The 202680-nt window shown below is 72.3% G+C and carries 172 protein-coding genes, 1 other RNA gene, 1 pseudogene and 3 riboswitches; of the genes and pseudogenes, 96 read left to right on the forward strand and 78 right to left on the reverse strand.

Annotation, left to right across the window (positions count from 1 at the left end):
- The 3 genes from ACIHEI_RS09265 to ftsZ form a co-directional block, all read left to right on the forward strand.
- Positions 1-730 (forward strand): glutamate ligase domain-containing protein (locus ACIHEI_RS09265; RefSeq protein WP_396606201.1); only part of this gene is annotated, 730 nt, incomplete at its 5' end.
- Between the two features lie 10 nt (positions 731-740).
- Positions 741-1835: an FtsQ-type POTRA domain-containing protein gene (locus ACIHEI_RS09270; RefSeq protein ID WP_396606202.1), complete on the forward strand. Its 1095-nt coding sequence runs from the start codon at positions 741-743 to the stop codon at positions 1833-1835.
- A 159-nt stretch (positions 1836-1994) separates the two neighbouring features.
- Positions 1995-3251: a cell division protein FtsZ gene (ftsZ, locus tag ACIHEI_RS09275; RefSeq protein WP_079706013.1), complete on the forward strand. Its 1257-nt coding sequence runs from the start codon at positions 1995-1997 to the stop codon at positions 3249-3251.
- Between the two features lie 115 nt (positions 3252-3366).
- Here ftsZ and ACIHEI_RS09280 read toward each other — a convergent pair whose 3' ends face one another.
- Positions 3367-4509, reverse strand: coding sequence for a glycosyltransferase family 4 protein (locus ACIHEI_RS09280; RefSeq protein ID WP_396606203.1), 1143 nt, complete (start codon positions 4507-4509; stop codon positions 3367-3369).
- 255 nt (positions 4510-4764) lie between these two features.
- Between ACIHEI_RS09280 and ACIHEI_RS09285 the strand changes: the two genes are divergently transcribed.
- Positions 4765-6129, forward strand: a complete 1365-nt coding sequence (locus ACIHEI_RS09285) for a glycosyltransferase 87 family protein (protein ID WP_387643678.1) — start codon at positions 4765-4767, stop codon at positions 6127-6129.
- A gap of 102 nt (positions 6130-6231) precedes the next feature.
- Positions 6232-7134 carry a carbohydrate kinase family protein gene (locus ACIHEI_RS09290; RefSeq protein WP_392955705.1) on the forward strand — a complete coding sequence of 301 codons (903 nt, stop codon included), beginning with the start codon at positions 6232-6234 and terminating at the stop codon, positions 7132-7134.
- 2 nt (positions 7135-7136) lie between these two features.
- On the opposite strand, the gene ACIHEI_RS09295 is transcribed toward ACIHEI_RS09290, so the two are convergent.
- The 6 genes from ACIHEI_RS09295 to ACIHEI_RS09320 form a co-directional block, all read right to left on the reverse strand.
- On the reverse strand, positions 7137-8291 hold the full coding sequence (locus tag ACIHEI_RS09295) for a hypothetical protein (RefSeq protein ID WP_387643673.1): 1155 nt from the start codon (positions 8289-8291) through the stop codon (positions 7137-7139).
- A gap of 128 nt (positions 8292-8419) precedes the next feature.
- Positions 8420-9460 (reverse strand): NlpC/P60 family protein, encoded by a 1041-nt coding sequence (locus ACIHEI_RS09300; RefSeq protein ID WP_396606204.1) that lies wholly within the window; start codon positions 9458-9460, stop codon positions 8420-8422.
- Between the two features lie 212 nt (positions 9461-9672).
- The gene (locus ACIHEI_RS09305) at positions 9673-10743 is read right to left on the reverse strand and encodes an NlpC/P60 family protein (protein WP_396606205.1); all 1071 of its coding nucleotides are present in this window, start codon (positions 10741-10743) and stop codon (positions 9673-9675) included.
- A gap of 10 nt (positions 10744-10753) precedes the next feature.
- Positions 10754-10906, reverse strand: a riboswitch (cyclic di-AMP (ydaO/yuaA leader).
- A gap of 366 nt (positions 10907-11272) precedes the next feature.
- Positions 11273-12307, reverse strand: coding sequence for an NlpC/P60 family protein (locus ACIHEI_RS09310; protein WP_396606206.1), 1035 nt, complete (start codon positions 12305-12307; stop codon positions 11273-11275).
- Positions 12308-12490: 183 nt separating this feature from the next.
- Positions 12491-13795, reverse strand: a complete 1305-nt coding sequence (locus ACIHEI_RS09315; protein WP_396606426.1) for an NYN domain-containing protein — start codon at positions 13793-13795, stop codon at positions 12491-12493.
- Positions 13796-14099: 304 nt separating this feature from the next.
- On the reverse strand, positions 14100-14366 hold the full coding sequence (locus ACIHEI_RS09320; protein ID WP_387643664.1) for a hypothetical protein: 267 nt from the start codon (positions 14364-14366) through the stop codon (positions 14100-14102).
- A 150-nt stretch (positions 14367-14516) separates the two neighbouring features.
- On the opposite strand from ACIHEI_RS09320, the gene ACIHEI_RS09325 reads away from it, so the two are divergent.
- Together ACIHEI_RS09325 and ACIHEI_RS09330 are read left to right on the forward strand one after the other, a co-directional pair.
- Positions 14517-15320, forward strand: coding sequence for a rhomboid family intramembrane serine protease (locus ACIHEI_RS09325; protein WP_392955714.1), 804 nt, complete (start codon positions 14517-14519; stop codon positions 15318-15320).
- Positions 15317-15598 (forward strand): Lrp/AsnC ligand binding domain-containing protein, encoded by a 282-nt coding sequence (locus ACIHEI_RS09330; RefSeq protein WP_387643658.1) that lies wholly within the window; start codon positions 15317-15319, stop codon positions 15596-15598. Before ACIHEI_RS09325 ends, ACIHEI_RS09330 begins: the two co-directional genes overlap by 4 nt.
- A gap of 4 nt (positions 15599-15602) precedes the next feature.
- Here ACIHEI_RS09330 and ACIHEI_RS09335 read toward each other — a convergent pair whose 3' ends face one another.
- From ACIHEI_RS09335 to ACIHEI_RS09345, 3 genes are all read right to left on the reverse strand, one after another.
- The gene (locus ACIHEI_RS09335) at positions 15603-16964 is read right to left on the reverse strand and encodes an aminotransferase class V-fold PLP-dependent enzyme (RefSeq protein ID WP_387643656.1); all 1362 of its coding nucleotides are present in this window, start codon (positions 16962-16964) and stop codon (positions 15603-15605) included.
- Positions 16965-17011: 47 nt separating this feature from the next.
- Positions 17012-17129: riboswitch (SAM riboswitch) on the reverse strand.
- Between the two features lie 220 nt (positions 17130-17349).
- Positions 17350-18420, reverse strand: a complete 1071-nt coding sequence (trpD, locus tag ACIHEI_RS09340; protein WP_392955718.1) for an anthranilate phosphoribosyltransferase — start codon at positions 18418-18420, stop codon at positions 17350-17352.
- Between the two features lie 130 nt (positions 18421-18550).
- Positions 18551-18976 (reverse strand): hypothetical protein, encoded by a 426-nt coding sequence (locus ACIHEI_RS09345; protein ID WP_392955720.1) that lies wholly within the window; start codon positions 18974-18976, stop codon positions 18551-18553.
- Positions 18977-19301: 325 nt separating this feature from the next.
- Between ACIHEI_RS09345 and ACIHEI_RS09350 the strand changes: the two genes are divergently transcribed.
- The 5 genes from ACIHEI_RS09350 to ACIHEI_RS09370 all read left to right on the forward strand — a co-directional run bounded on the left by ACIHEI_RS09350 (position 19302) and on the right by ACIHEI_RS09370 (position 24025).
- Complete coding sequence (locus ACIHEI_RS09350; RefSeq protein ID WP_043913532.1) at positions 19302-19922, forward strand: heme-copper oxidase subunit III; 621 nt, start codon at positions 19302-19304, stop codon at positions 19920-19922.
- Positions 19923-20013: 91 nt separating this feature from the next.
- Positions 20014-20835 carry a c-type cytochrome gene (locus ACIHEI_RS09355; RefSeq protein ID WP_392955723.1) on the forward strand — a complete coding sequence of 274 codons (822 nt, stop codon included), beginning with the start codon at positions 20014-20016 and terminating at the stop codon, positions 20833-20835.
- A gap of 8 nt (positions 20836-20843) precedes the next feature.
- Complete coding sequence (locus ACIHEI_RS09360) at positions 20844-21899, forward strand: Rieske 2Fe-2S domain-containing protein (RefSeq protein ID WP_392955724.1); 1056 nt, start codon at positions 20844-20846, stop codon at positions 21897-21899.
- Positions 21896-23557, forward strand: a complete 1662-nt coding sequence (locus ACIHEI_RS09365) for a cytochrome bc complex cytochrome b subunit (RefSeq protein WP_396606207.1) — start codon at positions 21896-21898, stop codon at positions 23555-23557. Before ACIHEI_RS09360 ends, ACIHEI_RS09365 begins: the two co-directional genes overlap by 4 nt.
- Before the next feature lie 102 nt (positions 23558-23659).
- On the forward strand, positions 23660-24025 hold the full coding sequence (locus tag ACIHEI_RS09370; RefSeq protein WP_387643641.1) for a GntR family transcriptional regulator: 366 nt from the start codon (positions 23660-23662) through the stop codon (positions 24023-24025).
- A gap of 66 nt (positions 24026-24091) precedes the next feature.
- Here ACIHEI_RS09370 and ACIHEI_RS09375 read toward each other — a convergent pair whose 3' ends face one another.
- From ACIHEI_RS09375 to coxB, 4 genes are all read right to left on the reverse strand, one after another.
- Positions 24092-25366: an Ig-like domain-containing protein gene (locus ACIHEI_RS09375; protein WP_392955729.1), complete on the reverse strand. Its 1275-nt coding sequence runs from the start codon at positions 25364-25366 to the stop codon at positions 24092-24094.
- 171 nt (positions 25367-25537) lie between these two features.
- The gene (locus tag ACIHEI_RS09380; RefSeq protein WP_387643635.1) at positions 25538-25954 is read right to left on the reverse strand and encodes a cytochrome c oxidase subunit 4; all 417 of its coding nucleotides are present in this window, start codon (positions 25952-25954) and stop codon (positions 25538-25540) included.
- Positions 25951-27726 carry a cytochrome c oxidase subunit I gene (gene ctaD / locus ACIHEI_RS09385; RefSeq protein ID WP_392947968.1) on the reverse strand — a complete coding sequence of 592 codons (1776 nt, stop codon included), beginning with the start codon at positions 27724-27726 and terminating at the stop codon, positions 25951-25953. Before ctaD ends, ACIHEI_RS09380 begins: the two co-directional genes overlap by 4 nt.
- A complete protein-coding gene (gene coxB, locus ACIHEI_RS09390) occupies positions 27723-28580 on the reverse strand; it encodes a cytochrome c oxidase subunit II (RefSeq protein WP_387643629.1) in 858 nt (285 codons plus the stop codon). The genes ctaD and coxB overlap by 4 nt, the downstream gene beginning before the upstream one ends.
- A gap of 352 nt (positions 28581-28932) precedes the next feature.
- Between coxB and ACIHEI_RS09395 the strand changes: the two genes are divergently transcribed.
- On the forward strand, positions 28933-30324 hold the full coding sequence (locus tag ACIHEI_RS09395; protein WP_396606208.1) for a cysteine desulfurase/sulfurtransferase TusA family protein: 1392 nt from the start codon (positions 28933-28935) through the stop codon (positions 30322-30324).
- Between the two features lie 168 nt (positions 30325-30492).
- Here ACIHEI_RS09395 and ACIHEI_RS09400 read toward each other — a convergent pair whose 3' ends face one another.
- Positions 30493-31464: a carbohydrate kinase family protein gene (locus ACIHEI_RS09400; RefSeq protein WP_392947986.1), complete on the reverse strand. Its 972-nt coding sequence runs from the start codon at positions 31462-31464 to the stop codon at positions 30493-30495.
- A 203-nt stretch (positions 31465-31667) separates the two neighbouring features.
- On the opposite strand from ACIHEI_RS09400, the gene ACIHEI_RS09405 reads away from it, so the two are divergent.
- A complete protein-coding gene (locus tag ACIHEI_RS09405; RefSeq protein ID WP_387643625.1) occupies positions 31668-31883 on the forward strand; it encodes a hypothetical protein in 216 nt (71 codons plus the stop codon).
- Positions 31884-31968: 85 nt separating this feature from the next.
- Positions 31969-32562, forward strand: a complete 594-nt coding sequence (locus ACIHEI_RS09410; RefSeq protein ID WP_396606209.1) for a hypothetical protein — start codon at positions 31969-31971, stop codon at positions 32560-32562.
- A gap of 68 nt (positions 32563-32630) precedes the next feature.
- Here the strand turns inward: ACIHEI_RS09410 and erpA are convergent, their stop codons facing one another.
- A complete protein-coding gene (gene erpA / locus ACIHEI_RS09415; RefSeq protein ID WP_387643620.1) occupies positions 32631-32984 on the reverse strand; it encodes an iron-sulfur cluster insertion protein ErpA in 354 nt (117 codons plus the stop codon).
- 205 nt (positions 32985-33189) lie between these two features.
- Here erpA and ACIHEI_RS09420 point away from each other — a divergent pair, with 205 nt between their 5' ends.
- Entirely contained in the window at positions 33190-34071 is an 882-nt protein-coding gene (locus ACIHEI_RS09420; RefSeq protein WP_387643617.1) for a GNAT family N-acetyltransferase, read from the forward strand.
- A 23-nt stretch (positions 34072-34094) separates the two neighbouring features.
- Here the strand turns inward: ACIHEI_RS09420 and ACIHEI_RS09425 are convergent, their stop codons facing one another.
- The 3 genes from ACIHEI_RS09425 to ACIHEI_RS09435 form a co-directional block, all read right to left on the reverse strand.
- Positions 34095-35462, reverse strand: coding sequence for a pyridoxal phosphate-dependent decarboxylase family protein (locus ACIHEI_RS09425; protein WP_396606210.1), 1368 nt, complete (start codon positions 35460-35462; stop codon positions 34095-34097).
- A 137-nt stretch (positions 35463-35599) separates the two neighbouring features.
- Positions 35600-36061, reverse strand: coding sequence for an Lrp/AsnC family transcriptional regulator (locus tag ACIHEI_RS09430; RefSeq protein WP_387643612.1), 462 nt, complete (start codon positions 36059-36061; stop codon positions 35600-35602).
- Between the two features lie 103 nt (positions 36062-36164).
- Complete coding sequence (locus ACIHEI_RS09435) at positions 36165-37091, reverse strand: NADP-dependent oxidoreductase (RefSeq protein ID WP_396606211.1); 927 nt, start codon at positions 37089-37091, stop codon at positions 36165-36167.
- Positions 37092-37277: 186 nt separating this feature from the next.
- Between ACIHEI_RS09435 and nadA the strand changes: the two genes are divergently transcribed.
- Positions 37278-38459, forward strand: coding sequence for a quinolinate synthase NadA (nadA, locus tag ACIHEI_RS09440; protein ID WP_387643608.1), 1182 nt, complete (start codon positions 37278-37280; stop codon positions 38457-38459).
- An 87-nt stretch (positions 38460-38546) separates the two neighbouring features.
- Here the strand turns inward: nadA and ACIHEI_RS09445 are convergent, their stop codons facing one another.
- Entirely contained in the window at positions 38547-38840 is a 294-nt protein-coding gene (locus tag ACIHEI_RS09445; RefSeq protein WP_387643605.1) for a hypothetical protein, read from the reverse strand.
- Between the two features lie 27 nt (positions 38841-38867).
- The gene (locus tag ACIHEI_RS09450; RefSeq protein WP_392947949.1) at positions 38868-39659 is read right to left on the reverse strand and encodes a PspA/IM30 family protein; all 792 of its coding nucleotides are present in this window, start codon (positions 39657-39659) and stop codon (positions 38868-38870) included.
- Positions 39660-39863: 204 nt separating this feature from the next.
- Between ACIHEI_RS09450 and ACIHEI_RS09455 the strand changes: the two genes are divergently transcribed.
- Complete coding sequence (locus tag ACIHEI_RS09455) at positions 39864-40463, forward strand: DUF3043 domain-containing protein (RefSeq protein ID WP_387861189.1); 600 nt, start codon at positions 39864-39866, stop codon at positions 40461-40463.
- A 203-nt stretch (positions 40464-40666) separates the two neighbouring features.
- Entirely contained in the window at positions 40667-41359 is a 693-nt protein-coding gene (locus ACIHEI_RS09460; RefSeq protein WP_387643597.1) for a class I SAM-dependent methyltransferase, read from the forward strand.
- An 11-nt stretch (positions 41360-41370) separates the two neighbouring features.
- Here the strand turns inward: ACIHEI_RS09460 and ACIHEI_RS09465 are convergent, their stop codons facing one another.
- Positions 41371-41568 carry a hypothetical protein gene (locus tag ACIHEI_RS09465; protein ID WP_387643594.1) on the reverse strand — a complete coding sequence of 66 codons (198 nt, stop codon included), beginning with the start codon at positions 41566-41568 and terminating at the stop codon, positions 41371-41373.
- 107 nt (positions 41569-41675) lie between these two features.
- On the opposite strand from ACIHEI_RS09465, the pseudogene cobU reads away from it, so the two are divergent.
- The 7 genes and pseudogenes from cobU to ACIHEI_RS09500 form a co-directional block, all read left to right on the forward strand.
- Positions 41676-42224 (forward strand): annotated as a pseudogene (gene cobU / locus ACIHEI_RS09470) (bifunctional adenosylcobinamide kinase/adenosylcobinamide-phosphate guanylyltransferase); the annotation flags it as partial.
- 11 nt (positions 42225-42235) lie between these two features.
- Entirely contained in the window at positions 42236-43354 is a 1119-nt protein-coding gene (locus tag ACIHEI_RS09475; RefSeq protein WP_396606212.1) for a nicotinate-nucleotide--dimethylbenzimidazole phosphoribosyltransferase, read from the forward strand.
- Positions 43355-43537: 183 nt separating this feature from the next.
- Positions 43538-44293, forward strand: a complete 756-nt coding sequence (locus ACIHEI_RS09480) for an adenosylcobinamide-GDP ribazoletransferase (protein WP_396606213.1) — start codon at positions 43538-43540, stop codon at positions 44291-44293.
- Between the two features lie 212 nt (positions 44294-44505).
- The gene (locus tag ACIHEI_RS09485) at positions 44506-46002 is read left to right on the forward strand and encodes a leucyl aminopeptidase (protein WP_396606214.1); all 1497 of its coding nucleotides are present in this window, start codon (positions 44506-44508) and stop codon (positions 46000-46002) included.
- A 387-nt stretch (positions 46003-46389) separates the two neighbouring features.
- A complete protein-coding gene (lpdA, locus tag ACIHEI_RS09490) occupies positions 46390-47778 on the forward strand; it encodes a dihydrolipoyl dehydrogenase (RefSeq protein WP_387643588.1) in 1389 nt (462 codons plus the stop codon).
- 58 nt (positions 47779-47836) lie between these two features.
- Positions 47837-49648, forward strand: a complete 1812-nt coding sequence (sucB, locus tag ACIHEI_RS09495; protein WP_396606215.1) for a 2-oxoglutarate dehydrogenase, E2 component, dihydrolipoamide succinyltransferase — start codon at positions 47837-47839, stop codon at positions 49646-49648.
- A 141-nt stretch (positions 49649-49789) separates the two neighbouring features.
- On the forward strand, positions 49790-50305 hold the full coding sequence (locus ACIHEI_RS09500) for a DUF4240 domain-containing protein (RefSeq protein WP_392947941.1): 516 nt from the start codon (positions 49790-49792) through the stop codon (positions 50303-50305).
- Positions 50306-50467: 162 nt separating this feature from the next.
- Here ACIHEI_RS09500 and ACIHEI_RS09505 read toward each other — a convergent pair whose 3' ends face one another.
- Complete coding sequence (locus tag ACIHEI_RS09505) at positions 50468-50971, reverse strand: GNAT family N-acetyltransferase (RefSeq protein WP_392947938.1); 504 nt, start codon at positions 50969-50971, stop codon at positions 50468-50470.
- A 94-nt stretch (positions 50972-51065) separates the two neighbouring features.
- Between ACIHEI_RS09505 and ACIHEI_RS09510 the strand changes: the two genes are divergently transcribed.
- Both ACIHEI_RS09510 and ACIHEI_RS09515 read left to right on the forward strand, forming a co-directional pair.
- On the forward strand, positions 51066-51995 hold the full coding sequence (locus ACIHEI_RS09510; RefSeq protein WP_396606216.1) for a TIGR01777 family oxidoreductase: 930 nt from the start codon (positions 51066-51068) through the stop codon (positions 51993-51995).
- Between the two features lie 320 nt (positions 51996-52315).
- Complete coding sequence (locus ACIHEI_RS09515) at positions 52316-53629, forward strand: NAD(P)/FAD-dependent oxidoreductase (protein ID WP_396606217.1); 1314 nt, start codon at positions 52316-52318, stop codon at positions 53627-53629.
- A 188-nt stretch (positions 53630-53817) separates the two neighbouring features.
- Here the strand turns inward: ACIHEI_RS09515 and ACIHEI_RS09520 are convergent, their stop codons facing one another.
- Positions 53818-55419: a regulator gene (locus ACIHEI_RS09520; protein WP_387643576.1), complete on the reverse strand. Its 1602-nt coding sequence runs from the start codon at positions 55417-55419 to the stop codon at positions 53818-53820.
- 298 nt (positions 55420-55717) lie between these two features.
- Between ACIHEI_RS09520 and ACIHEI_RS09525 the strand changes: the two genes are divergently transcribed.
- From ACIHEI_RS09525 to ACIHEI_RS09555, 7 genes are all read left to right on the forward strand, one after another.
- Entirely contained in the window at positions 55718-56491 is a 774-nt protein-coding gene (locus ACIHEI_RS09525; protein WP_392947933.1) for a 3-hydroxybutyrate dehydrogenase, read from the forward strand.
- Between the two features lie 70 nt (positions 56492-56561).
- Entirely contained in the window at positions 56562-57914 is a 1353-nt protein-coding gene (locus ACIHEI_RS09530) for an MFS transporter (protein ID WP_387861199.1), read from the forward strand.
- Between the two features lie 148 nt (positions 57915-58062).
- Positions 58063-59955, forward strand: a complete 1893-nt coding sequence (locus ACIHEI_RS09535) for a helix-turn-helix domain-containing protein (RefSeq protein ID WP_387643570.1) — start codon at positions 58063-58065, stop codon at positions 59953-59955.
- A gap of 234 nt (positions 59956-60189) precedes the next feature.
- Positions 60190-60960: a lipoyl(octanoyl) transferase LipB gene (gene lipB / locus ACIHEI_RS09540; RefSeq protein ID WP_387643855.1), complete on the forward strand. Its 771-nt coding sequence runs from the start codon at positions 60190-60192 to the stop codon at positions 60958-60960.
- Positions 60961-61091: 131 nt separating this feature from the next.
- Entirely contained in the window at positions 61092-62045 is a 954-nt protein-coding gene (gene lipA, locus ACIHEI_RS09545; protein ID WP_392947927.1) for a lipoyl synthase, read from the forward strand.
- Between the two features lie 195 nt (positions 62046-62240).
- Entirely contained in the window at positions 62241-62393 is a 153-nt protein-coding gene (locus tag ACIHEI_RS09550; RefSeq protein ID WP_387643566.1) for a hypothetical protein, read from the forward strand.
- Between the two features lie 77 nt (positions 62394-62470).
- Complete coding sequence (locus ACIHEI_RS09555; protein ID WP_387643564.1) at positions 62471-63178, forward strand: DUF4191 domain-containing protein; 708 nt, start codon at positions 62471-62473, stop codon at positions 63176-63178.
- Positions 63179-63308: 130 nt separating this feature from the next.
- Here the strand turns inward: ACIHEI_RS09555 and ACIHEI_RS09560 are convergent, their stop codons facing one another.
- A complete protein-coding gene (locus ACIHEI_RS09560) occupies positions 63309-63776 on the reverse strand; it encodes an RDD family protein (protein WP_387643562.1) in 468 nt (155 codons plus the stop codon).
- A gap of 321 nt (positions 63777-64097) precedes the next feature.
- Here ACIHEI_RS09560 and glnA (ACIHEI_RS09565) point away from each other — a divergent pair, with 321 nt between their 5' ends.
- Both glnA (ACIHEI_RS09565) and ACIHEI_RS09570 read left to right on the forward strand, forming a co-directional pair.
- Positions 64098-65510 carry a type I glutamate--ammonia ligase gene (glnA, locus tag ACIHEI_RS09565; RefSeq protein WP_387643560.1) on the forward strand — a complete coding sequence of 471 codons (1413 nt, stop codon included), beginning with the start codon at positions 64098-64100 and terminating at the stop codon, positions 65508-65510.
- A 63-nt stretch (positions 65511-65573) separates the two neighbouring features.
- Positions 65574-65849: a hypothetical protein gene (locus ACIHEI_RS09570; protein ID WP_396606218.1), complete on the forward strand. Its 276-nt coding sequence runs from the start codon at positions 65574-65576 to the stop codon at positions 65847-65849.
- An 88-nt stretch (positions 65850-65937) separates the two neighbouring features.
- Here the strand turns inward: ACIHEI_RS09570 and ACIHEI_RS09575 are convergent, their stop codons facing one another.
- Complete coding sequence (locus ACIHEI_RS09575) at positions 65938-68064, reverse strand: NPCBM/NEW2 domain-containing protein (RefSeq protein ID WP_396606219.1); 2127 nt, start codon at positions 68062-68064, stop codon at positions 65938-65940.
- A gap of 69 nt (positions 68065-68133) precedes the next feature.
- Entirely contained in the window at positions 68134-70212 is a 2079-nt protein-coding gene (locus ACIHEI_RS09580; RefSeq protein ID WP_396606220.1) for an alpha-galactosidase, read from the reverse strand.
- Between the two features lie 380 nt (positions 70213-70592).
- On the opposite strand from ACIHEI_RS09580, the gene ACIHEI_RS09585 reads away from it, so the two are divergent.
- The 3 genes from ACIHEI_RS09585 (at position 70593) to ACIHEI_RS09595 (ending at position 74319) form a co-directional block, all read left to right on the forward strand.
- Positions 70593-71633, forward strand: coding sequence for a substrate-binding domain-containing protein (locus ACIHEI_RS09585; protein ID WP_392947902.1), 1041 nt, complete (start codon positions 70593-70595; stop codon positions 71631-71633).
- Positions 71634-71719: 86 nt separating this feature from the next.
- Positions 71720-73288, forward strand: a complete 1569-nt coding sequence (locus ACIHEI_RS09590) for a sugar ABC transporter ATP-binding protein (protein ID WP_396606221.1) — start codon at positions 71720-71722, stop codon at positions 73286-73288.
- A complete protein-coding gene (locus ACIHEI_RS09595; protein ID WP_396606222.1) occupies positions 73285-74319 on the forward strand; it encodes an ABC transporter permease in 1035 nt (344 codons plus the stop codon). Before ACIHEI_RS09590 ends, ACIHEI_RS09595 begins: the two co-directional genes overlap by 4 nt.
- A 12-nt stretch (positions 74320-74331) precedes the next feature.
- Here the strand turns inward: ACIHEI_RS09595 and ACIHEI_RS09600 are convergent, their stop codons facing one another.
- Positions 74332-74901, reverse strand: coding sequence for a TetR/AcrR family transcriptional regulator (locus ACIHEI_RS09600; RefSeq protein WP_387643536.1), 570 nt, complete (start codon positions 74899-74901; stop codon positions 74332-74334).
- A gap of 53 nt (positions 74902-74954) precedes the next feature.
- On the opposite strand from ACIHEI_RS09600, the gene ACIHEI_RS09605 reads away from it, so the two are divergent.
- Complete coding sequence (locus ACIHEI_RS09605; RefSeq protein WP_396606223.1) at positions 74955-75911, forward strand: TIGR00730 family Rossman fold protein; 957 nt, start codon at positions 74955-74957, stop codon at positions 75909-75911.
- Between the two features lie 52 nt (positions 75912-75963).
- On the opposite strand, the gene ACIHEI_RS09610 is transcribed toward ACIHEI_RS09605, so the two are convergent.
- Positions 75964-76956: an alpha/beta fold hydrolase gene (locus tag ACIHEI_RS09610; RefSeq protein WP_396606224.1), complete on the reverse strand. Its 993-nt coding sequence runs from the start codon at positions 76954-76956 to the stop codon at positions 75964-75966.
- A 74-nt stretch (positions 76957-77030) separates the two neighbouring features.
- On the reverse strand, positions 77031-79514 hold the full coding sequence (locus ACIHEI_RS09615; protein ID WP_396606225.1) for an ABC transporter permease: 2484 nt from the start codon (positions 79512-79514) through the stop codon (positions 77031-77033).
- A 241-nt stretch (positions 79515-79755) separates the two neighbouring features.
- Here ACIHEI_RS09615 and tsaD point away from each other — a divergent pair, with 241 nt between their 5' ends.
- Positions 79756-80820: a tRNA (adenosine(37)-N6)-threonylcarbamoyltransferase complex transferase subunit TsaD gene (gene tsaD, locus ACIHEI_RS09620; RefSeq protein ID WP_396606226.1), complete on the forward strand. Its 1065-nt coding sequence runs from the start codon at positions 79756-79758 to the stop codon at positions 80818-80820.
- Between the two features lie 163 nt (positions 80821-80983).
- Positions 80984-81973 (forward strand): 5'-nucleotidase, encoded by a 990-nt coding sequence (locus tag ACIHEI_RS09625; RefSeq protein ID WP_387643528.1) that lies wholly within the window; start codon positions 80984-80986, stop codon positions 81971-81973.
- Positions 81974-82076: 103 nt separating this feature from the next.
- Here ACIHEI_RS09625 and ACIHEI_RS09630 read toward each other — a convergent pair whose 3' ends face one another.
- Positions 82077-82364, reverse strand: coding sequence for a hypothetical protein (locus ACIHEI_RS09630; protein WP_392947878.1), 288 nt, complete (start codon positions 82362-82364; stop codon positions 82077-82079).
- Between the two features lie 339 nt (positions 82365-82703).
- Here ACIHEI_RS09630 and ACIHEI_RS09635 point away from each other — a divergent pair, with 339 nt between their 5' ends.
- Together ACIHEI_RS09635 and ACIHEI_RS09640 are read left to right on the forward strand one after the other, a co-directional pair.
- Complete coding sequence (locus tag ACIHEI_RS09635; protein WP_396606227.1) at positions 82704-83204, forward strand: FBP domain-containing protein; 501 nt, start codon at positions 82704-82706, stop codon at positions 83202-83204.
- A complete protein-coding gene (locus ACIHEI_RS09640) occupies positions 83201-84604 on the forward strand; it encodes a DHA2 family efflux MFS transporter permease subunit (RefSeq protein WP_396606228.1) in 1404 nt (467 codons plus the stop codon). Before ACIHEI_RS09635 ends, ACIHEI_RS09640 begins: the two co-directional genes overlap by 4 nt.
- Before the next feature lie 21 nt (positions 84605-84625).
- On the opposite strand, the gene ACIHEI_RS09645 is transcribed toward ACIHEI_RS09640, so the two are convergent.
- Positions 84626-85198, reverse strand: a complete 573-nt coding sequence (locus tag ACIHEI_RS09645; RefSeq protein WP_387861233.1) for a TetR/AcrR family transcriptional regulator — start codon at positions 85196-85198, stop codon at positions 84626-84628.
- Between the two features lie 226 nt (positions 85199-85424).
- Between ACIHEI_RS09645 and dacB the strand changes: the two genes are divergently transcribed.
- The 4 genes from dacB (at position 85425) to ACIHEI_RS09665 (ending at position 90505) form a co-directional block, all read left to right on the forward strand.
- Positions 85425-87005: a D-alanyl-D-alanine carboxypeptidase/D-alanyl-D-alanine-endopeptidase gene (gene dacB, locus ACIHEI_RS09650; RefSeq protein ID WP_392947872.1), complete on the forward strand. Its 1581-nt coding sequence runs from the start codon at positions 85425-85427 to the stop codon at positions 87003-87005.
- A gap of 120 nt (positions 87006-87125) precedes the next feature.
- Positions 87126-87725: a TetR/AcrR family transcriptional regulator gene (locus ACIHEI_RS09655; protein ID WP_396606229.1), complete on the forward strand. Its 600-nt coding sequence runs from the start codon at positions 87126-87128 to the stop codon at positions 87723-87725.
- Positions 87722-89053, forward strand: coding sequence for an MFS transporter (locus ACIHEI_RS09660; protein ID WP_396606230.1), 1332 nt, complete (start codon positions 87722-87724; stop codon positions 89051-89053). Before ACIHEI_RS09655 ends, ACIHEI_RS09660 begins: the two co-directional genes overlap by 4 nt.
- A gap of 3 nt (positions 89054-89056) precedes the next feature.
- A complete protein-coding gene (locus ACIHEI_RS09665; protein WP_396606231.1) occupies positions 89057-90505 on the forward strand; it encodes a pyridoxal phosphate-dependent decarboxylase family protein in 1449 nt (482 codons plus the stop codon).
- A gap of 456 nt (positions 90506-90961) precedes the next feature.
- Here ACIHEI_RS09665 and ACIHEI_RS09670 read toward each other — a convergent pair whose 3' ends face one another.
- Positions 90962-91636, reverse strand: a complete 675-nt coding sequence (locus tag ACIHEI_RS09670) for a TetR/AcrR family transcriptional regulator (protein ID WP_396606232.1) — start codon at positions 91634-91636, stop codon at positions 90962-90964.
- A 139-nt stretch (positions 91637-91775) separates the two neighbouring features.
- Here ACIHEI_RS09670 and ACIHEI_RS09675 point away from each other — a divergent pair, with 139 nt between their 5' ends.
- The 6 genes from ACIHEI_RS09675 to ACIHEI_RS09700 all read left to right on the forward strand — a co-directional run bounded on the left by ACIHEI_RS09675 (position 91776) and on the right by ACIHEI_RS09700 (position 97853).
- Positions 91776-93323, forward strand: a complete 1548-nt coding sequence (locus ACIHEI_RS09675) for an MFS transporter (protein ID WP_396606233.1) — start codon at positions 91776-91778, stop codon at positions 93321-93323.
- Positions 93324-93528: 205 nt separating this feature from the next.
- A complete protein-coding gene (locus ACIHEI_RS09680) occupies positions 93529-93858 on the forward strand; it encodes a type VII secretion target (protein WP_396606234.1) in 330 nt (109 codons plus the stop codon).
- 14 nt (positions 93859-93872) lie between these two features.
- Complete coding sequence (locus ACIHEI_RS09685; RefSeq protein ID WP_396606235.1) at positions 93873-95612, forward strand: alpha/beta hydrolase; 1740 nt, start codon at positions 93873-93875, stop codon at positions 95610-95612.
- A complete protein-coding gene (locus tag ACIHEI_RS09690) occupies positions 95609-96118 on the forward strand; it encodes a hypothetical protein (protein WP_387643503.1) in 510 nt (169 codons plus the stop codon). The genes ACIHEI_RS09685 and ACIHEI_RS09690 overlap by 4 nt, the downstream gene beginning before the upstream one ends.
- Positions 96119-96124: 6 nt before the next feature.
- Entirely contained in the window at positions 96125-96700 is a 576-nt protein-coding gene (locus ACIHEI_RS09695; protein WP_396606236.1) for a hypothetical protein, read from the forward strand.
- Between the two features lie 244 nt (positions 96701-96944).
- Positions 96945-97853, forward strand: coding sequence for a transporter substrate-binding domain-containing protein (locus tag ACIHEI_RS09700; RefSeq protein WP_396606237.1), 909 nt, complete (start codon positions 96945-96947; stop codon positions 97851-97853).
- Between the two features lie 96 nt (positions 97854-97949).
- Here ACIHEI_RS09700 and ACIHEI_RS09705 read toward each other — a convergent pair whose 3' ends face one another.
- Both ACIHEI_RS09705 and ACIHEI_RS09710 read right to left on the reverse strand, forming a co-directional pair.
- The gene (locus ACIHEI_RS09705) at positions 97950-99116 is read right to left on the reverse strand and encodes a PP2C family protein-serine/threonine phosphatase (protein ID WP_396606238.1); all 1167 of its coding nucleotides are present in this window, start codon (positions 99114-99116) and stop codon (positions 97950-97952) included.
- A gap of 182 nt (positions 99117-99298) precedes the next feature.
- Entirely contained in the window at positions 99299-100513 is a 1215-nt protein-coding gene (locus ACIHEI_RS09710; RefSeq protein ID WP_396606239.1) for a cytochrome P450, read from the reverse strand.
- A 107-nt stretch (positions 100514-100620) separates the two neighbouring features.
- On the opposite strand from ACIHEI_RS09710, the gene ACIHEI_RS09715 reads away from it, so the two are divergent.
- The 4 genes from ACIHEI_RS09715 to ACIHEI_RS09730 all read left to right on the forward strand — a co-directional run bounded on the left by ACIHEI_RS09715 (position 100621) and on the right by ACIHEI_RS09730 (position 103950).
- On the forward strand, positions 100621-100980 hold the full coding sequence (locus ACIHEI_RS09715) for an arsenate reductase family protein (RefSeq protein ID WP_387643493.1): 360 nt from the start codon (positions 100621-100623) through the stop codon (positions 100978-100980).
- A gap of 102 nt (positions 100981-101082) precedes the next feature.
- On the forward strand, positions 101083-101931 hold the full coding sequence (locus ACIHEI_RS09720; protein WP_396606240.1) for a siderophore-interacting protein: 849 nt from the start codon (positions 101083-101085) through the stop codon (positions 101929-101931).
- Between the two features lie 49 nt (positions 101932-101980).
- Positions 101981-102946 carry a DUF1152 domain-containing protein gene (locus ACIHEI_RS09725; protein ID WP_396606241.1) on the forward strand — a complete coding sequence of 322 codons (966 nt, stop codon included), beginning with the start codon at positions 101981-101983 and terminating at the stop codon, positions 102944-102946.
- Between the two features lie 38 nt (positions 102947-102984).
- Positions 102985-103950, forward strand: coding sequence for a DUF1152 domain-containing protein (locus ACIHEI_RS09730; protein WP_396606242.1), 966 nt, complete (start codon positions 102985-102987; stop codon positions 103948-103950).
- 7 nt (positions 103951-103957) lie between these two features.
- Here the strand turns inward: ACIHEI_RS09730 and ACIHEI_RS09735 are convergent, their stop codons facing one another.
- Positions 103958-104503 carry a DUF1697 domain-containing protein gene (locus ACIHEI_RS09735; protein WP_396606243.1) on the reverse strand — a complete coding sequence of 182 codons (546 nt, stop codon included), beginning with the start codon at positions 104501-104503 and terminating at the stop codon, positions 103958-103960.
- Between the two features lie 67 nt (positions 104504-104570).
- Here ACIHEI_RS09735 and ACIHEI_RS09740 point away from each other — a divergent pair, with 67 nt between their 5' ends.
- Complete coding sequence (locus tag ACIHEI_RS09740) at positions 104571-105044, forward strand: pyridoxamine 5'-phosphate oxidase family protein (RefSeq protein WP_396606244.1); 474 nt, start codon at positions 104571-104573, stop codon at positions 105042-105044.
- 43 nt (positions 105045-105087) lie between these two features.
- Here the strand turns inward: ACIHEI_RS09740 and ACIHEI_RS09745 are convergent, their stop codons facing one another.
- The 9 genes from ACIHEI_RS09745 to pulA all read right to left on the reverse strand — a co-directional run bounded on the left by ACIHEI_RS09745 (position 105088) and on the right by pulA (position 121708).
- Positions 105088-106128 carry an NAD(P)-dependent alcohol dehydrogenase gene (locus ACIHEI_RS09745; protein WP_387643463.1) on the reverse strand — a complete coding sequence of 347 codons (1041 nt, stop codon included), beginning with the start codon at positions 106126-106128 and terminating at the stop codon, positions 105088-105090.
- A gap of 44 nt (positions 106129-106172) precedes the next feature.
- Positions 106173-106928: an SDR family NAD(P)-dependent oxidoreductase gene (locus ACIHEI_RS09750; protein WP_392947812.1), complete on the reverse strand. Its 756-nt coding sequence runs from the start codon at positions 106926-106928 to the stop codon at positions 106173-106175.
- 68 nt (positions 106929-106996) lie between these two features.
- Positions 106997-107623 (reverse strand): TetR family transcriptional regulator, encoded by a 627-nt coding sequence (locus tag ACIHEI_RS09755; RefSeq protein ID WP_396606245.1) that lies wholly within the window; start codon positions 107621-107623, stop codon positions 106997-106999.
- Positions 107624-107726: 103 nt separating this feature from the next.
- On the reverse strand, positions 107727-108455 hold the full coding sequence (locus ACIHEI_RS09760; protein WP_387643457.1) for a hemerythrin domain-containing protein: 729 nt from the start codon (positions 108453-108455) through the stop codon (positions 107727-107729).
- 171 nt (positions 108456-108626) lie between these two features.
- Positions 108627-109652 carry an alpha/beta hydrolase gene (locus ACIHEI_RS09765; protein WP_396606246.1) on the reverse strand — a complete coding sequence of 342 codons (1026 nt, stop codon included), beginning with the start codon at positions 109650-109652 and terminating at the stop codon, positions 108627-108629.
- Positions 109653-109911: 259 nt separating this feature from the next.
- A complete protein-coding gene (locus ACIHEI_RS09770; protein ID WP_396606247.1) occupies positions 109912-111639 on the reverse strand; it encodes a carbohydrate-binding module family 20 domain-containing protein in 1728 nt (575 codons plus the stop codon).
- 305 nt (positions 111640-111944) lie between these two features.
- The gene (locus tag ACIHEI_RS09775; protein WP_396606248.1) at positions 111945-113117 is read right to left on the reverse strand and encodes a macrolide family glycosyltransferase; all 1173 of its coding nucleotides are present in this window, start codon (positions 113115-113117) and stop codon (positions 111945-111947) included.
- A gap of 290 nt (positions 113118-113407) precedes the next feature.
- Positions 113408-115762: a M4 family metallopeptidase gene (locus ACIHEI_RS09780; protein ID WP_396606249.1), complete on the reverse strand. Its 2355-nt coding sequence runs from the start codon at positions 115760-115762 to the stop codon at positions 113408-113410.
- Between the two features lie 414 nt (positions 115763-116176).
- Positions 116177-121708, reverse strand: coding sequence for a pullulanase-type alpha-1,6-glucosidase (pulA, locus tag ACIHEI_RS09785; RefSeq protein ID WP_396606250.1), 5532 nt, complete (start codon positions 121706-121708; stop codon positions 116177-116179).
- Between the two features lie 304 nt (positions 121709-122012).
- Here pulA and ACIHEI_RS09790 point away from each other — a divergent pair, with 304 nt between their 5' ends.
- Entirely contained in the window at positions 122013-122960 is a 948-nt protein-coding gene (locus ACIHEI_RS09790) for a phosphatase PAP2 family protein (RefSeq protein ID WP_396606251.1), read from the forward strand.
- 51 nt (positions 122961-123011) lie between these two features.
- On the opposite strand, the gene ACIHEI_RS09795 is transcribed toward ACIHEI_RS09790, so the two are convergent.
- The 4 genes from ACIHEI_RS09795 to glnA (ACIHEI_RS09810) form a co-directional block, all read right to left on the reverse strand.
- Entirely contained in the window at positions 123012-126053 is a 3042-nt protein-coding gene (locus ACIHEI_RS09795) for a bifunctional [glutamine synthetase] adenylyltransferase/[glutamine synthetase]-adenylyl-L-tyrosine phosphorylase (protein WP_396606252.1), read from the reverse strand.
- A gap of 208 nt (positions 126054-126261) precedes the next feature.
- Positions 126262-129936: a tetratricopeptide repeat protein gene (locus ACIHEI_RS09800; protein WP_396606253.1), complete on the reverse strand. Its 3675-nt coding sequence runs from the start codon at positions 129934-129936 to the stop codon at positions 126262-126264.
- Positions 129937-130140: 204 nt separating this feature from the next.
- Positions 130141-130350 carry a dehydrogenase gene (locus ACIHEI_RS09805; protein ID WP_396606254.1) on the reverse strand — a complete coding sequence of 70 codons (210 nt, stop codon included), beginning with the start codon at positions 130348-130350 and terminating at the stop codon, positions 130141-130143.
- A 108-nt stretch (positions 130351-130458) separates the two neighbouring features.
- Positions 130459-131820: a type I glutamate--ammonia ligase gene (gene glnA, locus ACIHEI_RS09810; RefSeq protein WP_392947777.1), complete on the reverse strand. Its 1362-nt coding sequence runs from the start codon at positions 131818-131820 to the stop codon at positions 130459-130461.
- A gap of 214 nt (positions 131821-132034) precedes the next feature.
- Here glnA (ACIHEI_RS09810) and ACIHEI_RS09815 point away from each other — a divergent pair, with 214 nt between their 5' ends.
- Both ACIHEI_RS09815 and ACIHEI_RS09820 read left to right on the forward strand, forming a co-directional pair.
- The gene (locus ACIHEI_RS09815) at positions 132035-133780 is read left to right on the forward strand and encodes an NAD+ synthase (RefSeq protein ID WP_396606255.1); all 1746 of its coding nucleotides are present in this window, start codon (positions 132035-132037) and stop codon (positions 133778-133780) included.
- A 184-nt stretch (positions 133781-133964) separates the two neighbouring features.
- Positions 133965-134768, forward strand: a complete 804-nt coding sequence (locus ACIHEI_RS09820; RefSeq protein ID WP_396606256.1) for a putative protein N(5)-glutamine methyltransferase — start codon at positions 133965-133967, stop codon at positions 134766-134768.
- Here the strand turns inward: ACIHEI_RS09820 and ACIHEI_RS09825 are convergent.
- The 3 genes from ACIHEI_RS09825 to ACIHEI_RS09835 all read right to left on the reverse strand — a co-directional run bounded on the left by ACIHEI_RS09825 (position 134765) and on the right by ACIHEI_RS09835 (position 138370).
- Positions 134765-135763 (reverse strand): endonuclease/exonuclease/phosphatase family protein, encoded by a 999-nt coding sequence (locus tag ACIHEI_RS09825; RefSeq protein WP_387643430.1) that lies wholly within the window; start codon positions 135761-135763, stop codon positions 134765-134767. The genes ACIHEI_RS09820 and ACIHEI_RS09825 overlap by 4 nt on opposite strands.
- A 328-nt stretch (positions 135764-136091) precedes the next feature.
- The gene (locus ACIHEI_RS09830; protein ID WP_387643428.1) at positions 136092-136733 is read right to left on the reverse strand and encodes a TetR/AcrR family transcriptional regulator; all 642 of its coding nucleotides are present in this window, start codon (positions 136731-136733) and stop codon (positions 136092-136094) included.
- Positions 136734-136756: 23 nt separating this feature from the next.
- The gene (locus ACIHEI_RS09835; protein ID WP_396606257.1) at positions 136757-138370 is read right to left on the reverse strand and encodes an MFS transporter; all 1614 of its coding nucleotides are present in this window, start codon (positions 138368-138370) and stop codon (positions 136757-136759) included.
- Between the two features lie 213 nt (positions 138371-138583).
- Here ACIHEI_RS09835 and panB point away from each other — a divergent pair, with 213 nt between their 5' ends.
- From panB to ACIHEI_RS09850, 3 genes are all read left to right on the forward strand, one after another.
- A complete protein-coding gene (gene panB, locus ACIHEI_RS09840; protein ID WP_387643424.1) occupies positions 138584-139453 on the forward strand; it encodes a 3-methyl-2-oxobutanoate hydroxymethyltransferase in 870 nt (289 codons plus the stop codon).
- Positions 139454-139686: 233 nt separating this feature from the next.
- Positions 139687-140667 carry an ATP-binding cassette domain-containing protein gene (locus tag ACIHEI_RS09845; RefSeq protein WP_396606258.1) on the forward strand — a complete coding sequence of 327 codons (981 nt, stop codon included), beginning with the start codon at positions 139687-139689 and terminating at the stop codon, positions 140665-140667.
- Entirely contained in the window at positions 140664-141494 is an 831-nt protein-coding gene (locus tag ACIHEI_RS09850) for an ABC transporter permease (protein WP_396606259.1), read from the forward strand. Before ACIHEI_RS09845 ends, ACIHEI_RS09850 begins: the two co-directional genes overlap by 4 nt.
- 22 nt (positions 141495-141516) lie before the next feature.
- Here ACIHEI_RS09850 and ACIHEI_RS09855 read toward each other — a convergent pair whose 3' ends face one another.
- Positions 141517-144819 (reverse strand): ATP-binding protein, encoded by a 3303-nt coding sequence (locus ACIHEI_RS09855; protein ID WP_396606260.1) that lies wholly within the window; start codon positions 144817-144819, stop codon positions 141517-141519.
- Positions 144820-144977: 158 nt separating this feature from the next.
- Between ACIHEI_RS09855 and ACIHEI_RS09860 the strand changes: the two genes are divergently transcribed.
- Entirely contained in the window at positions 144978-145793 is an 816-nt protein-coding gene (locus ACIHEI_RS09860) for a site-2 protease family protein (protein ID WP_396606261.1), read from the forward strand.
- A 16-nt stretch (positions 145794-145809) separates the two neighbouring features.
- Here the strand turns inward: ACIHEI_RS09860 and ACIHEI_RS09865 are convergent, their stop codons facing one another.
- On the reverse strand, positions 145810-146004 hold the full coding sequence (locus ACIHEI_RS09865; RefSeq protein ID WP_387643414.1) for a hypothetical protein: 195 nt from the start codon (positions 146002-146004) through the stop codon (positions 145810-145812).
- 129 nt (positions 146005-146133) lie between these two features.
- Positions 146134-146835 carry an NADPH-dependent F420 reductase gene (npdG, locus tag ACIHEI_RS09870; RefSeq protein WP_392947754.1) on the reverse strand — a complete coding sequence of 234 codons (702 nt, stop codon included), beginning with the start codon at positions 146833-146835 and terminating at the stop codon, positions 146134-146136.
- A gap of 47 nt (positions 146836-146882) precedes the next feature.
- On the opposite strand from npdG, the gene ACIHEI_RS09875 reads away from it, so the two are divergent.
- Both ACIHEI_RS09875 and ACIHEI_RS09880 read left to right on the forward strand, forming a co-directional pair.
- Complete coding sequence (locus tag ACIHEI_RS09875) at positions 146883-147461, forward strand: hypothetical protein (RefSeq protein WP_396606262.1); 579 nt, start codon at positions 146883-146885, stop codon at positions 147459-147461.
- Positions 147462-147518: 57 nt separating this feature from the next.
- Positions 147519-148844 carry an MFS transporter gene (locus tag ACIHEI_RS09880; RefSeq protein WP_392947749.1) on the forward strand — a complete coding sequence of 442 codons (1326 nt, stop codon included), beginning with the start codon at positions 147519-147521 and terminating at the stop codon, positions 148842-148844.
- 7 nt (positions 148845-148851) lie between these two features.
- On the opposite strand, the gene ACIHEI_RS09885 is transcribed toward ACIHEI_RS09880, so the two are convergent.
- Positions 148852-149079 carry a hypothetical protein gene (locus ACIHEI_RS09885; RefSeq protein WP_396606263.1) on the reverse strand — a complete coding sequence of 76 codons (228 nt, stop codon included), beginning with the start codon at positions 149077-149079 and terminating at the stop codon, positions 148852-148854.
- 125 nt (positions 149080-149204) lie between these two features.
- On the opposite strand from ACIHEI_RS09885, the gene map reads away from it, so the two are divergent.
- Positions 149205-150050 (forward strand): type I methionyl aminopeptidase, encoded by an 846-nt coding sequence (gene map / locus ACIHEI_RS09890; protein WP_396606264.1) that lies wholly within the window; start codon positions 149205-149207, stop codon positions 150048-150050.
- Between the two features lie 96 nt (positions 150051-150146).
- Here map and ACIHEI_RS09895 read toward each other — a convergent pair whose 3' ends face one another.
- On the reverse strand, positions 150147-150842 hold the full coding sequence (locus ACIHEI_RS09895) for a bifunctional DNA primase/polymerase (protein WP_392947746.1): 696 nt from the start codon (positions 150840-150842) through the stop codon (positions 150147-150149).
- Positions 150843-151247: 405 nt separating this feature from the next.
- On the opposite strand from ACIHEI_RS09895, the gene ACIHEI_RS09900 reads away from it, so the two are divergent.
- On the forward strand, positions 151248-151469 hold the full coding sequence (locus tag ACIHEI_RS09900) for a hypothetical protein (RefSeq protein ID WP_380481373.1): 222 nt from the start codon (positions 151248-151250) through the stop codon (positions 151467-151469).
- A gap of 16 nt (positions 151470-151485) precedes the next feature.
- Here ACIHEI_RS09900 and ACIHEI_RS09905 read toward each other — a convergent pair whose 3' ends face one another.
- From ACIHEI_RS09905 to ACIHEI_RS09945, 9 genes are all read right to left on the reverse strand, one after another.
- Positions 151486-152142 (reverse strand): PadR family transcriptional regulator, encoded by a 657-nt coding sequence (locus tag ACIHEI_RS09905; RefSeq protein ID WP_396606265.1) that lies wholly within the window; start codon positions 152140-152142, stop codon positions 151486-151488.
- Between the two features lie 454 nt (positions 152143-152596).
- On the reverse strand, positions 152597-153097 hold the full coding sequence (locus ACIHEI_RS09910; RefSeq protein WP_396606266.1) for a GNAT family N-acetyltransferase: 501 nt from the start codon (positions 153095-153097) through the stop codon (positions 152597-152599).
- Entirely contained in the window at positions 153094-155010 is a 1917-nt protein-coding gene (locus tag ACIHEI_RS09915; protein WP_396606267.1) for an ABC transporter ATP-binding protein, read from the reverse strand. Before ACIHEI_RS09915 ends, ACIHEI_RS09910 begins: the two co-directional genes overlap by 4 nt.
- A 199-nt stretch (positions 155011-155209) precedes the next feature.
- Positions 155210-156220 (reverse strand): thiopeptide-type bacteriocin biosynthesis protein, encoded by a 1011-nt coding sequence (locus ACIHEI_RS09920; protein WP_396606268.1) that lies wholly within the window; start codon positions 156218-156220, stop codon positions 155210-155212.
- Positions 156202-157359 (reverse strand): lanthionine synthetase C family protein, encoded by a 1158-nt coding sequence (locus ACIHEI_RS09925; protein ID WP_396606269.1) that lies wholly within the window; start codon positions 157357-157359, stop codon positions 156202-156204. The genes ACIHEI_RS09920 and ACIHEI_RS09925 overlap by 19 nt, the downstream gene beginning before the upstream one ends.
- Positions 157356-158075, reverse strand: coding sequence for a thiopeptide-type bacteriocin biosynthesis protein (locus ACIHEI_RS09930; RefSeq protein ID WP_396606427.1), 720 nt, complete (start codon positions 158073-158075; stop codon positions 157356-157358). Before ACIHEI_RS09930 ends, ACIHEI_RS09925 begins: the two co-directional genes overlap by 4 nt.
- 182 nt (positions 158076-158257) lie before the next feature.
- Positions 158258-158437, reverse strand: coding sequence for an FxLD family lanthipeptide (gene fxlA, locus ACIHEI_RS09935; RefSeq protein ID WP_387861302.1), 180 nt, complete (start codon positions 158435-158437; stop codon positions 158258-158260).
- A 56-nt stretch (positions 158438-158493) separates the two neighbouring features.
- Complete coding sequence (gene fxlM / locus ACIHEI_RS09940) at positions 158494-159723, reverse strand: methyltransferase, FxLD system (protein WP_396606270.1); 1230 nt, start codon at positions 159721-159723, stop codon at positions 158494-158496.
- Between the two features lie 107 nt (positions 159724-159830).
- On the reverse strand, positions 159831-160313 hold the full coding sequence (locus ACIHEI_RS09945) for an ATP-binding protein (RefSeq protein ID WP_396606271.1): 483 nt from the start codon (positions 160311-160313) through the stop codon (positions 159831-159833).
- 938 nt (positions 160314-161251) lie between these two features.
- Between ACIHEI_RS09945 and ACIHEI_RS09950 the strand changes: the two genes are divergently transcribed.
- From ACIHEI_RS09950 to ACIHEI_RS09965, 4 genes are all read left to right on the forward strand, one after another.
- The gene (locus tag ACIHEI_RS09950) at positions 161252-162262 is read left to right on the forward strand and encodes a tetratricopeptide repeat protein (RefSeq protein ID WP_396606272.1); all 1011 of its coding nucleotides are present in this window, start codon (positions 161252-161254) and stop codon (positions 162260-162262) included.
- Positions 162263-162537: 275 nt separating this feature from the next.
- Complete coding sequence (locus ACIHEI_RS09955; RefSeq protein WP_396606273.1) at positions 162538-163062, forward strand: hypothetical protein; 525 nt, start codon at positions 162538-162540, stop codon at positions 163060-163062.
- Positions 163063-163120: 58 nt separating this feature from the next.
- On the forward strand, positions 163121-163519 hold the full coding sequence (locus ACIHEI_RS09960; RefSeq protein ID WP_387643399.1) for an ACT domain-containing protein: 399 nt from the start codon (positions 163121-163123) through the stop codon (positions 163517-163519).
- Positions 163520-163590: 71 nt separating this feature from the next.
- On the forward strand, positions 163591-164610 hold the full coding sequence (locus tag ACIHEI_RS09965; protein WP_396606274.1) for a serine hydrolase domain-containing protein: 1020 nt from the start codon (positions 163591-163593) through the stop codon (positions 164608-164610).
- Positions 164611-164617: 7 nt separating this feature from the next.
- Here ACIHEI_RS09965 and ACIHEI_RS09970 read toward each other — a convergent pair whose 3' ends face one another.
- Positions 164618-166366 carry a SpoIIE family protein phosphatase gene (locus ACIHEI_RS09970; protein WP_396606275.1) on the reverse strand — a complete coding sequence of 583 codons (1749 nt, stop codon included), beginning with the start codon at positions 166364-166366 and terminating at the stop codon, positions 164618-164620.
- A gap of 289 nt (positions 166367-166655) precedes the next feature.
- Between ACIHEI_RS09970 and ACIHEI_RS09975 the strand changes: the two genes are divergently transcribed.
- Positions 166656-167057, forward strand: coding sequence for a hypothetical protein (locus ACIHEI_RS09975; protein ID WP_392947730.1), 402 nt, complete (start codon positions 166656-166658; stop codon positions 167055-167057).
- Between the two features lie 76 nt (positions 167058-167133).
- On the opposite strand, the gene ACIHEI_RS09980 is transcribed toward ACIHEI_RS09975, so the two are convergent.
- Complete coding sequence (locus ACIHEI_RS09980; protein WP_387643391.1) at positions 167134-167691, reverse strand: heme-binding protein; 558 nt, start codon at positions 167689-167691, stop codon at positions 167134-167136.
- 235 nt (positions 167692-167926) lie between these two features.
- On the opposite strand from ACIHEI_RS09980, the gene ACIHEI_RS09985 reads away from it, so the two are divergent.
- The 6 genes from ACIHEI_RS09985 to ACIHEI_RS10010 all read left to right on the forward strand — a co-directional run bounded on the left by ACIHEI_RS09985 (position 167927) and on the right by ACIHEI_RS10010 (position 174616).
- Complete coding sequence (locus ACIHEI_RS09985; RefSeq protein WP_396606276.1) at positions 167927-169216, forward strand: sensor histidine kinase; 1290 nt, start codon at positions 167927-167929, stop codon at positions 169214-169216.
- A gap of 45 nt (positions 169217-169261) precedes the next feature.
- On the forward strand, positions 169262-169897 hold the full coding sequence (locus ACIHEI_RS09990; protein WP_387643387.1) for a response regulator: 636 nt from the start codon (positions 169262-169264) through the stop codon (positions 169895-169897).
- Between the two features lie 298 nt (positions 169898-170195).
- Positions 170196-171107: a carbohydrate ABC transporter permease gene (locus ACIHEI_RS09995; protein ID WP_387861324.1), complete on the forward strand. Its 912-nt coding sequence runs from the start codon at positions 170196-170198 to the stop codon at positions 171105-171107.
- On the forward strand, positions 171104-171988 hold the full coding sequence (locus ACIHEI_RS10000) for a carbohydrate ABC transporter permease (protein WP_396606277.1): 885 nt from the start codon (positions 171104-171106) through the stop codon (positions 171986-171988). Before ACIHEI_RS09995 ends, ACIHEI_RS10000 begins: the two co-directional genes overlap by 4 nt.
- 68 nt (positions 171989-172056) lie before the next feature.
- Positions 172057-173442: an ABC transporter substrate-binding protein gene (locus ACIHEI_RS10005; RefSeq protein ID WP_387643382.1), complete on the forward strand. Its 1386-nt coding sequence runs from the start codon at positions 172057-172059 to the stop codon at positions 173440-173442.
- 208 nt (positions 173443-173650) lie between these two features.
- Positions 173651-174616: a hypothetical protein gene (locus tag ACIHEI_RS10010; RefSeq protein WP_396606278.1), complete on the forward strand. Its 966-nt coding sequence runs from the start codon at positions 173651-173653 to the stop codon at positions 174614-174616.
- 258 nt (positions 174617-174874) lie between these two features.
- Here the strand turns inward: ACIHEI_RS10010 and rnpB are convergent.
- The 3 genes from rnpB to ACIHEI_RS10025 form a co-directional block, all read right to left on the reverse strand.
- Positions 174875-175277, reverse strand: an RNA gene (rnpB, locus tag ACIHEI_RS10015) — RNase P RNA component class A.
- A gap of 13 nt (positions 175278-175290) precedes the next feature.
- On the reverse strand, positions 175291-176757 hold the full coding sequence (locus ACIHEI_RS10020) for an MFS transporter (RefSeq protein WP_396606279.1): 1467 nt from the start codon (positions 176755-176757) through the stop codon (positions 175291-175293).
- The gene (locus tag ACIHEI_RS10025; protein ID WP_396606280.1) at positions 176754-178253 is read right to left on the reverse strand and encodes an RNB domain-containing ribonuclease; all 1500 of its coding nucleotides are present in this window, start codon (positions 178251-178253) and stop codon (positions 176754-176756) included. Before ACIHEI_RS10025 ends, ACIHEI_RS10020 begins: the two co-directional genes overlap by 4 nt.
- 194 nt (positions 178254-178447) lie before the next feature.
- Between ACIHEI_RS10025 and ACIHEI_RS10030 the strand changes: the two genes are divergently transcribed.
- Together ACIHEI_RS10030 and yaaA are read left to right on the forward strand one after the other, a co-directional pair.
- Positions 178448-178867 carry a DUF3995 domain-containing protein gene (locus tag ACIHEI_RS10030; RefSeq protein ID WP_396606281.1) on the forward strand — a complete coding sequence of 140 codons (420 nt, stop codon included), beginning with the start codon at positions 178448-178450 and terminating at the stop codon, positions 178865-178867.
- A 121-nt stretch (positions 178868-178988) separates the two neighbouring features.
- Positions 178989-179789, forward strand: a complete 801-nt coding sequence (gene yaaA, locus ACIHEI_RS10035; RefSeq protein ID WP_396606282.1) for a peroxide stress protein YaaA — start codon at positions 178989-178991, stop codon at positions 179787-179789.
- A gap of 21 nt (positions 179790-179810) precedes the next feature.
- Here the strand turns inward: yaaA and ACIHEI_RS10040 are convergent, their stop codons facing one another.
- Genes ACIHEI_RS10040 through ACIHEI_RS10050 form a run of 3 tightly spaced genes read right to left on the reverse strand, consistent with a single transcriptional unit; the run spans position 179811 to position 182576 of the window.
- Positions 179811-180956 (reverse strand): bifunctional RNase H/acid phosphatase, encoded by a 1146-nt coding sequence (locus ACIHEI_RS10040; protein ID WP_392947702.1) that lies wholly within the window; start codon positions 180954-180956, stop codon positions 179811-179813.
- A gap of 5 nt (positions 180957-180961) precedes the next feature.
- Positions 180962-181705 carry a zinc ribbon domain-containing protein gene (locus ACIHEI_RS10045; RefSeq protein ID WP_392947699.1) on the reverse strand — a complete coding sequence of 248 codons (744 nt, stop codon included), beginning with the start codon at positions 181703-181705 and terminating at the stop codon, positions 180962-180964.
- Positions 181706-181739: 34 nt separating this feature from the next.
- Positions 181740-182576, reverse strand: coding sequence for a Nif3-like dinuclear metal center hexameric protein (locus ACIHEI_RS10050; protein ID WP_387643367.1), 837 nt, complete (start codon positions 182574-182576; stop codon positions 181740-181742).
- A gap of 429 nt (positions 182577-183005) precedes the next feature.
- Here ACIHEI_RS10050 and lanL point away from each other — a divergent pair, with 429 nt between their 5' ends.
- From lanL to ACIHEI_RS10075, 5 genes are all read left to right on the forward strand, one after another.
- Positions 183006-185855, forward strand: a complete 2850-nt coding sequence (lanL, locus tag ACIHEI_RS10055; protein ID WP_396606283.1) for a class IV lanthionine synthetase LanL — start codon at positions 183006-183008, stop codon at positions 185853-185855.
- A 103-nt stretch (positions 185856-185958) separates the two neighbouring features.
- Positions 185959-187812: an alpha/beta hydrolase family protein gene (locus tag ACIHEI_RS10060; RefSeq protein ID WP_396606284.1), complete on the forward strand. Its 1854-nt coding sequence runs from the start codon at positions 185959-185961 to the stop codon at positions 187810-187812.
- A 162-nt stretch (positions 187813-187974) separates the two neighbouring features.
- Positions 187975-188118 (forward strand): VenA family class IV lanthipeptide, encoded by a 144-nt coding sequence (locus tag ACIHEI_RS10065; RefSeq protein WP_396606285.1) that lies wholly within the window; start codon positions 187975-187977, stop codon positions 188116-188118.
- A gap of 112 nt (positions 188119-188230) precedes the next feature.
- A complete protein-coding gene (locus ACIHEI_RS10070; protein WP_396606286.1) occupies positions 188231-188839 on the forward strand; it encodes a hypothetical protein in 609 nt (202 codons plus the stop codon).
- A gap of 210 nt (positions 188840-189049) precedes the next feature.
- Positions 189050-189202, forward strand: a complete 153-nt coding sequence (locus tag ACIHEI_RS10075) for a hypothetical protein (protein WP_387643360.1) — start codon at positions 189050-189052, stop codon at positions 189200-189202.
- A 118-nt stretch (positions 189203-189320) separates the two neighbouring features.
- On the opposite strand, the gene ACIHEI_RS10080 is transcribed toward ACIHEI_RS10075, so the two are convergent.
- Positions 189321-190400 carry an alcohol dehydrogenase catalytic domain-containing protein gene (locus ACIHEI_RS10080; RefSeq protein ID WP_392947684.1) on the reverse strand — a complete coding sequence of 360 codons (1080 nt, stop codon included), beginning with the start codon at positions 190398-190400 and terminating at the stop codon, positions 189321-189323.
- Positions 190401-190599: 199 nt separating this feature from the next.
- On the opposite strand from ACIHEI_RS10080, the gene ACIHEI_RS10085 reads away from it, so the two are divergent.
- The 5 genes from ACIHEI_RS10085 to ACIHEI_RS10105 all read left to right on the forward strand — a co-directional run bounded on the left by ACIHEI_RS10085 (position 190600) and on the right by ACIHEI_RS10105 (position 196618).
- Positions 190600-191961 carry a M48 family metalloprotease gene (locus tag ACIHEI_RS10085; protein WP_396606287.1) on the forward strand — a complete coding sequence of 454 codons (1362 nt, stop codon included), beginning with the start codon at positions 190600-190602 and terminating at the stop codon, positions 191959-191961.
- 79 nt (positions 191962-192040) lie between these two features.
- Positions 192041-192700, forward strand: a complete 660-nt coding sequence (locus ACIHEI_RS10090) for a class I SAM-dependent methyltransferase (RefSeq protein WP_396606288.1) — start codon at positions 192041-192043, stop codon at positions 192698-192700.
- A gap of 229 nt (positions 192701-192929) precedes the next feature.
- Entirely contained in the window at positions 192930-194411 is a 1482-nt protein-coding gene (locus tag ACIHEI_RS10095) for a hypothetical protein (RefSeq protein ID WP_396606289.1), read from the forward strand.
- 7 nt (positions 194412-194418) lie between these two features.
- On the forward strand, positions 194419-195417 hold the full coding sequence (locus ACIHEI_RS10100) for an N-acetylmuramoyl-L-alanine amidase (protein ID WP_396606290.1): 999 nt from the start codon (positions 194419-194421) through the stop codon (positions 195415-195417).
- A 205-nt stretch (positions 195418-195622) separates the two neighbouring features.
- Positions 195623-196618 (forward strand): hypothetical protein, encoded by a 996-nt coding sequence (locus tag ACIHEI_RS10105; protein WP_396606291.1) that lies wholly within the window; start codon positions 195623-195625, stop codon positions 196616-196618.
- 112 nt (positions 196619-196730) lie between these two features.
- Here ACIHEI_RS10105 and ACIHEI_RS10110 read toward each other — a convergent pair whose 3' ends face one another.
- The 3 genes from ACIHEI_RS10110 to ACIHEI_RS10120 form a co-directional block, all read right to left on the reverse strand.
- The gene (locus ACIHEI_RS10110) at positions 196731-197810 is read right to left on the reverse strand and encodes a prenyltransferase (protein WP_396606292.1); all 1080 of its coding nucleotides are present in this window, start codon (positions 197808-197810) and stop codon (positions 196731-196733) included.
- Positions 197807-198547 carry a class I SAM-dependent methyltransferase gene (locus ACIHEI_RS10115; protein WP_387643345.1) on the reverse strand — a complete coding sequence of 247 codons (741 nt, stop codon included), beginning with the start codon at positions 198545-198547 and terminating at the stop codon, positions 197807-197809. The genes ACIHEI_RS10110 and ACIHEI_RS10115 overlap by 4 nt, the downstream gene beginning before the upstream one ends.
- Before the next feature lie 64 nt (positions 198548-198611).
- A complete protein-coding gene (locus ACIHEI_RS10120; protein ID WP_396606293.1) occupies positions 198612-199931 on the reverse strand; it encodes a glycosyltransferase family 4 protein in 1320 nt (439 codons plus the stop codon).
- A 233-nt stretch (positions 199932-200164) separates the two neighbouring features.
- Here ACIHEI_RS10120 and ACIHEI_RS10125 point away from each other — a divergent pair, with 233 nt between their 5' ends.
- Both ACIHEI_RS10125 and ACIHEI_RS10130 read left to right on the forward strand, forming a co-directional pair.
- The gene (locus tag ACIHEI_RS10125) at positions 200165-200830 is read left to right on the forward strand and encodes a TetR family transcriptional regulator (protein ID WP_387643342.1); all 666 of its coding nucleotides are present in this window, start codon (positions 200165-200167) and stop codon (positions 200828-200830) included.
- Positions 200831-200898: 68 nt separating this feature from the next.
- Positions 200899-200985: riboswitch (cobalamin riboswitch) on the forward strand.
- 86 nt (positions 200986-201071) lie between these two features.
- Positions 201072-202568 carry a prenyltransferase/squalene oxidase repeat-containing protein gene (locus ACIHEI_RS10130; protein WP_396606294.1) on the forward strand — a complete coding sequence of 499 codons (1497 nt, stop codon included), beginning with the start codon at positions 201072-201074 and terminating at the stop codon, positions 202566-202568.
- Positions 202569-202680: the final 112 nt, after the last annotated feature.

Consider the following 202680-nt stretch of genomic DNA (forward strand, 5'->3'; position numbering starts at 1 on the left):
GGTCCGGATCACCCCGGCGCTCCGCGCGGCCGCCGACGGCAAGCGCGTGCTGACCTTCGGAGAGGCCGCCGACGCGGACGTCCGACTGCACGACGTCGGGTCCACCGGCCCGGTCTCGTTCCAGCTGAGCTACGAGGGCACCAGCTACGCGGCGACCCTCCGCGTGCCCGGACGCCACAACGCCATCAACGCCGCCGGCGCCTTCGCGGTCCTCGTCGGTGTCGGGTTCGACCCGGCGGACGCGCTCCGAGGCATCACCGCTTTCGGCGGGACGCAGCGTCGATTCGAACTGCACGGTGTCGTCGACGGCGTGAGCGTCTACGACGACTACGCGCACCACCCCACCGAGGTCGCCGCCGCCCTCGCCGCGGCGCGCACGGTGGTCGGCGACGGTCGCATCATCGCGGTCCACCAGCCGCACCTGTACAGCCGGACCCGCCTGTTCGCCCAGGAGTTCGCCGACGCCCTCGAGCGGTACGCCGACCACACGGTCGTGCTCGAGGTCTACGGCGCGCGTGAGGACCCCGAGCCCGGTGTGACCGGTGCCACGGTGTCGTCCCGGTTCTCCGACGCGGACCGCGTCGCGTACATCGACGACTGGCAGCGCGCCGCGGACTACACGGCGACGGTCGTGCGACCCGGCGACTTCGTCATCACGCTCGGATGCGGCGACGTCTACCGCATCGTGCCGCAGCTCCTCGAGGCCATCGCCGGTCGCGAGTCCGTCTGATGGGCGTCCGGTGAAGCGCCCGGACGGCTTCGACCCCGCGGCCGGCCCGCGTCCCGAGCGTCAGGCGCGACCGTCGGCGTCCGCGCCGGTCGACCGCGCCGCCGCGCCTGCTGAGCCCGTCGCCGAGCAGGAGACGGACGTCATCGAGCTGGACGCCGCGCGGCTCCGTCCCAAGCGGTCGGGTGTCGGCGCACCGTCCGAGCCGTCGGGCTCGAAGTCGAAGTCGAAGTCGAAGTCGGCCTCATCGACGCCAGCACCATCGTCGAAGGTCGGTGCGAAACCGGCAGCGACGTCCTCCGCCTCGGCGACGGCGACCCTGGAGCGCCCGGACGAACCTGCTGATGAGGCGTTCCTCACCCCGCGTGAGGCCGCCAAGCTGCGACGTCGTCACGAACGCCAGGAGATCCGTCGGTTCACGGCCCGCAAGCGCGGCCGCCACCGTGCCTGGGTGGTCGCGGCCGCGATCATCGGCCTCCTGATCGTCGTCTCGCTCGCCGGAGCCTATTCGCCCCTGCTGGCCGTCCGGTCCATCGAGGTCGTCGGTGCGAGCCGGGTGAACCAGGCCGAGATCACCGAGGCGCTCAGCGACCAGCTGGGGCGCCCGCTCGCACTGGTCGACGCGGGTGCCGTCAAGGCGGTGCTCGTCGGATACCCGCTCATCGCGAGCTACTCCCTCGAATCCCAGCCCCCGAGCACGCTCGTCGTGCGGATCGTCGAACGCGAGCCGGTGGGCGTGTTGCAGTCCGGATCGGTGTACACCCTCGTCGACGCCGCCGGGGTCACCATCGAGCGCAGCGACCAACCGATCGCCGGGTATCCCACGCTCATGGTCACCGGCGGCCCGACCTCCAAGGGTTTCGTCGCCGCGGCCGCGGTCATCCGGGCGCTCCCGACGGATCTCCGTGCCCGCGTGGCGTCCGTTTCGGCGTCGACCGCGGACGACGTCACCCTCACGCTCGTGGACTCGCCCGCCGAGGTCGTGTGGGGGAGTGCGGAGGACTCGGTCCTCAAAGCGCGGATCCTCGCGACCACGATGGCGGCCACCGACCCGTCCCAGGTGAACCAGTACGACGTGTCGTCGCCGTCCGCCGCCATCGTCCGCTGAGGAAGCGCACCGGGATATTCCCGTCGATGTGCCGACACGCCCGGAAGCGTCCCGACACGGTCGGGACTGGGCCCTAACGTCGTGCTCAGGACAGAAAATGCATACGCAGCATAACTTTAAACCTTAACTAGAGGTTGAGAGTTCTCACGGAGGCCTGAAGTGACTACAAACCAGAACTACCTCGCCGTCATCAAGGTCGTCGGTATCGGCGGCGGCGGCGTCAACGCGGTCAACCGCATGATCGAGCTCGGCCTCCGAGGCGTGGAATTCATCGCCATCAACACGGACGCGCAAGCACTGCTGATGAGCGATGCCGACGTCAAACTCGACGTCGGCCGCGAGATCACCCGCGGCCTCGGCGCTGGCGCCGACCCCGAGGTCGGACGCCGCGCAGCGGAGGATCACGCCGAGGAGATCGAAGAGGCCATCGCCGGCGCCGACATGGTGTTCGTCACCGCCGGTGAGGGTGGCGGTACCGGAACCGGTGGCGCACCCGTCGTGGCACGGATCGCGAAGTCGATCGGTGCGCTGACCATCGGTGTCGTCACGAAGCCCTTCGGCTTCGAGGGTCGTCGCCGTCAGGCCCAGGCCGAGCTCGGCGTCGCCCGCCTGAAGGAGGAGGTCGACACGCTCATCGTCGTGCCGAACGACCGTCTGCTGGAGATCAGCGACCGCGGCATCAGCATGCTCGAGGCGTTCGCGACCGCCGACCAGGTGCTCCTCGCCGGTGTCCAGGGCATCACCGACCTCATCACCACCCCCGGCCTCATCAACCTCGACTTCGCCGACGTCAAGTCGGTCATGCAGGGAGCCGGCTCCGCCCTCATGGGTATCGGCTCCTCGCGTGGCGCGGATCGTGCCATCAAAGCGGCCGAACTCGCCGTCGCCTCCCCGCTCCTCGAAGCGAGCATCGAGGGCGCCCACGGTGTCCTGCTGTCCATTCAGGGTGGCTCGAACCTCGGCATCTTCGAGATCAACGACGCCGCCAAGCTCGTCCAGGAGGCCGTGCACCCCGAGGCGAACATCATCTTCGGTGCGGTCGTCGACGACACCCTCGGCGACGAGGTTCGCGTGACGGTCATCGCCGCCGGATTCGACGGTGGCGAGCCCCTCACCAGGACGGCGGCCTCGCCGGCCGACGCGGTCATCTCGGGCGGCGTCATGAGCACCTCGGACGAGGCGCCCAGCGCTCCGATCAGCACCTCGGCCAACACGGCCTCCGAGTCGTCCGAGCACCGCTCGGCACCTGCTGCGGCGCCGGTCGCCTCCGGCGGCGACTGGGGCTCCAGGCAGAACGCGTCCTCACCCTTCTCCGGAGCGACGCACCGTCAGCCTGAAGCGGTCGTCGAGACCGCCGTCGTCGACCCCTCGTTCGACGACGAGGGCGAGCTGGACATCCCCGACTTCCTGAAGTAGTGGGCGGCGACACGATCACCCCGGCCGGCGGGGGGGGGGGGGGGCCCCGCCCCCGCCGGGGCCCGCCCCCCCCCCCCCGCCCCCGGGTTCGCACCCTCCCGCGCTTCGCGCCCGCTCAGCGAGCCTCGAGCAACCCGGTGAGCCGCTCCGCCAGCATGTCCCAACGCCAGGCGTCGTAGACCCACTTGCGGCCGGCCTCACCCATCTCGCGCCGCAGCTCCGCGTCCCCAAGGAGTCGCACCAGCCGTTCCGCGAGCACCGATTCCCCGTTCTTCCCGGGCACCACGAACCCGGTCTCCCCCTCGCGGACCGCGTCCGGCGCACCCCCGGAGTCCCCGGCGACGACGGGCAGCCCGGTCGCCGAAGCCTCCAGGTAGACGATGCCGAGCCCCTCCACGTCCAGCCCCCCGCGCCGCGTCCGGCACGGCATCGCGAAGACGTCCCCGGCCCCGTAGTGGGCGGGGAGTTCCTCCCACGGCACGGCGCCGGTGAACACCACCGACGAGCGCACCCCGACCTGGTCCACGAGCTTCTCCAGGTCCGCCCGGTACGGCCCGCCCCCGACGATCAGCAGCACGGCATCAGGATGCGCGGCGAGGACCCGCGGGAAGGAGCGGATCAGCGTGTCCTGCCCCTTCCGCGGCACCAGCCGCGACACGCACACCACGACCGGCCGCTCGGTGAGCCCGAGCCGCGCCCGGACCGCGTCGCCGCCGGAGTCCGGCCGGAAGGTGGACTCGTCGACGCCGGGCGGCAGTTGGACCATCCGCGAGGCGACCCGAGGCCCGACGGCACGGGCGATCCGCGAACGCGTGTACTCGCCGAGGTACGTCAGCACATCGGTGTTGCCGCCGATCCGGCGCAGCAGCTGCGCGGAGCCGGGCAGTTGGGCCCACGCGGCCTCGTGGCCGTGGGTCATGCCGATCATCCGCTCGGCGCCGGCCCGGCGCAGGTGCGGGGCCATCAGGCCGAGCGGCGCGGCGGCACCGAACCAGACGGAGGTGCAACTCTCGGCGCGCATGATCTCCGCGGCCCGCCGGGTGACCCGGGTGGTGGGGATCATCATTTTGGTGCGGTCGCGGATCACCGGAAAGGGCTGTTCCACGTCGAACTTGGCGACTTCCCGGCCGTCCCGCCAGGTGGAGGCGTACACGACGATCGACCCGGCCGGCTGGCGCACCGCCATGTTGTGGACGAACGCCTGGATGCCGCCTGGCCTGGGCGGAAAGTCGTTGGTGACGATGAGGGTTCTGTTCATGTGCCGCGGCTCGCTCGGTCAGGGGGTGCTCGGAGTACCCGTGAGTGGTCCGTACGATAGGTCACCGCACCAGTCCGCCGGGAACGCGGCCCGTGCCGCCCGTGGTGGCGGTGCGCGCGGGCCCGGACGGTTCGGACACGGTTCGGAGAAGTTGGAGGACACCGCCGCAACTGATGCTGTGTGCTGGTGGTCCTTACCGGTACCCCGGCGCGCAAGCCCGGTCCCGGTGCGTACGCGACGACCCGAAGGAGCGTAGTGGAGTCAGCCCAGGCCGAACGGCCCGGCAGCTCGGAGGCCCCGGCGCTGCCTGCCCCGTCCGGTTCCGCACCGAGTCGTCGTCCGCTGTGGGCCCTGGCGGCCGGCTGGACGGTCTCCCGGACCCTGCTGGTCCTGGTGGTCGCGGGGGTGCTGCGGATCGCCAACACGGACGTGACAGCGGACGTCTCGGTGATCTACCACAGCTGGTACGAGGTGCTGCGCACCGGCACCTTCCCGCTGGACGACGTGACCTGGCAGTACCCGCCGGGCGCGGCGCTGGTGATCCTGCTGCCGGGCCTGTTGCCGTGGTCGTACCTGGTGTCGTTCTTCGTGATCTGCGTCGTGGTGGACGCGGCGGCGATGGCGCTGCTGATGCGCGCGGGTGTCCGCAAGGGCCGCAGCTATCTGGGTGCCTGGTACTGGGTGGTGGGCGTTCCGCTGCTCGGGCCGACGGTGTACTGCCGGTACGACATCATCGTGACGGCGCTGGCGGTGGCGGGTCTGCTGGTGGTGCTGCGCCGCCCGGCGCTGGGCGGGGTGCTGCTGGGGCTGGGCGGGCTGTTGAAGATCTGGCCGCTGCTGGCGCTGATCGGCACGCCGCGCGGCCGGCGCACCCGGCGGGCCTGGACCTCGGCGGCGACGTTCGCGGGGGCGCTGGGTTTCCTGCTGACGGCGGGCATGAACGGGGCGTTCGAGTTCCTGAAGTTCCAGTCGGAGCGGGGCATCGAGATCGAGTCGCTGGGTGCGCTGCCGCTGCACTTCGCGAAGCTGGCGGGGTCGTGGCACGGCACCGTGACGATGAACTACGGCTCGGTGGAGTTCCTCGGCCCGTGGGTGCCGGTGATCTCCAAGGTGATGGTGGGCATGACGGTGGCCGGTTTCGGCTGGCTGCTCATCTGGCGTCTGCGGGCGACCCGTTGGACTTCGGCGACCACCTTCGACGCGGCGCTGTGCGCGCTGCTGATCTTCACCGCGACCAGTCGGGTGATCAGCCCGCAGTACATGATCTGGGTGGTCGGCCTGGCGGCGGTGTGCCTGACGGTGCGGGGCAGCAGCCAGCGTCCGGTGGCGGTGGTGGTGCTGGTGGCCACGGTGCTGACCACGATCGAGTTCCCGGTGATGTTCGGCACCGTGAACCGCAGCGAGCTGTCCGGCGTCCTGGTGCTGACGGCCCGCAACCTGGTGCTGCTGGCGGCCACCGTGCTGTCGGCGTACCGGCTCTGGCGCTCCACCCGGCGGCGCGAGGTGCTGACCACGCTGGTGCTGCCGGCCGGTCAGCTGGGCCCGCAGTACCCGGTGCGGCCGGGTATCGCCTACGAGCAGGATCTGCTGGACGACCTCACTCCGGCGGACCGCGCCTGACGTCCCGCCGACTCCGGCGGACCGCGCCTGACACCCCGCCGCCGCCCTGCAAGTTTCTGAAAGCGCTTGCAGGGCAAGGCTTTTCGCTGCCACCATCGCCGAATGATCGACTACGACATCCTGATCGTCGGCGGCGTCGGCGTGGACACCATCGTCCGGGTGGACCGCCTGGAGATCCCGCCCGGCGTCGACTCGGTGCACGTCCCCCCGGTGCGGGACTACCCGGCGCACACCGGGAACGGCGTCGCGCTGGCCTGCCACGCGCTGGGCCTGCGCACCAAGCTCGCCGACTTCCTCGGCGAGGACCCGCAGGGCGCCCTGGTGCTGGCCGAATACGCCCGCCGCGGCCTGGACTTCAGCCACCTGCCCGCCCCCGCCGGCACCCCGCGCAGCGTCAACCTGGTGGACGCGGACGGCCTGCGGTTCTCCTTCTACGACGGCCGCCACCCGGCGGACGCCCGGCTGCCGCGCGAGTTCTGGCTGCCGCTGCTGGAGCGCTCGCAGCACGTCCACCTGTCGATCACGGGCGTCAACCGCGACATGTACCCGGACGTGGAACGGCTGGGCCGCCCCAGCTCCACCGACCTGCACGCCTGGGACGGCGAGAACGAGCACCACCGGTTCTACGCACTCCGCTCGGACGTGGTGTTCCTGTCCGCGGCCGGCCTCGGCAACCGTCCGGAGGCGGCGATGCGTTCGATCCTGGCGCAAGGCCGGGCCGAGCTGGTGGTGGCCACCGCGGGCGCGCACGGCGCGTTCCTGCTCACCCGCGAGGACGAGGCGCCCCGGCACTTCCCGGCGGTGGACCCGGGCGCGCCGATCGTGGACAGCAACGGCGCGGGCGACGCGTTCGTCTCCGGCTTCCTGCAGCGGCGGCTGGCGGGCCGCCCGGTCGAGGAGTGCATGCGGGCCGGTGCGGCGGCCGGCGCGTTCGCCTGCACCACGGCGGGCACCCACACCGCGTTCCTGGACGCGGCCGGCCTGGAGCGGGCACTGGCCGGCTGAGGTCAGTCCCGCAGGGTGGCCACCGCGGCCGTCCAGTCCTTGGTGAACTCGGCGACGCCGAGGCCGAGTTCGGCCCGGAAGGCGCGTTCCAGGCCGCCGGCGCCGTTCTGCCCGACGGCCCGGTAGAGCGCCACCAGCCGGTCCGGCCCGTACCGGTGGGCGATCAAGTCGCAGGCCAGCCAGGACAGTTCGTAGGCCTGCGAGATGCCGGCCGAGCCGGCGGTGAACGCGTCGTCGGTGGGCAGCCCGGTGGGCATCCGCCCGGCCCGGACGTCCTTGGCGAGTTCGGGGACGATCTGCCGGGTGGTCCGCCCGGTGCCCTGGTAGCCGGTGTAGTCGGCGACGCCCTCGGACAGCCACAGCGGGGTGCACGCCTTGGTGTCGGCCCGGGTGGCGACGTGGGTGGCCTCGTGGGTCACCACCACCCGGCGGCCGAGCTCGCTGAGCTGCCGGTACGCGTCGGGGTTGACCACGATCCGATCCGCGGGGGTGTGCGTCGGCGCGCCGCCGACCGCCAGGGTGACTGCGGCTATCCCCTGGTACGCGTCTGCGGATACATCCATCCGGCGGGCGAACTGCTGGACGGTGAGCGGCAGTTCGAGCAGCAGTCGGCCGGGCTTCCAGGGACCCCAGACGCCTTCGACGGTGGGCACCGCACGGTCGGCGAGGGCGGCCAGGTCGGCGAGTTCGCCGTCCTCGCCGAGGCCCAGCGCCAGACTGTGCCGCCCGGTCGCGGTCCGGACGGTGCCCAGGTCCCAGGGCGCCACCGCGCCGGTGGGCACCTCCCGGAGCACCCGCCAGCCGGCCGGCTCGCGCTGCAGGTCGATCTGCCGCTCCAGCAGCGCCGGGTAGTCGTCCACGCCGGAGATCCGGTAGCCGAGTTCGGCGCCGACGGTCAACCGTTCGGCGCCGGGCGCGGGTTCGGTGAAGGTGGTCAGCCGCAGCGTGTACTCGGTGAACCGGATCGCGGCGGTGCGGGTGAGCAGGTCCCGGTCGGCCTCCTCGGCGCCCGCCGCCGTCGGCAGCCCGGCGGGGTCGCGCCGCAGGATCGCGCCCGCCCGCCGCGACAGCACCTGCGCCACGGCGTCCCGGGCCCCGGACGGCGCGCCCGGCCCGGGCGGGGCGGCGGCCGGTCCGGCGGGCCCGGCGGGGAGCACCCGGGGCAGCGAGAGCTGGGCCGCGCACCCGGCGGCGACCAGCAGTGCGGCCCGCCGGGACGGCGAAGCACCGGCCTGCCGCGGCGCCGGCGCCTGCGGCAGGTCGGTGACCAGGGGCTCGTGCTGGCTCAGACCCGCACCACCGAGTTGACCGGCATCGCGCTGACGCTCTCGTAGCGGACCCGGGCGCCGGGGTGCGGCGCGTGCACGACGACACCGCCGCCGGCGTACATGCCGACGTGGTGCCTGTCCTTGAAGAAGATCACCAGGTCTCCGGGCCGGGCTTCGGCGAGGCTCACCCGCCGGCCGGCCGAGGCCTGCCCCTGCGAGGTCCGCGGCAGGGTCACTCCGGCCTGCCGCCACGCCCAGTACATCAGACCGGAGCAGTCGAACGTGCTGGGCCCGGTGGATCCGTACACGTACGAGGAGCCGATCTTCGAGACGGCCGCGTTCAGCGCGGCGGCGGCGCGGTCGGACGCGGGAGGCTCGTTGCCGAGGTCGAAGCGGTCGGCGCCGCGGGCGGCCCGGGCGTCGTCGTCGTAGGCGAGCCGGTCGCGCTCGGCGGCGGTGAGGTCGCCGAGCAGCTGCCGGGCCCGGGCGAGGCGGGTGCGGACTTCGTCCTTGGCGGCGGCCAGGCGGTGCCGGGCCTGTTCCAGTTCGTCGAGTTTGGCCGCGGTCTCCTGACGGCGCTGGTCCAGCCGGCGTTGTCGTTCGCGCAGGTCGCGCAGGGTCTCGTTCTGCCGGGCGGTGGCCTGGCCGAGCGAGCGGGCGCCGGCCAGGTAGGACGCCGGGTCGTTGTCGAGCATCAGCCGCAGCGTGGGGTCGAGGCCCTGGGCGCGGTACTGGGCGGCGACCACCGCCCCGAGGTCGGCGCGCAGCCGGTTGAGGTCGTCCTGCCCGGCGGCGACCTGGGTCAGCAGGATGCCGGCCTCGCGCTGCAGCCGTTTCTGCTGTTCCTGGGCGGCGTTGTACTTCTCGGAGGCCTGCTCGGCCTCGTCGTACAGCTGGTCGACCTGCGCCTTGACGTCGGCGCGGTCCGGCGGGTCGGCCGGAGTGGCGGCGGCCGGGGCGACGCCGAGATGGATCACGCCCGTCGCGGCGGCGGTGAGCGCCAGGGCTCGGGCGAGGCGTTGGACACCGGGCAGTGGGGGGCGACGGTGCACTGGCACGTGCGACGACTCCGTTCCTGAGCTCCGGCCTCCGCCGCCGCCCGCGGATCGGACGGCCGTCCGCACGGGGGGCCGGGGCAGAGGTTAGCGAGTCGGACGGATCCAGTCCAAACCCTGACAACTTCGAATATTCGACCGCGAATCGGACACCGGAACGAGAGCGGCCCGGCACCCCCTGTGCGGGGTGCCGGGCCGAAGGCTCCGAGCGGCCGTCAGATCCGGACGATCTTGGTGATCGGCATGACGGTCGCCGACTCGTAGCGGACCTGCGCGCCGGTGTGCGGGGCGTGCACGATCTGCCCGTTTCCGACGTACATGCCGACGTGGTGCTGGTCGCCGTAGTAGATGATCAGGTCACCCGGACGGGCGTTGGCGATGTTGGTGCCGAGGCTGGTGCCGGCGCCCGCCTGGGCCTGCGAGGTGCGCGGGATGGAGACACCCGCCTGGGCGTACGCCCACTGCATCAGACCGGAGCAGTCGAAGGTGCTCGGGCCGGCCGCGCCGTAGGAGTACCAGCTGCCCAGCTTGGACAGCGCGGCGTTCATCGCGGCACCCGCGTAGCCGGCCGGGGCCTGGGCCGGCGGGGCGCCGAGGTCGGTGCGGGTGTTGTCGCGGGAGGCGCGCTCGGCCTGGGTGCGGGAGTCGTTCGCGGCCTTGGCCTCGGCCGCCGCGAGATCGTCGCGCTCCTTCTGGGTGAGCGTGTTGAGCAGCTCCTGCGCCTTGGCCAGCTTGGACTGGACGTCTTCCTTGTCGGCCTTGAGGGCCTTCGTGGTGGTGTCCAGTTCGGCGAGCTTCTGCGCGGCCTCCTCGCGCTGCCCGTCGAGCTTGGCCTGCTCGGCCTTGAAGCTCTTGAGCAGGTCGGCCTGGGTGGCGCCGACCGTGTTCAGCGTTCCGGCCTGCCCGAGGAAGCTGTCCGGGTTGCTGGAGAGCATCAGCTGCATGGTCTGCGGCATGCCGCCGTTGCGGTACTGCTCGGCGGCGATCGTCGCCAGGCTGTCCTGGACGGTGGTCACCTGCTCCTGCTGGCGGGCCAGCTGGTCCTGCAGTTGGGTGACCTGCTTCTGCAGGTTCTGCTGCTTCTCGACGGAGGCGTTGAGCGCCTCGGTCTTCACCTCGGCCTGCTCGTTGAGCTGGTCGACCTGCGCCTTGACCTGGTCCTTGGTGGGCGCCGGATCGGCGTGCGCGCCGGTCTGGGCGGACAGCGCGACGGCGGTGGCGGCAGCGGCAGTGAGAATCGAGACCCGGGCACGGCCGACGGGCTTGGGACGGCGATGGGACGCCACGAAGGCGGACTCCTTCTTCCTCACACCGCCTACCGGGTGAGCTGACGGGTTCGGGCCGGAAGAGACGCCCTACAGCGCCTCACCGGCCGCTCTCGCGGCCGACCTGGCGCCGATTCACCCCGGGGGAACGTGGTTCCCCGGCTCCGTTCGACAGCAACCCCCTCAGGGGTATCCCCGTCGGCGGATCTCGTTCTGACGATCCACCCGCTGCGTCACGGACTCGGCGGCGACCTCCGCCGTCGCCCCCCTTGGGCGATCGACTCTGCGGTGGTCGAACTATGACCCTAGTAACCGATCCGTGATCCGTTCAAATCCTTGTCGGAAAAAAATCTGAATCTGAGTCAATTTCGATTACGAAACTGACCGAACGTAAGGGATTCGTTGCACAGTGCGTAGCATTTCCCGCCGTTCGCCTGGGAAACGCGACGCCCGGACGTGTTCGAGATCACAGCAGGATCTCGACCCGCCCGGGCGTGTCACGGCGTGTCAATTGTCGCCCCGAGGGGCGTATGTCCGGTTTGTCGGCCCGTCAGACCCGACGGATGGTCGAGATCGGCATCGCGTCGACCTTCATGGTCTTCACCACGTCACCGGTGTGCGGCGCGTGCACCACCATGCCGTTGCCGATGTACATGCCGACGTGGTGCCGGTCGCCGTAGTAGACCACCAGGTCACCGGGCTGGGCGTTGTGCCAGTCGGTACCCACGCTGGCGCCGTAGCTGCCCTGCGCCTGCGAGGTGCGCGGCAGCGAGACGCCGGCCTGCGCGTACGCCCACACCATCAGGCCGGAGCAGTCGAAGGTGCTCGGGCCGGTCGCACCCCACACGTACGGCGCACCGCGCTTGTCGAGCGCCCGCTGCACCGCGACCCCGGCGTAGCCGGCGGCCTTCGGCAGGGTGGCCGGGTCGACCCGGTCGGCACTGCGCGAGGCGGCGCCGTCGCCTTGCGTGATCGCCCGCCGGTCGGAGGCGGAGAGCTGGTTGAGCAGGTTCTGCGCCTGCTCCAGCTTGGTCCTGACCTCGTTCTTGGCGTCGTTGAGCGCCTGGGTGGAGTTGTCCAGCTCCTTCAGGACGTCCGCCGCTTCCTGCTTCTGCTGGTTCAGCCGGCGCTGCTGGTCCTGCAGCGACTTCAGGGTCTCGGCCTGGGTGCTGGCCGCCTGGTCGAAGGAAGACGCCTTGTCCAGGTACTTGTCCGGGTCGGCGGAGAGCATCAGCTGCATCGACGGGTCGACGCCCGCGTGCCGGTACTGGTCGCCGGCCACCGCCGCGAGCCCGGAGGACAGCTCGTTCAGCTGGTCCTGGCTGCGGGCCAGCTGGTCCTGCAGCTGGTCGGCCTGCTTGCGGAGCTGGTCGGCCTTCTCCTTGGCGCCGTTGTACTTCTCGGCCGCCTGCTCCTGCTCCTCCATGAGCTTGTCGACCTGCGCCTTGATCTCGTCCTTGTTCGGCTGGGCCGGCGCGGCGTGCGCACTCACCTGGGCCGACAGGGCGACCGCGGTCGCGGCGGCAGCGGTGAGCACGGTCACCCGGGCGCGACTCGGCTGCTTGGGACGGCGGTGGGAGGCCAAGGCGGTGCTCCTTCTTCCTCTGGACTCACCCGTTAGAGCGATAGTCCGGAATATAGGTTTGACGCCAGACCCTAGTGAAGTCCCTGCCTCCGCGTCCACTCCCGGGGGGCTCCCGGATTCACTTCTCCGCCCCTCTTCACCACACCGACACACTCCGGACGCCCCAACACCGCTGAGCGGCCGTCAGCTGCGCGACAGGCGGTTCAGCAGCAGAACCGAGGCCACCGGGCGGGCGCCGGCCTTGCGCACCCCGTCCGCGACCTCCTTGTCGGCGGACACCACCACCACCGGCCGGCCCTGCGGCTCGGCCCGCACCAGGCGGCGGATCAGCTCGTCCGCGGTCTCCCCGGTCCGGCTGAACCGGACCCGGACGCCACGCGGCGGGGCCATGATCACCGGAACGTCCAGGTCCTGGCCGTCGAACACGCAGGTCACCTCGGCCTGGGTCCGCTGGGCCAGCATCGCCAGACCGCCCAGCAGCCTCAACCGCTGCTGCTCCAACGGCAGTTGCGGGTAGCCGGTCTTGGTCACGTTGTAGCCGTCCACCACCAGGTGGACCTGCGGGATGGCCAGCAGCTGGTCCAGCAGCGCCGGATCGTCCTCGGCCAGCCCGCGCCGGGCCACGTCGTGCGGCGAGGCCGAACCGGGCTCCACCGCCTCCACCAGGTCGGCCGGGCGCAGCGCCGTCACCGGCAGCGCCAGCTCCCGCTGCAGGCCCTGCGCGGACTGCAGCACGGTGTCCAGCAGCAGCCGCAGCCGCATGTCCTCGACGCTGCGGCCCTCCCGGGCGGTGCGCCGGCCGGTCTCCACGGCCGCCTCCAGTTCGGCGACCCGGTGCCGCAGCCGGCGGGCCTCGATCTCGGCGGCGCCGCGCTCGGCGGCGGCGGCGGCCCGGGCGGCCTCCAGTTCGGCGGCCAGTCGGCGGCTCTCGGCCTGCGCGCGGCGGGTGTCGGCCTCCAGCGAGCGGACCTTCTTGCGCAGCGAGTCCGCCTCCCGGCGCACCCCTTCGGACTCGGCGCGGTGGCGCTCCAGCTCGGCGCGGGCGGTGGTGCGGGCCTCGGCCAGCTCCTCGTGGAGCTTCTCGGCCAGCCGGGCGGCCTCGGCGGCGACGCTCTCGGCGTCGACCCGTTCGGCCTGTTCGCCGGCCTCCTCGACCAGCCGGGCCCAGCCGGTGGGCCGCACCAGGTAGGCGGCGGCGGCCACGTCCATCGGGTCGGCGGCGGCCGGCACGGTGCCCGCCTCCAGGGCACGCACCAGGTCCGGCTGGCCGAGCCGCAGCCGCTCGGCTATCCGCACCCGGAACGCGGGGTCGGACTCCAGCGCGGCGGCCAGCGCGGTGGCCGCGTACTTGGCCCGCCGGGCGGCGGTGAACTTGGCGTACGGGCGCAGCGCGGCGGGCAGTTCGCCGGCGGCGATGCCGCCGAGCGCGTCGGAGGCGATGCCCACCACCCGGCGGCGCACTCCCTCGGGCAGCGCCCGGCCGGCCATGTCGCCGCCGGCCTCGGTGACCGAACCGGCCTCGGTGACCGACCCGGCCTCGACCGGGCCGATTTCCTCATGGACCGGAGCGTGCGCGGTCCCGTCCGTGCCCGCGGGCGCGTTCGCTGCCTCCGCCACTGTTCTCGGCTCCGATCCTGATCCGGGCGGGCCCCGGCGGGTGCCGGGGGCGTTGGTGTCCGCCGCTGCTTGCAATTGTCCCGTCTACCGTGCCGCACCGACAGCACCCCGCCGACGAGTCCGCCCCGCGCCCCGGTCCGGGGCGCGGACGGGGACGCGGGGCGGTGGAAGCGTGTCAGCCCTGCGCGGGGCCGCCGTCCTCGGGCTCCTCGGCGCCCGGGCGGGCGACCAGCTCGACCTGGTCCACGGCGTTGCACCAGCGGCAGCGCACCGACTCGATGGTCTCGGAGAGCACCTGGGTCTCCTCCACCTTGGAGTCGCCGGACAGGTCGAAGTGCACGAAGTCGATCACGCGGGAGGACCGGGTGACGTCGAAGCGGGTGAGGTTGCCGCACAGGGTGCAGCGCCAGCGGGTCTCGGCGGTCGGCGCGGCAATGGTCATCAGTGGTCCCTCTCGGCTGGTCCCCGTTTACGGGCCTCCACCCTATTGCCTGTGCCGCGGCGGCCGGATCACCGGTCCACAGCCCGGACGCTCACCCGTCCGGAGCAGCGCCCGGTGTCGCGAGTGCGCCCCCGAGGAATGCTCATCGGCATGGTGCTCTCCGCCCCCGCCCGGGCCGGTTCGCCGACGGCCGGGGGGACCGCCCGCACCCCGGTCGTCGCCCACCTCCTGATCGCGCTGTCCGCGCTGGTCCTGGTGGCCGGCCCGGCCGGTCTGAACCCGGTGTACGGCAGCGGCGACGCCCGGATCTGCGCCGAGCAGCGCTACGAGCACCGCTGGGGCGCGGTGCCCGCCGAGCTGCTGAGCGGCCACCCCCTGACGGCCTCCCAGCTGTCCTCACTCGCCCCGGCGACCCCGGGCTGCGCGCTGCCGCCGACCCCCTCCAAGATCCCCGAACTCTCCGTCCTCACTTCACTGTTCGTCCACGCGGGGTGGCTGCACCTGCTGGGCAACCTGCTGTTCCTGTTCGTCTTCGGCCCGGCCGTGGAGGCCCGGCTGGGCCGGGTGCGCTTCCTGGTCGGCTACCTGGCGATCGGCTACCTGGCCACCTACGGCTACGCGGTGGCCGAGGCGCACACCGCGGACGGGATGCGCGCCCTGGTCGGCGCGTCCGGCGCGATCGCGGGGGTGCTGGGCGCGTACCTGCGGCTGTGGCCGAGAGCCCGCGTGACGGTGCTGGTGCCGGTTCTGTTGTTCCTGCCACTGCGTTTCCCGGCCTGGCTGGTGCTCGGCCTGTGGTTCGCGCTGCAGGGCTGGTCCGTCAGTTCGGGCGGCAGCGGGGTGGCCTATCTGGTGCATGTGATCGGCTTCGTGACGGGCTGGCTGTTCGCCTGGGCCGCCCGTCCGGCGGGCGATACCCTTGGCGCACCTTCTCGAACAGGAGTTGCTCAGTGATCACCGCGATCGTCCTCATCAACACCAGCGTCGACCGGATCCCCGAGATCGCCGAGGCGATCGCGGCCATCGAGGGCGTCAGCGAGGTCTACTCCGTCACCGGCACCTACGACCTGGTCGCGATGGTGCGGGTCCGGGGCCACGAGGATCTGGCCGACGTGATCCCCGGCCGCCTCAACAAGGTCCCGGGCGTCTCCAACACCGAGACCCACATCGCCTTCCGCACCTACTCGCAGCACGACCTGGAGGCCGCGTTCTCGCTCGGCCTGGGCGAGTAGCCGCTCAGCGCTGCCGAGTGTCCGCGACGCAGCGCCCGCCCTCGTTGCGGTAGCTCCACCGCGCGCCGTCGGTCACCAGGTCCCGAACGGCCGTCAGGAACCGGTCCAGGTGCTCGACGGGGGTGCCGGCGCCGAAGCTGACCCGGATCGCGTTCAGGCTGCGCTCCCCGGGCAGCGACGGCTCGGGCGCCCCGCACTGGCTGGGCGCGGCGTCCTCCCCGCCCAGCAGCGTCCGCACCAGCGGGTGCGCGCAGAACAGCCCGTCCCGCACGCCGATGCCGTACTCGGCGGACAGCGCGGCCGAGAAGTGCGAGCTGTTCCAGCCGCGCACCACGAAGGACACCACGCCGACCCGGTCGGAGCCCTCACCGAACAGGCTGAGCACCCGCACCTCGGGGATCGCCGCCAGGCCCTCGGTCAGCTTCGCCACCAGCGCCCGCTCCCGGGCCTCCAGCTCCTCGAAGCCCGCCTCGGTGAGCGCCCGGCAGGCCGAGGCGATCGCGTACGCGCCGATCACGTTCGGCGAACCGGCCTCGTGCCGGGCCGGGCCGGTGTGCCACTCCACCGCCACCGAGCCGTCCAGCTCCCGGGCCACCGTCCGGCTCGCCCCGCCACCGGCCAGGTACGGCTCCGCCGCGTCCAGCCAGTCCGACCGCCCGGCCAGCACGCCGGCACCGAACGGCGCGTACAGCTTGTGGCCGGAGAACGCGATCCAGTCGACGTCCAACTCCCGCACCGAGACCCGGTGGTGCGGCGCCAGCTGGGCCGCGTCCAGCACCACCCGGGCGCCGTACCGGTGCGCGACCTCGGTCAGCTCCTTGACCGGCCACAGCTCACCGGTGACGTTCGACGCCCCGGTCACGCAGAACAGCTTCGGCCCCCCGGCCGCCCCCAGCAGCGCCTCCTCCAGCGCGGCCACCGCCTCGCCGTGCGAACGCGGCGCCCGCAGGTAGCGCACCGTCAATCCCTCACGCCGCCACGGCAGCAGCGAAGCGTGGTGCTCGGTCTCGAACGCGAACACCTCGGTCCCGACGGGCACCGCACCGGCCAGCAGGTTCAACGAGTCGGTGGTCGCCCGGGTGAACACCACCTGGTCGCCGTCCCGGAGGTCCAGGAACTCCTCGACGGTCCGGCGGCTCTGCTCGAACAGGTCCGTCGACAGCTGCGACAGGTATCCGGCCCCCCGGTGCACCGACCCGTAGTACGGCGCGTACGCCGCCACGTCCTCCCACACCCGGGCCAGCGCCGGCGCGCTCGCCGCGTAGTCCAGCGCCGCGTACCCGACCTTCTCGCCCGACGCCAACGGCACCTCGACGTCCTGGCCCAGCACGGCCAGCGGCTCACAGATCTCGGCGGTCACAGACATGGATGCACTCCTCCACAGGGTAAGGACCCCGGGGTGCATCAACCGGAAGTCCGCGCTTGCCGCGCAGACGGATCGCCACGCAGCCCGGTCCTCACCCAGGGCACCCCGCCACGGACGGAGGGTTGCCGGACAGCAAGCTGGGGCTTGGCGCTGCCACTCATGACCTGCGCAAGACCATACACGAGCAGCCCACGACCTCAACCCCCGTCCAGAACGTGGACGCCCCACCCCTGACACCCAGTCACAGTGGCCCCATCAGGGGCGCTGGGGGTACCCCCAGCGAAGCGAGGGGGCGGAACTGCGCGACCAGCCCCCCACAAGCGGAAAGATCCGCCCGGACAGGAGCAACTCCCCTCCCCGGACGGACCGTTGGTTCAAGGCCCCGCTACTGCGTAGCCTCCGCCCACCGCTTCAGCAACTCCCCCGCCGCCCCGGAGTCAATCGCCGCAGCCGTCCGCACCATCCCCGCCGCGAGCTGCTCACCCAGCGGCGCGTCCGTCAGCTCCAGCGCCACCAGCGCGGCCGCGCTGTTGAGCAGCACCGCGTCCCGCACCGGCCCGCGCTCCCCGTTCAGCACCCGCCGCGCGACCGCCGCGTTGAACTCCGCGTCCGCGCCTCGCAGCGCCTCGATCCCGACCAGCTCGATCCCGACCTCGCGCGGGTCGAACTGGGTCTCGGTCACCTGCCCGTCCCGGATCACCCAGACGTGCGACGTGGTGGTGATCGTCAGCTCGTCGAGCCCGTCGTCACCCCGGAACACCAGTCCCTGCCCGCCGCGCCGGGCCAGCACACCGGCGATCAGTCCGGCCAGCCGGGTGTCGAAGCAGCCGACCGCGTGGGCGCCGACCTTGGCGGGGTTGGTGAGCGGGCCGAGGATGTTGAACACGGTGGGGACGGCGAGTTCGGCGCGGGCCTGCGCGGTGTGCCGCATCGAGGGGTGGAACTTGGCGGCGAAGCAGAAGGTCAGCCCGACCTCCTCGGCCACTGCCGCGACCCGCGGGGCCGACAGGTCCAGGTTGATGCCGAGCCGCCCGAGCACGTCCGAGGAGCCGGACGCCGAGGAGGAGGCCCGGTTGCCGTGCTTGACCACCTTCGCGCCGGCCGCCGCGGCGACCACCGCCGACATGGTGGAGATGTTGACGGTCTTGGCGCGGTCGCCGCCGGTGCCGACGATGTCGACGGCCGGCCCGGGGATGTCCAGCGGCACGGCGTGCGCGTACATCGCCTCGACCAGGCCGGAGATCTCCTCGACCGTCTCGCCCTTGCCGCGCAGCGCGATCAGGAAGCCGGCCACCTGCACGGGGCTGGCCTCGCCGCTCATGATCCGGTCCATCGCCCAGGCGGTGTCGGCCTGGGCGAGGTCCTCGCCGCGCATCAGGGCCATCAGGAGGTCGGGCCAGGAGCGAACCACCTGCGCGGGGTCGCTACCGCCGTTCGCAGAGTGCACGTTCACCATGGCCGTCTCCAGCTCTCGTCTTGTCGCAGAGGAATGGAGTCAGCCTATCGAGCGCGCGGGGACGGCCGCCCTTACTTGCCGTCCCCTTCTCTCCAGTTGAGACGCCGGCTGAGACACCTGCCGGAAAGCGTCAGCGCGCGGCCGGTGCCCGCCGGGCCACCCGGGCCCGCAGCAGCGTGGTCGCGGCGTCGGCCAGCGCCACCGGGTCGACGGGGTGCGAGATCGCCGCGTCGGCCCGGCTCCAGGCGGCCAGCCAGGAGTCCTGCGGGCGGCCGATCAGCACCAGCACCGGCGGGCAGCCGTAGATCTCGTCCTTCAGCTGCCGGGTGAGGCCGAGTCCGCCCGCGGGCACCGCCTCGCCGTCCAGCACGCACAGGTCGACGCCGCCCTTCTCCAGGGCCCGGAGCACCGCGGGGGCGGTGGCGCACTCCAAGTACTCCAGGGCGGGGACGTCCCCGGCGGGGCGGGGGCCGAGAGCGAGGGTCACCTGCTCACGGGTGTTGCGGTCGTCGCTGTAGACGAGAACGGTGAGCGTCTCGTCGGAGTGCTGCGCCATGTCCCCTGCTTCCTGGTGCTCGTCCTCTTATATGTGTCCACTGTGTTCGCGCGGACCGCGACTGCGCGCGGCCCCCGGCCGAACGGCCCAGTGTGACCCGGACCACGTCCTGGGACGGATGCTACTCCGGCGGGCCCGTCCTGAAGAGACCCCGACGCGATCTCGCTCAAGCCGCCGCGCCACCGGCTCACCCCGGCAGCCCAGTTCGCCCACCCGGTCCGAACAACCGTCAGAAAACGGACCGGGGTCGAGGCGGGCATACCGCACGCACCGGACACTCCGAGGGAGACCCCCCGGCGTGAAGACGGAATAAGGGACCGACATAATGTCCGTCGTGGCGACAGCAACAGCAACAGAAACCGGACACGCGCACGGAGCGGTCAACAGGCCGAACCTGGTCAGCGTGGGAACCATTGTCTGGCTGAGCTCGGAGCTGATGTTCTTCGCGGCCCTGTTCGCGATGTACTTCACCCTCCGCTCGGTCAAGGGCGCCGAGTTCTGGCACGAGAAGGCCCATGCCCTCAACGTGCCCTTCTCCTCGGTCAACACCACGATCCTGGTGCTCTCCTCGCTCACCTGCCAGCTCGGCGTGTTCGCCGCCGAGCGCGGTGACGTGAAGAAGCTGCGTTCCTGGTTCGTGGTCACCTTCGTGATGGGCGCCATCTTCATCGGCGGCCAGATCTTCGAGTACACCGACCTGGTCAAGAAGGACGGCCTTTCGCTGTCCTCCGACCCGTACGGCACGGTGTTCTACCTGACCACCGGCTTCCACGGACTCCACGTGACGGGTGGTCTGATCGCCTTCCTGCTGGTCCTCGGCCGGACCTACGCGGCGCGGCGCTTCACCCACGAGCAGGCCACTGCGGCGATCGTGGTGTCGTACTACTGGCACTTCGTCGACGTTGTGTGGATCGGCCTGTTCGCGACCATCTACCTGATCAAGTAACAGCCGCCCCGCCCCTGACCCGGCGTCGTTCCGACGCATGGGAGTCGGGGGCAGGCTGCTGCCGACCAGATCCTGACACCGGGGTTATTCCGTGAAAAAGCTCTCCGCACGACGGCGCCACCCACTGGCGGCGGTCGTCGTTCTACTTCTCGCCCTGGCGGCCACCGGGGGGCTGTACGCCGCTTTCGCGCCCGCCGAGAAGGCGCAGGCCGACAGCTCCTCGCAGTCGCTCGCCATCGACGAGGGCAAGAAGCTCTTCGCCGTCGGCTGCTCCTCCTGCCACGGCCTGAACGGCCAGGGCACTTCTGACGGTCCGTCGCTGGTCGGCGTCGGCTCTGCTGCTGTCGACTTCCAGGTCGGCACCGGCCGCATGCCGGCCCAGCAGCCGGGCGCGCAGGTCCCGCGCAAGAAGACCGTCTACGCCCAGTCCGAGATCGACCAGCTGGCCGCCTACGTGGCGTCGCTGGGCCCGGGCCCGGTCACTCCGACCACGGAGCAGTACCAGCCGTCCGAGGACAAGGTCACCAACGCCGAGCAGGTCGCCAAGGGTGGCGAGCTGTTCCGCACCAACTGCGCCCAGTGCCACAACTTCGCCGGCAAGGGCGGCGCGCTGACCGACGGCAAGTACGCCCCGTCCCTTGAGGGCGTGGACTCCAAGCACATCTACGAGGCCATGCAGACCGGCCCGCAGAACATGCCTTCGTTCCCCGACACCACCATGCCGGAGGAGCAGAAGCGCGAGATCATCGCGTACGTCCAGAACACCAACAACGCGCCGAACCCCGGTGGTCTGGCCCTGGGTAGCCTCGGCCCCTTCACCGAGGGCCTGTTCGCCTGGATCTTCGGTATCGGCGTGCTGATCGCGATCGCGATCTGGGTCGCCGCCCACACCACCAAGGCCAAGAAGTCATGAGCCACGACATGTCAGAGAACCTGCCGGAGGCGCACGACGCCTCCCACGGCGCTGAGGTCGTCTCCCACGACGACCCGTTCGCCGACCCGGGCCTGCCGGCCCACGAGCCGCGTCGGACCGACATCGACGAGCGGGCCGCCAAGCGGGCCGAGCGCCAGGTGTCGCTGATGTTCGTGGTGTCGATGCTGGCGACCGTCGGCTTCATCGCGTCCTACGCCGCGATCGACGCCGACAAGCTCGTCTACATCTTCCCGCTGGGTCACGTCAGCGCCCTCAACTTCGCCCTGGGCATGACCCTCGGCGTGGCGCTGTTCTGCATCGGCGCGGGCGCGGTCCACTGGGCCCGAACCCTGATGTCGGACCACGAGCTGCCGGCCGAGCGTCACCCGATCGAGGCCTCCGACGAGGTCCGCAACGACGTCATCGAGCAGTTCAAGACCGGTGCCGCGGAGTCCGGCTTCGGCCGTCGCAAGATGATCCGCAACACCCTGATCGGTTCGATGGCCCTGGTGCCGCTGTCCGGTGTGGTGCTGCTGCGCGACCTCGGCCCGCTGCCGGAGAAGAAGCTCCTCAACACCGGCTGGGTCGAGGCGACCCCGGCCAAGCCGATCCGCCTGGTCAACATGAACACCGACCAGCCGATGAAGCCCGAGGACATCATTCAGGGCTCGCTGACCTTCGCCAAGCCGCACGGCCTGGAGGAGTCGGACGAGGCCTTCCAGCAGCAGATCGCCAAGGACGCCCTGATGCTCGTCCGGATCGCTCCGGAGGACATCAAGGACGCCAAGTCCGCCGGCCTGGGCTTCGAGGGCATCCTCGCCTACTCGAAGATCTGCACCCACGTCGGTTGCCCGATCTCGCTGTACGAGCAGCAGACCCACCACGCGCTCTGCCCCTGCCACCAGTCGACCTTCGACCTGGCGGACGGCGCTCGCGTCATCTTCGGCCCGGCCGGCCACCCGCTGCCCCAGCTGAAGATCACCACCGATGAGCAGGGCTTCCTGATCGCCACCGGCGACTTCGACGAGCCCGTCGGCCCGAGTTACTGGGAGCGCAAGCGATGAGCACCGCGAGCGGCACCACCACTGGTGCCTCCAAGCCGGCCAGCACGCGCGCCAAGCCCGCCAACAAGGCCGAGGCGACTGCGGACTGGGTCGACGGCCGGCTGGGGATCTACTCCCTGGCCAAGGCCAACCTGCGCAAGATCTTCCCGGACCACTGGTCCTTCATGCTCGGTGAGATCTGCCTCTACAGCTTCATCATCATCATCCTCACGGGTGTGTACCTGACGCTGTTCTTCAAGCCGAGCATGGCGGAGACCGTCTACCACGGTTCCTACCTGCCGCTGAACGGCATCCGGATGTCGGAGGCCTACGCCTCCACGGTCGACATCAGCTTCGAGATCCGCGGCGGTCTGCTGATCCGCCAGATCCACCACTGGGCCGCGCTGGTCTTCGTCGCCGCGATGTTCGTGCACATGATGCGCGTCTTCTTCACCGGCGCGTTCCGCAAGCCCCGTGAGATCAACTGGCTGTTCGGCTTCCTGCTGCTGTGCCTGGGCTTCTTCGACGGCTTCTTCGGCTACTCGCTGCCGGACGACCTGCTGTCGGGTACCGGTATCCGCTTCATGGAAGGCGCGATCCTGGCGGTGCCGATCGTCGGCACCTACATCCAGATGTTCCTGTTCGGCGGCGAGTTCCCGGGCACCGACATCATCCCGCGCTTCTTCACCATCCACGTGCTGCTCATCCCGGGCATCATGCTGGGCCTGCTGGTCGCGCACCTGATCCTGGTCTTCTACCACAAGCACACCCAGTGGGCGGGCCCGGGCAAGACCGAGAAGAACGTCGTCGGCATGCCGCTGATGCCGGTCTACATGGCCAAGGCCGGTGGCTTCTTCTTCCTGGTGTTCGGCATCATCGCGGTGATGTCGGCGGTCGCCACCATCAACCCGGTGTGGGCGTACGGCCCGTACCGTCCGGACCAGGTGTCGACCGACGCCCAGCCCGACTGGTACATGGGCTTCGCCGAAGGCCTGATCCGCTTCATGCCGGGCTGGGAGATCTCCGTCTGGGGCGGCCACACCCTGAACCTGGGTGTGTTCATCCCGCTGATGATCTTCCCGCTGGTCCTGGTCGCGATCGCGGTCTACCCGTTCATCGAGTCCTGGATCACCGGCGACAAGCGCGAGCACCACATCCTGGACCGCCCGCGCAACGCTCCGGTCCGTACCGCGCTCGGCGCGTCCTGGATCTCGCTGTACCTGGTCCTGCTGGTCGGCGGTGGCAACGACCTGTTCGCCACGCACCTGCACATGTCGATCAACACGATCACCTACATGGTCCGTGTCGGCTTCTTCGTGGTGCCGGTCATCACCTTCTTCGTCACCAAGCGCTGGTGCCTCGGCCTGCAGCGCCGCGACAAGGAGAAGGTGCTGCACGGCCGCGAGTCGGGCATCATCAAGCGCCTGCCGCACGGTGAGTTCGTCGAGGTCCACACGCCGCTGTCGCAGAAGGACCTGCACACCCTCACCTCGCACGAGCAGCCCCAGCCGCTGGAGCTGCCCGCCGAGGTCGACGAGAACGGTGTGGCCCGCAAGGCCGGCCTGGTCGCCAAGACCCGGACGAAGCTCTCCGAGGGCTACTACGGCGAGGGCAACCAGATCGCCAAGCCCACCTCCGAGGAGTACCTGGAGATCACCAGCGGCCACGGCCACCACTGATCCCTAGCTGTCACGCCACGTCAGAACCCCCATCGGCTTCGGCCGGTGGGGGTTCTGGCATATTTCTCCGGCACCGGCCCGGCGCCCTGTTATGTTGACCGGGTGCACGTGGCGATCGACCCTCTCTCCTCCACGCCGCCCTACGAGCAGGTGCGCTCGCAGATCGCGGCCCAGGCCCGTACGGGTGAACTCCCGACCGGTCTGAAGCTCCCCACCGTCCGCGCGCTGGCCGAGCAACTCGGCCTGGCCGCCAACACGGTGGCCCGCGCCTACCGCGAACTCGAGGCGGACGGCGTGGTCGAGACCCGCGGCCGGGCCGGCACCACCATCGCCCCCACCGGCGACACCTCGCACCGCCTGGCGGCCGACGCCGCCGCCGAGTACGCCGCCCGCACCGCCCGCCTCGGCCTCACCCGCGACGAGGCGCTGGCCGCCGTCCTGACCGCGCTGGACGCCGTCCACCGCTGACGGGCACAACGAGGGCCGCCCGGCAGGAGCCTGTGCTCCTGCCGGGCGGCCCTCGCCGCGGTGCCGCTACCGCCCCGCGGCCGGGGCGCTGAGGTCGGGGACGGGTGCGGTGTTCGTCCCGCCCGCCGGCTCCGCCGTGTTCACCGGCTTGCCGAGGGCACTGTGCTTGACGTACTCGTCCCAGTCCACGTTCCAGTCGCCGAAGCCGTTGCCGAACGGCTCCATCTCGTGGCCCATGCTGTTGACCACCTGTACGAGGTCGCCGACCCGGGTGTTGTCGAAGAACCACTTCGCGTCGTCGGTGCTCATGCCGGTGCAGCCGTGGCTGACGTTCTCCCGGCCCTGCGCCCAGGTCGACCAGGGCGCCGCGTGGACGTACTCACCGCTCCAGGTGACCCGGGTCGCCCACTTCACGTCCAGGTCGTAGGACTCGCTGCTGCCGTTCGGTATGCCTATGGTCTCGCCGCTCATCCGGACGTCGGCCTCCTGTCCGAGCACGACCTTGACGCCGTTGCGGGTGTCGAAGCCCGGCTTGCCGGTGGTGACCGGGATGGTCCTGACCACTTCGCCGTTGCGCTTGTACGTCAGCTCGTCGCTGCCCGCGTCGATGACCGCCTCGATCCGGTCGCCGGTCCGCAGCGCCAGACTCTTCTCCTCGCCGCCGTAGATGCCGTCGGCTATCCGGATGCCGGGCAGGTCGTAGGCGAGCTTGACGGTGGTGTTGGACGGCCAGTAGTCCTCCGGGCGGAAGTGCAGGTTCTGGTCGTCTACCCAGTACCAGGCGCCGGTCACGGCGGGCTGCGAGGTGACGGTCAGACCGCGTTCTATCTGCTGCCGGGCCGCCGGGTCGGTGACCTTCTCGGACAGCGTCACGGTGAGCGGCTGGCCGACGCCGTAGACGCCGCTGCCGGAGCTGTCGGGGCCGAGTTCGGCGCTGACGACGTGCTCCGCGGGCGTGGTGGTGAAGGTGGAGTCCGCCTCGCCGTGGCCACCCTTGCCGTCCTCGGCGGTCACCTTGACGGTGTATCCGGCGCCGGCCCGGAGCGGATCGGTGGTCTCCCAGTGCTGCTGGTCGGCGGAGAGCTGTCCGGCGACGGGCTTTCCGTCGGGGCCGGTGACGGTGATCTCGCCGAGCTTGGCGGCGCCCTCCGTGGTGATGCTGAACGCCTTCGCAGGGTCGGCCTTCTCCCCGGCGGCCGACGTGTGGATCAGCGGTGCCACGTCGATCTGGTGGGGCGAGTGCTTCGCGGACGAGCCGCTGGTGGAACAGGCCGCGGCCGGTGTGATCATCAGCAGGGCGACCAGCGTGGTCCGGGTACTGACTATCCGAGAGCCCTTCAACGGAACCTCCCAGGTTGGAACCTGCCTCGAAGCGTAGGAAGGCGTCACCCCGGCGGCACTCCGGGTAACCCGCGCGGGGGAATTTCCGGAAGGGCGCCCCAACGCCGACGGGCCGGGCACTCCCCGAGGGGAGTACCCGGCCCGCCGTACGGCTTGCTCGATCCGGAACCCTTACTGGTTCTGGTTCTCGCCGCGGTAGAACTCGAAGACCCAGCCGAACAGGCCGATCAGGATGACCGGGATCGACCAGAACAGCAGCCACCAGCCGAAGATGACGCCCAGGAAGGCCAGCGCGCCACCGAGGGCCAGGGAGAGCGGCTGCCAGCTGTGCGGGGCGAAGAAGCCCAGCTCGCCGGCGTCGTCCGAGACCTCGGCCTCGGGGTTGTCACCCGCACCGGTGTCCACCCGCTTGGCGGTGAACGCCAGGTAGAAGCCGATGAAGGCACACAGGCCGAAGGCCAGGAACAGCGCGGTCGTACCGGCGGCCTCCAGGCCGTGGTCCGACTTGGTCGTCCACACGAAGTACGTGATGGCGATGGCCAGCGTGAAGACGGCCAGACCCGCGAAGATCTTTCCCTGTTCCTTCATCGGGCGTCACTCTCCTTGCCCTTGCCCAGGGACGGGCGGTCGTACTGCGCGGGCGTGACACCCTCGAAGTGCTTCGCCGTCTCGCCGTGGTTCTCGAGGTAGTCCAGCGCGGCGATCTCCGGGTGGTGCAGGTCGAACGCCGGGGATTCCGAGCGGACACGCGGCAGCGTGGTGAAGTTGTGCCGCGGCGGCGGGCAGGAGGTCGCCCACTCCAGCGAACGGCCGTAGCCCCACGGGTCGTCGGTGGTGACCTTCTCGCCGTACTTGGCGGTCTTCCACACGTTGTAGAGGAACGGCAGCATCGACAGGCCCAGCAGGAACGAGCCGATGGTCGACACCGTGTTCAGCGTGGTGAAGCCGTCCGAGGCCAGGTAGTCGGCGTAGCGGCGGGGCATGCCCTCCGCGCCGAGCCAGTGCTGGACCAGGAAGGTGGTGTGGAAGCCGAAGAACAGCGTCCAGAAGGTGATCTTGCCGAGGCGCTCGTCCAGCATCTTGCCGGTCATCTTCGGCCACCAGAAGTGGAAGCCGGCGAACATCGCGAAGACGACGGTGCCGAACACCACGTAGTGGAAGTGCGCGACGACGAAGTACGAGTCCGAGACGTGGAAGTCGATCGGCGGGGAGGCGAGCAGCACACCCGTCAGACCACCGAACAGGAAGGTGACCAGGAAGCCGACCGTCCAGAGCATCGGGGTCTCGAAGCTCAGCGAGCCCTTCCACATGGTGCCGACCCAGTTGAAGAACTTCACACCGGTCGGGACCGCGATCAGGAAGGTCATGAACGAGAAGAACGGCAGCAGAACCTGGCCGGTCACGTACATGTGGTGCGCCCACACCGTCACCGAGAGGCCGGCGATGGCGATGGTCGCGGCGATCAGGCCGGAGTAGCCGAACATCGGCTTGCGGCTGAAGACCGGAATGATCTCCGAGACGATGCCGAAGAACGGCAGCGCGATGATGTAGACCTCGGGGTGACCGAAGAACCAGAACAGGTGCTGCCACAGCATGGCGCCACCGTTGGTCGGGTCGAAGACATGTGCCCCGAACTTGCGGTCCGCCTCCAGGGCGAACAGCGCGGCGGCCAGCACCGGGAAGGCCAGCAGGATCAGCACGGCGGTCAGCAGGGTGTTCCAGACGAAGATCGACATCCGGAACATCGTCATGCCGGGGGCGCGCATGCAGATGATGGTGGTGATGAAGTTGACCGCACCGAGGATGGTGCCGAAGCCGGAGAAGGCCAGGCCCATGATCCACATGTCGGCGCCGATGCCCGGCGAGCGGACGGCGTCCGACAGCGGCGAGTAGGCGAACCAGCCGAAGTCGGCGGCACCCTGCGGGGTCAGGAAGCCCGCCACCGCGATGATCGAGCCGAACAGGTACAGCCAGTAGGCGAACATGTTCAGACGCGGGAACGCGACGTCGGGGGCACCGATCTGGAGCGGCATGATCCAGTTGGCGAAGCCCGAGAACAGCGGGGTGGCGAACATCAGCAGCATGATCGTGCCATGCATGGTGAACGCCTGGTTGAACTGCTCGTTCGACAGGATCTGGGTACCCGGCCGGGCGAGCTCGGCGCGCATAATCAGGGCGAGCACGCCACCGATCAGGAAGAACGCGAACGAGGTCAGCAGGTACAGGCTGCCGATCGTCTTGTGGTCAGTGGTGGTGAGCCACTTGATGATCGTGTTGCCCGGCTTGCGCACACGCGGAGTCCCCGAGGTGACTGCCCCGGCTCCCCCAGCTGCCGCGGCGGGCTCGTTGAGGATGGTCACTTCACTTCACTACTTCCCGTGGGGAGGATGCCTGCGGGAACCGCGCCGGCCTGGCCCTTGTCGCGGAGTTCCTTCAGGTGCGCCTCGTACGCGTCGTGCGAGACGACCTTCACGTTGAAGAGCATCCGCGAGTGGTCGACACCACAGAGCTCGGCGCACTTGCCGCGGTAGGTGCCGTACGCCGTCGGGGTCACCTCGAACTCGTTGACCACACCCGGGACGACGTCCATCTTCATCAAGAAGTTGACGGGCCAGAAGTCGTGGATGACGTCGTTGGAGGTCAGCTTGAACTTCACCGACTCGTTGATCGGCAGGTAGAGGGTCGGAGCCTCCTTGGTGCTGCCGACCTCGTACGCCGCCGTGGTGCTCGACGGGTCAGGGATCTCGCTGTTCTCGTAGTTGAACGCCCAACTCCACTGGAAGCCCACCACGTTGATGGTGTGCTGGGGCTTCTCGGAGACCTTCGTCAGGGTGGACTCGTCGCGCGCGACGAAGTAGAACAGCACCGAGACGATGACGAGGGGGACCGCGGTGTACAGCGCCTCGATGGGCACGTTGTACCGGGTCTGAGCAGGGACCTCCACCTTGGTGCGGCTGCGCCGGTGGAAGATCACGCTCCAGAGGATCAGACCCCACATCAATGCACCAACAACCAGAGCCGCGATCCACGAGCCCTGCCACATGTGAAGGACCAGCGGGCCTTCCTTGGTGACGGGACTGGGGAGGCCAAGCCTGGGCAGGTCGTTGGCCGAGCAGCCGGTGGCGGTCGCGATGACGAGGCCCAGTGCCAGCGCCTGAGGCAGCTTCCGCCGCATCGTGCGCCGCGGCGAGCGGTCGGAGCCGTTGGGACTCACGTAGCGCCTTCCCGAAGTCTCGCCCGCGAACGCACCACCCTCAGGAGTCCTTGTCTGGTCTCCCCGGCGGTCCGGCCACGGGCACGGTTTGAATGCTTATGCGGGCCAAACGCTACTCCATCCTTATGCGGCACTCACGGGCAGCCCCCGCTAACGCGCCGCCCGGCTACCCGATCAGCCCCCGAGGGGTGAAGCGCCCCGGAAGGGCGGACGGAGTCGCAGGTCATGGCGGACTTCTGAGCCTCCCACGACCGAACGGGCGACCGCACTGCGACACGCGGGTGACGGGCCGTCGGCTCCCTCGGAAGCCGGGAGGAATCCCCCCGTATGGGGCGTCGTCTACGGTGGCCCCGTGCCCTACTTCGACGCCGCTTCCACCGCTCCGCCGCACCCCGTCGCCCGGCAGGCGCTGCTCGCCGCCCTCGACGAAGGCTGGGCCGACCCGGCCCGGCTGCACCGCTCCGGCCGGCAGGCCCGCATGCTGCTCGACGCCGCCCGGGAGACCGTCGCCGAGGTACTCGGCGCCCGGGCCGACGAGATCGTCTTCACCGCATCCGGCACCCAGGCCGTCCAGTTGGGCATCCTCGGGACCCTGCGCGGCAACCGCCGTCGCGGCGCCCACCTGGTGCACTCCGCGGTCGAGCACTCCGCCGTGCTGCACACCGCCGAACGCTGGGAGGCCGACGGCGGCAGCGCCACTGCCGTCCCGGTCGACCGTCACGGCCGCGTCGACGCCGCCGAGTTCGCCACCGCGCTGCGGCCGGACACCGCGCTGGCCGTCCTGCAGTCCGCCAACCACGAGGTCGGCACCCTGCAGCCGGTCGCCGAGACCGCCGCACTCAGCGGGGACGTCCCGCTGCTGGTGGACGCCGCGCAGAGCGCCGGCCGGCTGCCGGTGCCCGCCGGCTGGTCGGTGCTGACGGCCAGCGCCCACAAGTGGGGCGGCCCGGCCGGCGTCGGGGTGCTGGCCGTCCGCAAGGGCGTCCGGTACGTCTCGCCGCTGCCCGCCGACGACCGGGAGAACGGGCGGGTGCCGGGCTACGTCAACGTCCCCGCGATCGTGGCCGCCGCCGCGTCGCTGCGCGCGGTCCGGGCCGAGGCCGAGGCCGAGAACGCCCGGTTGCGCGCCCTGGTCGAACTGATCCGGCACCGGGTCCCGCAGCTGATCCCCGAGGTCGAGGTGGTCGGCCACCCCGAACTCCGCCTCCCCCACCTGGTCACCTTCTCCTGCCTGTACGTGGACGGCGAGGTGCTGCTCGGCGAACTCGACAGGGCCGGCTTCGCCGTCAACTCCGGCTCCTCCTGCACCTCCAGCACGCTGACGCCCAGCCACGTCCTGGCCGCGATGGGCGTCCTCACCGAAGGCAACGTCCGCGTCTCGCTCCCGCCCGGCACCGCCACCGCGGACGTGGAGCGCTTCCTCGACGTACTCCCCCGCGTCGTCGCCGACATCCGCGCCCCGCTCGGCCTGGACCTCCCCGCCCCGGCCACCACCAGCGACGCCCTGGTCCTCGACACCCTCGGCAAGCGCTGCCCGCTGCCGATCATCGAACTCGCCAAGCGCATCCCCGCCGTCGCCCCCGGCGGCCGCATCGCCGTCCTCTCCGACGACGAAGCGGCCCGCCACGACATCCCCGCCTGGTGCGACATGTGTGGCCACACCTACGCGGGCGAAACCCCTGCCACCGAATACGGTGCCACCCACGGCACGGCGTACCTGGTGGTCAAAGCGACGGAGGCATAAAAAGGGGCTCGGGGAACGGCGAGGCCATGACTGCTGGCGGTCGGAGCCCATCGGGAGGTCGTGCTGCGTCGGGTCAAAGACAGGAACCCGAAACAACCCGACGCTCTACGCCCCGTTGCTCACCAGCAGTCTCGGCCCCGCCGTTCCCCGGGCCCCTGAAAGACAGACTTACAGGTTGCCGCGGATCTCGGCCGCCGCGTCCGCCCCGTAGGCAGCCTCGAAGCGCTCCAGGAAGTGGCCGCCGCGCAGCTCGTACTCCTGGGTGCCGACGGTCTCGATGACCAGGGTCGCCAGCATGCAGCCGACCTGCGCGGCGCGCTCGAGGCCGAGGCCCCAGGAGAGGCCCGCGAGGAAGCCGGCCCGGAAGCCGTCGCCGACGCCGGTGGGGTCGGCCTTGCGCTCCTCGGTGGCGCAGCCGACCAGGATGTCGGGCTCGCCCTCGCGCTGGATGCGGACGCCCTTCGGGCCGAGGGTGGTGACCCGGGTGCCGACGCGGCTCAGGATCTCGTCGGAGGACCAGCCGGTCTTGGACTCGATCAGCGCGGCTTCGTACTCGTTCGTGAACAGGTAGGCCGCGCCGTTGACGATCTCCCGGATGTCGTCGCCCTCGAGGCGGGCGAGCTGCTGGGAGGGGTCGGCGGCGAAGGCGTAGCCGCGGGTGCGGCACTCCTGGGTGTGCCGCACCATCGCGGCGGGGTCGTCCGCGCCGATCAGGACCAGGTCGAGGCCGCCGACCCGGTCGGCGATCGGCTTGAGCTCGATGTTGCGGGCCTCGGCCATCGCGCCGGTGTAGAAGGACGCGATCTGGTTGTGGTCCTGGTCGGTGGTGCACATGAACCGGGCGGTGTGCCGGGTCTCGGAGATGTGCACGGACTCGGTGTCGACGCCGTGGCGGTCGAGCCAGCTGCGGTACTCGGTGAAGTCCGCGCCGGCCGCGCCGACCAGGATCGGGTGCAGGCCGAGGACGCCCATGCCGAAGGCGATGTTCGGGCCGACGCCGCCGCGCCGGATGTCCAGGGTGTCGACCAGGAACGACAGGGACACCGTGTGCAGCTGCTCGGGGACCAGCTGGTCGGAGAAGCGTCCGGGGAAGGTCGTCAGGTGGTCGGTGGCGATCGAGCCGGCGACGGCGATGCGCACGGGGTTCTCCTCGGGCTGCCCGGCGGTGGCCGGAGCGGCGGACATCAACTCACCTAAGGTACCCGCCCGATCCGGTACTACCCATGGGTAGGCCTGTTGCGGGTGGCCGGAGCGTCCTAGGGTCGCGAGTACGGGGGCCGGACGCGGCCCCCGTCCAGTCCGCGGTGCCGTGGCCGCGGCGCGGCGATCGGAGCTGGTTCCGCATGGTGATCGATCACTCCCCCCGCCAGCTGTTCACCGGCGCGTACGACGTCGATGCCGAGTCGCTGGCCGATCTGCTGGACTCCTCGCGCCGGCTGGGCCGGTTCTGGCCGGCCACCGGTCCGGGTCCGGTGCGGTCGGTGCCGACGGTGTTGGGCGTCGAGGTACCGGTGGAGGCCCGCCGGGTGGTGGCGGGGATGCCGGAGTTCGGCGAGTAGCGGGAACCGGTTTCCTCCCGGGCACGTCAAAGCGACGCGGTGCCGCTCCAGCGGCGCCGCGTGACCCCCGGGAGGAACGCAGATCATGGACGACAGGACCGCAGCCGTCTCCGCCAAGCCCTCGCACGCGCGCCGGACCGTCCTGGCGCTGGCCGCCGTGTCCCTCGCCGCCGGGCTGCTGACCGCGTGCGGCAGTTCCGGCACCCCGGCGATCGCGACCGGATCCGGCCCGACCGCGGCCACCGACGCGACTCCCGGCCCGGGCACCGCGGCCCCGGACTCGCCGTCCGCCACCCCGTCCGCCGGTACCGGCAGCAGCCCGCAGTCCTCGCCGACCAGCCCGGGGATCGCCGTCGGCGAGCACCCGCCGACCGCGGTGAAGATCCCCGTGACGGGTTACCGGCAGGACAGCCCGACCCAGTTGACGGTGTTCTACACCGCCGGGGTGTGCGACAAGTACGGGGTGCGTCTGGAGGAGGACGCCCCGCCGACCGTGAAGCTGCGGATCGTGGTCACCAAGACCGCCGAGCCCGGCAAGGCCTGCCCGCAGCTGATGAAGGAGCAGGAGGCGACGGTCACCCTGCCCCGGCCGATGAACGGCGGCGGCGTGGTGGACACCGCGACCGGCGACCAGGTGCCGCCACAGACCGGCGGGGTGGGAGCCGGCGGCCCGCGCTGACCCCGGAAAGCCCCGAGGGCGGCCCCCCTGGTGGGGAGCCGCCCTCGTCGTTCGCGCCGTAATAGGGCTTAGCTGAACGAGTCGCCGCAGGCGCAGGAGCCGGTGGCGTTCGGGTTGTCGATGGTGAAGCCCTGCTTCTCGATGGTGTCGACGAAGTCGACGGTGGCGCCGCCCAGGTACGGGGCGCTCATCCGGTCGGTGACGACCTTGACACCGTTGAAGTCCTTGACGACGTCGCCGTCCAGCGAACGCTCGTCGAAGAACAGCTGGTAACGCAGGCCCGAGCAGCCGCCGGGCTGCACGGCGACGCGCAGAGCGAGGTCCTCGCGGCCCTCCTGCTCCAGCAGGCCCTTGACCTTGGCCGCGGCGGCATCGGTGAGGAGGATGCCACTCTCGACGGTGGTCTCGTCCTGGACGGTCATGCTTACTCCCGGTCTGTGACGACTGTAATCCGCCAGTGCCAACCAGCGGCCTCCCGGATTCATTTCCGGAAGGTGGTGCGTTCGGGGGACATTTTTCGTCGCCCACTCCCCCACGTACCCCATGCTCGCACACCGGGCGGGGGCGGTCACGGGTCGCTCGGGCAAACCGCTACCGCCCGCACCGCGGGCACAGCAGGATGTGACGGTGATCATTCGTCAGCTGAGAGACACCGCCGAGGACGCCGAAGCAGTGAACCGGGTCTCCCGGGCGGCGTTCCGCGACCTGGACGGCCGGCCGGCGGACGCCGAGCCGGAGCCGGCGGACGCGCCGTCCCGGATCCGCCGGCTCGCGCGTTCGCGGCACCTGGCCGTCACCGACCCGCAGGGGTGCTGGATCGCCGAGCAGGACGGTGAGCCGGTGGGGGCGGCGCTGTCGCTGCGCCGTGAGGGCGTGTGGGTGCTGGCGCTGTTCGTGGTGCTGCCGTCCGCGCAGGGGCAGGGCGTGGGGCGGCTGCTGCTGGAACGGGCCGCCGCGTACGGGCGGGGCTGTCTGCGCGGGATGCTGTGCGCCTCGCCGTCGCCTGCGGCCGCGCGCCGCTACCGGGCGGCCGGGTTCACGCTGCACCCGACGATGCGGCTGACCGGCCGGGTGGACCGGGAGCGGCTGCTGGACCCGGGGGACATTCCGGTGCACGCGGGCAACGCCTCGCACCTGCACCTGCTGGACTCGGTGGACCGGCGGCTGCGGGGCGCGGCGCACGGCCCGGACCACGCGTTCATGCTGGCGCACTTCGAGGAGCTGCTGATCGCGGACACCCTGGCCGGCACCGGCTACTGCTACCGGGACGGCGGCACCGTCCAGCTGGTGGCCGCCACCTCGAAGCGGATCGCCGCCCGGCTGCTGCGGGAGGCGCTGGCCCGGGTGCCGGAGGGCACCGACGCGGATGTGGAGTTCCTGACCGCCGAGCAGGAGTGGGCGGTGGACGTGGGCCTGGACCTGGGGCTGTCGCTGACCACCCGCGGCTACCTGGCGGTCCGCGGGATGCGCCCACCGGCCCCGTACATCCCTAACGGCGGCTACCTGTAGCCGCCGTTCGGTCCGCCGACCGGTCAGCGCATGGTGTCGAGGATCTCCTGGACCATCTCCATGGTGGTGCCGGGGTGCAGGAAGGCGAACCGGGCGACCGTCTCGCCGTCCCAGCCGGTGGGGGTGACGAAGCCGATCTGGTCGGCGAGCAGCTGCCGGGACCAGCGGTAGTAGTCGTCGTGGGTCCAGCCGGTGCGGCGGAAGCAGACCGCGGACAGCTGCGGGTCGTGGAGCAGTTCGAGGTGCTCGGTGTCGCGGATCAGCTGCGCGGTGTCCTGGGCCAGCCGCAGGCCGGTCTCGATGGCGTCGGTGTATGCCTGGACGCCGTGGACGGCGAGCGAGAACCAGAGCGGGAGGCCGCGGGCGCGCCGGGTGAGGTGGTAGGCGTAGTCGGTGGGGTTCCACTCGTCGCCCTCGGTGTGCAGGACGTCCAGGTAGCCGGCGTCCTGGGTGTGCACGGCGCGGGCCAGGCGCGGGTCGCGGTAGAGCAGCGCGGCGCAGTCGAACGGGGCGAACAGCCACTTGTGCGGGTCGACCACGAAGGAGTCGGCGTGCTCGATGCCGTTGTAGCGCTCGCGCACCGAGGGGGCGAACAGTCCGGCGCCGCCGTACGCGCCGTCCACGTGGAACCAGAGCTCGCGTTCGCGGGCGACCTCGGCGATGCCCGCGAGGTCGTCGATGATGCCTTCGTTGGTGGTGCCGGCGGTGCCGACCACGGCGATGACGGTCTCGGGGTGCGGGTCGGCGTCGAGGGCGGCGCGCAGGGCGGCGCCGGTGAGGCGGCGGTCGACGGCGGGGATGGGGAAGGCCTCGACGCCGATGATGTTGAAGGTGTTCTTGACCGAGGAGTGCACCTGGTCGGCGACGGCGATCCGCAGCCGGGCCTCCGGACCGACGCCCAAGCGGCGGCGGGCGGTGTCGCGGGCGACCACCAGCGCGGACAGGTTGCCGGCCGAGCCGCCGGAGACGAAGACGCCACCGGCGGTGGCGGGCAGGCCGGCCCGGTCGGCTATCAGCCGCAGCACCTGGTTCTCGGCGGCGATCGCGCCGGCCGCCTCCAGCCAGGAGATGCCCTGCAGGGAGGCGCAGGAGACCACCATGTCGAACAGCAGGGCGGCCTTGGTGGGGGCGCACGGGATGAAGGACAGGTAGCGCGGGCTGTCGGCGGAGATGACGGCGCGGGACAGCTCGTGGTCGTACAGCTTGAGCACGTCGGCGGGGTTGTTGCCGCGGTCGTTGAGCAGTCCGGCGAGGACTTCCCGCAGGTGGGCGCCGTCGCCGGGGTGGTCGAGGGGCACGGGGTCGTACTGCAGCCGTTCGCGCATGTAGTCGAAGACCAGCTCGACCAGTTCGGCGTCCGGCTTGTGCATGCGGTCGGGGGCTGCGTACACGGGTGTCCTCTTCGCTGCTGCGGTGCGTGGGGGTCATGATCAGCGTAGGCAGCGGTGCCGGGCGGGCGCGCGTCGGAACGGGGCCGGTCAGGGCCGGTTTCGTGCGTGTTCGAGGGGGGCCGCGCAGGATTCCTGCGTCAGATCAACTGGGAGAGCACGACCGAGGAACGGCTGCGCTGGACGCCGGGCTCCTTGCGGATGCGTTCGATGACGGCTTCCAGGTGGCGGGTGTCGGCGGCCCGCAGGTGGACCAGGGCGTCGGGGTCGCCGGTGACCGTCCAGGCGGCGGCGACCTCGGGGAACTGGCGCAGCGAGGCGAGCAGTTCCTCGGGCGAGGTGCGGGCCCGGCAGTAGACCTCGACGAACGCCTCGGTGCCCCAGCCGAGCAGCGCGGGGTCGAGCACCACGGTGAAGCCGCGGACCACGCCGCGCGCCCGCAGCCGGTCGATGCGGCGGCGGACGGCGGTGGCGGACAGGTTGGTGAGCAGCCCGATCTCGGCGTAGGAGGCGCGGCCGTCGCGGCTGAGGTGCTCCAGCAGCAGGCGGTCGGTGTCGTCGAAACCCGCCTGGCCGAGGTCGGGCGGCCGGTGGGTGCTCATGGCGGGGCTCCACGGGTGGTACGGGTGTGAGGGTGGGTCGAGCCGCGGCCCCCGCACAGGGGCGGACTCTGCGGGCCCATTCTCGCCGACGCCGGGTGTCCGTTCAGTCCACCAGCAGAACGATCTTGCCGCGGGTGCGCCCTTCCGCGTTGAGGGCCTGGGCGGAGGCGGCCTGGCCGAGCGGGAAGGTGGAGGCGACCGGGACGGTGAGCAGCCCGTCGTCGGCAAGCCGGGCGACGGCGGCGAGGTCGTGGGGGTCGGGGCGGGTCCAGATGTAGTGGCCGCCGAGCCCGGTGACCCGGTAGTCGACGGTGGAGGCGATCCGGGCCGGGTCCTTGACCAGGGCGGTGGAGACGTCGAGGGCGTCGCCGCCGACCAGGTCGAGCACCGCGTCCACCCCGTCGGGGGCGAGGGCGCGGACGCGTTCGGCCAGGCCCTGGCCGTACTCGACGGGTTCGGCGCCGAGGCCGCGCAGGTACGTGTGGTTGTGCGGCCCGGCGGTGCCGATCACCCGGGCCCCGAGGGCGGTGGCGATCTGGACGGCGAGCGAGCCGACGCCGCCCGCCGCGGCGTGGATCAGCACGCTCTCGCCGCGGCGCAGCCGCAGTGCGTTCACCAGCGCCTGTTGCGCGGTGAGCCCGGCGGTGGGCAGGCCGCCGGCCTCGGCCCAGCCGAGCGCGGCGGGTTTGCGGGCCAGCGTGCGGACGGGCGCGGCGACGAGTTCGGCGTAGGTGCCGTAGCCGATGACGTCCTTGCGGACGTAGCCGATCACCTCGTCCCCGGGCCGGAACTCGGTGACGGCCCCGCCGACCGCCTGCACCACGCCGGCCAGGTCGAAGCCCATGATCAGCGGGAAGCACACGTCGAGGATGCCGTCGAGGTGCCCTTCGCGGATCTTCCAGTCGACGGGGTTGACGCCGACCGCGCGGGTGCGGACGAGTACCGAGTCGGGGCCGACCTTGGGGTCCGGGAGTTCGGTGTACTCGACCACGTCGGGGCCGCCGTAGCGGTTGATCGCGATTGCCTTCATGGGTCCAGCCAACCGGGGGCACGGCAGGTTCTCGCGCGGGAAGCATCCATCCCGGTGAGCGGTTCTCGTCACATCGACAGAATGGCCATCGTCAGGCTGACGAGAACCGGTTATCATAGATAGCGTCAGATAGACGAGAAGGCTGTGTTCGGGAACGATCCGGCCGCATCAGGAGGGCAGCCGCCCGTGACCACCACCACCGAGACCTACGGCGTCGACCCCACCGCCTCGCCGCTCGCCCTGCTGCTGCTCGGCCGGGAGGCCGACCCGAACAGCGAGCGCGGCGTGGAGTGCCCCGGCGATCTGCCCGCCGCCTCCGACCCGGACCTGGTGGCGCGCGCCCGCGCCGCCAAGGAGAAGCTGGGCGACCGGGTCTTCATCCTGGGCCACCACTACCAGCGCGACGAGGTCATCGAGTTCGCCGACGTCACCGGCGACTCCTTCAAGCTGGCCCGGGACGCCGCGGCCCGCCCGGAGGCCGAGTACATCGTCTTCTGCGGCGTGCACTTCATGGCCGAGTCCGCCGACATCCTCACCTCCGAGCGCCAGCAGGTCGTGCTGCCGGACCTCGCCGCAGGCTGCTCGATGGCCGACATGGCCACCGCCGAGCAGGTTGCCGAGTGCTGGGACGTGCTCACCGACGCGGGCATCGCGGACGTCACCGTCCCGGTCTCGTACATGAACTCCTCCGCCGACATCAAGGCCTTCACCGGCAAGCACGGCGGCACCATCTGCACCTCCTCCAACGCCAAGCGGGCGCTGGAGTGGGCGTTCGAGCAGGGAGAGAAGGTGCTGTTCCTGCCGGACCAGCACCTGGGCCGCAACACCGCGGTGCTGGAGATGGGCTTCGCGCTGGAGGACTGCGTCCTCTACAACCCGCACAAGCCGAACGGCGGCCTGACCGCCGAGCAGCTGCGGGACGCGAAGATGATCCTGTGGCGCGGCCACTGCTCGGTGCACGGCCGGTTCAACCTGGACTCGGTCAACGAGGTCCGCGAGCGGATCCCCGGCGTCAACGTCCTGGTGCACCCCGAGTGCCGGCACGAGGTGGTCACCGCCGCCGACCAGGTCGGCTCGACCGAGTACATCATCAAGGCGCTGGACGCCGCCGAGCCCGGCTCCAAGTGGGCCATCGGCACCGAGCTGAACCTGGTCCGCCGCCTGGCCAAGGCGCACCCGGACAAGGAGGTCGTCTTCCTCGACCGCACCGTGTGCTTCTGCTCCACCATGAACCGGATCGACCTGCCGCACCTGGTGTGGGCGCTGGAGTCGCTCGCCGAGGGCCGGGTCCCGAACGTGATCACGGTGGACGCGGAGACCGAGAAGTACGCCAAGGCCGCGCTGGACCGCATGCTGGCCCTGCCGTAACGGTTCGCCGCAAGCCGGCTTCGGGCACGCGAGAGGGCGGGCACCCCCTGGGGGGTGCCCGCCCTCTCGTCACGAACGGCGCCCGAACTACTCCGGGATGCCCGGGATCAGACCGTCACCCTCGGCGCGCAGCAGCTCGCGAACCTGCTCCAGGGACGCCTCGGCGTCCGGCAGGATCAGGTCCGACGGCTCCAACGACTCCGCCGGCACCGGCGTACCGACCTCCCGGACGGCCGCCAGCAGGCTGCCGAGAGCGGCCTTGAAGGCCTCCTCGTCGCCCGCCTCGACGGCCTGAAGCAGATCGTCGTCCAGCTGGTTCAGCCGGTTCAGGTCGCCCTCCGCGACCTCGAACTGCCCCTCACCCAAGACCCGCATGATCATGCTGGTGCGTCTCCCCTGCTCGCGGGCTTACTTGCGGTAGTTGATGGTGGGCGGCGGCGGGGTGTCGTTCTTCCCCTGCTCGATCGCCTGCGGCTGCGAGGCGGGGGTGCCGCCCGTCAGCTCGGCCTTCATCCGGGCCAGCTCCAGCTCGACGTCGCTGCCGCCGGCCACCCGCTCCAGCTCGGCCTCGATGTCGTCCTTGCGGCCGAGGCCGCTGGCGTCGTCGAGCGCGCCGGAGGCCAGCAGCTCGTCGATCGCGCCCGCGCGGGCCTGCATCTGCGCGGTCTTGTCCTCGGCCCGCTGGATCGCCAGGCCGACGTCGCCCATCTCCTCCGAGATGCCGGAGAAGGACTCGGCGATCCGGGTCTGCGCCTGGGCGGCGGTGTAGGTGGCCTTGATGGTCTCCTTCTTGGTGCGGAAGGCGTCCACCTTGGCCTGGAGGCGCTGGGAGGCGAGCGTGAGCTTCTCCTCCTCGGCCTGCAGGGCCTGGTACTGCGTCTCCAGGTCGGTGATCTGGGACTGCAGGTTGGCCTTGCGGCTGAGCGCCTCGCGCGCCAGGTCCTCACGGCCGAGGGACAGCGCCTTGCGGCCCTGGTCCTCGTACTTGGAGGACTGCTGCTGCAGCTGCGTCAGCTGGAGCTCCAGGCGCTTGCGGGAGGTGGCCACGTCGGCGACGCCCCTGCGCACCTTCTGCAGCAGTTCCAGCTGCTTCTGGTAGGAGTAGTCGAGCGTTTCGCGCGGGTCCTCCGCCCGGTCCAAGGCCTTGTTCGCCTTGGAGCGGAAGATCAGCCCCATACGCTTCATGATTCCGTCGCTCATGGGCCTCGATAGCCCCCTTCTTCGGGCCTGGGTTTGCGTCTCGTGACAGGTCGAGTGTATGCGCGACGGGGTCCCCGGCGCAGTCCACCAGCCAGCAACAATGCTGCTACAGCGAGCGGCCGTTCGGCATCGTCCTCACGATCGATATCGGTTCGCATCCGGGGCCGGGCCGGAAAGCGGCCGGTCAACCCGTACGCTGGGAGTGTGTTTCGACGCCGCTCCGATGACTCCGCCGCCTCCTCGTCCGTCACGCTGACGAAGGAGGAAGAGCGGCTGCCCCGCGACCCGCAGGCCCCGAAGGGCCGGCCCACGCCCAAGCGCAGTGAGGCCGAGGCCCACCGGAAGACCCGGGTCTCCGTTCCCAAGGACCGCAAGGAGGCCGCCCGCCAGGCCCGCGAGCGGATGCGCGCCGAGCGCGAGAAGCAGCGCACCGCGCTGCTCGAGGGTGATGAGCGCGCCCTGCCGGCCCGTGACAAGGGCCCGGTGCGGCGCTACGTCCGCGACTTCGTGGACTCCCGCTGGGCCGCGGCCGAGTTCTTCCTGCCGTACGCCGTCGTGGTGCTGGTGCTCAGCATCACCAAGGTGCAGTCCCTGCAGCTGATGTCCACGCTGCTGTTCATGATCTTCTTCGTGGTGGTCATCCTCGACTTCGTCCGGCTCGGCTTCACGCTGCGCAAGGGCCTCGCCGAGCGCTTCCCGAACGACAACACCCGCGGCGCCGTGATGTACGGCCTGATGCGCACCCTGCAGATGCGCCGCCTGCGGCTGCCCAAGCCCATGGTCAAGCGGGGCGAGCGGCCCTGACCGCGGAAGCGGTTCCGCCGTACTGGGCCCCGCCGGCGCAGCAGCCGGTCGGGGCCTTCGGCACGCCGGGCATCCCCGCCCAGCACGGGCTGCCGCGCGGCCGGCACGGCCGGCTGCCCGCCCGCGGCGGGCCGTACCACAGCGGGGCCGGCGAATGGCTGGAGCGGCACGGCGGACTGCACAACCTGGTCCGCCAGGAACTGGTGACCCGTCAGCTCGCCGAACAGCTCACCCGCGGCACCGCGCTGCGAGTGCTGGACGTCGGCTGCGCCGAGGGCACCCAGGCGCTGCGCCTGGCCCGCGCCGGGCACTTCGTCACCGGCATCGACCCGGACCCGGAGATGCTCGCCGTCGTCCACGAGGCGCTGGCCGCCGAACCGCCCGAGGTCCGCGACCGGGTCCAGCTGCTCACCGGGGACGGCCACCAGGTCGGCCGCTGGTTCGGACCGCGCAGCTTCGACCTGGTGCTCTGCCACGGCACCCTGATGTACCTGCCCGACCCCGACCCGATGCTCGCCTCGGTGGCCCGCATCCTGGCCCCCGGCGGGCTGCTCTCCCTGCTGGTCCGCAACGGCGACGCGCTGGCCATGCGGGCCGGGCTGACCGGCGACTGGCGGGCCTGCCAGGAAGCCTTCGACAGCACCCGCTACACCAACCGCCTCGGCCTGCCCGCCCGCGCCGACCGGCTCGCCGAACTCTCCACCACGCTCGCCGAGTTCGCCGTCCCCGTCCGCCACTGGTACGGGGTGCGGGTGTTCACCGACACCATGCCGGACGAGGCCGCCCCGGTGGACGGCCGCCAGCTCGGCCAGCTGCTCGACGCCGAGGAACGGGCCGGCAAGCAGGACCCGTACCGGCACGTCGCGGCGCTGCTGCACGTGGTCGGCGCCAAGTAGCGCGACGGGCGTCAGCCCTCGTGCAGGCTCATCGGGTAGATGTCGCGGCCGTCCTCGACCAGCACCACCCGGTCGACGCCGTCGTCCAGCAGCGTCTTCCACTCCTCGCCGATCCAGGTCTCCGCGTCGCCCTGGCTGGAGAACTCCTCGGCGCCGTCCTGGGCCACCACGGCGCCGTCGCTCTTCTCGTACCGCCAGGTCCACACCATGCCGGGCTCCTCCGGGTCAACGCTGCTGCTGAAGGGTTGCGACAGTAGCGTGCCCAGCTGGGATACGGGCATGCGCCGTCCGGCAGGATGATCGCATGGCACTCCCCCGCACCCTGCTGCTCGGCGGCGCCCGCTCCGGCAAGTCCACCCACGCCGAACAGCTGCTCGCCCCGCATCCCGACGTCCTGTACGTCGCCACCTCCGGCACCCGCGACGGCGACACCGACTGGGCACACCGCGTCGAACTGCACCGCTCCCGCCGGCCCGACGGCTGGCGCACCGCGGAGACCTGCGAGCTGGAAGCCGTGCTCGCCGACGACACCGACCCCGCACCGGTACTGATCGACTGCCTGGCGCTGTGGCTGACCGCCGTGATGGACGAGCACGACGCCTGGGACGACGAACGGTGGACGGCCGGCGGCCGGGAGGCCGTCGAAACGCGCTGCGCGGCACTGGCCGCGGCCTGGGCCGCCACCCGGCGAACCGTCGTCGCGGTCTCCAACGAGGTCGGCATGGGCGTCGTCCCCGCCACGGCCTCCGGGCGGCGCTTCCGAGACACCCTCGGACGGCTCAACATGGCCGTCGCCGACGCCTCCGAGCAGGTGCTGCTGGTGGTCGCCGGACAGGTGCTGACCATCAAAGCGGTGGCCGTGTAGATTGCCGAGCGATGGACACCACCGTGGATCTCGACACTTTCTCCTCGCTCGTCGAACGGCCTGACGAGAGTGCGCGGCGCGGCGCCGAGGAGCGCTGGCAGCAGTTGGCCGTGCCGCGCGGCGGCCTGGGCCGGCTCCAGGAGCTGGCGGCCTGGCTGGCGTCCGCGCAGGGCGAGGCACCGACCCGCCCGCTGCGCAACAGCCGGGTCCTGCTGTTCGCCGCCGACCACGGCGTCGCCTCGCTCGGCATCTCCACCCTCGACGCCCGCGGCGGCACCGCCGACCGGGTCCGCGCCGTGCTCGACGGCACCGCGCCGGTCGCCGTACTGGCCCGCCGCTACGGCGCGGACATCCGGGTGGTCGACATCGCGGTGGACGCCGACCCCGCCGAGTTCCCCGAAGAGGTCGTCCGCCACCGCGTCCGGCGCGGCTCCGGCCGGATCGACGTCGAGAACGCGCTCAGCCCCGACGAAGCCACCCGGGCCTTCCGGGCCGGCATGGCCGTCGCCGACGAAGAGGCCGACGCCGGAACCGACCTGGTCCTGCTCGGCGACCTCGGCGTCGGCTCCACCACCGTCGCCGCCGTCCTGATCGGCGCCCTCTGCGGCACCGACGCCGCCGCCGTCACCGGCCGCGGCTCCGGCATCGACGACCGGGTCTGGATGGTCAAGTGCGCCACCATCCGCGACGCGCTGCGCCGGGCCCGCCCCGTACTCGGCGACCAGCTCGCGCTGCTCGCCGCGACCGGCGGCGCGGACTTCGCGGCGATCACCGGATTCCTGCTGCAGGCCGCCGTCCGCAAGCTCCCCGTCGTCCTCGACGGGGTGGTCACCGCGGCCTGCGCGCTGGTCGCGCAGCGGATCGCCTTCCGCGCCCCCGAGTGGTGGCAGGCCGCCGCGCTCACGGGCGAGCCCGCCCAGGCCAAGGCGTACGACCGCCTCACCCTGACCCCGCTCCAGGACACCGGCGTCACCATGGGCGAGGGCATCTCCGCGGTGCTGGCGCTACCGCTCCTGCAGGCCGCGACCGACACCCTCGCCGAGCCGACGGCCGTCCCGAGCGCGAAGCCGCTGCCGCCGCGGGCACCGGCGAAGCTGCCTACGGCGGCGGAGCTGTTGGGCCGGTACTAGCGCGGGCGGGTGCGAGAAGCGCGTGGGGGTACCTCCCGGCCCGCCAGGGCTGGGGGAGAACTGCGCGAAGCGGGAGAGAGCCGTCGAAGAGCCCTTCGCCGATGAGAACTTGCACGTGAGAGGGCCTGGCTGGTGAGCAACGAGAACGCGCAGCCGGGGGCCGAGCGCGCAGAGAGTCCCTCGGTGGGGCGTGTGGGGGCAGTTGACGGGCTCAGGTTCGCGTTCGGGACGTTGACGGTGTTTCGGGTGCGGGTGCACCGGTGGGACCGGGCGGCCGGCGGGGTGGCCATGGTGGTGGCGCCGGTGGTCGGGGTTGTGGTCGGGGTGTTGGCGGGCGCGGTGGGGGCGCTGGTCGCGTGGCGGGGCGGGGCGTTGTCGGGGGCGGTCGCGGTGGTGGCTGTCGGGGCGGTGGTGACGCGGGGGCTCCATCTGGACGGGGTCGCGGATGTCGCGGACGGGCTGGGCAGTGGCAAGTCTGCCGAGGACGCGTTGCGGATCATGAAGCAGTCGGACATCGGCCCGTTCGGCGTGCTGACGCTGGTGCTGCTGATGTTCGCTCAAGTTGCTGTGCTGGCAGGCCAGTTCGGGGTCTCGCTGTGGCGCGGGGCGCTCGCCGCCGCCGTCGCGGCGACGGCGGGGCGGGTCGCGCTGGCGTGGGGGTGTCTGCGGTCGGTTCCGACCGCCCGGCCCAGGGGGCTGGGGGCGATGGTGGCCGGCACGGTGCGTCCGGTGTCGGCGGTCGTGGTGACGCTGCTGGTGGCGGGTGCGGCGGCGGCGGTGCGGTGGCAGTGCGGGGTGGCCGTGCTGCTCGGATCGGTGGTCGCGGCGGGCCTGTTGCGGCGGTGTGTGCGGCGCTTCGGCGGGGTGACGGGTGACGTGCTGGGGGCGCTGGTGGAGACCTCGGCGACGGCGGCGCTGGTGGCACTCGCGCTGACATGACGGCGCGTCCGCGCGGGAACTCACGCACCGTCACGAGTTGCGGCGGTTCGTGCACGGGGGTAGGCGGGGCGGCGAGATCCCAATATGCGGACTACCATGCGGTGAGCACCCTGGCCCCATGCCCCGTTTTGCCGCGGAGTCTGCCTGGGTTTGCCGGTCGGCAATGGAGCCGTCACCGGCCGTGGACCGCGAAAGAACAGGACGCATTTGTCGTGACTGCACTGTCTGTGAGCACCTCCTCCGCCGCGAGCCTGCGCGCGGATGCCCTGGTGATCGGTGTCGCGAAGGGCCCCAAGGGCCTGATCGTGGCAGCCGGCGCCGAGGCGGTCGTCGAGGCGTTCGAGGGCAAGCTGGCCGAGGTCCTCACCACCCTGGGCGCCACCGGTGCCGAGGGTGAGGCGGTCAAGCTTGCCGCTCCGGCCGGGCTGAAGGCGCCGCTGGTGCTGACCGTCGGCCTGGGCGACGCCGCCGACGGCGCGTTCGGCGCCGAGGAGCTGCGCAAGGCCGCCGGTACGGCCGCCCGCACCCTGGCCGGTTCGAAGAAGGTCGCGCTGGCGCTGCCGGCCGCCTCCGCCGAGGACGTCGAGGCGGTCGCGCTGGGCGCCCTGCTCGGCTCGTACGCGTTCGGCACCTACAAGGCCGAGGTGGCGAAGGCCCCCGTCGCCGAGCTGGTCGTGCTGGCCGACCGCAAGGGCTCGAAGGACGCCAAGGCCGCCGTCGAGCGCGCCACGGCGCTCGGCGAGGAGATGAACCGGGCCCGTGACCTGGTCAACACCGCCCCGAACGACCTGAACCCGAAGTCCTTCGCCGCGATCGCCCAGGCGGCCGGCAAGGAGCACGGCCTGAAGGTCGAGGTGCTGGACGAGAAGGCGCTGACCAAGGGCGGCTTCGGCGGCATCCTCGGCGTCGGCACCGGCTCGGCCAACCCGCCGCGGCTGGTGAAGGTGGCCTACACCCACCCGAAGGCGCAGGCCTCGCTGGCGTTCGTCGGCAAGGGCATCACCTACGACTCGGGCGGCATCTCGCTGAAGCCGGCCGGTCACAACGAGACCATGAAGTGCGACATGGCCGGTGCCGCCGCGGTGTTCGCCGCCGTGGTCGCCGCCAAGCGCCTGGGTCTGCAGGTCAACGTGACGGCGTGGCTGGCGCTGGCGGAGAACATGCCGTCCGGCACCGCGACCCGCCCCGGCGACGTGCTGCGGATGTACGGCGGCAAGACCGTCGAGGTGCTGAACACCGACGCCGAGGGCCGCCTGGTGCTGGCCGACGCGATCGTCCGGGCCGGCGAGGAGCAGCCCGACGTGATCATCGACGTGGCGACCCTGACCGGCGCCATGATGGTGGCGCTGGGCAGCCGCACCTTCGGTGTGATGGCCAACGACGACGAGCTGCGCACCAAGCTGCACGAGACCGCGGGCGCGGTGGGCGAGGCCTCCTGGCCGATGCCGCTGCCGGCCGACCTGCGCAAGGGCATGGTCGAGTCGACCGTCGCGGACCTGGCGAACATGGGCGAGCGGATGGGCGGCGGCCTGGTGGCCGGTCTGTTCCTGAAGGAGTTCGTCGCCGAGGGCATCGACTGGGCGCACCTGGACATCGCCGGCCCGGCGTTCAACGAGGGTGCCGCGTCCGGCTACACCCCGAAGGGCGGCACCGCCAGCGCGGTGCGCACCCTGGTCCGCTTCGCGGAGGACACCGCCGCGGGCAAGTGACCCGTTGATCGACGCGTGGGGCCCGGCACCGATGGTGCCGGGCCCCACGTGCATTACCAGCCAGTAGCAGCCGCGCCAACCCGGCCGACTGTTCGCCTCCGGCGAAACTTGATTCCGCAGAGCGGAACTGCTACGGCGAAGCCCCCCGAACGGACTACCTCCGATTGCCGATTTCACGGCCGTGAGCTGGGACGATACCTCCGAGAGCAGGTCACCCCACCGCTCCGCGCGCCGCACCGGGCCCGGGCCGGGGCACCCTCCGACGCCACCCGCCGCCAACAAGTGCAAAGATGTATTTCCGGCACGACTGGGCGCCCTTACAAGGGCTCTCACCCACCGGACCGCGACCGGCCCGGCGATCCGCACCTTTTGCATGGAGGACGTGACGTGGCGAACGACGCCAGCACCGTTTTCGACGTAGTCATTCTCGGAGGCGGAAGCGGCGGCTACGCCGCGGCCCTCCGCGGCGCTCAGCTGGGCCTGAGCGTCGCGCTGATCGAGAAGGGTGAGCTGGGCGGCACCTGCCTGCACCGCGGCTGCATCCCGACCAAGGCGCTGCTGCACGCCGCCGAGGTCGCCGACGAGACCCGCGAGGCCGCCGACTTCGGCGTCCTGGCCACCTTCCAGGGCATCGACATCAAGGGCGTCCACAAGTACAAGGACGACGTCGTCGCCGGCCTGTACAAGGGCCTGCAGGGCCTGGTCGCCTCCCGCAAGGTCACCTTCATCCAGGGCGAGGGCCGGCTGTCCTCGCAGACCTCGGTGGACGTCAACGGCCAGCGCATCGAGGGCCGCCACATCGTCCTCGCCACCGGCTCCGTGCCGCGCTCGATCCCGGGCCTGGACATCGACGGCGACCGGATCATCTCGTCCGACCACGCGCTGAAGCTGGACTACATCCCGAAGTCGGCGATCATCCTCGGCGGCGGCGTCATCGGCTGCGAGTTCGCCTCGGTCTGGAAGTCCTTCGGCGTCGACGTCACCATCGTCGAGGGCCTGCCGCACCTGGTGCCGCTGGAGGACGAGAACTCCTCCAAGCTGCTGGAGCGCGCGTTCCGCAAGCGCGGCATCAAGTTCGAGCTGAAGTCCCGCTTCTCCGGCGTGGAGTACACCGCCGAGGGCGTCAAGGTCTCCACCGAGAACGGCAAGACCATCGAGGCCGACGTGCTGCTCGTCGCCATCGGCCGCGGCCCGGTCTCGACCGGCCTGGGCTACGAGGAGCAGGGCGTCGCGATGGACCGCGGCTACGTCCTGGTCGACGAGTACCTGCGCACCAACGTGCCAACCATCTCCGCCGTCGGCGACCTGGTCCCGACCCTGCAGCTGGCCCACGTCGGTTTCGCCGAGGGCATCCTGGTGGCCGAGCGGATCGCCGGCCTCAAGGTCGTCCCGATCGACTACGACGGCATCCCGCGGGTGACGTACTCCAACCCGGAGGTCGCCTCCGTCGGCCTGACCGAGGCCAAGGCCGTCGAGCAGTACGGCAAGGAGAAGGTCGTCACCCTCAAGTACAACCTGGCGGGCAACGGCAAGAGCAAGATCCTCAAGACCGCTGGCGAGATCAAGCTGGTCCAGGTCAAGGACGGCGCCGTCGTGGGTGTCCACATGGTCGGCGCCCGCATGGGCGAGCAGGTCGGCGAAGCCCAGCTGATCTACAACTGGGAGGCCCTGCCCGCCGAGGTCGCGCAGCTGATCCACGCGCACCCGAGCCAGTCCGAGGCCCTGGGCGAGGCCCACCTCGCGCTGGCCGGCAAGCCGCTGCACGCGCACGACTGATCGCGCCCCCGTCCCCCTTCATTCCTGAACGCAAGACTTGATAGGAGTCGCTGGAACCATGGCGGTCTCAGTAACACTGCCCGCGCTGGGCGAGAGCGTGACCGAAGGCACCGTCACCCGCTGGCTGAAGGCCGAGGGTGAGCGCGTGGAGATGGACGAGCCGCTGCTCGAGGTCTCCACCGACAAGGTCGACACCGAGATCCCGGCGCCGGCCTCCGGCATCCTGGCCGCGATCAAGGTCGGCGAGGACGAGACCGTCGAGGTGGGCGCCGAGCTGGCGGTCATCGACGACGGCTCCGGCGCCCCGGCTGCCGCTCCGGCCCCGGCCGCCGCCGAGGCCCCGGCCGCGCCGGTTGCCGAGGCCGCTCCGGCCGCTCCGGCCGCTCCGGTGGCGGAGGCCCCCGCGGCTCCCGCGCCGGTCGCCGAGGCCCCGGCCGCCGCTCCGGTTGCCACCGCTCCGGCCGCCGACGCCACCCCGGTGGTGCTGCCCGCGCTGGGCGAGTCGGTCACCGAGGGCACCGTCACCCGCTGGCTGAAGGCCGAGGGTGACACCGTCGAGGTCGACGAGCCGCTGCTCGAGGTCTCCACCGACAAGGTCGACACCGAGATCCCCTCCCCCGTGGCGGGCACCCTGGTGAAGATCCTGGTCGGCGAGGACGAGACCGCCGAGGTCGGCGCCCAGCTGGCGCTGATCGGCGCCGCGGGTGCGGTCGCCGCTGCCCCGGCCCCGGCCGCCGCTCCGGCCCCGGCCGCTCCCGCTGCTCCGGCCGCTCCGGCTCCGGTGGCTGCTGCTCCGGCTCCGGTCGCTGCCCCGGTCCCCGCGCCGGTCGCGCCCGCCGCCCCGGCTGCCCCGGCCCCGGTCGCGGCTCCGGCCGCTCCGGTCGCCGCTCCGGCTCCGGTTGCCGCCGCCCCGGCCGCTGCCGCTCCGGTCGCGGACGCCGGTGACGCCTACGTCACCCCGCTGGTGCGCAAGCTCGCCGCCGAGCACGGTGTCGCGCTGGCCTCGGTCGCCGGTACCGGCGTCGGTGGCCGTATCCGCAAGCAGGACGTGATCGCCGCCGCCGAGGCCGCGAAGGCCGCGCCGGCTCCGGTCGCCGCCGCCCCCGCTGCCGCCGCTGCCCCGGCGAAGGCCGCCGCCGCGCCGTCCGCGCTGCGTGGCCAGACCGTCAAGATGACGCGCATGCGCAAGGTCATCGGCGACAACATGATGAAGGCCCTGCACGAGCAGGCGCAGCTGACCAGCGTGGTCGAGGTGGACGTCACCAAGATCATGTCGCTGCGCGCGAAGGCGAAGGACTCCTTCCTGGCCCGCGAGGGCGTGAAGCTGTCCCCGATGCCGTTCTTCGTGAAGGCCGCCGCCCAGGCGCTGAAGGCCCACGCGGGCATCAACGCCCGGATCAACGAGGCCGAGGGCACCATCACCTACTTCGACACCGAGAACATCGGTATCGCGGTGGACTCCGAGAAGGGTCTGATGACCCCGGTCATCAAGGGTGCGGGCGACCTGAACATCGCCGGTATCTCGAAGAAGACCGCGGAGCTGGCGTCGAAGGTCCGCGGCAACAAGATCACCCCGGACGAGCTGTCCGGTGCGACCTTCACCATCTCCAACACCGGTTCGCGCGGTGCGCTGTTCGACACCGTCATCGTTCCGCCGAACCAGGCCGCCATCCTGGGCATCGGCGCGACCGTGAAGCGCCCCGTGGTGATCGAGGCCGACGGCGGCACCGCCATCGGCATCCGCGACATGACCTACCTGTCGCTCTCCTACGACCACCGCCTGGTGGACGGCGCGGACGCCGCCCGCTACCTGGTCGCGGTCAAGGAGATCCTGGAGGCCAGCGAGTTCGAGGTCGAGCTCGGCCTGTAAGGGATCCCCGGTTTCGTCCGGAAGCCCCGCACCGTCCCCGGACGGTGCGGGGCTTCGGCGTGTCCGGGCACTTGTCGGGCTGTGCCGTCAGCGGTGCGATCGGGTGCGGGCGCGGTGCGGATTGTGGATGCTGGAGCGGTGATGGACGAGACGGCATTCTGGCAGCTGATCGACGACTCCCGGGACGCGGCCGGGGGTGACCCGGACGAGCAGGCGCAGTCCCTGGTGGAGCGGCTGATGGGGCTGACCCCGGACGATGTGCTGGACTTCGCCCGGCAGTTCGAGGCGCGGTTCCAGCGGGCGTACACGGTTGAGCTGTGGGGCGCCGCGCACCTGCTGCTGGGCGGGGCCTCCGAGGACAGCTTCGACTACTTCCGTTGCTGGCTGATCGGCCAGGGCCGGGAGGTGTTCGAGGGCGGGGTGCACGAGCCGGACCAACTCGCGGGCCTGCTACCGGACTTCGACGACGAGGAGGACGGCGACGCGGAGGAGCTCGGGTACGCCGCCGACGAGGCGTACGAGCGGCTGACCGGGCTGCCGCTGCCGGACCTGGGGGTGCGTCAGCCACCCGCGCCGCAGGGCGTCCCGTTCGACTTCGCGGACAAGGCGGCGATGGCGGCCCGTTACCCGCGGCTGTGGGAGCTGTACGGGGACTGACGGCCTGTTGGGCGAGCAGGTGGCGGCCGTCCGGGTGCGGGACGGGTGACGGCCCGTTGGGCGGGGCGGGTGGCGGCCGTCCGGGTGCGGGACGGGTGACGGCCCGTTGGGCGGGGCGGGTGGCGGCCGTCCGGGTGCGGGGCCGCCACCGGCTCCGTGCGGTCAGTGCAGGGCGCGGCCCATCCAGACGTCGTCCACGTAGGCGCCGTCCAGCAGGAAGTGCTCGGGCAGCACGCCGAGCACCTGGAAGCCGTTGCGCTCGTACAGGCGGCGGGCGGGCGCGTTGTGGCTGAGCACCCGCAGGGTCATCCGGCGGGCGCCTGCGGTGCGGGCGGCGTCGCAGGCGGCGGTGATCAGGGCGTCGCCGATGCCCCGGCCGCGGGCCTCCGGGTGCACCGCCAGGCCCTGGATCTGGCGGACGTGGGCGCTGGAGGCCAGCGGGATCTCCTGCAACTGACGGATGTAGCCGACGATGTGGCCGTCGAGTTCGGCGAGCAGGTACTGCTCGGGCGGGTGCTGCTGGTCGAAGACCGGCGCGTCGGCGGCGCCCTTCGGGGCGACCTCGCTGAGCGTGGACCAGGTGGCGTGGTCGAGGGCGCGGATCGCCTGCTCGTCCTGCTCCGCAGCGGGTCGGATGATCGGATTGGTCGATGGCATGGCGGCCATGCTAGGCGCTCACCTGCGGATCCTGCCGGGAATTGTCGCCCCGCTCGTGGACGGGCGGCCCGGCTGCCCGGGCGGGCCGGTAAGGGCTGCGAGGATGGCCGGTATGCGTATCGCGGTGACAGGTTCCACGGGGTTGATCGGGTCCGCGCTGGTGGGCTCCTTGGTCGGGGACGGGCACGAGGTGCTGCGGCTGGTGCGGCGGCGTTCGCGCACCGGCCCGCAGCCGGACGGGACGGTCGGGGTGGGGTGGAACCCGCTCCTGATGCAGATCGACGACGCCGCGCTGGAGGGCGTCGACGCGGTGGTGCACCTGGCCGGGGCGGGCGTCGGGGACCGGCGCTGGTCGGACGCCTACCGGCGGGAGATCCGGGACAGCCGGGTGCTCGGCACCGAGACGCTGGCCGCCGCGCTGGCCCGGCTGAAGACCCCGCCGAAGGTGCTGGTCAGCGCCTCCGCGGTCGGCTGGTACGGGCAGACCGGGGACCAGCTGATCGACGAACAGGCGCCCAGCGGCAGCGACTTCCTGTCCGAGGTGTGCCAGGAGTGGGAGCGGGCCGCGCAGCCCGCTGCGGCGGCCGGGATCCGGGTGGTGCACCCGCGCACCGGGCTGGTGCTCGACCCGAAGGGCGGCGCGGGGGCCCGGCTGCTGCCGCTGTTCAAACTCGGCCTGGGCGGTCGGCTCGGCAACGGCAAGCAGTACTGGAGCCTGATCTCGCTGGCCGACGAGGTGGCCGCGCTCCGTTTCCTGATCGACCACCAGGACATCAGCGGCCCTGTCAACCTTGCCGGGCCCGATCCCGTCACCAACGGTGAGCTGACCGCAGAGCTGGCCAGGCAACTGGGGCGACCCGCGGTGTTCGCGGTGCCGGAGTGGACACTGCGCGCAGTGCTCGGGGAGATGGCGGTCGAGGTGGTCGGCAGTCACCGGGTGGTACCGAAAGCCCTGGTGGAGGCGAGGTTCGAGTTCCGTCACCCGGATCTGGCGTCGATCGTGGCGGCGGCGCTCGGGCGGCCCGGGCACTGACGGAGCGTCGAGGGGGCGCACGGGTGCACAGGGACGGCGCGTGGGGCGTGAACGGTGACCGTGCGCGCCCACTCCCGCCTCGCGCGCCCCGTTTGGGGCACGGTGGGTGACGGAGCCGCCCCACCGTGTCTCCCCCGCCAGTGGTACGAACCGATTGGGTGGCGACCGGCGGTCTGGGTGGCCGGGTGACGGGGCATCACCTTCGACGGACCAAGTTGTCCTCGCTCCCCGCTGCCCGCCCCGGCACCCACCCGCTCACTCGCGGGCGCTGCCGCGCGCGGCGGCAGCGGAGGGCTCCGCCAGGGAGGGAGCACCCACTCGTGCCCGCACATGACTTCATCAGCCGTGTCCACGCCACCGACCCCGACGCGATCGTGGTCGGCGCCGGCGTCGCCGGGCTGACCGCCGCCACCGCGCTCACCGCCCAGGGCCTGCACGTCCAGGTCCTGGAGGCCACCGAACGCGTCGGCGGCCGCACGGCCACCCGGGAACTCGACGGCTTCCGCCTCGACCTCGGCGGCCACCTGCTGAACACCGCGTTCCCCGAACTCGGCCGCCACCTGGACGTCGACCGGCTGGACCTGCGCCCGCTCGCCCCCGGCGTCCTGATGCACAGCAGCGGCCGCACCTACCGGGTCGGCGACCCCCAGCTCACCCCCGCCCGGCAGGCCGCCACCCGCAGCCCGCTCGGCACCCCACTGGACCGGGCCCGGCTGGCCGGCGCACTCGCCCGGCTCGCCGCCACCCCCACCCCCCGGCTGCTGACCCGTCACGAGACCACCGCCGCCCGGGCGCTGGCCGACCGCGGCCTGCCCGGCCGCACCGTGGACGGCTTCCTGCGGCCGCTGCTCGCCGCGCTGCTCTCCGACCCGGCACTCGGCACCTCCAGCCGGGTCGCCGACCTGGTGCTCCGCGCCTACGCCCGCGGCCGGCTGTGCGTCCCCGCCGCCGGGATCGGTGCCGTCGCCACCGAGTTGGCGGCGAGGCTCCCGGAGGGCACCCTGCGTACCGGCGTCACCGTCACCTCGGTCGGCACGGACGGCGTGGAGACCGCCTCGCACGGGCGGATCCGGGCCCGCGCGGTGATCGTCGCCACCGACGCCGCGACCGCCACCACGCTCCTCCCCGGCCTGCGGCAGCCCGGGTTCCACCCCGTCACCACCTACTACCACGCCGCCAACCGCTCGCCGCTGGGCGAACCACTGCTGCTGTTGGACGCCGAACGCACCGGCATCTCCCACTCACTGGTCCTCAGCGACGCCGACCCGTCCTACGCCCCCGACGGCCGGGCCCTGATCGCCACCACCGTCCTCGGCCGCCGCGCCTTCGACTCCGGCGGCCCGTCCGGCGACGAGCCGGTGGTGCGGCGGCGACTGGCCGAGCTGTACGGCACCTCCACCGCCGGCTGGGAGTTCCTGACCGTCCGCCACGTCCCCGACGCGGTGGTCTCGATGCCCCCGCCGCACCACTTCCGCCGCCCAGTCCGGCTCCTGGCCGGCCTCTACGTGTGCGGCGACCACCGGGACACCGGGACCATCCAGGGCGCACTTGCCTCTGGCCGGCGGGCCGCGGGCGCGGTGCTGCGCGACCTGGGGGTACGGGCGGAACCCTCGGTGGTGGAGGCGGCAGCGTAATCAGGGGCTCGGGGAACTGCGACGCCGAGTCGAGGGTGGTCGGGGAGAGCGGTGCGGCCATGACTGCTACCGGTCAGAGACGGGAACCAGAAACGGCGGAACCCTTCTCGCCCCGCTGATCACCAGCAGACTTGGCCCCGCCGTTCCCCGGGCCCCTGATGGCTCGTCCCCCTGGCCCCTGCGGGACCCTAGATCACTCCCGCCTGCCGGGTTGCCTCCTCGAAGGCGCGCGCCGCAGGCGTAGTGCGGTACGGGGCGAGGCGGCGGTGGAAGTCGCGGAGGTACTCGACGGTGCGGGCGGAGCGCATTTCGCCGGCGGCGCGGAGGCTGTCGGTGGCCATGGAGCAGGATTCGTCGACGTCTCCCATGCCGAGGCGGGCGGAGGCGAGGACGAGGCGGCAGAGGATGCGGCTGCGGGCGTAGGCGGGGGCGCGCAGGCGCAGGGACTTTTCGGCGTGCTGGGCGGCGGGGCGCCACTGCTGGAGGTCGCGGTAGCAGTGGGCGAACTCGTCGGCGAGCTGGGCGTCGTCGAAGTAGCGGGCCCAGGACGGGACGTCGTCGCCGCTGCGGGCGGTGGCGAGGGCCCGTTCGCAGCGGACCAGGGCGGTGGTGCAGGCCCGGACGTCGCCGGCCAGGGCGTGGCCGCGGGCCTCGGCGGCGTGCATCAGGGCCTGGACGACGGGTGCGGCGGTGGTGCCGACGCCCTGTTGGGCGACCCGGGCGAGCTGGATGGCTTCCCGGGCGTGGCCGAGGTGGACGGCCTGTTGGCTCATGGTGGTCAGGACGAAGCCGCCGAGGATCCGGTCTCCGGCCGCCTGGGAGAGGCGCAGGGCCTGGACGAAGTAGCGCTGGGCGAGGCCGTGCGCGGCGATGTCGAAGGACGTCCAGCCGGCCAGCCTGGTCAGGTCGGCGACGGCGCCGAACAGGGCGCGGCCGATCTGTTCGCCGTAGCGGCCGCGGAGCATGGGTTCGGCCTCGCTCTCCAGGTAGCGGACCAGCGCCTGCCGGGCGTGGCCGCCGCCGTAGGCGTGGTCGAGGGCCCGGAAGAGGTCTCCGACGGCGCGGATGGCGGCGATGTCGCCGCGGCCGACCCGGACGGGGGGACGGGCCTCGCGGGGGTCTGCGGCGGCGGGTTCGAGCGTGCCGCCGGTGGGGCGGCGGGCGCCCTGCTGGGGGACGCGGGGGCCCGGCGGGGGTGTGCGCAGTTCCTCGGCGCTGAGGGTGGTGCCGTCTCTGGCGACGCGTTCGTCGGTGCGGCCGATCAGCCAGTCGCGGCTGGGGACGACCAGTCCGGCGGGGGTGAAGGCGATCTTGCGCAGTTCGGCGTAGGGGCCGTTGTCCTTGCGCCACATGGAGGCGACGATGTCGACGGCCTCCTGCGGGGTCTCGGCGAACTCCAGCCCGGCGTAGACCGGGGCGCAGGCGTCCAGGCCGACGTCCTGGGCGGTGAGGCGGCGGCCGAGGCGGCGGGTGAAGACCTCGGCGATCAGCGCCGGGGTGGCGCCGCGCGGCTGCTGGCCGCGCAGCCAGCGCGTCACGGAGGTCTTGTCGTACCGCAGGTCGAGGCCGTGTTCCAGGCCGAGTTGGTCGACCCGGCGGGCGAGGCCGGCGTGCGAGAAGCCGGACTCCTCGATGAGTGCCGCGAGTTGGGGGTTCTGGGCGCGCCCGCCCGACGCTGCGTCGGCCGGCTCGGCGGCGCGCGAAGGGGTCTCGGCCGCTCCGGTTTGACGCGGGTCGAGCGGGTCGAGCGGTCGGTACGCCGGGCTGTCGATTACTGGCCGTTGGGGCATAGCAGTCCACACCTCTCAGGCACCGTTCCGGCCCCTCCTGCCCGGGACAGCGCCCCCTGATCGGGAATCGGCGCGAATGTAGCGAGCATTGGGGCGCTATGGGTGGATTCGGCCCATCGATCCTCCGAACGGGTGAACCAGGCCCGCCCGTTCTGAGGAAGCCCGGGTGCCGCGTGTTTGAGTTCGAGGGCCGTTGCCCGCGTTCGGACGGCATAGCGCATGCCACCATGCAGGGCGGGGATGCTGTGGTGCTCGCCCACATCGTTGCGGGGGCCGCGGATTCCTACCGTTCTCGGCCATGGACACCACTTCTGCCCCCCTCCCCCAGCCCCCGCTGCTCGGCCGCACCGCGCTGGTCACCGGCGCCGCCTCCGGCATCGGCAAGGCTTGCGCGGAGGCGTTCGCCGCGGCCGGCGCGCGCGTGTACGTCGTCGACCTGGCCGCCGCGCCCGCCGAGGAGCTGGCGGAGCGGATCGGCGGGGTCGCGCACGTGACCGACCTGTCGGACCCGGAGGCGGTGGACGCGCTGCCCGCCGACGCGGACATCGTGGTCAACAACGCCGGCCTGCAGCACGTCGCGCCGGTGCACGAGTTCCCGATGGAGCGGTTCACGCTGATCCAGCGGGTCATGGTGGAGGCCCCGTTCCGGATCCTGCGCCGCACCCTGCCGCACATGTACGAGCGCGAGTGGGGCCGGGTGGTCAACATCTCCTCGGTGCACGGCCTGCGCGCCAGCGCCTTCAAGTCGGCCTACGTGACGGCCAAGCACGGGCTGGAGGGCCTGAGCAAGACGGTCGCGCTGGAGGGCGCCCCGTACGGGGTGACCAGCAACTGCATCAACCCGGCGTACGTGCGCACCGCGCTGGTGGAGAAGCAGATCGCCGCGCAGGCGCTGGCGCACGGCATCCCCGAGGACGAGGTGGTGGAGCAGATCATGCTCGACCGCACCGCCGTGAAGCGACTGATCGAACCGGAGGAGGTGGCGCAGCTGGCGGTGTGGCTGTGCACGCCGAACGCCTCCTACATCACCGGCGCGAGCCTGCCGGTGGACGGCGGCTGGACCGCGCACTGAGTCCGGCCGGAACGGGCCGATAGGGTCCTGACTCTCCCTCACCCCCACCTCCTGCAAGGGGACATCACTGATGGCTGCCTCTCCCGACGTCGCGAGACCCGCCTCCCTGCCCCGGGTGGTCGCCGCCTCGCTGATCGGCACCACGATCGAGTGGTACGACTACTTCTTGTACGGATCGGCGGCGGCGCTGGTCTTCGGGCACGTGTTCTTCCCGAAGTCGGATCCGCTGACGGGCACTCTGCTGTCCTTCCTCACCTACGCGATCGGGTTCGCCGCCCGGCCGCTGGGCGCGCTGGTGTTCGGGCACTTCGGCGACCGAATAGGCCGCAAGAAGCTGCTGGTGCTGTCCCTGCTGCTGATGGGCGGCGCGACCACCCTGATCGGCTGTCTGCCGACGTACAACCAGATCGGCGTGGCGGCGCCGGTGCTGTTGACGGTGCTGCGGCTGGTGCAGGGCTTCGCGCTGGGCGGCGAGTGGGGCGGGGCGGTGCTGCTGGTCTCCGAGCACGGCGACCAGAAGCGGCGCGGCTTCTGGGCGTCCTGGCCGCAGGGCGGCGCGCCGGCGGGCAACCTGCTGGCGGCCGGCGTGCTGTCGGTGATGACGTCCGTCCAGTCGGACGCGGCGTTCCTGGCCTGGGGCTGGCGGGTGCCGTTCCTTCTGTCGGCGGTGCTGGTGATGGTGGGCCTGTGGATCCGGCTGGCGGTGGACGAGTCGCCGCTGTTCAAGGCGGCGCTGGCGGCCGCCGAGCAGCGCGCCGAGAAGGAGAAGCCGCCGCTGGTGGCGGTGCTGCGCGATCACTGGCGGGACGTGCTGGTCGCGATGGGCGCCCGAATGGCCGAGAACATCTCGTACTACGTGATGACCACCTTCGTCCTGGCGTACGCCGTCGGCCACGCCCACCTGCCCAAGCAGACCGCGCTGAACGCCGTACTGATCGGCTCGGCGATCCAGTTCGCGCTGATCCCGCTGTTCGGTGCGCTCTCCGACCGGGTCGGCCGCAAGCCGGTCTACCTGGTCGGCGCGGTCGGCGTCGGCATCTGGGCCTTCGTGTTCTTCGGCATGGTCGACACGAAGAACTTCACCTCGCTGGTCACCGCCATCACCGTCGGCCTGTTCTTCCACAGCATGATGTACGCCCCGCAGGCCGCGTTCTTCGCCGAACTGTTCGCCACCCGCACCCGCTACTCCGGCGCGTCCATCGGCGCCCAGTTCTCCTCCGTCGCGGCCGGCGCCCCCGCCCCGCTGATCGCCACCGCGCTGCTCAAGGACTACGACAGCGCCACCCCGATCGCCGTGTACGTGGCGATCGCCGCCGCGATCACCGTCCTCGCCGTGCTGTGCGGCCGGGAGACCCGCGGCGCCGACCTCGCCGAGGCGGACGACGCTCGGGTGGACTCCGTGAAGGCCGCTACGACGGCCTGAGCACTTCCGACAAAATCAGGGCCGCGTCACCGGGCAATCCGCCCGGCGGCGCGGCCCCGGCCCGTTTCGCGACAGCGCGACAGCACGACAGCGCGACAGGCCGCGGGCAACGGGGGCCACGGGGGGCACGAGTGACAGGGAAGACCGAATGGACCGCCACACCACCGCCGCACCGGCGCTGCGCCGACTCCTCGACCTGCTGGCGACCGGCGCCGCCACCGAGGACTTCGGCGAAGTCCTCGCCGACGCCCGCCGACAGGGCGCACCCGCCCAGGTGCTGACCGAGATCGACGACGCCACCTGGCAGGCGCTGCGGGTGCACCGGACGATGCGTCAGCACCGCCGCCGCGAAGCCGAACTGACCGCGCTGTTCGACACCGCCGGCGACCTCGCCGCCTCCCGCGACCTCGACGCCGTGCTGCAGGCCATCGTCCGCCGCGCCCGGATGCTGCTCGGCACCGACACCGCGTACCTCACGCTCCCCGACGAGCAGGCCGGCGACACCTACATGCGGGTCACCGACGGCTCCGTCTCGCCGCTCTTCCAAACCCTGCGGCTCAGCCTCGGCGACGGCCTCGGCGGCCTGGTCGCGCAGACCGCCCGCCCCTACGCCAGCCACGACTACCGCATCGACGAACGCTTCCGGCACACCGGCCAGATCGACGCGGGCGTGCTCGACGAGGGCCTGGTCGCCATCATCGGCGTGCCGCTGCTGCTCGGCGGCACCGTGATCGGCGTGCTGTTCGCCGCCGACCGCACCCCCCGGGCCTTCTCCCCCGACGAGGTCGCACTGCTGTGCACCCTCGCCGCGCACGCCGCGATCGCCCTGGACACCGCCAAGTCGCTGGCCGACACCCGCGCCGCGCTCGCCGAACTCGCCACCGCCAACGCCGTCATCCGCGCCCACGCGGGCTCCGTCCAGCGCGCCGAACAGGCCCACGACCGGCTCACCGACCTCGTCCTGCGCGGCGCGGAGGTCGGCGACGTCGCCGCCGAGGTGGCCGCTCTGCTCGACGGCGAGGCCTCCGTCCACGACGCGGAGGGCGCCCCGCTCACCGGCCCCGGCGGCGCCCCCGACGGCCTCTCCGACGCCGTCGCCGCCTCCCGGGCCGGCGGCCATGCCGTACGGCACGGCGCCGAGTGGGTGTGCGCGGTGCTGGCCGGCCAGGAACTGCTCGGCTCGCTCGTCCTGCACGGCAGACCCGAACTCGACGACGCCGACCGGCGGGTGTTCGAACGCGCGAGCGTGGTCACCGCGCTGCTGCTCCTGCTGCGGCGCTCGGTCGCCGAGACCGAGAACCGCGTCCGCGGCGAACTGCTGGCCGACCTGCTCACCGCCCCCGACCGCGACCCGGCCGGCCTCACCGCCCGCGGCCGCCGTCTCGGCGTCGACCTGGGCCGCCCCCACCTGGTGCTGGTCGCGGTCGCCGCGGACGTCAGTGCCCGGGAACGGCTGGCCGGTGCCGCGGCCCGGTACCTGTTCGGCTCGCGCGGCATCAGCGCCGAGTTCGGCGACGGCGTGGTGCTGCTCGTCCCGCACGACGGCACCGGCGACGGCGCGGTCGCCGCCCTCGCCGCGGAACGCCTCGCCCGGCTGGTAGGGGTGCCCGTCACCGTCGGCACCGGCCGCGCCGCCAGCGGGCCCGTCCCGCTGGCCGCGGCCTACGCGGAGGGCGTGCGCTGCGTCCGGGCCCTGCGCGTGCTCGGCCGCGAGGGCGACGGCGCGTGCGCGACCGACCTCGGTTTCCTAGGCGTCCTGCTCGGCGACGGCCACGACGTCGAGGGCTTCGTCCGCGCGACGCTCGCCCCGCTCCTCGACTACGACGCCAAGCGCGGCACCGAACTCGTCCGCACCCTCCGCGCCTACTTCGACTGCGGCGGCAGCCTGACCCGGGCCAAGGACCTGCTGCACGTCCACGTGAACACGGTCGTCCAGCGGCTCGACCGGGTCGAGGTGCTGCTCGGCCGCGACTGGAACCAGCCGGAGCGGGCGCTGGAGCTCCAACTGGCGCTCAGGCTCTTGCTGTTGGCCGGGGAGTAATCAGGGTGCGAAACCGGGGGCGCGTGGGGGTACCTCCCGGCCCGCCAGGGCTGGGGGAGAACCGCGCGAAGCGGAAGGCGAGCGTCGGCAGGATCGCGCCCCCGACGGCCAGCTGCGCGTGGGCGCGACCAACGTGCAGGAAGGTCGCGCCCGAGCGCAGGCGTACAGTGGCGAGGTTGGGCTGAGCCGGCCGGCAGGGAGCATGCAGTGAGCGAGAACGTGCGGTTCGTGCGGATGGGGATAGGCGAACGGACCGTCCCCTACCAGGAAGCGTGGGCGGAGCAGCAGCGGCTGCACGCGTTGCGGGTCGCGGACGAGATTCCGGACACGGTGCTGCTGCTGGAGCACGACCCGGTCTACACGATGGGCAAGCGCACCAACCCGGAGGACCTGCCGCTGGACGGGACGCCGGTGGTGGAGGTGAACCGTGGTGGGGAGATCACCTGGCACGGCCCGGGCCAGCTGGTGGGGTACCCGATCGTGAAACTGCCGGACCCGATCGACGTGGTGGCGTACGTGCGGCGGCTGGAGGAGGCGCTGATCCGGGCGTGCACCGAGTTCGGGGTGGAGACCACCCGGATCGAGGGCCGGAGCGGGGTGTGGAAGCTGGGCGCGGAGATCCCGGGCGCGGTGGTGGACCCCTCGCAGGTGGTGGAGATCGGCAAGCTGACGCTGCGGATGGGCCTGCCGCTGGGCATCGACCCGCGTCTCGCGGGCCCCGAGTACGCCCCATCCAACGCGGGCCAGCGCGGCGACGACCGCAAGCTCGCGGCGATCGGCGTGCGGGTGGCGCGCGGCGTGACCATGCACGGCTTCGCGCTGAACTGCGACCCGGACATGACGTACTTCGACAAGATCGTCCCGTGCGGCATCCGGGACGCCGGCGTGGCCTCGCTGAGCGGCGAGCTGGCCCGTCCGTTCGCGGTCGCGGACGCCGTCGGGACGGTGGAGCGGACGCTGACCGAGGTGTTCGCCGAGCTGCCCGAGCCGGCCGTCAAGGTCTGATCGCGGGCCGGTCGCGGAATCGGCGCGCCGCGCCCGGTGTTGCCTTCCGAATAAAGGCCCGGGGCCCGGCGCAGGCCATCGAAGCAACGGCGTACCCTTTGGGGTACCCCGTCTAGTTCTAGGAGTCGCACGTGTCCGCTGTCGCACCCGACGGCAGGAAGCTTCTCCGCCTGGAGGTCCGCAACAGCGAGACCCCCATCGAGCGGAAGCCCGAGTGGATCAAGACCAGGGCGAAGATGGGGCCGGAGTACAACGCCCTGCAGTCCCTGGTGAAGAAGGAGGGGCTGCACACGGTCTGCCAGGAGGCGGGCTGTCCCAACATCTTCGAGTGCTGGGAAGACCGCGAGGCGACCTTCCTGATCGGCGGCGACCAGTGCACCCGCCGCTGCGACTTCTGCCAGATCGACACCGGCAAGCCCGCCGAGTTCGACCGGGACGAGCCGCGCCGGGTCGCCGAGTCCATCGTCACGATGGACCTGAACTACGCCACCATCACCGGCGTCGCCCGCGACGACCTGGAGGACGGCGGCGCGTGGCTGTACGCGGAGACCGTCCGCCAGGTGCACGCGATGACGGCGGCCCGCGAAGCCGGCCGTACCGGCGTCGAGCTGCTGATCCCGGACTTCAACGCGGTGCCGGAGCAGCTCGCCGAGGTGTTCTCGTCCCGTCCCGAGGTGCTCGCGCACAACGTCGAGACGGTGCCGCGGATCTTCAAGCGGATCCGCCCCGCGTTCCGCTACGAGCGCTCGCTGGACGTCATCACCCAGGCCCGGGCGGCCGGACTGGTCACCAAGTCCAACCTGATCCTGGGCATGGGCGAGACCCGCGAGGAGGTCAGCGAGGCGCTGTCCGACCTGGTCGACGCCGGCTGCGAGCTGATCACCATCACCCAGTACCTGCGGCCCTCGCTGCGCCACCACCCGGTGGAGCGCTGGGTGAAGCCGCAGGAGTTCGTCGAGCTCCAGGAGGAGGCCGAGGAACTGGGCTTCGCCGGTGTGATGTCCGGCCCGCTGGTGCGTTCCTCGTACCGGGCCGGCCGGCTGTACCGGCAGGCGCTGGAGCGTCGCGAGCAGGCGGCGGTCTGAGCGCAGTGCTTCTGGAGGGCGGGCCCGATCGGGCCCGCCCTTCGGCGTGCGGGGAGGTACCCGCGGGCCCGGGCGCGGGCGGGGCCGACCGGACTAACCGCCGACGTTTCACGTGGCATTGACGGTCGGGTCACCGTACGGTAACGGGCGTCCGGGACGCTCGAACGGTACCCGGGTCGAGGAGTTGGTGTGGTCATGCGTACCGGACTCAGGACCGCCCTGCGGCGGGCCGAACAGCTGTTGCTGATCCGCGGCGCGCGCCGCAACGCGTGGGCGGCGGTGTGCGAGAACCGCCGGCTGGCGGGCGAACGCGAGCGGTCCGAACGGGTGCCCGAACGCAGCGCGTGAACCGCTGGTGACGCCGGGGTCGGCATCCGGGAAAGTCCAGGGTCACGGAACCGGCACCGCTTGGATGATCACCCCTTATGCCACGTACCATGAGCGGTATGGCGAGGCAAAAATCCGATACTCCTGGGCGGCTCGCACAGATCCGCCAGGCATATGTCATGACCAAGCAGGTCGACTCCAAGATCGGCCTGATCATCGCCGGCGTCGGCCTGCTGACCTTCGGCGTGTTCCTCGCCATCGGCTTCGCCCTGGATCACCCGGTCTACCTGGGCATTCTCGGCTTTGTGGTGGCGGTGCTGGCAGTCGCGATCGTGTTCGGCCGTCGCGCCGAGCGGGCCGCGTTCGGGCAGATGGAAGGCCAGCCGGGCGCGGTCGCCGCGGTGCTGGGCAACATCCGCCGCGGCTGGAGCGCCAACCAGACCCCGGTCGCGGTCACCCGCAGCCAGGACGCGGTCTACCGCGCGGTCGGCCGGGCCGGCATCGCGCTGATCGGTGAGGGCAACCCGAACCGGGTGCGTCCGCTGCTGGCGTCCGAGAAGAAGAAGATGTCCCGCGTCGTCGGCGACATCCCGGTGCACGACATCATGGTCGGCAACGGCGAGGGCGAGATCCCGCTGAAGAAGCTGCAGATCCACCTGATGCGACTGCCGCGGTCGATCTCCGCCGCCCAGGTCACCGAGACCAACGACCGGCTGCGGGCGCTCGGCGACCTGCTGTCGAAGGCGCCGATCCCCAAGGGCCCGATGCCGAAGGGCGCCCGGATGCCCAAGGGCGGCGCGCGCTAGCGTTCACTCCCCCGTAGGACACCACGGCCCCGCTCGCGAGATTCCTCTCCGCGAGCGGGGCCGTTCGACGTTCCATGGCCTTGGCGGGCCTTGTGGCGGGCCTTGGCGACGTTCTATCGCTCTGGCGGCGTCAGATCCGGACCTCGACGGTGCCGACGGCCTTGTCGTGCAGGCCGCGGGTGTCGCGGTCCCAGACGGCGGCCGGAATGATCAGGCACAGCAGGAAGGTGCGCAGCAGCACCTGCGGGATGGTCGCGCGGCGGCCGTCCAGCCGGACCACCCGCAGGCCGAACAGGCGCTTGCCGACGGTGGTGCCGGTGGTGGCCAGGAACAGCACGGTGACGGCATAGAACAGCGGGGTGGTCCACAGGTTGGCCGAGCCCTGGTCGCCGTGCGTGATCAGGCCGTAGGCGACCAGGCTGACCAGCCAGCCGTCCACGAACAGGGCGCCGATCCGGCGGCCGGGGCCGGCCATCGAGCCGGGGCCGGAGCGCGGCAGGCCGAGGCGCTCGCCGCGGTAGCCGAAGTCGGCGCCCATCTTCTCGGCGGCCGCCTTCGGGCCGTCGATCCACGATCCGAGTGCTTCTCTGGTGTCCACGGACCCACCCTAACCGGGCTTACCCGCCGATCCGGCGGCGGGCCCGCGGGCGGGACGCGCCGGGGCGGGCTCCCGCCGGGGTGAAACGGATTCCGCCGACTGCCGTGAATGGTCTCGACATGTCGGGGTACACGGGCGCTACTGACACCGGCGATTTGCCCGGGACCGTACCGCTTTGCGGCCCGCCCGAGCGGCCTGGTTAACATGTGGGAAACAGTCGAGTCACGATCGGGAAACGGCCGATTCCTATCGTGAGCCCCTGCGCGGGGGCTCCCGTCGCCCCTGACGGAGGCTCGGACCGCACGTCGAGGAGGAGTACGGATGTTCACCAACGCCGACGAGGTCAAGCAGTACATCGCGGACAACGACATCAAGTTCGTCGACGTCCGGTTCTGCGACTTGCCGGGCGTGCTGCAGCACCTCGCGGTCCCCGCCGACACCTTCGACCCGACCGAGACCCTGATGTTCGACGGCTCCTCGATCCACGGCTTCCAGGCCATCCACGAGTCCGACATGGCCCTCGTCCCGGACCTCGCCACCGCCCGGCTGGACCCGTTCCGCACCGAGAAGCACCTCAACATCAACTTCTTCATCCAGGACCCGATCACCGGCGAGGCCTACAGCCGCGACCCGCGCAACGTGGCCCGCAAGGCAGAGGCCTACCTCGCCTCCTCCGGCATCGCCGACACCGCGTACTTCGGGCCCGAGGCCGAGTTCTACGTCTTCGACTCGGTGCGCTTCGAGACCAGCGCCAACGCGTCCTACTACCACATCGACTCGGTGGCCGGTGCCTGGAACACCGGCTCCGCCGAGGGCGACGTCCGCGGCTACAAGGTCAAGTACAAGGGCGGCTACTTCCCCGTCCCGCCGGTCGACCACTTCGCCGACCTGCGCGCCGAGATGTCCCTCGAACTCGGCCGCGCCGGGCTCACCGTGGAACGCCAGCATCACGAGGTCGGCACCGCCGGGCAGGCCGAGATCAACTACCGGTTCAACACCCTGCTGCACGCCGCCGACGACCTGATGCTGTTCAAATACATCATCAAGAACGTCGCCTGGCGGGCCGGCAAGACCGCCACCTTCATGCCCAAGCCGATCTTCGGCGACAACGGCTCCGGCATGCACGTCCACCAGTCCCTCTGGACGGCCGGCACCCCGCTGTTCTACGACGAGCAGGGCTACGCGGGCCTGTCCGACATCGCCCGCCACTACATCGGCGGCATCCTCAGGCACGCCCCCTCACTGCTCGCCTTCACCAACCCCTCGGTGAACTCGTACCACCGCCTGGTCCCCGGCTTCGAGGCCCCCGTCAACCTGGTCTACTCGCAGCGCAACCGCTCCGCCGCGATCCGCATCCCGATCACCGGCTCCAACGCCAAGGCCAAGCGCATCGAGTTCCGCGCCCCCGACCCGGCGTCCAACCCCTACCTGGCCTTCTCCGCCATGCTGATGGCCGGCCTCGACGGCATCAAGAACAAGATCGAACCCGCCGAGCCCGTCGACAAGGACCTCTACGAACTCGCCCCCGACGAACACGCCGCCGTCCCCCAGGTCCCCGCCTCCCTCCCCGCCGTCCTCGACGCCCTCGAAGCCGACCACGAATACCTCCTGGCCGGCGGCGTCTTCACCACCGACCTGATCGAAACCTGGATCGACTACAAGCGCACCCAGGAAATCGCCCCGATCGCCCTGCGGCCGCACCCGCACGAGTTCGAGCTCTACTACGACCTGTAGGACCCGCTCCGGCCTGTGGAAACGTCTTCAACCTGCTCGACGACCTGACGGTGCTGGACACGGATGCCGCCCAAGCAGACCATCGCGATGGTGCTGACCTCGGTGAGCCTCACCGGCCTGGTCGCCGGGCTGATCGGAGTCCCGATCGGGATGGCGGTGGAGAACGTGACGCTGAGCCGGATGGGCAGCGCGATCGGCAGGAACCTGCCGCCGAGCCTGAGCCACGTCTTCACCGCCGGGATGCTGCTCCCGCTGCTGGCCGGCGGGATCGCGATCGCCCTGCTGCCGGCTGGCTGGGCGGTCCGCTCCCGGACCGCCACCGCGTTGCGGACCGAGTAGCAACTTCCGTGCGGCCCCCGTTTCGCTGGGAGGGGTGCGGTGCCCGGACCCGGACGGATCCGGGCACCGCACCCGTGTGGGGGATCGGTCAGCAGGTGAGGACCGGGCCCGCCCAGTCGGCGTGGTCGCTGTTGTTGCCGTCGCCGCCGTCGGTGACGACGAGGTGGAGTTCGTTGGCGCCGGTGAGGTCGGCGGTGAGGTGCTTGGCGCCGGCGGTGGCGTTCAGCACGCCGCTGTCGGCGACCTTGGTGCCGTCCTTCCAGATCTGGAAGGCGACGGTGCCGCGGCCCATGGCCTCGGCGTCGACGCCGACGTCGGTGGTCAGCGAGGTGCAGGTGCCGCCGAGGTAGTAGACGATCTCGCTGAACGCGTTGGTGCCGAGGCCCTTGGCGTAGGTCGCGCCGTTGATGGTGATGGTGTGTCCGTCGCCGGACTGGTTGTCGCCGTTGCTCATGTCCTTCTCGACCTGGCCCCAGCCGTTGCTCGCGGAGGTCCAGGTGAGGTCGGAGAGCTGGTGGGCGCCGGCGGTGGGGCCGTTGCCGCAGGCGATCTTGGCGTCGGCCCAGTCGGCGTGGTCCCAGCTGGTGCCGTCGCCGCCGTCGGTGACCGCCAGGCGCAGGGTGGTGGTGGCGGTGAGGTCGACGGTGAGCTTCTTGGCCGGGTCCTTGCCGGTGAGCTTTCCGCTGTCGGCGGCGAGGGTTCCGTCCTTGAATATCCGGAAGACGGCGGAGCCGTTGCCGGACGTCTCGTCGTCTATGCCGACACTGGTCACCAGGTTCTTGCAGGTACCGCCGAGGTTGAAGCTGATGTCGCTGGCGGCGTTCGTACCGATGCCCTTGGCGTACGTGGTGCCGCGGATGGCCAGGGTGCGGCCGTCACCGGCGGCCCAGTCGCCGTTGCTGTGGTCGCGCTCGGCCGGGCCCCAGCCGTTGGCCTGGGCGAGGAACGGCAGGTCGCTCAGGTAGCTCATGCCGGTGGGCGGCGGGACGGGCACGCTGGGGGTGACCCGGAACATCGCGGTGCCGTGGCCGGGGACCGTGGCGCTGATCGTCCCGGTGCTGATGGTGGTCTTCTTCGCCCACAGGTCCTTGACCGTGTACGAGGGCGCGCCGGCGATGCCGACGGCCTGCACGGTGGTGGTGATGGTGGCGTCGTAGGAGCCCTCGTTGGTGAGGGTGACCGCGCGGCTGCCGTCGGCCAGCGGCTTCGACATGACGACCAGGCCGTTGTCGCTGGAGACCACCGAGCCCTGCTTGCCCAGCGGATCCTGGTCGATCGCGATGACGTCGGCGTTGGTGAGGATGTCGAACGTCTCCTGCTTGGCGGTGCGCAGGTCGGCGCCGATCAGCAGTGGTGCGGCCATCTCGGCCCAGAGGCTGAAGTGGGTCCGGTACTCGGTGCCGGTCATGCCGCCGTTGCCGACCTCCAGCATGTCCGGGTCGTTGAAGGCGCCGGGCTTGGCGTAGGCGGACAGTCCCTGGTTGGCGTGCGCGATGGAGATCATGCTCTGCCAGGTGTCGCTGATGTCGCCGGTGGTGCGCCAGGAGTTGCCGACCGGCTGAGCCCAGTTCCACGGGCCGCTGGAGCCCCAGTCGCAGATGCTGTAGAGGATCGGCCGGCCGGTCTTCTTCAGCGCGTCGCCCATGGCCTTGTAGCGGGTCTGTGCGTCGACGCCCATGTTGTTGCAGTTGTCGTACTTGAGGTAGTCGACGCCCCAGGAGGCCCACAGGTCGGCGTCCTGCTGCTCGTGGCCGAGGCCGCCCGGGAAGCCCTGGACGTCGCAGGTGTGGATGCCGGCGCTCGAGTAGAGGCCGAACTTCAGGCCCTTGCCGTGGACGTAGTCCGCGAGCGCCTTGATGCCGTGCGGGAACCGGACCGGGTCGGGCACCAGGTTGCCGGACAGGTCCCGGGAGGGCATCGCCCAGCAGTCGTCGAGGTTGATGTACTGGTAGCCGGCCGCCTTGAGGCCCTTGCTGACGAACAGGTCGGCCATGCCCTTGACCAGGTCCTCGTTGAACTGGGACCCGCACCAGGTGGTGTTCCAGTTGTTGAAGCCCATCTGGGGGGTCAGGTTGATGCCGTTGTCGAGCGCCATCGCCGGTGGGGCGGTGGCGAGTTGGGCGCCGGCGACGAGCGCGCCGCCACCGGCCAGCAGGGTGAGGGACGTTAACGCCGCGCTGATGCGGCGGGACAGTTTTGCGCGTACGGATTGCAAGGTTCCTCCCCGGGAACGGACATGCGGGACTCGACCACACGGAAAGTGGATCGCTGTGGGTCCGCCGCGTCAGGACATCAGGCTCCAGGACTGGCCTGCGGCCGATCCGTCGGGCTGGTCGAGGACGACGGCGGACGTGGGCGTGGACTGCGGGGCGTCCAGTGCGAGGCCGGTGGCCACGTTGGTGATGGTCAGCGCACCGGTGGCGGTGTTCTGGACGACGCGCCACTTCTGGTACGGGCTGTTGGGGTCGTAGCTGTTGAGGACCCACGCCGGATTGCCGGGCGCGGCCGGCCCGGTCAGGGTGCCGTGGACCTGGGTGCCGGTGTAGCAGTCGTCGGTGATGTGCACCGTGCCGTCACCGTTGGCGTCGAAGCGCCACCGCTCCGAGGTGTGCCAGTCCCACCAGGTGTTGATGTCGGTGGTCGAGCCGTCGGGGGCGCTGCACGTGCCCCGGACCTCCAGGACCTGGCCGCCGGTGCCGCCGGCGCTGATGCCGTGGTAGCGGCCGTCGCCGATCACCGTCGCGGGGACGGTGACGGGCAGGGCCTTGAGCCGGTACATGGCCACGCCGTGCGGGGCGACCGAGGCGCCGAGCGTGTCGGTGACGTTGCCGGTGGCGCCGGTCCACAGCTCCTTGGAGGAGTAGCCGGGGCCCGTCAGTCCGAGTGCGCTCAGGGTGGTGGAGACCGTCCGGGCGGAGTTCGGGTCCTGGTTGACCAGCAGGACGGCGGTGTCGCCGTTCGCCAGCTGCCGCTTGAGGACCAGCGGGGCGGTGGGGCTGTTCGGCGGGTTGCCGACCAGGGTGGCGGGCTTGGCGAGGCTGTCCTGGTCGACGGCGATGACGTCGGCGTTCTTGTAGATGGCGAGCGCGGAGTCGCTGATGCCCGTGGACCAGGTGTAGCCGCGGTCGCTGTGCTGGGAGTCGGCGGCGGTACGCAGGTCGGCGCCGGAGATCAGCGGGGCGGCCGTCATGGCGAGGATCGACATCTCGCTGCGCGATTCGGTGTCGTTCATCGGCTTGTGGCAGGTGCAGGTGTCGGTGGTGCCGTAGAGGCCGTACGGGTCGAGCCAGCCGGCGAACATCATGTCCATGTCGTTCCAGCTGCCCGGCCGGACGTTGCCCGGATACTGCAGCGCGGTCTGCAACTGGCCGTTGTAGAGCACGCCTTCCAGGTCCGGACCGCGGTCGCCGCCGATCCGGCAGAGGTTCGCGACCTGACCGCACCAGATGCCGGTCGGCGCGTAGCCGGGGGCCTGCCGGGCGGGGGTGCCGGCCGCCCGGATCACCGGGTCGGTGCGGGCGGGGTCGTCACCGGCCAGCAGGTACGGGAGGCCGGTGTGCACGGGCTGCGCGGACACGCTCATCACGACGCGCGGTCGGCCCTGGGCGGCGGAGGCCGCGTCCAGGGCGCGCTGGAAGTCCTGCGTGCGGGCGTAGATGGAGCGGGTCAACTCCCGGCCCTCGCCCTGGGTTCCGTAGTTGTACCCGTCCGGACCGGTGATCGGCGGGCCGTAGGGGCAGTCGTCGTACTTGACGAAGTCGACACCCCAGGCGACGAAGTCGGCGGCGTCGGTCGACTCGTGCCCGAGACTGCCCGGGTGCCCCTGGCAGGTGGTGTAGGTGCCGGTGGCGTAGAGGCCGAACTTCATGCCCTTGCTGTGGGCGTACCACGACAGGTACTGGATGCCGTTCAGGGTCTGCCCGTTGACGGTGTGCGCCGGGAAGTGGTTCGGGTCCGGTATCAGGTGTCCTGTCGTCAGGTCGAAGCCGTTGCCGTCGGTACCGCTGACGGGGTTGCGGTTGGCGTCGTACAGCTGCATCGCGCCGTAGGAGTTCTTGACGAGGTCGGTGGTCTGGCCGTCGCGGTGGGACAGCGACCAGCCGTCGTCGATGGTGACGGTGTCGTAGCCGGCCGCCACCAGGCCCTTGGACGACATGAAGTCGATGGTCTGGACGACCTGCTGCTGGGTCACCGCGGTGCCCAGGATGTTCCAGGAGTTCCACCCCATCGGCGGAGTGAGGGCGTTGCCGTTGTCGAGGGCCGCGGCGGGGGCGGAGCCGGCGACGACGGCCGTGAGGCCGGATGCCGCGAGGGACAACGCCGCGAGGGCGTGCAGCAGGGTGCGGGGCATGGATGGACGCATGGGGGCGCTCCAGGTGAGCCTGCGGGGGATGTGACATGCCGGTGGGTTCTGTTGAATCCATCTCCAGAGATCGACGGCTGGAGGAATTTTCAAACAGAAAGCAACGCATGGTAGCCAGATCGGAAACAAGCACTCAAGACCTCGAACACGCCGTCTTCAGGAAGCTTCAGGCCGAACTGCCGTTGAATGCAACGGATAACTTCACGGGCGGATGTCCATGCCCCCGCCCTCTTGACATGCCCGTGCAATGGCACTGAGATATGTCGGGTCGCGTTTGAGCATGTTGGTTTCTGGTGGTTTGACGGGCCGCCGGAGCCTGTGCGCGACGGAGTCAGGAGCCCCCTCCCCCTCTCGCGTTCGACGAAAAGGAGCCTCCCCTCATGTCCCGTGCCATCAACTGCCGTGCCGCCGCAGGACTCCTGCTCGCCCTGGGCCTGACCACCACCGCCTGCTCCACCGGCCAGGAGTCCACCTCCGGCGCCCCCGCGGTCGCCCCGGTCGGCGGAAAGATCTCGATCACCTACCTGCAGAAGCAGGGCGACCAGGAGTACTTCGTCGGCGAGGCGGCCGGCGCGAGAGCGAAGGCCGCCGAACTGGGCATCGACATCAAGGTGGTGAACCTCGGCAACGACGCCAACAAGACCATCAGCGAGGTGCAGTCCGCGATCGCGCAGAAGACCAACGGCGTCATCGTGGTCGTGCCCGACCCGGCCGTCGGCCCGCAGGTCGTGCAGACCGCGCGGGACGCGAAGATCGCCCTGCTCACCTCGGACGATCAGGTCTGCGCCACCGGACCGGACCCGGCGAAGTGCGCCAAGTCCGACCTGGTGCCGCGGATCGGCTTCTCCGGCGCGCAGATGGGCGGCGAGGTCGGCAAACGCGCCGCCGAGGAGTTCAAGAAGGCCGGCTGGAACGCCGCCGACACCCGGATCATCTCCGCCTGGAAGCAGGACGTCACCGTCTGCGGCGACCGGGTCAAGGCCGCCAAGGAAGCCTTCGACTCCGCCGTCCCCGGGGTCCGGAACATCGACGTCGCCACCGACAACACCCCGACCGGCGCACAGGACAAGGTCGCTGCGACGGTCACCGCCAACGCCGGGGTCAAGCACTGGGTGGTCTGGGGCTGCAACGACGAGAACGTCCAGGGCGGCGTCACCGCCCTGCAGAACGCCGGCGTCAGCCCCGGCGACATCGACGGCGTGGGCCTCGGCGCCTACCTCGCCTGCAAGAGCTGGACCGGCGGCAAGCCCTCCGGGATGAAGGCCGCACTGTTCATCAACGGCAAGGACGTCGGCGCACTCGCCGTCCAGACCATGTACGACCGGCTGAAGAACAACAAGGAGATGCCCGCCGAGGCGTTCGCCCGCACCACCATGGTCGACGCCGCCACCTGGAAGGGCGCCGGCGTCACCTGCAACTGACCGTCGTTCCCCGCGGTCGCCGGTGGGGCCGGCGGCCGCCTCCACTCCTCCGCTCCACTCCTTCGCTCCATTCCTGAGGTGACCCAGTGAACAGAGCACGCCCCTCGACCCCGATCTCCCGACCGCCCTCCACCGCCGGGGCGCGGGTCGAGGGGATCACCAAGCGATTCGGCGCGGTGCAGGCCCTGAGCGACGTGACCCTCGACCTCCCCAGCGGCAGAGTCACCGCCCTCATGGGTGAGAACGGGGCCGGCAAGTCCACTCTTCTGAAGATCCTCGCCGGCGACCACCGGCCGACCGAGGGACGCGTCCTCCTGGACGGGCGACCGGTCGACCTGCGCTCCCCGGCCGACGCACGGGCCGCCGGCATCCGGATCATCCCGCAGGAACCCGAGATCATCCCGCACGTCCCGGTCGCCGAGAACGTCTACGCCGGGTCCCTGCCCCGCCGGGCCGGCCGCCGTCTCGACCGGGCCGAGCTGCGCCGCCGGATCACCGCGGACCTCGCCCGGTTCGGTTTCGCCGACGTCCTGGAACCCGATCTGCTCGGATCACAACTGACGGCTGCCCAGCGCCAGTTGGTCGAGATCATGCGAGCGCTGACCGGCGGAACCGCCGCCCGGGTCATCGCGTTCGACGAGCCGACCTCCTCGCTGTCCGAGCACGAGGTCGACGCGCTGTTCGCACTGATCAACCGCTTGCGCGACCAGGGCGTCGCCGTCGTCTACGTATCGCACCGGATGCAGGAGATCTTCCAACTCGCCGACCGCATCGCCGTCCTGCGCGACGGAGCCCTGGTCGGCGTCCAGGACGCCGGGACCACCACCGAAGGCGACCTGGTGCGCCTGATGGTCGGCCGCGACCTGTCGGCGATGTCCGTCCGCCGCCCCGTCGTCACCGACCGGGTCGTCCTGGACGTCCGTGACCTGACGACGGACCGGGTCCACGGCATCGACCTGCGGATCCACGCCGGCGAAGTGGTCGGCATCGCCGGACTGATCGGCGCCGGACGCTCCGAACTCGCCCTCGCGCTCGCCGGGGACCTGCCCGTCCGCTCCGGCAGTGTCACCCTGGACGGGCAGCCGCTGCCGTCCGGCAACCCCGGAGCGGTGATCCGCGCCGGCCTCGGCCTGGCCCCGGAGGAACGGAAGGCGCAGGCGCTGTTCCTGCACCGCACGATCCGGGACAACACCTCCATCGCGGTGCTGGAGCGACTGCGCCGCTTCCGCTTCGTCAGGCGAGGAGCGGAACGCGACCTCGCCCAGGAGTACACCGACCGCCTGCGGGTCCGCGCACCGTCCGTCGAGCACGAGGTCCGCAAGCTCTCCGGCGGCAACCAGCAGAAGGTCGTCCTCGCCCGCTGGCTCGCCCGCAAACCCAAGCTGCTGATCCTCGACGAGCCCACCCGCGGCATCGACGTCGGCGCCAAGGCCGAGATCTACCGGATCATCGCCGACCTCGCCGAACAGGGCATCGCCCTGCTGGTGATCTCCTCCGAACTGCCCGAACTGCTCGGCCTCGCCGACCGGATCGTCGTCATGCAGAACGGCCGCACCACCGGCGAGCTGAACCGTGCGGAAGCCACCGAGGAGGCCGTCCTCGCCCTCGCGATGGCCGATGACATCAGCACGAGCGCCCCAGGAGCAACCTCATGACAACCGCCACCACACCGCCTGCCGTCTCGGACGACGGAGGCCGGCGCCGGCCCTCCACGAGGATTCCCGTCCTGGGCGCCGTCGGCGGGCAGAACCTCAGCCTGATCGGCGCCCTGGCCGCGGTCCTCACCGTCTTCGGCCTCCTCAACGACAACTACCTCAGCCTTACCAACATGCAGGTGATCGCCGAGGCCGCCACCATCACCGGCCTGCTCGCCGTCGTCCAGACCGTCGTCATCATCTGCGGCGGACTCGACATCTCGGTCGGCTCCCAGGCGGGCGTCGCCTCCGTCGTCAGCGCCATGGCCTTCACCTCCGCCGGCTCCAACGCCTTCGCGGGCATGGCCGCCGCCGTCGCCGTCGGCCTGCTGATCGGCATCCTCAACGGCGCGGTCATCGTGTACGGCCGGGTCAACCCCACCATCGCCACCCTCGCCGGCCTCGCCGCCTACAAGGGCCTCGCCCAACTCCTCTCCGACGGCCGGGCCCAGGGCTACGTCCTCAACAACGCCTTCTTCGTCTTCCTCGGCCGGGGCAGGATCGCCGGACTCCCCGTCATGGTCTGGATCCTCATCGCCGTCGCCCTCGCCGTCCACGTCCTGCTCACCTACACCGACATCGGCCGCAACGTCTACGCCATCGGCGGCAACGACACCGCCGCCCGCCTCGCCGGCATCAACATCAACAAGTACCTGGTCGCCGTCTACGCCCTCATCGGTACCGTGGCCGCCATCGCCGGCATCCTGCTCACCGCCCGCACCGGCAGCGGACAGCCCACCTCCGGCAGTGAAGGCCTCGAACTCAAGGCCATCACCGCCGCCGCCCTCGGCGGCTGCGCCCTCAAGGGCGGCAAGGGCACCATCGGCGGCACCCTCCTCGCCGTCGCCCTCCTCGGCGCCCTCGAGAACGGACTCACCGTCCAGGGCATCAACTCCTTCTGGCAGAACGTCGCCCAGGGCGCGCTGCTCGTGGTCGCGGTCGTCATCCAGCAACGCCGCACCCGGGAACGCGCCGTCGGCCTCCCCGCCTGACGCGGAGGGCCGTCAGAGGCCGAGGATGCGGACGAGGCGGGCGGGAAGGTCGGGGTCGATGGGGAGGCCGGTGACGAGCTGGCGGTAGAAGACCGCGCCGGCCAGGGCGTCCATGAAGAGCTCGACGTCGGTGTCCGGGGGCAGGTCGCCTCGGGTGATGCCGCGGTGGATGACGGTGGCGCAGTTGGCGCGGCGTTCGGTGAGGAAGGCCGAGCGAAAGGCGTCCAGGGCGCCGGGGCGGCCGGCCAGGTCGGCGATCAGGGCGGGCATGGTCGCACCGGCGGGGGTGGCCGTGTAGTTGGCGATGGTGCCGCGCAGCCAGGTGGTCAGGTCGTCGCGGGTGTTGCCGGTGTCCGGGAGCGGGCCGGTGTCCATCCGGGAGGCGAGGGCGTCCGCCACCAGGGCCGCCTTGTCGGGCCACCAGCGGTAGAGGGTGCTCTTGTGGACGCCGGAGGTGGTGGCCACGCCTTCGACGGTGAGTCGCGCGTAGCCGGTCTCGCTGAGCAGGGCGAGCGTGGCGTCGAGGACCTGGTCGCGGCTCCGGGGGCCTTTGGGCTGCGAGGGGGTGGGCGGTGGGGTCATGTGGTCCACCCTGCCATAATGCGACGCGACGTCGCGTCGCATTTGGAGGATTGATGCGCTTCGCAGTGTTCGCCGGATCCGCCACCGGCACCCGCACCGAGTACGCCGCCCTGGCGGCCGCCCTGGGCACCACGCTGGCCCGCCGGGGCGTCGGCATCGTCTACGGGGGTGGAAAGGTCGGGCTGATGGGCGCGCTGGCCGACGCCGCGCTCGCCGCCGGCGGCGAGGTCGTCGGGATCATGCCGAAGTCCCTGGTGGACAAGGAGATCGCCCACCGCGGCCTGACCCGCCTGCGGGTGGTTGAGGACATGCACCGGCGCAAGGCCGCGATGGCCGAGGCGGCGGACGGGTTCATCGCACTGCCCGGTGGCGCCGGCACCCTGGAGGAGCTGTTCGAGGCGTGGACCTGGCAGCAGCTCGGGCTCCACACCAAGCCCGTCGCACTGCTCGGCCCGCCCGGTTTCTGGCAGCCGCTGACCGCGCTCGCCGACCACCTGGTCGACACCGGCTTCGTCCGCCCCACGTACCGGAACCTGATCACCGGGACGGACCCCGGGGCCCTGCTCGACGCCATGGCCCGGTGGCAGCCGCCCACGCCCAAGTGGGAGACCCCGTCGGCGGACGATGCGCTGCTGGACTCCGTGGGCTGGATCTGCGTCCGCGACCGGCGGCTGCTGGCCGTCCGGACACACGGCAAGGACGCCTTCTACCTCCCCGGCGGCAAGTTGGAGCCCGGAGAGACCCCGGCCCGGGCGCTGGCCCGGGAGCTGCGCGAGGAACTCGGCCTGACCTGCGCACCCGAGCGGCTCGCCCACGCCCACACGGTCGAGGCCCCCGCCCACGGCCGCCCGGGCGTCCGACTGCGCATGCACTGCTACACCGGCCCGGCCGACGGCATGCCCACCCCCGGCGCGGAGATCGCGGAACTGGCTTGGCTCACCGCCGCCGACACCGACCGCTGCGCGCCTGCGCTGCGGGAGGTGATGGCCCGACTCGATCTGGCCTCGTAGCGCGGGTCCGGGCCGCGGTGTCAGCGGCGGTGACGGGAGTGGCGGCTCGGGGTCAGTGGGAGAGGCGGGCGACGAGTTCCAGTTCGTCCGCCAGGAGGGCCGGGTCGCGGGGGCCGAGGTGGGGGGCGCTCAGGGAGCGGACGCGGAAGCGGTTGTGGGGGGTGACCTCGTCGGCCTCGCGGATCATGAGGTCCTGGAGGGAGAGCGGGATGGTGTGGTCCTCGGTGTAGCGGACGAAGGTGCGGGGGACGCGGCCCCAGGTCGCCGGGAGGCCGCGGGCGTCCTCGGTCAGGCCGATGGACGCGGACTCGTCCGGCTCCAGGATGTTCATCAGGGTTCGGACTTCGGCGTCCGTGCGGTCGGCGGCGAGGGAGTCCTTGACGATCGCGAAGAAGGCGGGGTCGGCGGAGCGCCAGTTGACCCGGTTGACGCCCAGCTCCGGCGGTGTCTGAACCGGGGGAATCCGGAACATGGAGCTGCCGGCCCCCTCGGGGGTCAGCACCAGTTGAAGCACCGAGGGGTGCTTGGTCGGGCAGAACGCGGAGGTGTACACCAGGTGCGCGATCAGCTCGGGCACCTGGTTGGCGACCGCGTTGAGAGTGGCGCCGCCGAGGCTTGCGCCGACCAGCACGACGGGGCCGTTGCGGCGCGCCTGCCGGACCGTGGCGATGACGTGGGCGGCGAAGTCGGCCAGCGTCACCTTGGACAGCGGGGACGGCTCGGTGCGCAGCCGGTCGAGGTCCTGCGGGGACTGGTAGGACTCGGGAAGGTACGCGCCGAGGCCGTGTCCGGGCAGGTCGACCGCGATCGCGCGGTGTCCGCGCAGTCCCAGTTCGCGCAGCAGGGGCTGCCACGCGAAGGAGTTGCTGCCCGAGCCGTGGACGAGGACGAAGGTCGGGGCGCCCCGCCCGGGCCCGTCCGCGTGCGCGGCGGGGGTGGCCGCGCCGAGGGCGGCGATCGTCCCCGCGCCGGCCACGGCCGCCTTCAGCGCGCTGCGCCGCGACGTCCCACCGGCCTGCGCGTCGCTGTGCTGTTCCTTGGTCATTTACGGCCTCCCCCTTGAGAGTTGAAGGTTCTCGACGGATTCTTTCAGCCCTTACAGCAGAGAACCGGACGGGGCTACCTCGCGTGCAGGGCGGCCACCACGGTCATGCGGCCGACGCGGCGGGCGGGGAGGACGGCGGCGGCGAGGCCGATCAGGACGGTCAGGGCGAGGGAGGCGAGGACGAGGGGGATCGGGGGGCCGCCGACGGTTCCGACGGTGGAGGTGACGGAGCGGGCGGCGGCCCAGCCGTAGGTCAGGCCGAGGGTGGTGCCGGCCAGGGCTGCGGCGAGGGAGAGGAGCAGGGCTTCCAGCGTGAGCATGCGGCGCAGTTGGCGGCGGGACATGCCGATGGCGCGGAGCATGCCGATCTCGCGGGCGCGTTCGCTGACGCTGAGCATCAGGGTGGCGGCGACTCCGAGGCCGGCGATGGCGACGGAGAAGGAGAGCAGGGCCATGCTGACCTGGGTCATCCGGTCGAGGAGGGTGCGGATGGTCTGGGCCTGGGCGGCGGTGTCGGTGACCTGGATCCCGGGGTGGCCGGCCAGTGCGCGGTCCATGGCGCGGCGGGTGGTGAGGTGGTCGGTGCCTTCGGCGGGGCTGATCCAGACGGTGGTGGTGGGTGCGCCGGGGGCGATGCGGTCGAGGGTGGCGGGGGTGACCAGCAGGTAGGCACCGCTCTGCAGGGTGAAGGGCAGGCTGCTGCGTCCGGGGGCGGTGCGGAGGGCGGTGGCGGGCTGCCCGGGAGCGGTGACGCGGATGTTCTCCGGTCCGCCGCCGAGGCCGCTGAGCGCCGTTCCGTCGGGCAGGGTCCGCGCTCGGTCGACGCCGTCGGCGCGGGGGTTGAGGCCGGTCGGGTCGACGGCCGCGAGCAGCGTCGGGTGTCCGTCGACGTCCACGGTGGTGGAGCGGACCTGGGTGACGGCGAGTTCGGGCTGTCGGCCGAGGGCGGCGAGTGCGTCGGCGGGCAGGGCGCCGCCGGCCGCGGGGGCGGCGGCGAAGACACCGGGCTGGCGGGCGGAGACCACCGGCACCAGGGAGTTGGAGGTGATGTCGAGGGCGGTGACGGCGCCGACCATGACGGTGACGCCGAGCAGCAGGGCGGATCCGGTGGCGCCGGTCCGGACCGGGTTGAGGCGCAGTTGCCGGGTGGCGAGCCGTCCGGCGGTGCCGCCGAGTCGGCGGGCCGGGGCGCCGAGGGCGGCGACCACGGCGGGCAGCAGTCGGTGGCTGAGTCGCAGCACTCCGAAGAAGCTGCTGACCGCGCCGAGGGTGACGGCGAGCAGCGACAGCGGCGGAGGTGTCAGCACGCCCAGCACCAACGAGGCGGCGCCGGCCAGCAGCAGCGCCGCGGACCAGACCGCGGCGCGCAGCCGGGCTGCGGTGCCGCCGGTGGCGACGGCGCCGCCGAGTGCGGCCACGGGCGGCACCGCGGAGGCCTGCTTCGCCGGTCCTCGGACGGCCAGCAGGGTGAGCAGCACGCCGAACAGGCCGGCGAGCGCGCAGGTGGCCGGGGCGGGCAGCAGGTCCAGGCGCACCGGCCCGAGGTCGGCGTACCGGGCCAGGCCGGTCGCGGCGGCGCAGAGCCCGACGCCGAGGAGTACGCCGACGGTCGAGGCGCCGGTGCCGAGCAGCAGGCCCTGGCGGCGGATCAGTCGGCGGATCTGGGCCCGGTCGGCTCCCACGCAGCGCAGCAGGGCGAGCTGGCGGGTGCGCTGCGCCAGCATGACGGAGAAGGTGTTGCTGACCACCATGCGCGCCACCGCGAGCGCGATCAGGACGAAGGACAGTGCGGCGATCAGGACCACGCCGTAGAGGGTGGTGCTCTGCCGGGTCGCCTCGGTCACGGAGGCCGCCCGGGTGCGGATCACGGGTGCGTCGCCGAGGGCGGCGCGCAGTGCCTCGGTGGTGTGCGTGCGGGACGCGCCGGGCTGGAGTCGGACGTCGAGTTGGGCGGCGGTGACGGCGGCGGCGTACTCGCCGACGGCAGCGGCCGGGACGGCGGTGATCGGGTGCCCGGCGAAGCTGGGTGCGCCGCGGCCGTCGAGGGTGCCGACCAGGCGGGCGGTGGCGGTGGTGCCGTCGGGGCGGGTGAGTCGGATGTCCGAGCCGGGTGCGGCGTCGAGGCGGTGGGCGGTGTCGCTGTCGAGCAGTGCCTCGCCGGGGGCGTCCGGCCATCGGCCGTCCTTGAGCAGTTGCCAGCGCAGGGCCGGGTCGGCGGCGACGGCGGTCACGGCGGCGGCGTCGAGGGGCTGCCCGTCGGCGGCTTGCAGTGCGCCCTGGCCGGTCAGTCGGAGCGCCACGGCGGCGACTCCGGTGGCCTGTTGGGCGTGGGCGGCCGCGGTGGCGTCCAGGCCGCCGTTGGTGGCGGGCCTGGTGACCTGGATGTCGCCGGGGCCGACCTCGGTGGCGGCGGTCTGGCTGAAGGAGTCCACCAGGGCGCCGCTTCCGCCGACGGAGGCGATCAGGAAGGCCACGCCCAGGGCGATCGCGGCTCCGCTCAGCACCAGCTGCCGCAGTTGCCCGCGCAGCTCGGCCACGGTGTATCGGTAGGTCGTCATCGTTCCTCGGTTCGCACGCCCCTGACCAGTGGTGATGTGGCGTCAGGTGGCCGTCTCCGAGCCTATGGAGGGCGGTGGCGCGGGCCGTAGGCACCAGGTCGTGATCTTGATCGATCCGCAGGGTGAGGGCTTCGTCCGCGCTCTCCTCCTGTGGAGGTACGCCGACCCCGAACGGGTCCCGCGCCCGGCTTGTTGCACACTGTGTGCAACTGCAAGTCTGATGCGAGAGTGGTGCGGGCCGATGCCGGAGTCGCCGGTGGTGCTGGGAATCGAGTCGTCGTGCGACGAGACGGGGGCGGGGCTGGTCCGGGACGGGGTGCTGCTCGGGCAGGCGGTGGCGTCGAGCATGGACGAGCACGCCCGGTACGGCGGGGTGGTGCCGGAGATCGCCGCGCGGGCGCATGTGCACGCGATGGCGCCGGTGGTGCGGGAGGCACTGGGGCGGGCGGGGCTGACACTGGGGGACGTCGGGGCGGTCGCGGTGACGACGGGGCCGGGGCTGTCGGGGGCGCTGCAGGTGGGGGTGGCCGCCGCCAAGAGCTACGCGTTCTCGCTCGGGGTGCCGCTGTACGGCGTGCACCACCTGGCCGGGCATGTGGCCGCCGCCGGGCTGGCGGGCGGGCCGCTGCCGGATCCGTGCGTGGTGCTGATCGTCTCCGGCGGGCACACCTCGCTGCTGCTGGTCCGCGATCTGGCCCGCGACCCGATCGTGCATCTCGGCGACACCCTGGACGACGCGGCCGGCGAGTGCTTCGACAAGAGCGCCCGCATTCTCGGCCTGCCGTACCCGGGCGGTCCGGCCATCGACCGGGCCGCCCGGGACGGCGATCCGGCCGCGGTGCGGCTGCCCCGTCCGCTCACCGGGGCGGGCGACGACCCGTACGCGTTCTCGTTCTCGGGGCTGAAGACCGCCGCCGCCCGCTGGGTGGAGGGCCACCGCGCGGCCGGCCGCGAGCTGCCGGTGGCGGACGCGGCGGCCGCGCTCCAGGAGGCGATCGCCGACACCCTGACCCGCAAGGCCGTCCGGGCCTGCGTCGACCACGGCGTCGGGACGCTGGTGGTGGTCGGCGGGGTCGCCGCGAACTCGCGGGTCCGGGCGCTGACCGAGCAGCGCTGCGCGGCCGCCGGGATCACGCTGCGGGTGCCGCCGCCGGGGCTGTGCACGGACAACGGCGCGATGGTCGCCGCGATCGGCGACCTGCTGGTCCGTGCCGGTGCCGATCCCGCGCCGCTGGACGTGTCGATCGACCCGTCCGCGCCGCTGGAGTTCGCCGCACTGACGCCGCGGGCCCGGGCAGCCGCCTGACGGCCGTCAACTCTCGTACTGCACCCTGCTTTTCGGGGCCTCGACGGCGAGGAACCGGGCCCTGCGGGCAGAGCAGTTCGGGGTCGAGCGATCGTTGAAACACCAGTGCGACAATGAGCCGGGCCCTGGATGTGCCGGGCGGGAGTGCACAGGAGGGGTCGGGGTGGCGTACGAGCTTGCCGGGCGGCTGGTGGTCGGCGTCGCCTCCAGCGCGCTGTTCGATCTGACGGACTCGGACCGGGTGTTCCGCGAGGACGGCGAGGACGCCTACCGGGCGCACCAGGAAGGCCACTTGGACGTCACCCTGGCGCCCGGGGTGGCCTTCCCGTTCGTCAAGCGACTGCTGTCCCTGAACAACCTGGGCCCGGAGGACGATCCGCTCGTCGAGGTGATCGTCCTGTCGCGCAACGACCCGGACACCGGGCTGCGGGTGATGCGGTCCATCCGGGCGCACAAACTGCCGATATCCCGGGCCATCTTCAAGCAGGGCCGCGCCCCGTACAGCTACATGCCGGTGCTCAACATGTCGCTGTTCCTGTCCGCCGACGAGGACGACGTCCGCGAGGCGGTGGCGGCCGGGCTGCCGGCCGGGCGGGTGCTCGGGCCGATGCGGCAGGACGACGAGGACGACACCGACCTGCGGATCGCGTTCGACTTCGACGGCGTACTCGCCTCCGACCAGTCGGAGCAGGTCTACCAGCGCGAAGGCATCGAGAAGTTCCGCGACTACGAGGTGGCCCACGCGGACGTCCCGCACGACGCGGGGCCGCTCAAGGACTTCCTCGCCGGGATCAACCGGATCCAGCAGCGCGAGGAGGACCGGCGCCGCACCGACCCCCGCTACCGCCTGCGGGTGTCCGTCTCGATCGTCACCGCCCGCAACTCTCCCGCCGACGAACGGGCCGTGAAGAGCCTGAAGCGCTGGGGCGTCCGGGTCAACGACGCGTTCTTCCTCGGCGGCATCGACAAGGGCCGGATCATGGAGGTGCTGCGTCCGCACATCTTCTTCGACGACCAGCGCGTCCACCTCGACAGCACCGCGCGCACCACGCCGAGCGTGCACATCCCGATCGGTCAGATGAACGAACCGGCGCGGACCGACGAACCGTCGCAGCTGGACGAGCCGGCGAACGCCGGCGGTGCGGTCGGTTAAGGCCCGGGCACGACAAAGCGCCGGCCGAGGTGGCCGGCGCTGAGGTGGTGCGGGGAGGAGGGCTGGGACGGCCCTCCTCCCGTTCAAGCGTCAGGCGTCGGTCTTACCAGCTCGCGCCCGCGTCGGTGGCGCCACCGAAGACGCCCTCGTCGCTCGCGACGACAACGCCGCTGGCGTGCTCCACGCCGTCCGGGCTGACGAACGAGGCGGTGAAGGCGAGGGCGGCAACGTCCTCGTTGGCGGCGAAGTCGAAGTCGACGAAGTGCGCCTCGGGCCGGTCGCCCATTTCGTCGATGCCCCCGCCGTCCCCGGCGAAGGCCAGGCCCGCGCAGCCGAGCAGGACGGGGGCGGCGAGGCCGAGGGCGGCAACAGTACGAGTCAGAGCACGCATCAGAAAACAGTCCTTCCGAGAACGGAACTTGAGTCGGGAAGCAGTGGGCTTCCCTGCACTCAAAGAGAAACGACAGCGGCCGCGGCTGCCAGTCGGTACGAGTCCGATTGCTCCCCATGGCCGAGCAGCCCGATCTGGGGGTTTCCGGCCCGCCCACCCCCGTCGCGGCCCGCCGGAAGGCGCCTCGGACACTCCCGCTCCCCAGCCTCAAGGCCGCTTCTCCGGACGGGAGTTGGCGCACGTCGCAATCCGGGCCCGGAGGGGAAACCGGTTGGCGTGTCGACAAGCCTAGGATACCTTGGCTCAAAACTAGGACTCCTAGGGATGGGTGGGGAAGACATGCGGGCACTGACCGACGCGGAGATCCGGGCGTCGTTCGTCAACTGCACGAAGGGGGAGGCGAGTCGGGCCTGGCTGCCACGCGGGCTCGGCGAGCTGGACTGGGCCGGACTCGACTTTTTGGGATGGCGGGAGGCAGGGGCACCCGAGCGGGGGTACTTGGTCGCCGAGTTCGAGGGGCGGACGGTCGGGGTGGCCCTGCGCCTGGCGCAGCGGCCGGCGGCGGGGCGCGGTGGGGCGATGTGTTCGATCTGCCTGACGGCGCATCCGGCCTCGGGGGTGGCGCTGATGACGGCGCGTCGGGCGGGCCGGGGGTCGGCGGAGGAGTACGCGTCGGCGGGCGAGTACTTCTGCAGCGACCTGGCGTGCCCGCTGTACGTGCGGGGGCGCAGGCGGGTGGCGGCCGGCGGGGCGCGGATGACGGAGAGCCTGGACGCGGAGGCGCGGGTGGCCCGGATGCGGGCGAACCTGGCCGGGTTCCTCGGGCGGGTCGTCCGATGACGGGCCGGGAAGGCCGCGAGGGCCGGGAGCCGCTCGGCGGGCCGGTGGTGCGGGCGGCGCTGGTGCTGGCGGCGGGGGCGTTCGTCGCGCTGCTGGACACCACGGTGGTGGGGGTGGCGCTGGAGTCGTTCGCGCGGCGCTTCGACGCGGGCCTGGCGCAGGTGCAGTGGGTGGCGACGGCGTACCTGCTGGCGATGTCGGCGGTGATCCCGGCGACGGGCTGGGCGGCGCGGCGGTTCGGGGCGGTGGCGTGCTGGACGGCGTCGCTGGCGGTGTTCCTGCTGGGGTCGGTGCTGTGCGGGCTGGCCTGGTCGCTGGGGTCGCTGGTGGCGTTCCGGGTGGTGCAGGGGCTGGGCGCGGGGATGCTGTTCCCGCTGATGCGGATCCTGGTGGTGCAGGTGGCCGGACCGGCGCGGATGGGGCGGACGATGGCGTTGATCGCGGTGCCGATCCTGCTCGCGCCCGTCGCGGGGCCGGTGGTGGGCGGGGCGCTCGTCCAGGGCCACTCGTGGCGGTGGCTGTTCCTGCTGAACGTGCCGGTGTGCCTGGCGGTGGTGGTGCTGTCGCCGCTGCTGATGCGCAACCAACGGGAAGGCGGGCCGGGCGAGTTGGACCTGGCGGGCCTGGTGACGGTGAGCGGCGGGCTGACGGCGGCCGTCCTCGGGTGCGTCCGGCTGGGCGGGGGCCGGGCGCCGGGCGACCCGGGGGCGCTGGTGCCGCTGCTGGTGGCGGCGGTGCTGCTGGCGGCGCACGGGCTGCTGGCGCGGCGCCGGCGGGGCCGGGCGCTGCTGGACTTCGGGCTGTTCCGGGACCGCGCGTTCGCCGCGTCGACCACCGTCTCCCTGTTGAACAGTTTCGGCCTGTACGGGGCAGTGGTGCTGGTGCCGCTGTTCTTCCAACAGGCGGGCGGGCGCGGCCCGTTGGCGGCGGGTCTGGTGATGGCGGCGCAGGGGGCGGGCGCGGGCGTGGCGGTGCTGCTGGTCGGGCGGGTGATCGACGCCCGGAGCAATCCGCGGGCGCTGGTGCTGGCCGGGCTGGCGCTGGTGGGCGCGGGCCTGGCGGTGTTCGCCCGGGCCGGCGGCGCGGAGCCGGGCCCGCTGCTGCTCGGCGCGCTGTTCGTGCAGGGGGTGGGTCTGGCGCTGGCGGCGTCGCCGGTGATGGTGACGCTCTACCACTCGCTGCCGCCGGCCTCGGTGCCCGCCGCGACCACCGCGAACGCGGTCGCGCAGCAGCTGGGCGCGGCGGTGGGCACCGCGGTGGTGGCGCTGGTGCTGCAGCACGCCTCGCACGGGGGCGCGGGGACGGTCGGGGCGTTCCGCGTGGTGTTCGCAGTGGCGCTGGGGTTCGTGGCGCTGACGGCCGTTCCGGCCGCGTTCCTGCCGGCGAAGCAGCGGGCCTGAGCAGCCCCCGCCGACGCGGCACTAGGCGCGGGGCCAGTTCTCCAGCAGTTGGTGCAGGCCGGTGACGATCCGTTGCCAGGAGCCGTCGATGCCGCGTGGGTGGTGGAAGCCGCCGTTGGCCTCGATGGCGATGAAGCCGTGGAAGGTGGAGCGCAGCAGCCGGACGGCGTCGGTCAGTTCGGGTTCGTCCAGTCGGTAGTGGCGCATCATCGCGTAGGTGAGTTCGACGGACCGGGCGAGGGCGTCGGTGTCGGCGAAGTCGGCCGGGTCCAGGCGCAGTTGGGTGGCGGCCCAGCGGCCGGGGTGCTGCTGGGCGTAGGTCCGCTGGGCGTCGGCGAAGGCGGCCAGGGCGTCGGCGCCGGAGCGGCCGGCGACGGCGGTCGCGATGCGGTCGTTGATCTCCTCGGTGGCGAGCAGGGCGACCCGGGTGCGGATCTCCTGGAGGCTCTTGACGTGCGAGTAGAGGCTGGCGTCCTTGACGCCGAAGCCGCGGGCGAGGGCGGAGGCGGTGACCTTGTCGATGCCGACCTGGTCGGCGAGTTCGGCGGCGGCGCGGGTGATCCGTTCGACCGTCAGTCCAGCGTGCGCGCCCATGTTTCCCGTCCCGAACGTTGACCTGCCGAAGCCCGCGTCAGTGTATCCGGGCAGATCCGGCGGCTTTTGGGGTGCGACCTTTCGGAAGGTCGGCGCGTCTAGAAGGAGGGACCCCAAGGAACCAAGGGGAAAGATCATCTGATTTGCCATCAGATGATAATGTCCCGGACAAACGGGGGCGTTGGTGACGCACGCACCCCGGCCGATCCGCACTCTGGAGCCACCCGTGTCCGCACGCACGTACCGCCGCAGCCTGCCGCTCGCGGCCGCGGTCCTCGCCGCCTCCCTGCTCGCCGTCTCGGCGCAGGCCGACGACCCGGCGCCGGCCGACGCCACGCTGACCGCCGACCTGAACACCCTGCTCGCCGACCCCCGGCTGGCGAGCGCGCAGGCCGGCGTCGTGGTGCAGGACGCCACCACTGGCGAGGTGCTGTACTCGCGGCAGCCGCAGGCGCTGTTCACCCCGGCGTCCACCCTGAAGACCGTGACCTCGACGGCGGCGCTCGACCTGCTGGGCGCGGACTACCGGTTCACCACCGAGGTCCGCTCCACCGGCAAGATCTACGGCGACACCATGACCGGCGACCTGGTGCTGCGCGGCGGCGGCGACCCGACCCTGCTGGTGCAGGACCTCGACGACCTGGCCGCGAAGGTCGCGGCGTCCGGCGTCACCACCGTCACCGGCCGGGTGCTGGCGGACGGCAGCCGGTACGACTCGACGCCGCTCGGCCCGGGCTGGGCCTGGGACGACGAGGCGTACTCGTACAGCCCGCAGATATCCGGGCTGACCGTCGCCAACGACGCCGAGTACATGATGGACACCGTGCAGGTCACCGTCACCCCGGGTGCGGCGGGCGAGAACGCCAAGGTGACGCTGAACCCGGCCGAGGCGCCGATGAAGTTCACCGGCACGGTCGCCACCGGCGCGACGGGCAGCGGGTCGAGCGTCGGCGTGGAGCGGCGCCGGGGCAGCAACGAGCTGGCGCTGTCCGGCAGCATCCCGACCGGTGCGGCGCCGGTGACCTCCTGGGTGACGGTCGAGGACCCCACCACGTACGCCGGGAAGGTGTTCGCGGGCGCGCTGGCCAAGCACGGCGTGAAGGTGCTGCGCGGGGTGCAGACCGCGAGCGGCTCGGAGACCTCGCAGCCGATGGCCTCGCACGAGTCGAAGCCCCTCACCGAGGTGATCGTCCCGATGCTGAAGATCAGCAACAACGGCATCGCCGAGCACCTGACCAAGGAGATCGGCAAGGTCAAGGGCGGCCGCGGTGACTGGGCGACCGGCATCAACCAGGTCAACGCCTTCCTGAAGGCGAACGGCGTGACCGGCCCGACCACCCGGCAGGTGGACGGCTCCGGCCTGTCCCGCTACGACCTGATCACCCCCGGGAAGATGGCCGACCTGCTGAAGGTCGCCCACACCAAGCCGTGGTTCGACGCCTGGTACAACGCGCTGCCGGTGGCGGGCAACCCGGAGCGGATGACCGGCGGCACCCTGGCCGCCCGGATGCGCGGCACCAAGGCCGAGAACAACGTGCACGCCAAGAGCGGTTCGATGGGCGGCGTCGACAACCTGGTCGGCTTCGCGACCGCGCCCGACGGCCGCAAGCTGTCGTTCGTCGTGCTGGTCAACAACTTCGCCGGCACCAGCCCGCGCCCGGTGATCGACGCGATCGCCGTCCGGCTCGCCGCCGGCCCCGCCGCCACGGCCCAGCTGAAGTCCAACAAGCTGGTCGCGCCCGGTGGTTCCGGTGACGAGTACACCGGCACCCGCTGGGAGGACTGCGAGACCCTGGCGCACTGCTGACGATTCGTCATCACGGGCCCCGTCGCAGCTGCGGCGGGGCCCGCGGTCGTTTCCTGCGCCCGAAAATTCTCTCCATCAAGCGCTTGATCAGTGACCCGGGCCGCGCGTACGCTCCCCGCCATGAGCCAGCACCGGACGGCCGCCGAGGCGAGCCGGGAACGGATTCTCACGGCCGCCACCGCCCTGTTCGCCGAACACGGCTACGACGGCACCACCACCCGGACGATCGCCGGCGCGGCCGGGCTGAACGTCGCCACCGTCGCCTACCACGTGGGCACCAAGGCCGACCTGTACCGCGAGGTGATGCGGCGGGCCCACCAGGCCGAACGGGCCGCCGTGGACGCCGCGTTGGCCGAATTCGCGGTGGCCGCACCGGACGATCCGGCCCGGGCGGCGGCCCGCTTCGCCGACCGGTACCTGGACTTCTGCCTGGAGCAGCCGCACGTCCCCGCGCTGTGGATGCGCCGCTGGATGGCCGACGCCGCCGAGTTCGCCGACCTGGAGGAGCGGTACGCCCGGCCGCTGCTGGAGTCGGTTGCAGGTGAACTCGCCGCTGCGCTACCGCAGTTGGGGCGCGACCGGGTCGAGTTCGCGGTGTGGACGGTGCTGTGGACCACGCACGGCTTCTGCCGCTCGATGATCCGCGCGCAGGTGCCGCGCTTCCGCACCCACCTGCGGGCGCTGGTGCTGCGCGAACTCGGCCTCGAAGGTGCGATATGACGGCCGGTCGGGGCCTGTCGCGGCGGGAGCTCGCCGGGTACGCGGTGGGCTCGATCGGCACCGGCATCCACTCCACCGTCCCCGGCCTGCTGCTGCTCTACTTCATGACCGACGCGCTCGGCGTCCCGGCCGGCCTGGCCGGTCTGGTGGTCGCGCTGCCGAAGGCCTGGGACGCGCTGTTCAACCCGCTGGTCGGCGCGGCCAGCGACCGGGAGGCGCTGCGCACCGGGCGCCGCACCCGGATCCTGCTGGCCGGCACGCTCGCCCTGCCGGTCGCGTTCGCCGCGATGTTCCTCTCGCCGCTCACCGGCTCCGGCGCCGCCGCCTGGGTGGCCGGTACCTTCGTTCTCGCCTCCAGCGCGTTCGCGCTGTTCCAGGTGCCGTACGTGGCACTGCCCGCCGAGATGTCCGATCAGCCGCGCGTCCGTACCCGGATCATGGTGTGGCGGATCGTCTGCCTGACCGTCGGCATCCTGGTCGCGGGCGGCCTCGCCCCGGCCGTGGTGTCGCTGGCCGGCGGCGGGCGCGGCGGCTACGCCGTGATGGCGGGGGTGGTCGCCGCGCTGCTGCTGGTGACGCTGCTGATCCCCACGCTCGGCGCCCGCCGGGTGCCCGCCCGGCCGGGGGCGGAGCCGCTCGGGCTGCGGGCGGCGCTGCGCACCGCGCGCGGCAACCGGGCGTTCTTCGCGCTGCTCGGTGCGTTCGTGGTGCAGGCCGCCGCGGTGGCGATCATGCTGGCGGCCGCGCCGTACGTCGCCACCTACTGGCTGGGCGGGTACGGGCTGACCTCGGTGCTGTTCGTCTGCCTGGTCGCGCCGAGCGCCGTCGCCGTCCCGCTGTGGGGCCGGGCCGCCGCCCGCTGGGGACGGCTGCGCTGCCTGGCCGCCGCGACCGGACTGTTCGCCCTCGCCTCGGCCGCGCTCTGGCCCGCGGCGCACGCCGGTGGCGGACGGGTCGGGCTGGTGCTGGCGCTGTGCGCGCTACTGGGCGTCGCGTACGCCGCGTTGCAGGTGCTGCCGCTGTCGCTGCTGCCGGACACCGTGCACGCGGACGCGGCGCGCACCGGCCGCCTCCAGTCGGGGGCGTTCACCGGCCTGTGGACCGCCGGGGAGACCGCCGGACTGGCCGCCGGACCCGGCCTGTTCTCGCTGGCGCTGGCCGCCGCCGGATTCGTCTCCTCCACCACCGACCACCCCGTGGCGCAGAGCGACGCCGCCCGGGCCGGGGTGCTGCTCGGCTTCAGCCTGGTGCCGGCCGCGCTGATGCTGCTCTCGCTGCCCGCCCTGCGCGCGTACGGCCGACGCCGCCAACTCCCGCATTGGAGCTGAGTCATGACCACTGTTCACCCCGGGCTGCCGCAAACCGGGCGCCCCGCCGAGGAGTTGCTGGCCGAGCTGCACGCACTGACCGCCGGCGACCTGCCCACCCGGGGCGGGCGCACCACCGCGTACACGTACGACGCGGGCCGGCCCGAGGTCCGGGAGGCCGCCGAACGCGCGTACCTGGCGATGCTGGAGGTCAACGGCCTGGACCCGACGGCGTTCCCGAGCATCGTCGCGCTGGAACGCCAGGTGGTCGGCGCGGTCGCCGCCCGGCTCGGCGGGGACGACACCACGCCCGGGATCTTCACCAGCGGCGGCACCGAATCGATTCTGCTCGCCGTGAAGGCCGCGAGGGACTCCCGCCCCGGGATCGCCGAGCCGGAGATCGTCGTCCCCGCGACCGCGCACGCCGCGTTCTTCAAGGCCGGACGCTACCTGAAGGTCAAGGTGGTGGCCGTGCCGGTCGACCCCGCGACGTTCCGGGCGGTGCCCGCCGCGATGGCCGACGCGTGCACGGCGAACACCGTACTGGTGGTGGCCTCCGCGCCCTCGTACGCGCACGGCGTGGTCGACCCCGTCCACGAGATCGCCGCCGACGCGGCCGAACGCGGACTGCCCTGCCACGTGGACGCCTGCGTGGGCGGCTGGCTGCTCCCCTGGCTCGCCGAAGCGGGCGCCCCCGTACCGGAGTTCGACCTGTCGGTGCCCGGAGTGACCTCGCTCTCCTGCGACCTGCACAAATTCGGGTACACGCCCAAGGGCGCCTCCGTCCTGCTGTTCCGCGACCGGTCGATGCGGCTCGCCGCGTACTTCGCCTGCGCGCAGTGGCCCGGCTACCCGGTCGTCAACTCGACGGTCCAGAGCGGCAAGGGCGCGGGCCCGCTCGCCGCCGCATGGGCCACTTTGCAGGCCCTCGGGGCGGACGGTTACCGGGAGTTGGGGCGGGCGGCGCTGGCCGCGACGCGGCGGCTGATCGCGGGCATCGACGCGATCGACGGGCTGCGGGTGCTGGGCTCCCCCGACGCGACGCTGGTCGCGCTCGGGGCGGATCCGGACGACGCCGCGCTGGATCTGTGGGAGCTGGCCGACGAGACGCGTGCCCGCGGCTTCTTCCTGCAACCGCAGTTGAGCGTGGCCGGACTGCCCGCCAGCCTGCACCTCACCCTCACCGGGGTCAGCGAGCAGGGCGTGGACGAGTTGCTCTCGACGCTCCGCGAGGCGGTTGCGGTCGTCCGGGGGCGCGGGCCCGTCGCTCCTCCGAGTGAACTGTTGGCGCTGCTCGGGCAGTTCGACCTCGCGGAGCTCGACGACGCGACGTTCGCTGAGCTACTGCCTGCGGCGGGCTTCGCGCCCTCCCGGATGGCCGGGGTCAACCGGCTGCTCGACGCGCTGCCGCCGGAGCTGCGGGACCAGTTGGCGACGCGGTTCCTGTCGGTGCTGTACAGCCCTTACCTCTGAGGGTTCGAAACGCAGGTGGGTGCGAAACCAGGGGCGCAGGGAGACTCGCGCGAGCTGGCGGGCAGCCCATCACACCCGCTCGCGCCCCCGGTGGAGCTCTCCCTGGTTTCGCGCCCGCTCACTCTCGCCGTTCCTGAAGCAAGAGCACCGCAAGGCCGTCCGCGAGGAGACTTGCGCGAGCTGGTGGGCTCGAAGTCAGGGGCGCTGGGGGTACCCCCAGCGAAGCGAGGGGGCGGAACTGCGCGACAAGCGCAAGCCGCGTCCGCAAGGTCGCTCTCACGTGCAAGTCATTGTCCTGCGTCGCGATCTTGCTGACGGACGCGTTCCCCTTCGCGCAGTTCCCCGCGCCCCTGGTTTCGCACCCGCACAGTTTTCGCACCCCTGGTTTCGCACCCGCACAGTTCTCGCGCCCCTGGTTTCGCACTCCTGGCTGTGCTCTGTCCGGCTTCGCGCCCGCTACGCGGAAGCGTTCTCCGGGGGCAGCAGGACCGCAAGGCCGTCCGCGAGGCGCTGGAGGCCGAATTCGAAGCGGGTTTCCATGTCGGGGTTGGTGAGGTCGTCGGCGAGGGCGACCAGGTTGGGGAAGGTCTCGGCGGGGAGGGCGCGGAAGGCGTCGCCCGCGGCGCGGGCGACTTCGCCGCGGCCGGCGCCGGCGGCTTCTGCGGCGGAGAGGGGGGACTGTTCCTGGAGGACGAAGCCCTGGACGTACGCGGACAGCAGGTAGGAGGCCATTGCGGCGTCGGCGTCGCTGAAGCCGGCGTTGCGGAGGCGGTCGAGTTGGTCCTCCAGGATGGCGAGGGTGTGCGGGCCGGTGGTGAGGCGGCCGGAGAGGACCTTGGCGGCGTCGCGTTTGGCGAGCAGCAGGGCGCGGTAGCGGCGGCCGTATTCCAGGAACTGTTCGCGCCAACTGCCTTCCCGGGGCGGGAGTTCGGCGCCGGCCACCAGGGCGTCGGTGAGCAGGTCGAGCAGTTCTTCCTTGTTGCGGACGTGCCAGTACAGCGAGGCGGCTTTGACGCCGACCTCGGCGGCGACCTTGCGCATGGAGAGGCCGGCCAGGCCTTCGCGTTCGAGGACGCGCAGGGCGGCGGCGGCCAGGCTCTGCCGGGTGAGGGCGGGGGTGGGCTCGGCCATGGCGGTTCCTTGGGGTGGGCGGTCCGGGGCGCTGAATCGCGCTTGCAATCTAACACCGTTAGAGACATCCTGGGTGCGCACCAGCAGCCCCTAACACCGTTAGGGGCCATCTCGGCACACCCGGAGGGGGACGGTTTCGGTGGAAGGTTCGGTCGGCGCCCGGCACAAGTGGCAGGCGCTCGCCACGCTCTGCGTCACGATGTTCATGGCGATGCTGGACAACGTCATCGTCAACATCGCGCTGCCCCGGATCGGCCGGGATCTGGACACCGGCATCAGCGGGCTCCAGTGGGTCGCCGAGGGCTACAGCCTGGTGTACGCGGCGCTGCTGCTCACCGGTGGCACGCTCGGCGACCGGTTCGGCCGGACCAGGGTGTTCCGGGTCGGGCTGGCGCTGTTCACGGTCGGGTCGGCGGCGGCCGCACTGGCCGGCGACATCGGGGTGCTGGTCGCCGCCCGGATGCTGCAGGGTGTCGGTGCGGCGCTGCTGACGCCGGGCAGTCTGGCGATCCTGGGCCAGGTGTTCACCGACGAGAAGGAGCGGGCCCGGGCGATCGGCCTGTGGTCGGGGGTTTCGGCGCTGGGCCTGTCGATCGGTCCGGTGATCGGCGGTCCGATGGTGGACGCGTTCGGCTGGGCCAGCGTGTTCTGGATCAACGTCCCGGTCGGGCTGGTGGCGCTGGTGCTGGCGTTCCGGGTGCTGCCGGTGATCGCGCCGCGTGAGCGCCGGATCGACCTCACCGGGCTCGCACTGTCGGCGGCCGGTCTCGGCGCGCTGGTCTACGGCCTGATCGAGGGCCCCGGCCGGGGCTGGACCGATCCCGTCGTGCTGGCCTGCGGGGCGGCCGCGGTGGTGCTGCTCGCGGTCTTCGTCGCGGTCGAACTGCGGTCGGCGGAGCCGATGCTGGAGCTGCGACTGTTCCGCGACCGGGTGCTCGCCGGGGCGCAGTTGAGCGGCCTGATGGTCAGTTTCGGGATGTTCGGCGCGCTGTTCTTCCTGCCGCTGATGCTCCAGGGCGTGATGCGCTGGTCCCCCACCGACGCCGGGTACGCCGGGCTGCCGATGACGGCCGTGATCACGCTGGCCGCGCCGCTCTCCGGCCGGCTGACCGCCCGTCACGGGACGCGCCTGCCACTGGTGCTGGGCATCTCGCTGTGCGCGGTCGGCCTGGGCGGGCTGTCGCTGTACGGCGGGCACGCGCACTACTGGTCGTACGTGTGGACGCTGGTGGTGCTCGGCTTCGGCATGGGGCTGACGTTCACGCCGGTGTCGATCGCGGTGCTGCAGCGGGTCGCCCCGGCGCAGACCGGCATGGCCTCGGCCACCATCAACACGCTGCGCGAATTCGGCGGCGTGCTCGGCATCGCGGTCCTCGGCGCCGTCCTCACCAACCGGCTGACGGGCGCCCTGACCGACTCGTTCCGCCGGCTCGACCTGCCCACCGACGGGGTCTCGCACGCGGTCTCCGCGCTCACCGGCCACGGCACCGGCCCCGCCGCCGCCCCCACGCCCGCGCCCGTGCAGGCGGCCGTCGACAGCGCGTTCGTCGACGCGCTGCACCTCGCCCTGCGCTGCGGCTCCGCCGCGCTCGCCGTCACCGCCGTCCTGGTCGCCGTCCTGCTGCACCGCTCCGCCGCCCGGCACCCGGCCCCGGCGCCGGTCGCCGAGCCGCAACCCGTGGCGTGACCAACAACGCTCGGTGTCCACGAGGTTGACGGCCCGTTCGCTGTGCTGTTCGGTAAAGGAACGTCAAAGTCGGGACCAAGTAGGGTGACCGGCGACAGGACGCGGATCGCGCGGAGATGTGGTGAACGGCGCTGGGTTCGGCGGCCGTACTTCGCTAGCATGGCCCGCTCAAGCGGTCGGACCGACACCGGTGTTGGGGGATGGCGTGCGCGACGTGGGCCCAGGCGGGAGCGGCGGCGGGTTCCAGGTGGACCCGGACGTGCTGGAGGCGGCGGGGCAGACCGCGGCGGTGGACGCCGAGCGGGTGCCGGCCGCCACCACGCGGGTGCTCGGCCCGTCGGACAGTGCGGCGGACGGACTGCGCGGCTGGCAGACCGGCAGCGAGCTCACCGCCTGCACCGCGGAGTGGAAGGGCATGCTGGACAAGCTGTCCGTGGAGATGGACAAGCAGGGCGGCAACCTCCGGCAGACCGCGGCGAACTACCGCAACGCCGACCAGGTCGCGAGCGGCACCGTCACCTCGGCCGGGCGGTGAGCATGGACGTCCCCATGCTCCGCGACGCGGACCCGCGGCGGCTGTTCGGCGCCGCCGACGCGTACGCCGCACTCGCCGACGCCATCGGTGACGACACCGAACAGTGGCAGGCCGGCGTGGACAACCGGGTGCGGGACTCCGGGTGGACCGGCCAAGCGGCCGACAACGCCCGGCAGTCGCTCGCCCGGACCACCGGCAAACTGACCGCCGCACACCTGGAGTTGGCCCGGATCGCACCCGTCCTGCGGGAGGGTGCGGAGGCCTTCGTGCTGGCCCAGGCGGACCTGCGCCGGGCGCTGGACGAGGCGCGGGCCGGCGGCTTCGAGGTCGCCGACGACGGCGGGATCTCCTGGCCCCCGGCCAGTCCGGGCGAGCGGCACGACCCGGACGCGCCGGACCGCACCCGGCAGGGCACCGACCTGCGCGACCGGATCGGCGAGGCGCTGAACAAGGCCGCGCACGCCGACCAGGTGACGGCGCAGCGGCTGCGCCAGTACACCACCGACGCCCGCACCGGCGCCGGCCTCGACCCGTTCGGCTCCGCGATGCGGCTGAACAGCGCGGTACTGAGCGCGGTCGCCGGCGAGGACCTGGTGCTGTCGGGCATGCCGGGCCAGAACGCCTCGCCGACCGAGGTGAACTCCTGGTGGAAGGGGCTGCCCGCGGACGAGCAGCAGCGGCTGATCAAGGAGCACCCGGACCGGATCGGCAACCGCGACGGCATACCCACCCCGGCCCGCGACCAGGCCAACCGGATCCACCTCGACCAGATGGTGAACGACCTGTCGTCCCGGCAGAACCTGTCGGACTGGGACAAGAAGAAGCTGGAGGGCTTCCGGTCGATCCAGGGCCGCCTGCGCGACGACCAGGGCAAGCAGCCGCCGTCCTACCTGATGGTGATCGGCGACCAGGGCCAGGGCCGGGCCGCGATCGCCTACGGCAACCCGGACACCGCGGACGACGTGGTGGCGTACGTGCCCGGCCTGAACACCGAGGTCAAGAACATGGGCGCCGGTGACGCCAACCGGGCCCGCGACCTGTGGCAGTCCGCGCACGACATCGACCCGACCCGCAAGACCGCCTCGATCGCCTGGCTGGGCTACGACGCCCCGCAGGCCAAGGGGATCAGCCCGGACGCGCTGGCGGTGGCCGGTGACGCGCGGGCCAAGCAGGGCGGCGAGGCCTACCAGGGCTTCCTGCAGGGCCTGCGCGCCTCGCACGAGGGCCAGCCCGCGCACCTGACCGCGCTCGGCCACAGCTACGGCTCGTTCACGGTCGGGCAGGCGGCGCAGCGGCCCGGCGGCATCCCGGCGGACGACATCATCCTGGTGGGCTCCCCCGGCACCGGCGCGCAGAAGGCGTCCCAGCTGGGCGTGGACGGCTCGCACGTGTGGGTGGGCGCGGCCGAGCACGACCCGGTCTCGCACCTGCCGAGCCACGCCGAGGCGAAGGGCATCGGCATCGGCGCGGGCATCGGCGGCGTGCTCGGCGGCTTGCCGGGCGCCGCGCTCGGCGGCTGGATCGGTGACAAGATCGCAGGGCACGATGATCCGCACGAGCTGTGGTTCGGGCAGGACCCAGCGAGTTCCGAGTTCGGCGCGCACCGCTTCGACGTGGCCGACGGCCCGCGGGGCTTCCAGTCGCACTCGGACTACTGGAACCAGGGCGACGGCCGGGACGGCCACTCGCTGCGCAACATGGGCATGATCGTCTCCGGTCACGGTGACCGGGTGATCGGACAGGACCGGCGATGAACGACTTCGCGGCACCCCACCCGTCGGCCGCGCTGCTGGCCGCGAAGGCGGCGGTGGACGAACTGCTGGACTCCGCCCCGGCGGCGCTGAACCCGCCGGCCGACTGGGCGGACGGCCCGTACGTGGCGGTGGAGCACGAGCACCCGTACACCCGGGAGCCGGACGGCACCGCGCACCTGGAGAAGCGGCGCTACCTGATGACCCGGCTGTCGGCGGACCGCTACCCGGAACTGCTCTCCCAGCTGGCCCGGGCCTGGCAGGCCCGCGGCTGGCGGGTGGACGGCGAGAACGACCCGGTGCTGCCTCTGCTGCGGGCCGAATCGGCGCTCGGGACGGTCGAGTTGAGGATCGGCATACCCGGCAACGCGACGCTGCTGGCGCGGGTGCAGGGCGTGCCGCCGAGCGGCACCTCGTACCCGTTCGGCGGCGACAGCACCGTCCCGCTCGGGCCGGACGGCGTGATGGACACCATGCCGCGCCGGCACGACCCGTTCTGGTCGGTGTGACCTCCGATGGGTAGCCGGAGGGGACTACGGGCGGCGGGCGCCGTCGCCGCGCTGCTGCTGGGGCCGGTGCTGGCGGGCTGCGGCTCGTCCGGCGCGGCGGCGGGCGGCTCGGCGCCGGCCGCCGACCTGGCCAGGGGCCGGATCCACGAACTGGTGGACGGCACCACCTCGGCGCTGACCCCCGCGGTGCGGTTCGCCGACGACGCCTACCGCTCGGTGCCGCACGAGAACGCCCGCCGGGACAACGACGGCACCGCACAGCTGACGCTCCGCCGGTACGTGCTGACCAAGGTCGCGGAGGCCAACCGGCCCCGGCTGCTGGAGCAGGTCCGGACGTACTGGACCGGCCGCGGCTGGACCGTCACCGAGAACACGGCCTTCGAGGCGGGGGCGCGCACCCCGGACGGCACCGGCGTGACGGTCAGCATCGGCGTCCCCGGCAACGTGACGGTGACGGCCACCGCCCGGGTCCGCGACCCGGGCGCCACCGAGCCGTTCGGCCCGGCCCCCAGCCCGCTGCCGACCGGCGCCGACGGCGGACCCGACACCCTGCCCCGCTTCGACGACCCCGGGTGGTCCTGACCTGCCGGGACGAAACGGGCGGGACCGGTGCTGATCGGACGTCAGAGCGGGTGAGCCGGGCGGTATTTGCCGGGGCACCCTAGGGCGACCCGACCTGACCTGGCTATAGTCGCCCGTGATCTAGCCGGAACGGCGGCCGGCCGAGGGGTTTCCCCGGCATTGGCATGCCCGCCTGCCGCCGTGCCGTCCGGAGCCCCGAAGCCGTCGCGTGTTCCGCCGTTGACCACGGGGAGAGACGACGACCATGGCACACACGACCGGGCGGGGGCGCACCGCGCTCGTCGCCGTCATCGGTGGAACGCTGCTGCTGGGCGGCTGCGGCATCGTAGGCTCTCAGGACAAGAAGGACGACCTGCACGCGATGCTGCCGGAGTCGATCCGCAAGTCCGGGGTGCTGACGGTGGGCGCCTCGTTCACCGCCGCGCCGGTGGTGTACCGCAACGACCGCAACGAGCCGGAGGGCCTGGACCCGCACCTGGCCCAGAAGCTGGGCGAACTGCTCGGCGTCCGGGTCGAGTTCCAGGACGCCGGACAGTTCTCGAACGTGCTGCCGGGCCTGATGAAGCGCCAGTACGACATCGCGATGTCCGGCATCACCGACACCCGCGAGCGCGAGGACGGCCTCGACAAGGACGGCAAGCAGGCCGGCCCTGGCGTCGACTTCGTCGACTACTTCATGGCGGGCATCGGCATCGCCGTCAAGAAGGGCACCACGCAGAACGTCGCCGACATCGACCACCTGTGCGGGCGCACCATCGTGGTCAAGAAGGGCACCACCCACGACGACCTGGTGCAGCGTCAGGCGAAGGTCTGCGAGCACGACGGGAAGCCGCTGAAGATGGTGCAGACCGACACCGACACCGCGGCGCTGGACAAGCTGAAGGGTACGGCGGACGCGTTCGTCACCGACTACCCGAAGGCCCAGTACGCGGCGCAGACCGTGGACAACGGCAACGCCTTCCAGATCGGCGGCCCGCAGATCCAGCCCCGGCCGTTCGGCATCGCGGTGCGCAAGGAGGACTCGGCGCTGCGCGACGTGCTGATGCGGGCGATGAACCGGCTGATCACCGAGGGCGGCTACGACCAGGTGCTGTCCGACCACGACCTGACGGTCGGGGCGATCCAGAACTCGGTGATCAACGGCTCGTCCTGACCGCCCGCCTCAGACCGCGCGGGCGCGTGCGGGGCGACTCAGGCCGCGCGGGCGGGTGCGGGGCGGCTCAGGCCGCGCGGGCGCGTGCGGGGCGGCTCAGGCCGCGCGCAGGGCCAGCACCGCGACGTCGTCGGTGAGGGTGCCGGCGTGGCGGCGGACGTCCCGCTCCAGGAAGGCGACCAGGGTGTCCGGGTCGGTGCCGGGCAGGGTGCCGAGCCGGGCCGCCAGCGGGTAGAACTCGCCGTCGCGGTCCCGGGCCTCGGTGACGCCGTCGGTGTACAGCAGCAGGCTGTGCCCGGACGGCAGCGGCACGGTGGTGGGTTCGGCGGCCGGGCCGTAGGCGAGGTGGCCGAGACCGAGCGGGAGGTCCTCGGCGCAGCGGACGGCGGCGACCGTGCCGGGGGCGACCAGCAGCGGCGCGAGGTGGCCGCGGTTGACCAGGTCAAGCCGCCCGGTGTGCCGGTCGTGCTGGAGCAGCACGGCGGTGACGAACAGTTCGCCGTCGCCGCGCTGCTCGGCCGCCCGCCGTACCTGGCGGTCGAGTTGGGCGGCGAGTTCGCCGAGGTCGGCGGTCTCGTGGGCGGCGATCCGGAACGCGCCGATGACGTCGGCGACGGTGCGCACCGCCTCCAGGCCCTTGCCGCGCACGTCGCCCAGCAGGATCCGGGTGCCGTGCCGGGTCTCGCACACGTCGTACAGGTCGCCGCCGATGCCGAAGTCGGCCTCCGCGGGCCGGTACAGCCCGGCGGCCCGCAGTCCCCCGACCCGGGCGGGGACGGGGTGCAGCACGGTGTGCTGGAGGGTGTCGGCGACGGCCCGCATCCGGACCAGGGCGCGGGCCTGGCGGCGGCGCTGGGTGGCCAGCCCGGTGCCCATCACGCCCGCCAGCACGGTGGCCAGGTACGTCCACAGGTGGTGCTGTTCGTACAGGTGGCCGGAGCGCAGCGCGAGCAGCGCCTGCAGGCCGACGGTGAGGACGGTCGCGAGGGCCACCATGACGGGACCGGCGCTGAACGCGGCGACCACGGGCAGCACGGTCAGCAGGAAGCCCGCGGCGACGGACCGGGGGACGGACTCCTCCAGCGCCAGATCGGCGACCAGCAGCAGGGCCGGCAGGGCGCGCGCCCAGGTGGGGGTGCGCAGCGCCTCGGCCATCGCGGCCTCCCAGCGGGCGGTGGCCTCCCGGCCGTGCTGGTGGCCGTGGCCCTCGCCGTGGTCCTCGTCGTGGGCGACGCGGACGGGCGCGGTGGTGGGCGCGGGCATGCTGACCTCCTCAGGCGGGCGCCCGGGGTGGGTGCGTCTCCGCTCCATCGTCCCGTGCCGTCCGTCGGGACCACGCCTTGCCAAGGTCCCGACGGATTGGGCCGTTCGGCCCGATCCGATCATATTTCAACCATTTGCGTGACCTGCGTCACCGCCGACGGCCGAGGGCGGTCGGCGGCGGGTCAGCGGCCGGTGAGCGTGACGGGCAGCGTGCGGAAGCCCCGCAGCACCAGTCGCTCGCGGCGGACGGCCGGACCGGCGGGGGCCAGCGCGGGGAAGCGGCGCAGCAGGGCGGGCAGCGCGGTGACGGCCTCCAGCCGGGCGAGCTGGGCGCCGAGGCAGTAGTGCGGGCCGCCGCCGAAGCTGAGCAGCCGGCCGCCGCCGCGGGTCGGGTCGAAGCGGTCGGGGTCGGGGAAGCGTCGCGGGTCGCGGTTGGCGGCGCCGATCAGCAGCATCATCCCGGTGTCCCGCGGGACGGGCTCGCCGCCGACGGTGGTGCCGGTGAGCGCGATCCGGGAGGTGAGCTGGACGGGCGCGTCGAACCGCAGCACCTCCTCGACCAGCGCGGCCGGGTCGAGCGTGCCGTCGCGCAGCTGCGCGGCGGTGCCGGGGTGCTGGAACAGCAGGGCGAGGGCGTTGCCGAGCAGGTTGCCGGTGGTCTCGAAGCCGGCCACCAGCAGCAGCGCCAGGTTGGCCAGCAGTTCGGTGTCGGACAGCCGCTGCGGGTCGGCGTCGGCGGTCGCGACCAGCGCGCTGACCAGGTCGTCCTTCGGGTCGGCGCGCCGGAGGGCGGCCAACTCGGTGAAGTACCGGGAGAGTTCATCGGCGGCGCGGTCGGCGGCGGCCAGCTCCTCGTCCCCGACCAGGAACTCCAGGGTGGCGGTGAGGTCGGAGGCCAGCGGGCGGAACAGGTGCCGGTCCTGCTCGGGGACGCCGAGCAGTTCGCAGATCACGCCGATCGGCAGCCGGAACGCGAAGGCGTCCAGGAAGTCCACCGGGCCGTCGCCGTGCTCGGCGAGTTCGTCGAGCAGCTGCTCGACGGCGGCGGTGACGGCGGGCGCCAGGGCGGCGACCCGGCGCGGGGTGAACAGCGAGGAGATCAGCGAGCGCATCCGGCCGTGGGCGGGCGCGTTGCGTTCCAGGATCGAGTCGCCCAGCAGGGTCTGGCCCGGGTGGTCGAGGTAGTCGGGTTCGAACTGGACCCGCACCTCCGGCTCGATGACGCCGAAGGCGGGGCTGCGCAGGATCTCGTCGATCTCCTGGTGGCCGGTGACCATCACGATGTACTCGTCGCTGCGCACCGTCGGCCCGAACGCGCGCAGCCGCTCGTACAGCGGGTACGGGTCGCGGCAACCCTCCGGGCCCATCAGCTCGTTGACGATCGTGGCGACGTCCATGCAACTCCCCCGTCAGCAGTCGTACTTATCTGTCCGCTGCGGAACGGCCGGGCGGCGCGCCCGGGTTCCCGCCGCCCGGGCGGGGCCGGTCGGTAGGGTGGCCGGTCATGGAGATCTGGATCAACCCGCGGTGCAGCAAGTGCCGCACCGCCCTGGGCGAACTCGACGCGGCGGGCGCCGAGTACACGGTGCGCCGCTACCTGGAGGAGCCGCCGACCGCCGCCGAACTGACCGAGGTGCTGGGCCGCCTCGGCCTGGAGCCGTGGGACGTGGCCCGGCTGGACGAGCCGGTCGGCAAGGAACTCGGCCTGCGTTCCTGGGGCCGGGAGGACGCCGACCGCGCGCGCTGGGTCGAGGCGATGGCCGCGCACCCGGCGCTGATCCAGCGCCCGATCATCACCGCCGACGACGGCTACACGGTGATCGGCCGCACCGAGGAGGCGCTGAAGGACGTGCTCTCGCACTGACGGGTTTTGCTGGCCGGGGCGCGGTGACAGCGCGCTGACAGCGTGCTGTGAGCGGGCCCCGGCAGGCTGGCCCGGCCACCTCCGATCCGACAGGAGCCCGCCGTGTCCGACCTGCCGATCCGCCGGCTGACCGTCACCGCCGTCCGCCGCCCCACCCCGCGCACCGTCCGGGCCAGTTTCGCGCTGCCGCCCGGCGAGTTCGCCCTGGCCGGGCCCGACCAGCAGGTCAAGCTGTACTTCCCGCGCCCCGGGCAGGACTCCCCCGAGCTGCCCGCGGCCGCCCCCGGGCAGGACCTGATGGACTGGTACCGGGCCTGCCACGCCGTCCCGGAGCACCGCCGCCCGTGGATGCGGTCCTTCACGATCCGCGCCCACGACGCCGAACTGCACACCGTGGACGTCGACTTCGTGCTGCACGGCGACGGCCCGGCGGCCGACTGGGCGGCCCGCGCCCGGCCCGGGCAGGTGCTGGCCATGTTCGGCCCCTCCCCCGAGTTCGCCCGCCCGTTCCCGCTGGACGGCGGCCGCCCGCTGCTGTTCGCCTGCGACGAGTCGGCGCTGCCCGCGCTCGCCACCCTGGTGGAGGCCCTGCCGGCCGGGGCCCGGGCCCACGCCTGGATCGAGACCGCCGGCCCCGAGGAACAGCAACCCCTGCGCGGCTTCGGCGAGTTGACCGCCCACTGGGTCCACCGCGACGGCGCCGCCCCCGGCGAACGCCTGCTCGCCGCCGTCCGCACCGCCGAACTCCCCGCCGACCTCGGCCACGCCTGGCTGGCCGGCGAGGCCGGCACCGTCCGCGCCCTGCGCCAGCACCTGTTGGCCGAGCGCCGACTCCCCCGCGAGAACGTCCACTTCACCGGCTACTGGCGCCACCGCCTCACCCAGGACGACGCCCCCACCCCCGAAGACCTCGCCGACGCCCAGGAGTTGCTGGCGCAATACGGGGGCTGACCCATAATCCGGGCGACCGCGCCGCCGGGTGCCTGTTACCGTCCGCCCGATGACCACCAGCCTGCTCCAACCACCGCTGCTCACCCGCCTGCTCGCCGCCGATCGGATCCTGATCGCCGGCGCGGGCGGCGGCTTCGACATCTACGCCGGGCTGCCGCTCGCCCTCGCGCTGCGCTCCGCCGGACGCGAAGTGCACCTGGCGAACCTGGCGTTCACCCACCACTACGGCCTGGACGCCACCGCCTGGGAGGGCCCGCAGCTGGCCCGGATCACCCCCGACACCCGCTCCGCCGAACCCAAGTTCCCCGAACGCGCCCTGGCCCGCTGGCTGCGCGCACACCAACAGCCCGACACCGTCTGGGCGTTCGCCTCCACCGGGGTGAAGCCGCTGCGCGCCGCGTACCGGACGCTGGTGCGCCGGCTCGGCATCGACGCGATCCTGCTGGTCGACGGCGGCACCGACATCCTGCTCCGCGGCGACGAGGCGGGCCTCGGCACCCCCGAGGAGGACATGGCCTCACTCGCCGCCGTCGCCGGGCTGCGGTCCGTTCCCGAACGCCTGGTCGCCTGCCTGGGCTTCGGCATCGACGCCCACCACGGCGTCAGCCACGGTCTGGTGCTGGAGAACCTCGCGGCCCTGCAACGCGACGGCGGATACCTGGGCGCGTTCTCGCTCCCCGCCGACACGCCCGAGGCCGCCCTGTACCTGGACGCCGTCGAGCAGGCCCGGGCCGCCGCGCCCGACCGTCCCAGCATCGTGCAGGGCAGCGTCGCGGCCGCCCTGCGCGGCGAGTTCGGCGACGTCGGGCTCGCCGAGCGGGTGCCCGGCAGCGAACCGTTCGTCAACCCGCTGATGACGCTGTACTTCGGCGTCACCGTCGAGGCTCTGGCCGCCCGCAACCTCTACCTCGACCGGCTGGAGGGCACCACCCAGACCCGCCAGATCGCCTCCGCCATCGCCGACTTCCGTGAGGACCTGCCCCGGCTGCGCCCCGCCCGGGCGTACCCGCACTGACCGGCGTGCGCCAAACGTGCCCTGGTACCGTCCGCCCGGTGACCACCAGTGTGTTTCAGCCGCCGCTGCTCACCCGCCTGCTGGCCGCCGAGCGGATCCTGATCGCCGGTGCGGGCGGCGGCTTCGACGTCTACGCGGGGCTGCCGCTCGCCCTCGCGCTGCGCGCCGCCGGGCGCGAAGTGCACCTGGCGAACTTCTCCTTCAGCAACCTGTACGGCCTCGACCTGGACGTCTGGCACGCCCCCGAGCTGGCCCGGATCACCCCCGACGTGCGCAGCGCGGACGTCTACTTCCCCGAACGCTCACTGGCCCGCTGGCTGCGCGCGCACCAACAGCCCGACACCGTCTGGGCGTTCCCGTCCACCGGCGTGCAGCCGCTGCGCGCCGCCTACCGGGCGCTGGTCGAACACCTCGGCATCGACGCGATCCTGCTGGTCGATGGCGGCACCGACATCCTGCTGCGCGGCGACGAGGCCGGACTCGGCACCCCCGAGGAGGACATGGCCTCGCTCGCCGCCGTGGCCGGGCTCACCGAGGTGCCCACCCGGCTGGTCGCCTGCCTGGGCTTCGGCATCGACGCCTATCACGGCGTCAACCACGCGCTGGTGCTGGAGAACCTGGCCGCCCTGCAACGCGACGGCGGCCACCTCGGCGCGTTCTCGCTCCCCGCCGACGCGCCCGAGGCCGCCCTCTACCTGGACGCCGTCGCGCACGCCCGGCAGGAGTGCCCCGAACACCCGAGCATCGTCCACGGCTCGATCGCCGCCGCCCTGCGCGGCGAGTTCGGCGACGTCCGGTTCACCGAACGCACCGGCAACAGCGCGCTGTTCATCAACCCGCTGATGACGATGTACTTCGGTGTGACGGTGGAGGCGCTGGCCGCCCGCCACCTCTACCTCGACCGGCTGGAGCACACCGTGCTGATGCGCCAGGTCGCCGCCGCCATCGGCGACTTCCAGGACTCCCTCCCCCGGCAGCGCCCGCCCCGCGCCTACCCGCACTGACCGGCGGTCAGCCCTTGCGGGCGGCGGCGGCGATCTTCGCGGTGGTGTGGAAGAACCGCGAAGTCGCCTGCCCCTGGTAGGACTTGGGGAAGGCGGTGGCCGGGTTGCCGGTCATCCGACCGCCGCGCAGGTGCATCACCACGAACGCCGCGCCCGCACTCGCGCCGATCATCTCCCAGTCGCCCTTCGGCGAGGCCACCGGCAGGACCAGCTCGGGCGGCAGCGGCTCGGAGAGGAACAGCACGCACAGGCGGTCGTCCTCGGTGACCTCCACGCCCGCGAACGGGTCCAGCGCGACCACGGCCTCCACCTCCTCGACCGTCCGCAGCATCACCGGCACCGGATACCCCAGGCCCTCCGCCAGCCCCGCCTCGATCCGCGCCGTCAGCGCCGCCCGGTCGGTCTCCGCGCTGCGGAAGAACACGTTGCCGCTCTGGATGTACGTCCGCACGCCCTCCAGCCCGAGGCCCGCGAACAACTCCCGCAACCGGTCCATCTTCACGGTGCGGCCGCCGACGTTGATCGCCCGCAGGAAGGCGATGTAGGTCTCCATGCGCGGAGTCTAGGACGGGCCGCCGACAATCAGCGGTTCTTCCCACCCGGCGGCCTACACTCCGCGCATGACGACCTGGCAGGACTTCGAGCAGCAGGCTCCTGATCTCGCCCCGCGCATCCGCGCCCGCTTCGAGGCGTACCGGCACCATGTGCTCGCCACGCTGACCAGGGACGGTTCGCCCCGGGTGAGCGGCATCGAGGTGGACTTCCTCGGCGCCGACCTGTACCTCGGTTCGATGGCGGGCGCGGTCAAGGCGCTCGACCTGCGCCGCGACCCGCGCTGCGCCCTGCACTCGAACCCTGGGCCGGACACCAGCCTGACCGGCGGGGACGCGAAACTCGCCCTGTACGCCGTCGAGTTGACCGATCCGGACGAGCTCGCCGCGTACGCCGCCGAGCTGCCCGAACCGCCGCCCGGCCCCTTCCACGCGTTCCGGCTGGAACTGCGCCGGGCCACCCTGACCGAGGTGGCGGAGGACCACCTGCTGATCAGCACCTGGCAGCCGGGCGGGGACGTCAAGGTGATCCAACGCCGGTAGCGGCCCCCTTCGCCGGAGAAGGAGACCGCCACCCGACGGGACGTCAGCCGTTCGGCAGGATCACCGCACGCCCGTTGATCTTCCCGGCGTGCAGGCGCTCGTAGGCGAGCGGCGCCTCGTCGATGCCGTACGTCTCGACGTGCACGTCGATCGCGCCGGCCCGGGCCAGGTCGAGGACCTCGATCAGCTCGGAGCGGCTGCCCCAGTACGGGGAGCTGACGCGGGCGTCGTAGGGCAGCGCGCCGAAACCGACGGCCAGCGTGCCGCCGCCCAGGCCGACGATGCTGACGTCGCCCTCGACGGCGACCAGCTGCCCGGCCAGCGCGGTGGTGGGCGGGGCGCCGACGAAGTCGAAGACGGCCTGCGCGCCGAGCCCGGCGGTCAGTTCGCGGACCTTCGCGGCGGCGGCGCCGTCCGAGAGCACCGCCTCGTGCGCGCCGACCGCGCGGGCCAGTTCGAGCTTCTCCGCGGAGACGTCCACGGCGATCACCCGGGCCGCGGTCATCGCGCGCAGCAGCTGGACGGCGACGTGCCCGAGGCCGCCGGTGCCGATCACCACCGCCGTGGAGCCGGGGACGAGCTTCGGCAGCGAACCCTTGATCGCGTGATAGGGCGTCAGCCCGGCGTCGGTGAGCGGCACGGTCCGCACCGGGTCGAGGTCGCCGAGCGGGACCAGGTGCCGCGGGTCGTCGACCACCATGTACTCGGCCATCGCGCCGGGCGCGCCCAGCCCGGGCGGCCGGATGCCCAGCTCGTGCGCCCGCAGGCAGTAATTCTCCTTGCCCTCGGCGCACTTGGCGCAGCTGCCGCAGCCCCACGGACCGTACACCGCGACCGACTCGCCCTCGGTGAAGCCGGTGACTCCGGCGCCGAGCGCGGCGATCGTACCGACGCCCTCGTGGCCGAGGGTGAGCGGCAGCGGGAACGGCAGCTGCGCGGCGGGCCAGCTCATCACGGCTATGTCGGAGTGGCACACACCGGCGGCGGTGACCTTCAGCAGCACCTGCCCGGGGCCGGGTTCGGGGTCGGGAACGGTGACCACCTCGGGGTGGCTGCCGACGGTGCGGTACTGGACTGCCTTCATGGCTGGAAAACCCTCTCTCTCGTGCGGTCCCCCACGACGGACGGTCAGCGGGCGGAGTAGCCGCCGTCGACCAGGTGGTAGCTGCCGGTGATGAAGGACGCCCGCTCGGAGAGCAGGAACGCGGTGAGTTCGGCGACCTCCTCGGCGCGGCCGAGGCGCCCGGCGGGGTGCAGCGCGATCAGCGCCGCGCGCGCGGCCGGGTCGGCGTCCTTGAGCAGCGGGGTGTCGACGAAGCCCGGGCCGACCGCGTTGACCCGGATGCCCTGCCCGGCGTACTCCAGCGCGGTGGACTTGGTCAGGCCGACCACGCCGTGCTTGGCGGCGACGTACGCGGGCGAGCCGGCGAAGCCGTTGGTGCCGAGGATGGAGGACATGTTGACGATCGCGCCGCCGCCGGCGGCGAGGATCTCCGGCAGTTCGTAGCGCATCGAGTAGAAGACGCCGTCCAGGTTGGTGGCGAGCACCCGCCGCCAGTCCTGCGGGTCGTAACCGCCGGTGGGGGCGACGGCGCCGCCGATGCCGGCGTTGTTGACGGCCAGCGAGAGCGGACCGAGGCCCTGCACGGTGGTGCGGACGGCGGCCTCGACGGAGGCCGGGTCGGTGACGTCGACCTGCACGGCGAGGGCCTCGGCGCCGATCGCCTCGAGGGCGGCGACGGCCTCCCGGGCGGCGTCCAGGCGGAAGTCGGCGACGGCGACCTTCGCGCCGCGCCCGGCGAGCATGGTGGCGACGGCCAGGCCGATGCCGGAGGCGGCGCCGGTGACGAGAGCGGTGCGGCCGGTGAACTCCTGGGTGGTCATGGGTGGTCGTTCCTTTCGTGCGCCGCCGGGGGGGCGGACGCGGGTGGTGCGGGTGTGCCGACGGGGGGTCAGCGTGGGGGTTCGACCGCGACCAGGTCGAAGGCGCGGTCGATCAGGGCGGGCAGGTCGCCCGCCGGGTCGCGCACCCAGGTGCGGGTGGCGGCGTGCAGGGCGGCGACGCCGAGGCCGACGGCGACGGCGGGCCGCAGGTCGGTCTCCGGGTGCAGGCCGAGCCGGGCGGCGACCAGCCGGATCGACTGCTCCTCCTCGGCGACGGCGATCCGCCGGTAGGCGGCGGTCAGCGCGGGCTCCTCGTCGATCAGCACGAACAGCGCCCGCATGCCGGGGCGGCGGTGCCAGGCCGGGTGGTCGGCGTCGTGCAGCCAGGCGGTGACGGCGGCGCGGTAAGCGGCGACCGGGGTCTCGGCGGCGGGCCGGGCGGCGAGTTGCGCGTTGATCCGGGTGAAGTCGGTGCGCAGGGAGTCGAGGACGGCGTCCTCGCGGGACGGGAAGTAGCGGCTGAAGGTGCGCCGGGAGACGTCGGCGGCGTCGGTGACGTGTTCGACGGCGAGGGCGGCCAGGCCGTGTTCCAGGGTGAGGCGCAGCGCGGCGTCGGCCATCGCCTCGCGGGTGCGGCGGGACTTGCGGTCGCGCCGCCCGAGCGAGACCGGCGGCTGCCACTGGTCGGTGCTCATGTGATCACCGTACTACCGAAAATGTCCCGGCGGGACATGAGTCCCGCCGGGACATCCGGGCCCGGGTCGTGCTGCTCACGTCCCGGACGGATCCGGGACGGTCTCATTGTCCGGCGGGGCCCCAGAGACGGTCGGTGCAGCGGGCGTAGGTGTCGCGCCAGTGCGGCCAGTGGCGGACGGTCTCGTCGTCGCAGTCGGCCAGCAGGCGGTCGATCTGTATCGGGTCGACGCCTTCGAGCAGCCAGACCAGGGCGTCGGACGCGGACGGGCCCTCGGCGAGGCGCAGCAGGTCGAGCAGTTCGGGCAGGGTGCCGATCCGGGAGCCGGGCTGGAAGACGTCGGCCATCCGCGGCAGCAGCTGGCGCTCCTCGATCCGCAGGTGGGTCTCCACCCGGGCGGCGAGTTCCTCGACGGCGTAGGAGACCGGCCAGGAGCTGGCGGGGTCGCGGGTGGCGATGCCGACCAGGGTGGTGGTGCGGGTGAAGCACTGGTCGAGGTTGTGGTGGTCGGACTCCAGCCAGTTGAGCAGCAGCCGCAGCTCGGGCGAGAAGCGGCGCAGCAGCGGCCACAGCCGGGTGTCCTGCTGCTCGTGGTGGCAGGTCACCATGGCGGTGACGAAGTCCCAGTGCCGCTTGAGCGCGAGCGCGCTCTCGTGGTCGTCGGGCTGGAGCAGTCGCAGGGCCTGCGGGATCCGGGCGAGGTCGCGGCGGACGGCGGCGTGCACCAGGCGCAGTCCGGCGAACGGCAGGAGTTCGGCCACGGGCGCGGCGGGCAGCTCCTCGCACGGGGCGGGAATGGTCGTCGGGCCGACGGACAGCAGGTGACGGGACATGGCGCTCTCTTCACGACTGGCTGGGGCTGGCCGGAGCGGGGGCCGCGGTTGCGGCGCCCCGGTCCAGTTCTCCGGTCCACGGGGTCCAGGGTGGGAGCAGTGCATCAGGGTCGAATGAACGACCGATTGATGTGCAGGTCAGCGCGTTTCCGGAGCCGTTTCCGACCTCGGTCAGTCGGATTCGGGTCCGGCGGTGTTGGCGGTCAGCCATTCCAGGGTGTGCGGGATCATCTTCTTGAAGTCGGAGGTGAGGTGCTTGCCGCCGGGCTGCTCGTAGTACTCGACGGTGGTGGGGGCCTTGGCCTTCTCCACCCAGTTCTTCACCAGCTTGGTCTCGTAGGGGTTGGCGCCGCCCGCGGTGGCCAGCATCCGCACGTCGGCGGTGCCCTCGGCGATCAGCTTGTCGGGGCTGTTGGCCTGGCGCTCCTGGTCGTGGCCCTTCCACAGCGGCGAGTCCGGGTTCCAGTAGCCGTCGATCGGCACCGCGGCCTTGAACACGTCGGGGTGCTGCAGGGCGAGCTTGGCGCTGCAGAACGCGCCGGTGGAGGCGCCCATCACGGCCCAGCCGTCGCGGCCCTTGACGGTGCGGAAGTTGGCGCGGACGAAGTCCGGGATGTCCTCGGCCATCCAGGTGCCCATCTTCGGCTGGCCGGGGATGTCGGCGCACTCCAGGGCCTTGGACTCGTTGGAGTCCAGGTTCTGCACCGGCATGATCATGATGAACGGGTGGGCCTTGCCCTGGGAGACCATCTGCTCGTCGATCTCCTGGATCGGCAGCTGGTTGTCGGTCCAGGTGTTGTAGCCGGCGCTCTGGCCGCCCGCGTACAGGGTGAGCACAGGGAAGCCGGTCTTCGCGTATTTGGGGTCGTTGTACTGCGGCGGCAGCCAGACCCACACCTTGCCGCTGACACCGGACTTGGGGCCGGCCAGGGTGGTCATCATGATCGGCCCGGCGCCGGTGTCGCGGACCTTGGACAGCTGCGCGGCCGGGCCGGTCGGCATCAGCACCTTGGACGGCTTGGGCGGGGCGCTGCTGCTCTGCGCGGCGGACGGGGACGAGTGGCCTGCGGCGCTCGCGCCCTTGGCGTCGCCGGAGGTCCCGGTGTTGCTGCCGCAGGCGGCCAGCGGGGCGGCGAGGGTGAGCAGGGCGGCGGCGGTCAACAGACGGCGGGCGGCGGAACGGGGCTGCGGCAGCACGGGGCGGTCTCTCCGGGCGGGGGCCGACCCGGCAGCCGGGAGGGGCCCTGGTCATTGGGCTTGGCCGGGGCCGCCGCGCGCTGGTGACGGCCGGCGCTCCCCGGGAACGGCCGCGACCGCACAAAGGTGCGGCGATTGGGCCGTTCGAGATCCTATGACGTACCGCCCCGGGCCCCGGTTGCGGAGGGGTGAACAACCCGCCGCACGGCGGGGGCGGCCCCCGCCGTAAGACGGGGGCCGCCCGTTTCCGGGAGCGGCGTCAGGGACGCCAGGTGTCGTTCAGGGTGATCCTTCCGCTCGCCGGGACGGTCGCGGTGCGGTTGGTACCGCTCTCCCAGGTGACGGTGCCGGCGGCGTCCTTGCGCAGGTACTTGTACTGGATCGCGGTGCCGCCGGGCAGCGCCACGTCCAGCTTCCACACCGGGTAGGAGGCGGAGCCGAGCAGCAGCGCCTTCGAGGTGTCCCAGCCGCCGAGCGCGGCCGCGTCGCCGACCACGTAGAGGTTCTGGCCGGGCGAGGTGGTGCCGTTGACCGCGAACGAGGCGCCCGGCGCGGTGCCGGCGGCGGTGGCGCCGACGTGCAGCGCGACGGCGTCGTTGGCGCCGACCGAGGCGGTGAACTTCCCGTCCGCGCCGACGGTGTAGGTCGGGCCGGAGCAGCCGCCGCTCACCGGGTCGCCGTGCTGGACGTCGCAGTAGACGCCGGCGGGCAGCGAGGTCTGGAAGGTCTGGGTGATCGCCGAGCTCTCCCGGTTGATCGCCACGTAGCCCTTGGTGCCGCGTCCGAAGGCGATCGCGTTGTTGCCGTTGGACCACCAGTTGGTCATCGCGGCACCGGCCACCGCGTTGCGGAAGCCGACCATGTTGGCGACCTGCCGCCAGGCGTGGACGCAGTTCCAGCCGTTCTGGTAGCAGGCGGTGACGGCGCCGGCGTTCGGCGGGCCGTCGTCGTTGCTGCTGAACGCGTAGCCGGAGTAGACGTTCGGCGAGCCGTACGGGTGGGCCAGCATGAAGACGTTGGCCAGCGTGTAGGTGGAGCCGTCCTTGTAGGTGAGGGTGGAGCCGTTGCGCTCGGTGTCCCAGTTGTCGACGAAAGTGCGGGCCTGGGCGGAGGCGAGCAGGCCGCTGCCCCAGCTCTGCAGGTCGGATATCTTGCCGCCCTGGAAGGAGCTCTTCAGCCAGGTGCCGGAGCGGAACTCGTCCACGTCGCCGGTGCCGGTGTACTCGGAGGGCTGGATCGGCTCGCCCGCGCCGTAGATGACCTCCTGCACCCAGTACGCGTTCGGGTTGCTCATCTTGGCCTTGATGGCGGCCAGGTCGGTGGCGGCCATGTGCTTGGCGGCGTCGATCCGGAAGCCGTCCACGCCGAGCGAGAGCAGGTCGCTGAGGTAGTTGGCGATGGTCTGCTGGACGTACGCGGAACCGGTGTTGAGGTCCGCGAGGCCGACCAGCTCGCAGTTCTGGACGTTGGCGCGGTCGGCGTAGTTGGTGATCGACGTCCGGCAGGAGTGGAAGTCCTGGTCCTGGTAGTAGCCCGGGTAGTTGTACTTGGTGTAGACGGTGCCGCCGGTGCCGGTGCCGCTGCCGGCCGACATGTGGTTGATCACCGAGTCGGCGAGCACCTTGACGCCCGCCGCGTGGCAGGTGGTGACCATGTTCTTGAACGCGGTGCGGTCGCCGAGCCGGCCGGCGATCTTGTAGCTGACGGGCTGGTAGGACGTCCACCACTGGGCGCCCTGGATGTGCTCCTGGGGCGGGGAGACCTCGACGAAGCCGTAGCCCTTGGGGCCGAGGCTGTCGGTGCAGGCCTTGGCCACCGAGTCGAACTTCCACTCGAACAGGGTGGCGGTGACGCCCTTGGTGCCGGGCGGGGTGGCGGCGGCGGTGGGCGCCAGCGAGAGCCCGGCGCCGGCCGAGAGGCCGAACGCCGCGAGGGCGGTGCAGGCGGCGACGGCGCGCTTCCTGCGGGCGGGGGCGAGGGTGGGCAAGGGAGCGCTCCTGGGGGAGGCCCGGCCCGCGGACGCAGGTCGCGGACCGGGAGGCGGCTGGGTGGGGCCGCGACGGCTGGGGTGTTGGGGCCGTCCGCGCGGAGGGAAGGTGCCACTGCAAGAGACTGCAAGGTGGGGTGAAACTTGCAGGAAATTTGCAGTGGCATGACCATATGGTCGGCCCGGACGGCCGTCAAGGGAGCCCGCGACCCGCTCCGGGGCCGGCAAAACGGCAGCGCCGGCCCGCCGCTGACAGTTCGTCAACGGCGGACCGGCGCTCGGCGGGCGGGATCCGAGAAGGAGCCTCAGCCCAGCTGCTGCTCGATCACGTCACAGGCCCGGGCGGTGCCGCCCTCGCCCATCGCGCGGGCGCTCAACTCCCGCAGGCGGGCGGCCACTTCCTCGCTCCCGACCAGCTCGGTGAGCGCCGACCACAGCGCCTCGGGCGTGGCGTCGGCGGTGTCCAGCCGGCGGGCCACGCCGAGCTCGACCAGCCGGTCGGCGTTCATGAACTGCTCGGCGGCCTGCGGCACCGCGATCATCGGCACGCCCGCCAGCAGCCCTTCGCCGCAGCCGCCCATCCCGGCGTGGGTGACGAAGGCGTCGGCCTGCTCCAGGACCGCCCGCTGCGACACCCAGGAGTGCACCTCGACGTTGGCCGGGATCTCCCCCAGCTCGGCCGGGTCCACGTGCTTGCCGATCTGCAGCACCAGGTGCCAGCCGGGGCGGCCGCCGAAGGCCGCCAGGCAGTTCCGGTAGAACTCGGGCTGCCGGGTGAACGCCGAACCGAGCGACACCAGCAGCACCTTCTCCGCCCCGGCCGGACGCCGCCAACCGCCCTGCTCCGCCCGCAGGTCGAAGCACGGCCCGACGAACTCCACGGCCTTGCGGTCCACCCGGTCGGCGTGCGGCTGCATCGCCTCGGTGATCATCGCGACGGCCCGGGCCGGCCGCCCGGAGAACGCGTCCACGTCCACCGTGGTGGCGCCGGAGCCGGCCAGCCACTCGGCGAAGAGCCCGAAGTAGCCGTCCGCTCCCGGCAGTTCGCGGATGGCGGCACCCACCTCCGCCTGGTAGCCGTCCCAGGCGACCAGGGTCGGCGAGAGCTGGACGATCGGCCGGCCCTGCGCCTCGGCGAGCGCCCGGGCGGCGTACGCGCCGATGTCGTACAGGTAGAGGTCGGCCGGGTCGGCGTCGTAGTGCGCGTGCAGCCGGGGGAGCATCGCGATCGCGTCCTCCAGGAAGACCCGCATCTGGCCGATCGGGTCGTCCGGCCAGTCGTGGTCGGCGACCGGCAGGGTGGACGGGTACGGGACGAGCTCGGCACCGGTCGGGGTGATCAGCCCGGCCGCCGACGGGTCGTTGAAGTACGTCACCCGGTGGCCGCGGGCGACGAGTTCGCGGATCACTTCGAGGCTCGGGCGGACGTGGCTGACGGCCGGGATGCCGATCATGGCGATATGGGCGCGACGGGTCATGCGAAAGCACCTGCTTCCGGTCTACGGGGCTGGGAAGGGAACACCGCACCGCCGGCGCGCCGTCAGGGGGCGCCGTGGCGTGCGGGACGCGTGGCTCGGGGCACTGCCCCGGCCGCGTCAGCCGTAGATCTGGTGGAAGAAGGACATGCCGGGACCTTAACCCGCCCGACCCGTCGCACGCATCCGAATTAAATCCGGCTCCCGTGAAGGTAATTGACTGACCATCATGCGAACGCGCCGGTGCCCGGCAGCCGAAGCGGCTGCCGGGCACCGGCACTACCGAAGGAGCGTCAGCTGGTCTGGATCGCGGTGTCGTCGACCACGAAGGAGGTCTGCAGCGAGACGTCCTCGACGGCGTTGAACTTCACCGTGACGGTCTGACCGGCGTAGGCCGACAGGTCGATGGTCTTCTGCGAGTAGCCGGTGTTCTTGTCCAGGTTGGAGTACGTGGCGACCGAGGTGCCGTTGACGGTCACGGTCATCTTGTCGTACGCCGTGCTGGTGGTGGTCTCGGCGGTGTCGATGTGCAGCCAGAAGCTCAGCGACGCCTTGCAGCCCGACGGGATGGTGACGGTCTGCTGGATGCTGTCGGTGTGGCTGGAGCCGTAGCCGTCCATCCACGCCTTCCAGGAACCGCCGTGCGCGGCCTGCGAGGTGGAGTTGTCGACCACACCGCTGGTGGTGGTCCACGGCGCGGCGCTACCGGTCTCGAAGCCGGGGTTGCCGAGCAGCTGGGCCGGGGTGCAGCTGCCGCCGCCGCCACCGCTGACGGTCCAGGTGAAGGAGACGGAGCCGGTCTTGGCGGCGGCGTCCTTCGCGGTGACGGTCACGTTGTAGGTGCCGGCCGCGGTGGCGGTGCCGGTGATCTTGCCGGTGGCGGCGTCGATCGACAGGCCGGTGGGCAGGCCGGTGGCCGTGTAGGTGAGCGGCGCGGTGCCGCCGGTGGCGTTTATCTGCAGGCTGACCGAGGAGTTCAGCGCGGTCGACTGGTTGCCGGGGCTGGTCACGGTCGGGCCGCCGGTGCTGGGCACCGAGCCGACGTTGACGGCCGCCCAGGCGGTCGCGGTGGCGTTGTACTCGGCCGAGTTGGCGCCGTACAGGTCGGTCGCGGCGGACAGCATGCCGGCCCGCGCGCTCGCGTAGTTGGTGGACGAGGTCCAGTAGGTGGTCAGCGCCCGGAACCAGATGGCGGCGGCCTTGTCGTGGCCGATGCCGGTGACCGGGATGTTGTTGTAGGTCGGCGAGTTGTAGCTCACGCCGTTGACCACCTTGGCGCCGCTGCCCTCGGACAGCAGGTAGAAGGCGTGGTTGCCGACGCCGGACGAGTAGTGGACGTCCTTGTTGCCGACCGTGGAGGACCAGTAGTCGGCGGACGCGCCGTCCTTGGACGGCTGGTCCATGTAGCGCAGCGGCGTGCCGTTGCCGTTGATGTCGATCAGCTCGCCGACCAGGTAGTCCGGGTTGTCCTTGGAGTTGTTGGCGTACCACTCGACCATGTTGCCGAACACGTCCGAGGTGGACTCGTTCAGGCCGCCGGACTCGCCGGAGTAGATCAGGCCGGCCGTGTTGGAGGTGACGCCGTGCGTCATCTCGTGGCCCGCGACGTCGAGTTCGGTCAGCGGGTGGGTGTTGCCCGAGCCGTCGCCGTAGGTCATGCAGAAGCAGCTGTCGTCCCAGAAGGCGTTGACGTAGTTGCTGCTGTAGTGGACCCGGCTGTAGGCGCCGACACCGTCGTTGCGGATGCCGTTGCGGCCGTAGGTGTTCTTGAAGTAGTCCCAGGTCATCGAGACGCCGTAGTGGGCGTCGACGGCCGCGGACTCCTTGTTGGCGGCGGTGCCGTCGCCCCAGGTGTCGGTGGCCTTGGTGAACAGGGTGCCGTTGCCGCTGGTCCCGTTGTTCATGTTGGTGGTGTACATCCCACCGCGGGTGGCGTCCTTCAGCTGGTACGTCGAACCGGACAGCGTGGTGCCGACGTTGACGGTGCCGACGAAGACGCCGGTGCCGGTGCCGGTCTCGATGCCTTCCCACTTCTGGATGACGTCGCCGCTGTTGGCGTCGGTCACCACGTGCAGCTTGCTCGGGGTGCCGTCCTTCTGGGTGCCGGCGACCACGGTCTCCCAGGCCAGCCGCGGGCTGTTGTCGGCGGCCCACACCACCAGGCGGGGCGCGGTCTCCAGCGCGGAGCCGGACTCGGCGGCCAGCGCGGTCGCCTGGCCCTTGGCGGCGGCCAGCTTCGGGGTGGTGGACAGGCCGTTCAGCGACGCGGTGGAGGCCCGGTCGACACCCTTGGTGGTGCCGTTCGCGGCCTGGTGGACGACCATGTCGCCACCGAGGACGGGGAGTCCGTTGTAGGTGCGCTCGTAGCGGAAGTGCTGGGTGCCGTCGGCGTCCTTGAACGCGTCCTTGACCACCAGCTTCTCGGCGGAGCCCATGCCCAGGTTCTGCGCGACCTGGGGGGCGCGGGAGCCCGCGTCCGAGAGCAACTGGGCGCGCCCGGCGGCCACCTGCTGGCCGGCGACCTGCGAGGCCGCGGACGGGCCGGCGGGGGCGGCCTGGGCCACCACCGACGGGATCGCGGTCACCAGCAGGGCGGTGGTGGCCGCGAGGGCGGCCATGCTCACGCGGGCATGCGTGTAGCGAGACATTCGGGACTCCTTTACCGACCGTCGCGGGGTCACGAGCGGTGAAGAGAATCTGGCCGCGGTTGCGGCGCAGCGGGGGCCCCGGCCGCCTGTCGCGGCGAGGGTGCGGTGCACGTACGCGGTGCGTGGCTGCGGGGCTGCCGGTGGCCTGGGGAGGGCTCCACCGGCGGGAGTTGGGGCTACCTGTCTTCGCAGCGAGGGGAATCGTGGCAGCAAACACCCGTCGAATGACAGATGCATGCCACGGATTGACTCATTTATGACCGCCCTACAAGTACCTCAAGAGCCCCCCATGGTCCGGCATTTGGGATGCCGTCAGCTAAACATGGCGGTTGAAAGTACCGCACCGATGCTTTCCGGCCAACCCCGCAAGGGGCCCCACCCGGAGGTGAGACCCCTGTTACCGGCAGGGAACCGTTACTTCTGGACGAACACCGCCACCGTCCGGCCCGGCACCGTGAAGGTCCCCGAGGCCGCGTCGAAGGCTGCCTGCCTGACCACCGGATCGGTGCCCGAGGCCTGCACCTGGTGCAGCGCCTGCGCCGTGCCGCGCAGGCCCGCCACCGTCTGGGTCTGTGCGGTCGGGGTGGCGTTGAAGACCACCGTGAGGCCCTTCTCGGCGCCCGGCAGCCCCGTCCCGTCCAGGTGCATGGTGATCACACCCGGGTTCTCCCCCGCGGTGCCGGACAGCGGGAAGGACAGCCGGCGCTGCACCTCGGCCGTGCTCGCCAGCGAGAACAGCGGCGAGGACTGACGGATCCTCAGGAACTGCTGGTAGAGCGCCGTGCCGGCACCCATCTCGTTGCAGCCCATCCGCAGCTTCGGGTCGGCCAGCAGCTGCTTGTCGCGGGCCCACATCTCCTGGTTGTCGGCGGCCATCGGCAGGCCGCGGCCCCAGCCGTTGCCCAACTTGCAGTCCCAGTTGACGGCGTTGAACCAGTCGCCGGAGTCGTACGAGTTGGCGTCCAGCGACTTGGAGCGCAGCAGGTCGCTGCCGGCCTGGGCGAAGCCCGGGCCCTGGGCGAGCGCGGTCAGCGACAGGCCGAGCGCCTGCATCCGGGCCCGGTCGGCGGGCGAGGTGCCCTGCGGCAGCTTGAACGCCAGCGCGTCGTACAGGTCGGCGTTGTCGTGCGCGTCCAGGTACTCCACCGCCTCGCCGGGGTTGGCCGCGTAGCCGGTCGGGGCGCCGTTGTAGTCGACTCCCTTGCCGGTGACGGACTTTCCGGCGGAGTCGGTGAACGCGTAGCCGGCCAGGTTGCCGGTCAGACCGACCTTGATCTGGTCCATCTGGTGCAGCAGCCGGTCCTTCTGCTCCGCCGAACTGCCGTTGTCGGCCGAGCCGTTCGGGTCGGTGTACAGGCCGGAGGCGAAGCCCTGCTGCGGGGCCGAGGACAGCATGTAGTTGCCGCCGCGCCCGGCGTCCCGGATCCGGTCGTTGAAGGTGGCGATGCCCGTCCCGGCCATGTTGGCCTGGATGGCCTGGACGAACCGGGCGTCGTTCGCGACGGTGCCGAAGTTCCAGCCCTCGCCGTAGAGGAAGATGTTCTTCCCGTCCACGCCGTCCCGCTGCGGGGTGAGCCCGCCGAGCGCGGACCGCACGTCCAGCATGGTGGACTTCGGGTCCAGGCCCATCAGGTCGAACCGGAAGCCGTCCACCCGGTACTGCCTGGCCCAGGTGAGCACCGAGTCGACCACCAGCTTGTTCATCATGGCGTGCTCGGGCGCGGTGTCGGCGCAGCACGAGTCGGTGGTGACCTTGCCGCTGTCGCTGAGGCGCTGGTAGTAGCCGGGGACGACCTTGTCCAGCACCGAGTGCTCGTCCTGCCCGGCGGCCGCGGTGTGGTTGTAGACCACGTCGAGCACCACCCGCAGGCCCGCGTCGTGCATCGCCTGCACCATCTCGCGGAACTGCACGGTGCGCGCCGTACCGGTGGGGTCAGTGGCGTACGAGCCCTCGGGGACGGTGTAGTGCAGCGGGTCGTAGCCCCAGTTGTAGGCGTCGTCGGCCTTCACCGCCGCCACGCACTCCTGCTGCTTGCCCGAATCGGCGGGCAGCGCGGCCAGGTCGCAGGCGGGGAGCTTCTGGTCGGCCCGGTTCTCCCGGATGGTGGCGATGTCGAAGGTCGGCAGCAGGTGAATGGTCGTCACCCCGGCCGCGGCGAGCTCCTTCAGGTGCTGCATGCCCGCGGACTTCGACTGCGTGAACGCCAGGTAGGTGCCGCGCTCGTCGGCCGGCACGGTGGTGTCGGCGGCCGAGAAGTCCCGCACGTGCAGTTCCTGGATCTGCTGCTTGACGGCCGGTATCGCCGCCGGGCTGCGGTGCTGGTCCCAGCCCTTGGGCTTGGTCGCGGCGGCCGACAGGTCGGCGACCAGGCTGCGCTTGGAATCGGCGGCCAGCGCGGTCGAGTACGGGTCGGTGACGGTGTTGGTGACCATCTTCCGCACGCTCGGCGCCCACACCTTGACCTGGTACAGGTAGTACTTGCCGTCCAGCTCCTTGGCGTCCTTGGTCAGCGACCACACGCCCGACGCCTCGTCGCGCTTCAGCGGCACGGTCTTCGGGGTGCCGCCGCTCGCCCTGTCGAACAGCTGCACCGCCACCTCGGTCGCGGTCGGCGCCCACAGCGAGAGCGTCACCTGGCGGTTGCTGCCGTTGCCCCGGCCCGGGCCCGTGTACACCGGGCCGAGCTGGGCCTTCGCGGCCTTCCCCGCGTACAGGTCGTCCAGCACGCCGGGGATCTGCACGCCGGTGGCGGCCAGCGCCGCGCCGTTCGGCAGGTGCTCGGCGAAGACCAGCTGGCTGCGCAGCGCGGCGGTGATCCGGCCGGCGTCGCGCGCGTCCACGGTGAACGCCCGGTAGCCGGACAGGTGCGGGAACTTCGCCTTCTGGGCGTCCGTCAGGCCGGCCGCCGGAGTGAGCCGGATCCAGTGGCCGGGCTTGGACAGCACGCCCTGCTCGACGCTCAGCCCGCCGGCCGGGTCGTAGATCAGCTGGGCGCTGGTGCCGCCCTTCAACTGGGCGTCCGCCGCACCGTAGTTGGCGGGCACCACGACGGTCTTCGCGTCGATCCACTGGGCCTTCGCGGAGCCCAGGTCGAGCTGCGAGGAGGCGCCGGCGGTCTGCGGCAGCAGGTAGCCCTCCTGGCCGCCGATGATCCACACCTCGCGGCCGGAGGTGGCGAAGTTCAGCGACTGGTCCTGCGGCAGGTCCTTGTCGTTGCCGTTGTGGATGATGTAGCTGAGGCTGCTCGCCCCGGCCGCCAGCGGCACCTCGAACACCGCGCCGAACGCGTCCTTGCGGGCCGGCATCAGTGGGTTGCCCCAGTCGGTCGGGGTGGCCGCGCCCGTCCAGTCGTGCAGGCCCCAGCCGTCGTAGTTGCCGTCGGCGCGCCGGTAGTGGATGACCGCCTTGCCCTCCGGCACCGGCTGCGCCCCGTCCGGGTTGGCCGTGCGGACGGCCGGGTCGCCCTCCTTGATCCACACCTCGCCAGTGGCGGAGATGTCGATGTGCCGGTCCTGCTCGACGTCCTTGGTGCCGTTCTTCTCCACCACGAACCCGACGTCGGACGCCCCGCCCTTCAGCTTCACGTACGCGAACGCGCCGTACGCGTCCCGCCCGACGAAGCCGTGCCCGTCCGGCCAGGTGGTGCCCTCGCCGTCGGCGATGTCGCCCCAGGTGTACAGGTTCCAGCCGTCGTAGTTGCCGTCCTGGCGCTGGTAGTGCACCACCGCGTACGGCCGCGTCACCGCGCTCGGCGCGGGCACCGGCGCCTGCTGTCCGGTGGTGAACTGCCCGCTCGCGGAGGCCAGTCGGCCCGCCGGGTCCTGCACCACGGCCTTGAACCGCACCACGGTGCCGGGCGCGACGCCGTCCAGGTTCTGCGTGACGCGGTACACCCCGTTGTCGGCGGTGCCCAGCGTCCGCCACGGCCCGTTGCCGACCTGCGCGGCGAACGTCACCCGGTTGAACCCGCCACCGGGCACGCTCGCGCCGAGCGCCACCGTCCCGTACGAACCGTCGGCCGGAGCGTTCACCGTGACCGACGGACCCGCCGCCGGCTTGGCCAGCTTGTGCTTCGCCTTCAGCACCAGCGAGGACATCGCCGGGACGGTGACCGTCACCTTGCCGTCCGCGCTGCTGCTCACCTTGCCCTGGAACCCGTACAGGCCGTCGAAGTCCATGCCCGCGGAGAAGGTGTCCAGCGTGACGGTCTTCGCCCCGGCCGCGTTGTTCACCGCCACCAGGTACTCCACCTGGTCCTTGGCGTCGATCCGGGAGAACGCGTACACCCCCGGCCCGTCCGCCGCGTACCGCTCCACCTGCGCGCCGTCGGCCAGCGCCGGGTTGTCCTTGCGCAGCTTCGCCAACCCGGCGATCCCCCGGTACAGCGCCCCGTCCCGGCCGTACCGGTCCTTCGAACCGGCGTCGCCGCCGATCACCGGGTCGCTGTTGTACGAGGGGGTCTTCGAGGCGAACATGTCCTGCCGGGCGTCCTTGTCGCCGCCCGCGCCGGTGAAGCCCTGCTCGTCGCCGTAGTAGACCACCGGCTGCCCGCGGGTCAGGAACTGCAGCTCGTTGGCCAGCCGGTCCTTGCCCAGCAGCGCCTCGTCCGACGCCCCCGGGTTGTCGCTCCGCAGGAACGACCCGAACCGGCCCATGTCGTGGTTGCCGAGGAAGGTCGGCAACTCGTACGCGTCGGTGTCGGCCGTGGTGTACCGGTAGTCCTGCGCGTACAGCTCGCTCAGCGCCTTCGCCGAACCGTTCTGCGACACGTACTTCCGGGCCGCCTCCTGGAACGCGAAGTCCAGCGTCGCCTGCAGCTTGCCCTTGGTGACGTACGGCGAGGTCACCGCCGGGTCGCCCGAGTACACCTCGCCGAACATGAAGAACTTCTTGTTCCCCTGCTGCGCCGCGAACTGCTTCAGCGCCGGCGCCCACTGCTCCCAGAACGCCATGTTCACGTGCTTGACGGTGTCGATCCGGAACCCGTCAACCCCGGTGTCGGCCACCCACTGCTGGTAGATCTTCTCCATCCCCGCGACGACCTTCGGGTTCTGGGTGTCCAGGTCGTCCAGGCCGGAGAAGTCGCCCTCGGTCGCGGACTCGCCGACGAAGGTCGAGTTGCCCCGGTTGTGGTAGAGCGCCGGGTCGTTCAGCCAGGACGGGGACTTCGCCTTCGTGTCCGCGGGCGCCCGGAACACCGGGGTATAGGGGAAGGAGTCCTTCGAGATGCCCGGCCACTGCGCCCGGGCGTCGGCGACCGCCGTCTCGTCCACCGGGTTCCCGTCGGCGTCCAGCGTCGGGTAGGCGCCCGTCGAACGGTAGTCGTACGAGCCCTCCGCGTAGTCGATGACGTCCGCGGTGTGGTTGGTGATGACGTCGAAGAAGACCTTGAGGCCGCGCTTGTGCGCCTTGTCGATCAGCTCCTTGAGCTGCGCGTTGGTGCCGAAGTGCGGATCGACCTGGGTGAAGTCGGTGATCCAGTAGCCGTGGTAGCCCGCGGACGCGTCCGCCCCCGCGCCCTGCACCGGCTTGTTCTTGAAGATCGGCGCCATCCAGATCGCGGTGGTGCCGAGGTCCTGGATGTAGTCCAGCTTGTCGATCAGCCCTTGCAGGTCGCCACCGTGGTAGAAGCCTTTGTCGGCCGGGTCGAAGCCGTTGTCCAGCCGCCCACCGGTGACCCCGCCGGTGTCGTTGCCGGTGCTGCCGTTGGCGAACCGGTCCGGCAGCACGAAGTAGAACTGCTCCCGGGTCAGGTCGTGCCGGGCCGCGGTCGAAGCCAGCGACGCATCCGACGGCGCGGCCGGCGGGGCGGACGGCGCGGCCGACGCGAGCGGCACGGCGCCCAGCGTCGCGGCGATCAGCGAGGCCGCCACCAGGACGGAGGCCCGTCCGGGACGGCGGTACGGGGTGGTGCGGCGCGGGGAACGGGCTTGGGCGTCGGCCACGACGGGCTCTCCCTCTGGGGCGCTCGGGCAGGGTGGGTGGCGTGGAACCTAGCGCTCTGCAAGATGTTTCAGCAAGATGCGAAAGCCCTTCCGGCCGGGAGTCATATCGAGTCGTGACCTGCCCCGCTTGGGATCCGCGCACGAACGAGACCCCGGTTCGACCCCCGGTAACCCTCACGTCACAATGGACCGCATGCGCCTCGAGAACCGATCGACCCCTACCCCCGTAGGGGGACAGTCGGTGAAGAATCCCCGACCAGAGGATGAGCAAGCGGCCACGCCTCTTCTGGCAGACTTCTCGTCCATGGGGGAACCGACCGAGATCCACGCACCCGGCGCCGACCGCGCCGAGCGGAGCGCACGCGACGGTTCCGACCCGGGCACGGACCACACCGCCCACAAGCCCGGCGGAGCCACCCGCGTCGCCCAGCCACCCGCCGCCGGCCTCCGCGCCCGCCTGCGCGAGCAGCGACGCGCCCCGCGCAGACCGCACCTGTTCTTCGAACTCGCCCTGATCGGCATCAGCTACTGGCTGTACTCGCTGGTCCGGAACGCGGTTCCCGAGCAGGCCGCGATAGCGCACAAGCACGCCAACTGGATCTGGGACCTCGAACACACCCTCGGCATCGCCGTCGAGCGCTCGATCAACCACGCCGTCAACTCGGTGACCTGGCTGATCGTCGGAATGAACTACTACTACGCCACCCTGCACTTCATCGTCACCATCGGCGTACTGGTCTGGCTCTACCGCTCCCACCCCGGCCGCTACGCAGCCGCCCGCACGGTGCTCTTCGTCACCACCGGCATCGCCCTGCTCGGCTTCTACTTCTTCCCCCTCGCCCCACCCCGCCTGATGGACGCCGGTTTCGTCGACACCGTCACCGTCCACCAGACCTGGGGCTCCATGGCCTCCGGCGCCGGCGCACACGTCTCCAACCAGTTCGCGGCCATGCCCTCCATGCACATCGGCTGGTCCATGTGGTGCGGCCTCACCATCTTCTTCCTGGCCCGCCGCACCTGGGTCCGCGTCCTCGGCCTCGCCTACCCCCTCGTCACCCTCAGCGTGATCATCTCCACCGCCAACCACTTCTGGCTGGACGCCGTCGGCGGCGAGATCTGCCTGATCATCGGCTTCGTCGCGGCCCGGTTCATCTACCACAACTGGGTCTACCGCCTCCCCCGCGACCCGGACGACGCGGCGGAGAACGCCCTGACGGTTCCGGTCTCCTGGAACGCCAGAGTCTCGGCCTAGGGAAACCAGGGGCGCAGGAAGACTTGCGCGAGCGGCCCGCCCGCGTTCGCCCTACTCCGCCCCGTAAAACAGCCGCTCGACGGCGTGTCGCGCCCGGCGGGTGGTCCGGCGATATTCGTCCAGCAGCTCGCCGGAGTGCCCGACGCCGTAGCCGAGGTAGCGCGCGACGCCCGCCAGTTCCCTCGCGTCGCCCGGGAAGCTGTCCCCGGCCCGGCCCCGGACCAGCATCACGGCGGCCCTTACCCGCGAGGCCAGGACCCACGCGGCGTCCAGCACCTCCGCGTCCTCCCGCTCCACCAGGCCGGCCGCCGTCGCGGCCGAGAGCGCGGCTCGGGTCCGGGTGGTGCGCAGGTCCGGGATCTCGTGGCCGTGCCGGAGTTGGAGAAGCTGGACCGTCCACTCCACATCCGCCAGCCCGCCGCGGCCGATCTTCGTGTGGGTGGTGGGGTCGGCGCCGCGGGGCAGTCGTTCGGCCTCGATCCGGGCCTTGATGCGGCGGATCTCCGTCAGGTCGCGTTCGGAGACGCCCCCGCCGGGGTAGCGCAGCGGGTCGATGAGATCCCGAAAGCGTGCGCCGAGTTCGAGGTCGCCGGCCATCGGTTCGGCCCGTAGCAGTGCCTGGCTCTCCCAGGCGTGCGACCAGCGCGCGTAGTAGCCGGCGTAGGAGGCGAGGGTCCGCACCAGCGGGCCGTTGCGGCCCTCGGGGCGGAGGTCCGCGTCGACCTCCAGTGGGGGTTCGACCGAGGGCGCGGCGAGCAGGGTCCGCATCTCGCCGATGACGGCTTTCGCCGCGCCCGCCGCGTCGTCGTCCAGGACGCCGAGTCGCGGCTCGTGGACGAACAGCACGTCCGCGTCGGAGCCGTAGCCGAGTTCGTGGCCGCCGAACCGGCCCATGCCGATGACCGCGATCCGGGTGGGCAGTTCGCCGTTGCGGGCCTCCCAGCCGGCGGTCGCGGCGCGCAGCGCGCCCTGCAGGGTGGCGGCGTTGATCGAGGTGAGGGCTTCGCCGGCGGCGTCCAGCGCCTGTGCGGGGTCGTCGTCGAGTCGTCCGAGCAGGTCGGCGGCGGCGGTGCGGAACAGTTCGCGGCGGCGTACCGACCGTGCTGCCGCCACCCCGGCCGAGGGGCTGTCGGCGCGGCCGACGGCGGCGAGGATCTCGGACTCGAGTGCGGCCCGGCCGCGCGGCGCCAACCCGCTGGAGTCCCCGAGCATCGCGACCGCCTCGGGTGCCCGCAGCAGCAGGTCGGGGGCGAATCGCCCGGCCGACAGCACCCGGGCCAGCTGTTCGGCGGCCGCGCCCTCGTCGCGCAGCAGCCGCAGGTACCAGGGGGTGCCGCCGAGCGCGTCGGAGACCTGCCGGAAGTTGAGCAGGCCGGCGTCCGGGTCGGCGGAGTCGGCGAACCAGCCGAGCAGGACCGGCAGCAGGGTGCGCTGGATGGCTGCCTTGCGGCTGACGCCGGAGGCGAGTGCGGAGATGTGCCGCAGCGCGGCGGCCGGGTCGGCGTAGCCGAGTGCGGCGAGGCGCTGCCGGGCGGCTTCGGCGGTGAGCCCGGCGGCGCCGGAGCGGGTGACCCGCAGTTCGGCGACGGGCAGTTCGGCGACGGCGTCGAGGAGCGGACGGTAGAACAGCCGCTCGTGCAGCCGTCGCACCTCGACGGCGTGCCGCTTCCACTCCCGTTGCAGGGCGGTGACGGGGTCGTCCCTGGTGTCGCCGTTGATCAGCGGGGCCATGGTGCGGGCCAGTCGGCGCAGGTCGGCCGGGTCGGTGGGCATCAGGTGGGTGCGGCGCAGCCGGTGCAGCTGGATGCGGTGTTCGAGGGTGCGCAGGAAGCGGTACGCGCCGTCCAGCGAGGCGGCGTCGGCGCGGCCGACGTAACCCCCGGAGGAGAGCGCAGAAAGCGCTTCCAGGGTGTTGCCGCTGCGCAGGCCCTCGTCGGTCCGGCCGTGCACGAGTTGCAGCAGCTGGACGGCGAACTCGACGTCCCGCAGCCCGCCCGGGCCGAGTTTCAGCTGCCGTTCCAGCTCGCCCGCCGGAATCGTATCGACCACCCGGCGGCGCATCTGCTGGACGTCCGCGACGAAGTGCTCGCGGGCGGCGGCCTCCCACACCAGCGGGGCCACCGCCTCGGTGTACGCCCGGCCGAGTTCGGCGTCCCCGGCGACCGGGCGGGCCTTCAGCAGCGCCTGGAACTCCCAGGTCTTGGCCCACCGCCGGTAGTACGCGAGGTGGCTGGCCAGGGTGCGCACCAGCGGACCGTTGCGGCCCTCCGGGCGCAGATTGGCGTCCACCGGCCAGATCACGCCCTCGCCGGTGGTGTCCGAGCACAGCCGCATCAGCCGCGCGGCGAGGCGGGTGGCGGCCTGCATCGCGCGCTGCTCGTCCACCCCGTCCCGCGGCTCGGCCACGAAAATCACGTCCACATCCGAGACATAGTTCAGCTCCCGGCCGCCGCACTTCCCCATCCCGATCACCGCCAGCCGGCACGCGGCGGCCGCCTCCGGATCCTCGGCGGCGGCGATGTCCAGCGCGGTCTGCAGCGTGGCACCTGCCAGGTCGGCCAGCTCGGCGGCGGCCTGCGGCAGGTCGGTGGTGCCGGACAGGTCGCGGGCGGCGATCGTCAGCAGGCAGCGCCGGTACGCGGCCCGCAGCGCATCGGCCGCCCCCGCCTCCCCCGGCTGAACGCGACGGGCCAGCTCGCCGAGAAAATCCCCACGCCCCGGGTGGATGTCGCGCAACTCGAACGTGACCAGCGCGTGCCAGTCCCGCGGATGCCGGGCCAGATGATCACCGAGCGCCGTCGACGCCCCCAGCACCCCCAGCAACCGGTCACGCAGCGGCTTCGACGTGGTGAGCGTGTCGCGCAAGGTGTGCCGCTCATGCGGATCCAGCGCCTCCAGCAACCGCGCCAACCCGAACAGCGCCTGATCCGGATCGGCCGCCGCCCCCAACGCGTCCAACAGCACCGGATCAGCAGCGAGCCCGCTCAACTCCGGCTCGTCCAACAACCGCACCGCCTGGTCGGGGTCGGAGAACCCGCGCCGCACCAGTCGCGTCTCCAGCCGACTGACCCGGCTCCCGGACCGTTCCTCCACCGCTCCGCCTCCCGTTCGTCTCCCGTCTCCGAAGCGTACGTTCCAGGCGGGCCCCCGGACCGTTCGCCGCTCTCGTGGCAGCCCGTCCCCCACGCTGCTCGCCTGATCAAGTCCGGCTCGCGAAAACCTGCTGTTCCACGAGGGCGGCCGCCATGCCCCGTGGCCCGCACCCGCCCGGCGCCGCGAGCAGCTGCGCCGCTGAGCGCACTCAGCCCGGCGCTGCCCGTGCCTCCAGCAGCCGCTGCCGGAGGGCGGCCGCATGCTCGGCGACGGACGGCATGACCCGGACCAGGGTGCCGAGTTCGATGTGCAGTTCAGCGAGCTGCCCGGCGGACGGCGCGGCCTGCAGGAACGCGTCCAGCACATGAGCGGCTTCGGCCGGATCGGACGCGGCGGTGTGGGCGAGCACCAGGTTGCTCAGGGTCGCGACAGTGCCGCCCGGTCGGAGGAGTTCGACGGCACGTGCGAAGCAGGCATCCCCCTCGGACCGGCCGAGCGCGTGCAGGACCACCCCCTTCTCGTAGTGGACCCAGCCCTTCTCCGGCTCCTCCTCGATCGCCCGGTCGAGGTCCGCCAACGCCTCCGCGTATCTGCCCAGCAGGCGGTACGTCAGCCCTCGCGCCGCCACCAGCCAGGCCGCCGGACTGGCCTCGACGGCCCGGTCGCAGTCGGCCAACGCTTCGTCGTACCGGCCGAGGAGCCGGTACACGACGCCCCGGAGCACACCGTGGGCCGGATCGAGTCGCACCGCGCGGTCGTACGCCGTCAGGGCCTCGGCGAATCTGCCCGCCATCCGGTGGGCGAAGCCCTGCGAACCGGCGAGCAACGCATGGTCGGGACCGAGTTCGAGCGCCCGGTCGTAGTCCGCCAACGCCTCGTCGTACCTGCCCATCGCCAGGTGGGCGTTGCCCCGCTGCTCGACCGCCCAGCCGCTTCCTGGGGCGAGTTCCACGGCCCGGTCGAAGTCGGCCAGTGCTTCCGTGTGCTGTCCCATCGCCACGTACTGGTGGCCACGCGCCGCCAGAGTCCTGGGCTCGTCGGGTTCGAGGGCGAGCGCCCGGTCGAGGTCGGCCAGCGCCTCCGGGTGGTCTCCCATCGCCTGGTGAAGGCTGCCGCGGGCGACGAACAGCGCCGCCTCCTCGGGCATCAGCCGAATGGCCCGGTCGAGACCGTCCAGCGCGTCCTGATGACGCCCCAGGTCCCGGTACATCCACGTACGTGCCAGCACCGTCCACCAGGAGTGCGGGGCGAGTTCCACTGCCCGGTCGTACGAGGCCAGCGCCTCCTCGGGCCGCCCAAGCTCCCGGCAAGTGTCGCCGCGCGCGGTGAGGGCCACCACGTCCCCGGGATCGAGCTCGACGGCCCGCTCGTAGTCCGCCAACGCCTCCTCGAACCGGCCCAGCTCCTGGTAGGTCCCACCCCGTGCGTGGAAGGCCCACCCGTACTCGCCGTCGATCTCGATCGCCCGGGCGAAGTCGGCCAGCGCCTCCTCCAGCCGGCCCAGCTCCCGGTAGGTCAGACCTCGGCGGACCAGGGCCGGCACATTGTCCGGATCGAGCTCGAGCGCCCGGACGAGATCCCTCAGTGACGCCTGGTGACGCCCCAGGTCCCGGTTGGCGTGGCTCCTGAAGCTGAGGGCCAGGACGTACTCCGGGTCGAGCTCGATCGCCCGGTCGAGATCGGCCAGCGCCACCTCGGGCCGCCCCGACTGGCGGTGGATCTCGCCCCGGACGGTGAGGGAGAACAGGTCCTCGGGATCGACCTCGATCGCTCGACCGAAACTGGCCAGCGCCTCCTCGGTTCGCCCTCTCCCCCAGTAGATCTGCCCCTGGCCAATGAGAGCCCAGCGGTCGTCCGGATCGAGCTCGACGGCCCGGTCGTAGTCCGCCAGCGCCTCCTCGTGCCGTCCCAACTCCTGGTGGGTGTCGCCGCGACGCCCGAGGGCCCAGCCGTGGCCGGGGTCGAGCTCGACGGCCCGGTCGAAGTCGGCCAGCGCCTCCTCGTACTGTCCCGTCAGACGCCGGGCCTCCCCCCGGGTGGCAAAGGCCGCGGCGTAGTCGGGATCCAGCTCGACGGCCCGGTCGAGATCGGCCAGCGCCTCCTCGTACCGCTCCGCCGTGATCAGGGCGCGCCCGCGACTGTGCAGCGCCTCCGGCCGGTCGGGGTCGAGCGTCACCGACCGGTCGAAGTCCGCCAGCGCGAGGTCGTGCCGGCCCTGCCCGTGGTGTCCGATGCCGCGCCGCCGGTACGCCACGGCCCGACCCGGGCGGTCGAGGACCCTGCCCGACAGCAGCAGCGTCGTCGCGGCGATCCCCGGCTCCGGTTCGGCCATCGCCGCCACCAGCCGATCACCCCACTCCTGGAGCTCCCCCGTGCCCGTGTCCCGACCTGCCCGGGCGAGCATCTGCACCCAGCGGAGCAGCGTCGCAGTGCTGTGGCTCCAGGCGTCGAGCAACTCCCGCAGCGCGAGCGGCAGCGCCCGGTCGGGGTCGGCGCACAGCCGGTGGTACGTCTCCTGGAGGCGGTACCCGCACCAGCGTTCGTCCCGCCAGCGGCCTCCCGTCTCCTCTGCGTCGCAGGCGAGTTGAGCCCGCCACTCGCCGAACGTCGTCGCCAGCCGCTCGTGCTGCCGCCGCCACCGCACCGGCGACTGCTGCCGCTGAAGCCGCAGCATCGCCGTCCGCACCACCTCGTGGTAGTGACACCGCCCCGACCGATCAATCACGAACGGCATCGACCGCAGCCACCCGAACAGCTCCCGGGCCTCCTCGTCCTCAACGGCCGCCCGGTACACGTCCTCGTCCAACTCCTGCGGCAGCGCACAGGCCAACGCGGCCGCTCTCCGTTCAGGCTGGGTCTCCCACTTCAGGAAACGCTCAACCGCTGTGCCGACCGGGTCGCCGACCTCGGCCGCCGCACTCGGCTGCGACTCGGCGAGAGTGGAGACCAGCAGCGGCAGCCGACCGGACAGCCGCAGCACCACCTCGATCACGTGCTCGTCCGTGACGCCCTTGGCGGCCAGCAGCTGGCGCGCCTCGGTCTCGGTGAACACGTCCAGTGGCAGATCCGCGACCAGGTCCATCCAGTCCCCCCAGCACTGCGCGTCCAGCCGCCCCTGCCCGGCCAGCACCACCAGCACGTTCGCAGGCAACTCGCCGTAGCGGTCGCTGAGCAGCACGTCCCGCAGCCAGGTGTCGAGCATCGGCCCGGTGCGCTCGTAGGTGTCGAAGAACAACACCACCCAGCTGCGCCGCTGCGCGATCTCCGTCAGCTCCTGAAGGAATACCGGCGCCAGCGCCTCGACGGGCGACAGCACCAGCTGCACGTCCTCGTGGCTACGGAACCGCGCGCTGAGCATGCCCTTCAACTGCTCGGCGCCGGCAGCGACTTGATTGGCGTCCAACGCCCCCGTGAATGCTCCGACCCCGGGGATCATCCCCAGCCCGACCAGGCCGACCCTCGACGCGATCACACTTCCCGGAGACGGGGACGCGCTCTCCCCCGCCACCACCAGACCGGCGTCCGCCTCGTGCCGCCGCTGCTGATACGTGTTCAGCAGCCGCTCCAGCGACTTCATCGGCGTACCCTGCTGCCCGAACTGCCCGGCGAGCGCCTTCATCGCCTCGACGGGATCGGCCACCGCCTCGTCCACGTACCCGGTCGCGGCCTGTGCGTCCCGCGCCGCCGTCTCCATCTGCCGCACCAGCGTGGACTTCCCCACCCCGCCGGGCCCGTGCACATGGAACAGGAACTGCGCCGCGTCCTCCGGCACCTGCCCCAACACCTCGGTGAACGCAGCCAGTTCACTCCGCCGCCCGACGAACCCGCTCCGCCGCCGACGCCGGATCAACTCCTGCCGCGAAGGCCCCCGCCCGCCACTCACCTCGGCGACCCGCCGTCCCGCTGCTGCATCTCGGCCTGCGACTCGCGGCATTCGTGGAACACGATCGCCTCCTGCTCGACCACCCGCAATTCACGCACCCCGGCCACGCCCGCCCCCAGATCGCTCCCTGGCGCGGCAGCCCAGCAACTGGAACCGCCCGCGACCAACTGTCGACACAACCCGTCACTACCCCGTCGACGGCGGTCACTCACGGAGGATGTCGGGGTACGGGCAGGCCTCCAACGGCTCACCCGACCGGTCCAGCCACCCCCACCAGACGTGCCGCTGGTCGCACGCCATGACGCCGCGACAGGTCCGCTTCCCGTCGTCCTCGCGCTCGAACAGCACCATGGCGCCGAACGACAGCGGACGATCGCACCCGGCGCAGCTCGGCCGGTTCTCCTCGGACGCCATGGCGCGCACCGTATCGCACGGATGGACCGTCGATCGGCCCGCCCGGGACGTACGAAGGGCCACGGGCGGGCGGCACCGCGCCACCGGCCCGGGGCCCCACGCCCGCGGCTACAGCACCTGGAGGATCTTCCGCAGCTCGAACGGCGTGACCTCGGAGCGGTACTCCTCCCACTCCTGCCGCTTGTTGCGCAGGAAGAAGTCGAAGACGTGCTCGCCCAGCGTCTCGGCGACGAGTTCGCTGCGCTGCATGAGGTCGATCGCTTCGCCGAGGTTCTGGGGCATGGGCTGGATGCCGAGGGCGCGGCGTTCGCCATCCGTCAGGGCCCAGACGTCGTCGTCGGCGCCGGGGGGGAGTTCGAGGTTGTCCTCGATGCCCTTGAGGCCGGCGGCGAGGGTGACGGCGTAGGCGAGGTAGGGGTTGCAGCCGGTGTCGAGGGAGCGGACCTCGATGCGGGTGGAGCCCTGCTTGCCGGGCTTGTACATGGGGACGCGGATGAGGGCGGAGCGGTTGTTGTGGCCCCAGCAGATGTAGGAGGGGGCTTCGCCGCCCGCGCCGGCGGTGCGCTGGGAGCCGCCCCAGATGCGCTTGTAGGAGTTGACCCACTGGTTGGTGACGGCGGCGGTCTCGGCGGCGTACTTGAGCAGGCCGGCGATGAAGGAGCGGCCGACCTTGGAGAGCTGGTACTCGGCGCCGGATTCGTGGAACGCGTTGCGGTCGCCCTCGAAGAGGGAGACGTGGGTGTGCATGCCGGAGCCGGGGAAGTTGGAGAACGGCTTGGGCATGAAGCTGGCGTGGACGCCCTGTTCGAGCGCGACCTCCTTCATGACCAGGCGGAAGGTCATGATGTTGTCGGCGGTGGAGAGCGCGTCGGCGTAGCGGAGGTCGATCTCCTGCTGGCCGGGGGCGCCCTCGTGGTGGCTGAACTCGACCGAGATGCCCATGGATTCGAGCATGGTGATGGCCTGGCGGCGGAAGTCGTGGCCGATGCCGCGCGGGGTGTGGTCGAAGTATCCGGACTGGTCGGCGGGGGTGGGCGGGGTGCCGTCGCCGGGGAGGTCCTTGAGGAGGAAGAATTCGATCTCGGGGTGGGTGTAGAAGGTGAACCCCTGGTCGGAGGCCTTCTTCAGGGTGCGCTTGAGGACGTAGCGCGGGTCGGCGTAGGACGGGGAACCGTCGGGCATCCGGATGTCGCAGAACATTCGGGCGGTTCCGGGGTTCTCGGAGCGCCACGGCAGTATCTGGAACGTGGTGGGGTCCGGCTTGGCGATCATGTCGGACTCGTACACCCGGGCGAAGCCCTCGATCGCGGAGCCGTCGAAGCCGATGCCCTCCTCGAAGGCCTGCTCCAGTTCCGCGGGGGCGACCGCCACGGACTTGAGGAAACCGAGGACGTCGGTGAACCACAGCCGGACGAACCGGATGTCACGCTCTTCGAGTGCGCGAAGCACGAACTCCTGCTGCTTGCCCATGGGGACAGTCTCACCTCTGCTCTTTACGCCCGTGTTACGCCTGACACGCCCTGAACCGGACGAACCGGATGCGTCGCACCGAACCGCGCCGCGTCGGACCGCATCGCGCCGTGACCCATCATGGCGGATCCCGGTCCGCTTGCCGACCGCGCGGACCGTGCGGGCAACCCACCCCTCGCGACATAACGTCAGTTAGACGATTACACTCAGGGGCATGCCGAATCTGCGTCTCGCCCTGTGCCAGATCGACCCCTGGGTCGGTGACCTCGCCCGCAACAGCGAGGAGGTGCTGCGCTGGTCGAAGCGGGCCGCCGAGTCCGGCGCGGACCTGATCGCGTTCCCGGAGATGGTGCTCACGGGCTACCCGGTCGAGGACCTCGCGTTCCGCAACTCTTTCGTGGAGGGCTCGCGCGCCGCCCTGGTGGACCTGGCGGCCAAGCTGCAGGCCGAGGGCCTGGGCGACACTCCGGTGCTGGTCGGCTACCTGGGCCGGGGCGAGCCGGGCAGCAAGTACGCGGGCAAGCCGCAGAACTGCGCGGCGGTGCTGCGCGGCGGCGAGGTGGTGACCAGGTTCGCCAAGCACTTCCTGCCGAACTACGGCGTGTTCGACGAGTACCGCTACTTCGTGCCGGGCGACCAGCTGACGGTCCTTCGGCTGCACGGCGTGGACGTCGCGCTGGCGATCTGCGAGGACATCTGGCAGGAGGGCGGCCGGGTCGCCGCGACCGGTCAGGCCGGTGCGGGGCTGCTGCTGTCGATCAACGGTTCGCCGTACGAGCGGGACAAGGACGACGTCCGGCTGGAGCTGGTCAAGCGCCGTGCGGCCGAGGCCGGTTGCCCGCTGGTGTACCTGAACATGGTCGGCGCGCAGGACGAGCTGGTCTTCGACGGCGAGTCGCTGGTGGTCGACGAGAACGGTGAACTTCTGGCCCGCGGACCGCAGTTCGAGGAGGCGCTGCTGGTCATGGACCTCGACCTGCCGACCTCGTCCGAGCCGGGCCTGCCCGACGGCACGGTGCTCGCCGACGGCCTGCGGCTGACCCGGGTCGACCTGGGCGGCGAGCCGAAGCCCGCGCCCGCCGAGATCAAGTCCCCCCACATCAACCAGCGGCTGGACGACGAGGCCGAGGTGTACGCGGCGCTGGTCGAGGGCACCCGGGCGTACGTCCGCAAGAACGGCATGCGCTCGGTGCTGATCGGCCTGTCCGGCGGCATCGACTCGGCGCTGGTGGCGGCGATCGCGGTGGACGCGATCGGCGCGGAGCACGTGTACGGCGTCTCGATGCCCTCGCGCTACTCCTCGCAGCACTCCCGCGACGACGCCGCCGAGCTGGCCCGCCGCACCGGGCTGCACTTCCGCACCGTCCCGATCGCCCCGATGTTCGACGCCTACATGGGCGCCACCGAGCTGACCGGCCTGGCGGAGGAGAACCTGCAGTCCCGGCTGCGCGGCACCCTGCTGATGGCGATCTCCAACCAGGAGGGGCAGATCGTCCTCGCCCCGGGCAACAAGAGCGAACTCGCGGTCGGCTACTCGACGTTGTACGGCGACTCGGTCGGCGCGTACGGCCCGATCAAGGACGTCTACAAGTCGCTGATCTTCCGGCTGGCCCGCTGGCGCAACTCGCAGGCCGAGGCGCGCGGCGAGGTGCCGCCGATCCCGGAGAACACCATCAGCAAGCCGCCGTCCGCCGAGCTGCGCCCCGACCAGGTGGACACCGACTCGCTGCCGGACTACGACCTGCTGGACGCCGTCCTGGACCGGTACGTCGAGGGCGACCAGGGGCGGGACGCGATCGTCACCGAGGGCTTCCCGGCCGAGGTGGTGGACCGGGTGGTACGCCTGGTCGACCTGGCCGAGTACAAGCGCCGGCAGTACCCGCCGGGCCCGAAGGTCTCGCCGAAGAACTTCGGCCGCGACCGCCGGCTGCCCATCACCAACCGCTGGCGACAGGGCTGACAAAAGGGCTGACAGGACGGGCGGCAGGGGTTAGGGTGAGCGCCGCGATACGCGCCCGATCATGGACGGCGCGCCGGCCGAAGGAGGTGGGAGAGATCACCGTGCAGGTTGTCGAGGTGCTCCCCCGCCGTCCGACCGCGGCCTGACCGGACGGGGAGCCCGCAAGGCTTTCCGAGAGGTCTCCGTGTCGTTCCCCCTTTCCCCCGCCCAGCTGACCGACCACGTCACCGACCGGCTGCGGGCGGCCGGCTGTGTCTTCGCCGAGGACGAGGCCCGGCTGCTGCTGTCCGCCGCCGACCGCCCCGACCGGCTCGCCGAGATGCTCGGACTGCGGTGCGCGGGGCACCCGTTGGAGCAGGTGGTGGGCTTCGCCGAGTTCGCCGGGCTGCGCATCGCGCTGACCCCGGGTGTGTTCGTGCCGCGCCGGCGCAGCGAGTTCCTGGTCGAACGGGCCGTCGCACTGGGCGCGCCCGGCGCGGTGGTGCTGGACCTGTGCTGCGGCTCCGGCGCGATCGGCGCGGCGCTGGCCGCCCGGCTCGGCGGGGTCGAGCTGCACGCCGCCGACGTCGACCCGGCCGCCGTCGCGTGCGCCCGCCGCAACCTCGCCCCGTACGGCGGCGTGGTGCACCTGGGCGACCTGGACGCCCCGCTGCCCGCCGACCTGCGCGCCCGGGTCGGACTGCTGGTGGCCAACGCCCCGTACGTGCCGACCGGCGAAATACCGCTGCTCCCGCCGGAGGCCCGCGACCACGAGCCGCCGGTGGCACTGGACGGCGGCGCCGACGGCCTGGCAGTGCAGCGCCGGGTGGCGGCCGCCGCGCCGCGCTGGCTGGCGCCCGGCGGCCACCTGCTGATCGAGACCAGCGAACGGCAGGCCCCGGCGACGGCCGCACTGATGTCCCGCCAGGGCCTGACGGTCCGGATCGAGCAGGACGAGGAGCGGGACGCCGCCGTGGTGATCGGCAGCAGTCCGGGCGGGCCCTCCTAGTACTTGTACGCGGCGGTCAGCGCCAAGTGGTCGCTCGCGTCCGCCGGCAGGGTGCGGGAGTCGGTGGGGACCAGCCCGCCCTTGCTGAGGATCTGGTCGATCCGGGCCATCGGGAAGGACGCCGGCCAGGAGAAGCCGAAGCCGTCGCCGGCCGCGCCCTGGGCGGAGCGCAGCTGGGAGGTGATGGGGGCGAGGCTGCGGTCGTTCATGGTGCCGTTGAGGTCGCCGAGCAGCAGCACCTTGCCCAGCGGCTCGTGCTCGATGGCGTCGCCGAGGGCCTGCGCGCTGACGTCGCGGCGGCCGGCGGTGAAGCCGCTGTCGAACTTGACCCGCACCGAGGGCAGGTGGGCGACGTACACGGCGAGCGGGCCCTTGGGGGTGGTGACCTGGGCGCGGAAGGCCCGGGTCCAGCCCATTTTGAGGTCGACCACGGTGACGTCGTCGATCGGGTAGCTGGACCACAGGCCGACGGTGCCCTTGACCACGTGGTACGGGTACGCCTGCTCCAGCCCGGCGGCGTAGACGGGCGCGACGGCGCCGGAGATTTCCTGCAGGGCGACGATCTGCGCGCCGGAGCCGTTGAGCATCCGGATGGTGCCCTGCGTGTCGTCGTTGGCGGCGGACACGTTGTGGGTGAGCACGGTGAAGTCGCCGGGTCCGCTGCTCTTGTCGACCAGCAGCGCGCCGAACAGGTTCAGCCACACCGCGGCTGGCAGCAGCGCGGCCACCACGGCGACGCCGGAACGCCGCCACAGGGCGAGTACCAGCAGCACCGGTACCGCCAGGCCCAGCCAGGGCAGGAAGGTCTCCAGCAGGCTGCCGAGGTTGCCGAACCGGTTCGGCAGCTGGGCGTGGGTCACCAGCAGCACCGTGAGCAGTACGCCGAGCGCGGTGAGCAGCCAGGCGCGCCGCCAGTCGAACCAGCGCCGCAGCCGGCCGCGCCAGGTCGGCGCCTGCTCGTCCGCCACAACCGCCGGGCCGTCCGCCCGCACCATGCCCGCTCCTTGCCGCCGTGTCCGTCGACTCCCTGCCGACCCGCCCGATCTGCTCCGATCCGATTCTCGGCTCAGCCTATGACGGGAGGGACGCGACAATGTGTGCGAGGAGTTCCACGCCCAGGCCGATCTAGGGCCTGTCCGGCCGATCTTGTCGGATCAGCGCGCGGCTCCCCCAGCCCTTGCGGGCTGGGAGGTGCCCCCATTTCGCGCCCGGCTGGGCGTGCCGCCGGAACGTCCTCGTACTGGGTGTACTTGGATGTTTCGGCGGTGCGTCCAGGCGGGATGATCCGGCGTCGCGCGCCCGGCAAGATCGGCCGGACAGGCCCTAACGGGCGGCGATGCCCTCCAGGACGGCGTCGATCATCTGGCGGGGCAGGTCGGGGTCCTCCAGCGGTGCGTCGTCCCACAGGACGGTGCGCAGCAGGATCGGTCCGATGAGCATCTCGCAGAGCAGCTCGACGTCCACGTCGGAGCGGAGTTCGCCCGCCTCGACGCCGCGCCGGACGATCTGCCGGATCAGTTCGCGGCGCGGATGGACCACCCGTTCGTGGTACGTCTGCTTGAGTTCGGGCCAGCTGTTCATCTGCCCGAGCGCGGACTTGACGATCCACCGGGAGCGCTTGATCAGGCCGCGCCGGCGCATGTAGTCGACGGCGCTGATCAGGTCGTCGCGGTAGGTGGGGCCGGCCAGCGGGGGCATCGGCTCCTCCAGCCGGGCGACCACGTCCACCAGCAGGGCTTCCTTGTTGGGCCAGCGCCGGTAGATGGTGGCCTTGCCGACGCCCGCCTCGGCGGCGATCCGCTCCATGGACAGCTCGGCCAGGCCGACGCCGTCCTCCATCAGCTTCTCGACGGCGCCGTAGATCGCCTGCTCGGCGGCCTCGCTGCGCGGGCGGCCCCGCCGCGGAGCGTCCTGCTCCGCGGCGGGGCCGTGGCACGGCTTGAGCGGAGTGTCGGCGCTTGTCATGGCCTTATTCTCCACCCTGCCGATCAGACCTTGGCGGGACTCGCGCCGGAGTCCGCCTTGCCCTGCGCGTCGGCCCGGCCGGCCGGGCCGCCGGGGGCGGCGGGGAGCTTGCCGGGCAGCAGCGCCATCGCGAGCACCGCGCCAAGCACGGTGACGCCGGCCGAGACCGCGGAGACCACGTGCATGGCGTGGATGAACGCGTCCTTCGCCGGGTCGACCAGATCCGGCAGGTGCAGCTTCTCGGCCGTCCCGAGGGTGGACTCGATCGACTCGCCGGCCCGGTCGCGGAGCTGCTCCGGCACGGTGCCGAGGTGGTTCTCCATGCCGTTGCGGTACACGGTGGACAGCAGCGCGCCCAGCACCGCGATGCCCAGCGAGCCGCCGACCTGGCGGAAGGTGTTGTTCAGCGCGGAGCCCGCGCCGGCCTTCTCGCGCGGCAGCGCGCCCATGATGGCGACCGTCACCGGCGGCATCACGTGCGCCATGCCGGTGCCCATCACGAAGCCGAGCACGATCAGCAGCCAGATCGGGCTGGTCGCGGTCAGGAAGGCGTAGCCGAGGAAGCCGACGGTGACCAGCAGCATGCCGCCGGCGCAGGTCAGCCGGACGCCGATCCGGTCGACCACCAGCCGGGCCCGGGGCGCGAAGATCAGCTGGGCGACGGCCAGCGGCAGCATCAGCTCACCGGCCTGCAGGGCGCTGTAGCCGCGCACGCTCTGGATGTAGAACACGCCGAAGAACGAGACGCCCATCAGCGCGAAGAACACGATGCCGACGACGCCGATCGACGCGGAGAACACCTTGTTGCGGAACCAGGTGACGTCCAGCGCGGGGTGGCTGGTGTGCTTCTCGAACAGCACGAACGCGGCCAGCGCGACCACACCGATCAGGGTCGGCACCCACGCCTCGGGGGCGGTGAAGTCGGCGAGTTCGCCGCCCTTGATGATGCCGTAGATCAGCGCCACCAGGCCGACCACCGAGAGCAGCACGCCGACCGGGTCGAGCTTGCCCGGGTTGGGGTCCTTGGAGTCCGGGACCAGCCAGCCCATCAGGCCGAGCGCGAGGATCACGATGGGGACGTTCACCAGGAACACCGAGCCCCACCAGAAGTGCTCGATCAGCAGGCCGCCGGTGATCGGGCCGATGGCGATCGCCAGGCCCACCGCGCCGGCCCAGATGCCGATCGCCTTGGGCTGCTCGTGCCGTTCGAAGACGTTCATGATGATGGCCAGCGTCGCCGGCATCACGAACGCGCCGCCGAGGCCCATCACCGCGCGGTAGCCGATGAGTTCGCCCGGGCTGGCGGCGAAGGCGGACAGCAGCGAGCCGAGGCCGAAGACCACCATGCCGGACAGCAGGGTCCACTTCCGGCCGAACCGGTCGCCCAGCAGGCCGGCGGTGAACAGCAGGCCGGCGAAGACCAGCGTGTAGGAGTTGATCGCCCATTCCAGGTCGCTCTGGCTCGCGCCGAGGCCCACCGGGGCGGGGGTGGCGATGGTCTTCATCGCCACGTTGAGGATCGAATTGTCGAGCACGACGACGAGCAGGGCGAGCACCAGGGTGCCCAGGATCCACCAGCGTCGGCGGTGTACGGCTTCCGGCACCCGAGGTGCCGGCGGCGCGGTCGGCGAGGTCATACGAGCAGACTAGCCGCCTATTCGATACGAGACGGTCCCGTATCGTAACGGTCGGGACACCGTACGGCAAAGACCTCCCCAAGAACCCCTCCGAACGGCCGGGGACGGCAGGACTCCCGCCCCTTTGCTGACGGCCCGTGGCATGCAAGCATGGAGCCAGATCCGGGGACGCCGCACGGCGCCACGAGACGACACACACCAGGAGTCTGTTCAATGAACGCCTCTCCGCTTCAGCCTGCCCAGCCGCAGGACGCGCCCGCCACCCTCTACGGCGGGGTCACCAACCGGCGGGTCACCGTCCGGGACCTCGCCAAGGCCAAGCGCAACGGCGAACGGTGGGCCATGCTCACCGCCTACGACGCCCTCACCGCCGGCGTCTTCGACGAAGCCGGCATCCCCGTCCTGCTCGTCGGCGACTCCGCCGGCAACTGCCACCTCGGCTACGAGACCACCGTGCCGGTGACCATGGACCAGATGGTGATGCTCTCCGCCGCCGTCGTCCGCGGCACCCAGCGCGCCCTGATCGTCGCCGACCTGCCCTTCGGCTCCTACCAGGAGTCCCCCGCCCAGGCCATGCACAACGCGGCCCGCCTGATGAAGGAGGCCGGCGTCCACGCCGTCAAGCTCGAAGGCGGCGAACGCAGCGCCCGCACCATCGAACTCCTCGTCGAGGCCGGCATCCCCGTGATGGCCCACATCGGCCTCACCCCCCAGTCCGTGCACGCCTACGGCGGCTACCCCGTCCAGGGCCGCGGCGACGAGGCCGCCCACCAGCTGCTCCGCGACGCGAAGGCCGTCCAGCAGGCCGGCGCGTTCTCCGTCGTCCTCGAAGCCGTCCCCGCCGAACTCGCCGCCGAAGTCACCACCCACTCCGCGATCCCGACCGTCGGCATCGGCGGCGGCCCCGGCACCGACGCCCAGGTCCTCGTCTGGACCGACTTCGCCGGCATGACGGCCGGCCGCGTCCCCAAGTTCGTCAAGCAGTACGCCAACCTGCGCGCGACGCTGGCGCAGGCGGCGAGCGAGTTCGCCTCGGACGTCCGCGAAGGCACCTTCCCGGGCCCGGAGCACAGCTTCCAGTAAGGCGAGCCGGGGAGAGCACAACCAGGGGCGCGGGGAACTGCGCGAGGCGGAAGCCCTCCACCGCAAGATCGCGACGCAGGACAATGACCTGCACTTGATCGCGACCTTGCGGACGGGCTTTGCGCTTGTCGCGCAGTTCCCCGCGCCCCTGTTTTCGCACCCACACTCCGCTGTCATCCCCCCTGACAGCGGGCTGACAGCCCCGTGACAGCCGGCCCCGGCACGGTGTTCCCATGACACGAAACACGGGGAACGCCGTGGAGGTCCACGGCATTGTGAAGCACTACGGGGAGACGAAGGCCCTGGACGGGGTCGATCTGACGGTGCGCGAGGGGACGGTGCTGGGGCTGCTCGGGCCTAACGGGGCCGGGAAGACCACGCTGGTGCGGGTGCTGTCGACGTTGATCAAGCCGGATGCGGGCACGGCGTTCGTGGGTGGGTTCGACGTGTTGCGGCAGCCGAAGCAGTTGCGGCGGACGATCGGGCTGACCGGCCAGTACGCGTCGGTGGACGAGCTGCTGTCGGGCTACGAGAACCTGTACCTGATCGGGCGTCTGCTGGATCTGTCCGCCAAGGACGCCAAGGCCCGGGCGGCCGAGCTGCTGGAGCGGTTCTCGCTCACGGAGGCCGCCAAGCGCCCGGCGAAGGGCTATTCGGGTGGGATGCGGCGCCGCCTCGACCTCGCGGCGTCGATGATCGGCCGCCCGAAGGTGCTGTACCTGGACGAGCCCACCACCGGCCTGGATCCGCGGACCCGCAACGAGGTGTGGGACGAGGTGCGGCGGATGGTCGGTGAGGGGTCGACGGTGCTGCTGACCACCCAGTACATGGAGGAGGCGGAACAGCTCGCCGACGCGCTGACCGTGATCGACAAGGGCCGGGTGATCGCCAGTGGCGGCGTCCAGGAGCTGAAGACCCAGGTCGGCGGTCAGAGCCTGCAGGTGCGCCCGCTGCGGCCGGCGGAGCTGCCGGAGATGGCCCGTGTTCTGTGGGATGCCGGGATCCCGGCGACCTTCGCCGAAGACTCCGGCCTGCTCTCGGTGCACCTCATCGACGAGGGCCAACTGACCACAGTGATAGGCGTGTTGGGCACCCGAGGGTTCGGGATCGCCGGTATCGACACCAAGCTGCCGAGCCTGGACGAGGTCTTCCTGTCCATCACCGGCAAGCCGTCCGTCCCCGCCCCGGCCCGTGACAAGGAGCCCGTCGCATGAGCACCGCCACCCTGAGCCCCGCCCCGGCCGCCGCGTCCGTGCGGTCCGCCGACGACACCCGGATCGGCCTGCGCTCGAACCTGCGCCACCTGGGTGCGCTGACCCGCCGGAACCTGATGCGGATCAAGGCCGACCCGGAGTCCATGCTGGACGCCCTGCTGGTACCGGTCATCATGATCCTGCTGTTCGTCTACGTGTTCGGCGGCGCGATGGCCTCCAACCAACACGAGTACATGCAGTACATGGTGCCCGGCCTGCTCGGCACCACCGGCCTGAACCTGGCGATGGCGCTGGGCACCGGCCTGAACACGGACTTCCAGACCGGTGTGATGGATCGTTTCCGCACCCTGCCGATCGGGCGTTCGGCGGTACTGCTGTCGAAGATGATCGCGGAGACGCTGCGGGCGGTCGTCGCGTTCGTGGTGCTGATCGGTTTCGCGCTGATCCTCGGCCTGGAGGTCAAGGGCGGCCCGCTGGCGCTGCTGGCCGCGGTCGGTCTGTCGCTGGTGTTCGGCGCCTCGCTGATGTGGGTGTCGATGCTGCTGGGCATGGCGATGCGCAGTGCGCAGGCGGTGCAGGGCATGGCGATGCTGGTGATGATGCCGCTGCAGTTCGGCAGCTCGATCTTCGCCGATCCCAGCACCATGCCGGGCTGGTTGCAGGCGTTCACCAAGCACAATCCGCTGTCGGCGCTGGCGGATGCCTGCCGGGCGCTGATCAACGGCGGCGCGGTCGGCAACTCGGCGGTGACGGTGCTGATCTGGTCGGCGGCGATCACCGCGCTGACGGCGCCGCTGGCGGTGGCCCGCTTCCGCAAGCGCACCTGAACGCGGGCTGGGGAGGTCGGTCTCAGAACTCCCCGGGATCGTTCAGCAGGGCGGACGCCTCGTGCAGGTCGAGGCGCCCGCCCTGCTCGTGTGCCGTCGAGTACGCCGATTCGCCGAGCAGTTCGCGCAGGACCGCCTCGCAGCGGGCACGTTCGGCGCGCTCCATGAAGGAGCCGGAGGCGCCGCTGAGGCCCTCGTGCGCGCCGACCAGTTCGGCGCCGCGCCGGGCGGCGGCCGGGTTGCCCTCCTGCTGGGCCAGTTCGGCGAGGACGGCGGCCAGCGGGATCATCAGCATCATCGCCATGTGTTCGACGAAGACGGTGGCCCGGCCCTCCACCTCGGCCATCGCGCGGCGGCCCTCGCGCATCAGGGCCAGTCCGGTCCGCGGGTCGCCGGAGCGGGCGGTCACCCAGCCCCGGATGCAGGTGGTGATGCCGAGGAACACCCAGGGGAGCGGGCCGCGGGTGGGTACTTCGTCGGACAGTTCGTCGAGCACCGTCAGCGCCCCGGCGTACTCGCCGCGCTGCACGCACAGGTTGCACAGCACCAGGCGGCCGTAGAGCCGCGCGCCCTCGGCGTCCCGGCTGTCCACGGCGGCCTCGGCGACGGCCTCGCGGACCATCCGCTCGCCGGCCGCCGGGTCCGATTCGGCGATCACCTCGCCGAGCCGGGCGCGCAGCAGCGGCACCTCCTGGCGGGCGCCGAGCCGGACGGCCAGCTCGATCGCCTCGCGGAAGGCCCGTTCGGCGAGCGCGCGGTCGCCGGACTTGGTGGCGTTCTCCGCCTTCGCGGCCAGCGCGTCGGAGCTGCCCCACAGGTCGCCCTGCGCGGTGTACAGGGCGAGCGCCTCCTCACTGTCGGCGATCGCCTGCTCCAGTCCCCCGGCCAGGTCGTTGAGCAGCCGGGCGCGCATTTGCAGGGCGAACGCCAGGTCGCCGGGGGCGCCGTGGCGGCGGGCGCCGGCCACCGCGTCGTCCAGCACCGCCCGGGTGCGGTCCATCTCGCCGGTGAGGAAGACCGCGAACACCCGGCTGAGCACCGGGGCCTGGTAGGACTGCGGCAGGTCGGGGGTGTAGACCTCCAGCACCCGGTGGGCGGTTTTCAGCGCGGCGGCGTCGTCGAGCATCCCGAGGTCGCCGGAGAACATGCTGATCAGCCGGTGCAGCCCGAGGTGGCGGCGGGCCTCCTGGAGGACCTCGGGCGGCAGTGGCGGCGGCTGGTCGAGCGGGCCGGCGGTGAGCGGGACGGGCATCGGGGCGTCGTCGGCGAACGGCTCGGGGCCGAGCGCGGCGGCTGCTTCGTACCAACCGCGGGCCTCGGTGCGGTAGTCGCGCAGCGACCAGTAGCCGGCCATCGACAGCGCCAGTACCAGCACCTCCTGCTCCTGCTCGGCGTCGACGGCGCGGCGCAGCGCGGCCCGGACGTTCTCCTGTTCGCGGTCCAGCCGGGCGAGTTCGTCGAGCTGGTCGTGGCCGCGCAGGCGGAGGGCGGCGGTCCGGGCGACTTCCCGGTAGTGCCTGGTGTGGCGGTGGGCGACCTCGGGTTCGGCGGCCTCGGCGAGGCGTTCGGCCGCGTACTCGTGGATGGTCTCCAGCATCCAGTAGCGCGGCTGTTCGCCGAGCCCGGCCACCAGCAGGGACTTGTCGACCAGCGACAGCAGCAGGTCGGCGACCTCCGCCCGGGGCACCTCGGCGTCCGCGAGCACGGCCTCGGCGGCCTCCAGGGTGCAGCCGCCGGCGAACACCGACAGCCGTCGCAGCACGGCGCGTTCGCGCGGGCCGAGCAGGTCCCAGGACCAGTCGACGACGGCGCGCAGGGTCTGCTGGCGGGGCAGCAGGGTGCGGGAGCCGGCGGTGAGCAGCGCGAACCTGGAGTCCAGCCGGTCGGCGAGCTGGCGGGGGGTGAGTCCGCGCAGCCGGGCGGCGGCGAGTTCGATGGCCAGCGGCAGGCCGTCCAGGCGGCGGCAGAGTTCGGCGCAGGCCTCCGGGTCCTGGTCGGTGCGGAAGCCGGGGCGGGCGGCGGCGCCGCGGTCGGCGAGCAGCCGCAGCGCGGACGGGTCGGGCAGCGGCTCGACGGGCAGCACGGTCTCGCCGGGGACGCCGAGCGGTTCGCGGCTGGTGGCGAGGACGGTGATGCCCGGGCAGTCGGCGAGCAGCCGGTCGGCGAGGTCGGCGGCGGCCTGGACGACGTGTTCGCAGTTGTCGAGCAGCAGCAGCAGGCGCCGGCGGCCGAGGTGGTCGACGACCCGGCTCACCGGGTCCTTGCGGCCGCCCTCGATCACCTCGGCGACGGTGCCGCCGGTGTGCAGCACGGTCTCGCGCAGGCCGAGCGCGGCGGCGACCGCGGCGGGGACGGCGGCGGGGTCGTCCAGCGGTGCGAGTTCGACCTGCCAGACGCCGCCGGGCCAGTTGGCGGTGCTCTGTTCGCGGCGGCCGGCCTCGACGGACAGCCGGGTCTTGCCGGAGCCGCCGGGGCCGGTCAGCGTGGTAAGCCGGCCGGCGGTCAACGCGCGTGCCACGGTGGCGAGTTCGCCCTCGCGGCCGACGAAGCTGGTGCGGCCGGGGCGCAGGTTGCCGGCGGCAGTGGTCGGCGCAGCGGGAGCGGTTTCGGGCGCGGTGGTGAGCAACTCGCGGTGCAGGGCGCGCAGTTCGGGGCCGGGGTCGGTGCCGAGCCGGTCGGCGAGGGTGTGGCGGATCTCCTCGTAGCGGGAGAGCGCCTCGGCGGTACGGCCGGCCGCGCGCAGGGCGCGCAGCTGGAGGGCCTGGAGCTGCTCGTCCAGCGGGTGGTCCCGGCAGAGTTCGGCGAGTTCGGCGGTGACCTCGGCGGCCCGGCCGAGGGCCAGTTGGGCGGTCAGCCGGTGCCGGCGGGCGTCCTCGCGCTGGGCCTCCAGGCGGGCGGCGGGGGCGGTGCGGTCGGGCAGGTCGGCGAGCGCGGGGCCGCGCCACAGGGCGAGCGCGGCGGTGAGCCGGTCGGCGGCGGCCGCCGGGTCGCCGTCGGCGAGGGCGCGGACGCCGTCGGCGGCCAGCCGCTGGAATTCGGCGACGTCGGTGTGCGGGCCGGTCAGCCAGTAGCCGGCCGGCCCGGAGCCGATCTCGTCCCGGCCGACGGTGCGGCGCAGCCGGCCGACCAGCGTCTGCAGTGCGGCGGCGGCGTCCTGCGGCGATTCCTCCGCCCACACCTCGTCGGCGAGCAACTCGGCCGGGACGGGCCGGCCTTGGCGCAGCGCGAGCGCGGCGAGCAGGGCGCGCAGCCGGGCGCCGCCGAGCGCGATCGCCGTGCCGTCGTCGTGGTGGGCGGTGGTGGTGCCGAGGATGCCGTAATGCACCCGCCCATTCTGCGGGACGCGTCCGGCGCCCCGGGCGCACACCCGTACGGAACGCTGGGCTGCCGCCGTCCGTTCATCCATGGCCGCTTGTCGGGTGCGCCCGGTGCCCGGCATCATCGGACGTCCGCCCGACCCCCATGTTCCGGAGCCTTCTCGTCATGACCTACGCCAGCACCGGCCAGCGCAGCGCGGAGAGCCGGGTCAGCCCGATCTTCCTGGCGCTGGCCGGCACCTTCGTCGCCTCCGGCTTCGCGCTGGCCACCGGCTGGGGCAACGCCCGGCTGGGCGTGTTCCTGTTCGTGGTGGCGGGCTGGATGGTCTCGCTCTGCCTGCACGAGTACGCGCACGCGCGCACGGCGCTGGCGGGCGGTGACATCACGGTCGGCACCAAGGGCTATCTGACGCTGAACCCGCTGAAGTACGGGCATGTGGTGCTGAGTTTCGTGCTGCCGGTGATCTTCGTGATCATGGGCGGTATCGGTCTGCCGGGCGGCGCGGTCTACATCGAGCGGGACCGGATCTCCGGCCGTCTCAAGCACAGCCTGATCTCGGCGGCCGGCCCGCTGGTGAACGCGCTGTTCGGCATCGTGCTGCTGGTGGCGGTCAGCCAGGGCTGGTTCGACAACCCGAACGTGCCGGCCCACTACGACGGCGAGGAGCTGATGTTCTCCCCGCTGCCGGCCGCCCTGGGCTTCCTCGCCTACCTCCAGGTCACCGCGGCGATCCTGAACCTGCTGCCGGTGCCGGGCCTGGACGGCTACGGCATCATCGAGCCCTGGCTGTCGCCCAAGACCCGTCGGGCGATCGCCCCGTACGCGCCCTACGGCATGCTGCTGCTGTTCGCGCTGGTGTGGCAGAGCCAGGTCGGCCAGTGGCTGTACGACCTCACCATGGGGATCTTCGACCTGTTCGGCGCGGACTCGCACTACGCGGCGGTCGGCCGGCTGCTGTTCAGCTTCTGGAAGACCTACTGAGCCCGCGCCATCCGCTCTATTGGGCCTGCGGCTGCTGCGCGCGGGCCCGCTCGGCGCGGTCCTTGCGCAGGTAGTACCAGGCGATGTTGCTGGCCACGCCGGCCATCAGCACCCACACCACGCCGAGCCAGTTGCCCTCGACGAACGAGACCACCGCGGCAGTCACGGCCAGGGCCAGGACGATCGTGGCGTACAGGGCGTTGCGGGGCATGGCGGGACTCCTCGGGCGGGCGGTGTGGCTCCGCCATTCTCGCCGACCGAACAGCCCGCACCGGCCGGGGGTGGCCGGTGCGCGCCGCGGCGTGGGTCACACCGCGGCGCGCCCGGCTCAGACGTCGGCTCACACGTCGGTGATCCGCAGGCCCGCGTGCGCCTTGTAGCGGCGGTTGACCGAGATCAGGTTGGCCACCAGCGCCTCCACCTGGTGGGCGTTGCGCAGCCGCCCGGCGAAGATGCCGCGCATGCCGGGGATCCGGCCGGCCAGGGCCTGCACGGTGTCGGTGGCGGCGCGGTCCTCGCCGAGCACCATCACGTCGGTGTCGATCGACTCCACCGTTTCGTCCTGCAGCAGCACCGCCGACAGGTGGTGGAAGGCGGCGGTGACGGTGGAGTCCGGCAGCAGCGCGGCGGCCTGCTGGGCGGCGGAACCCTCGGGGACCTGGAGCGCGTAGGCGCCCTGCTTGTCGAAGCCCAGCGGGTTGACGCAGTCCACCACGATCTTCCCGGCGAGTTCGGCGCGCAGCGAGGTGAGCGTCTCGGCGTGGCCGTCCCACGGCACCGCGACGATCACCACGTCGCTCTCCCGGGCGCACCGCCCGTTGTCGGCGCCGCGGATGCCCAGACCGAGCTGCGAGGCGCAGTCCTCGGCGCGCTCGGCGCTGCGGGAGCCGATGATCACCTGCTGACCGGCCTTGGCGAGCCGGTAGGCGAGGCCGCGGCCCTGGTCACCGGTGCCGCCGAGGACTCCCACCACGAGCTCGGAGACGTCCGGCAGCTGTCGGCCCGGTCCGGCCGTCGCGTTCACTGAATCGGGTTGCGTCATGCGGAAGATCCTGCCAAACGGCCTGCCCGGGCAGCATGCTGTCGCGCATGGACGCGGTGAGAGTTTCCGCACTCCGGCAGTCACTGTCCGGCACCGGCTGGCCCGAGCGGGCGGGCGCCTTCGCCTCCGCACTGCGCGGCTCGGTCACCCGGCGCAGCGCCACCGGCCTGCTGCTGGTCGGCACCCCCCACTACGAGCCGTGGCACCTGGCCGCGCACCTGAGCGACGAGGCCGCGTACAGCGGGGTTCCCGAGCTGGTCCCGACCCTGCTGCGGCACACCGTGCCGGCGGGCGCGCCGAACCATCTGGCGTGCGGGCTGCCCCGGCTCGAGGAGGCACGCACCGGCGCAACGGTGCTGCTGATCGCCCCCGCGCCCGCCGACGAGCCCCTGCTGGAGCGCCTCGACGGTGCCCGCCGGGCCGGCGCGGTGCTGCTCGCCCTGGACGGCGGCGACCCCGAGCTGACGGCGCTGGCGCACGAGCGGCTGACGGTGCCGGACGCCGAGCCCGAACCGTTCGAACTGGTCCAGCACCTGGTCAGCTCGGCCACCTCGGCGGTGCCGCCGCGCTCGCGGCTGGCCCGGCTGGCGGAGCGGCTGACCGCCTCGCCGGTGCTGCGCTGGTGACGGCCCGACAGAAAACCGGTTGCCCCGTTCCGTCCGCTTACCGCAGCATCTGACCATGTGACGTCTGCTGCCCGTTTCTTCCGCAAGCTCGCCCCGGATCTGACGCCCTGGCGCTCCTCCCGGGATTTCCGGCTGCTCTGGACGTCGGGCTGCATCACCGGCTTCGGCAGCTTCCTCACGTACGTCGCGGTGCCGATCCAGATCAAGCAGCTGACCGACTCGACCCTCGCGGTCGGCCTGGTCGGCGCGTTCGAGCTGGTGCCGCTGGTGGTGTTCGGCCTGTGGGGTGGCGCGCTGGCGGACGCGCTGGACCGCCGCCGCCTGGTGCTGCTCACCGAGGCGGGCCTGGCGCTGCTGGCCGCGCTGATGCTTGCCAACGCACTGCTGCCGCATCCGCTGCTGTGGCCGATCTACCTGGTGGCGGCGCTGACGGCAGCGCTGGACGGCATGCAGCGTCCGGCGCTTGACTCGATGATCCCGCGGGTGGTCGGGCACGATCAGCTGCCCGCCGCGTTCGCGCTCAACTCGCTGTACCGCAACGTCGCTTCGGTGGCCGGCCCGCCGCTGGCGGGCGTGATCGTCACGCTCGCCGGGGCGCGCGTCGCCTACGCGCTGGACTTGACGACCTTCCTGGTCTCGCTGACGCTGATCGTCCGGATGCGCCCGGTGCCGCCCGCCGAGAGCGCCGACCGCCCGTCGCTGCGCAGCATCGGGCAGGGCCTGAGCTATGCCTGGAGCCGCAAGGACCTGCTGGGCACCTACGCGATCGACACGGTGGCGATGCTGTTCGCCTTCCCCGTCGCGGTGTTCCCGTTCCTGGCCGCAGAGTTGGACGCGGAGTGGGCGCTGGGCCTGCTGTACTCGGCGATGGCGGCCGGCGCGCTGGTGGTGTCGGCGACCAGCGGCTGGATGTCGCGCGTCCACCGGCACGGCCGGATGCTGCTGTTCGCGGCGCTCGGCTGGGGCGCGTCGATGGCGCTGGCGGGCCTCGCCGGGAACATCTGGCTGGTGCTGGTGTGCCTGGCGCTGGCGGGCGCCGCCGACGACATCAGCGGGGTGGCCCGGTCGACGATCTGGAACCAGTCCATCCCCGACGAGCTGCGCGGCCGCCTCGCCGGGGTGGAGGTGCTGTCGTACTCGGTCGGCCCGCAGCTGGGCCAGGTCCGGGCCGGCGGCATGGCCGCGATGATCGGGACGCGGGCCTCGATCTGGACCGGCGGCGTGATGTGCGTGCTGGGCGTGCTGGCGCTGACGGCGTCCATCCCCAAGCTGCTGGCCTGGGACTCCCGCACCGACCCGCACGCACTGGCGGTGCGGGCCCAGCACGAGCGGCAGGCGGCGGAAGCGGCGAAGGCGGCGGGCGTCTCCGAGGGCGTGTCCTGAGCCTCCGTCAGCCTTCGGTGCCCGGCTCGTCCTCGTCGTTCCAGCGCGGGTCCTGCTTCCACTCCTGGTTGCGCTCGGCGGCGGTCTCCAGGGCGCGCGCGGCCTCCTCGCGGGTGGCGTAGGGGCCGAGCCGGTCCTTGGCGGGGCACTCCGGGCCTTCCTCGACCTTGCCGTGCTTGATGCAGTAGAACCACTCCCCCGGCTGCCCGGTGGGCTTGCTGCGGCCGAACACCATCGTCTCGTCTCCCGTCCTGGTGGGCCCCGCGGCGAGGGCCGCGGCGGTCAGCAGTGATCATTCCCGGTGGCCCGGCCGCGCACACGGCCCGGGGCGGGCGGATGACGGCCGATACACTCGCGGTCATGGCTCTGGTACCCGGCACGCAGTCCCCCACCCGCAAGGTCCCCGCGCACATCGCGCGCCCGGAGTACGTCGGCAAGCCCGCGCCGACCCCGTACACCGGCCCCGAGGTGCAGACCGCGGAGACCGTCGAGAAGATGCGGATCGCCGGCCGGATCGCGGCGCAGGCGATGGCGGAGGCCGCGAAGCTGATCGCCCCCGGTGTCACCACCGACGCGCTCGACGCCGTCGCGCACGAGTACATGTGCGACCACGGCGCGTACCCGTCCGACCTCGGCTACCGGGGCTTCCCGAAGTCGGTCTGCACCTCGATCAACGAGGTGATCTGCCACGGCATCCCGGACTCGACCGTGCTGCAGGACGGCGACATCGTCAACATCGACGCCACCGCGTACATCCACGGGGTGCACGGCGACCTGAACGCCACCTACCTGTGCGGCAACGTGGACGAGGAGTCCCGGCTGCTGGTGGAGCGCACCCGGGAATCCCTCGACCGGGCGATCAAGGCGGTCAAGCCGGGCCGGCAGATCAACGTGATCGGGCGGGTCATCGAGTCCTACGCCAAGCGCTTCGGCTACGGCGTGGTCCGCGACTTCACCGGCCACGGCATCAACACCTCGTTCCACTCCGGCCTGATCATCCCGCACTACGACAGCGAGCGGGCCACCCAGGTGATCAAGCCGGGCATGACCTTCACCATCGAGCCGATGCTCACCCTGGGCAGCTACGACTACGACATCTGGCCGGACGGCTGGACGGTCGTCACCAAGGACCGCAAGCGCACCGCCCAGTTCGAGCACACCCTGGTGGTCACCGCCGACGGCGCGGAGATCCTCACCCTGCCCTGACCTTCCCGGTACGACGGAGCGGCCCGCCACCCCACCCGGGGGAACGGGCCGCTCCGTCGTTCCTGCTCCTGCTCCTGCTCCTGGGCCTGCTTCGGCTCAGCCGATCAGCCACTGCTCCTCGGCGACGGCGCCGACCTCGGTGCACGCGTCGGTCAGCACGTCCAGCACCCGCAGCGGGTCCGGCAGTTGCTGGTCGGGGCCGCGCAGCCAGCGCACCCGGGAGCCGTCGGTCAGCGCGGCCGGCGGGACCAGGGTGTACGAGCCGCGGCAGTGCCAGCGCAGCCCGGGGTGCTCGGAGACCGTCTCGGGGGTGGAGTCCAGCGCGCTGGGCCACCACTCGTCCTCGTCCTGCGGGGTGCCGCGGGTCGCGGTGAAGAACAGGTACCGGTCGTTGCCGACCGCCGCCACCGGGCCGCCCACGCCGAGCGCGTCCAGCCGCCGCAGCGCCAGCACCCCGGCCTCGGCCGGCACGTCCAGCACGTCGTGCGCGCGGCCCGTCGCGGTGACGAAGTTCGCCTCCGGGTCGCGGGTCAGCCAGTGCGCCAACTGCTCGGCGTCGGTGGTGGCCTGGGACTGCCAGGCGAAGGAGACCGGATGCTGGGCCGGGGCCGGACAGCCGACCCGGTCGCACGAACACCGGTACCCCTCCGGGTGCGCCGCCGGCGCCACCGGGAACCCCGACCGGACCGCCCCCAGCAGCAGATCCAGCTTCGCAGCCGCGTCCTCTCCGGCGCCCGGGTCGTCCTTCCGGTCCCGCCGCCACCAGGACGTCCACCTGCTGCTGGCTTCCATCTGGCCCCTTCCGCACCCGCTGAGCTGCCGTGCCTGGTACGGCACGGCCACCTACGCAACAAACGACGCCAACACACGGAGCCGCTCGCTGCTTCCCTCATCGGTGCACCACGCGCGGGGGCGTCTGTCGTCGACCGGGGCCGGGTTCTCCGGCCGGCCGACGTTCCGGGGGCGGGTACGGAGTACGAGAGTCTCGCTCGGCGGGCGGGCGCACCTCGGCGCGCCCCACCCGGCCCGTACGGGCCCGCGGACCCGGGGCAACCCCCGGGGGCGTACGTAGCAGGATAAGGGTCCCGGAGCCCTCCGAATGACCGTTGGCGGTGCCGTCCCCGTCACACCTTCCGCCGCCGCGGCGGACACACCCGCCCGCACCGGACATCCCGCCCGTCGCCCTACCCTGGAGCGGTGAGAAGCGCCGACACCGCATTCCTCGGCGGCCCGCTGGACGGCAGGGTGCTGCCGATCCTGCTGAGCCCGCTGCAGTCCGTCCCGAAGGTCTACCGGGTGCCCGTCCCCGCGCACGGGGACACCCCGGCGGTCACGCTGGTCTACCGGCGTGCCAAGGAGTACAACGCCAAGGGCCGGTTCCGCTGGCGCTACGAGTACGACGAGGCCGCCAGCGGCTGACGCCCGCCGCCCGCTCTCAGGCCTCTTCGGCCAGGATCAGGTACAGCTTCTTCTTCGTCTCGGCCAGCACGGCCAGGCCCTTGGCGCGCTGCTCCTCGGTGCCGGTCATCATGACCTGGCGCACCGCGTGGTCCACCGCCGCGAGCGCGGCGCCGACCTCCTGCACGGCCTCCCAGTCGCCCTGCCGGCCGGCCTCGTCCCACGGGGACTCGGGGCCCTGCTCGGCCTCGGCCCGGCCCTGCTCGGTCAGTTCGAACAGCTTCTTGCCGGACTCCTCGTTGGCCTTGATCAGCCCCTCCTCCTCCAGCAACTGGAGCGTCGGGTACACCGAACCCGGGCTGGGCCGCCAGACTCCGCCGGTGCGCTCGCCGATCTCGGTGATCATCTCGTAGCCGTGCATCGGCCGCTCCCGCAGCAGCGCGAGCAGCGAGGCCCGCACATCGCCCCGCCGGGCCCGCCCGCCGCGCCGGCCGCCGTGCCCGCGCGTCCCGTGGCCGCCGAAGCCGCGCCCGCGCGGCCCGAACCCCGGACCGAACGGCGGCATCGGCCGCCCCGGCGCCCCGAACGGCCCGAACGCGGCCCGCACCTCGAACTCCTCGCCCTCCCCGGCCCGCCGCGCCCCTTCGGCCCAGCGACGCCGACTCTCCGCGCCGTAACGCTTGTCGTAACGCATGATCCACTCCCCATGGTTGTCGGACGCTCCATCGGTGAAGCATCTCGATAACTCGACGATATATCGGTAACTGTCGTTCGACAACCCCTTCCGATACCCGGCCGCCGAAATGTCGAACGACGGCAGATCGTTCAGTCGCGCCTTCCCCGCACCTCCGCGAACTGGGTCAGTACGATCAGGGGACATGACGCCTTGGTCAGGTGTCCGCAACCGCCCGGCGCGCCAACGCACGGAGAGATGCCGCCGTTGGGCAGACCTCGCATGAGGTATGGACCGGCCGCGTCAGGCAACGGACTTGGCACCGTCGCGCTCACCTCGCACGAGGGAGAGGACCACAGCCGACTTCATCCGGGTCACCGGTCGTCACACTCGCACGGTCAAGGACTGCGGGTTCGACAGACGCCGGAACACCACGTTCAGATGGCATCGGTAGTGGTGGCGGCGCGACCGGCGATCAGGGCGACACAGTCGACCCGGTAGAAAAGCGAGTCATCCTCATGGCGGCTGGGTCGCTCTCGAAGCCGACGGCACGGTAGAGCGGCGCGGAGCCGTCGCTCGCGTACAGCTCGAACAGGGTGCAGCCGTGTGCGGCGAGGTGCTCGACGACTGTCTTGACCACTGCTGTCGCGTACCCTCGGCGCCGGTAGTCCGGGGCTGTGGCAACGGCGTGGATGCGGGCTGCGAGTCCCTTCGGGTACTTGGCGGCCGGCAGGACGCGGTGGATGAGCGCGAGCGCGCACGAGGCCAGGCCCCCGTCGGGAGTATCGACGACGTAGGCGACTGCGTCGTTCTCGTCCGCCAGTCGCTCCGCCAACTGCTCGGTGCAGATCGCCAGCCACTCGGCGTCCATGGGAGCGGAGAGGATCAGCTCGGATCGGAGTCTGGCAATCTCGCTGGCGTCAGCGGGAGTTGCCCGGCGGACGGTGGGAATCGGATGGGCAAGCGGTCCGCTCACGGCATCGTCCTTTCGGTGTGCTGGTTGTCTCGCTGCGGCGGGACGGTCGCTCGGTCGTTCTGCAAGTCCCAGAGCTCGCGTAGGCGACCGGGTTGGTTGACGAGTTCGTCGAAGGTGCCTTGCTGGATGATCTGGCCGTGTTCGAGGACCACGATCCGGTCGGCGATGGACACATTCGCCAGCCGGTGCGTCACCAGGACCACGGCGCGGTCCTGGGCGAGTTCACGGAGGTTCGCGAAGATGCGGTGCTCGGCGCGAGGGTCCAGGGCCGAGGTGGGCTCGTCCAGGATCAGCAGGGGGGCCGGGCGGTAGAAGGCGCGGGCGAGGGCGATGCGCTGCCACTGGCCGCCGGAGAGTGCCTCACCGCCGGCCCAGTCGCGCGTGAGGAGGGTGTCGAGGCCGCTGCCCAGGTCGTCGATGACGTCGCCCGCGCCGGAGATCTCGCAGGCCTGCCGGATGACCTTGTCGCCGCCCGGGAGCGGCTGGCCTTGGGTGATGTTCTGGCGGGCGGTGAACGGCCAGCGGGCGAAGTCCTGCGGGACGACCGCGGTGTGCTTCCACGCCGCGTGCGGGTCCATGTCGCGGGTGTCCACGCCGTCCCATCTCACGGCACCGCCGGTGGGGAGGTAGAGCCCGGCGAGGAGCTTCGAGAGCGTGGTCTTCCCGGAGCCGTTCTCGCCGACCAGGGCGATCACCTCGCCTCGTTGAACGTTGAGGCTGACGTCCGTGAGGGCGTCACGTTCGGCTCCGTCGTACCGGTAGCTCAAGCACTCGACCTGGACCTCGTGGACGCGGTCCACAGCGGTCTGACCGCGGTTGATCCGGTAGCCGCCGGCCTCCGTGAGAAAGTCCGACCAGTCCTGGAAGTACAGTCCGTCGCGGAACATGCGGGCTCCGGCGTTCGCGATGCCTCGCGTCCCCGAGGCGACGGACCGGAGCGCGAACGCCGCTGCCCCGCCGGACGCCGCGGAAAGCCGGCCGGTGGACAGCAGCCAGATCAGAACAGCCCAGACTGCTCCGGAGGCGACGCCGCCGAAGGCCGCGCCGATCAGGGAGGCTCGGGCCCCGAGGGCGGACGAACGGCGCTGCGACTCGTAGAGGCCCGCCGCGACCTGCCGGTACCGGCGCATCAGGAACGGCGTCATCGTCCCGGTGCGGATCTGATCGGCGGTCTCCCGGGCGGAGAGGTGCCAGCGCAGCATGTATCGCATTCGACTGAGGCTCATGGTGCTGGTGAACGCCATGCGGGCCGCCCTGGCGGCGTGGATCTGCGCCCAGCCCTGCGGGATGCCGGCGATGACCAGAAGTGGCAGCAGAAGCGGGTGGAAGGCCGCCAGGACGACTGCTCCGGCCACCATGGAGGCCGCCGCGGCGATGAGGTTCTGCCCGGTGGAGAAGAGATCTCCGGCCCACTCGGCGCCCCGTTCGGCGGCGTCCTTGCGGTCGCGGAAGCCGGGGCTGTCGTAGGCGGACAGCTCGACGTTCAGCGTCGCCTCCAGGAACAGGATCTCGGCTTCCTGCTGGACCGCCGGGATGAGCCTGGACGACAGCCAGTTCGTAACGATGCCCAGAATCGCGTGCAGGCCGGCTGCGGACACCAGGATCAGGACCGACACCCACGCGGCCAACAAGTGCTCGACGATCCGGCCGGAGGAGAACAGAGCGCCGATCGTGCCAGCCATCGCGAGGAGGCCCGTTGCCTCCGCGATCCCGGACACCGCCTGACAGAGGAGCAGGCCGATGACTGCCGGCCTGTCGACCCGCCACGCCAACGCGACGGAGCGTGCCGTGAGGAGCGGCAGTCTCGTCGTCATCTGCCGGAACGTCATGGAAGCCAGGCGCTGCGAGTACTCGTCTCCCTCCTCGATCAGGCCGATTTCATCGTCGTCGGTCATCTCCTGCGACAAGAACATCTCCTTCCGGCGAGGGTGCTGCGAGACGACGGGAGAGCGGCTGGGAGCTTGTGCCGCCGTTGATCGGAGAGCAGGACGCTACGCCGGGTCCGCCGACGCCTCACCGGGTATCGCACATGCGTACCCGATGTGGTGAATCCGCAGACACAGCAGGCGAGTTGCTGTGCCCATCAGCTCCGGTCTGTGTAGGGCTGCCGGGTCAGCGGTGGAGAGCGGTCGCCGTGGTGCTCTCCGTCGTCTCGGCTAGCACGGCGCGTGCGGCGGCGTGGGAAAGCGCGGCCTGGAAGTCGGCGGACAGACCGAGCCGGTTCCAGTGGAAGATCACGTGGTATGCCAGTACCTGGCGCAGGCCGCGTTCCAGCTCTCCCGCCCGTGACCCGGTTCCGAGTGCGGTTCCTGCCGCTCGGAATGCGTCAGCCCACGCAGCGGCGTAGGCGGCGGGGCCGTTGTTGTGGAACAGCGGGCCTTCTGGTGCGGTGTCGGCGAGGAGGAGCGGACGGATCTGGTCAGCGATCTGTTCGAGGCGGTGGTCCGGCAGATTGCTCGGGATCGGGCGTTCCCGGGCGACCTTCTGCCAGACGTCGCCCATCTCGTACCACTCCAGGCCGGCCGCGTGGAACATGCTGGTGCAGAGCAGCATGGACAGTTCACGGCGGCCCAGTTCTTGATGCCGGCCGATGGGGTTCTGGAGGATGAAGCCGCTGTCGGCGTAAAACAGCGTATGCGCGGTGTTCATCGCCTGGACGCCGCCGAAGGCTGCCGTTTCGGGTTCGTAGAGGCCGCGCCACCATCGCTTGACCTTGCCGCTGGCGGTGAGCTCGTCCAGGAGGTCCGCGATCTCAGCGCCAGGGTTGCCCCGGCTGGGGTCGTGGTGCAGACGCAGGCGCCAGCAGGGGTACTTCCGAATGAACCACCAGGTCACGCCGTGCGGCTCGGTGCTTCGGAGTGTGGGTGCGAGGTGACGGGCGATGACGGATTCGGCGGCTGTCCAGTCGGCGAACTCGATGTAGGCCTGCCAGCAGGTACGGTCCGTCTGCTGGTGGAGCGCGTCGCGGCCGGCTTGCCGGTACAGGTCGACGGCGGTCGCAAGCTCCGTGGGGTCGAGGCAGGCGCTGTTCGCCGCGTCTTCGATCTGGGTGTCGGCAAGGACGCGCAGGACGGCGGATTCGACCTGGACCGGGTCGCGTGGGGTCAGTTGATGAGCAGGCATGTGTCCCATCCGGATGCGGGAGGCTGGTTCGTCGTGTGGGCGGCGAGGGCGAGCTCCGTCCCGGCGGTGCCGTTCAGGAAGCCCTCCCCGGTGGCCGGGGTCTGGCGCAGGTGCTCACCGATGGCGGCCAGGTGCTGGGCAAGGTCGTGGGCGGCAGAGTCCCGTGCGGCATGCCAGACGGTCTGATGGAGTCCGGCCCAGCCATGGCACAGGCCCGAGTCGGTGATCCGCCGGAGCTGTTCTGTGTCGGTGAGGCAGTCATCGATGGCCTGTTCGTAGCCGTGTTGGCGACCGGTGTCGTTGAGTGCGATGGAGGCCAGTTGGCCTGCTCGGGCGATGCCCGGTGTCCCGTAGCACCAACTCGGTCTGCCTGGCTGCTTCTGCCGGGGACGGCCTGCGGAGATCTCCGAAAGGTCGACCGTCTCCGGCCACCATGCTCCGGCTGGACCGGTCTGCTTCCATCGATCCAGCCACGTGATGATGGTCAGGATGGCTTCGAGGTGGCCGGGGACGGTGATTCCACGACGGGCGGCTTGGGCGAGGAGCAGCAGCGGTCCGGCGATACCGTGTGCCACTCCGAAGTTGAGGTGTTCGGGACCGTGGTGGGCACCGTCGTGCCAGTGGAAGCCGTGCCCGGCCCACCAGCCGGGCAGCCGCTCCTGGTGCCGCTGGATCGGGTGAGTCAGTTCGACGACATAGGTCAGGACGTGTTCGAGGGCGGCGCTGCCCGGCTGGGTCCTGAGCAGGAGCGCACCGATCCCGGTGAGGCCGTACAGCAGGTCGTATTCGTGGAATCTGGTGGGCCGGCCTGCGCTGATGCGAGCCAGGCCGGCGTCGGCGCGCCGGTGGGCGATTGCGCGTACGTGCCGGTCCAGCTCGGCGCGGGCGCTCTGGTAGCGCTCGGGCGGCTCGGCGGCGGCGTGCAGGACGAAGGCGATGGCGGGTGCACCGAGGAACAGGCCTGCGCTGTCGCTCGCGTTCACGTCGTAGGCGATGGCGCGGCTGATCCAGGTGTGCGCTTGGCTCCAGTTGCTCTCACCGGTGCGGGCGCGCTCGGTGTGCAGCAGTGCGATTCCGGCGGCCCCGTTGTCGAGGCTCTGATCGGCCCACGGCGGATCTACACCCGCAGTGACGGTCACCGGGGCCTCCGGGAGGTGAGAGACAGCGCGCAGGATCTCGCGAGGCGGTCGGTCGCCTCTTCCCGGACCGGGTCCGCGGCGACGGCCCGAAGGTGATGGCCGTGGAGCAGGGACCGCAGCACGGTGGAGGGGTCTCGATCCTGCTGGCCGAGATGGTCCCGGTAGGCGGCAAGGGCGGTCGCTCGTTGCTGCCACGCCATGGTGATCAGGTCACCGCCCGGCAGGTCCAGCAGTGCCGGCGCGGGAGCGCCGGGGCTTGTGAACTTCTCGGTGGTCCTGCGGAGCTCAGCATCGGTCGGGCCGGTACGGCGCGGCAGCACCGTGCACAGCCATCCCAGGCCCTGGGCGGGATGAGCTGCGAGGGATGCCGCGATGTCGACCATGCTGGCAGCGGCCAGCGCCTGCATGGGGACCTCGGCTGCCAGTGCGGCACGGATCTGGGTGACGGCAGCCGCGCTGTCGGCGGCGAAGACCGCGTGTGCGGCGTCCAAGGCCTGGCCGTGGCCGTACCGGCCGGGTTGTGGCTGGTAGCCGGACACGTGAAGTTGAGCGACGAGCCGCTCAGTGCGCAGGCCTGCGGCCCATGTGCCGATCTCGCTCAGCACGTCGCCGTGCTGAGCGGGCGGAACGCGCCAGAACAGGTCGAGGAACTGGTCGGCGTCGGGCCGGGCGGTGTCCTTGAACCGCTGGAACCACCACTGCGTCGCGGAGCCGATGCCGACGAGGAGGGCCGGTACGTGGTTGGTAGGTGCTGGCGCGCAGCATCGCCGCGCCGCTCCAGCGGTAGACCGGTGGTGTCTCGCTCAACGGTTCCCCTCCTGACTGCACCGTTCTGTGAGCCGGTAACGGAACGGGGGTGGGCCGAGGGATGCTCCTGCGGCCCACCCCCGTCAGCGGGTCAGGACGGGTCCGCGACACCCGACGCGCAGGCGCTGGCCCCCGTCGAGCAGGTGCTGCCGCAGCCGTCGTTGGTGGCGCACATCAGCTTCCCGCTCGGGTGCGCGGCGACCACGACCCGGATGTCCAGGTCGAACGGGTCGCTCTCGGCGACCGGACGCTCAGCCAGCATGACCGACATGGCGATCACTCTCCTCACATGATGGTTGGGTGGTGCAGAACGCCTGGCCTGCTGCCTTACGCGGCAGGCCAGGAGATCGTGATCCGGCTGTTTCGCTTGTTCACGACGCGCTGGCCGGTCAGCTCGTCGTCAGGGGTGTCCGCCGGGAAGACCCGGAAGGTCGGGCCGGCGCCGTGTCGGCGGTCGCGGTCCCAGTCCCGGATGAGGTCGGCGATCTTCTCGGCCAGGTCGGCGGCCTGCGGCCCGAGGGCGTGGACGCCGAACTCGATCCCCTTGCCGACCCCTTCGGCGTCGAGCCGCTTCCAGGTGACGTAGCCGAAGGAGTTCCCGTCGACGTGCGCCATGGAGAACCACTTGTTCGCGGGGGCCACGATCCCGGTGTCCAGGTCTTCGCGGATGGTCATCGTGCAGAAGCCGTCGAGCTGGGTGGCCAGCCACATCTGCAAGGAGTCGAAGGGCTCCTGCGCGCCCAGTGTCACGCCGGTCCACGTCTCGGTCCTGGCGGTCTTGACGGCGTTGTCCAGGTGGCTGGGGTCGCCCATGATCTCGTCGTCGAACTTGAGGGCGATCTCTTCGGTCCCGGTCACCAGGAGAACCTGGGTGTGGTGCGCGTCGGCTCCCTGCATCGGCACAAAGCCGCACACGCGCACCGACTCGCTCACCAGGTGGTCGCCGCTTCGGGTGAACGCGATCGAGCGGGTCAGTCCCCTGACGCGCAGGGGCAGCACGAGCTTCCCGGCCTGGGCAAGCTGGTCGAGCCAGGCCGGTGCCACGTCCCACGCGCCGGCGGTCACGAGGATCACGTCGAACAGGCCGCCGCCCGGCACGGCCGCCGCGGCGTCGCCCGTCACCACGCTGACTCGGCCGTAGCCCTGCTGCTTGAGGAGCCGCTCGGCCCGGTCGGTGACATCGGCGTCGATGTCCATGGTCACGACGTGACCGTCCTCGCCGACCAGCTCGGCGATAAGCGCGGCGTTGTAGCCGCCGGAGCCGATCTCCAGCACTCGCATGCCGGGGGCGATGCCGGCCTGTTCCAGCATGAAGGCCTGGATCTGCGGCGCGGACACCGAGCTGGTGGCCGAGCCGCTCTCGGTGACCTTCGTGACCACGGCGTCGAAGGCGCTGTATGCCTCCTTCAGCGACGCGCCCGGGGTGAACTCGTGTCGCTGGACCCTGCGCATGGCCTGCTCCACGGCGGCCGACGTGAGGTCGCCCGATTCCCTCAGCGTGGCGATCACCTGCTCGCGCAGCTCCTCGGCCTCGCTGGTCGTGGGCTGTGTACTCATGGGACTCCTTGCATAGGGGGAAGCGCCTAGTATGCGAGATCTGATTGGCCCTCATGTGCCTTGCCAGAAAGGGCTTATGACCTGGTCACGAGTGGTGAAGTCGCCATTCAGGACGCTCTGGCCGCCGCGAGCTCGCCGAGCCGGTGTTCGGCCTCGGTGAGCGGCTCAGGTCCGACCGTTGCCCAGATGCTCTTGCCGGATCGGCTCCGGCACCAGCCGCATGCGGTGGACGATGCAACGGTCAGAGCAAGGCCGCGCCCGGATTCGTCGGTGTCGCCAGCCTCTGTCAGCGTCGGCCCTACGGGGCTCGCGTCGGAGACGATCACGGTCACGGTTCCGCCGCTGGACCAGAGGAGGAGGTCGACCATGTCGAGTATCGGCTTGCAGTGGCGGAGGGCGTTGCCCACCAGCTCCGTCACCAGGAGGCAGACGACGAACGCCTGTTCTGCGTCCTCGGGATACTCCCATTCGGTGAGCTTGCGCCGGACGTAGCCGCGAAGTCGTGTGACGCCGTCCTCCTGCTGGACGTCCACGCTCCAACGCGCCCAGGTGGCGCCCAGGGGTTGTACGGGTGGCGGCTGCTCGATCATGTGGACACCCCTTTCGGGCCGTGGCGGGCAGAGGAACTCCTCGGATCGCTCCGGGCGTCTTGGCGGCCAACACAGTGAACCTCCGGCCGCATGCCGGCGGTATGGCCTCGATTCCGTGGTCCTGTTCAATCCGTTCAACGGGTTCAACCAGCATGAGCCGGTGGCGAATTGAAGTGATGAGCAGACAGAAGGACCGCGTCGGAGCCGCTCGGAGCACCGGTTCCTCAGCTGTACGGTTCGACATCCCGGGAGGATGCCGGCGCCATGCCGTGAGGGCCCGCGCGGTGGTCGAGCTGGTTGTGCACGGAGACGCCCAGGAGGTTGATCACGGCCGCGTTGCCAAGTACCCATAAGCCGGCGAGCGCCGTCCCCGCAGGGTCTCGATGCCGTCCACGGTGCCGCCCGCAAGCGGTGAGGCCGCTGTCGATAGGTGTACGAACTGGCACAGGCATGCAACTCACGCTCCCCATGTACGAAGTTGGCTTGCCACGGATCGAACTGGGAAGGACTCGACTCATTGAGCCCACCCGCCCCTGTGGCGTGACTCACAGTCAACTAGCCTGTGCGGTACGTACGGGAGTTGCCAGGCGTGTGCCAGATGTAGGCCAGGTTGTAGTCCAGGGAGTGGTGCGATGTCGGGGGGACGGCCCATCGCAGAGCTGATCACCAAGGCCCGAGAGAAACGCGGCTGGTCCAAGGCGCGCTTAGCACGCGAACTCGGAGCCGCCGAGGGTCGCGGCGGTGACGGGCCCGGCCGGCACGCAGTGTGGCGCTGGGAGAAGGGAGACGATCGGACTCCCGACTACTGGCTTCCCTACCTTGTCAAGGTGCTTGGGCTTCAACTCGAAGCCCCGCAGGGAAGATCGAGTGAAGATGCAAGCCCAGTACGGCCCGGCGATACCGTGGCCTCAGTGATCGAGCTGGGGAGGAGCGACGACATGGACCGCCGTACGTTCATGACCGCATCGGGCGGATACGCCCTCGCCGCCCTCGGGCTGCCGGACCTCGACGGCATCACCCGCAGGACACGCGCGCAGAGCGAATCCGCGGTGAAGGTCGGCCGCGGCGAGGTCGCGGCGGTCCGGACCATGATCAAGTCACTGGGTGACGCGGCAGCGGAGATCGGCGGCGGCCACGCGCGCTCCACCGCCGTCCACTACCTGACCACCTCCGTCTCGAAGTGGCTCAGCGGCTCCTGGACCGAAGAAGTCGGGCGCGACCTGTACGGCGCCACGTCCCAACTGGTCCACCTGATCGGCTGGATGGCCCAGGACGAAGGAGACCACGGCTTCGCGCAGCGCTACTACGCCCACGCCTTCCGGCTTGCTGCCGAAGCCGGCGACGCCGAGCTCTCCGCGACCGCGTTGCGAGGACTCGCCGTCCAGGCGATCGACCTCGGCTACCGGGCCGCCGCCGTCCAGATCGCCGAGGAGTGCGTCGACCAGGCCAAACGCTTGGACGACCCCAAGGCACTCGCCTACTACGAGACGACCCTCGCCGACGCCGCGGCCCAGGACGACGACCGCAAGACCGCCACGCAGATGCTCAGCGCCTCACAGGCCCACATCGAGCGAGCATCCACCGAGGCAGGCGACTCGTGGGCCTCGCACTTCAGCATTGGCCGGTGGGCCCACCACTCCGGCATGATCCTCGCGCGCCTCGGGGACTACGACGCAGCACAGGACCACCTTCACCACTCGCTCGATATCCACGGACTCGACCGCCAACGAAGTCGTGCCATCGTTCTGGCCGACCTCGGCACCGTCCAGTTCCGGCAGGAGAACTACGAAGCCGCCATCTCCACGTGGGGCGACTTCCTCGACTGCGCGAACGGGGTGAGGTCCATCAAGGTCTCCGACGCCGTTGACGACATGCAGGCGCGGCTCCGCCGCATCCGCGGCGTACACGGCGCTGAAGACCTCAGCGAGCGGGCCGCCAACTTGACCTGACCCTCGCGGTCGCGCGCCGTGCGGCCCTCTCGACCCTTCAAGATCACATGTTCGGCCCGCGTAGCGGCGTGTTCTATCCGGGCCCGCTGATGATCGAGGATCTTCCCAAGTCGCCCGGTGATGCCGTCACTGCGCGCCGCGGGCCCGCCCGAATGATCTGAACGATCCCGGGTTGGGGCGGTCAGACTTCAGTGGCAAACGGTCAAGGTTGAGTGGCAGAGGACAGCCGAAATAACCGGTCGAACCGAGCGCCTGCCCGGCTCTAACCTCGCGCCGTGACGAACACGACGACGGACCCGGTCGAGACCGCCGAGGACTTCCTCGCCCTGCTGCGGCACCTGTCCGCGCACTTCGCGGGCCAGGGCCCGGACGTGGACGACGTCCTGCTCCGCTGGGCCGCCGCCCTCCCCGAGCGGGCCCCGGACCCGGGCTGGTCCGGCCTGGCCGACCAACTGCTCGGTGCCCTCGCCGCACCACCGGCCGGGCCCGCCGAACCCGCCCCGCTGGGCGAGGAGCTGGACGTGGCCACCTCCGGCGAACTGCGGATCCTGCTGCGCGCGCTGGCCGCCGACTACGCGCGGGACCGCGCCTGGACGGCGGACCGGGTGGCCCGCGGTCTGTGGGCCGGCGACGGCGGTGGCTGGGCGAGCGGCTCGCTGGCCGGGTTCTTGACGTCCTGGGAGTCCTGGCTCGACTCCTCCCTCGGCCTGCCACCGAGATTCTCCGACGCCCCGCCGATCGAACCGGTGACCTGGACGTCGGTCGCCTGGCAGCTCGACGCGGCCCGCGTCTACGAGTGACACCGACACGCCCCGCAGCGCTCCCGCCCCGCCGCCCGCAGCCACTACGGTGACGGCCATGTCAGGCGAACGCGATCTTCGACAGCTGCTCTCCGGCTTGAGCCCCGTCCTCAACCCCGGCCGCTACGTGTACTGCACACTGCCCGGCCGGGTTCCCGCCGGGCTGCGACCGGTCGTCACGGTGGCCGAACCCGAGGGCGTGACCTTCGTCGTCCTCGAGGAGGAGGCCGACTCGCTCGGCCTGCCGCACGCGTTCACCGCCGCCTGGATCACCCTGCGGGTGCACTCCGCGCTGGACGCCGTCGGCCTCACCGCCGCGGTCTCCGCCGCGCTCGCCGAGCACGGCATCAGCTGCAACGTGGTGGCCGGCTTCCACCACGACCACCTGTTCGTCCCCGCCGACGACGCCGACCGCGCACTGGCCGCCCTCGACGCCCTGGCCCCGCAGCCCACCTGACGGCCCCTGGTCTTCGCCGTCCGGCGCGGGCGAGAATGCGGACCAGGGCCTGTCCGGGCGAGAGGGATGCCATGCAGAACTCCACGTGGAGCGCCGACACCGCCGCCGTCCTCGGCGCCGGCCTCGCCGGGTCCGTGGACGCCGGGCTGTTCCCCGGCGGGGTGCTGACCGTCGGGGAGGTGGGCGCCGGCCGGGTCACCGTCGGGCACGGCCTGGTCGCCCCCGAGTGCGGCGACGCCCGGCCCGGCCCGGGCACCCGCTACGACCTCGCCTCGCTCACCAAGGTGCTCGCCACCTGGCCACTGGTCGGCGCCGCCGTCCGCGCCGGCCGGCTCGACCTGGACGCCCCGCTGCGCGAACACCTGGCCGAACTTCCCTCCCCCGGCGGCAACTTGACCGTCCGGCAGCTGCTCTGCCACACCTCCGGCCTGCTCCCGTGGACCGGCCTGGCCGGCTACGAACACACCGGCCGACCGCTGATCGAGCACCTGTGCGCCGAGCCGCTGGTCAGCCCGCCCGGCAGCCGGTACCGCTACATCGACCGCGGCTTCATCCTGCTCGGCCTGCTGCTGCCCGCCCTGCTGGGCAACCCCCTGCACCTGCTCGCCGACGAACTCTGGCGCGACCTCGGCCTGACCGCCACCGTCTACGGACCGCTGCCGCGCGACCCGCAGCTCGCCCCGACCGAACAGCGCCTGCGCGACGCACCCCGCACCTGGGGCGCGCCGCACGACCCGAGCGCCGCGCTGCTCGGCGGGGTGGCCGGCCACGCGGGGGTGTTCTCCACCGCCGCCGACCTCGCCGCCTACGCCGAGCACCTGCTGGCCGGGGCGAGCCCGCTGGCCGACTGGTTCACCGAGAGCCGCCGCCCCTGCGCCGCCGTCGAACCCGGCCTGCACCGCGGCCTCGCCTGGCTGGTCACCGCCGACGAGTCGGTGGCCTACCACCACGGTTTCACCGGCACCAGCCTGTTCCTCGCCCCGCACACCGGCCGCTACGTGGTGCTCTGCACCAACGCCGTCTACCACGGCTTCGACCGGAACCGGCTGGCCGACCTGCGCGCACTCGCGCTCCGCTCGCTCACCTCGTGACGGCCCGTCACCGGCGCAGCGGCTGCCACCGCCCGCCGGTCAGCGCCGTCAGCACCTCCCCGCTGCCCGCCTGCCCGGGGCGCGGCCGGGCGGGGGCGGCGGCGAGCAGCGCGATGTCGTCCTCGGCGGGGTCGGGGGCGCCGGCCAGCACCGCGTCCAGCAGCCGTTCCGGACCGGCCCCGGCGGGCAGCCGCCGGGCGGTGAGCCGCTCCAGCGAGCGGTCGATGTCCTCGCCGCGGCGCTCCACCAGGCCGTCGGTGAACAGCAGCAGGACGTGGTCGGGCGGGACCACCGCGTAGCTCGGGACGTAGCCGTTGTGGCCGGTGGCGAGCGGCGGGCCGGGCGCCACCGGCAGCAGCGCCACCTCGCCGTTGGGCCGGACCACGGCGGGCGGCAGGTGGCCGGCGCTGGCGAAGCAGTAGCGGCCGCGGGCGGGTTCGGCGTACACCGCCAGGCAGGTGGACGGGCGGTAGTCGTGCACCTCGCCGGCCAGGCCGTCCATCCGGGTCAGCAGCCGGTCTGCGCTCGGCTCCAGCAGGGCCATCGCGCGGAGCATCGCCTGGTAGTGGCTCATGTCGGCGGCGGCCTCGATGCCGTGGCCCATCACGTCGCCGATGGCCAGCACGGTGCGGCCGTCGGGCAGCGCCACCGTCTCGTACCAGTCGCCGCCGATCAGGGCGCTGGTGCCGGCCGGGCGGTAGCGGAAGGCGACGGTGATGTCGGGGTGCGGGGTGCCGGGTTCGGCGAGCATGGCGCGCTGCAGGTCGACGGCGACGGCGTGTTCGCGGCTGTAGCGGCGGGCGTTGTCGAGGTTGATGGCGGCGCGCACGGCGAGGTCCTGGGCGGCGACGGCGTCGTCCTCGCCGAAGCCCGGGGAGGGGCCGGTGCGCAGCAGGGTGGCGGTGCCGATCCGGTGGCCGCGGGCGGTGAGCGGCACCACCATCGCGGCGTGGACGCCGAGCACGCCGAAGTCGGCGATCCGGTCCGGGTTGGGGGCCGTGCGGCGCGCGTCGGCCTCGGTCAGTTGGTTCTCGATCACCGGGCGGCCCTCGGCCAGACAGCGCGGCACGGCGGAGTCGGGCCCGTAGTCGACGTACTCGCCGCGTTCGCCGAGCACCCGGATCCGCTCCAGCAGGTCGGGCCTGGCGGTGATCGCGGTGCGCAGCAGGCGGCGGCCGCCGTCGGGGAGGGGGCGGGCGTGCTGGCTGTCGGAGTGCGGGAGCAGTTCGACGGTGGCGGCGTCGGCGAGGTGCTCGATCAGGAAGGTGGCGAGTTCGCCGCAGGTGGTCTCCACGTCGAGGGTGGTGCCGATCCGGGTGGCGGCGGTGTCGAGCAGGGCGAGCCGGGCCCGGGCCTGTTCGAGTTCGCGCTGCTGCCGGTGGCTGGCGGTGACCTCCAGCAGGATGCCGACCAGGCCGGCGGGCTGTCCGGCGGTCTCCAGCCGGTGGTAGGCGCCGTACCAGTAGCGGCGGTGCTGCGGGGAGCCGGCCCGGGTGTGGCCGCTGGAGGTGATCTCGCGGGGGCGGCCGTCGGCGAGCACCTCGCGCAGCAGGTCGTCGCGGGCGTCGAGGCCGGGGAACAGTTCGGCGACGGTGTGGCCGAGGTGGCGCTCGGCGGGGATGCCGTTCATCGCGGCCAGCGCCGGGTTGACGTAGCGGAAGCGCAGGTGGGTGTCGAGGACGGCGACGCCGGCGGGCGTACCGTCCAGTACCCGGCGCAGCGGCTGCGGCAGGTCGTTCCAGCTGGTGTCGGCCATGGCTTCGGCACCTCCTCGCCGGGCGCCCGGGCACTGTGACCAGTAAACACAGCGCGCGCGGCCGGGGCGATCCGGTACGCGGCGGGGCCGTGGCGGGCGGGCCGGGGCGGGGGTGCGGGCGGCGGGGAGTCACCCGAACGGAGTCGTCGGGGTGCCCCGGCGGCTGGACGGGCCGAGGGTCGTCACAGGTCAACTTCGGCCAAGGAGGTCTCCCATGAGCTCGTCCGTCGGTCCGGCCCCGGCAGCGCCAGGGCCGCCCGCTTCACCGGCCCCCGGGAACAAGCCCTGGGTGTCCGGGACTGTGCTGTTCGCCGGTGTGCTGATGCTGGTGAGCGGTCTGCTGGAGGTGTTCCGCGGGATCATGGCGATCGCCAAGGACGACATCTTCGTGACCACCCCCCAGTACGTCTTCCGCTTCAGCCTCACCTCGTGGGGCTGGATCCACGTGGTGATCGGCGCGCTGGTCGCGCTGACCGGCCTGTGCGTGCTCACCGGCATGCTCTGGGCCCGGATCGCCGGTGTGTTCTTCGCCGCGCTGAGTCTGCTGGACAACTTCCTCGACATCCCCTACTACCCGCTGTGGTCGCTGGTGCTGATCGCGTTGGACGTCTTTGTGATCTGGGCGCTGTGCGCCTACCGCGAACCCGAACGGCTACCTCGCGGACCCGAGCAGGTGCCTCGCGAGGTCTGAGCCTCCGCGCAGCGCACCGACCGGGCCGGTGGCCCGCTCCGCCGGGAGCGGGCCACCGGCTCTGCGGCGCCGGGCCTCACTTGTTCAGCGCGGCGACCCCCGCCTGGGCGAACTGCTCGTCCTGGTCGGCGCTGGGGGCGCCGGCCACGCCGACGGCCGCGATCGGGGCGCCCTTCAGCTGGACCGGGGCGCCGCCGCCGAGGAACAGCGTGCCGGGGATGTCCTTCAGGTTCGGTGCCTGGGCCAGGCGCTTGACCAGCTCGGAGGTCGGGGCGTTCCAGGACACCGCGGTGTAGGCCTTGCGCTGGGCGGACTCGAAGGACTGCGGGCCGGCGCCGTCTCCGCGCAGCTCGACGATCACATTGCCGTTCCGGTCGACGACCGCGACGGAGATCTTCTGGCCGGCCTTGGCCGCGGCGTCCAGGCTGGCCTGGGCGGCCTTGGTGGCGGCCTCGACCGTCAGGTGCGAGGTGTCGAAGGTGTTCTTGTTCTGGACGTCGGACGAGACGGCGGTGGCGGGGGCCGCGTTCGGCGTCTCGGCGCTGGCGGAGACGGCGCCGACCACGCTCGCGCCGACCGCGGCCACCGCGACGGCACCGGTGACAACGCGGGTACGAGTGCTCAGCTTCTTCATCTTCGGCTCCTGGATCGGTGGTTCGGTGCCGGACTGCTGGGGTGCGCCGGCCTCGCTCTCCATGGTTCGCGGCCGGACCCCCACCGCGGATCGGCGAAGCGGCTGGACCGGCGGAGCATGATGGACGACAACCGTGTCAACCGATCGGTTGATGTGCGAACCGTGATCCGCGGGCACCATCCAAGTGCCGGCAGTGTGCCTGCCGGTGCCGACAGCGCGCGAAAGGAGGTCGGCCATGATGCGTCTCCCGCTCTCCCGGGCGGCCGACCCGGACGCGGGCTGGCTCGCGATGGTCATGCGGCTGGCCTTCGTACTGCTGCTCGGCACCTCGCTGGCGCGCTACCTGACGCACCACCTGGCCAGCCCGCTGACACCGTGGGTGATCGCGCTGAGCATCGCCCTCGCCGCCGGGCACCTGTCCGGTCTCTCCGAGCGCCGGCAGGCCTGGCTGGCGGCGGTGCTGGGCAGTTGGGCGGTGCTGGTGCTGATGGCGCCCAGCTTCGCCTGGTGCGCCGTCCCGCTGGTGTACACGGTGCTGCGGGCGTTCCCGCCGCGGACGGCGATCCCGCTGGTGTCGGGGCTCACCGCGCTGGTGATGGTGTCCCAACTGCGGCTGCCGGGCGCCGATCCGACGCTGGTGCTGCTGCCCCCGGCGGTCGCCGCGCTGGCCACCGCGGTGTTCCTGTACATGCAGCGGCAGGGCGCCCGGCAGCACAAGCTGATCATCGACCTGATCCGGGCCCGTCGGGAGCTGGCCGCCGTGGAGCGCCGGCAGGGCGCGCTGTCCGAGCGCGAGCGGCTGTCCGTCGAGATCCACGACACCCTGGCCCAGGGCCTGTCCAGCCAGCAAATGCTGCTGCAGGCCGCCGAGTTGGCCTGGGAGCAGGATGCGGCGGCCGCCCGCGGCCATGTCCGGACGGCCGCCGCGATCACCGCCCGGAACCTCGCCGAGGCCCGCCGTTTCGTGCACGACCTCGCCCCGGCCGATCTCGCCGAACAGGGCACGCTGGAGGCCGCGTTGGCCGCCCTCGCCGAGCGGGAGGCCGCGGAGAGCGGCCTGCCGGTCCGCTTCCAGCTGGACGGCAGCCCGGCGCCGATGCCGGCCGCCGCGCAGTCCGCGCTGCTGCGGATCGCCCAGGGCGCGCTGGCCAACGTCCGGGAGCACGCCCGGGCCGGCCGGGCCTCGATCACGCTGTCCTACCTGGGCGACCAGGCGGTGCTGGACGTCGCGGACGACGGCCGCGGCTTCACCCCGCCACCCGGCGGCCGCGGCGCGGGCGGGCCGGCCGGCGAGGGCCGCGGGCGCGGCCACGGGCGCGGCCACGGGCTGCCCGCGATGCGGGCCCGGCTACGGCAGTTGGGCGGCACGCTCACCGTCGAGTCGGCCCCGGGCGAGGGCACCGTGGTCTCGGCCGCCGTCCCGCTGGAGAGCCCACCGGCCGGGAGTCCGTCACCCGAGGGTTCACCGCCCGAGAGCCCACCCGTCGAGAGCCCACGCTTCGAGAGCCCACCGGAGGCCCGCTGACAGCACACCGCACCGCCCGCACCACCCGCACCGCACGGAGGGTCCATGAACGACAACGACAAGGTCAGGCTGCTGATCTGCGACGACCACGCGATGGTCCGGGCCGGGCTGCTGGCGCTGCTGGCCAGCGACGGGGCGATCGAGGTGGTCGGCGAGGCCAGCACCGGCGAGGAGGCGGTGACGCTGGCCGCCCGCCTGCAGCCGGACGTGGTGCTGATGGACCTTCAACTCGGCAGCGGCATCGACGGGGTGGAGGCCACCCGGCGGATCCTGGCCGGCCCGGGCGACAGCCATGTTCTGGTGCTGACCACCTTCGACACCGACGCCGACATCACCCGGGCCATCAACGCGGGCGCGACGGGGTATCTGTTGAAGGCGGAGCGCCCGGCCGAGCTGTTCGCGGCGATCCGCTCGGCCGCGGCGGGCCGGCCGGCGCTGTCCCCGCCGGTCGCGTCCCGGGTGATGGCCCGGATGCGCTCCCCCCTGCCCCAACTCACCGACCGTGAACAGGACATCCTCGACCAGCTCGGCCAGGGCCTGGGCAACCGGGAGATCGCCCGGGCACTGTTCATCAGCGAGGCCACCGTCAAGACCCACCTCGGCCGGATCTACGCCAAGCTCGGCGCGGACACCCGCTCCGGCGCGGTCGCGATCGCCAAGGAGCGGCGCCTGCTGCGCTGACCGAAACCGGGCAGAAGCCCGGCTCCCCGGACAACTGAAGATCAATCGGACGCGTCCGAAGCCTTGCCACGCACAGTGATCGGAAGTCAGTATTCCTACCGGCCGGTAGACCTGACGGAACAACGGCTGCGCGAGGGCGCGGAACAGACAGTGACGGGGTGGCGACAGCTCTCCCCTCGGATGTGACGCGAACGCGTAAACTGCGCGAAACCCTCCGCTCACCCTCTCCTCGCCGACCCGTCGTTCGAGGACGACACGGTTTGGCCGGAACCAACGTCACGAAAGGCGGACGCGCACCATGCCGACCGCATCAAGCCCACCCGAGCCGCGGCGCCGTCTCGGCGAGCACGGGCTCGCCTGGGCCTTCCTGCTGCCCTCGGTAGTGGTCTTCGCGCTCTTCATCGTCTATCCGCTGGGGCGCACCTTCTACCTGAGCGCACACGCCAACGACCTGTTCGGCGCGCCCTCCAAGTACGTCGGCATGAAGCACTACACCGACCTGCTCTCCTCGGCGGACTTCCGCACCACGCTGGTCACCACCGCGCTGTTCGTGCTGTTCACGGTGGTCCCCGGAGTGCTCGGGGCGCTGCTGCTGGTCCTGCTGATGGAGGGTCGGATCCGCGGCGTGCGGCTGCTGCGATCCGCCTTCGCGCTGCCGTTCGCGTTCTCGGTGGCGAGCGCCTCGGTGGTCTTCTCGGTGTTCTACAACCCCGCCAGCGGTGTGCTCAACGGGCTGCTGTCGCACCTCGGTCTGGGCCCGGTGGGCTGGTTGACCGACTCCCAGTGGGCGCTGATCTCCGTCGCGATCTCCACGATCTGGATGAACCTCGGCTACAACGTGCTGGTGCTCTCGGCCGGCATCGGCTCGATCCCGGGCGAGATCACCGAGGCCGCCCGGCTGGACGGCGCGTCCGGCTTCCGGCTGGCCCGCTCGATCACCATTCCGATGCTCGGCCCCAGCCTGTTCTTCCTGGTGGTGATCTCCACCGTGAACGCGCTGCAGAGCTTCGGCCAGATCCACATCCTCACCAAGGGCGGCCCGGACGGCTCCACCCGCACCCTGGTCTACTCCGTGTACGAGAAGGCGTTCGCCTACGGCTCCAGCGACTTCGGCACCGCCAGCGCGCAGGCCGTGGTGCTGATGGTGGTCGTGCTGTGCTGCACTGCCGTGCAGTTCGGAGTCCTGGAGCGGAAGGTGCACTACGCATGACCACCCTCACCAAGGCGCCCGCCGTCGCCGAGCCCGCCCGCACCGCCCGCCCGCCGCTGCGCGTCCGCGACACGTTGGGCCGGGTCGGGGTCTGGGCAGTGCTCGCCGTGGCCGTGCTGACGGTCGCCTTCCCGGTCTACTACGTCTTCGCCGGCGCCTTCATGCGCCCGGACGAGATCGCCAGCTACCCGCCCGCGATGATGCCGCACTCGCTCACCGGGGAGAACTTCTCCGGCGCCGTGCACGCCATCCCGCTGTTCCGCCAGTACGGCAACTCGATGCTGGTGGCGGGCCTGATCACGGTGGCGCAGCTGTTCACCGCGGTGCTCGCCGCGTACGCCTTCGTGTTCCTGCCGATGCGCGGCCGGAGCATCGTGTTCGGCCTGTTCCTGGCCACCCTGATGGTGCCGTGGGAAGCCATCATCATCCCCAACTACCTGACGCTGTCGGACTGGGGCATGGGCAACACCTACTTCGGCCTGGTGCTGCCGTTCCTGGCGTCCGGCTTCGGGACGTTCATGCTGCGGCAGTCGTTCCGCCAGTTCCCGGGCGAGCTGCGGGACGCCGCCCGGATCGACGGGGCCGGCCACTGGCGGTTCCTGTGGCGGATCCTGGTGCCGCTGAACAAGCCGGCCCTGGCCGCGCTGGCCATCTACGTCTTCCTGTCGTCCTGGAACCAGTACTTCTGGCCGCTGATCATCACCCGCACCGCCAACATGCAGACCCTGCAGATCGGCCTGACCTCGCTGCGGGACTCCGAGATGACCGACCCCGGCCTGATCATGGCCGGCGTGGTGCTGTCGCTGCTGCCCACGCTGGCGCTGGTGCTGTTCGGCCAGCGGTTCATCGTCCGCGGCCTGACCGCGGGCGCCGTCCGCTGACGCACCGCCACTTCGCTCCGCCCGTACCACCGCTCCCGGTACCAACCCTCGCAGAAGAGAGAGAACCCGTGAAGAGAAGTGCCCGCGCGCTCGCCGCGCTGCTGGTGTCCGGCCTGGCCCTGACCGCCTGCAGCTCGAGCGGCTCCGGCGGCTCCTCCGACGAGTCCGGCGCCCCGGCCGCCTCCGCGCTGGACCAGGCGTCCGGTGTGACCAGCATCGAGTTCTGGCACTCGATGACCGGCAAGAACGCCGAGCAGCTGACCGCCCTGGTCAACCAGTTCAACGCCGCGCACCAGGGCAAGATCGAGGTCAAGCCGCTGTTCCAGGGCACCTACGACGACCTGATCGCCAAGTACAAGGCCTCGGTGCAGCAGAAGGCCACGCCCGCGGTGGTGCAGGTCTACGACATCGGCACCCGCTTCATGATCGACTCCAAGCAGACCGTCCCGGCGCAGGCGTTCGCCGACAAGGACGGCTACTCGCTGGACGACCTGCAGGCCAACATCCGGAACTACTACTCGGTCGGCGGCAAGCTGCAGTCGATGCCGTTCAACTCCTCGATGCCGCTGCTGTACCTGAACGACGACGCGTTCAAGGAGGCCGGCCTCGACCCGGCCAAGCCGCCCACGACGCTCGCCGAACTCGGCGACATGGCCAAGCAGTTGACCAAGAAGGACGACAGCGGCAAGACCGTCCGGTACGGCTTCGGCGCGGCCATCTACGGCTGGTTCGTCGAGCAGCTGCTGGCCGAGAACGGCGCGCTGTACTGCGACGCCGACAACGGCCGCAGCGGCAAGGCCGGCAAGGTGGCCTTCGACTCCGCCAAGGGCGCCGAGATCGTCCAGTGGTGGGCCGACCTGGTCAAGGGCGGCTACGCGGCCAACACGGGCCGTCAGACCCCGGACGCGCAGGCCGCGTTCAAGGCCGGCACGGTCGCCATGCACCTGGAGTCCACCGGCGTGCTGCGCGGCTACACCGAGGCCGCCAAGTTCACCGTCGGCACCGCCCAGTTCCCGAAGACCGCGGCCGGTGACCAGGGCGGCCCGATCATCGGCGGCGCCTCGCTGTGGATCTCCGGCCCCGGCCACTCCGACGCCCAGAAGCGCGCCTCCTGGGAGTTCGAGAAGTTCCTCACCGCCCCCGAGCAGCAGGCCGTCTGGCACACCGGCACCGGCTACTTCCCGGTCAACTCCAAGGCGCTGGACCTGCCCGCCGACAAGGAGTGGGTGGGCAAGTTCCCGCAGTTCCAGACCGCGATCGAGCAGCTGAAGGCCACCAAGCCGACCACGGCCACGGCCGGCTGCCTGCTCGGCGTCATGCCGCAGGCCCGCAAGGGCGTGGAGACCGCGATCGAGCAGACCATCGCGGGCACCAAGACCGCCCAGCAGGCGCTCGCGGACGCCGCCAAGGAGCTCCAGCCCGCCATCGAGAGCTACAACTCCTCGGTGGGCTGACCCTCCGCCGGCATTGCCCGAAGAGCCCGTCCGCACTCGCGCGGCCGGGCTCTTCGGCGTTGCGGCGAAGGTCTGCTGACGATTCGTACGAATATCCCTCGCGAGTTACCCACCCCGCCTGCAACACTGTCCGCGGCTGGGTGTATGAATTCTCCGCTGGATTCATCACGGGCTCCAGCCATTTCTCTTCGAGGGGGGACCCATGCGTATGAGCACGTTCACTCGTGCCGCCGCGCTGCTGATCGCAGCCGGTGCCATGACGGCCGTCGCGGTGCCGGCGGCCTCCGCCGCTCCGGCGCCCAAGGGCAAGATCAGCACCAAGGCCGTGAAGACCGCGTCGACCGCGCGCACCATGCCGAAGGTCGCCGCGCAGGCCAAGACCGCCAAGGCCGCCCCGCAGGGCGTCATCGTCACCCCGACCTACGCCCTGCTGAACCCGGGCGACAGCCTGAAGCCGGGCGACAGCGTGAAGGTCGGCTACAGCACCCTGACGATGCAGACCGACGGCAACCTGGTCCAGTACTTGACCGCTGACAACGGCAAGCAGATCCAGGTCCTGTGGTCCAGCAAGACCTGGGGCAACAACGGCGCCTCCGCCGTCATGCAGGCCGACGGCAACTTCGTCATCTACAAGCAGGACGGCGTGAGCGCCGTGTGGTCCACCGGCACCTGGAACAAGACGAACGCCGTGTTCGTCCTGGACGGCGGCGAGCTGCTGGTCGGCAACTCGAACGGCGGCACCCCGTACTGGCGAAACGACGCCGGCTTCTTCCCGGACTACGTGAACGGCCAGTACGTCGACTCGCCGGCCGACAACCTGAAGGGCACCGGTCAGTACGGCCAGGCCATCTTCGCGAACAACTGGCTGGAGTCCAGCACCACCATCCTGATCCAGCAGGCTGACGGCAACCTGGTGCTCTACCGCAAGAAGGACGGCGGCGTCATCTGGGCGGCCAACACCCAGGGGCACCCGGGCGCGCTCACGGTCCAGGACCCCAGCGGCGTCTTCGGCGTGGCCGACGACAAGGCCGCGTACTGGACCAACGGCACCTGGGACAACCCGGGCGCGTGGACCCGGATCCAGTCGGACGGCAACATGGTCACCTACCGCGCGGGCAGCACCCCGACCAACGGTAGCGCGCTGTGGTCCACCAACACCTGGGGCAAGGCCTGACCTATCCGCGGGCCCGCTGGGCCTGAGGCGGTCCGGTAGCAAGTGAGGGGCGGTCACCGAAAGGTGACCGCCCCTTCGCCGTGTCCGAAGTTGAAATGTCCGCGCCGAAACAACTCGACAGCGAATTGGCGGTACGCCGACGAATCGACATTCGGACAGCGCTTTGCCCATTCCGGAAAGCCGATGGCGAAAACACGGAGAGTTGGCACACGATCACGCGGGCACGCATTCGGCGTGCGGCGGAGAACCCGAAGGCGGCGGACGAGTCGGCCTGTACGCCGGGTTCTGTCTCCCGGGGTGCTTGCGCGGCCCGGGGAGGCGGCCATCCATCTAGGGCTGCCGTTGCCGACAGCCTCGTGCGGTCTACCCGCGAGCTCGGGCGAGCAGCCCTCGAACACCCGCGCACGACACCCGAGGGTGTCGATCTTGACCTTGCTCCGAGTGGGGTTTACCGAGCCGGCCGAGTCACCTCGGTCGCTGGTGGTCTCTTACACCACCGTTTCACCCTTACCCGCCGCCGAAGCGGTGGGCGGTCTACTTTCTGTGGCACTGTCCCGCGGGTCACCCCGGGTGGGCGTTACCCACCACCCTGCTCTGTGGAGCCCGGACGTTCCTCGGCGAGCCCCCAGAAGGGACCCGACGCGACCGCCCGGCCGGCTCGTCCGCCGTAAGGGTCATGGTAGCCGCTCCGCGGAGGCTTCCCGTACCCCGCCCGGGACCTGGCGGTCGAAGCGAGCAGCAACCCGGGCCGCCGTGCCGGCCGCCCACGGGGTGGTGGTGACCAGGCCGAGGACGAAGACGGTCAGGCCCAGGCCGGCCACGATCCACCAGCCGGCGTGGGTGGCGGGCGTGAAGCTCCCGGCCGAGGCGACCGCGCCGGCCACCACCGAGCCGATCACCGCGACGCCCAGCGACTGGCCGACCTGCCGGCTGGTGGAGGCCACCGCGGCGGCCACCCCGGCCTGGGCCAGCGGCATGCCGGAGACCGCCGAGTTGGTGATCGGCGCGTTCACCATGCCGAAGCCCAGCCCGAACAGCGCGTACGCGGGCAGCAGCAGGAGGGCCGAGGAGTCGGCCGTCAGCCCGGTCAGCAGCACCCCGCTGGCGGCGATCGCCGCACCCGCCACCAGCAGCGGCAGGCGCGGGCCGCGGCTGCCGACGATCCGGCCGGACAGCGGGGCGGTCAGCAGCGTCAGCCCGGCCATCGGCAGCGTCCACAGGCCGGCCACCACCGGGGCGTAGTGCCGCACGTTCTGCAGGTACAGGGTGTTCAGGAACAGGAAGCCCGCGAGCGCCGCGAACGCGCACACCGCCGTGACGGTGGCCCCGGTGAAGGGGGCGCTGCGGAAGAACCGCGGGTCGATCAGCGGCTCAGGCACCCGTCGCTCCCAGAACGGGAACACCAGCAGCGCGGCGAGCGCCACCCCGGCCAGCGCCAGGATGCCCGGCGAGGTCCAGCCGTGGCCCGGCCCCTCGATGATCGCGGCGGTGCCGCAGCCCAGCATCAGCACCATCAGCAGCTGGCCGACCGGGTCCAGCCGGCGGGCCCGCGGCGCCCGGGACTCCGGGACGTAGCGGTGCGTCAGCACGAAGGCCGCCAGCCCGACCGGGATGTTGATCAGGAAGATCGACGGCCAGCCCGCGCTGTCCACCAGGAACCCGCCGATCAGCGGACCGAGCGCCATGCTGATGCCGACCACGCCGCCCCACACGCCGATCGCCTGCGCCCGCTCCTTCCGGTCGGTGAAGGTGTTGGTGATGATCGACATCGCCACCGGGTTGAGCATCGACCCGCCGACCGCCTGCACCGCCCGGAACGCGATCAGCCAGCCCAGGCCCGGCGCCAGGCTGCACAGCAGCGAGCCGAGCACGAACAGCAGCAGCCCCGTCCGGAACACCCGGCGGCGGCCGATCCGGTCCGCGATCGACCCGGACAGCATCAGCAGCGAGGCCAGCACCAGCGTGTAGGCGTCGATCACCCACTGCAGGCCGGACGCGGGCGCGCCCAGGTCGCGCTGGATGGCGGGCAGCGCGATGTTCACCACGGTGTTGTCCAGGCCGACGATGAACAGGCTCAGACAGCAGATGGCCAGGACGATCAGCCGGCGGCGGCGGTCGGGAGCAGTGCTCGGTCGGCTCATTCTCCGATCATCGCACCGGCCTCGGCAGCCCCCGAAGGCCCTTGTGCGTCGGGCACCAGCGCGAACCGGACAGCCCGGGCGACCGGGTCGGCCAGGGTGAGCCGGACGGTCACCCGGCGGCCCAGCGGCAGCCGGTCGGCAGCGTCGCACTTGGCGACCACCGCGGGACGGCGCAGCTGCACCGTGCCGGTGCCCGGCCGGCGCTCGTCCACGTCGATCACCACCGCCCGGAAGTCCTCGCCCACCCGGCCGCGCAGCAGCTCCGCCTCCACCAGGTCCACGCAGGCGCGCTCCACCGCGTGCGCGCGGCGGTCGCCGCTGCTCATCCGCGCGGGCACCAGCGGCAGGGCGTCCCGCACCCAGCCCGGGACATCGGTGCCGCCGGCCACCGCGAGGCAGACCTCCAGCGCGTACCGGTCGCCGAGGCGGCGCAGCGGCGCGGTGCAGTGGGCGTAGGGGGCGGCCAGCGCGGCGTGCCCGGGGTCGGCGGGCGGGACGGTGCCGCGGGCGGTGTCGAACGCGTGGTAGCCCGCGCCGCGCAGCAGGCCCGTGCACTCGTTCAGGAACGCGGCGTCAGCGGTGCGGGTCGGATCGAGGGAGCGGATCAGCTGCGGGTAGGGCAGCCCGTCCGGCCAGGGCACCTCGAGTGCGGCGGCGACCCGGCGCAGCCGCTCGAAGGCGGACTCGGGGGCGGTGGGCAGGGTGCGCAGCAGGCCGATCCCGGCGTCCAGCATCAGCTCGGCGGCGGCCATGCCGGTGAGCAGCGAGAGCTGGGCGTTCCAGCCGTCGGCGGGCCGGGGCGCCCGGTAGCGGAGCCGGTAGCCGCCGTTGACGGCCTCCACCTCCTGCTCGGGGATCGGCAGGCTGACCCCGCCGCGGGCCTCTTCCTGCGCCTCGCGGAGCCGGCCGATCTCGGCGAGCAGGGTGAGCTGCTCGTCCGCGCCGCCGGCGTCGATCCGGCCCTGGACGGTGGCGTAGTCCAGCCGCCGTCGTGAGCGGACCCGGGCCCGGCGCACGTCGGCCAGTAGCAGCGCGCCGTCGGCGTCCAGGTCGAGCTGCCAGAGCAGGGCGGGCCGCAGTTCGCCCGGCAGCAGGCTGGCCGCGCCCTCGGAGAGCCGGGCCGGGTGCAGCGGCACGTTGCCGTCCGGGAAGTACAGCGTCTGGACGCGCCGGCCGGCCTCGGTGTCGATCGCGCCGCCCGGCGAGACGTAGGACGCGACGTCCGCGATCGCGTAGTGCACCCGGTAGCCGCCGCCGCGGCGGGCCAGGTGCATGGCCTGGTCGAGGTCGCGGGAGCCCGGCGGGTCGAGGGTGAACAGGTCGAGGTCGGTGGCGTCGAACTCGGGCAGGCGGGGCAGCGAGGCAGCCCGCTCGGCCTCCGCGAGGACTTCCGGCGGCCAGTCGGTGCGGATCTCCAGAAGGCTTCTGAGGTCGGCGAGTTCGGTGTTGATCCTGGCGGTCTGGGCGGCCCGGACGCTGAGCTTTCGGCGCGGCATGGTCGCAGCGTAAGGCGCAGTAGCGTGGTTGGTGCACCCGGACCGGCCGTGAAACCGGCGGCGGTGCACGGGGATTGGCCGTGGGAAGGGGTGGGGCCGTGACAGCTCGGACGGACAATCGGCAGTGGGTGGCGCCGGGTTCGGAGTGCCGGTGCTGCGGGGACGGGACGGACGCGGCCGGAGGCGGGCGCGGGGTGCGGGCCACGGCGACCGCCGTCGCGGGCACGCTGGCCGCCGTCGGCGCGCTGCACGCGGTGTGGTCCCGTTCGCCGTGGCCGTGCCGGGACCGCGAGCAGTTCGCCGACCTGGTGGTCGGCGTCGCCCCCGACCGACTCCCCTCCGCCGGAGCCTGCCTGGCCGTGGCCGGGCTGCTCGGCACCGGCGCCTACCTGGTCGCCGCCCGCGGCGGAGTGCTGCCCCCGGTCGGCCCGCGCCGCCTGCGCACCGCCGGCGCGGCGGGCGTCGCCGGCGCCCTGCTGACCCGCGCCCTGGCCGGCCCGCTCGTCTTCACCGGCCGCACCCCGGACTTCGTCCGCCTGGACCGCCGCGTCTACGCCCCGCTCTGCCTGGCCCTCGGCACGGGCGCGGCGGTGGTCGCCGCCCGCGGGCGGTAGTTCGCCGGAGCACGGCGGCAACCACACCGCGCCACAGTGCGGACGGTCGCGGATTCGGGGTGCGGACCCGCTGGTCGTTAGGGTTGACCGGGTCTGTTGTGGGTCGTTGAAAGGTGTTGCCGTGCTGGTTCTGCTGCCGCCGTCGGAGGGGAAGGCCGCGCCGGAGGCGGGTGTGCCGGTGGAGGTGGCGGGGCTCTCGTTGGCGGGGCTGACCGGGGCGCGGGAGAAGGCGCTGGCGGCGCTGGTGGAGCTGTGTGCGGGGGACGAGGAGCGGGCGGCCGAGGTGTTGGGGCTGAGCAAGGGCCTGCGCGGGGAGGTGGCCAAGAACGCGGGGCTGTTGACGGCGGGGGCGCGCCCGGCCGGCGAGGTGTACACCGGGGTGCTGTTCGACAATCTGGGCCTGGCGAAGCTGGACGAGCGGGCGTACGCGCTGGCAGAGCGTTCGCTGCTGGTGTTCTCCGGCCTGTGGGGCGCGGTGCGGATCGGCGACCGGATCCCGCCGTACCGCTGCGCGATGGGCGTGAAGCTGCCGCCGCTGGGCGCGCTCGGCCCGTACTGGCGGACGGCGATGGACAGCGTCCTGCCGGAGGAGGCCGCGGCCGGGCTGGTGCTGGATCTGCGCAGTTCGGCCTACGCGGCGGCGTGGAAGCCGGCGGGTGAGGTGGCGGGCCGGACGGTGACGGTGCGGGTGCTGCAGGAGCGCGAGGTGGACGGGGTGCTGAAGCGTTCCGTGGTCAGCCACTTCAACAAGGCGACCAAGGGCCGTCTGGTGCGCGACCTGCTGGCCGCGGGCCTGGAGCCGTCCTCGCCGGGCGAGTTGGTGGACGCGCTGGCGCAGCTGGGTTACCGGGTGGAGGTCGCGGCGCGCGGCACGGCCCGCAAGCCGTGGCAGCTGGACGTCGTGGTGACGGACGTGCACTGACCGTCCGCCACCACGACGACGTCAGCGCAGGTGCGAGGTGTCGTTGAGCAGCCGCAGCGAGGCGTTGCCGTCGCTGTAGTACTGGACGGCGCACAGCGAGGCCGCGGAGAGTTCCATCCGGTGCACGGCGTCCGGCGGGGCGCCGAGGGCGAGCCGGACCAGGGTCTTGATCGGGCTGACGTGCGAGACCACCAGGACGGTCTTGCCCGGGTAGCGGGCGAGGATCTTGTCGCGGGCCTGCCCGGCCCGGTGGGCGAGCGTGGTGAGCGATTCGGCGCTGCCGGTGGGCTTGGCCTTCGCGGATCCGAAGAAGGCGGTCAGGTCGTCGGGGTGGCGTTCCATCACCTCGGCGAAGGTGAGGCCCTCCCAGTCGCCGAAGTCGAGCTCCCGCAGGCCCTCTTCGATCCGCACGTCCAGGCCGAGGCGCCGGGCGACGGCCTCGGCGGTCTGCCGGGTGCGCAGCATCGGCGAGCAGACCACGGCCTGCACGGTGCCGCGGGCGGCGAGCGCCTCGGCGGTGCGTTCGGCCTGCCAGACGCCCTTCTCGGAGAGGCCGGGGTCGCTGCCGGTGCTGCCGGAGAACTGCCGGAGCGGGGTGAGCGGGGTCTCGCCGTGCCGGAGGAACACCAGCGTGGTGGGGGTGCCGAGGTCGGCGGGCCCGGCCCAGCCGACCCGGGGTGCGGGTGCGGCGGGCAGCGGCTCGTCCACCACGGGGGCGGCGGCGGCCCGGGCCTTGGGCTCCCACTGGCGGCCGTGCTTCCCGGCGTCCATCGCCTCGTTGGCGAGCCGGTCGGCCTCCTTGTTCTTCTCCCGCGGGATCCAGGTGTACTCGACGTTGCCGCGCCCGGCGATGCCGCGGGCCTCGGCGGCGAGCGGCTGCATGTCGGGGTGCTTGATCTTCCAGCGGCCGGACATCTGCTCGACGACCAGCTTGGAGTCCATCTCGACCAGGATCCGGGCGTCCGGGTCGAGTGCGCGGGCGGCCTTCAGCCCGGCGATCAGGCCCTTGTACTCGGCGACGTTGTTGGTCGCCCGTCCGATGAACTCGGCGGCCTCGGCCAGGATCTCGCCGGTGCGGGCGTCGAGGACCACCGCGCCGTAGCCGGCCGGCCCCGGGTTGCCCCGGGAGCCGCCGTCGGCCTGGACGATGAACCGGGCTCCGGCCACCGGGGTCAGACGCCCGACTCGCCGGTGCGGACCAGGATCCGGCCGCAGTTCTCGCAGCGCAGCACCTTGTCGGCCGGCTCGGCCTTGATCGCGTTGAACTCGGTGATGGAGAACTCGGTGCGGCAGCCCTCGCAGCGGCGCTGGTACAGGCGGGCCGCGCCGACGCCGCCCTGCTGCTCGCGCAGGCGCAGGTAGGCCTTCATCAGGTCGGCGGGGATGACGTTGGCGACGGCCTCGCGGTCGCGGCGGACCTTCTCGACCTCGCCGTCGATCTCGGCGAACTTGGCGTCGCGGCGGCCCTCGGCCTCGGCGACCACGACGGCGGAGTGCTCCAGGCGGGCGGTGAGCTCGGTGACCCGGGTCTGCGCGGACTCCAGGCGCTCCATCACCTCCAGCACGATGTCCTCCAGGTCGCCCTGGCGCTTGGCCAGCGAGGCGTTCTCGTGCTGGAGGTTCTCCAGGTCCTTCGGCGAGGTGACCGCGCCGGAGTCCATCCGCTGCTGGTTGCGGGCGGACCGGGCACGGACCTGCTCGACGTCCGCCTCGGCCTTGGTCTGCTCGCGGGTGGTGTCGCCGAGCTGGGCCTGGGCGGCGACCACCAGGTCCTTGAGGGCGGTGTGGTCGGCGGTGGCCTTGTCGATCTCGGCGTGCTCGGGCAGGGTGCGGCGCCGGTGGGCCAGCTGGTCGAGACGGGAGTCGATGGCCTGCAGGTCGAGCAGGCGGATCTGGTCGGCGGGCGCGGCGTTCACGCGGGATGGCTCCTGTGTGTGGGTTCGACGGGTGTCAGGGGGCGTACGGCATCGGCGCGTGCGCCGTCCACGGGTCGGTGACCCGGGTGGAGATGCGGGTCTCCAGTGGCCAACCGCGGTCGGTGGCACGGCTGGTGAGCTCGCGGGCGGCGAGGGTGAGCCAGGGCCACTCGGTGGCCCAGTGCGCGGCGTCGACCAAGGCGACGGGTGCCGCCTCGGTGGCCTCGGACGCGGGGTGGTGGCGCAGGTCGGCGGTGAGGTAGGCGTCCACGCCGGCCTTGCGGGCCTCGGCGAGGAAGGAGTCGCCCGAGCCGCCGCAGACCGCGACCCGGCGCACCTGCTGCTCCGGGTCGCCGGCGGCCCGGACGCCCGCCGCGGTGGCGGGCAGTCCGGCGGCGACCTGGGCGGCGAACGCGCTCAGCGTCATCGGCTGCGGGAGTTCGCCGATCCGGCCGCTGCCGCGGCGTCCCGCCGGGTCGGTCGGGTCGGCCACCAGCGGGCCGGTGACCTTCAGTCCGACGGCCTCGGCGAGGGCGTCGGAGACGCCCGGGTCGGCGTGGTCGGCGTTGGTGTGCGCGACGTGCAGCGCGATGTCGTGCTTGATCAGGGTGTGCACCACCCGGCCCTTGAAGCCGGTCGCGGCGACCGTGGTGGTGCCGCGCAGGTAGAGCGGGTGGTGGGTGATCAGCAGGTCGGCGCCCCACTCGACGGCCTCGTCCACCACGGCCTGCACGGGGTCGACGGCGAACAGCACCCGGCCCACCTCGGCCTCGGGATCGCCGCAGACCAGGCCCACCGCGTCCCAGGACTCCGCCCACTGCGGGGGGTAGATCTCTTCGAGCACGGCGATGACGTCGGACAGTTTCGGCACCTGTCGAGACTACCGCGTGCCACGGCCCCGCCCGGCCGGGCCCGTCCACCACCCACCCTGCGGACGACTCGCACACCTGAGCGTCAACACGATGGCAAGCGGTAGGCGGGCGTCCGAACGGGCACTTCCGGGCGGTCGGCAGCGCCGGCGGGCCGGTGGGCGCGTGGAACGCCCTGCCCAGACCCGTCAGGGCGAACGTATTCGAAAACGAATCCCGATCACCCTTAAGAGTGAAGTGACTCGTCCGGTGTTGAGTCACCCCCTCCCCGAAAGTAACTTCAGTCCTGCGAACGAGAGTTGCCTCGACCGGGGGGTCGAAAAAGGCGACCGGCCGAAATTCCCGGCGGAATTCGACCGGCGCGGGCGAGCCTCTCGTGAACTTCCGCAGACCGCGATCGGTCGAGTCCACCGCGAAGGGGTGTGAAGCAGATGGGGGCGGGCACACCGCTGCGCAGGACAGGGGGGCCGGTACCGGTCGACGACGAGCCGGGGGCGGACGGCACGTTGGTGGAGGTGGCGCGGGCGGCCGTGGCCGGCAGCCGGGCCCGGGGCGGAGACGGCGACTGGACGATCGCGGTCGAGGGCTTCTGGTGCACGGTCCGGCCGCCCGGCCGCGAACTGCCCGAACAGGGCTGGAAGCTGCACGTCGCCGCCGCCTCCCCGGTCGGGGCCGAGGTGCTGGCCGCGGTCGCAGCGGTGATCGCCGAAGACCCTTGTGCCTTCAAGTTCACCGCCGACCGGGAACGCCTGCACGAAATCAATTCCCGCAACAGCGACCGGGCTTCGGCCGGGAAATTCATCACCGTCTATCCGGACGGCGACGAACAATTCCGCCGGCTCGCCGAGGAACTCCACCGGGCCACCGAGGGAATGCCCGGACCGGCGATTCTCTCCGACCGCCCGTACCGCCCCGGCAGCCTGGTGCACTACCGCTACGGCGGCTTCGCCGGCCGCGCGCTGCTCGGCAACGACGGCGCGTACCGCTCGATGCTGCGCGGCCCGGACGGCGAGTCGGTCGAGGACGTCCGCACCGCGTCCTACCGCTGCCCGCCATGGGTGGTCGACCCCGTCGAGGGGGCGGGATCGACCACCGACACGGGGGCGAGGACGGGCGGGCGCCGGGCCGGCGTGCTGCTGGACGGCCGCTGGGCGCTCACCGCCGCGCTGCGGCACAGCGCAAAGGGCGGCGTGTTCCTGGGCACCGACCCGGCCACCGGCGCCGAGGTGGTGGTCAAGCAGGCCCGCGCCCACATCGAGGTCGACCGGGCCGGCACCGACGCCCGCACGGCACTGCGGAACGAGGCCGAACTGCTCGGCCGACTGGCCGACACCGGGTTGACGCCGAGGATGCACGCCCTGGTCGAGCAGCAGGACTCACTGTTCCTCGTCCAGGAGCGCGTCCCCGGCCAGGCGCTCGGCAGCTGGGCGGCGGCCCGGCTGCGGCGCGACGGCGCCCCCGACGTCCCGTGGGCGGAGGCCGGACCGCTGGCGCTGGCGCTGCTCGACCTGGTGGAGCGCGTCCACGAGCAGGGGCTGGTGCTGCGCGACCTCTCCCCCGGCAACGTGCTGGTCCGGCCGGACGGCACCGTCCGCCTGGTGGACCTCGAACTCGCCGTCCCCCCGGGGACACTGGCCGGCACCGCCGGCACCCCCGGGTACCGCGCCCCCGAGCACGCCGGCCCGCACCGCACCGATCTGGCCGACCCCCGCGCCGACCTGTACGCGCTCGGCGGCCTCTACTTCCTGCTCGCCACCGGCCACGACCCGCTGCTGCCGGACGACCGGCCGCTCGCCCGCCCCGTCGCCGAACGCCTCGGCCGCTGGCTGGCACCGGCCGCCCGCGAGGGCCTCACCGCACGCCGGCTGGCACCGCTGGTGCTCGGGCTGCGCGCCGAGGAGCCCGAGCGGCGGTGGAGCCTGGCCCGGGTCCGGAAGGAGCTCACCGCGCCCACCGGGCAGGCCCACGTCCCGGGCCCGGTCGGCCCGGCCACCCCGCCACCGCTGGACCGGCTGCTGCACGACGGTCTGCGTCACCTGGCGGCCACCGCCACCCCGGAGCGGCGCGACCGGCTGTGGCCGGCCGTCGCCTCCGGGCAGCTCACCGACCCGTGCAACGTGCAGCACGGCGCCGCCGGTGTGCTCGCCGTGCTGGCCCGGGCGAGCCTCGCGCCGCTGCCGGAACCCGTCCGCGAACAGGCCCGGGCCACCGCCCGGGCGGCCGCCGACTGGATCGAACGGCGCTGCGCCGCCGAACCCGTGGTGCTGCCCGGTCTGCACTTCGGCCGCTCCGGCGCCGCCTGGGCGCTGTTCGACGCCGCCGACGCCCTCGACCACCCCGGCCTCGCCGAACGGGCCGCCGCGATGGCGATGAAGGTCCCGCTGGTCTGGCCCAACCCGGACATCTGCCACGGCGCCGCCGGGGCCGGATTCCTCCAGCTGCGCGCCCACCGCGCCACCGGGGCACGCCAGTTCCTCGACCGCGCCGCGCACTGCGCCCGCACCCTGCTGGCCGCCGCCCGCACCGAACCGTACGGGACGGTCTGGCCGGTGCCCGCCGACTTCGACTCGGCGCTCGCCGGGGCGGTGCACCTCGGCCACGCCCACGGGGTGGCCGGCGTGGGCGCCTTCCTGCTGGCCTGCGCCGAACGGCTGAGCGCCGACCCCGAACTGTCGGATTCCGCACGGGAGTTGATGGTCGGCGCGGAGCTGGCCGTACAGACCCTGGAAGCCACCGCGCGGTGGGACGGCGAGGCCGCGTGGTGGCCGCAGAGCCACGGCGACCCGGCGCACGTCCGGCTGGCGCACTGGTGCAGCGGCTCCTCCGGCGTCGGCACCTTCCTGATCCGGTTCTGGCAGGCCACCGGCGACGACCGGGCCCGCCGGCTGGCGCGGGCCGCCGGCCGGGCCGTCCTGGACGGCCGCTGGCACAGCGGGGTCTCCGCCTGCCACGGCCTGGCCGGCAACGGCGAGTACCTGCTCGACCTGGCCCGGGCCACCGGCGAGAGCCGCTTCCGGCACGGCGCCCACGAGCTCGCCCGGCTGATCGCCGCCCGCGCCGCACTCCGCGACGGCCTGCTGGTCCTCCCCGACGAGACCGGCACCGGCTGCACCCCCGCGTACGGCACCGGCACCACCGGCCCGCTCGCCTTCCTGCTCCGCCTGCGCCACCCGGGACCGCGCCTGTGGTCCGACCCGGAGCCGTACCGAGCAGGCACTTTGACGCCACCTCGACTCGACGCACCGGAGTTGAGCGGGACCGCGACGGGAGGGCGGCAATGAAGAAGTGCGCCGAGCCGCGGCTCGCCCTGCCCCGACGCTGTCCGGGCCGTCAACTCCCGCCCACCACCCGACCGTTGCGCCACCGTTCGGCAGGAGGTCCCCGATGAGCACGGCGACTGTGCGCACCGCGCCGCAGGCGTTGCGGCGACTGAGTTTCACCTTCGCCGGGGACGGCTCGCACGCGGCCTGCCTGGCGGCCGGGGCCGACGGCGCCTGGCAGGTGGAGAGTTGGCGGCTGCCGGAGTACGGCGAGGCGGCGCCGGTGGTGCTGTCGGAGGGGCGGGCGGAGAGCCTCCGGTCGCAGCTGGCCGCGCTGCCGGACGGGCGGGTGCTGGTGTGCCGGCACGACGGCGACCGGCACGCGCTGGTGCTGCTGTCGCCCGGGGAGCCCGAACTCCCGCTGGCCGACATGCGGTTGCCGGGTCTGCGGATGCTGGCGATGCCCGGCCCGGCCGGGGCGGCGGGCGCGCCGGTCGCGGTGCTGCTCGGCACCGACACCCGCCCGGTGACCACGGTGTGGCTGCTGGCGGCGGACGGTTCGGCACCCCGCGAGATGGCCGAGCTGCCGGGGCTGCACGGCGGCGGGGTGTGGCTGGACGCGACCGGCCGGCTGCTGGCGCTCGACCGGGTGGCCGACGGGATGGTCAAGACCGTCGTACTGGATCTCCAACTCGGCTCCACCACACCACTGTTGGAACTCGGCGGGACCAGCAACGACCGGCTGGTGCTGTTCGACCCGGCGACGGGTTTCGGAATGCTTCGCAGCGACGCGCCGGGCGCGGACCGGCTGGGCTGGGCGCTGATCGGCGGCGCCGATCCGGTGCGCTTCCCCGACTGCCTGCACCAGCCGGGCCGACTGCTGCGGCCGATCGCGCTCGCCCCGCCCGCGCCGGGCGCGGAGCCCCGGGTGGTGCTCCAGGTCGATCACGGCGCGGCGTCCTCGCTGGTGCTGTGGCAGCCGGGCAGCGGGCGGCTCGACCCGCTGGCGGTGCCGCCGGGGCGGCTCGGCGCGGTCGGGCACTGGTCGCCGGCGGGCCTGCGGATGCCGTACTCGGCGCCGGACCGCCCGGCCGCGCTCGCCACCCTGGACGTGGACGCGCTGCTGCCGGGCACGGCACGGCCGGACGGCTGGCGGCTGGACGGTTCGGCCGGGCCCGGGGACGGCAGCCGGTGGCAGTCGGCGCGGTGCGTGGAACTGGCCGGCCCGGCGGGGCCGGTCGAGGCGGTGGTGTACGGCGGCGAGCACTGGCTGTCCGCCCCGCACCTGGTGCTGGCGCTGCACGGTGGCCCGGCGGACGCCTGGCGGCTGGAGTTCGACCCGGCGCTCCAGCGGATGACGGCGCAGGGCCTGGCCGTGCTCGCCCCGAACCAGCGCGGTTCGACGGGCTACGGCACGGAGTTCGCGATGGCGATCCGCGGCGCGTGGGGCGGCCCCGACCTGGACGACGTGCTGGCGCTGCTGGAGGGCGTGGCCGGGCAACGGGCCGCGCTGGGTCTGGAGCCGCCGGCCCTGTTCGGTGTCAGCTACGGCGCGTTCCTGGCGCTGCTCGCGGCGGCGCACGCCCCGGCGGGGACGGTGTCGCGGTGCGCGGTGGTGGCGCCGTTCCTGTCCGGCGCCCGCCTGCTCGCGGAGGCCTCGCCCCCCGTCCGGGCGCTCACCACCCGGCTCGGCGGCGACCTGCCGATCGACGACGCCCGGGGCCCGCGCGACGTCCTGCTCCTCGCGCACCGGCTGCGCACCCCGCTGCTGGTGGTGCACGGGGACCGCGACGAGGTGGTGCCGGTCGGTCAGTCCCGGCTGCTGCGGCACGAGTTGCTGCGGCTGGGCCGGGCCGAGGGCGCCGACTTCCGCTACGTGGAGGCGGCGGGCGCAGGGCACGAGGTGCTCGCCGAGGAGGGCGCGGCCGTGCTGCACGAACTGCTCGCGAGGTTCCTGCGCACCGGCAGACCCGCCTGACCCGCCTGTTCAGCAGAAGATTTCCCGCCGCGCGCGGGAGCCCGCCGGCCTGCCCGGCTGCGGCCCGGAGCGCGATCGGCGGGGCCGGACCTGCGACGGGTTTTCCCGTCGCAGTCGTCGGACACGTCCGTGCCCGACGGAACCCATAGGGGAGGAAACACCATGGAGAACATGACCGCGTTCGAGACCGACCTCGCCGCCCTGCAGGAGCTGCCGGAGGTGGAGTCGGTCGAGCTGGGCGGCCACGGCGACGGGTGCCAGTTCACCTGTCTCGCCCTGACCTGCCTGCTCTTCACCATCGCCTGACGCCGGGGCGCCCGGCCCGGGTCGTGTCCGCTCCCGTTCGCGGGGGCGGGCACGGCCCTCGGCCGCCCCGCCCACCCGTCCTGGTTCCCTCACATCTGCCCGGAGTTGACTCGTGCGAGGCTGGAGGCCGGTCGCGCTGACGGTGTCGGTACCGCTGGAGGCGGCGACGGCACTGGCTCTGCCCGGGTCGGCAGGTGTGGTCCTGGACACCGTGGTGGCGGGGCGCCCCACGGGCCGGGCGATCGCCGGACCGGCGGCCCTGCTGGTGCTCGGGGCGGCCGCGTCGACACTGGCCCGGGCGGCCGGTCCGGCGGATCCACGAACTTCCTTGCTGCGTAAGGCAACGGCACCGGCCGCCTCGGCGGGCGCGGTGCTGGGTCTGCTGTCGCCGTGGCCGGCGGCGGCGTTCTTCGCCGGGGTCCTGCCCGCGGTGGTGCTGCTGCGCCTGTTCGCGCGCACCGCCGAGCACGTCTTCGGACGCCATGGCCGGACGGCGCCGCTCCTCACGACGGTGGAACTGACGGTACTGGGCACGACCGGCCGGCTGGTGGCGGCCGATGGACTGCCCGTCGGTGCGGTCGCCGCGGCGACGGGCTGGGTGGCACTGGGCCTGGTCGACCGGGCAGGCCGGCGGTGGACGGGGGCGTGTCCGATGGTGGCGAACGGGCATCCCGGACATTCAGGTCGATCGCCGAACGGATCGTGGCCGTCGGCCACTTGACGACGGCACCGCCGGGTGCGGGTTTCGGGGCGCGACGCGCATGGTTTGGGTAGGCTCCGATTCGATCCGGCCGTTATCGTGGCCCCGCGCGGGCCGACCACGATGGCGGCCTGCTTCCTGCTGTCCGGGTCCCTGGCACACCGGTGCGCCGAGGCGTACCGGTGCACCTTTTCGCAGAGACCGCCCATTCGCACGGAGAAGACTGACCAGATGTCCGAGTCCATCGACGACACCACCGAGCACGACCACCGCGCGCCCGGCGCCGACGAGAGCGCCGACGGCGTGGCTCACGGCCGGCACCGGGGCACCACCGCCAACGACGACAGCGCGGACGCGGACCCGCACGGCCGCCACCGGCGCTGACGTTCGGGCCGTCGCGGGCCGGACGGCCCGCCGCACGACCACCTCGCACCGCCGACGCCCCCGGCCCGTCACCGTCCTGACGCGCCGGGGGCGTCGGCCGTTCGAAAGCCGAAGGCCGTCAGTCGACCGTGAGCACCGTCCGCAGTGCCTCGCCGCTGCGCATCTGCCGGATCGCCTCGTTGACCTCGGTGAGCGGCAGCCGGTGGGTGATCATTCCGGCCAGGTCGAGCCGGCCGGCCCGCCACAGGTCGATCGCCCGGTCCGCGGTGCGGCGGACGTCGCCGCCGCCGTACATGGACGGCAGCAGGCGCTTCTCGTTGAAGAACAGTTCGCCCAGGCTGAAGGAGACCCGGTCGTCCGCCGCGCCCGCGCCGATCACCACCACCGCGCCGCCGCGCCGGGCGGCGTCGTAGCCGGCCCGGACGGTCTCGGAGCGGCCGACGGCCTCGAAGACGTAGTCGAAGCCGCCGCCGGGGACGCCGCGGGCGGCGGACTTGAGGTCCTCGGGGGCGATCGCCTCGGTGGCGCCGAAGCCGAGTGCCCGCTCGCGGCGGGAGGCCACCGGGTCGACCACGGTGATCCGGGCGGCGCCGCAGATCCGGGCGCCCTGGACGGCGGCGATGCCGACCCCGCCCGCGCCGATCACGGCGACGGCCGAACCGGGCTCCACCCGCGCGGTGTTGACGGCGGCGCCGAGTCCGGTGGTGACGCCGCAACCGATCAGCGCGGCCAGGTCGTACGGCAGGTCGGCGGGCACCGGCAGCAAGGTGCCGGCGGCGACCACCAGTTCCTCGGCGAAGGTGCCGGTGCTGTAGAAGCCGTACGCGTCGGTGTCGCCGCCGATCCGGAACGTCGGAGTGGAGAGCCGGCGGAGCGAGGCCACGCACAGGTGGCTCCGGCCGCCCCGGCAGGCGGGGCAGTCGCCGCAGGGCGGCATCCAGCACAGCACCACCCGGTCGCCGGGCGCGAGCCGCGTCACGCCCTCGCCGACCTCGACCACCTCGCCGGCGCCCTCGTGGCCCGGCACGAACGGCGCGGGCTGCGGCAGCACGCCGGACATCGCGGACAGGTCGGAGTGGCAGAGGCTGGCGGCGTGCAGCCGGACCCGGACCATGCCCGGTCCGAAGCCGACCGCTTCGACGTCGTCACGGACGTCCAGGGTGTCCTGTCCGGTCTTGTGCAGGATCGCTGCGCGCACGGGCTGCTCCCGGGGTGAGGGCCACCGCGCACGGGTGACGACCCGGCGGCGGCGAAGGGCGGACGAGGGGGTGGAACACGTTCCACTGCGGGCCGCCCTCTGTATAGCGCATCGGCCTCCCCGCGCGGCAGCCCACCAACGGCCACCAGGCCGGAAACCGCTTTCCCGCCGCCTCCCGCCCGTGGCATGATCCGCCGCCATGTCCACCACCGACGCCCCCGCCGACAGACCCGCCGCCGGCAGACCCCCCGCCGGATCCGCCGAGCGCTGCCCCGGCTGCCGGTCCGCGCTCGCCGTCAACGAGCGCTTCCCGACCTGGTGCCCGAGCTGCGAGTGGAACCTGCTGCCGCCCGAGCCGGCGCCCACCAACCGGACGCCACGTCAGCAGCGCGCGGCGGAGCGGGCCGAGCGCCGCGAGGAAGCCGCCCGACGGGACGTCAGGGAGCGCTCCGAGCAGGTGTTCAATCTGGTGTCCGCGGGCGGCTCCGACCTGCGGGACGGCTCGACGACGGCGGCGTTCGCGCTGGCCGGGGTGGTGCACCTGGTCTCGCTGACGGTGCTGCTGCTCGGGCTCGGCCTGGTCACCGGGCTGCTCCTGCCGGGCTGGCCGGGCCGGCTGCTCGGGGTGATCGCGCTGGCCGTCGCCTTCCAACTGCGCCCCCGGCTGGGCCGCCCGTCCCGCGACGGGGTGCTGGACCGCACCGCCGCACCCGCCCTGTACGCGCTGGTCGACCGAATCTCCGAGGAACTGGGCGCGCCGAAGGTCGACTCGATCGCGGTCGACGGCGAGTGGAACGCCTCGTTCGCCGTGCTCGGGCTGCGCCGCCACCGGCAGTTGACGGTCGGCCTGCCGCTGTGGACGGCGCTCGCCCCGCAGCAGCGGGTCGCGGTGCTCGCCCACGAGATCGGACGCTGCGTCAACGGCGACCGTCGGCGCAGCCTGTGGAACGGCTCGGCGCTGGGCGCCCTGGTCGAGTGGTACCGGATGACCGTGCCGAGCCCGACCCGGACCCAGCGAGGCCTGATCGGCGTGCTGGTGGTGCTCGCCGAACTGGTCGCGAACCGGGTCCTGTGGGTGCTCAACCGGGCGGTGCACGGGCTGACGCTGCTGATGAACCGGCTGTGGATGCGCGCCGGACAGGCCGCCGAGTACCGGGCCGACCTGCTGGCCGTCCGGCTGACCTCGGTCGCCGACACCCGGGGCGCGCTGACCGCGTTGCTGCACCGGCAGACCTTCGAGACGGTGCTGAACCGTCAGCGCACCGTGCCCCCGCGGCGGACCGGCAGCGGCCGGGACGCCACCCCCGACCTGTGGCAGTCGCTGGCCGAGGCCGTCCGCACCGTCCCGCCGCTGGAGACCGAGCGCCGCCTGCGCGCGGCCGCCAGGCTGGCCGAGGCCGTGGACAGCACGCACCCGCCGACCGATCTGCGGCTGCGGATGCTCACCGCCGCCGAGCCCGAGCAGCACCGGCACCCCGTGGTGCTGGACTCCGGCCGGGCCGCCCTGATCGAGGCCGAGCTCGCCGCCCGCCGCGAGCGGATCGCCGTCGACCTGCTCTGACCGGTCGGCCCGCGAACGGGCGTTCCTACCATCCAGTAGGGTCCTGGTCAGTCCCCCACCAGCCCGGCAGGAGCGCCCGATGACCGACCTCGACCCCGCGGCCCCGGCCACGCCCGACCCGCAGGTGCTCGCCGCGTTCCGCGCCGCCACCGGCTTCATGCCCGAGGACGAGGGCCTGGCGCTGTACGCCGCCGCACTCGACGCCGCCGGACGCACCGGGCTGCCGGTGCTGGAGATCGGCACCTACTGCGGACGCTCGGCGATCCTGCTGGCCGACGCCGCCCGCCGCACCGGCACGGTCGCCCTCACCGTCGACCACCACCGCGGGTCCGAGGAGCAGCAGCCCGGCTGGGAGTACCACGACCCGACGCTGGTCGACCCGGAGGTCGGCCTGATGGACACCCTGCCGCGCTTCCGCCGCACCCTGCACGCCGCAGGCCTCGAACCGCACGTGGTCGCGCTGGTCGGCCGCTCCCCGCAGATCGCGGCGGTCTGGCAGGGCCGGCTGTCGCTGGTGTTCATCGACGGCGGGCACACCGACGAACACGCCACCGGCGACTACCTGGGCTGGGCCCCGCACCTCGCCGAGGACGGCCTGCTGGTGGTGCACGACGTCTTCCCCGACCCGGCGGACGGCGGCCAGGCCCCGTACCGGGTGTACCTGCGGGCGCTGGACGAGGGCTTCGAGGAGATCTCGGTGACGGGCTCGCTGCGGGTGCTGCGCCGCGCCGCGTCCTGACGCACCGCGGCCGACCCGCGATTCGCCGATTTTCCGGCCGTGACCGGGAACGATCACGGCCGCCGCGGCGTCGTCCACACCACGGCGCGTTGTTGCGGGACCGCCGTGACCCGCACCGCCGACGGCCGGTACGGTGTCGGGGCGGCGGACCACGGACGGCCGGTGCGGGGCGCGGGTCGTACGGCGGCAGAGCCATCGGCGGGTCAGTAGGCGGGGGCGAGGACACGGCATGACGGAGCAGGGCAAGGCCGCGCGAGCGGTGTGGGATCCGACCGCGAACAACGGCGCGGGCGGCTGGGTCCGCCGGCCGATGGCGGAGGACCCGGCGGCCGCCGGTCCGCCCACCACGGCGATCCCGCTCCCGAAGATCGCGCCCGGACCCGTCGCACCCGCCGCCCCGGTCCCTCCGGTCACCCCCGTTGCCCCCGTTGCCCCCGTCGTCCCCCAGCCGCCGCAGCCCGAGGCGCCGCGCACCGCCGCGGCCCCCGGCCCGGCGACACCGCCGCCCCGCACGCAGCAGCCGGCCGCCCCCGCGCCGCCGGCCGCCCAGCAGCCGCCCGCCGCGCCGCCCCTCCCGCAGCAGACCTTCGGCGGGCAGCAGTTCCCGCAGCCGCAGCCGCAGCCGCCGCAGGGCCAGACGTTCGGTGGTCAGCAGCAGTTCGAGCAACCGCCGTTCGCCCAGCAGCAGTTCGGCACCCCGCCGCCCCCGCCCGGACCGCAGCCCCCGCCGCAGACCTTCGGTGGGCAGCAGACCTTCGGCGACCAGCCCGGCTTCGGCGACCAGTCCGGCTTCGGCGGCCAGCAGTTCCCGCCCCAGGGCCAGTCCTTCGGTGGTCAGCAGCAGTTCGAGCAACCGCCGTTCGGCCAGCAGCAGTTCGGCACCTCGCAGCCCTCGTACGGTGGGCAGCAGACCTTCGGCGGTCAGCCCGGCTTCGGTGACCAGCCGCAGTTCGCGAACGGCGGGTACGGCGGCCAGGAGCCCGACTTCGACTACGAGGAGGACCCGCGGCGGCGGCGCACCCCGGTGCTGATCGGCGCGGCGGTGGCACTGCTGCTGGTGATCGGCGTCGGCGTGGTGTGGGCGGTGAAGAACAGCGACAGCGGCACCTCGTCCGAGTCGAAGGGCGGCAACTCGGCCCCGGCGCACGATCCGTCGCAGGGCGGCACGGGCGGCGCCTCGCCGTCGGCCTCCGCGCCGAACACCGCCGGCCCGTCCCCGTCGAGCTCGGCCTCGGCCTCGGCCGGTCCGGACGCGGCGACCCAGGCGAAGGCACTGGACGCGCTGCTGACGAAGGGCGAGAACGCGAAGGCGCCGATCGGCAACGCGGTGGCGAAGGTGCGCAGCTGCCCGCCGAAGACGGAGATCGACAACGCCGCGAAGGTGTTCGACACGGGCGCCCAGCAGCGTGACCAACTGATCGCCGAGCTGGCCCAGTTGCACACCGACAATCTGCCCGGCGGGGCCGACGCGGCGGCGAAGCTGAAGGACGCCTGGCAGGCGTCCGGGGACATCGACCGGGCGTACGCGGCGTGGGCGCGCACCGTCTCCAGCCAGGGCTGCGCCAACAACACGGCGCCCAGCACGGCCGATCTGACCCGTGCCAACGACCTCAACCCGCAGGCCACCCAGTCCAAGAAGGACTTCGTGGCGAAGTGGAAGCCGATCGCCGACACCTACGGTCTGACGGCGCGTACCTGGGACAGGATCTGAGGAACCATTGACCGGCCGTACCACCCCACCCCCCGCCGAGCCCGATTCCTACCCCGACGACGGCGACCCCGAGCGGCGCACCGCGCGCTGGCGTCCGGCCGTGAAGCTGGCGAGCGTGGTGCTGCCGGTGTGTCTGATCGGCTGGCTGGGCTGGCAGGCGGTCGCGAACAGCTCGCGGGACGCCACCTCGCGCCCGGCGGCCTCCCCGCGCTACGCGGAGGGCGACCGGGTGGACGGCGCCGCCCCGACGGACTCCCCCGCCCCGGATGGCAGTGCGTCCACCGGCCCGGCCGCGCCGGCCTCGCCGTCGGCCCAGGCCCCGGACGCCGGGAACCGCCCGCTGGCGGGGAAGACGGTGCTGCTCGACCCGGGCCACAACACCGGCAACGGCAAGCACACCACCGAGATCAACCGGCAGGTGGACATCGGCAACGGCCACAAGGAGTGCGACACCACCGGCACCTCCACCAACGCGGGCTACTCGGAGGCCGAGTTCACCCTGGACGTGGTGCACCGGGCCCGGCAGATCCTCCAGGACCGGGGCGCGGCCGTGGTGCTCACCCAGGACGGTGACCGTCCGTGGGGTCCGTGCATCGACGAGCGGGCCCGGATCGGCAACGAGGCCAAGGCGGACGCCGCGGTCTCGATCCACGCGGACGGCGCGCCGGCGTCGGGCAGCGGCTTCCACGTGATCATGCCCGGCAGGGTGGTGGCCGGCCCGGCCGACACCGCCGCGGTCGTCGACCCGTCGCACCGGCTCGGCGTGCTGCTGCGCGACACGTTCAAGACCGGTACCGGCGAGCCGACGGCCGGTTATATCGGCCAGCAGGGCCTGGACACCCGCAGCGACCTGGGCGGACTCAACCTGTCGAAGGTCCCGAAGGTGTTCATCGAGTGTGGCAACATGCGCAACACCGGCGACGCGAAGCGGATGTCCGACCCGGAGTGGCGCCAGCGCGCCGCCCAGGCCGTCGCCGACGCTTTGACCAGCTATCTCACGGGGTGAGCCGCCAACCAGACCGTCCGTTCCGTCCCTGTCCTGTCCCCGTGCGGGACGCCCGTCCGACCTGTCCGGTTCGTGCCGGATCCGGAGGGCGCTGTGCACACGGCGTCGCGTTGGCCCTAGGCTTTTGCCCCGTTGTACCGCTCCGGTACTCCGGGGGCTCGGTCACCGCCCGCCGACCACGACTACACCAATGAGGGGAACGTCAGTGAATCTGCGCGCTCTCACCAGGGGAGACGCCGCCGTCGCCGGTGCGGCGGTACTGCTCCTGATTTCGTCCTTCCTGCCCTTCCGGAAGTTCGACTGCTCCGGCCTGGGCTGTACGGCCAAGACGGCCAACTTGTCATCGAACGCCTGGGCCTCGGGCCTGTTCCCGCTGCTGCCGTCGGTGGTGCTGGCCGGAGTGGTCGGCGCGGTGCTGATCCTGCTGTTCCGGTTGCAGAAGGAGAACTGGGGCACCAAGCAGGTCGCCGGTCTGCGGCTGGACCAGTGGGGTACGGCGCTGGCCGTGCTCTCGTTCTGGGGCTGCCTGTGGACGCTGATCGGCTGCCCGGACCTCTACACCAACAGTGCGGGCGCCTACCTGTCCCTGCTCTCCACCCTGGTGCTCGCGGGCGCGGTGGTCGCCGGTCCGCTCGTCCCGGCCCTGCAGGGCCCGCTGATGCCCGCCACCCCGTCGGCGCCGACCACCCCGCAGCCGTTCCCCCCGTACGGCGGCCAGCCCGGCGCCCCCGGCCAGGTCGGCCAGCCCGGTCAGCCCGGTCAGCCCGGCGCGTACGGCTACCCGGGCGCGCAGCAGCAGCCGCAGCCGTTCCCCGGCCAGCCGCAGCCGCAGGCCGACCAGCCCGTGCCCGCCCAGCAGTTCGGCGGCCAGCCGGCCGGCGGCTACGGCTACCCGGCGCCCGCGCAGGCGGCCGCTCCGGCCCCGCAGCCGGCCTCGCAGCAGCCCACCGCCGTCCAGCCGGCCATCCAGGACCAGGTTCCGCCGCAGGCTGCCGCCGCGCCGTTCGCCCCGTTCTGGTTCGCCGTCCCGGCGGTCCGTCAGCTGGGCAACAAGGACAACCCGGCGGCCCCGCCGGTCGGTGAGCTGGTCCCCGGTACCTGGTACCTGGCGGTCGACCAGCGCGGTGCGGCGCTCGTCGCCCAGCTGCCCGACGGCACCCACGGCGTCCTGAACGACACCACGGGCATCCAGCGCGGCTGACGCCCGCCCAACGGGGGCGCGCAGGACTTCCCGCGCAACCCCGAACACGCCAAAAGGTCCGCCCGAGGAGGGAACTCCCCTCCCCGGGCGGACCTTTCGCTGTACCGACGACTCAGCAGCAGTCGCCGACCGCCAGCCCGGCCGGCAGGTGCTCCCCGCCGAACACGCTGACCGTCGCGTGGTCGCCGCCGAGGGCCGCGACGGCGAGCAGCAGCGCGCCGGCGGTCCAGGTGGTGCGCTCCTCGGGCCAGATCGCGTCGTCCTCGAAGACGTAGCCGGTCCAGTAGGAGCCGTCCTGGTGGCGCAGGTGCTGGATCCAGCGGAGGATCTCGACGGCGCGGTCGGACTGTCCGGCGGCCCACAGCGCGAGCGCGAGTTCGGCGCTCTCTCCGCCGGTGACCCAGGGGCGGTCGCTGACGCAGCGGACGCCGAGGCCGGGGACGACGAACCGGTCCCATTCGGCGGCCAGCCGGGCCGTCGCGTCCTCGCCGCGCAGCGCGGTGCCGAGGACGGGGTAGTACCAGTCCATCGAGTAGCGGTCCTTGTCGAGGAACCGCTCGGGGTGGCGGGCGATGGCGTGCTGGAGGCGGCCGGCGGCGAGTTCCCAGTCCGGCTGGGGCCGGTCGAGGTGGTCGGCGACGGCGAGTCCGCAGCGCAGCGCGTGCAGGATCGAGCAGGAGCCGGTGAGCAGCGCGTCCGTCGCGGCGGTGCCGTCCTCGTCCTGGCGCCAGGCGATCGCCCCGCCGGGGAGGCTGAGCCGGACGGTGTGGTCGAGGGCGCGGCTGAGGGCGGGCCAGATGCGTTCCAGGAAGCGGTCGTCGCCGGTGGACAGGTGGTGGTGCCAGGCGCCGACGGCGATGTACGCGCAGAAGTTGGTCTCGCGGGCGCGGTCGGTGGCGGTGCCGTCGGCGATGCCGTCCTGCCCGTAGGCGTAGGCGGCGTACCAGGATCCGTCGGGGTTCTGCCGGTCGGCGAGCCACTGGTAGGCGGCTTCGGCGGCGGCGTGTTCGCCGGCGGTGTCGAGGGCCATCGCGGCCTCGGTGTGGTCCCAGGGGTCGAGGTGTCCGCCGTGGAACCAGGGGATCGCGCCGTCGGGCTGCTGGTGGGCGAGGATCGAGCGCACCGTGTCGGCGGCCTGGGCGGCGTCGAGGACGCCGTCCAGCAGCAGGGCCGCGGGGACGGCGGCGGTCACGCGCCGGTCCGGGGCTGGTGCGGCTTGCTGGCGTAGACGACGAAGGACTTGCCGAGCACCGGGTTGAGGGCCTTCTCGGCGGCCTTGGTGAGGGTGGAGATGACGGGGGTGCCGACGATGTCCCAGACCAGCAGCTGGTGGTAGGCGCGCACCGGCAGGGCCTTGTCGTTGTTGACGCCCATCGCGCACTTGATCCACCAGTACGGGGAGTGCAGGGCGTGCGCGTGGTGGTTGCCGTAGGGCTCCAGGCCGGCCCCGCGGACCTTCTCGATCAGTTCGTCGCCCTTGTAGATGCGGATGTGCCCGCCCTCGACCTCGTGGTACTCGTCGGACAGCGCCCAGCAGATCTTCTCCGGCAGGTAGCGGGGCACGGTGACGGCGAGCAGGCCGCCGGGCTTGAGGACGCGGACCATCTCGGCGAGCACGCCCTTGTCGTCGGGGATGTGCTCCATCACCTCGGAGATGATGATCCGGTCGAAGGTGTCGTCGTCGAACGGCAGGTTCAGCGCGTCGCCCTCCATGGCGGTGGCGCTGGCCCCGGCGGGGGCCTCGCCGGCCTGTTCCATGGCGGCGAACCACTTGCGGACCTCGGCGATCTCCTCGCCGTTCTGGTCCAGGGCGACCACGTTGGCGCCGCGCCGGTAGCACTCGAACGCGTGCCGGCCTCCGCCGCAGCCCAGGTCGAGCACCCGGTCTCCTGGGGCGAGCGGGAAGCGGGAGAAGTCGACGGTCAGCACTGCGGGGCTCCCATTCACGAGGGGTGGTACGGGTGTTGACGGTCTGTTGTGCCGGGCGGCCCGGTCAGCCGACGTAGCGCCAGCCGGGGCCGGAGCGGGCGGCGGCGCCCGCGCCGGTGGCGATGGCGGCCCGGTAGCGGTCGGCGGTGAGTTCGGCGGCCCGGGCCCAGGTGAACCGCTCCAGCACGCGGGCCCGTCCGGCCTCGCCGAGCCGGGCACGCAGCGCGGGGTCGTCGAGCAGCCGGCCGAGCGCGGCGGCGAGCGCCCCGGCGTCGCCGGGCGGGACGGCCAGGCAGGTCTCGCCGTCGGGTCCGGCGACCTCGGGGATGGCGCCGCCGGTGGTGGCGACCAGCGGGGTGGCGGTGGCCATCGCCTCGGCGGCGGGCAGCGAGAAGCCCTCGTACAGCGAGGGGACGCAGGCGGCCTCGGCGGAGCGGTACAGGTCGACGAGTTCGGCGTCGGTCAGGCCGGTGCGGAACTCGATGTGCTCCTCCAGGCCGAACCGGCGCACCGCGTCGGCGACCGGGCCGTCGTCCTTCTGCGGCTTGCCGACCACCACCAGGTGGGCGTCGCGTTCGGTGCGGACCTTGGCGAGCGCCTCGACCAGGTGCACCAGGCCCTTGAGCGGGACGTCGGCGCTGGAGGTGGTGACGATCCGCCCGGGCACCCGGGCTATCGCGTCGGACGGCGACCACAGGCGGGTGTCGGCGCCGATCGGGACGACGGAGATGGCGTGCGGGGCGGCGCCGAGGTGTTCGGCGATCTCGCCGCGGGAGCTCTCGGAGACGGTGATGACCTGCTCCAGCCGGCGCGCCACCCGCTGCTGCATCCGGGTGAAGGCGTACCAGCGGCGCTTGCCGAGCCGCTCCAGCCGGCCGGTGGCCGCGTCGATCTCCAACTGCCGGTCCACGGTGACCGGGTGATGGACCGTGGTGACCAGCGGGAAGCCGTGCCGGGCCAGGCCGAGCAGGCCGTAGCCGAGGGTCTGGTTGTCGTGCACCACGTCGTAGCGGCCCTTGTGCCGGGCCAGGTACTGGCGGGCGCGCAGCGAGAAGGTCAGCGGCTCGGGGAAGCCGCCGGTGCGCATCACCGCGAACTCCAGCAGGTCCACCGGGCCGCGGAACTCGCCGGCGGCGGGGGTGCGGAACGGGTCGTCGGCGCGGTACAGGTCGAGGCTGGGCAGTTCGACCAGCCGCACCGAGCCGGGGCCCTCGACCTCGTCGAGCACCGGGTACGGCTGGGCGCCGATCACGTCGACGTGGTGGCCGAGCCGGGCGAGCTCCCGGGACAGGTGGCGCACGTACACGCCCTGGCCGCCGCAGAACGGGTCGCCGCGGTACGACAGCAGGGCGATCCGCAGCGACGGCGGCGGCAACGCGGTCATCCGGGGCCCCTCTTCCCTACTCACCGGGACCGGCGACGGACGCGGCCGCCGACCGGTAAAGTAGATCACGTTTCACAGTGGTGCAGGCTCGCCGTCGGGGAAAGCGGACAACGAGAGACCTCGAAGATTACCGGGCCGTAGCTTGCCGTCAGGAGCCCCGGCAGGTGATTCACGCCACGCCGCGCGACCACCTGACGCCACCCCGTCCTTCGATCCCCCGCCCGGGAGTGAACGTGACCGCGAACGCCACCGCCGACGGGACGCTGACGCCGCGCCAGGCCGAACGCCGCCGGGGCATCCTGCGGGCCGCCACCGCGCTGGCCGCCCGCGGCGGCTTCGAGGCGGTGCAGATGCGCGAGGTCGCGGAGAGCGCGCAGGTCGCCCTGGGCACCCTGTACCGCTACTTCCCGTCCAAGGTGCACCTGCTGGTGGCGGTGATGCGCGAGCAGCTGGAACGGCTGCACGACCAGGTACGGAGGCGTCCGCCGACCGGCGCCGACCCGGCCGCCCGGGTCGCCGAGGCACTCACCCACGCCTTCCACGCCCTCCAGCGCGAACCCCGGCTGGCCGAGGCGATGGTGCGGGCGCTGTCCTTCGCGGACCGCTCGGTGGGCAACGAGGTGGACGAGGTCGCCCAGGTCACCTCGGCGATCGTGCTGGAGGCCGCCTGCCTCCCCGACCCGCCGACCGCCGGCCAGCAGGCGGCGCTGCGGGTGGTCGCCCACACCTGGCACGCCACCCTGCTGGCCTGGCTGTCGGGCCGCGCCTCGCTGGCCGAGGTCCGGGCCGACCTGCACACCGCCGCCCGGCTGCTCACCCTCGCCACACCGTTCCCGGACGGGGACGAACTGCAACCGGTTCCACCACCTGCCAGGGGTGCCGCGCCGGTCGGCGGCTAGAGTCTTGGAGGCGCGGGACGGCCCCCACCGGACCGCCGGACAACTTCACATCCGCCTCCGAGGCCGGGGGAAGCCGGTGCGATTCCGGCACTGACCCGCAACCGTGAGCCGCGCCGTTCCCCGGCGCGACGCAGTCGGACTGCCCGGCCGGAGACGAGCGGCCCTCCTCCGTCGTGGGTCTACGGGCGGCCCTGTGCGCACGGGGTTCGCTGCGACCGCTCCCGAAAGGCTTTCTCCCCAAATGCTGACCGCTGCCCGCCTGGGCGCCGCCGCACTGGCCGGCGCCCTGCTCGCCGGCGCCGCCGCCGTGCCCGCGCTCGCCGACCCCACCGACCCCGCCTCGGGCGCTCCGTCCGCCTCCGCTTCTTCCGACGCGTCCGCCTCCGGCTCCCCGTCCGGCTCGGCCTCGGGCTCTGCGTCCGGCTCGGCGTCCGGTTCGCCCTCGGTGTCGTCCGGGGTGCCCGCCGGGCTGTACGGCAAGGGCGACCCGCAGTACGACGGCGTGTGGCGGCAGTCACTGGCGCTGATCGCCCTGCACCAGGAGCGGGTCGAACCCGCCGACGCGGCCGTGAAGTGGCTGCTCGACCAGCAGTGCGAGGACGGCGGCTGGCCGTCCTACCGGGCCGAGGGCGCGGCCTGCGTCCCCGCCGTCGAGGACTCCAACGCCACCTCGATGGCCATCCAGGCGCTCACGGTACTCGGCGACCACCAGCAGCAGGTCACCCGCGGCACCGACTGGCTGCGCGCCAAGCAGACCGTCGACGGCACCTGGGCGTACAACCCGGGCACCCCCGGCGACGCCAACTCCACCGCCCTGGCGGTGAACGCGCTGCTGGCCGCCGGCATCGACCCGGCCACGACGTCCCTCCCGGGCGGGCAGTCCGCCTACAACGGGCTGGCCTCCTTCCAGCTGGGCTGCTGGACCGCCGCCGAGCAGCGCGGCGCGTTCGTCTACCAGCCGGTCTCCGGCGCCCCGGCCGCCCCCAACACGATCGCCTCCGCGCAGGCCCTGCTGGCCTCCGCGGGCGGGCACCTGCCGGTCACCACCGCCGACCGCAAGGACGCCGCGCCGAAGACCCTGACCTGCCCGGACACCCCGGGCGACGGCCCGGTCACGCACGCCGACTCCGCCGAGGCGGACGCCGCCTGGCTGACCGGCAAGCTCGCCGCCGGCGGGCAGCGCCTGCTGCTGGACACCCCCGGCGCGGCCGCCACCGCCGACTACAACTCCACCGCCTGGTCGGTACTCGGCCTGATCGCCTCCGGCCACTCCACCGAGGCCAGGAGCGCCGCCGACTGGCTGGCCGGCAACGGCTACGCCTGGGCCGCGCAGGGCAAGAGCGGCACCGACCCGGCGGCCACCGCCACCCTGGTGCTCACCGCCAGCGCCGCCAAGCTCGACCCGTACAACTTCGGCGGCGCCAACCTGGTGCAGCTGCTGGTCGACTCCGGCCCCAAGCCGAAGGTCGGCCCGAGCGCCGGCGACCCGCAGGCCACCCGCGCCCCCGGCTCGGCGATCACCGAGCCCGACGAGAACAGCGGCTTCTCGGCCGGCTGGCTGATCGGCGTCGGCCTGCTGGTCGGCATCGGCGCGGGCATCCTGCTCAGCCTCAACCGCCGCCGCAACGCCGCCGCCGCGGGCTCCCCGGCCACCGGCTCCCCGTCCGGCGACACCCCTTCGGGCGAGAAGCCGTCGAGCGACAAGCCGTCGGGCGACAGGCCGGAGCAGGACCGGTGACCGGCCGCACCCCCGCAACCGGCTCCGCCGTGGGGCAGCGCCCCGGCCCCGCACCGCGAACTGCCGCCGCAGGCACGGCCGTCGGCGACCGGACGCCGAACGCCTCGGCCCG

This window comes from Kitasatospora sp. NPDC051984 (assembly GCF_044593455.1).
Classification (GTDB): Bacteria; Actinomycetota; Actinomycetes; order Streptomycetales; family Streptomycetaceae; genus Kitasatospora.

Bases quoted from the DNA above. Each gene is read 5' to 3' on its own strand.
- ACIHEI_RS09280 (WP_396606203.1), bottom strand. From the start codon at position 4,509: ATGAACAGAACCCTCATCGTCACCAACGACTTTCCGCCCAGGCCAGGC.
- ACIHEI_RS09290 (WP_392955705.1), top strand. From the start codon at position 6,232: ATGATCGACTACGACATCCTGATCGTCGGCGGCGTCGGCGTGGACACC.
- ACIHEI_RS09315 (WP_396606426.1), bottom strand. From the start codon at position 13,795: ATGGCCGGCCGGGCGCTGCCCGAGGGAGTGCGCCGCCGGGTGGTGGGC.
- ACIHEI_RS09320 (WP_387643664.1), bottom strand. From the start codon at position 14,366: ATGACCATTGCCGCGCCGACCGCCGAGACCCGCTGGCGCTGCACCCTG.
- ACIHEI_RS09325 (WP_392955714.1), top strand. From the start codon at position 14,517: ATGGTGCTCTCCGCCCCCGCCCGGGCCGGTTCGCCGACGGCCGGGGGG.
- ACIHEI_RS09335 (WP_387643656.1), bottom strand. From the start codon at position 16,964: ATGTCTGTGACCGCCGAGATCTGTGAGCCGCTGGCCGTGCTGGGCCAG.
- trpD (WP_392955718.1), bottom strand. From the start codon at position 18,420: ATGGTGAACGTGCACTCTGCGAACGGCGGTAGCGACCCCGCGCAGGTG.
- ACIHEI_RS09345 (WP_392955720.1), bottom strand. From the start codon at position 18,976: ATGGCGCAGCACTCCGACGAGACGCTCACCGTTCTCGTCTACAGCGAC.
- ACIHEI_RS09350 (WP_043913532.1), top strand. From the start codon at position 19,302: ATGTCCGTCGTGGCGACAGCAACAGCAACAGAAACCGGACACGCGCAC.
- ACIHEI_RS09360 (WP_392955724.1), top strand. From the start codon at position 20,844: ATGTCAGAGAACCTGCCGGAGGCGCACGACGCCTCCCACGGCGCTGAG.
- ACIHEI_RS09365 (WP_396606207.1), top strand. From the start codon at position 21,896: ATGAGCACCGCGAGCGGCACCACCACTGGTGCCTCCAAGCCGGCCAGC.
- ACIHEI_RS09380 (WP_387643635.1), bottom strand. From the start codon at position 25,954: ATGAAGGAACAGGGAAAGATCTTCGCGGGTCTGGCCGTCTTCACGCTG.
- ACIHEI_RS09405 (WP_387643625.1), top strand. From the start codon at position 31,668: ATGGTGATCGATCACTCCCCCCGCCAGCTGTTCACCGGCGCGTACGAC.
- ACIHEI_RS09410 (WP_396606209.1), top strand. From the start codon at position 31,969: ATGGACGACAGGACCGCAGCCGTCTCCGCCAAGCCCTCGCACGCGCGC.
- erpA (WP_387643620.1), bottom strand. From the start codon at position 32,984: ATGACCGTCCAGGACGAGACCACCGTCGAGAGTGGCATCCTCCTCACC.
- ACIHEI_RS09430 (WP_387643612.1), bottom strand. From the start codon at position 36,061: ATGAGCACCCACCGGCCGCCCGACCTCGGCCAGGCGGGTTTCGACGAC.
- ACIHEI_RS09435 (WP_396606211.1), bottom strand. From the start codon at position 37,091: ATGAAGGCAATCGCGATCAACCGCTACGGCGGCCCCGACGTGGTCGAG.
- ACIHEI_RS09445 (WP_387643605.1), bottom strand. From the start codon at position 38,840: ATGATCATGCGGGTCTTGGGTGAGGGGCAGTTCGAGGTCGCGGAGGGC.
- ACIHEI_RS09450 (WP_392947949.1), bottom strand. From the start codon at position 39,659: ATGAGCGACGGAATCATGAAGCGTATGGGGCTGATCTTCCGCTCCAAG.
- ACIHEI_RS09465 (WP_387643594.1), bottom strand. From the start codon at position 41,568: ATGGTGTGGACCTGGCGGTACGAGAAGAGCGACGGCGCCGTGGTGGCC.
- ACIHEI_RS09475 (WP_396606212.1), top strand. From the start codon at position 42,236: ATGGACACCACCGTGGATCTCGACACTTTCTCCTCGCTCGTCGAACGG.
- sucB (WP_396606215.1), top strand. From the start codon at position 47,837: ATGGCGGTCTCAGTAACACTGCCCGCGCTGGGCGAGAGCGTGACCGAA.
- ACIHEI_RS09500 (WP_392947941.1), top strand. From the start codon at position 49,790: ATGGACGAGACGGCATTCTGGCAGCTGATCGACGACTCCCGGGACGCG.
- ACIHEI_RS09505 (WP_392947938.1), bottom strand. From the start codon at position 50,971: ATGGCCGCCATGCCATCGACCAATCCGATCATCCGACCCGCTGCGGAG.
- ACIHEI_RS09510 (WP_396606216.1), top strand. From the start codon at position 51,066: ATGGCCGGTATGCGTATCGCGGTGACAGGTTCCACGGGGTTGATCGGG.
- ACIHEI_RS09520 (WP_387643576.1), bottom strand. From the start codon at position 55,419: ATGCCCCAACGGCCAGTAATCGACAGCCCGGCGTACCGACCGCTCGAC.
- ACIHEI_RS09525 (WP_392947933.1), top strand. From the start codon at position 55,718: ATGGACACCACTTCTGCCCCCCTCCCCCAGCCCCCGCTGCTCGGCCGC.
- ACIHEI_RS09530 (WP_387861199.1), top strand. From the start codon at position 56,562: ATGGCTGCCTCTCCCGACGTCGCGAGACCCGCCTCCCTGCCCCGGGTG.
- ACIHEI_RS09535 (WP_387643570.1), top strand. From the start codon at position 58,063: ATGGACCGCCACACCACCGCCGCACCGGCGCTGCGCCGACTCCTCGAC.
- lipB (WP_387643855.1), top strand. From the start codon at position 60,190: ATGGGGATAGGCGAACGGACCGTCCCCTACCAGGAAGCGTGGGCGGAG.
- ACIHEI_RS09550 (WP_387643566.1), top strand. From the start codon at position 62,241: ATGCGTACCGGACTCAGGACCGCCCTGCGGCGGGCCGAACAGCTGTTG.
- ACIHEI_RS09555 (WP_387643564.1), top strand. From the start codon at position 62,471: ATGCCACGTACCATGAGCGGTATGGCGAGGCAAAAATCCGATACTCCT.
- glnA (WP_387643560.1), top strand. From the start codon at position 64,098: ATGTTCACCAACGCCGACGAGGTCAAGCAGTACATCGCGGACAACGAC.
- ACIHEI_RS09570 (WP_396606218.1), top strand. From the start codon at position 65,574: ATGCCGCCCAAGCAGACCATCGCGATGGTGCTGACCTCGGTGAGCCTC.
- ACIHEI_RS09580 (WP_396606220.1), bottom strand. From the start codon at position 70,212: ATGCGTCCATCCATGCCCCGCACCCTGCTGCACGCCCTCGCGGCGTTG.
- ACIHEI_RS09585 (WP_392947902.1), top strand. From the start codon at position 70,593: ATGTCCCGTGCCATCAACTGCCGTGCCGCCGCAGGACTCCTGCTCGCC.
- ACIHEI_RS09595 (WP_396606222.1), top strand. From the start codon at position 73,285: ATGACAACCGCCACCACACCGCCTGCCGTCTCGGACGACGGAGGCCGG.
- ACIHEI_RS09600 (WP_387643536.1), bottom strand. From the start codon at position 74,901: ATGACCCCACCGCCCACCCCCTCGCAGCCCAAAGGCCCCCGGAGCCGC.
- ACIHEI_RS09605 (WP_396606223.1), top strand. From the start codon at position 74,955: ATGCGCTTCGCAGTGTTCGCCGGATCCGCCACCGGCACCCGCACCGAG.
- ACIHEI_RS09610 (WP_396606224.1), bottom strand. From the start codon at position 76,956: ATGACCAAGGAACAGCACAGCGACGCGCAGGCCGGTGGGACGTCGCGG.
- ACIHEI_RS09615 (WP_396606225.1), bottom strand. From the start codon at position 79,514: ATGACGACCTACCGATACACCGTGGCCGAGCTGCGCGGGCAACTGCGG.
- tsaD (WP_396606226.1), top strand. From the start codon at position 79,756: ATGCCGGAGTCGCCGGTGGTGCTGGGAATCGAGTCGTCGTGCGACGAG.
- ACIHEI_RS09630 (WP_392947878.1), bottom strand. From the start codon at position 82,364: ATGCGTGCTCTGACTCGTACTGTTGCCGCCCTCGGCCTCGCCGCCCCC.
- ACIHEI_RS09635 (WP_396606227.1), top strand. From the start codon at position 82,704: ATGCGGGCACTGACCGACGCGGAGATCCGGGCGTCGTTCGTCAACTGC.
- ACIHEI_RS09640 (WP_396606228.1), top strand. From the start codon at position 83,201: ATGACGGGCCGGGAAGGCCGCGAGGGCCGGGAGCCGCTCGGCGGGCCG.
- ACIHEI_RS09645 (WP_387861233.1), bottom strand. From the start codon at position 85,198: ATGGGCGCGCACGCTGGACTGACGGTCGAACGGATCACCCGCGCCGCC.
- ACIHEI_RS09655 (WP_396606229.1), top strand. From the start codon at position 87,126: ATGAGCCAGCACCGGACGGCCGCCGAGGCGAGCCGGGAACGGATTCTC.
- ACIHEI_RS09660 (WP_396606230.1), top strand. From the start codon at position 87,722: ATGACGGCCGGTCGGGGCCTGTCGCGGCGGGAGCTCGCCGGGTACGCG.
- ACIHEI_RS09665 (WP_396606231.1), top strand. From the start codon at position 89,057: ATGACCACTGTTCACCCCGGGCTGCCGCAAACCGGGCGCCCCGCCGAG.
- ACIHEI_RS09670 (WP_396606232.1), bottom strand. From the start codon at position 91,636: ATGGCCGAGCCCACCCCCGCCCTCACCCGGCAGAGCCTGGCCGCCGCC.
- ACIHEI_RS09685 (WP_396606235.1), top strand. From the start codon at position 93,873: ATGCTCCGCGACGCGGACCCGCGGCGGCTGTTCGGCGCCGCCGACGCG.
- ACIHEI_RS09690 (WP_387643503.1), top strand. From the start codon at position 95,609: ATGAACGACTTCGCGGCACCCCACCCGTCGGCCGCGCTGCTGGCCGCG.
- ACIHEI_RS09695 (WP_396606236.1), top strand. From the start codon at position 96,125: ATGGGTAGCCGGAGGGGACTACGGGCGGCGGGCGCCGTCGCCGCGCTG.
- ACIHEI_RS09700 (WP_396606237.1), top strand. From the start codon at position 96,945: ATGGCACACACGACCGGGCGGGGGCGCACCGCGCTCGTCGCCGTCATC.
- ACIHEI_RS09705 (WP_396606238.1), bottom strand. From the start codon at position 99,116: ATGCCCGCGCCCACCACCGCGCCCGTCCGCGTCGCCCACGACGAGGAC.
- ACIHEI_RS09710 (WP_396606239.1), bottom strand. From the start codon at position 100,513: ATGGACGTCGCCACGATCGTCAACGAGCTGATGGGCCCGGAGGGTTGC.
- ACIHEI_RS09715 (WP_387643493.1), top strand. From the start codon at position 100,621: ATGGAGATCTGGATCAACCCGCGGTGCAGCAAGTGCCGCACCGCCCTG.
- ACIHEI_RS09725 (WP_396606241.1), top strand. From the start codon at position 101,981: ATGACCACCAGCCTGCTCCAACCACCGCTGCTCACCCGCCTGCTCGCC.
- ACIHEI_RS09735 (WP_396606243.1), bottom strand. From the start codon at position 104,503: ATGGAGACCTACATCGCCTTCCTGCGGGCGATCAACGTCGGCGGCCGC.
- ACIHEI_RS09740 (WP_396606244.1), top strand. From the start codon at position 104,571: ATGACGACCTGGCAGGACTTCGAGCAGCAGGCTCCTGATCTCGCCCCG.
- ACIHEI_RS09745 (WP_387643463.1), bottom strand. From the start codon at position 106,128: ATGAAGGCAGTCCAGTACCGCACCGTCGGCAGCCACCCCGAGGTGGTC.
- ACIHEI_RS09750 (WP_392947812.1), bottom strand. From the start codon at position 106,928: ATGACCACCCAGGAGTTCACCGGCCGCACCGCTCTCGTCACCGGCGCC.
- ACIHEI_RS09755 (WP_396606245.1), bottom strand. From the start codon at position 107,623: ATGAGCACCGACCAGTGGCAGCCGCCGGTCTCGCTCGGGCGGCGCGAC.
- ACIHEI_RS09760 (WP_387643457.1), bottom strand. From the start codon at position 108,455: ATGTCCCGTCACCTGCTGTCCGTCGGCCCGACGACCATTCCCGCCCCG.
- ACIHEI_RS09775 (WP_396606248.1), bottom strand. From the start codon at position 113,117: ATGACCCGTCGCGCCCATATCGCCATGATCGGCATCCCGGCCGTCAGC.
- ACIHEI_RS09780 (WP_396606249.1), bottom strand. From the start codon at position 115,762: ATGTCTCGCTACACGCATGCCCGCGTGAGCATGGCCGCCCTCGCGGCC.
- ACIHEI_RS09790 (WP_396606251.1), top strand. From the start codon at position 122,013: ATGGGGGAACCGACCGAGATCCACGCACCCGGCGCCGACCGCGCCGAG.
- ACIHEI_RS09805 (WP_396606254.1), bottom strand. From the start codon at position 130,350: ATGGCGTCCGAGGAGAACCGGCCGAGCTGCGCCGGGTGCGATCGTCCG.
- glnA (WP_392947777.1), bottom strand. From the start codon at position 131,820: ATGGGCAAGCAGCAGGAGTTCGTGCTTCGCGCACTCGAAGAGCGTGAC.
- ACIHEI_RS09815 (WP_396606255.1), top strand. From the start codon at position 132,035: ATGCCGAATCTGCGTCTCGCCCTGTGCCAGATCGACCCCTGGGTCGGT.
- ACIHEI_RS09825 (WP_387643430.1), bottom strand. From the start codon at position 135,763: ATGGTGCGGGCGGACGGCCCGGCGGTTGTGGCGGACGAGCAGGCGCCG.
- ACIHEI_RS09830 (WP_387643428.1), bottom strand. From the start codon at position 136,733: ATGACAAGCGCCGACACTCCGCTCAAGCCGTGCCACGGCCCCGCCGCG.
- ACIHEI_RS09835 (WP_396606257.1), bottom strand. From the start codon at position 138,370: ATGACCTCGCCGACCGCGCCGCCGGCACCTCGGGTGCCGGAAGCCGTA.
- panB (WP_387643424.1), top strand. From the start codon at position 138,584: ATGAACGCCTCTCCGCTTCAGCCTGCCCAGCCGCAGGACGCGCCCGCC.
- ACIHEI_RS09845 (WP_396606258.1), top strand. From the start codon at position 139,687: ATGACACGAAACACGGGGAACGCCGTGGAGGTCCACGGCATTGTGAAG.
- ACIHEI_RS09850 (WP_396606259.1), top strand. From the start codon at position 140,664: ATGAGCACCGCCACCCTGAGCCCCGCCCCGGCCGCCGCGTCCGTGCGG.
- ACIHEI_RS09860 (WP_396606261.1), top strand. From the start codon at position 144,978: ATGACCTACGCCAGCACCGGCCAGCGCAGCGCGGAGAGCCGGGTCAGC.
- ACIHEI_RS09865 (WP_387643414.1), bottom strand. From the start codon at position 146,004: ATGCCCCGCAACGCCCTGTACGCCACGATCGTCCTGGCCCTGGCCGTG.
- npdG (WP_392947754.1), bottom strand. From the start codon at position 146,835: ATGACGCAACCCGATTCAGTGAACGCGACGGCCGGACCGGGCCGACAG.
- ACIHEI_RS09875 (WP_396606262.1), top strand. From the start codon at position 146,883: ATGGACGCGGTGAGAGTTTCCGCACTCCGGCAGTCACTGTCCGGCACC.
- ACIHEI_RS09885 (WP_396606263.1), bottom strand. From the start codon at position 149,079: ATGGTGTTCGGCCGCAGCAAGCCCACCGGGCAGCCGGGGGAGTGGTTC.
- map (WP_396606264.1), top strand. From the start codon at position 149,205: ATGGCTCTGGTACCCGGCACGCAGTCCCCCACCCGCAAGGTCCCCGCG.
- ACIHEI_RS09895 (WP_392947746.1), bottom strand. From the start codon at position 150,842: ATGGAAGCCAGCAGCAGGTGGACGTCCTGGTGGCGGCGGGACCGGAAG.
- ACIHEI_RS09905 (WP_396606265.1), bottom strand. From the start codon at position 152,142: ATGCGTTACGACAAGCGTTACGGCGCGGAGAGTCGGCGTCGCTGGGCC.
- ACIHEI_RS09915 (WP_396606267.1), bottom strand. From the start codon at position 155,010: ATGTTCTTGTCGCAGGAGATGACCGACGACGATGAAATCGGCCTGATC.
- ACIHEI_RS09920 (WP_396606268.1), bottom strand. From the start codon at position 156,220: ATGCCTGCTCATCAACTGACCCCACGCGACCCGGTCCAGGTCGAATCC.
- fxlA (WP_387861302.1), bottom strand. From the start codon at position 158,437: ATGTCGGTCATGCTGGCTGAGCGTCCGGTCGCCGAGAGCGACCCGTTC.
- fxlM (WP_396606270.1), bottom strand. From the start codon at position 159,723: ATGAGTACACAGCCCACGACCAGCGAGGCCGAGGAGCTGCGCGAGCAG.
- ACIHEI_RS09945 (WP_396606271.1), bottom strand. From the start codon at position 160,313: ATGATCGAGCAGCCGCCACCCGTACAACCCCTGGGCGCCACCTGGGCG.
- ACIHEI_RS09950 (WP_396606272.1), top strand. From the start codon at position 161,252: ATGGACCGCCGTACGTTCATGACCGCATCGGGCGGATACGCCCTCGCC.
- ACIHEI_RS09960 (WP_387643399.1), top strand. From the start codon at position 163,121: ATGTCAGGCGAACGCGATCTTCGACAGCTGCTCTCCGGCTTGAGCCCC.
- ACIHEI_RS09965 (WP_396606274.1), top strand. From the start codon at position 163,591: ATGCAGAACTCCACGTGGAGCGCCGACACCGCCGCCGTCCTCGGCGCC.
- ACIHEI_RS09970 (WP_396606275.1), bottom strand. From the start codon at position 166,366: ATGGCCGACACCAGCTGGAACGACCTGCCGCAGCCGCTGCGCCGGGTA.
- ACIHEI_RS09980 (WP_387643391.1), bottom strand. From the start codon at position 167,691: ATGAAGAAGCTGAGCACTCGTACCCGCGTTGTCACCGGTGCCGTCGCG.
- ACIHEI_RS09985 (WP_396606276.1), top strand. From the start codon at position 167,927: ATGATGCGTCTCCCGCTCTCCCGGGCGGCCGACCCGGACGCGGGCTGG.
- ACIHEI_RS09990 (WP_387643387.1), top strand. From the start codon at position 169,262: ATGAACGACAACGACAAGGTCAGGCTGCTGATCTGCGACGACCACGCG.
- ACIHEI_RS09995 (WP_387861324.1), top strand. From the start codon at position 170,196: ATGCCGACCGCATCAAGCCCACCCGAGCCGCGGCGCCGTCTCGGCGAG.
- ACIHEI_RS10000 (WP_396606277.1), top strand. From the start codon at position 171,104: ATGACCACCCTCACCAAGGCGCCCGCCGTCGCCGAGCCCGCCCGCACC.
- ACIHEI_RS10010 (WP_396606278.1), top strand. From the start codon at position 173,651: ATGAGCACGTTCACTCGTGCCGCCGCGCTGCTGATCGCAGCCGGTGCC.
- ACIHEI_RS10020 (WP_396606279.1), bottom strand. From the start codon at position 176,757: ATGAGCCGACCGAGCACTGCTCCCGACCGCCGCCGCCGGCTGATCGTC.
- ACIHEI_RS10025 (WP_396606280.1), bottom strand. From the start codon at position 178,253: ATGCCGCGCCGAAAGCTCAGCGTCCGGGCCGCCCAGACCGCCAGGATC.
- lanL (WP_396606283.1), top strand. From the start codon at position 183,006: ATGGGGGCGGGCACACCGCTGCGCAGGACAGGGGGGCCGGTACCGGTC.
- ACIHEI_RS10060 (WP_396606284.1), top strand. From the start codon at position 185,959: ATGAGCACGGCGACTGTGCGCACCGCGCCGCAGGCGTTGCGGCGACTG.
- ACIHEI_RS10065 (WP_396606285.1), top strand. From the start codon at position 187,975: ATGGAGAACATGACCGCGTTCGAGACCGACCTCGCCGCCCTGCAGGAG.
- ACIHEI_RS10075 (WP_387643360.1), top strand. From the start codon at position 189,050: ATGTCCGAGTCCATCGACGACACCACCGAGCACGACCACCGCGCGCCC.
- ACIHEI_RS10085 (WP_396606287.1), top strand. From the start codon at position 190,600: ATGTCCACCACCGACGCCCCCGCCGACAGACCCGCCGCCGGCAGACCC.
- ACIHEI_RS10090 (WP_396606288.1), top strand. From the start codon at position 192,041: ATGACCGACCTCGACCCCGCGGCCCCGGCCACGCCCGACCCGCAGGTG.
- ACIHEI_RS10095 (WP_396606289.1), top strand. From the start codon at position 192,930: ATGACGGAGCAGGGCAAGGCCGCGCGAGCGGTGTGGGATCCGACCGCG.
- ACIHEI_RS10120 (WP_396606293.1), bottom strand. From the start codon at position 199,931: ATGACCGCGTTGCCGCCGCCGTCGCTGCGGATCGCCCTGCTGTCGTAC.
- ACIHEI_RS10130 (WP_396606294.1), top strand. From the start codon at position 201,072: ATGCTGACCGCTGCCCGCCTGGGCGCCGCCGCACTGGCCGGCGCCCTG.